Annotated in this window: 215 protein-coding genes, 5 tRNA genes and 3 pseudogenes (2 of these 223 running past the window's edge); 99 read left to right on the forward strand and 124 right to left on the reverse strand. The window is 62.4% G+C overall.

From position 1 onward, the window contains the following. The 4 genes in view from flgE to flgB are tightly spaced (at most 30 nt apart) and all read right to left on the reverse strand, a layout consistent with a single transcriptional unit that may run on beyond the window. Nucleotides 1–741, reverse strand: the 5' portion of a protein-coding gene (gene flgE, locus JOE27_RS09185; protein ID WP_204918584.1) for a flagellar hook protein FlgE. The gene continues 615 nt to the left of window position 1, outside the view; the window shows 741 of its 1356 coding nt (coding positions 1–741); the start codon lies at nucleotides 739–741; its stop codon lies beyond the left edge, outside the window. Between the two features lie 30 nt (nucleotides 742–771). After that, entirely contained in the window at nucleotides 772–1479 is a 708-nt protein-coding gene (gene flgD / locus JOE27_RS09190) for a flagellar hook assembly protein FlgD (protein WP_204918586.1), read from the reverse strand. A gap of 15 nt (nucleotides 1480–1494) precedes the next feature. After that, complete coding sequence (gene flgC / locus JOE27_RS09195; RefSeq protein ID WP_012315561.1) at nucleotides 1495–1938, reverse strand: flagellar basal body rod protein FlgC; 444 nt, start codon at nucleotides 1936–1938, stop codon at nucleotides 1495–1497. 2 nt (nucleotides 1939–1940) lie between these two features. Next, a complete protein-coding gene (gene flgB, locus JOE27_RS09200; RefSeq protein ID WP_012315562.1) occupies nucleotides 1941–2351 on the reverse strand; it encodes a flagellar basal body rod protein FlgB in 411 nt (136 codons plus the stop codon). Between the two features lie 102 nt (nucleotides 2352–2453). Here flgB and JOE27_RS09205 point away from each other — a divergent pair, with 102 nt between their 5' ends. Continuing rightward, the gene (locus tag JOE27_RS09205; RefSeq protein WP_147405220.1) at nucleotides 2454–2696 is read left to right on the forward strand and encodes a hypothetical protein; all 243 of its coding nucleotides are present in this window, start codon (nucleotides 2454–2456) and stop codon (nucleotides 2694–2696) included. On the opposite strand, the gene cheR is transcribed toward JOE27_RS09205, so the two are convergent. Then, complete coding sequence (gene cheR / locus JOE27_RS09210) at nucleotides 2677–3504, reverse strand: protein-glutamate O-methyltransferase CheR (protein WP_012315563.1); 828 nt, start codon at nucleotides 3502–3504, stop codon at nucleotides 2677–2679. The genes JOE27_RS09205 and cheR overlap by 20 nt on opposite strands. A gap of 51 nt (nucleotides 3505–3555) precedes the next feature. Beyond that, nucleotides 3556–4485 (reverse strand): chemotaxis protein CheV, encoded by a 930-nt coding sequence (locus JOE27_RS09215; protein WP_012315564.1) that lies wholly within the window; start codon nucleotides 4483–4485, stop codon nucleotides 3556–3558. A gap of 78 nt (nucleotides 4486–4563) precedes the next feature. Between JOE27_RS09215 and flgA the strand changes: the two genes are divergently transcribed. From flgA to JOE27_RS09235, 4 genes are all read left to right on the forward strand, one after another. After that, nucleotides 4564–5316, forward strand: a complete 753-nt coding sequence (flgA, locus tag JOE27_RS09220) for a flagellar basal body P-ring formation chaperone FlgA (RefSeq protein WP_046785379.1) — start codon at nucleotides 4564–4566, stop codon at nucleotides 5314–5316. A 150-nt stretch (nucleotides 5317–5466) separates the two neighbouring features. Beyond that, a complete protein-coding gene (flgM, locus tag JOE27_RS09225) occupies nucleotides 5467–5778 on the forward strand; it encodes a flagellar biosynthesis anti-sigma factor FlgM (protein ID WP_046785380.1) in 312 nt (103 codons plus the stop codon). A gap of 49 nt (nucleotides 5779–5827) precedes the next feature. Further along, the gene (locus JOE27_RS09230) at nucleotides 5828–6295 is read left to right on the forward strand and encodes a flagellar protein FlgN (RefSeq protein ID WP_119687565.1); all 468 of its coding nucleotides are present in this window, start codon (nucleotides 5828–5830) and stop codon (nucleotides 6293–6295) included. Between the two features lie 80 nt (nucleotides 6296–6375). Further along, nucleotides 6376–7119, forward strand: coding sequence for a flagellar brake protein (locus tag JOE27_RS09235; protein WP_115274168.1), 744 nt, complete (start codon nucleotides 6376–6378; stop codon nucleotides 7117–7119). 214 nt (nucleotides 7120–7333) lie between these two features. Here the strand turns inward: JOE27_RS09235 and JOE27_RS09240 are convergent, their stop codons facing one another. The 3 genes from JOE27_RS09240 to bkdR all read right to left on the reverse strand — a co-directional run bounded on the left by JOE27_RS09240 (nucleotide 7334) and on the right by bkdR (nucleotide 10722). After that, a complete protein-coding gene (locus JOE27_RS09240; protein ID WP_046785382.1) occupies nucleotides 7334–8665 on the reverse strand; it encodes an MFS transporter in 1332 nt (443 codons plus the stop codon). A gap of 130 nt (nucleotides 8666–8795) precedes the next feature. After that, on the reverse strand, nucleotides 8796–10037 hold the full coding sequence (locus JOE27_RS09245) for a glutamine synthetase family protein (protein WP_168216552.1): 1242 nt from the start codon (nucleotides 10035–10037) through the stop codon (nucleotides 8796–8798). A 199-nt stretch (nucleotides 10038–10236) separates the two neighbouring features. Continuing rightward, nucleotides 10237–10722 carry a Bkd operon transcriptional regulator BkdR gene (gene bkdR / locus JOE27_RS09250; RefSeq protein ID WP_012315571.1) on the reverse strand — a complete coding sequence of 162 codons (486 nt, stop codon included), beginning with the start codon at nucleotides 10720–10722 and terminating at the stop codon, nucleotides 10237–10239. A 197-nt stretch (nucleotides 10723–10919) separates the two neighbouring features. Between bkdR and JOE27_RS09255 the strand changes: the two genes are divergently transcribed. From JOE27_RS09255 to lpdA, 4 genes are read left to right on the forward strand one after another with little or no spacing between them, the layout of a single operon-like run. Then, entirely contained in the window at nucleotides 10920–12152 is a 1233-nt protein-coding gene (locus JOE27_RS09255) for a 3-methyl-2-oxobutanoate dehydrogenase (2-methylpropanoyl-transferring) subunit alpha (protein ID WP_012315572.1), read from the forward strand. A gap of 1 nt (nucleotide 12153) precedes the next feature. After that, nucleotides 12154–13212, forward strand: a complete 1059-nt coding sequence (locus tag JOE27_RS09260) for an alpha-ketoacid dehydrogenase subunit beta (RefSeq protein ID WP_012315573.1) — start codon at nucleotides 12154–12156, stop codon at nucleotides 13210–13212. After that, nucleotides 13213–14484, forward strand: a complete 1272-nt coding sequence (locus JOE27_RS09265) for a dihydrolipoamide acetyltransferase family protein (protein WP_174142105.1) — start codon at nucleotides 13213–13215, stop codon at nucleotides 14482–14484. A gap of 2 nt (nucleotides 14485–14486) precedes the next feature. After that, the gene (gene lpdA / locus JOE27_RS09270; protein WP_012315575.1) at nucleotides 14487–15866 is read left to right on the forward strand and encodes a dihydrolipoyl dehydrogenase; all 1380 of its coding nucleotides are present in this window, start codon (nucleotides 14487–14489) and stop codon (nucleotides 15864–15866) included. A 104-nt stretch (nucleotides 15867–15970) separates the two neighbouring features. Here the strand turns inward: lpdA and JOE27_RS09275 are convergent, their stop codons facing one another. The 3 genes from JOE27_RS09275 to JOE27_RS09285 form a co-directional block, all read right to left on the reverse strand. Further along, nucleotides 15971–16693: a TylF/MycF/NovP-related O-methyltransferase gene (locus JOE27_RS09275; RefSeq protein ID WP_012315576.1), complete on the reverse strand. Its 723-nt coding sequence runs from the start codon at nucleotides 16691–16693 to the stop codon at nucleotides 15971–15973. Beyond that, nucleotides 16690–17556, reverse strand: a complete 867-nt coding sequence (locus JOE27_RS09280; protein ID WP_039602838.1) for a hypothetical protein — start codon at nucleotides 17554–17556, stop codon at nucleotides 16690–16692. Before JOE27_RS09280 ends, JOE27_RS09275 begins: the two co-directional genes overlap by 4 nt. Nucleotides 17557–17780: 224 nt before the next feature. After that, nucleotides 17781–18629 (reverse strand): phytanoyl-CoA dioxygenase family protein, encoded by an 849-nt coding sequence (locus JOE27_RS09285; protein ID WP_204918588.1) that lies wholly within the window; start codon nucleotides 18627–18629, stop codon nucleotides 17781–17783. Nucleotides 18630–18745: 116 nt separating this feature from the next. Here JOE27_RS09285 and JOE27_RS09290 point away from each other — a divergent pair, with 116 nt between their 5' ends. From JOE27_RS09290 to JOE27_RS09310, 5 genes are read left to right on the forward strand one after another with little or no spacing between them, the layout of a single operon-like run. After that, a complete protein-coding gene (locus tag JOE27_RS09290; RefSeq protein WP_204918590.1) occupies nucleotides 18746–19402 on the forward strand; it encodes an acetyltransferase in 657 nt (218 codons plus the stop codon). Between the two features lie 7 nt (nucleotides 19403–19409). Continuing rightward, on the forward strand, nucleotides 19410–20333 hold the full coding sequence (locus JOE27_RS09295) for a hypothetical protein (RefSeq protein ID WP_119687570.1): 924 nt from the start codon (nucleotides 19410–19412) through the stop codon (nucleotides 20331–20333). Next, complete coding sequence (locus JOE27_RS09300; RefSeq protein ID WP_119687571.1) at nucleotides 20326–21105, forward strand: TylF/MycF/NovP-related O-methyltransferase; 780 nt, start codon at nucleotides 20326–20328, stop codon at nucleotides 21103–21105. The genes JOE27_RS09295 and JOE27_RS09300 overlap by 8 nt, the downstream gene beginning before the upstream one ends. A 7-nt stretch (nucleotides 21106–21112) precedes the next feature. Beyond that, a complete protein-coding gene (locus JOE27_RS09305) occupies nucleotides 21113–21892 on the forward strand; it encodes a phytanoyl-CoA dioxygenase family protein (RefSeq protein WP_204918592.1) in 780 nt (259 codons plus the stop codon). Between the two features lie 2 nt (nucleotides 21893–21894). Then, nucleotides 21895–22623, forward strand: coding sequence for a class I SAM-dependent methyltransferase (locus JOE27_RS09310; RefSeq protein ID WP_119687573.1), 729 nt, complete (start codon nucleotides 21895–21897; stop codon nucleotides 22621–22623). Between the two features lie 3 nt (nucleotides 22624–22626). Here the strand turns inward: JOE27_RS09310 and JOE27_RS09315 are convergent, their stop codons facing one another. The 3 genes from JOE27_RS09315 to JOE27_RS09325 form a co-directional block, all read right to left on the reverse strand. Continuing rightward, nucleotides 22627–23310 (reverse strand): WbqC family protein, encoded by a 684-nt coding sequence (locus JOE27_RS09315; protein WP_239539320.1) that lies wholly within the window; start codon nucleotides 23308–23310, stop codon nucleotides 22627–22629. Between the two features lie 14 nt (nucleotides 23311–23324). Then, nucleotides 23325–24446: a DegT/DnrJ/EryC1/StrS family aminotransferase gene (locus JOE27_RS09320; protein ID WP_119687575.1), complete on the reverse strand. Its 1122-nt coding sequence runs from the start codon at nucleotides 24444–24446 to the stop codon at nucleotides 23325–23327. Nucleotides 24447–24516: 70 nt separating this feature from the next. Beyond that, on the reverse strand, nucleotides 24517–25830 hold the full coding sequence (locus tag JOE27_RS09325) for a glycosyltransferase (RefSeq protein WP_239539322.1): 1314 nt from the start codon (nucleotides 25828–25830) through the stop codon (nucleotides 24517–24519). A 233-nt stretch (nucleotides 25831–26063) separates the two neighbouring features. Here JOE27_RS09325 and JOE27_RS09330 point away from each other — a divergent pair, with 233 nt between their 5' ends. Then, nucleotides 26064–27035 (forward strand): endonuclease, encoded by a 972-nt coding sequence (locus JOE27_RS09330; protein ID WP_174142108.1) that lies wholly within the window; start codon nucleotides 26064–26066, stop codon nucleotides 27033–27035. 22 nt (nucleotides 27036–27057) lie between these two features. Here the strand turns inward: JOE27_RS09330 and JOE27_RS09335 are convergent. After that, nucleotides 27058–27134 (reverse strand) — tRNA-Arg (locus JOE27_RS09335). Between the two features lie 115 nt (nucleotides 27135–27249). Further along, a complete protein-coding gene (gene phnN, locus JOE27_RS09340) occupies nucleotides 27250–27837 on the reverse strand; it encodes a phosphonate metabolism protein/1,5-bisphosphokinase (PRPP-forming) PhnN (protein WP_174142109.1) in 588 nt (195 codons plus the stop codon). Between the two features lie 344 nt (nucleotides 27838–28181). Between phnN and JOE27_RS09345 the strand changes: the two genes are divergently transcribed. Beyond that, nucleotides 28182–28508 (forward strand): Arc family DNA-binding protein, encoded by a 327-nt coding sequence (locus JOE27_RS09345; RefSeq protein WP_003254499.1) that lies wholly within the window; start codon nucleotides 28182–28184, stop codon nucleotides 28506–28508. 119 nt (nucleotides 28509–28627) lie between these two features. Here the strand turns inward: JOE27_RS09345 and mgtE are convergent, their stop codons facing one another. Then, a complete protein-coding gene (gene mgtE / locus JOE27_RS09350) occupies nucleotides 28628–30070 on the reverse strand; it encodes a magnesium transporter (protein WP_012315589.1) in 1443 nt (480 codons plus the stop codon). Between the two features lie 208 nt (nucleotides 30071–30278). On the opposite strand from mgtE, the gene JOE27_RS09355 reads away from it, so the two are divergent. After that, nucleotides 30279–30443 carry a hypothetical protein gene (locus JOE27_RS09355; protein WP_161871676.1) on the forward strand — a complete coding sequence of 55 codons (165 nt, stop codon included), beginning with the start codon at nucleotides 30279–30281 and terminating at the stop codon, nucleotides 30441–30443. 4 nt (nucleotides 30444–30447) lie between these two features. Here the strand turns inward: JOE27_RS09355 and JOE27_RS09360 are convergent. From JOE27_RS09360 to acs, 20 genes are all read right to left on the reverse strand, one after another. Then, a tRNA-Arg gene (locus JOE27_RS09360) sits at nucleotides 30448–30524 on the reverse strand. A gap of 72 nt (nucleotides 30525–30596) precedes the next feature. Further along, a tRNA-Arg gene (locus tag JOE27_RS09365) sits at nucleotides 30597–30673 on the reverse strand. Between the two features lie 72 nt (nucleotides 30674–30745). Further along, nucleotides 30746–30822, reverse strand: a tRNA-Arg gene (locus JOE27_RS09370). A 106-nt stretch (nucleotides 30823–30928) separates the two neighbouring features. Continuing rightward, nucleotides 30929–31019 (reverse strand) — tRNA-Ser (locus tag JOE27_RS09375). 72 nt (nucleotides 31020–31091) lie between these two features. Further along, nucleotides 31092–31280: a carbon storage regulator CsrA gene (gene csrA, locus JOE27_RS09380; protein WP_003254503.1), complete on the reverse strand. Its 189-nt coding sequence runs from the start codon at nucleotides 31278–31280 to the stop codon at nucleotides 31092–31094. Between the two features lie 167 nt (nucleotides 31281–31447). Next, nucleotides 31448–32683, reverse strand: coding sequence for an aspartate kinase (locus JOE27_RS09385; protein ID WP_119687577.1), 1236 nt, complete (start codon nucleotides 32681–32683; stop codon nucleotides 31448–31450). An 85-nt stretch (nucleotides 32684–32768) separates the two neighbouring features. Next, on the reverse strand, nucleotides 32769–35393 hold the full coding sequence (alaS, locus tag JOE27_RS09390) for an alanine--tRNA ligase (RefSeq protein WP_147405221.1): 2625 nt from the start codon (nucleotides 35391–35393) through the stop codon (nucleotides 32769–32771). Between the two features lie 337 nt (nucleotides 35394–35730). After that, the gene (astE, locus tag JOE27_RS09395) at nucleotides 35731–36738 is read right to left on the reverse strand and encodes a succinylglutamate desuccinylase (RefSeq protein ID WP_046785389.1); all 1008 of its coding nucleotides are present in this window, start codon (nucleotides 36736–36738) and stop codon (nucleotides 35731–35733) included. Nucleotides 36739–36748: 10 nt separating this feature from the next. Next, entirely contained in the window at nucleotides 36749–37039 is a 291-nt protein-coding gene (locus JOE27_RS09400; protein WP_039602667.1) for a hypothetical protein, read from the reverse strand. Nucleotides 37040–37053: 14 nt separating this feature from the next. Beyond that, nucleotides 37054–38403 (reverse strand): N-succinylarginine dihydrolase, encoded by a 1350-nt coding sequence (gene astB, locus JOE27_RS09405; protein WP_012315594.1) that lies wholly within the window; start codon nucleotides 38401–38403, stop codon nucleotides 37054–37056. A 23-nt stretch (nucleotides 38404–38426) separates the two neighbouring features. Further along, nucleotides 38427–39890, reverse strand: coding sequence for a succinylglutamate-semialdehyde dehydrogenase (gene astD, locus JOE27_RS09410; RefSeq protein WP_204918597.1), 1464 nt, complete (start codon nucleotides 39888–39890; stop codon nucleotides 38427–38429). Further along, nucleotides 39891–40919, reverse strand: coding sequence for an arginine N-succinyltransferase (gene astA / locus JOE27_RS09415; protein ID WP_012315596.1), 1029 nt, complete (start codon nucleotides 40917–40919; stop codon nucleotides 39891–39893). 54 nt (nucleotides 40920–40973) lie between these two features. Then, a complete protein-coding gene (aruF, locus tag JOE27_RS09420) occupies nucleotides 40974–41993 on the reverse strand; it encodes an arginine/ornithine succinyltransferase subunit alpha (protein WP_046785392.1) in 1020 nt (339 codons plus the stop codon). A 141-nt stretch (nucleotides 41994–42134) separates the two neighbouring features. Next, entirely contained in the window at nucleotides 42135–43355 is a 1221-nt protein-coding gene (locus tag JOE27_RS09425; RefSeq protein WP_012315598.1) for an aspartate aminotransferase family protein, read from the reverse strand. Nucleotides 43356–43649: 294 nt separating this feature from the next. Then, nucleotides 43650–44630 (reverse strand): transcriptional regulator ArgR, encoded by a 981-nt coding sequence (gene argR, locus JOE27_RS09430; protein WP_115274157.1) that lies wholly within the window; start codon nucleotides 44628–44630, stop codon nucleotides 43650–43652. 100 nt (nucleotides 44631–44730) lie between these two features. Beyond that, nucleotides 44731–45495 carry an ABC transporter ATP-binding protein gene (locus JOE27_RS09435; RefSeq protein ID WP_046785395.1) on the reverse strand — a complete coding sequence of 255 codons (765 nt, stop codon included), beginning with the start codon at nucleotides 45493–45495 and terminating at the stop codon, nucleotides 44731–44733. Nucleotides 45496–45517: 22 nt separating this feature from the next. After that, on the reverse strand, nucleotides 45518–46216 hold the full coding sequence (locus JOE27_RS09440) for an ABC transporter permease (protein ID WP_115274156.1): 699 nt from the start codon (nucleotides 46214–46216) through the stop codon (nucleotides 45518–45520). Next, nucleotides 46213–46902, reverse strand: coding sequence for an ABC transporter permease (locus JOE27_RS09445; protein WP_012315602.1), 690 nt, complete (start codon nucleotides 46900–46902; stop codon nucleotides 46213–46215). The genes JOE27_RS09440 and JOE27_RS09445 overlap by 4 nt, the downstream gene beginning before the upstream one ends. 88 nt (nucleotides 46903–46990) lie before the next feature. Continuing rightward, nucleotides 46991–47776, reverse strand: coding sequence for an ABC transporter substrate-binding protein (locus tag JOE27_RS09450; RefSeq protein WP_115274155.1), 786 nt, complete (start codon nucleotides 47774–47776; stop codon nucleotides 46991–46993). Nucleotides 47777–48282: 506 nt separating this feature from the next. After that, a complete protein-coding gene (acs, locus tag JOE27_RS09455; protein WP_204918600.1) occupies nucleotides 48283–50244 on the reverse strand; it encodes an acetate--CoA ligase in 1962 nt (653 codons plus the stop codon). Between the two features lie 427 nt (nucleotides 50245–50671). Between acs and JOE27_RS09460 the strand changes: the two genes are divergently transcribed. Continuing rightward, nucleotides 50672–50926: a DUF2790 domain-containing protein gene (locus tag JOE27_RS09460; RefSeq protein WP_012315605.1), complete on the forward strand. Its 255-nt coding sequence runs from the start codon at nucleotides 50672–50674 to the stop codon at nucleotides 50924–50926. Nucleotides 50927–51007: 81 nt separating this feature from the next. Here the strand turns inward: JOE27_RS09460 and JOE27_RS09465 are convergent, their stop codons facing one another. After that, entirely contained in the window at nucleotides 51008–52567 is a 1560-nt protein-coding gene (locus tag JOE27_RS09465) for a sigma-54-dependent phenylalanine hydroxylase transcriptional regulator PhhR (protein ID WP_046785398.1), read from the reverse strand. Between the two features lie 256 nt (nucleotides 52568–52823). Between JOE27_RS09465 and phhA the strand changes: the two genes are divergently transcribed. From phhA to JOE27_RS09480, 4 genes are all read left to right on the forward strand, one after another. Further along, nucleotides 52824–53612, forward strand: coding sequence for a phenylalanine 4-monooxygenase (gene phhA / locus JOE27_RS09470; protein ID WP_012315607.1), 789 nt, complete (start codon nucleotides 52824–52826; stop codon nucleotides 53610–53612). Between the two features lie 39 nt (nucleotides 53613–53651). Continuing rightward, nucleotides 53652–54008: a 4a-hydroxytetrahydrobiopterin dehydratase gene (locus tag JOE27_RS09475; RefSeq protein WP_039604830.1), complete on the forward strand. Its 357-nt coding sequence runs from the start codon at nucleotides 53652–53654 to the stop codon at nucleotides 54006–54008. Nucleotides 54009–54219: 211 nt separating this feature from the next. Further along, on the forward strand, nucleotides 54220–54345 hold the full coding sequence (locus JOE27_RS24940) for a hypothetical protein (protein ID WP_256345817.1): 126 nt from the start codon (nucleotides 54220–54222) through the stop codon (nucleotides 54343–54345). 97 nt (nucleotides 54346–54442) lie between these two features. Next, nucleotides 54443–55630: an MFS transporter gene (locus JOE27_RS09480; protein ID WP_046785400.1), complete on the forward strand. Its 1188-nt coding sequence runs from the start codon at nucleotides 54443–54445 to the stop codon at nucleotides 55628–55630. Nucleotides 55631–55718: 88 nt separating this feature from the next. On the opposite strand, the gene JOE27_RS09485 is transcribed toward JOE27_RS09480, so the two are convergent. Beyond that, nucleotides 55719–58736 carry an FAD-binding and (Fe-S)-binding domain-containing protein gene (locus JOE27_RS09485; protein WP_119687583.1) on the reverse strand — a complete coding sequence of 1006 codons (3018 nt, stop codon included), beginning with the start codon at nucleotides 58734–58736 and terminating at the stop codon, nucleotides 55719–55721. Between the two features lie 152 nt (nucleotides 58737–58888). On the opposite strand from JOE27_RS09485, the gene JOE27_RS09490 reads away from it, so the two are divergent. Further along, nucleotides 58889–59773: a LysR substrate-binding domain-containing protein gene (locus tag JOE27_RS09490; protein ID WP_046785402.1), complete on the forward strand. Its 885-nt coding sequence runs from the start codon at nucleotides 58889–58891 to the stop codon at nucleotides 59771–59773. Nucleotides 59774–59873: 100 nt separating this feature from the next. Here JOE27_RS09490 and JOE27_RS09495 read toward each other — a convergent pair whose 3' ends face one another. From JOE27_RS09495 to JOE27_RS09520, 6 genes are all read right to left on the reverse strand, one after another. Then, on the reverse strand, nucleotides 59874–61295 hold the full coding sequence (locus tag JOE27_RS09495; protein ID WP_161871241.1) for an amino acid permease: 1422 nt from the start codon (nucleotides 61293–61295) through the stop codon (nucleotides 59874–59876). 809 nt (nucleotides 61296–62104) lie between these two features. After that, nucleotides 62105–63169, reverse strand: a complete 1065-nt coding sequence (gene rluB, locus JOE27_RS09500) for a 23S rRNA pseudouridine(2605) synthase RluB (protein WP_204918602.1) — start codon at nucleotides 63167–63169, stop codon at nucleotides 62105–62107. Nucleotides 63170–63396: 227 nt separating this feature from the next. Continuing rightward, the gene (scpB, locus tag JOE27_RS09505; RefSeq protein ID WP_119687585.1) at nucleotides 63397–64176 is read right to left on the reverse strand and encodes an SMC-Scp complex subunit ScpB; all 780 of its coding nucleotides are present in this window, start codon (nucleotides 64174–64176) and stop codon (nucleotides 63397–63399) included. After that, nucleotides 64163–64888 (reverse strand): ScpA family protein, encoded by a 726-nt coding sequence (locus JOE27_RS09510; protein WP_177433170.1) that lies wholly within the window; start codon nucleotides 64886–64888, stop codon nucleotides 64163–64165. Before JOE27_RS09510 ends, scpB begins: the two co-directional genes overlap by 14 nt. Nucleotides 64889–65013: 125 nt before the next feature. Further along, nucleotides 65014–65643 carry an L-threonylcarbamoyladenylate synthase gene (locus JOE27_RS09515; protein WP_039604644.1) on the reverse strand — a complete coding sequence of 210 codons (630 nt, stop codon included), beginning with the start codon at nucleotides 65641–65643 and terminating at the stop codon, nucleotides 65014–65016. A gap of 13 nt (nucleotides 65644–65656) precedes the next feature. Continuing rightward, nucleotides 65657–66517 (reverse strand): PHP domain-containing protein, encoded by an 861-nt coding sequence (locus tag JOE27_RS09520; protein ID WP_115274149.1) that lies wholly within the window; start codon nucleotides 66515–66517, stop codon nucleotides 65657–65659. Between the two features lie 67 nt (nucleotides 66518–66584). On the opposite strand from JOE27_RS09520, the gene JOE27_RS09525 reads away from it, so the two are divergent. The 5 genes from JOE27_RS09525 (at nucleotide 66585) to JOE27_RS09545 (ending at nucleotide 70192) form a co-directional block, all read left to right on the forward strand. Then, complete coding sequence (locus tag JOE27_RS09525; protein ID WP_046785407.1) at nucleotides 66585–67178, forward strand: septation protein A; 594 nt, start codon at nucleotides 66585–66587, stop codon at nucleotides 67176–67178. 1 nt (nucleotide 67179) lies between these two features. Beyond that, the gene (locus tag JOE27_RS09530) at nucleotides 67180–67479 is read left to right on the forward strand and encodes a YciI family protein (RefSeq protein ID WP_039604111.1); all 300 of its coding nucleotides are present in this window, start codon (nucleotides 67180–67182) and stop codon (nucleotides 67477–67479) included. Between the two features lie 78 nt (nucleotides 67480–67557). After that, entirely contained in the window at nucleotides 67558–68235 is a 678-nt protein-coding gene (locus JOE27_RS09535; protein ID WP_046785408.1) for a response regulator transcription factor, read from the forward strand. Nucleotides 68236–68376: 141 nt separating this feature from the next. Further along, on the forward strand, nucleotides 68377–68793 hold the full coding sequence (locus tag JOE27_RS09540) for a Spy/CpxP family protein refolding chaperone (protein WP_115274148.1): 417 nt from the start codon (nucleotides 68377–68379) through the stop codon (nucleotides 68791–68793). Nucleotides 68794–68851: 58 nt separating this feature from the next. Then, a complete protein-coding gene (locus JOE27_RS09545) occupies nucleotides 68852–70192 on the forward strand; it encodes a HAMP domain-containing sensor histidine kinase (RefSeq protein ID WP_115274147.1) in 1341 nt (446 codons plus the stop codon). Between the two features lie 130 nt (nucleotides 70193–70322). Here the strand turns inward: JOE27_RS09545 and JOE27_RS09550 are convergent, their stop codons facing one another. Beyond that, on the reverse strand, nucleotides 70323–70880 hold the full coding sequence (locus tag JOE27_RS09550) for an NAD(P)H nitroreductase (protein ID WP_046785411.1): 558 nt from the start codon (nucleotides 70878–70880) through the stop codon (nucleotides 70323–70325). A 181-nt stretch (nucleotides 70881–71061) separates the two neighbouring features. Here JOE27_RS09550 and JOE27_RS09555 point away from each other — a divergent pair, with 181 nt between their 5' ends. Further along, on the forward strand, nucleotides 71062–72516 hold the full coding sequence (locus JOE27_RS09555) for a TrkH family potassium uptake protein (RefSeq protein ID WP_115274146.1): 1455 nt from the start codon (nucleotides 71062–71064) through the stop codon (nucleotides 72514–72516). Here JOE27_RS09555 and JOE27_RS09560 read toward each other — a convergent pair. Then, nucleotides 72473–73534 carry an AraC family transcriptional regulator gene (locus JOE27_RS09560; RefSeq protein ID WP_012315624.1) on the reverse strand — a complete coding sequence of 354 codons (1062 nt, stop codon included), beginning with the start codon at nucleotides 73532–73534 and terminating at the stop codon, nucleotides 72473–72475. The genes JOE27_RS09555 and JOE27_RS09560 overlap by 44 nt on opposite strands. Before the next feature lie 155 nt (nucleotides 73535–73689). Between JOE27_RS09560 and JOE27_RS09565 the strand changes: the two genes are divergently transcribed. After that, a complete protein-coding gene (locus JOE27_RS09565) occupies nucleotides 73690–74001 on the forward strand; it encodes a DUF962 domain-containing protein (protein WP_008091834.1) in 312 nt (103 codons plus the stop codon). Between the two features lie 15 nt (nucleotides 74002–74016). Here the strand turns inward: JOE27_RS09565 and JOE27_RS09570 are convergent, their stop codons facing one another. Beyond that, nucleotides 74017–74829: a UDP-2,3-diacylglucosamine diphosphatase gene (locus JOE27_RS09570; RefSeq protein ID WP_046785412.1), complete on the reverse strand. Its 813-nt coding sequence runs from the start codon at nucleotides 74827–74829 to the stop codon at nucleotides 74017–74019. 126 nt (nucleotides 74830–74955) lie between these two features. Between JOE27_RS09570 and JOE27_RS09575 the strand changes: the two are divergent. Together JOE27_RS09575 and JOE27_RS09580 are read left to right on the forward strand one after the other, a co-directional pair. Then, nucleotides 74956–75348: pseudogene (locus JOE27_RS09575) on the forward strand (AraC family transcriptional regulator); the annotation flags it as partial. A 56-nt stretch (nucleotides 75349–75404) separates the two neighbouring features. Next, a complete protein-coding gene (locus JOE27_RS09580) occupies nucleotides 75405–76295 on the forward strand; it encodes an EamA family transporter (RefSeq protein ID WP_115274145.1) in 891 nt (296 codons plus the stop codon). Here the strand turns inward: JOE27_RS09580 and JOE27_RS09585 are convergent, their stop codons facing one another. Then, entirely contained in the window at nucleotides 76296–76577 is a 282-nt protein-coding gene (locus JOE27_RS09585; RefSeq protein ID WP_125924520.1) for a SelT/SelW/SelH family protein, read from the reverse strand. Between the two features lie 66 nt (nucleotides 76578–76643). Between JOE27_RS09585 and JOE27_RS09590 the strand changes: the two genes are divergently transcribed. After that, complete coding sequence (locus tag JOE27_RS09590) at nucleotides 76644–78827, forward strand: patatin-like phospholipase family protein (RefSeq protein WP_046785415.1); 2184 nt, start codon at nucleotides 76644–76646, stop codon at nucleotides 78825–78827. Between the two features lie 21 nt (nucleotides 78828–78848). Here JOE27_RS09590 and JOE27_RS09595 read toward each other — a convergent pair whose 3' ends face one another. Both JOE27_RS09595 and recQ read right to left on the reverse strand, forming a co-directional pair. Next, on the reverse strand, nucleotides 78849–79286 hold the full coding sequence (locus tag JOE27_RS09595; RefSeq protein WP_046785416.1) for a MarR family transcriptional regulator: 438 nt from the start codon (nucleotides 79284–79286) through the stop codon (nucleotides 78849–78851). 141 nt (nucleotides 79287–79427) lie between these two features. After that, nucleotides 79428–81572, reverse strand: coding sequence for a DNA helicase RecQ (gene recQ, locus JOE27_RS09600; protein ID WP_046785417.1), 2145 nt, complete (start codon nucleotides 81570–81572; stop codon nucleotides 79428–79430). 245 nt (nucleotides 81573–81817) lie between these two features. On the opposite strand from recQ, the gene JOE27_RS09605 reads away from it, so the two are divergent. Continuing rightward, nucleotides 81818–82405, forward strand: a complete 588-nt coding sequence (locus JOE27_RS09605) for a YecA family protein (RefSeq protein ID WP_039602166.1) — start codon at nucleotides 81818–81820, stop codon at nucleotides 82403–82405. Nucleotides 82406–82412: 7 nt separating this feature from the next. Then, on the forward strand, nucleotides 82413–82778 hold the full coding sequence (locus tag JOE27_RS09610) for a YbaN family protein (protein ID WP_012315633.1): 366 nt from the start codon (nucleotides 82413–82415) through the stop codon (nucleotides 82776–82778). Nucleotides 82779–82860: 82 nt separating this feature from the next. Here JOE27_RS09610 and JOE27_RS09615 read toward each other — a convergent pair whose 3' ends face one another. Continuing rightward, complete coding sequence (locus tag JOE27_RS09615; protein ID WP_204918606.1) at nucleotides 82861–91194, reverse strand: retention module-containing protein; 8334 nt, start codon at nucleotides 91192–91194, stop codon at nucleotides 82861–82863. Nucleotides 91195–91663: 469 nt separating this feature from the next. On the opposite strand from JOE27_RS09615, the gene JOE27_RS09620 reads away from it, so the two are divergent. The 3 genes from JOE27_RS09620 (at nucleotide 91664) to JOE27_RS09630 (ending at nucleotide 96617) form a co-directional block, all read left to right on the forward strand. Then, nucleotides 91664–93037, forward strand: coding sequence for a TolC family outer membrane protein (locus JOE27_RS09620; protein ID WP_119689079.1), 1374 nt, complete (start codon nucleotides 91664–91666; stop codon nucleotides 93035–93037). Nucleotides 93038–93116: 79 nt separating this feature from the next. Continuing rightward, entirely contained in the window at nucleotides 93117–95252 is a 2136-nt protein-coding gene (locus JOE27_RS09625) for a type I secretion system permease/ATPase (protein ID WP_204920630.1), read from the forward strand. A 9-nt stretch (nucleotides 95253–95261) separates the two neighbouring features. After that, on the forward strand, nucleotides 95262–96617 hold the full coding sequence (locus tag JOE27_RS09630; RefSeq protein ID WP_115274141.1) for an HlyD family type I secretion periplasmic adaptor subunit: 1356 nt from the start codon (nucleotides 95262–95264) through the stop codon (nucleotides 96615–96617). Between the two features lie 94 nt (nucleotides 96618–96711). Here JOE27_RS09630 and JOE27_RS09635 read toward each other — a convergent pair whose 3' ends face one another. Further along, a complete protein-coding gene (locus JOE27_RS09635) occupies nucleotides 96712–97623 on the reverse strand; it encodes an RHS repeat-associated core domain-containing protein (RefSeq protein ID WP_115274140.1) in 912 nt (303 codons plus the stop codon). 100 nt (nucleotides 97624–97723) lie between these two features. Beyond that, nucleotides 97724–97813, reverse strand: a pseudogene (locus tag JOE27_RS24835) (DTW domain-containing protein); the annotation flags it as partial. Nucleotides 97814–97986: 173 nt separating this feature from the next. Here JOE27_RS24835 and JOE27_RS09640 point away from each other — a divergent pair. Further along, the gene (locus tag JOE27_RS09640) at nucleotides 97987–98280 is read left to right on the forward strand and encodes a hypothetical protein (protein WP_204918608.1); all 294 of its coding nucleotides are present in this window, start codon (nucleotides 97987–97989) and stop codon (nucleotides 98278–98280) included. A 255-nt stretch (nucleotides 98281–98535) separates the two neighbouring features. Here JOE27_RS09640 and JOE27_RS09645 read toward each other — a convergent pair whose 3' ends face one another. The 3 genes from JOE27_RS09645 to JOE27_RS09655 form a co-directional block, all read right to left on the reverse strand. Continuing rightward, nucleotides 98536–99135, reverse strand: a complete 600-nt coding sequence (locus JOE27_RS09645) for a DTW domain-containing protein (protein ID WP_115274137.1) — start codon at nucleotides 99133–99135, stop codon at nucleotides 98536–98538. A gap of 75 nt (nucleotides 99136–99210) precedes the next feature. Further along, nucleotides 99211–100776: a PAS domain-containing methyl-accepting chemotaxis protein gene (locus JOE27_RS09650; protein ID WP_119687591.1), complete on the reverse strand. Its 1566-nt coding sequence runs from the start codon at nucleotides 100774–100776 to the stop codon at nucleotides 99211–99213. Nucleotides 100777–100913: 137 nt separating this feature from the next. Beyond that, nucleotides 100914–101807, reverse strand: coding sequence for a LysR family transcriptional regulator (locus JOE27_RS09655; RefSeq protein WP_115274135.1), 894 nt, complete (start codon nucleotides 101805–101807; stop codon nucleotides 100914–100916). Between the two features lie 224 nt (nucleotides 101808–102031). Between JOE27_RS09655 and speB the strand changes: the two genes are divergently transcribed. Next, nucleotides 102032–102982, forward strand: a complete 951-nt coding sequence (speB, locus tag JOE27_RS09660) for an agmatinase (protein WP_012315641.1) — start codon at nucleotides 102032–102034, stop codon at nucleotides 102980–102982. A gap of 133 nt (nucleotides 102983–103115) precedes the next feature. After that, nucleotides 103116–104495 carry a sodium:solute symporter gene (locus JOE27_RS09665; RefSeq protein WP_115274134.1) on the forward strand — a complete coding sequence of 460 codons (1380 nt, stop codon included), beginning with the start codon at nucleotides 103116–103118 and terminating at the stop codon, nucleotides 104493–104495. Nucleotides 104496–104622: 127 nt separating this feature from the next. Here the strand turns inward: JOE27_RS09665 and JOE27_RS09670 are convergent. The 3 genes from JOE27_RS09670 to JOE27_RS09675 form a co-directional block, all read right to left on the reverse strand. Then, nucleotides 104623–105860 (reverse strand): IS3 family transposase gene (locus JOE27_RS09670; protein WP_125924402.1). Its coding sequence is split into 2 segments (ribosomal slippage): nucleotides 104623–105512 and nucleotides 105512–105860, totalling 1239 coding nucleotides; the frame shifts between segments, so codons are not numbered across the junction. A gap of 106 nt (nucleotides 105861–105966) precedes the next feature. After that, nucleotides 105967–106095, reverse strand: coding sequence for a PA1414 family protein (locus JOE27_RS24980; RefSeq protein WP_008090807.1), 129 nt, complete (start codon nucleotides 106093–106095; stop codon nucleotides 105967–105969). Nucleotides 106096–106219: 124 nt separating this feature from the next. Next, nucleotides 106220–107113: a LysR family transcriptional regulator gene (locus tag JOE27_RS09675; RefSeq protein WP_115274133.1), complete on the reverse strand. Its 894-nt coding sequence runs from the start codon at nucleotides 107111–107113 to the stop codon at nucleotides 106220–106222. A gap of 106 nt (nucleotides 107114–107219) precedes the next feature. Between JOE27_RS09675 and JOE27_RS09680 the strand changes: the two genes are divergently transcribed. Further along, nucleotides 107220–108389 carry an MFS transporter gene (locus JOE27_RS09680; protein ID WP_204918610.1) on the forward strand — a complete coding sequence of 390 codons (1170 nt, stop codon included), beginning with the start codon at nucleotides 107220–107222 and terminating at the stop codon, nucleotides 108387–108389. Between the two features lie 128 nt (nucleotides 108390–108517). On the opposite strand, the gene JOE27_RS09685 is transcribed toward JOE27_RS09680, so the two are convergent. The 6 genes and pseudogenes from JOE27_RS09685 to JOE27_RS24845 form a co-directional block, all read right to left on the reverse strand. Next, nucleotides 108518–109444 (reverse strand): DMT family transporter, encoded by a 927-nt coding sequence (locus tag JOE27_RS09685; RefSeq protein WP_125924526.1) that lies wholly within the window; start codon nucleotides 109442–109444, stop codon nucleotides 108518–108520. 105 nt (nucleotides 109445–109549) lie between these two features. After that, nucleotides 109550–109945, reverse strand: coding sequence for a transcriptional regulator (locus JOE27_RS09690; RefSeq protein ID WP_115274130.1), 396 nt, complete (start codon nucleotides 109943–109945; stop codon nucleotides 109550–109552). A 77-nt stretch (nucleotides 109946–110022) separates the two neighbouring features. After that, nucleotides 110023–110277, reverse strand: coding sequence for a BrnA antitoxin family protein (locus tag JOE27_RS09695; protein ID WP_012315648.1), 255 nt, complete (start codon nucleotides 110275–110277; stop codon nucleotides 110023–110025). After that, nucleotides 110255–110533, reverse strand: coding sequence for a BrnT family toxin (locus tag JOE27_RS09700; RefSeq protein ID WP_046788068.1), 279 nt, complete (start codon nucleotides 110531–110533; stop codon nucleotides 110255–110257). Before JOE27_RS09700 ends, JOE27_RS09695 begins: the two co-directional genes overlap by 23 nt. 171 nt (nucleotides 110534–110704) lie before the next feature. Next, on the reverse strand, nucleotides 110705–111448 hold the full coding sequence (locus tag JOE27_RS24840; protein WP_281069942.1) for a LuxR family transcriptional regulator: 744 nt from the start codon (nucleotides 111446–111448) through the stop codon (nucleotides 110705–110707). Next, nucleotides 111428–112024 (reverse strand): annotated as a pseudogene (locus JOE27_RS24845) (SDR family NAD(P)-dependent oxidoreductase); the annotation flags it as partial. The pseudogene JOE27_RS24845 and the gene JOE27_RS24840, both read right to left, overlap by 21 nt. A 175-nt stretch (nucleotides 112025–112199) precedes the next feature. Here JOE27_RS24845 and JOE27_RS09710 point away from each other — a divergent pair. After that, a complete protein-coding gene (locus JOE27_RS09710) occupies nucleotides 112200–112472 on the forward strand; it encodes a hypothetical protein (protein ID WP_046788065.1) in 273 nt (90 codons plus the stop codon). Between the two features lie 119 nt (nucleotides 112473–112591). Here JOE27_RS09710 and JOE27_RS09715 read toward each other — a convergent pair whose 3' ends face one another. Next, a complete protein-coding gene (locus JOE27_RS09715) occupies nucleotides 112592–113950 on the reverse strand; it encodes a DEAD/DEAH box helicase (RefSeq protein WP_012315652.1) in 1359 nt (452 codons plus the stop codon). A gap of 105 nt (nucleotides 113951–114055) precedes the next feature. Between JOE27_RS09715 and JOE27_RS09720 the strand changes: the two genes are divergently transcribed. Next, nucleotides 114056–115357: a mechanosensitive ion channel family protein gene (locus JOE27_RS09720; protein ID WP_046788064.1), complete on the forward strand. Its 1302-nt coding sequence runs from the start codon at nucleotides 114056–114058 to the stop codon at nucleotides 115355–115357. 114 nt (nucleotides 115358–115471) lie between these two features. On the opposite strand, the gene JOE27_RS09725 is transcribed toward JOE27_RS09720, so the two are convergent. The 4 genes from JOE27_RS09725 to JOE27_RS09740 all read right to left on the reverse strand — a co-directional run bounded on the left by JOE27_RS09725 (nucleotide 115472) and on the right by JOE27_RS09740 (nucleotide 118498). Beyond that, entirely contained in the window at nucleotides 115472–116407 is a 936-nt protein-coding gene (locus JOE27_RS09725; RefSeq protein ID WP_174142430.1) for an AEC family transporter, read from the reverse strand. A gap of 1 nt (nucleotide 116408) precedes the next feature. Further along, entirely contained in the window at nucleotides 116409–117284 is an 876-nt protein-coding gene (locus JOE27_RS09730) for a carboxylate/amino acid/amine transporter (protein ID WP_039603958.1), read from the reverse strand. Nucleotides 117285–117474: 190 nt separating this feature from the next. Further along, entirely contained in the window at nucleotides 117475–118074 is a 600-nt protein-coding gene (locus JOE27_RS09735; RefSeq protein WP_046788059.1) for an FMN-dependent NADH-azoreductase, read from the reverse strand. Between the two features lie 109 nt (nucleotides 118075–118183). Then, a complete protein-coding gene (locus JOE27_RS09740) occupies nucleotides 118184–118498 on the reverse strand; it encodes a hypothetical protein (RefSeq protein ID WP_012315657.1) in 315 nt (104 codons plus the stop codon). Between the two features lie 48 nt (nucleotides 118499–118546). Between JOE27_RS09740 and JOE27_RS09745 the strand changes: the two genes are divergently transcribed. The 4 genes from JOE27_RS09745 to JOE27_RS09760 all read left to right on the forward strand — a co-directional run bounded on the left by JOE27_RS09745 (nucleotide 118547) and on the right by JOE27_RS09760 (nucleotide 122743). After that, the gene (locus JOE27_RS09745; protein ID WP_012315658.1) at nucleotides 118547–119470 is read left to right on the forward strand and encodes a LysR family transcriptional regulator; all 924 of its coding nucleotides are present in this window, start codon (nucleotides 118547–118549) and stop codon (nucleotides 119468–119470) included. Between the two features lie 13 nt (nucleotides 119471–119483). After that, complete coding sequence (locus JOE27_RS09750; protein WP_119687595.1) at nucleotides 119484–120296, forward strand: alpha/beta hydrolase; 813 nt, start codon at nucleotides 119484–119486, stop codon at nucleotides 120294–120296. After that, nucleotides 120290–120847 carry a peptidylprolyl isomerase gene (locus JOE27_RS09755; RefSeq protein ID WP_046788057.1) on the forward strand — a complete coding sequence of 186 codons (558 nt, stop codon included), beginning with the start codon at nucleotides 120290–120292 and terminating at the stop codon, nucleotides 120845–120847. The genes JOE27_RS09750 and JOE27_RS09755 overlap by 7 nt, the downstream gene beginning before the upstream one ends. Nucleotides 120848–120910: 63 nt before the next feature. Then, nucleotides 120911–122743, forward strand: a complete 1833-nt coding sequence (locus tag JOE27_RS09760) for an ABC transporter ATP-binding protein (protein ID WP_119687596.1) — start codon at nucleotides 120911–120913, stop codon at nucleotides 122741–122743. A gap of 13 nt (nucleotides 122744–122756) precedes the next feature. On the opposite strand, the gene JOE27_RS09765 is transcribed toward JOE27_RS09760, so the two are convergent. Next, nucleotides 122757–123884: a GNAT family N-acetyltransferase gene (locus JOE27_RS09765; protein ID WP_046788090.1), complete on the reverse strand. Its 1128-nt coding sequence runs from the start codon at nucleotides 123882–123884 to the stop codon at nucleotides 122757–122759. 268 nt (nucleotides 123885–124152) lie between these two features. Here JOE27_RS09765 and JOE27_RS09770 point away from each other — a divergent pair, with 268 nt between their 5' ends. Then, on the forward strand, nucleotides 124153–125397 hold the full coding sequence (locus tag JOE27_RS09770; RefSeq protein ID WP_125924532.1) for a putative porin: 1245 nt from the start codon (nucleotides 124153–124155) through the stop codon (nucleotides 125395–125397). A 122-nt stretch (nucleotides 125398–125519) separates the two neighbouring features. On the opposite strand, the gene JOE27_RS09775 is transcribed toward JOE27_RS09770, so the two are convergent. Both JOE27_RS09775 and hrpA read right to left on the reverse strand, forming a co-directional pair. After that, nucleotides 125520–126641, reverse strand: a complete 1122-nt coding sequence (locus tag JOE27_RS09775) for a beta-ketoacyl-ACP synthase III (protein ID WP_046788054.1) — start codon at nucleotides 126639–126641, stop codon at nucleotides 125520–125522. Nucleotides 126642–126786: 145 nt separating this feature from the next. Next, complete coding sequence (hrpA, locus tag JOE27_RS09780) at nucleotides 126787–130692, reverse strand: ATP-dependent RNA helicase HrpA (protein ID WP_125924534.1); 3906 nt, start codon at nucleotides 130690–130692, stop codon at nucleotides 126787–126789. A 186-nt stretch (nucleotides 130693–130878) separates the two neighbouring features. Between hrpA and JOE27_RS24850 the strand changes: the two genes are divergently transcribed. From JOE27_RS24850 to JOE27_RS09790, 3 genes are read left to right on the forward strand one after another with little or no spacing between them, the layout of a single operon-like run. Beyond that, nucleotides 130879–131070: a hypothetical protein gene (locus tag JOE27_RS24850; protein ID WP_080952208.1), complete on the forward strand. Its 192-nt coding sequence runs from the start codon at nucleotides 130879–130881 to the stop codon at nucleotides 131068–131070. 54 nt (nucleotides 131071–131124) lie between these two features. Then, on the forward strand, nucleotides 131125–132489 hold the full coding sequence (locus JOE27_RS09785; protein WP_046788051.1) for a glutamine synthetase family protein: 1365 nt from the start codon (nucleotides 131125–131127) through the stop codon (nucleotides 132487–132489). Nucleotides 132490–132519: 30 nt separating this feature from the next. Further along, on the forward strand, nucleotides 132520–133827 hold the full coding sequence (locus JOE27_RS09790) for an FAD-binding oxidoreductase (RefSeq protein ID WP_046788050.1): 1308 nt from the start codon (nucleotides 132520–132522) through the stop codon (nucleotides 133825–133827). Between the two features lie 100 nt (nucleotides 133828–133927). On the opposite strand, the gene fadD1 is transcribed toward JOE27_RS09790, so the two are convergent. Both fadD1 and fadD2 read right to left on the reverse strand, forming a co-directional pair. Then, nucleotides 133928–135625, reverse strand: a complete 1698-nt coding sequence (gene fadD1 / locus JOE27_RS09795) for a long-chain-fatty-acid--CoA ligase FadD1 (RefSeq protein ID WP_204918614.1) — start codon at nucleotides 135623–135625, stop codon at nucleotides 133928–133930. Between the two features lie 302 nt (nucleotides 135626–135927). Further along, nucleotides 135928–137616 carry a long-chain-fatty-acid--CoA ligase FadD2 gene (gene fadD2, locus JOE27_RS09800; RefSeq protein WP_046788048.1) on the reverse strand — a complete coding sequence of 563 codons (1689 nt, stop codon included), beginning with the start codon at nucleotides 137614–137616 and terminating at the stop codon, nucleotides 135928–135930. Nucleotides 137617–137825: 209 nt separating this feature from the next. Here fadD2 and JOE27_RS09805 point away from each other — a divergent pair, with 209 nt between their 5' ends. Both JOE27_RS09805 and JOE27_RS09810 read left to right on the forward strand, forming a co-directional pair. Continuing rightward, nucleotides 137826–138770, forward strand: a complete 945-nt coding sequence (locus tag JOE27_RS09805; protein WP_115274125.1) for an alpha/beta hydrolase — start codon at nucleotides 137826–137828, stop codon at nucleotides 138768–138770. A 33-nt stretch (nucleotides 138771–138803) separates the two neighbouring features. Continuing rightward, nucleotides 138804–139274 carry a MaoC family dehydratase gene (locus JOE27_RS09810; RefSeq protein ID WP_012315672.1) on the forward strand — a complete coding sequence of 157 codons (471 nt, stop codon included), beginning with the start codon at nucleotides 138804–138806 and terminating at the stop codon, nucleotides 139272–139274. 41 nt (nucleotides 139275–139315) lie between these two features. Here the strand turns inward: JOE27_RS09810 and JOE27_RS09815 are convergent, their stop codons facing one another. The 7 genes from JOE27_RS09815 to JOE27_RS09845 form a co-directional block, all read right to left on the reverse strand. Continuing rightward, a complete protein-coding gene (locus JOE27_RS09815; protein ID WP_119687599.1) occupies nucleotides 139316–140554 on the reverse strand; it encodes an RNA polymerase sigma factor in 1239 nt (412 codons plus the stop codon). Next, nucleotides 140554–141039 carry an SRPBCC family protein gene (locus JOE27_RS09820; protein WP_174142421.1) on the reverse strand — a complete coding sequence of 162 codons (486 nt, stop codon included), beginning with the start codon at nucleotides 141037–141039 and terminating at the stop codon, nucleotides 140554–140556. The genes JOE27_RS09815 and JOE27_RS09820 overlap by 1 nt, the downstream gene beginning before the upstream one ends. A gap of 21 nt (nucleotides 141040–141060) precedes the next feature. Beyond that, a complete protein-coding gene (locus JOE27_RS09825) occupies nucleotides 141061–141405 on the reverse strand; it encodes a YciI family protein (protein WP_039603659.1) in 345 nt (114 codons plus the stop codon). Nucleotides 141406–141449: 44 nt separating this feature from the next. Continuing rightward, nucleotides 141450–141875 (reverse strand): nuclear transport factor 2 family protein, encoded by a 426-nt coding sequence (locus JOE27_RS09830; RefSeq protein ID WP_039603658.1) that lies wholly within the window; start codon nucleotides 141873–141875, stop codon nucleotides 141450–141452. Nucleotides 141876–142000: 125 nt separating this feature from the next. Further along, nucleotides 142001–142645 carry a LysE family translocator gene (locus JOE27_RS09835; RefSeq protein WP_046788043.1) on the reverse strand — a complete coding sequence of 215 codons (645 nt, stop codon included), beginning with the start codon at nucleotides 142643–142645 and terminating at the stop codon, nucleotides 142001–142003. A 78-nt stretch (nucleotides 142646–142723) separates the two neighbouring features. Further along, nucleotides 142724–143056 carry a type II toxin-antitoxin system HicB family antitoxin gene (locus tag JOE27_RS09840; RefSeq protein WP_039603657.1) on the reverse strand — a complete coding sequence of 111 codons (333 nt, stop codon included), beginning with the start codon at nucleotides 143054–143056 and terminating at the stop codon, nucleotides 142724–142726. Between the two features lie 298 nt (nucleotides 143057–143354). Then, a complete protein-coding gene (locus tag JOE27_RS09845) occupies nucleotides 143355–144320 on the reverse strand; it encodes a threonine dehydratase (RefSeq protein ID WP_204918616.1) in 966 nt (321 codons plus the stop codon). Nucleotides 144321–144395: 75 nt separating this feature from the next. Here JOE27_RS09845 and JOE27_RS09850 point away from each other — a divergent pair, with 75 nt between their 5' ends. Further along, a complete protein-coding gene (locus tag JOE27_RS09850; protein ID WP_204920631.1) occupies nucleotides 144396–145757 on the forward strand; it encodes a PLP-dependent aminotransferase family protein in 1362 nt (453 codons plus the stop codon). 66 nt (nucleotides 145758–145823) lie between these two features. Here the strand turns inward: JOE27_RS09850 and JOE27_RS09855 are convergent, their stop codons facing one another. Continuing rightward, nucleotides 145824–146081 (reverse strand): DUF2790 domain-containing protein, encoded by a 258-nt coding sequence (locus JOE27_RS09855; RefSeq protein ID WP_046788041.1) that lies wholly within the window; start codon nucleotides 146079–146081, stop codon nucleotides 145824–145826. A 276-nt stretch (nucleotides 146082–146357) separates the two neighbouring features. On the opposite strand from JOE27_RS09855, the gene JOE27_RS09860 reads away from it, so the two are divergent. Then, a complete protein-coding gene (locus tag JOE27_RS09860; RefSeq protein WP_204918618.1) occupies nucleotides 146358–146807 on the forward strand; it encodes a GNAT family N-acetyltransferase in 450 nt (149 codons plus the stop codon). Here the strand turns inward: JOE27_RS09860 and def are convergent. The 3 genes from def to JOE27_RS09875 form a co-directional block, all read right to left on the reverse strand. Continuing rightward, nucleotides 146762–147298 carry a peptide deformylase gene (def, locus tag JOE27_RS09865; RefSeq protein WP_012315683.1) on the reverse strand — a complete coding sequence of 179 codons (537 nt, stop codon included), beginning with the start codon at nucleotides 147296–147298 and terminating at the stop codon, nucleotides 146762–146764. The genes JOE27_RS09860 and def overlap by 46 nt on opposite strands. Further along, nucleotides 147295–148248: a YihY/virulence factor BrkB family protein gene (locus tag JOE27_RS09870; RefSeq protein WP_119687603.1), complete on the reverse strand. Its 954-nt coding sequence runs from the start codon at nucleotides 148246–148248 to the stop codon at nucleotides 147295–147297. The genes def and JOE27_RS09870 overlap by 4 nt, the downstream gene beginning before the upstream one ends. A 155-nt stretch (nucleotides 148249–148403) precedes the next feature. Further along, nucleotides 148404–148583 carry a CsbD family protein gene (locus JOE27_RS09875; protein WP_046788039.1) on the reverse strand — a complete coding sequence of 60 codons (180 nt, stop codon included), beginning with the start codon at nucleotides 148581–148583 and terminating at the stop codon, nucleotides 148404–148406. 245 nt (nucleotides 148584–148828) lie between these two features. Between JOE27_RS09875 and JOE27_RS09880 the strand changes: the two genes are divergently transcribed. Both JOE27_RS09880 and JOE27_RS09885 read left to right on the forward strand, forming a co-directional pair. Continuing rightward, nucleotides 148829–150298, forward strand: a complete 1470-nt coding sequence (locus tag JOE27_RS09880) for a right-handed parallel beta-helix repeat-containing protein (protein ID WP_204918621.1) — start codon at nucleotides 148829–148831, stop codon at nucleotides 150296–150298. A 111-nt stretch (nucleotides 150299–150409) separates the two neighbouring features. Continuing rightward, the gene (locus tag JOE27_RS09885) at nucleotides 150410–150790 is read left to right on the forward strand and encodes a hypothetical protein (protein WP_012315687.1); all 381 of its coding nucleotides are present in this window, start codon (nucleotides 150410–150412) and stop codon (nucleotides 150788–150790) included. A 2-nt stretch (nucleotides 150791–150792) separates the two neighbouring features. Here the strand turns inward: JOE27_RS09885 and JOE27_RS09890 are convergent, their stop codons facing one another. Continuing rightward, a complete protein-coding gene (locus JOE27_RS09890) occupies nucleotides 150793–151629 on the reverse strand; it encodes a S1-like domain-containing RNA-binding protein (protein ID WP_204918623.1) in 837 nt (278 codons plus the stop codon). A gap of 132 nt (nucleotides 151630–151761) precedes the next feature. Between JOE27_RS09890 and JOE27_RS09895 the strand changes: the two genes are divergently transcribed. Continuing rightward, on the forward strand, nucleotides 151762–152622 hold the full coding sequence (locus JOE27_RS09895; protein WP_204918625.1) for a DUF6279 family lipoprotein: 861 nt from the start codon (nucleotides 151762–151764) through the stop codon (nucleotides 152620–152622). 33 nt (nucleotides 152623–152655) lie between these two features. Here JOE27_RS09895 and aceK read toward each other — a convergent pair whose 3' ends face one another. Then, nucleotides 152656–154365 (reverse strand): bifunctional isocitrate dehydrogenase kinase/phosphatase, encoded by a 1710-nt coding sequence (gene aceK, locus JOE27_RS09900; RefSeq protein WP_204918627.1) that lies wholly within the window; start codon nucleotides 154363–154365, stop codon nucleotides 152656–152658. Nucleotides 154366–154514: 149 nt separating this feature from the next. On the opposite strand from aceK, the gene JOE27_RS09905 reads away from it, so the two are divergent. From JOE27_RS09905 to JOE27_RS09990, 18 genes are all read left to right on the forward strand, one after another. Further along, nucleotides 154515–155399, forward strand: a complete 885-nt coding sequence (locus JOE27_RS09905; RefSeq protein ID WP_046788086.1) for a DMT family transporter — start codon at nucleotides 154515–154517, stop codon at nucleotides 155397–155399. A 325-nt stretch (nucleotides 155400–155724) separates the two neighbouring features. Beyond that, nucleotides 155725–156561, forward strand: coding sequence for an ABC transporter ATP-binding protein (locus JOE27_RS09910; protein WP_239539461.1), 837 nt, complete (start codon nucleotides 155725–155727; stop codon nucleotides 156559–156561). 55 nt (nucleotides 156562–156616) lie between these two features. Further along, nucleotides 156617–157594 (forward strand): ABC transporter substrate-binding protein, encoded by a 978-nt coding sequence (locus JOE27_RS09915; protein ID WP_239539463.1) that lies wholly within the window; start codon nucleotides 156617–156619, stop codon nucleotides 157592–157594. A gap of 29 nt (nucleotides 157595–157623) precedes the next feature. Next, the gene (locus JOE27_RS09920; protein WP_115274114.1) at nucleotides 157624–158400 is read left to right on the forward strand and encodes an ABC transporter permease; all 777 of its coding nucleotides are present in this window, start codon (nucleotides 157624–157626) and stop codon (nucleotides 158398–158400) included. After that, nucleotides 158397–159164 (forward strand): SDR family oxidoreductase, encoded by a 768-nt coding sequence (locus JOE27_RS09925; RefSeq protein WP_115274113.1) that lies wholly within the window; start codon nucleotides 158397–158399, stop codon nucleotides 159162–159164. The genes JOE27_RS09920 and JOE27_RS09925 overlap by 4 nt, the downstream gene beginning before the upstream one ends. A 15-nt stretch (nucleotides 159165–159179) precedes the next feature. Further along, nucleotides 159180–159719 carry a cupin domain-containing protein gene (locus JOE27_RS09930; RefSeq protein WP_174142406.1) on the forward strand — a complete coding sequence of 180 codons (540 nt, stop codon included), beginning with the start codon at nucleotides 159180–159182 and terminating at the stop codon, nucleotides 159717–159719. A gap of 4 nt (nucleotides 159720–159723) precedes the next feature. Beyond that, nucleotides 159724–160581 (forward strand): alpha/beta fold hydrolase, encoded by an 858-nt coding sequence (locus JOE27_RS09935; RefSeq protein ID WP_174142404.1) that lies wholly within the window; start codon nucleotides 159724–159726, stop codon nucleotides 160579–160581. Between the two features lie 5 nt (nucleotides 160582–160586). After that, entirely contained in the window at nucleotides 160587–161405 is an 819-nt protein-coding gene (locus tag JOE27_RS09940) for an IclR family transcriptional regulator (RefSeq protein ID WP_115275499.1), read from the forward strand. A 1-nt stretch (nucleotide 161406) separates the two neighbouring features. Then, on the forward strand, nucleotides 161407–162204 hold the full coding sequence (locus JOE27_RS09945) for an SDR family oxidoreductase (RefSeq protein ID WP_115274110.1): 798 nt from the start codon (nucleotides 161407–161409) through the stop codon (nucleotides 162202–162204). After that, the gene (locus JOE27_RS09950; RefSeq protein WP_115274109.1) at nucleotides 162197–163879 is read left to right on the forward strand and encodes a thiamine pyrophosphate-binding protein; all 1683 of its coding nucleotides are present in this window, start codon (nucleotides 162197–162199) and stop codon (nucleotides 163877–163879) included. Before JOE27_RS09945 ends, JOE27_RS09950 begins: the two co-directional genes overlap by 8 nt. A 10-nt stretch (nucleotides 163880–163889) precedes the next feature. After that, nucleotides 163890–164693 carry an aspartate dehydrogenase gene (locus JOE27_RS09955; RefSeq protein WP_115274108.1) on the forward strand — a complete coding sequence of 268 codons (804 nt, stop codon included), beginning with the start codon at nucleotides 163890–163892 and terminating at the stop codon, nucleotides 164691–164693. A gap of 10 nt (nucleotides 164694–164703) precedes the next feature. Further along, nucleotides 164704–166194, forward strand: a complete 1491-nt coding sequence (locus JOE27_RS09960) for an aldehyde dehydrogenase (RefSeq protein ID WP_115274107.1) — start codon at nucleotides 164704–164706, stop codon at nucleotides 166192–166194. Further along, a complete protein-coding gene (locus JOE27_RS09965; RefSeq protein WP_115274106.1) occupies nucleotides 166191–167159 on the forward strand; it encodes a VOC family protein in 969 nt (322 codons plus the stop codon). The genes JOE27_RS09960 and JOE27_RS09965 overlap by 4 nt, the downstream gene beginning before the upstream one ends. 10 nt (nucleotides 167160–167169) lie before the next feature. Then, complete coding sequence (locus JOE27_RS09970; RefSeq protein ID WP_161872257.1) at nucleotides 167170–167397, forward strand: recombinase-like helix-turn-helix domain-containing protein; 228 nt, start codon at nucleotides 167170–167172, stop codon at nucleotides 167395–167397. Between the two features lie 19 nt (nucleotides 167398–167416). Next, nucleotides 167417–168451: an aromatic ring-hydroxylating dioxygenase subunit alpha gene (locus JOE27_RS09975; protein ID WP_115274104.1), complete on the forward strand. Its 1035-nt coding sequence runs from the start codon at nucleotides 167417–167419 to the stop codon at nucleotides 168449–168451. An 8-nt stretch (nucleotides 168452–168459) separates the two neighbouring features. Next, nucleotides 168460–169419: a PDR/VanB family oxidoreductase gene (locus JOE27_RS09980; RefSeq protein WP_204918633.1), complete on the forward strand. Its 960-nt coding sequence runs from the start codon at nucleotides 168460–168462 to the stop codon at nucleotides 169417–169419. Nucleotides 169420–169809: 390 nt separating this feature from the next. After that, nucleotides 169810–171039 carry a hypothetical protein gene (locus JOE27_RS09985; protein ID WP_204918635.1) on the forward strand — a complete coding sequence of 410 codons (1230 nt, stop codon included), beginning with the start codon at nucleotides 169810–169812 and terminating at the stop codon, nucleotides 171037–171039. Between the two features lie 162 nt (nucleotides 171040–171201). After that, on the forward strand, nucleotides 171202–171672 hold the full coding sequence (locus JOE27_RS09990; RefSeq protein ID WP_046788035.1) for a DUF4265 domain-containing protein: 471 nt from the start codon (nucleotides 171202–171204) through the stop codon (nucleotides 171670–171672). Nucleotides 171673–171676: 4 nt separating this feature from the next. Here the strand turns inward: JOE27_RS09990 and JOE27_RS09995 are convergent, their stop codons facing one another. From JOE27_RS09995 to cysK, 3 genes are all read right to left on the reverse strand, one after another. Further along, a complete protein-coding gene (locus JOE27_RS09995) occupies nucleotides 171677–172558 on the reverse strand; it encodes a DMT family transporter (RefSeq protein WP_204918637.1) in 882 nt (293 codons plus the stop codon). Between the two features lie 402 nt (nucleotides 172559–172960). Further along, on the reverse strand, nucleotides 172961–173896 hold the full coding sequence (locus JOE27_RS10000; RefSeq protein ID WP_161872381.1) for an aspartyl/asparaginyl beta-hydroxylase domain-containing protein: 936 nt from the start codon (nucleotides 173894–173896) through the stop codon (nucleotides 172961–172963). A 157-nt stretch (nucleotides 173897–174053) separates the two neighbouring features. Beyond that, entirely contained in the window at nucleotides 174054–175028 is a 975-nt protein-coding gene (gene cysK / locus JOE27_RS10005) for a cysteine synthase A (protein ID WP_204918640.1), read from the reverse strand. Between the two features lie 132 nt (nucleotides 175029–175160). On the opposite strand from cysK, the gene JOE27_RS10010 reads away from it, so the two are divergent. Beyond that, the gene (locus JOE27_RS10010; RefSeq protein ID WP_115274098.1) at nucleotides 175161–176234 is read left to right on the forward strand and encodes a DUF748 domain-containing protein; all 1074 of its coding nucleotides are present in this window, start codon (nucleotides 175161–175163) and stop codon (nucleotides 176232–176234) included. 252 nt (nucleotides 176235–176486) lie between these two features. Then, nucleotides 176487–176780, forward strand: a complete 294-nt coding sequence (locus JOE27_RS10015) for a hypothetical protein (protein WP_204918642.1) — start codon at nucleotides 176487–176489, stop codon at nucleotides 176778–176780. A 4-nt stretch (nucleotides 176781–176784) separates the two neighbouring features. Here JOE27_RS10015 and JOE27_RS10020 read toward each other — a convergent pair whose 3' ends face one another. From JOE27_RS10020 to JOE27_RS10050, 7 genes are all read right to left on the reverse strand, one after another. Further along, the gene (locus JOE27_RS10020) at nucleotides 176785–177783 is read right to left on the reverse strand and encodes a hypothetical protein (RefSeq protein WP_204918644.1); all 999 of its coding nucleotides are present in this window, start codon (nucleotides 177781–177783) and stop codon (nucleotides 176785–176787) included. 59 nt (nucleotides 177784–177842) lie between these two features. After that, nucleotides 177843–178142, reverse strand: coding sequence for a hypothetical protein (locus tag JOE27_RS10025; protein WP_204918647.1), 300 nt, complete (start codon nucleotides 178140–178142; stop codon nucleotides 177843–177845). After that, a complete protein-coding gene (locus JOE27_RS10030; RefSeq protein WP_204918649.1) occupies nucleotides 178139–178447 on the reverse strand; it encodes a hypothetical protein in 309 nt (102 codons plus the stop codon). The genes JOE27_RS10025 and JOE27_RS10030 overlap by 4 nt, the downstream gene beginning before the upstream one ends. 144 nt (nucleotides 178448–178591) lie before the next feature. Further along, nucleotides 178592–179377 (reverse strand): hypothetical protein, encoded by a 786-nt coding sequence (locus JOE27_RS10035; RefSeq protein WP_204918650.1) that lies wholly within the window; start codon nucleotides 179375–179377, stop codon nucleotides 178592–178594. Between the two features lie 61 nt (nucleotides 179378–179438). After that, nucleotides 179439–179780: a hypothetical protein gene (locus JOE27_RS10040; RefSeq protein ID WP_204918652.1), complete on the reverse strand. Its 342-nt coding sequence runs from the start codon at nucleotides 179778–179780 to the stop codon at nucleotides 179439–179441. Further along, nucleotides 179780–180127 (reverse strand): hypothetical protein, encoded by a 348-nt coding sequence (locus JOE27_RS10045; protein WP_103470063.1) that lies wholly within the window; start codon nucleotides 180125–180127, stop codon nucleotides 179780–179782. Before JOE27_RS10045 ends, JOE27_RS10040 begins: the two co-directional genes overlap by 1 nt. A 464-nt stretch (nucleotides 180128–180591) precedes the next feature. Then, nucleotides 180592–181299, reverse strand: coding sequence for a recombinase family protein (locus JOE27_RS10050; protein ID WP_204918654.1), 708 nt, complete (start codon nucleotides 181297–181299; stop codon nucleotides 180592–180594). Nucleotides 181300–181473: 174 nt separating this feature from the next. Here JOE27_RS10050 and JOE27_RS10055 point away from each other — a divergent pair, with 174 nt between their 5' ends. Then, entirely contained in the window at nucleotides 181474–181683 is a 210-nt protein-coding gene (locus JOE27_RS10055; RefSeq protein ID WP_196164732.1) for a DUF1508 domain-containing protein, read from the forward strand. A gap of 119 nt (nucleotides 181684–181802) precedes the next feature. On the opposite strand, the gene JOE27_RS10060 is transcribed toward JOE27_RS10055, so the two are convergent. Then, entirely contained in the window at nucleotides 181803–183278 is a 1476-nt protein-coding gene (locus JOE27_RS10060; RefSeq protein ID WP_204918656.1) for a DUF6538 domain-containing protein, read from the reverse strand. 260 nt (nucleotides 183279–183538) lie between these two features. On the opposite strand from JOE27_RS10060, the gene JOE27_RS10065 reads away from it, so the two are divergent. Together JOE27_RS10065 and JOE27_RS10070 are read left to right on the forward strand one after the other, a co-directional pair. Then, on the forward strand, nucleotides 183539–184384 hold the full coding sequence (locus JOE27_RS10065) for a MoxR family ATPase (RefSeq protein WP_012315697.1): 846 nt from the start codon (nucleotides 183539–183541) through the stop codon (nucleotides 184382–184384). A gap of 12 nt (nucleotides 184385–184396) precedes the next feature. Further along, the gene (locus tag JOE27_RS10070) at nucleotides 184397–185575 is read left to right on the forward strand and encodes a VWA domain-containing protein (protein WP_012315698.1); all 1179 of its coding nucleotides are present in this window, start codon (nucleotides 184397–184399) and stop codon (nucleotides 185573–185575) included. Between the two features lie 109 nt (nucleotides 185576–185684). Here the strand turns inward: JOE27_RS10070 and JOE27_RS10075 are convergent, their stop codons facing one another. The 4 genes from JOE27_RS10075 to JOE27_RS10090 are packed head-to-tail and all read right to left on the reverse strand — an operon-like array spanning nucleotide 185685 to nucleotide 189366. Further along, nucleotides 185685–186602 carry a biotin-dependent carboxyltransferase family protein gene (locus JOE27_RS10075; protein ID WP_119687616.1) on the reverse strand — a complete coding sequence of 306 codons (918 nt, stop codon included), beginning with the start codon at nucleotides 186600–186602 and terminating at the stop codon, nucleotides 185685–185687. Beyond that, complete coding sequence (gene pxpB, locus JOE27_RS10080) at nucleotides 186599–187294, reverse strand: 5-oxoprolinase subunit PxpB (RefSeq protein WP_174142312.1); 696 nt, start codon at nucleotides 187292–187294, stop codon at nucleotides 186599–186601. Before pxpB ends, JOE27_RS10075 begins: the two co-directional genes overlap by 4 nt. Further along, the gene (locus JOE27_RS10085) at nucleotides 187291–188070 is read right to left on the reverse strand and encodes a 5-oxoprolinase subunit PxpA (RefSeq protein ID WP_204918658.1); all 780 of its coding nucleotides are present in this window, start codon (nucleotides 188068–188070) and stop codon (nucleotides 187291–187293) included. The genes pxpB and JOE27_RS10085 overlap by 4 nt, the downstream gene beginning before the upstream one ends. Before the next feature lie 9 nt (nucleotides 188071–188079). Next, on the reverse strand, nucleotides 188080–189366 hold the full coding sequence (locus tag JOE27_RS10090) for an MFS transporter (RefSeq protein ID WP_012315702.1): 1287 nt from the start codon (nucleotides 189364–189366) through the stop codon (nucleotides 188080–188082). A 129-nt stretch (nucleotides 189367–189495) separates the two neighbouring features. On the opposite strand from JOE27_RS10090, the gene JOE27_RS10095 reads away from it, so the two are divergent. Then, entirely contained in the window at nucleotides 189496–190407 is a 912-nt protein-coding gene (locus JOE27_RS10095; RefSeq protein WP_046788027.1) for a LysR family transcriptional regulator, read from the forward strand. Between the two features lie 102 nt (nucleotides 190408–190509). Here JOE27_RS10095 and JOE27_RS10100 read toward each other — a convergent pair whose 3' ends face one another. From JOE27_RS10100 to JOE27_RS10110, 3 genes are read right to left on the reverse strand one after another with little or no spacing between them, the layout of a single operon-like run. After that, nucleotides 190510–191031, reverse strand: a complete 522-nt coding sequence (locus JOE27_RS10100; RefSeq protein ID WP_196996880.1) for a DUF2937 family protein — start codon at nucleotides 191029–191031, stop codon at nucleotides 190510–190512. Between the two features lie 9 nt (nucleotides 191032–191040). Next, a complete protein-coding gene (locus JOE27_RS10105) occupies nucleotides 191041–191814 on the reverse strand; it encodes a class II glutamine amidotransferase (RefSeq protein WP_012315711.1) in 774 nt (257 codons plus the stop codon). Between the two features lie 14 nt (nucleotides 191815–191828). Further along, nucleotides 191829–192323 carry a hypothetical protein gene (locus JOE27_RS10110; RefSeq protein WP_012315712.1) on the reverse strand — a complete coding sequence of 165 codons (495 nt, stop codon included), beginning with the start codon at nucleotides 192321–192323 and terminating at the stop codon, nucleotides 191829–191831. Between the two features lie 82 nt (nucleotides 192324–192405). Between JOE27_RS10110 and JOE27_RS10115 the strand changes: the two genes are divergently transcribed. Both JOE27_RS10115 and JOE27_RS10120 read left to right on the forward strand, forming a co-directional pair. Further along, complete coding sequence (locus tag JOE27_RS10115; protein ID WP_174142313.1) at nucleotides 192406–194448, forward strand: S9 family peptidase; 2043 nt, start codon at nucleotides 192406–192408, stop codon at nucleotides 194446–194448. Between the two features lie 113 nt (nucleotides 194449–194561). Next, nucleotides 194562–195029, forward strand: a complete 468-nt coding sequence (locus JOE27_RS10120; protein WP_115275498.1) for a cyclic nucleotide-binding domain-containing protein — start codon at nucleotides 194562–194564, stop codon at nucleotides 195027–195029. Here JOE27_RS10120 and JOE27_RS10125 read toward each other — a convergent pair. After that, complete coding sequence (locus JOE27_RS10125; protein WP_046788019.1) at nucleotides 195026–195304, reverse strand: hypothetical protein; 279 nt, start codon at nucleotides 195302–195304, stop codon at nucleotides 195026–195028. The genes JOE27_RS10120 and JOE27_RS10125 overlap by 4 nt on opposite strands. Nucleotides 195305–195435: 131 nt before the next feature. On the opposite strand from JOE27_RS10125, the gene JOE27_RS10130 reads away from it, so the two are divergent. From JOE27_RS10130 to JOE27_RS10140, 3 genes are all read left to right on the forward strand, one after another. Beyond that, nucleotides 195436–195807 carry a YajD family HNH nuclease gene (locus JOE27_RS10130; RefSeq protein ID WP_012315716.1) on the forward strand — a complete coding sequence of 124 codons (372 nt, stop codon included), beginning with the start codon at nucleotides 195436–195438 and terminating at the stop codon, nucleotides 195805–195807. A 72-nt stretch (nucleotides 195808–195879) separates the two neighbouring features. After that, nucleotides 195880–196350, forward strand: a complete 471-nt coding sequence (locus JOE27_RS10135; RefSeq protein WP_115274091.1) for an RNA methyltransferase — start codon at nucleotides 195880–195882, stop codon at nucleotides 196348–196350. Between the two features lie 116 nt (nucleotides 196351–196466). Beyond that, nucleotides 196467–196808: a DUF2892 domain-containing protein gene (locus JOE27_RS10140; RefSeq protein WP_046788018.1), complete on the forward strand. Its 342-nt coding sequence runs from the start codon at nucleotides 196467–196469 to the stop codon at nucleotides 196806–196808. Nucleotides 196809–196854: 46 nt separating this feature from the next. Here the strand turns inward: JOE27_RS10140 and JOE27_RS10145 are convergent, their stop codons facing one another. The 6 genes from JOE27_RS10145 to JOE27_RS10170 form a co-directional block, all read right to left on the reverse strand. Then, complete coding sequence (locus JOE27_RS10145; RefSeq protein ID WP_204918660.1) at nucleotides 196855–198063, reverse strand: hypothetical protein; 1209 nt, start codon at nucleotides 198061–198063, stop codon at nucleotides 196855–196857. A gap of 41 nt (nucleotides 198064–198104) precedes the next feature. Then, entirely contained in the window at nucleotides 198105–198554 is a 450-nt protein-coding gene (locus tag JOE27_RS10150; protein WP_042112095.1) for a YcgN family cysteine cluster protein, read from the reverse strand. Nucleotides 198555–198740: 186 nt separating this feature from the next. Beyond that, nucleotides 198741–199673 carry a D-2-hydroxyacid dehydrogenase gene (locus tag JOE27_RS10155; RefSeq protein ID WP_046788016.1) on the reverse strand — a complete coding sequence of 311 codons (933 nt, stop codon included), beginning with the start codon at nucleotides 199671–199673 and terminating at the stop codon, nucleotides 198741–198743. A 78-nt stretch (nucleotides 199674–199751) separates the two neighbouring features. Continuing rightward, on the reverse strand, nucleotides 199752–200045 hold the full coding sequence (locus tag JOE27_RS10160; RefSeq protein WP_012315722.1) for a YcgL domain-containing protein: 294 nt from the start codon (nucleotides 200043–200045) through the stop codon (nucleotides 199752–199754). Continuing rightward, on the reverse strand, nucleotides 200042–201175 hold the full coding sequence (rnd, locus tag JOE27_RS10165; protein WP_115274087.1) for a ribonuclease D: 1134 nt from the start codon (nucleotides 201173–201175) through the stop codon (nucleotides 200042–200044). The genes JOE27_RS10160 and rnd overlap by 4 nt, the downstream gene beginning before the upstream one ends. Before the next feature lie 85 nt (nucleotides 201176–201260). Then, on the reverse strand, nucleotides 201261–201626 hold the full coding sequence (locus JOE27_RS10170; RefSeq protein ID WP_046788014.1) for a 5-carboxymethyl-2-hydroxymuconate Delta-isomerase: 366 nt from the start codon (nucleotides 201624–201626) through the stop codon (nucleotides 201261–201263). Nucleotides 201627–201741: 115 nt separating this feature from the next. On the opposite strand from JOE27_RS10170, the gene JOE27_RS10175 reads away from it, so the two are divergent. Then, the gene (locus JOE27_RS10175) at nucleotides 201742–201978 is read left to right on the forward strand and encodes a YdcH family protein (protein WP_012315725.1); all 237 of its coding nucleotides are present in this window, start codon (nucleotides 201742–201744) and stop codon (nucleotides 201976–201978) included. A gap of 68 nt (nucleotides 201979–202046) precedes the next feature. On the opposite strand, the gene JOE27_RS10180 is transcribed toward JOE27_RS10175, so the two are convergent. Further along, the gene (locus JOE27_RS10180) at nucleotides 202047–203231 is read right to left on the reverse strand and encodes an aminotransferase class I/II-fold pyridoxal phosphate-dependent enzyme (RefSeq protein ID WP_115274086.1); all 1185 of its coding nucleotides are present in this window, start codon (nucleotides 203229–203231) and stop codon (nucleotides 202047–202049) included. Nucleotides 203232–203353: 122 nt separating this feature from the next. On the opposite strand from JOE27_RS10180, the gene JOE27_RS10185 reads away from it, so the two are divergent. Then, the gene (locus tag JOE27_RS10185; RefSeq protein WP_012315727.1) at nucleotides 203354–203815 is read left to right on the forward strand and encodes an Lrp/AsnC family transcriptional regulator; all 462 of its coding nucleotides are present in this window, start codon (nucleotides 203354–203356) and stop codon (nucleotides 203813–203815) included. Between the two features lie 23 nt (nucleotides 203816–203838). Here JOE27_RS10185 and JOE27_RS10190 read toward each other — a convergent pair whose 3' ends face one another. Then, a complete protein-coding gene (locus JOE27_RS10190) occupies nucleotides 203839–206166 on the reverse strand; it encodes an FdhF/YdeP family oxidoreductase (RefSeq protein ID WP_204918662.1) in 2328 nt (775 codons plus the stop codon). Nucleotides 206167–206486: 320 nt separating this feature from the next. Here JOE27_RS10190 and moaA point away from each other — a divergent pair, with 320 nt between their 5' ends. Together moaA and JOE27_RS10200 are read left to right on the forward strand one after the other, a co-directional pair. Beyond that, a complete protein-coding gene (gene moaA / locus JOE27_RS10195; protein ID WP_204918665.1) occupies nucleotides 206487–207491 on the forward strand; it encodes a GTP 3',8-cyclase MoaA in 1005 nt (334 codons plus the stop codon). A 20-nt stretch (nucleotides 207492–207511) separates the two neighbouring features. After that, complete coding sequence (locus JOE27_RS10200) at nucleotides 207512–208411, forward strand: bestrophin family protein (protein ID WP_196996884.1); 900 nt, start codon at nucleotides 207512–207514, stop codon at nucleotides 208409–208411. A gap of 42 nt (nucleotides 208412–208453) precedes the next feature. On the opposite strand, the gene moaB is transcribed toward JOE27_RS10200, so the two are convergent. After that, on the reverse strand, nucleotides 208454–208993 hold the full coding sequence (gene moaB / locus JOE27_RS10205) for a molybdenum cofactor biosynthesis protein B (RefSeq protein ID WP_046788010.1): 540 nt from the start codon (nucleotides 208991–208993) through the stop codon (nucleotides 208454–208456). 139 nt (nucleotides 208994–209132) lie between these two features. On the opposite strand from moaB, the gene JOE27_RS10210 reads away from it, so the two are divergent. Further along, nucleotides 209133–210020 (forward strand): LysR family transcriptional regulator, encoded by an 888-nt coding sequence (locus JOE27_RS10210; protein WP_115274081.1) that lies wholly within the window; start codon nucleotides 209133–209135, stop codon nucleotides 210018–210020. Here JOE27_RS10210 and JOE27_RS10215 read toward each other — a convergent pair. Further along, nucleotides 210008–210790, reverse strand: coding sequence for an AraC family transcriptional regulator (locus tag JOE27_RS10215; RefSeq protein WP_115274080.1), 783 nt, complete (start codon nucleotides 210788–210790; stop codon nucleotides 210008–210010). The two genes, JOE27_RS10210 and JOE27_RS10215, sit on opposite strands and share 13 nt — an antisense overlap. Nucleotides 210791–211075: 285 nt before the next feature. Here JOE27_RS10215 and JOE27_RS10220 point away from each other — a divergent pair, with 285 nt between their 5' ends. The 5 genes from JOE27_RS10220 (at nucleotide 211076) to JOE27_RS10240 (ending at nucleotide 217574) form a co-directional block, all read left to right on the forward strand. Continuing rightward, nucleotides 211076–212692: an APC family permease gene (locus tag JOE27_RS10220; protein ID WP_115274079.1), complete on the forward strand. Its 1617-nt coding sequence runs from the start codon at nucleotides 211076–211078 to the stop codon at nucleotides 212690–212692. 66 nt (nucleotides 212693–212758) lie between these two features. Then, a complete protein-coding gene (locus JOE27_RS10225) occupies nucleotides 212759–213685 on the forward strand; it encodes a 4-hydroxyproline epimerase (protein WP_046788006.1) in 927 nt (308 codons plus the stop codon). A gap of 55 nt (nucleotides 213686–213740) precedes the next feature. Further along, a complete protein-coding gene (locus tag JOE27_RS10230) occupies nucleotides 213741–214688 on the forward strand; it encodes a dihydrodipicolinate synthase family protein (protein ID WP_115274078.1) in 948 nt (315 codons plus the stop codon). A gap of 54 nt (nucleotides 214689–214742) precedes the next feature. Beyond that, nucleotides 214743–216320, forward strand: a complete 1578-nt coding sequence (locus JOE27_RS10235) for an aldehyde dehydrogenase (NADP(+)) (RefSeq protein ID WP_119687628.1) — start codon at nucleotides 214743–214745, stop codon at nucleotides 216318–216320. Nucleotides 216321–216323: 3 nt separating this feature from the next. Further along, nucleotides 216324–217574 (forward strand): FAD-dependent oxidoreductase, encoded by a 1251-nt coding sequence (locus tag JOE27_RS10240; protein WP_119687629.1) that lies wholly within the window; start codon nucleotides 216324–216326, stop codon nucleotides 217572–217574. Between the two features lie 130 nt (nucleotides 217575–217704). Here the strand turns inward: JOE27_RS10240 and xenA are convergent, their stop codons facing one another. Then, the gene (xenA, locus tag JOE27_RS10245; protein ID WP_204918667.1) at nucleotides 217705–218796 is read right to left on the reverse strand and encodes a xenobiotic reductase XenA; all 1092 of its coding nucleotides are present in this window, start codon (nucleotides 218794–218796) and stop codon (nucleotides 217705–217707) included. Nucleotides 218797–218845: 49 nt separating this feature from the next. Here xenA and JOE27_RS10250 point away from each other — a divergent pair, with 49 nt between their 5' ends. Beyond that, complete coding sequence (locus JOE27_RS10250; protein ID WP_012315737.1) at nucleotides 218846–219181, forward strand: helix-turn-helix domain-containing protein; 336 nt, start codon at nucleotides 218846–218848, stop codon at nucleotides 219179–219181. Nucleotides 219182–219263: 82 nt separating this feature from the next. Here JOE27_RS10250 and mqo read toward each other — a convergent pair whose 3' ends face one another. From mqo to JOE27_RS10270, 4 genes are all read right to left on the reverse strand, one after another. After that, nucleotides 219264–220901 (reverse strand): malate dehydrogenase (quinone), encoded by a 1638-nt coding sequence (gene mqo, locus JOE27_RS10255; RefSeq protein ID WP_046788001.1) that lies wholly within the window; start codon nucleotides 220899–220901, stop codon nucleotides 219264–219266. A 328-nt stretch (nucleotides 220902–221229) separates the two neighbouring features. Then, nucleotides 221230–221421, reverse strand: a complete 192-nt coding sequence (locus JOE27_RS10260) for a DUF4223 family protein (RefSeq protein ID WP_008097338.1) — start codon at nucleotides 221419–221421, stop codon at nucleotides 221230–221232. Nucleotides 221422–221641: 220 nt separating this feature from the next. After that, nucleotides 221642–222370, reverse strand: a complete 729-nt coding sequence (locus JOE27_RS10265; protein ID WP_204918670.1) for an SDR family oxidoreductase — start codon at nucleotides 222368–222370, stop codon at nucleotides 221642–221644. Between the two features lie 166 nt (nucleotides 222371–222536). Next, a protein-coding gene (locus tag JOE27_RS10270; RefSeq protein ID WP_046787999.1) for a LacI family DNA-binding transcriptional regulator crosses the window boundary here: on the reverse strand, nucleotides 222537–223489 show its 3' portion. The gene runs 46 nt beyond the window's last position; the window shows 953 of its 999 coding nt (coding positions 47–999); its start codon lies off the right edge, out of view — the gene reads right to left on this strand; its stop codon occupies nucleotides 222537–222539.

Genomic DNA, 223489 nt, shown 5'->3' on the forward strand with positions numbered 1-223489 from the left:
GCCGGTCAGCGGCGTGGTGGAAGCAGGATCGAACGGGTTACGACCGTCGACCAACGTGTACATGGTCCATTCGTTCGTACCGGTTTTGCGGTAGAACTGCTCCATGGTGTGCTCGTTACCCTGGCTGTCGTACACCTTGGTCGGGAACGACTTGGAATAGGTCGTCTCGTCGGCAGGATCGAACGGCAGGTTCGGCACCATGGCGCCCGTGCCATCATCGATTTCCAACGGAATGTCGGTGGCCGACGAATTCAGGTTGATGCCTTGGTCGATCAACGTGGTGGCCTTGGGCTGCAGTGCCGAGGTGTCGATCTGCAGGTCAGACAGCACACCCTTCTGGATCTTGCCATTGGCATCGGCAGCGTAGCCTTGCAGGCGCAGGCCATCAGAGGTGACCACGAAGTTGTTCTTGTCGGCCTGGAAAGCACCGGCACGGGTGTAGACGCGCGAGCCGTTGTCGGAGAGGACGAAAAAGCCCTGACCCTGGATACCCATGTCCAGCACGTTACCCGTGTTATTGACGTCACCCTGGGAGAACTGCTGCGAGATCGCCGCCAGACGCACGCCGTTGCCGACCTGGTTCTTGCCCACACCCAGGCGATTGGCGCCGGCATAGACGTCGGCGAACTCGGCACGCGAGGATTTGAAGCCAGTGGTGTTGACGTTGGCGATGTTGTTGCCGGTAACGTCCAGCTGCTTGTTGGCTGCGTACAGACCGCTAAGGCCGATATTGAAAGACATGAATTCGCTCCTGTGCCGCGCTAGCGGGCCTTAGATACCGATGGTTTGTACGTCAGAGAGGGAGACCTTGCCGACGCCCGCAAGGTTGAGCACCATTTCGCCGGTGGCATTGAAGCTGACGCTGGTCACCTTGGCCGGCAGCAGCGTGCTCATCTGCACCGACTGGCCATCCACGGTGGTGCTGGCGGTGAAGGTGTAGGTACCCGGGTCGACCTTCTCGCCACTGTTGTTGGTGCCGTCCCAGATGAAGTCGGCATAACCGGCTGCCTGCTCACCCAACTCGATGGTCTTGACGGTGTTGCCGTCCTTGTCCTTGATGGTGATCTTCGCTTCACTGATTGCCTGCGGCACGACGAACTGCGCATTGAAGCTCTGGGTGGTATCGACCACCGCCTTGTCGTTCTGCACCACCACCGAACGGCCGACCAGCGACGAGGCCTGCAGGGCCTGGGACGAAGCCATGGCATTGGTGATGCTGCTGACCGACTCGTTCAGGGACGTGATGCCTTCCAGGCTGCTGAACTGCGCCAACTGGGCCACGAACTCGCCGTTTTCCTGCGGGTCCAGCGGATTCTGGTGCTGCATCTGGGTAACCAGCAACTGCAGGAACGCGTCCTTGCCAAGCGCGTCGGTACCGGTCTTGGACGCGGTATCGGTGGCTTTCTTGGCGGTACCACCGACGCCCGACGCTGTCAGGACATCATTTAGGTTCACACCGCTACTGCTATCGACTGCCATGGTCTGGATTCCTTATCACTGACCCAGGGTCAGTACTTTCTGCATCATGTTCTTGGCGGTGTTCATCAGCTCGGCGTTGGTCTGGAACGCGCGGCTGGCGGAGATCATGTCAGCCATCTCCTCGACCACATTGACGTTCGGGTAGTAGACGTATCCGTCCTTGTTCGCCGCCGGATGGTTGGGTTCGTAGCGTGCTTCGAGGTTGCTCTGGTCTTCGATGATGCCCTTGACCTGCACACCCTGCCCTGCCTCGCCCTGATCTTCGAACAGCGACTGGCTGCCGCCGGCTTGCGCATTCTGGAAGGTGGTGGCAAACACCGGGTGCCGCGCGCGGTAGGTCTGGTCGATGCTCGACGAAACGGTCTCGGCGTTGGCGATGTTGGAAGCAACGGTGTTGAGGCGGGTGTTCTGCGCACTCATGCCGCTACCGGCAATGTTGAAGACACTGGACAGGGACATGGTCATTCTCCTCGCAGGGCCGATACCAGCCCTTTGAATTTACTGTTGAGCAAGGTGAAGCTGGCCTGGAAGCCAATGGCGTTTTCCGTGTAGTTCGATTGCTCGATCTGGGCGTCCACGGTGTTCTGGTCGATCGACGGCTGCGTCGGCGTGCGGTACTGCAGCGTGTCGTCGGCCATTGCCAGGCCTTCGGCCTCGATGTGGCGGCTGTTGGTACGGTCCATGGCAAAGCGGCCACCGCTCTGCTGCTTCTGGCTTTCGGCGGCGAGCACCGAAGAGAAGTCCATGTCACGCGCCTTGTAATTGGGCGTGTCAGCGTTGGCGATGTTGTTGGCCAGCACTTCGGCGCGCTGGGCGCGGAAGCCCAGGGCCTTTTCATGGATGCCAAGCGCCTTGTCGAAACTGATGCTCATGTCGGGGAAACCTTCGAAGGTTGACCGGAATATCGTTGGCCAAGCTATAGCAAGGGCTGTGCCAATGTTTTGAAAGGCCGGAAACATTGGGCTGGAGCAGGGATGGCTGATGGCGCGATGCCAGAAAAGCGGCAAAAGGCTTCCGCCTGGAGAAGGGAAAGCGGCAATTGCCGGGCGGCAAAAGCGGCAAAACAAAAAATTGACGTCAAGCGGCGTGAGTGGCGACGGGGTGCAAAAGGCCTGCTTTTAGAGTGCGGGTTTCTTGAGATCGAACGCCGCGCTGGCGGCGCTCGATGTCAGGCTTCCCAAAACAGCCCGCAGCCCATCACTTGGCCTGGTAAATGATTCCCGGGCTGCACTGCACCATCTGGTAATGGTCCGGCAAACCATTGAGCGCCTCGGAGGCCCCCAGGAAAAGATACCCACCCGGCTTCAGGGTGCTGTGAATACGCAGCAAGATGTCTTTCTTCACCTGTGCCGAGAAATAGATCAACACATTCCGGCAAAACACGATGTCGAACTTGCCCAGCGCGGCATAGCTGTCGAGCAGGTTGAACGAGCGGAACTCAACCCGGCTGCGAATGGCCGGTTTCACCGCCCAGCGCCCTGGCCCCTTGGTGTCGAAGTAGCGCTGCAAGCGCTCCTGGGACAGGCCACGGGCGATCGCCAGGCTGTCGTACTCGCCGGTCTTGCAGTTGTTCAGCATCGAACCGGACAGGTCGGTGGCAACGATCTGCGCACCCATCTTCAACTGGCCCAGGTTGCTGCGCTCGAACTCATCGATGGCCATCGAAATGGAGTACGGCTCCTGGCCCGACGAGCAGGCCGCCGACCACATGCGCAGGCGCTGGCCGGGGTTGTTCTTGATGAACTCGGGAATGACCTTGTTCTTCAGCACTTCGAATGGGTAGGTATCGCGAAACCACAAGGTTTCGTTGGTGGTCATCGCATCCACCACCTGCTCGCGCAAGCCGCCACGTGGCTGGGCCTGGATGCGCTGCACCAGCTCACCCAGGCTCTTGATGCCCTGCTGCTCCATCAGCTTGTTCAGACGGCTGGAGACCAGGTACTGCTTGTTCTCACCCAGCAGGATGCCACAGGCTTTCTCCAGGAATACCCGGAACTGTTCGAAATCCAAATTACCCGTAGACACTACTGCGGCCTCTTTTCAATCACAGGTACCGGGAGTCGCCTCCCGGCTACTTCAATGCGTTGCCTTGATCCGGTCGACCACGCGCTGGGCCAGGTCGTCCGGCTTGAACTTGGCCAGGAAGTCATCGGCACCGACCTTCTTGACCATCGCCTGGTTGAACACCCCGGACAACGAAGTATGCAGGCAGATATGCAGTTTTTGCATGCGCGGGTCACTGCGGATCTCGGCCGTCAGCGTATAGCCGTCCATCTCTGGCATCTCGATGTCCGAAATCATCATCAGGAACTCTTCTTCCGGCCGCTTGCCCTCGTCCACCAGCTTGCGCAGGTAGTCCAGGGCCTGGCGCCCATCATTGAGCGCCACCACCTCGACACCGACCGTCTGCAGGCAGCGGCTGACCTGCTTGCGCGCCACCGACGAATCATCGACGGTCAGCACACGCAGCAGTACGGCCTTGTCCTGCGTGTCGGCATCGACCACACCGGCTGACACCGACTCGGACGACGGCGCCACCTCGGCCAGCACCTTTTCCACGTCGATGATTTCAACCATGCGGTTGTCCACCCGGGTGACCGCAGTCAGGTAGTGGTCGCGGCCAGTGCCCTTGGGTGGCGGGTGGATCTCTTCCCAGTTCATGTTGACGATGCGCTCCACCGAGTGCACCAGAAAACCCTGGGTCTTGGTGTTGTACTCGGTGATGATCACGAAGCTGTTGCGAGTCTCTTCCTTCAGCCCGGGCAAACCGGTGGCCATCGACAGGTCGAGAATCGGGATGGTCGCCCCACGAATGTTGGCCACACCACGCACCACCGGGTGGGACTTGGGCAGCACGGTCAGCTCAGGGCATTGCAGCACCTCGCGGACCTTGAACACGTTGATGCCGTAAAGCTGCGCGCCGTTGAGGCGGAACAGCAGCAATTCCAGGCGATTCTGCCCAACCAGCTGTGTGCGCTGGTTGACTGAATCCATTACCCCCGCCATGCCTGACTCCTTTTTCTTTCTGCCATTTCGTAGCCACTCCTACAGCGAGTCGGCACGGGCTTTGCTTTTTTGAGCGTCATGTACACGAAAACGACAATTTTCCGACGACTGACGCACCTGCTGAGCGGCTCGCTGGCTGCGCTGTGCCTGCTGGCACCCGGCGCTCGCACGCTGGCGGACGCGGTTACCTTGCCTGAACAGCTTATCGGTGTCACCCAAGGGTTTCTTGAATTCACCGTAGAGGATTACCTGGCCACGACCCAGACAGCAGGCCGCTACGAAATACAGGTCAACTCGCTCGACCCGCGCCTGCGCATGCCCCTGTGCAGCCAGCAACTGGACGCCTCGCTGGAAAGCCCGGCGCAGCCACTGGGGCGTGTAACGATACGTGTAGCCTGCAACGGCGCCGCGCCGTGGACCGTCTTCGTACCGGCAACAGTGCGGCTGTTCCGCGATGTGGTGGTGGTTACCCGCCCGCTGAAGCGCCAGAATATCGTTGGCGAAGGTGACGTGGCCCTGCGCGAACGTGACGTTGGCACCCTCACCCAAGGCTTTCTCACCGACCTCGACCAGGCGGTCGGCATGAAGATGCTGCGCCCGACGGTGATCGACCAGGTGCTGACCCCGCAGCACCTGGAGCAGGCCGAAGTGATACGCAAGGGCGATCATGTGGTGATCATCGCCCGCAGCGGCAGCCTCGCCGTACGTATGCCCGGCGAGGCCCTCAGCAAGGGCGGCCAGGGCGAACAGATCCGGGTGCGCAACCTGAATTCGCAGCGGGTAGTGAAGGCCCGGGTCACGGCCCCCGGCCAAGTGGAGGTCGCCATGTAGATTGGGCTGGCGGTGTGCAACCGCTTTTCCTAAACTGTGTCAGAACGGGTTCGCGGGCTTGCCGACAGGCGGCTAAGCATTTGTGCCTAAAGTTTCTTTCGGGATGGCCGAAAACATGGCAAGCGTCCAAATACCCAGGGGTTTCTGATCATGGTCATCGACTTCAGTCGTTTGAATAACTCTCCGTCCATCACGGGCGGCGTTCGCGGCAATGCCGCGCCCGGCAACGCCGACAAGTCCGGCGAAACCACCGCGCCGAAAAGCGCAAGCGCCAGCGGAGAAGCGGTACACCTCAGCCAAGAGGCCCAGCAGTTGCAAAAGGTCAGCGACAAGCTGCGCGACCAGCCCGTTGTCGACAATGCCCGCGTGGCACAGTTGAAACAGGCGATCGCAGATGGCAGCTACCAGGTCGATGCCGGCCGGGTCGCCAGCAAACTGCTCGATTTCGAAGCCCAGCGCTGACCGTTCGGCGCGCTGACTTCACGGACGCTTGAAAAGCCAAGAGTTAGCCATGCACGACATCACATTGCTGCAACTGATCGAAGACGACATCGCCCCTACCCAGGAGCTGCTCGACCTGCTTGAGCAGGAGGCAGTCGCCCTGCACGGGCGCGATATGGCGCCGCTGGAGGGCATCCTGGCCCGCAAGCAATCGCTGATCGTTCTGCTCGAGCAGCAAGGCATCCGCCGCCATAACCTGCTCACCAGCCTCGGCCTCAGCGCCGACCGCGCCGGGGTGCAGGCCGTCGCTGCGCAGTCGCCGAACGGTGAAGTCATCATGCAACAACTCAACGTGCTGACCGAATTGATGGAAACCTGTCAGAAGGTCAACGAGACCAATGGCAGGATCGTTCAGGTACAACAGCACGTCACAGCCAACCAGATCAGAATCCTCATGGGCGGCGACTCTCCGTCGCTCTACGACAGCCGTGGCGCCACCTCGCCATTGGCCAAGCCCCGGGCGCTCAGCCAAGTGTGATTAGTTCTATCAAGGCACGGAACATACTGGCAAAATGCCGTTACTTGCGTGTGTCGTTTTTGCCTGGAGATTGATAACCCGTGTTCAATGAGACCGATGCTCCGCAGCCGCCAAAGGTGCTGAACACTCCTTTGGAGATTGCGGCCAACCTGCGCCAGTTGATGGAGAGCCATGATCCTTTGATCATCACCTTCCATGAGCGCAGCCAGCGCTTTCAGAGCTACGTGGTTCATGTGGACCGTGACAGCAATACCTTGGCGCTGGACGAGATGATCCCGCGCGATGGCGAAAAATTCATCGAGAACGGCGAGCCGTTCCGCGTCGAAGGTTTCCACGACGGCGTACGCATTGCGTGGGAGTGCAACCACGAACTGAGGATCACCGAGGTCGATGGCCACCGTTCATACCGCGGCGCCCTGCCGGACGAGATGACCTACCACCAGCGCCGCAATGCATTCCGCGCCGCACTGAAGCTGTCGCAGCTGGTCGATGTGATTCTCGACGGCACCCACCTCAAGGGCAATGGCGCCTTGCGCGGCAAGCTGCTGGACATCTCCGCCACGGGCTGCAAACTGCGCTTTGAAGGCAATGTCGAGGAGCGCCTGCAACTGGGCCAGGTTTACGAGCGCTTCAAGGCCAGCAGCCCGCTGGGGCTGGTGGACACCATGGTCGAGCTGCGCCACCTGCATTACGAAGAGCGGATCAACACCACCTTTGCCGGCGTGCGTTTCCATAACCTCAATGGCCAGGCGCAGCGCAAGATAGAGAGCTTCGTGTACCAGTTGCAGCGCGAAGCGCGGCGGTTCGATAAAGACGATTATTGATCGCCTGCCGAACGCGCAAACGCCACCTCAAGACTAGTGCCAGTCTTTCAAGCGATTTAGCGCCGCTTTGCGGCCCATCGCCGGCAAGCCGGCTCCCACAGGGTCTGCGCAGCTCTTGAAGTCTGCGCTGTACCTTAAGGAGCCGGCTTGCCGGCGATGGGCTGCGCAGCAGCCCTAATAAAGCTAATTTTTTTGTGCCTACCCCGGCCCCGCCTCAAACCGGCTTGCTAACCTCGCCCGGGTCAGCCGGTTCGGCCTTCTCTTCCGCCTCGGTATCTTCAGCCGCCACCGGCGCCTGCATCACCTCCTGCACGGTCTGTTCATCCACCCGCGGGTCGAGCGCCGCCGACAATGGCGAACCCGCCGCCGGCATGGCCACGTGCCCCAGCGGCGCATCCTGTACCTGGTGCAGCCCGGTGACCGCCTTCGGGCGAATCCGCCACACCAGCACCAGCGCGAAGAACACGAAGAAGGCATACAGCATCTGCGCGCCCAGCACCTTCATCAGCACCCCCGCCGCCAGCGGTCCGATGCACGCCCCCACGCCGTAGGTGACCAGCAGCATGGCGGTCAGCGAGACACGCCGCTCGCTTTCCACGTGGTCATTGGAAAATGCGACAGCCAGGGGATAAAGGCAGAACTGCAGCAGCGAAATCAGAAAGCCGATGCCGAACAGCAACTCCAACGGCACATTGGGCAAGATCGCCAGCGGCGCCGCCGCCAGCGCCAGGCCCACGGCCACGCTGCGGATCAGCACGGCCCGGTCATAACGGTCGGACAACCAGCCCAACGGCCACTGCACCAGCAGCCCGGCAAAGATGCAGCTACCCATGAACAAGCCGATCTGTTCGGTAGAAAGCCCCTGGCTGGACGCATACAGCGGCGCCAGGCCGTAGAAGGAGCCGACGATCAAACCCGAACCGAGCACGGTGCTCAGCGACTGCGGCACGCGCTTGATGAAGAATTTAGGCTCCATCGGTGCCGGGCGCAGCGGCGCCGGGTGAATGCGCCGGGTCATCGCCACCGGCACCAGGCACAGGGCGAAGCACATCGCGACCAGCATCAACAGCTCAGGGCCAAGCTCGGGGTGCACCACCAGAATCAGCTGACCGAGCACCAGCCCCAGGTAGGAGGCAATCATGTAGCCGCCGAATACCGCGCCGCGGTGCTTGGCGTCGGCCTGCTCGTTGAGCCAGCTTTCGATGACCATGTACTGGCACATCATGCCCAGGCCAACGAGCATCCGCAGCCCGACCCAGGCCGGTAGCCAGTTGGTCATGCCATGGCCCAGCACTGCCGCGCAGACGATGCCGGCGCAGGTGGTATAGGCCCGGATGTGCCCTACCCGGCCGATCAGTCGGTGGCCAACCTTGCCACCAACAGCCAGGCCGAAATAGTTGGCCGCCATCAAGGCACCGACCCATAGGCTGTCGACATGATCGGCCGCCAGGCGCAGTGCCAGGTAAGTACTGAGCAGACCCGAGCCGATAAGCATCATCAAGGCAGCGAAATACAACGACTGAAACGGCTTCCAGATGTTTCGCATACGTCCCGTCGGGCTCCCTGGTCAGGTGGCGTTGGCTTGCTGGCAAGCATAAAAGCAAATCAGCCACGGCGCAGTCCCCTGCCTGCGAAATAGCAGAACAGGGGCGCGCGCAGTAGCGTTCGTGTCGCGCTCAGGCTTGTGCCGCCAACACTCGCCGCTCCCACGGCGTGATCTCGTTGTAGAAATCAGTCAACTCGAGCGTCTTGGTGGCAGCGTAACCTTCGATGAACTCAGCCCCGAACAGTTCCCGGGCCAAGGCGCTGCGCTTGAGGCGCTCCAGCGCCGCGTGCAGGGTGCATGGCAGGCTCAGGTGCTCAGGCACCTCGAACTCACCCTGGATGGCCGGTGCAGGCTCCAGGCGCTGCTCGATGCCGTGCAGGCCGGCTGCCAGGCTGGCGGCAATGGCCAGGTAGGGGTTTGCATCTGCACCCGGCAGGCGGTTCTCCACCCGCCGCGCTACGGGGGCGCTGGCCGGAATACGCAGCCCCGCAGCGCGGTTGTCCTCCGACCAACAGGCATTGTTCGGCGACGCATAGGGATGGCACAGCCGCTGGTACGAGTTGACATTGGGCGCGAACAGCGCGGTGAAATCGGCCATGCACGCCTGCAGGCCACCTATGAAATGATGGAAGGTCTGGCTCGGCCGCCCCTGGTCATCGCTGAACACGTTTCGCCCCGTGGCGATCTCCACCAGGCTCTGATGAATATGCATCGAGCTGCCCGGCGTATGCGCCAGGGGCTTGGCCATGCACACCACTGTCAGGCCATGCTTGAGCGCGACTTCCTTGAGCAGGTGCTTGAACAGGAAGGTCTGGTCGGCCAGCAACAAGGGGTCACCGTGCAGCAGGTTGATTTCGAACTGGCTGACGCCCATTTCATGCATGAAGGTGTCGCGCGGCAGGCCCAGCGCCGCCATGCACTGATAAACCTCCTGAAAGAACGGCCGCAGGCCGTTGTTGGAACTGACACTGAATGCCGAGTGGCCGAGCTCGCGGCGGCCATCCTTGCCCAACGGCGGCAAAAATGGCTGTACAGGGTCACTGTTGGGCGCAAAGACGAAGAACTCCAGCTCGGTTGCAACGACCGGCGCCAGGCCCAAAGCGGCGTAGCGGGCGATCACCGCTTTGAGCAGCCCGCGGGTGGACAGCCCTGACGGCCGGCCATCGAGCTCATTGGCATCGCAGATCGCCAGCGCCAGGCCCTCCTCGCTCCAGGGCAAGCGGTGGATCTGCGCAGGCTCCGCCACCAGGGCCAGATCGCCATCGTCGCTGCCGTAGTATTTCGCTGGCGGGTAGCCCCCCATGATGCATTGCAACAAGACGCCACGTGCCATTTGCAGGCGCCTGCCTTCGAGGAAGCCTTCGGCAGTCATGACCTTGCCACGAGGGACACCGTTAAGGTCGGGAGTGACACATTCGATCTGGTCGATGCCCTGGAGGTGCTCGGCGAGCGAGCGCGGGGCTGCGGTGGTCATGACGCTTGTCCTTGTTGTTATGGGCTGGCAACAACATAGGCTGGGGGTGTTTAAAATATCAAGCACCTGCATCCGCAACGATGCAGTTCTTGCCCCCTCACTCGCGCAGGGTCATGCCATTGGACGGCAATGGCAGCGCCGTTTTATACCGCACCTGCTTCAAGGCAAAGCTCGACCGTATGTTCGCCACCCCCGGCAGTCGTGTCAGGTAATCGAGAAACCGCTCCAGCGCCTGGATGCTCGGCAACAGCACCCGTAACAAATAGTCGGGGTCGCCGGTCATCAGGTAGCACTCCATCACCTCCGGCCGCTCGGCGATTTCTTCCTCGAAGCGGTGCAGCGCCTGCTCTACCTGCTTCTCCAGGCTGACATGGATGAACACGTTGACATCCAGCCCCAGCACCTCTGGCGACAGCAAGGTCACCTGCTGGCGGATCACGCCAAGCTCTTCCATGGCCTTGACCCGGTTGAAACAGGGCGTGGGCGACAGGTTCACCGACCGCGCAAGTTCTGCGTTGGTGATGCGGGCGTTGTCCTGAAGGCTGTTGAGAATGCCGATATCGGTACGATCGAGTTTGCGCATGAGACAAAATCACCGGTTTTTTGTGTTTATGCGGAATGTTTATCTGCGCCGCTCGCTAAAGGCAATCAACTTGAGAGAAAAATTCTCCCGGCGTGTCACTACTATGTAATTGACGCTGACCTGCCAGTCACAAGCCGGTGATCAGCGGCGGCCGCTTCAGAGCTCACAAAAACAACATCCGAGCGAGCGTAAAAAGCATGAACGAGTACGCCCCCCTGCGTTTGCATGTGCCCGAGCCTACCGGCCGGCCAGGCTGCCAGACCGATTTTTCCTACCTGCGCCTGAACGACGCGGGTCAAGTCCGTAAACCGCCCATCGATGTCGATGCTGCCGACACCGCCGACCTGTCCAACAGCCTGGTCCGCGTGCTCGACGAGCACGGCGATGCGCTTGGCCCGTGGGCCGAAGACATCGATCCGCAGCTGCTGCGCCAAGGCATGCGCGCCATGCTCAAGACGCGGATATTCGACAGCCGCATGGTGGTCGCCCAGCGCCAGAAGAAGATGTCCTTCTACATGCAGAGCCTGGGCGAAGAAGCCATCGGCAGCGCCCAGGCGCTGGCGCTGAACCGCACCGACATGTGCTTCCCCACCTACCGCCAGCAGAGCATCCTGATGGCCCGCGACGTGTCGCTGGTGGAAATGATCTGCCAACTGTTGTCCAACGAACGCGACCCGCTCAAAGGTCGCCAACTGCCGATCATGTATTCGGTGCGCGAAGCCGGCTTCTTCACCATCAGCGGCAACCTGGCGACGCAGTTCGTACAGGCGGTCGGCTGGGCCATGGCCTCGGCGATCAAGGGCGATACCAAAATCGCCTCGGCCTGGATCGGCGACGGCGCCACGGCCGAGTCGGACTTCCACACCGCGCTGACCTTCGCCCACGTATACCGCGCCCCGGTGATCCTCAACGTGGTCAACAACCAGTGGGCGATCTCCACCTTCCAGGCCATCGCCGGCGGCGAATCGACCACCTTCGCCGGCCGTGGCGTGGGTTGCGGTATCGCCTCCCTGCGTGTGGACGGCAACGATTTCGTCGCTGTATATGCCGCCTCGCGCTGGGCCGCCGAACGCGCCCGCCGTGGCCTGGGCCCGTGCCTGATCGAGTGGGTCACCTACCGCGCCGGCCCGCACTCAACCTCCGACGACCCATCCAAATACCGCCCTGCCGACGACTGGAGCCACTTCCCGCTGGGCGACCCGATCGCCCGCCTGAAGCAGCACCTGATCAAGATCGGCCACTGGTCCGAGGAAGAACACCAGGCCGTCACCGCCGAGTTCGAAGCGGCCGTCATCGCCGCGCAAAAGGAAGCCGAACAATACGGCACCCTGGCCAACGGCCACATCCCGAGTGCAGCTTCGATGTTCGAGGACGTGTACAAGGAAATGCCCGACCACCTGCGCCGTCAGCGCCAGGAACTGGGGGTTTGAGATGAACGACCACAACAACAGCATCAAACCGGAAACCGCCATGGCCACCACTACCATGACCATGATCCAGGCCCTGCGCTCGGCCATGGACGTCATGCTTGAGCGCGACGACAACGTGGTGATCTACGGCCAGGACGTGGGTTACTTCGGCGGCGTGTTCCGCTGCACCGAGGGCCTGCAGACCAAGTACGGCAAGTCGCGCGTGTTCGACGCGCCGATCTCCGAGAGCGGTATCGTCGGCACCGCCGTGGGCATGGGGGCCTATGGCCTGCGGCCGGTGGTGGAAATCCAGTTCGCCGATTACTTCTACCCCGCCTCCGACCAGATCGTCTCGGAAATGGCGCGCCTGCGCTATCGCTCGGCCGGCGAATTCATCTCGCCACTGACCCTGCGCATGCCTTGCGGTGGCGGCATCTACGGTGGCCAGACCCACAGCCAGAGCCCCGAAGCGATGTTCACTCAGGTGTGCGGCCTGCGCACGGTGATGCCCTCCAACCCGTACGACGCCAAAGGCCTGCTGATCGCCTCGATCGAATGCGATGACCCGGTGATCTTCCTGGAGCCCAAGCGCTTGTACAACGGCCCGTTCGACGGCCACCACGACCGCCCGGTGACGCCGTGGTCCAAGCACCCGCAAAGTGCCGTGCCAGACGGTTACTACACCGTGCCGCTGGACAAAGCGGCCATCACCCGCCCAGGCAACGACGTCACCGTATTGACCTACGGCACCACCGTCTACGTGGCCCAGGTGGCCGCCGAGGAAACCGGTGTGGATGCCGAAGTGATTGACCTGCGCAGCCTCTGGCCGCTGGACCTGGACACCATCGTCGCGTCGGTGAAAAAGACCGGCCGCTGCGTGGTGGTGCATGAAGCCACCCGTACCTGCGGCTTCGGCGCCGAACTGGTAGCGCTGGTGCAGGAGCATTGCTTCCATCACCTCGAAGCGCCCATCGAGCGCGTCACCGGTTGGGACACGCCCTACCCTCACGCACAGGAATGGGCGTATTTCCCAGGCCCTTCGCGGGTAGGCGCGGCATTGAAACGGGTCATGGAGGTCTGAATGGGCACGCACGTCATCAAGATGCCGGACATTGGCGAAGGCATCGCGCAAGTCGAACTGGTCGAATGGTTCGTCAAGGTCGGCGATGTAATCGCCGAAGACCAGGTGGTGGCCGATGTCATGACTGACAAGGCCACCGTGGAAATCCCTTCGCCGGTCAGCGGCAAGGTGCTGGCCCTGGGCGGCCAGCCGGGTGAAGTGATGGCGGTCGGCAGCGAGCTGATCCGCATCGAAGTGGAAGGCAGCGGCAACCATGTGGATGTGCCGCAGGCCAAACCGGTAGAAGCCCCGGCAGCCCCAGCAGCCGCCAAGGCAGAACCGCGTGTCGAAGCGCAACCGGTAGCCAGCCCGGCTGTCTCGGCGCACACCGCCGCGCCGATCGTGGCGCGCCAGGCCGACGAAAAACCTCTGGCCTCGCCTGCCGTGCGCAAGCGCGCCCTGGATGCCGGCATCGAACTGCGTTACGTGCATGGCAGCGGCCCGGCCGGGCGCATCCTGCACGAAGACCTGGATGCATTCATCAGCAAGCCGCAGAGCCCTGCGGGCCAGGCGCCAGGAGGCTACGCGAAACGCACCGACAGCGAACAGGTGCAAGTGATCGGCCTGCGCCGCAAGATCGCCCAGCGCATGCAGGATGCCAAGCGCCGTGTGGCGCACTTCAGTTATGTCGAGGAAATCGACGTCACCGCACTCGAAGCCCTGCGCCAAGAGCTCAACAGCAAGTACGGCGACAGCCGCGGCAAGCTGACCCTGCTGCCATTCCTGGTCCGCGCCCTGGTCGTGGCACTGCGCGACTTCCCGCAGATCAACGCGACCTACGACGACGAAGCCCAGGTCATCACCCGCCATGGTGCGGTGCATGTGGGGGTCGCCACACAGGGCGACAACGGGCTGATGGTACCGGTGCTGCGCCACGCCGAAGCGGGCAGCCTGTGGGGCAACGCCGGCGAGATTTCCCGACTGGCGAGCGCCGCACGCAACAACAAGGCCAGCCGCAAGGAACTGTCCGGCTCCACCATCACCCTGACCAGCCTGGGCGCCTTGGGTGGCATCGTCAGCACACCGGTGGTCAACACACCGGAAGTGGCGATCGTCGGGGTCAACCGTATCGTCGAGCGGCCGATGGTGATCGATGGCCAGATCGTTATTCGCAAGATGATGAACCTGTCCAGCTCGTTCGACCACCGTGTGGTCGATGGCATGGATGCCGCGCTGTTCATCCAGGCTGTACGTGGCCTGCTTGAACAACCCGCCTGCCTGTTCGTGGAGTGAGCATGCAACAGACTATCGACACCACCCTGCTGATCATCGGCGGCGGCCCTGGCGGCTACGTGGCCGCCATCCGCGCCGGGCAACTGGGCATCCCCACCGTGCTGGTGGAAGGCCAGGCGCTGGGCGGCACCTGCCTGAACATCGGCTGCATCCCGTCCAAGGCACTGATCCATGTGGCCGAGCAGTTCCATCAGACATCCCGCTACACCGAGCCGTCCGAACTTGGCATCAGCGTCTCCACGCCACGCCTGGACATCGGCCGCAGCGTGGCCTGGAAGGACGGCATCGTTGACCGACTGACCACTGGCGTCGCTGCACTCCTGAAAAAACACGGGGTCAAGGTCATCCATGGCTGGGCGAAGATCCTCGACGGCAAGCACGTCGACGTCGATGGCCAGCGCATCCAGTGCGAGCACCTGCTGCTGGCCACCGGCTCGAACAGCGTCGAACTGCCCATGCTGCCGCTGGGCGGGCCGATCATCTCTTCGACCGAAGCCCTGGCCCCTCAAACACTGCCCCAGCATCTGGTGGTGGTTGGCGGCGGCTATATCGGCCTGGAGCTAGGCATCGCCTACCGCAAATTGGGCGCGCAGGTGAGCGTGGTGGAGGCGCGTGAGCGCATCTTGCCGACCTACGACAGCGAGCTGACCGCGCCGGTGGCCGAATCGCTGAAGAAGCTGGGCATCGCTGTGCACCTTGGGCACAGCGTCGAAGGTTACGACAGCGGTTGCTTGCTGGCCCGCGATGCTCAAGGTGCACAGCTGCGCCTGGAGGCCGACCGGGTGCTGGTGGCTGTTGGCCGCCGCCCGCGCACGCAGGGCTTCAATCTGGAAAGCCTCGAACTGAAGATGAACGGTGCGGCCATCGCCATCGACGAACGCTGCCAGACCAGCATGCGCAACGTCTGGGCCATCGGTGACGTGGCCGGCGAACCGATGCTGGCACACCGTGCAATGGCGCAAGGTGAAATGGTCGCCGAAATCATTGCCGGCAAGGCACGACGGTTCGAGCCCTGCGCAATTGCAGCGGTGTGTTTTACAGACCCGGAAGTCGTTGTGGTCGGCAAGACCCCGGAACAGGCCAGCCAGCAAGGGCTGGACTGCATCGTCGCGCAGTTCCCCTTCGCCGCCAATGGCCGCGCCATGAGCCTGGAGTCGAAAACCGGCTTCGTGCGCGTGGTGGCGCGGCGTGACAATCACGTGATCCTGGGTTGGCAGGCGGTTGGCGTGGCGGTTTCAGAGCTGTCCACAGCGTTTGCCCAGTCATTGGAAATGGGCGCGCGGCTGGAGGATATCGCGGGCACTATCCACGCTCACCCGACCCTGGGCGAAGCGGTGCAGGAAGCGGCATTGCGCGCGCTGGGCCACGCCCTGCACATCTGACACTGAAGCGGCTGCGGCCGATTTGGCCCGCAGCGCCCTCGGCGCTGCGGGCTTTTTTTCATTCGGCGATGCTGCATTGGCCTGCAGACATGCCGATGATCAGTTCAAACGCGGAAGTAGCCCACCGACGAATCGAACGGCAGGCGCTTGAGTTCGATCTTGTTCAGATCCAGCACGTCACGCAGCGCGGCAGTCTCGCCAGGGAAGTTGCGGTAGGCGACTTCGTCCAGCACCACGATCGCGCCTTTAGGCATGTAAGGCAGGAAAGTCTCCAGCGCCACCTTGGTGGACGAATACAGGTCCGTGTCGAGGATCAGCATGGCCACTACCAGATCGGGGCGGGTTTTCACAAAGGCAGGCACGGTTTCCAGAATGTCGCCCTTGACGATCTCGCAGCGCGGGATCCGATTGACCGGGCGAATCAGATCGTTGGCCTCGATCATGTCCTGAATCAGGGTCTCGTCGGTGTCGGAGAACATGCTTTCGTTGATATCGGCTGGATCCTGCTCGGCATCGATGCTGGCAAAGCCGCCGAAGGTATCGAAACCGATGATCGAACGGTTGATCGCATAGGGTTCCAGAATCATCGATAGCTGCATGTACAGCATCAACGAGTTGCCTTTGTATACGCCGCACTCGACGATAGCGCCCGGAATGTCCTGCACCATTTTGAACAGTTCGATGCGCGAAAGCGCAGCGGTCACGGCAATACGGTTGGCAAACACGAACGGCGCATCAGCCACGTATTGGGCATCGACACGGCTCAGCACGCTGGCGCGCTTTTCGTTGTACTCGACCTCGGCAGCAGTCAGACGACGCTTGGTCATGGGTTAACTCCCTGGAATTGCGAAAAGTCGCTGGCATTGAAAAAGTCTTTGAAGCCGGCCTCTGCATCCGAACAACCGTTGTCGACGTTCGGTGCACCGCGCTTATGCAGCAGGTCTTGCAGGTGGATCAGGCGAAAGTCCACGCTGAACCGTACCTTGTCGGTGAAGTTGGCTACGGTGCCGTGCAGATGGGCACCAGAGAAAATCAGCATTTCACCACTGTTGGCAGCCACACGCAGTTCGCCGCTGGTATCGATGTCTTCCAGCGGCACCGGGTGTACCCGGGTTTCTTCGGTGATGTTCTGCGAAGCCTTGTGCCGTTGCACATGGATCCAGTCATTGAGGCTCCAATCGGCGGAGCTGTTGCGCACCGGCCGCTCGAAATAGGCCGGGTTGATCATCATGGTCTGTTCGGGCTCGATGCTGTACACCGGCATCCAGGTATTCACCTGGCTTTCCACGCTGCCGTACCAGGTATCGCGGTGGGGCTTGTATGCGTAACTCACACCTGCATGCAGGTATTCGTAGTTGGGCACTACACGCACACGAGGCACGTCGAAGATATAGTCCTTGGGGTCGGCCCCAATCTCGCGAATGAAATCGCGGATCAACGCCTTGGCCTGCGGGCCATTGGTAAACTGCCGCTTGAGCGCCGTGACGCGCTCTACGAAAGTCTCCACCGGCATCATTTTGTGCAGCGACTGGTGGTCAGTTTCGCCATCAAAGGCGGCGGTGATGCTCTGCCGGGCCAATGCACACAGCTCATGTGCATTGCCAAGGCCGGTTTCCAGGAAGATATCACCCCTGAACAGCGAGCCCCGGTAGTCCGGCTTGTTCTTCACCTGATTGACATAAAAATTCATACTTGCCCCTTCAGGACCTCATTGAGACCAATGCCCACCACGAACTACGTCGACTGGCAGCGGTGCATGGATTGAAGCGGACGCAAGGCGACGCATCCAGCCGCTGAGGGCGGGAACTCCAACCACGGCGATACAGGTGCATTGCCTGTATCCAGTGCTTCAGTGATCGGCATGCCGGCAGGAAACTTTAAGCGTGCGTGCAGCCGATGCAGGCCATATGTCGGCTATTGGTGGCCTTCGCTGGCATACACGCCGCGTACCTGTTCCACGCTCGGAAAGTGCTCGGTAATCAACCCGCGCTGTATAGTCTTGTGCTGGGTGAACGGATACTCACGCTCGATGAACGTGGGCTCACTGGCATTTTCATAGCGCCCACTCACGGAAATCCGCAAACGTTCATCCCCTTCACGGGAAGACCGATGAATGGTGAAGTTCGACATCAAGCAAACGCCGCCCTTGCCGACACAGACAGGAACGAAGTCATCTTCCTTGAAGTGCTTTTCGTCGACCCTCAACACATGCTGTTCCTGGTCGCCGCTAAGCAGGCCCAGCAAATGGCTGCCGGGCATCACCTCCATGGTGAACAACTGCGGGTCGATGTCCATGAACGGGATCCAGGTGGTGATGGTATCCAGGCTGCCCTGGACTGAAGTCCAGTCCTGGTGCACGTCGAACCCCTGATAACCTCCCGGGATCACCAATTTTTTCGACATCAGATGCAACACAGGGGTGGTCTGGAACAACGGGGTGACGACGCCCAGGTCGGCAGCCGCGTCGCGCAGGCGCTCGGCGGTCATCAGCCGGTAGACGCCGTACAGCTTGGAGCACATGCGCAGCGTCGCCAGATAGAGAGGAACGCTCGCCCCCAGCAGTGCGGCCATGTTCAGGTGCAGGGCTTCAAGGGTAGGGCCACCAGCGACAGGCAGAGCCATGCGGTCCAACTGTTGGGCAAATGCCAGATTGAAGTGGGCAAGGGTTTCATCGAGATGAAGCGGGTCGAAAATGCCGTCGGCAACCAAGTAACCCTGCTCGCGATAAAAGTGGATTTGATTTCGATCAAGAATCTTTCCCATCGGCCCGGTGCCCTTTTTTGTTACGCAAGCGGAGGTGCTATCGTGGCCAGCAGTATACACAGCGTACGCTCAGCTCCGGTTGACCTGACTCATCCTCGAACACCCTGGATACCCTGATGCCAAAAGTTGTCATTTTCGGAGTGCTGGACACCGCCAAACTGGCGCACTACTACCTGAAAAAAGACCCTGCAGTGGACGTGGTCGGCTTTACCGTGCACGAACGCTACCTGCCGGAATCGAGAATGTTCGAAGGGCTGCCGGTGGTGCCTTTCGAAACCCTGCAGGACTATTTCCCAAGCACCCACTACAAGCTGTTTGCCCCCATGACCGGGCGCAAGATGAACCGCCTGCGTGAGTCGGTGTACATTCAGGGCAAGGAAAAGGGCTACGACTTCATTAGCTATGTCAGCCCCAATGCCACGGTGAACGACAACGTCATCGGTGAAAACTGCTTCATTCTCGAAGACAACACGCTGCAACCTTTCACCACCATCGGCAACAATGTGGTGATGTGGAGCGGCAACCACATCGGCCACCATGGCGAGATCCGCGACCATGTGTTCTTTGCTTCCCATGTGGTCCTCTCCGGGCATTGCCTGGTTGAGCCCTACGCCTGGTTCGGCGTCAACGCGACCATCACCAACAATTGCACCATCGGCGCAGGTACCTGCGTTGCCATGGGTGCGCTGATTTCAAAAGACACTCAACCCTGGCAGCTCTACATCGGCGCACCCGCGCGCGCGGTAAAGAGCAGTCAGGAACTGGATTTTTAGGTAGAGCATGGCCTGGAAAAAACTCGGTAGAACTTTCGACCCCGATAAAGACTGGGTCGGCTCCCACGCCCAAGTGCCCACCGCGCTGGTGCTGGACGATGTGATTCGGGTATTCATCTCCACCCGCAACAGCGCAGGCAAAAGCCTGTGCTACGCGGTAGACCTGGACAAGCAGGACCCGCGCACCGTCGTTGCCCGCCACCGGGAACCTTGCCTGGGTTTCGGCGCTCCCGGCACCTTCGATGACGAAGGCGTGATGCCCAGCTACGCCCTGAAGAAAGATGGCCGTACCTACCTGTACTACAGCGGATGGAACCAGCGCCTGACCGTGCCCTACCACAATGCCATGGGCGTCGCGGTTTCTGATGACGACGGGCTGCACTTCGAAAAACTGTTCGAAGGCCCGATCATGGATCGCACTGCAACCGAGCCCTACCTGGCCGTGACGCCCACCGTGCTGTTCGACCAAGGCCTGTGGAAGATGTGGTACGTGTCCGGTACACGCTGGCTGGAGGTGGACGGCAAATACGAGCCGTTGTACGTGATCAAGTACGCCGAATCCAAGGACGGATTCGAGTTCACCCGCTTCGCGCCGCAATGCCTTGAATCGCGCTTTGAGACCGAAGCCTTTTCCCGCCCCTGCGTCATCAAGGAAAACGGGATTTACAAGATGTGGTACTGCTCCCGCGCATCGCAGGACTACCGCAACGGCGCAGGCTCGTACCGCATCCGCTACGCAGAGTCGCCCGACGGCAGGACCTGGACCCGCCATGACGATGCGGGTATCGCACCGTCAGCCGAAGGCTGGGACTCGCTGATGACCTGCTACCCGTTCATCTTCCAGAGCGGCGAGCGCACCTACATGCTGTACAACGGCAACCGTTTCGGGACCAGCGGTTTCGGCCTGGCCCAGTGGAGTGATGATGAATAACGAACAGCTTCAAAACGAAGTCTACAAACTCGAATCCACCGCATCGGATTTGCAGTACGCCTTTCGTGACAAGTTGCGCGACATGTACCTGAACAGCCCGCTCTCTGACGACGACGTGCTTTTCAATATCGGCCTGTATACCCGCAGCTCAGTATTGGTGAAGTTCATCGTCTTGAGCGACCTGTACAAACGCTTCAAGCATATCCCGGGGATGATCTGCGAATTTGGCACCTGGTACGGCCACAACCTGGTGCTGCTGGAAAACCTGAGGGCCATGTACGAACCGTTCAACAAACAGCGGCAGATCGTCGGCTTCGACACCTTTGAAGGCTATTGCGCACCGGGTGAAAAAGACTGCAAGGAAAGCGGTGTGTGGGTTGAGAACTCCTACTCCACCAAAGCCAGCTACAAGGACTACCTGAGCGAACTGCTGCAGGTGCACGAAGGCAACAACGTGCTGGGACACAAGCGCGGAGTACATCAACTGGTTGCGGGGGACGTCTGTCAGACCGCGCCCGAGTTCTTCAAGAACAACGGCTCGGCCATCGTCGCCTTCGCCTACTTCGACATGGGTCTGTACGAGCCGACACTGGCAGCGCTCAAGGCGATCAAGCCACACCTGGTTTCCGGCAGCATGCTACTGATGGACGAGCTGACATGGGCTCAAGCACCAGGCGAAGCGCTGGCCTTCAAAGAAGTCTTCACCCCTTCCGAATACACCCTGGAGAAGTGCGAGCTGTACCCCTCCAAATGCATCGTCACGATCAGGTGAAGCGCCCATGATTTCCAGCGAGGTATTCGACCGGCGCATGGCGGAGCAAGGCTGGGTGATTTTCGAGAGCGCCATCCCGATCGCTATCGTCGAGCAGATGCGTGAAGACATCCACAAGGCCTATGCAATCTGCCGCGACTACCAGATCAAGAACGGCATCGATCAGGACACCAGTTACACCGTGCACCACCTGATCGGCCAGTTTGGCAGTTTTCTCGATTGCCTGAAGGCCTACCCTATCTATGCCTTCATCGAGCGCTATTTCGGTGGGCAGTTCATCCTCAACTCCTATGGCGGGGCCATCAACACCCGCGACAGCCAGTCTTACGCCCAGCGCGTTCACCGGGATATCCGTTCTTTTTCCGGTGATATGCCGTTGCTGCTGAACACGCTGGTGATGCTCGACGACTTCACCGCCGCCAATGGCGCGACCTGGATGCTCTCCGGTTCGCACAAGGCCGAAGCCAAGCCGACCGACGACTATTTCATGGCCCACGCCGAACAGGCTATCGCCCCGGCCGGCAGCATCCTGATGTTCAATTCCAATGTCTGGCACGCCGGCGGCAGCAACGTTACCGACCGGGTGCGCCGCTCGGTCACGCCGATGTTTTCCAAGCCGTTCATCAAGCAGCAATTCGACTACCCGCGGGCCCTGGGTTATGACCTGGGGCCAAACCTCGGCCCGATGATGCGCCAGGTCATCGGCTATAACGCGCGGGTACCCGCAACGCTGGACGAGTGGTATCAGCCACCGGCCAGGCGCATGTATCACTCCAACCAGGGTTAACCATGTCACGCGACCTGAACACCGAGTACCAGGACACGGAAAACCGCCTGTACGCCTACGATTTCGACTACATCCACCGCGACTACATGCTCAAGGCGCTCAACGGGCAGTTTCGCCCTGGAAATGCGCTGGAAATGGGATGCTATCACGGCGAGTTCACCAAAAAGTTGCTGCAGGTCTTCGATGACGTGACCGTGCTTGAAGGGGCCACCGACCTGATCGAAGTCGCCCGCAAGAACGTTGGCGATGCGCGCGCAACATTCATCCTGGGTCGGTTCGAAGACACTACCCTGGAGCGTCGGTTCGACAACATCTTCCTGATCCATACCCTCGAACATCTCACCGAGCCACAGCCGGTACTCAAGAAGATACGCGAGTGGCTGGCGCCGGGCGGCCGGCTGTTCATCGTCGTGCCTAATGCCAATGCGGCGTCGCGGCAGATCGCGGTGGGCATGGGGCTGATCGATTTCAATGCGGCTGTTACCGATGGCGAGCGCAAGCACGGCCACCGTTGCACCTACAGCCTCGACACCCTGGAGCACGAGGCGTTACAGGCCGGTTTCCAGGTGACCCAGCGCGGCGGCATCCTGTTCAAGCCGATGGCCAACTTTCAGTTCGATGCAGCCTTGCGTGCCGGCATCATCGACCAGGCGTTCTTCGAAGGCTGTTACAAGATGGGCATGAAATACCCGGACCTCACTGCGAGTATCTATGTAGTCTGCCAGGCTTGAACCTCAGAGGTAATCGTAGGCCGCCAAGTGCGGCCCGATGCCCTCGGCGCCGACCTCCATCAGGGCATCGATGATCGACAGGTACGGTGTGAAACCCTCGCAGCGTTGGCGATAGGCCAGTACCCGCATACCGATGAAACGCAGATCTATATTGGCGTCGGCGAACCTCTCCGGCTCATAGAGCGAGCGCCCGCCCTGGGCATTGATATAGCAGGTTGCACCTTCATGGCGGCAGATATCCAGAATCCGCGCCTGCGCCGTAAGTTGAGCGTTGCCGTAGACCTGGCTGCTGGTAACGAGCCGCGTCGTTTGGCCCATGAAGTTGGCCAACACCTGAATTTGATGACTCAGAAAACCCGCGAGGTTGTTGTCTTCGTGCGCCAGAATACGCTCGACCACTGGAAATACCTGATCGAAACAGGGTGCCTTGCGATAGGCCATTTCCACGCTGCGTAGCATGCGTCGTTGCCACTGAGCAGCAGGTGCAATTTCTATTTCGTTGATCTTGCGGTTTTGCGAGGCCTGCAACAACGGCAGCGTGATCATCCCTGGCGCCCCGTTGATCAGGATGCGATTGCGGTTGATCCACCCCCGCGTGATGAAGTTCACGTCATCGTAGACCACGAAGCAGTCTGCGGCCTTCAATAGTTGCCAGTAGCCAATGTAGGGAAACAGGTACGGCTGCATGATCGCCACCCTGGTCATGCACCGGCCCCGGCGATCAAACCGACAATGAAGTCCACGGTGCCGAAATCGAGGTCAGGATAGATCGGTAGGCAGATCACCTGCTCCACCGCCTGATGCGCTACCGGCAGGTTGTCGGCGCTGGACGATGGATACCCACGGTACATCGGCAGGCCACTGATCAGGGGCTGGAAATAACGCCGCCCATGAATGTCGTGAGCGGCGAGGTGCGAGAACAGCGCATCACGGCCAAGAGCAAACTCAGGCCCTACCAGTATCGGGAAGTACGCATGATTGGCGACTGCCTCGCCCCTGCCCTCGATACAGCGAATACCCGCAATCCCCGCAAGCCCTTCGCGATAACGCTGGTCGATCAGCCGCCGCTTCCCCAGCGCTTCATCCAGGCCCTCCAGTTGCAACAGGCCAAAGGCTGCGTGAATTTCGCTGAGCTTGCCGTTGGTGCCGGTCAGTTCTACGGTGCTTCCGTCGGCAGACAGACCAAAGTTCTTCAACTGGTCGATGCGCCGCTTGGTCGCCTCGTCGCGACAGATGACAGCGCCGCCCTCGAAGGTACTGAACACCTTGGTAGCGTGGAAGCTCAGGGTCACGAGGTCGCCGTGGCGCAGCAGGCTGCCGTTTGTATCCTGAACACCAAAAGCATGTGCCGCGTCATAGATCACCTGCAGGCCATGGCGCTCGGCAATCGCGCGTATCGCCTCCACATCGCAGGGATGGCCATAGCAGTGTACCGGCAGGATGCCTGTGGTCTGGTCGGTGATGGCCGCCTCGATGCGTGCCGGGTCTAGGTTCAGGGTGTGCGGGTCGATATCGACGAACACCGGCGTCAGATTGTTCCATAGCAGCGAATGGGCAGTGGCAACAAAGGAGTACGGCGTGGTGATCACCTCACCGCTGAGCCCGGCCGCCTGCAACGCCGTTATCAGCGCCTGGGTACCGTTGCAGAATAGCGAAATGTGTTCCACGCCCAGGTAAGCGCACAGCGCCGCTTCCAGTCGCTGGTGCATGGCTGCGCCATTGGTCAGCATGCGGCTGTCCCAAATTTCCCGCAGGTATGGCAAGAAAGCCTCCAGCTCGGGCAATGCGGGCTGGGTCACGAAAACGGGGGGCCGACCATTCATGAGCGGTGTTCCTGCGGCTGGCGGCGTTGGCCGGCCTTGTGTTGTTCAGGCGTGGGCATACTGCGCAATGTCAGAGCGCCTTGTCGAATTCATGCCGCGCCCAGAAGTCGCGCATGATTGCCCAGCAGCGTCGGGATTCACCTTGTGCGGCGGCGCCGTAGAGCACCTGGCATTGCTCGCCGTGAATGCGGAAGCTACTCAGTGGCTGGACCAGATAAACGGTGTTGCCGCGCAGTGCGAGGTTGAGAAAAATCGCCACGTCGGAGGCCCAGGCGATGGGTTGTTCGTCTACCGACATGAAGTCCGGAGTGATTTCCAGCATATCGGCGCGGCGAAACATGACCGTGCTCGGCTCGCCAACGAAATTGATCTGCGACTGCATGAGTGCGGTACCCAGCGACAGGCCTTCGATCATCGCATCGTCTGCCACGGGGGCTTGGGTTGCGGCGATATCGGCCAGCGGCTCGCCGTACTGGTCGATGCGCTGGCGCTTAGAGGTTACCAGCGTAACGTCTGGATAGCAGCGGAAGCTGTCGAGCATCCGCTCCACGCATTCGAGTTGCAGCAGGTCGTCGTCGTTGAGAAACTTGATGAATTCGCCGCGCGCCTCTTTCAGGCAAAGGACATGGTTAAGACGGCCAATGTCCTTTCCAGCATCTGGGTTGCGCACATAACGCACGCGCGGGTCGTCCTGGCTCAGGTCGGCGCAGATCCTTTCGATCTCATCAGTCGGGCAGTCGTCGCACACCAGGATTTCCAGGTTGCGGTAGGTCTGGTTCAGCGCGCTGCCCAAGGCGTCGTAGAGGTGTTCGGTCTTGTAGGTCGGCATGACGATGCTGACCAGCGGCTGGGCATCGGCCGCCAATTGGCGCTGCGGCTTGCAAAACTCAAGCACCAACTGGCCCGGCACCGTAGCGTCCAGCCCACTCAGGTGCGGATCGCTGCTGTTGCCTTCTGCGGTGATAGCTACCGGTTCCAGGCCGACCATCTTGCAGATCCGCGTCAGCTCCTCGGCGTCGAAGGTCCAGGCATGCTGGCGCAGGGCCCTGTTCAGCCATTCGGCGCGACCGATGCCTGGCGCCTCAGGGCGTGTGCGGTTATTCAGATAATCTTCCACCAACGCCTTCAGGTCGGAGCAGACGAGACGGATCACCCCGCCGGGCTGCAGGACTCGACGGCATTCGTGCAGCAAGCGAATACCTTGGTTACGCCCGAGTCGCTCCAGAAGATGAGCACTGTAGATCCCAGGCACCGTGCCTTGTTCCCACGGCAAAGCCTGGCCCGGCGTCCATTGCAGATCGGCCCCTGTGGGCTCCACATCGATATTGATAAAGCCTTGGCGAGGATGATCGGCGCAACCTAGGTTCAAATAGATGGGGAGCATGGTATTCGCTTCGAAGGGGTCAACAAGGGCGTAGTGCAGCAACCCCGTTATCGGCCGCGCGCTTCAAATCATGACCGTTGGTTTCGGGACATTATGCAACAGGCGTAGACCCAAATCGAGAAACCCCATCAGCGTCGCGCAATAGGCACACTACGGCGATGCGATAGGACATTTCTTCAATTGACGTCAGCACACCGTATAATTCTGCCCCCGAAATCCGATGATGCTTTCTCATGAAGAAACTGCTGTACGTCGTTACCCTCGCCCTCTCTGTCATCCCTGCCGCCTTCGCCAATCCCCCCGCAACGTTTACCGAAGCCAAGGTTGTCGCCAAGCAGAAAATCTTCCTCGACCAGGCAAACAGCCCAATGGGCGAACTGTACTGTGGCTGTAAATGGACCTGGGTCGGCAAATCCGGTGGCCGGGTCGACGCCAAATCCTGCGGCTACGAAACCCGCAAAGTACAGACCCGCGCCGAACGTACCGAATGGGAGCACATCGTGCCGGCCTGGACTTTTGGCCACCAGCGCAAATGCTGGCAGAACGGCGGTCGCGAGCATTGCGTCAATGAAGACCCTACCTTCCGCGCCATGGAAGCCGACCTGTTCAACCTCTATCCGTCCGTGGGTGAAGTGAACGGTGACCGCAGCAATTTCAACTACGGCATGGTTTCAGGCGTTGCGCCCCAGTACGGGCAGTGCACCACCAAGGTCGACTTCCAGCAGAAAACCGCCGAGCCGCGTGACGAAGTCAAAGGGCTGGTTGCGCGCACCACGTTCTACATGTTCGACCGGTACAAGTTGAGCATGTCGAGACAACAGCAGCAGGTGCTTATGGCCTGGGATAAACAGCACCCGGTTTCTGCGTGGGAAAAGCAGCGCAATCAGCGAATCGCCGCGATCATGGGGCATTCGAACCCATTCGTCACCGGCGAACGGAAATGGACGCTGGGCTACAAGCCTGCCGGGGCTATGGACGTGGTAGCTTCGGCAACCCCGAAAACGGCTGCGAGAGATATCGGCAAGCCGACCCTGGCGAGTGCGTCGACTGACGGTGCGATCATTGGCAACCGCAACAGTCACGTGTACCACTTGGCCAGCGGTTGCCCCGGTTACAGCCAGGTCGCTCAGAAAAATCAGGTGGCATTTGGCAGTGAAGCAGAAGCGCAGAGTGCAGGTTACCGCAAGGCGGGTAACTGCAAGTAAGCGTATGGAGCGAGAGAAAATATGGCGTCCCAGGGCAGGTTCGAACTGCCAACCTTCCCCTTAGGAGGGGGATGCTCTATCCAATTGAGCTACTGAGACACAAGAACCGGCAGCGAACGCTGCACAGCTGGACGGCGAGCATGTTAACCAGAGGGCAGCCGTTTGTCATGCATCTATCGGGCTTTTTGCACGTAGGGCTTTTCCGATGCTCGTGTCAAACGGACACTCCCTGTTGACGCAGCAGGTCGAACAATGCGCTGACCGCCGTGGCCAGTGACCCGGAGTTGTCCAGCGCATGCACGCCGGGATCGGGACAGCCCTGGAGCCTGGCACTACGCGCCAGGCGCTGATCGATCTCTTGCGGTGTCTCCCTGCCTCTGGCAATCAGGCGCGCACGCAACACCTCTGGGTCAACCTCCAGGCGTACTGCCAGCAGACCGGGATAGCGCCTACGCGCCTCGGGCAGATAGCTACGGGAACCGTTGACCAGCACCGACCGCCCTTGCGCGAGCCAAACGTCCACTTGCTTGGGGATCCCATACTCCAGACCGTTGGCCTGCCAATGCATGGCAAATTCCCCTGCCGCTCGCATCGCTTCGAAGCGCTCTGGCGTGACGCTTTGCGCCGCTTCACCTGTGGCTTCTGCGGAACGTGTGATGACTCGCCGGGCAATTTCCACACCCGCGCCAGCCAGTTGTGCGCGAGCGGCCTCGATCAGGGAATCTTTTCCCGAGCCAGAGGGTCCCATCAGATATATCAGCACGCCTGAGGCTTTATCTTGGGAGCTTGCGTCATGTTGCATAGCCACTATGCTCTATGGAAGGAAACCTGCGCATTTTAAGGGTTTTCTCTACCCTTTGCCGCGTTTTACGGGTTTTTGACGGCAAAGGGCTGACGGTAAGGCGAACCTTGAAATGCAAAACTTTTCCAACCAGTACTCATTTCTGATAATTGGTACTGGCAAAAAGCCTTTACCGAGATCACTATTTGTCACAGAATTGACGCCAAGGAAACGGCGACCTTGAGGCAAGATGAGCACCAAATTTTCCAGGCGGTTGAACATTTTGTCGTCGCCACGGTCGTACCTGCATCCCGTGCGGCCAATTTGTGAACCGCTTCCCCTGAACCAAAAACCGGTTAATTTATATGCGCCCAATGAAACAGGCTATTTATTCGAGCCGCACCGCTGACAAGTTCGTCGTCCGCCTGCCAGACGGAATGCGTGAGCGCATTGCCGAGGTAGCGCGCAACCATCACCGCAGCATGAACTCCGAGATCATCGCACGCCTGGAGCAGAGCCTTATCCAGGAAGGTGCGCTGGGCGACGAGCTGAGCATGCGCCTGGATAGCCCCGAGCTGTCCCTGCATGAGCGCGAGTTGCTGCAACGCTTCCGTCAGCTGTCCCACCGACAGCAGAACGCGCTGGTCGCCCTCATCGCTCACGATGTGGAAATGGCAGCCGACGCCTCCTGAGGCGCGTAGGCGAGAATAAAAAAAGCCAGCGTAAGCTGGCTTTTTTGTTGGGCTGCGCACAGGCCTTGGTGGTGCGGTCGGGCGCATGCCTTGATCACTCTGGCGTGCACGTCCCAATATCAAAGCAGGAACAGCGTAGCCAACCCCAGGAAGATGAAGAACCCACCACTGTCGGTCACGGCAGTGATCATCACGCTGGACCCCATGGCAGGGTCGCGCCCCAGGCGCGTCAGCGTCATCGGGATCAACACTCCCATGAGCGCGGCCAGCAGCAGGTTCAAGGTCATGGCCGCAGTCATCACCAACCCCAACGACCAGCTGTCATACAGCCAGAACGCCACAGCACCGATCACTCCACCCCAGATCAGGCCATTGAGCAGCGACACCGCCAGTTCCTTGCGCATAAGGCGGCTAGTATTGCCCGGCGACACTTGGTCCAACGCCATGGCGCGAACGATCATGGTAATGGTCTGGTTGCCAGAGTTGCCGCCAATACCCGCCACGATCGGCATCAGCGCCGCCAGTGCCACGAGCTTCTCGATCGAGCCCTCGAACAGGCCGATCACACGCGAGGCCAGAAACGCGGTTATCAGGTTGATCGCCAGCCAGGCCCAACGGTTGCGCAATGAACGCCAGACCGAGGCGAAGATGTCTTCCTCCTCGCGCAGGCCTGCCATGTTGAGAACTTCACTCTCGCTCTCTTCACGAATCAGGTCGACCATTTCATCGATGGTCAAACGGCCGATCAGGCGGTCGCTCTTGTCCACCACCGGCGCCGAAACCAGGTCATAACGCTCGAAAGCCTGCGCCGCATCGTAGGCATCTTCGTCGGGGTGGAAGGAGACCGGATCAATCGCCATGACCTCCGCGACCTTCTTGTCCGGATCGTTGACCAACAGACGCTTGATCGGCAACACACCCTTGAGGATACCGTCGTAGTCGACTACGAACAGTTTGTCAGTGTGGTTGGGCAGCTCTTTAAGGCGGCGCAGGTAACGCAGAACCACTTCCAGGCTGACATCTTCACGGATGGTCACCATCTCGAAGTCCATCAGCGCACCGACCTGCTCCTCGTCGTAGCTCAACGCCGAGCGCACACGCTCGCGCTGCTGGGCATCGAGGCTTTCCATCAGCTCGTGAACGACATCACGCGGCAGCTCCGCCGCCAGGTCCGCCAGCTCATCGGCGTCCATTTCCTTGGCCGCAGCGAGGATCTCGTGATCGTCCATGTCGGCGATCAGCGATTGACGAACCGAGTCGGAAACTTCAAGCAAGATGTCGCCGTCACGATCCGAGCGCACCAGCTGCCAGACCGTCAGGCGGTCCTCCAGGGGCAATGCTTCGAGGATATAGGCGATATCTGCAGGGTGCAGGTCGTCGAGCTTGCGCTGCAACTCGACGAGGTTTTGACGGTGGACGAGGTTTTCCACCAGGTCGTGGTGATGACCTTCCTGACGGTGGGTCAGGTCCTCAACCACGCGTTGGCGCTGCAACAGTTCGACCACCTGGGCCAGGCGATCCTGCAGGCTCTCTTGTGCTTTCTTTACTTCTACTTCAGTCATAGGCGAACTCCACTCCCAGCAGCGGAGCACGCCGGGGGAATCAATCGGTCAGATCAGGCTGTAAGAATCTTGTTAAGAAGTAACTACTGGGTAAGTCCATGGTGGTATTCCACAAGCCCCGGCGGGGCTGACGGGCGCAATCATACACTGCCTAAGCTGTCAGATCGCTTAAAATTTTGGCCAGAACAATCGTTTGCGCGATAAAGCTATGACAACGCTCGAAGCCATGTGTGCGACGGCACGAGCCAAAGAAAAAACACATGCGGCGCGCAAAGAAGTGTCGGGCGGGTTTATTTTCAGTCTAGCGGGCATCACTGATAAATCAGTGAACGGCGGAAAACAAAAAGCCCGCTCAATTGAGCGGGCTTCTTGATATGTGGCGGACTCAGGAGGATTCGAACCTCCGACCGCTCGGTTCGTAGCCGAGTACTCTATCCAGCTGAGCTATGAGTCCGTGGTTGGTAGTTTTAGGCCAGATTACCACTGGCTTACTGAAGTCGCTTTGCAAGCAGAGCCACTTCAAAAGTGGCGGACTCAGGAGGATTCGAACCTCCGACCGCTCGGTTCGTAGCCGAGTACTCTATCCAGCTGAGCTATGAGTCCGTAATTGGTAGTTTTAGACCAGATTACCACTGGTTGCTTGAAGCAGCTTTGTAAGCAAAGCCACTTCAAAAGTGGCGGACTCAGGAGGATTCGAACCTCCGACCGCTCGGTTCGTAGCCGAGTACTCTATCCAGCTGAGCTATGAGTCCGTGTCTTGCCGCGCATTATAGGTCGCTGAAACATTTTTGCAAGAACTTTTTCGTTTAACTTCAACGACTTAGCGTTCTTACCGATTACAGCGCCCTAAGCGAATAATGGCGGTGAAGGGGGGATTCGAACCCCCGATACCCTTATGAGGTATACTCCCTTAGCAGGGGAGCGCCTTCGGCCACTCGGCCACCTCACCGCAACACGAGGCGAATATTAAACAGGCTCTTCCTCGTTTGCAACCCTTTTTTTGAAAAAAACTTCAAAAAAATTAAAGGCTTGGCTCCTCATCCTTCTCTTTCTTGATCCGCAGGTAGATTTCCTCGCGGTGAACAGCCACTTCCTTGGGGGCGCTGACGCCGATGCGCACCTGGTTTCCTTTGACGCCGAGCACCGTCACGGTGATCTCGCCATCTCCAATGATCAGGCTCTCGGCGCACCGACGAGTCAGAATCAACATAGCTTTCTCCTTACGCAAGACATTCAGGGATAACAGTCTGGGAAAAACCGGGCCTGGTCGTGGACGACGACACAGGGGCCCATAGCGCGTCACGCTGGCAGGACAGGGCCTGCGTGACGAGCAGAAACGCGAAGGGCGCGGCAAGCCGCGCCCCTCAAGGCAACGCCTTACTCGCCCTGTCGGGCCGGAGCGTCAAGCTCGAACGCGGTATGCAGCGCGCGAACGGCCAGCTCCAGGTACTTCTCTTCGATGACTACCGACACCTTGATCTCGGACGTGGAGATCATCTGGATGTTGATGCTCTCCTTGGCCAGAGCTTCGAACATGCGGCTGGCAACACCTGCGTGGGAACGCATGCCAACACCGACGATCGATACCTTGGCGATCTTGGTATCGCCGATCACTTCGCGGGCACCGATTTCACGTGCGGTGTTCTCCAGCACGCTGTGGGCCTTCTCGTACTCGTTGCGGTGCACGGTGAAGGTGAAGTCGGTGGTGTTATCGTGCGAGACGTTCTGCACGATCATGTCCACTTCGATGTTCGAGGCGCTGATCGGGCCGAGGATCTTGAAAGCGACGCCCGGAGTGTCCGGCACGCCGCGAATGGTCAGCTTGGCTTCATCACGGTTGAAGGCGATACCGGAAATGATCGGCTGTTCCATGGATTCCTCTTCATCAATGGTAATGAGGGTACCTGGACCCTCCTTGAAGCTGTGCAGCACGCGCAGCGGAACGTTGTACTTGCCGGCGAACTCCACCGAGCGGATCTGCAGCACCTTGGACCCGAGGCTGGCCATTTCCAGCATCTCTTCGAAGGTGATCTTCTCCAGGCGGCGCGCCTGCGGCACGACGCGCGGGTCAGTGGTGTAGACGCCATCGACGTCGGTGTAGATCTGGCACTCGTCAGCCTTGAGCGCGGCCGCCAGGGCCACGCCAGTGGTATCGGAGCCGCCGCGGCCCAGGGTAGTGATGCTGCCGTGCTCGTCGACCCCCTGGAAACCGGCTACAACCACCACGCGCCCTTCCTTGAGGTCGGCGCGAATCTTCTGGTCGTCGATCTGCAGGATGCGTGCTTTGTTGTGCGCGCTGTCGGTGAGGATGCGCACCTGGTTGCCGGTGTAGGACACCGCCGGCACGCCACGCTTGATCAAGGCCATGGCCAGCAGGGCAATGGTGACCTGCTCGCCGGTGGACACGATCACGTCCAGCTCACGCGGAACCGGCTGATCGGTGATCTGCTTGGCCAGGTCGATCAGGCGATTGGTTTCGCCACTCATGGCCGACAGCACAACAACCAGGTCGTCGCCCGCTTCACGGTGTTTCTTGACCTTGTCGGCAACCTGCTCGATCCGCTCGATGGAACCGACAGAGGTGCCGCCAAATTTCTGTACGATCAACGCCATTTCAATGGTGCCTCAGCCCATACAGGGCCTCAAAAAAACCATCCAACATGGAGGGGCCGGTGACTAGACCACCGGCCCCTCCATCTCAAAGTCCCTGCTCTGCGAACGGCACGGCCAGCGCCAGGGCCTGGTCCAGCGCAGCGACGTCGACGCCACCGCCCTGAGCCATGTCCGGACGGCCACCGCCCTTGCCACCCACTGCCGCAGCGGCTTGTTTCATCAGGTCACCAGCCTTGAGTTGGCTGGAGAGGTCTTTGGTCACGCCGGCCACCAGCACGACCTTGCCCTCATGCTCGCTGCCCAGCAGGATCACTGCGTGGCCGAGCTTGTTCTTCAGCTGATCGACCAGGGCCAGCAGGGCCTTGCCATCCTGCCCATCCAGGCGGGCGGCGAGGACCTTGGCACCCTTGACCTCAACAGCCGCACTGGAGAGATCGTCCCCTGCGGCGCTGGCGGCCTTGGCCTGCAGCTGTTCCAGCTGCTTCTCCAGCTGACGGTTGCGCTCGAGCACAGCCGACAGCTTGTCGATCAGGTTGTCACGGTTGCCCTTGACCAGCTGCGCGGCTTCCTTGACCTGCTCTTCGGCAGCGTTCAGGTAAGCCAGCGCGGCAGCGCCGGTAACCGCTTCGATACGGCGCACGCCAGAGGCCACGCCACCTTCGCTGATGATCTTGAACAGGCTGATATCGCCGGTGCGCTTGGCGTGGATCCCGCCGCACAGCTCGACGGAGAAATCGCCACCCATGCTCAGCACGCGCACGGTATCGCCGTATTTTTCGCCAAACAGGGCCATCGCGCCTTTGCGCTTGGCGGTTTCGATATCGGTGACTTCAGTTTCCACCGGGGTGTTCTTGCGCACTTCACGGTTGACGATGTCTTCCAGAGCCTTGATCTGCGCAGGCGTCACCGCCTCGAAGTGGCTGAAGTCGAAACGCAGACGCTGGCTGTCGACCAGCGAGCCCTTCTGCTGCACGTGCTCGCCCAACACCTGACGCAGCGCTTCGTGCAGCAGGTGAGTGGCCGAGTGGTTCAGCGAGGTGGCGTGCTGCACTTCGGCATCGACCTTGGCTTGGACCGGAGAACCGATCACCAGCGCGCCGCTGGCGACCACGCCATGGTGCAGGAAAGCGCCGCCGGTCTTGGTGGTGTCTTGCACGTCAAAGCGTACGGCGCCCGACTGCAGGTAGCCGGTGTCACCAACCTGGCCACCGGACTCGGCATAGAACGGGGTACGGTCCAGCACCACGACGCCCTGCTCGCCCTCGCCCAACTGGTCGACCGACTGGCCGTCCTTGTACAGCGCAATGACCTTGCCCTGACCTTCGGTGGCGTTGTAGCCGACGAAATCGGTAGCGGTGTCGACCTTGACCAGGCTGTTGTAATCCATGCCGAAGGCGCTGGCGGAACGGGCGCGCTCACGCTGGGCATCCATTTCACGCTCGAAGCCCGCTTCATCGATGGTCAGCTCGCGCTCTCGGGCGATGTCGGCGGTCAGGTCCATCGGGAAGCCGTAGGTGTCGTACAGCTTGAACACCACGTCACCCGGCACTACGTCGCCCTTGAGCTGGGCCAGGTCCTGCTCGAGGATGCGCAGGCCCTGCTCGAGGGTCTTGGCGAACTGTTCTTCTTCGGCCTTGAGCACGCGCTCGATGTGCGCTTGCTGGCTCTTGAGCTCCGGGAACGCCTCGCCCATCTCGGCAGCCAGGGCGGCGACGATCTGGTAGAAGAAGCTGCCCTTGGCGCCCAGCTTGTTACCGTGACGGCAGGCACGACGAATGATGCGGCGCAGCACGTAGCCACGACCTTCGTTGGACGGCAGCACGCCGTCTGCGATCAGGAAGCCGCAAGAGCGGATGTGGTCTGCCACGACTTTCAGCGAAGCCTGACCGTCGTTGCTGCAGCCGATGGCCTTGGCCGCAGCGCTCAGCAGGTTCTGGAACAGGTCGATCTCGTAGTTCGAGTGCACGTGCTGCATGACCGCACTGATGCGTTCCAGGCCCATGCCGGTATCCACCGACGGCGCTGGCAGCGGGTGCAGCACGCCATCGGCAGTGCGGTTGAACTGCATGAAGACGTTGTTCCAGATCTCGATGTAGCGGTCGCCGTCTTCTTCCGGGGAACCGGGTGGGCCGCCCCAGATATCGGCACCGTGGTCGTAGAAGATCTCGGTGCAAGGCCCGCACGGGCCAGTATCGCCCATGGTCCAGAAGTTGTCGGAGGCGTAAGGGGCGCCTTTGTTGTCACCGATGCGCACCATGCGCTCGGCCGGCACGCCGACTTCCTTGGTCCAGATGTCGTAGGCTTCGTCGTCGCTGGCGTAGACGGTGACCCAGAGCTTTTCCTTGGGCAGGTTCAGCCACTTGTCGGAAGTCAGAAAGGTCCAGGCGAACGTGATCGCATCGCGCTTGAAATAGTCGCCGAAGCTGAAGTTGCCCAGCATCTCGAAGAAGGTATGGTGACGCGCGGTGTAACCGACGTTTTCCAGGTCGTTATGCTTGCCGCCGGCGCGCACGCACTTCTGGCTGCTGACCGCACGGGTGTAGGCGCGCTTCTCGGCACCGAGGAAGCAGTCCTTGAACTGGTTCATGCCTGCGTTGGTGAACAGCAGGGTCGGGTCGTTGTTCGGGATCAGCGAACTGGAGGCGACTCGGGTATGGCCCTGCTCTTCGAAGAAGCGAAGGAAGGCTTCACGGATTTCTGCGCTTTTCATAGGTTCTTCCACGGAAACGGCGGCCCTGGTGGGCAAACGCGTCGACGAAACGACGGCAAAGGGCCGCATTATATCGGTCCTGCAATCTCGGTGCAGTGTGTTTATGCGATGCAAAGCGTCGATTGGACGGCTTTTAAGGCCCATGCAAACGAAAATGACATGACCGGATGCTAAATGCAGGCTTTTGCCGCTGGCAAGCCAATTACCGCTCAAGGGAAGGGAAAATGGAACAGGCGGTGAATTAAATGGTTTTCATGGGCAGCATTCAGCGACGACTGGCCGTTGTAGAAGCGCCCTTGCGCGACAAAAGGCCGCTCCTGCAAGGCAATGCGCAATCTCAGCCCAGGCGCTGCCCCGAGTCCGGGACGATGAGAATGCCGGCGCGCAGCCCGTTCTTGACCTTGGGATTGGGAAAGATGATCCGCGCCCCCTCCTCCTCCACCACCCAGCGCATTTCGGCCAGGTCCTCGGCCAGCAGATAACCTTTGCTCAGCTCGGAGAAGTTCTCGATATCCACCGGCAGGTGCAGGCGGAAGCCCTCACTGTGCTTGATGATCTCGCGAGCCACACTGAACAGTTTAAGACCATCGAGCGAATCTTCGGCCTCAGGCTCATTGCCTTCGATGATCTGGATCAGGCGCTCCTCCAGCTTGTCGAGGTTGACCTGCTCGTTCTGCCCGAACGGCCGTGCCTTGCCAAGCTCCAGGGTGAACGCCTCTGCATCGAGCTGCTCATAGGTGAAAGCACTGAAGGTGATCGAGGACTTGCTCTGCAGCAGCACCGCCTCCATGCCGGCAGCAGCCAGGCGAGCCAGCTCGCGACGAGAATGCTTGCGCCCCTCTTTATAGGGGTAAAGGGCAAACTGCTCGATCTTGGAGCCACGAATGGCGGTATGCAGGTCGTAATGCAGGCGGGTACGCTCGGGCTTGCTGAAGAACACCCGGGCGAACTGCTCAAGTTCCGCGGCACGCAATGCCTCGAAACCACTGGAAAGCTCGTGACGACCATTGAACAGGCGGTTGATGTCCTGCTCGATGAAGCGCTCGCCCTTGCGGATGGCCGCGGGGTTGCCGAACAGGAACATCACACGCGAACGCGGCTTGATCTTGCCATTGGCCACGCCATGCAGCAGCCGTTCGAGCAATTCGATCGGCGCCGTTTCATTGCCATGGATACCGGCCGACAACAGCAGGTCCAACCCGCAATCGTCGCCTTCGGGCGGACGCACCTCAAGTGCGCCCTCCCCCAGCCAGCGTAAACGCACGCCCTTGGGTGTGACTTGGGTCTTCTCGGCCGGCTCATGATCGGTCAGGGTCAGCTCAAGCAATTTGCCAAGGGCGAGCATAGGCGCTTCCTTAGTGGTCGTGGCCGCAGTCGGGGCCATGGACGTGGTCATCGTCTTCACCGACTTCTGCCGGCTCCATCTCCAGCTGCAGGCTGACCAGGTTGGTAGCCATCGGGCGCAGCAGCAGGTTGGCGTACTCGGTGTCGTTCTCATCGACGTCGACACCGATCAGCAATTGGCCACGGCCGTCTTGCTGAATCCACACTTCCTTGCCCTGCCAGACAACGGCGAAGCGGGTGCAGGAGGTTTCCAGCTGGGTGCCGTCTACATCTTCAAGGATCAGGCGCAGGGCGTCGGTCATTACAAAATCTCTCTTCAAGGTTGGCGTTGGAACGGATAGACCGAGCCCAACTTCAGAATCTGGGTCAACTCATCCAGCGCCGTACGGCATTCGACCAGCAACTGCGGGTCGGCAAGGTCCGCTTCGCCCAGGCGGTCGCGGTAGTGCTTGTCGACCCACTGCAACAGTGTGTCGTACAGCGGGGCCGTCATGATAACGCCTGGATTGACCGCCGCCAGTTCCGATTCCTTCAAAGCCACGCGCAAGCGCAGGCACGCCGGGCCGCCGCCGTTCTGCATGCTTTGCTTGAGGTCAAACACCTTGACCTCCTTCACCGCGCCACCCTGGCTGGTCAGTTGCTGCAGGTACGCCCAGACGCGCTCATTGTTGCGGCACTCCTCTGGCACCACCAGCAGCATCGAGCCGTCGTCGCGGCTGAGCAGCTGGCTGTTGAACAGGTAGGAACGCACCGCATCCTCTACCGCCACCGCTGCACGTGGCACACGGATAGCCTGGAAGTTGCCACCCTTGCTGGCCAGTTTAGCCTGTAGCTGGCCAAGCACCGCGTCAGTCTCGAGGAAAGCATCTTCGTGGTAGAACAGCACCTCGCCATTGCCCACCGAAATCACATCGTTGTGGAATACACCCTGATCGATCACTGACGGATTCTGTTGAGCGTAGACCACACCGTCATCGCTCAAACCATGAAGCCGTGCTACGGCCTGTGAGGCTTCCAGGGTCTGGCGCGCCGGATACTTCTGCGGCGCGGGATAGCGGCTGTCGAACGCGCTGCGACCGTAGACGAAAAACTCAACGCCCGCCTCGCCGTAGCTGCGACAGAAGCGCGTATGGTTGGCCGCGCCCTCGTCGCCGAACTGCGCCACGGCAGGCAGCGCCGGGTGATGGGCAAAGTGCTGCTCATTGCTGAACATGGCAGCCAGCACACGGCTGGTGGTCGGATGCTCGATGCTACGGTGGTACTTGCAGTTGAGGTTGGCCGCAGTGAAATGCACGCGGCCATCAGCGGTGTCGGCGCTAGGGCTGACGGTGGCCGCGTTGGCCACCCACATGCTCGATGCCGAACAGCTGGCGACCAACAGCGGCATGGCCTCTTTGGCCGCGCGCTGGATGACTTCGGCATCGCTGCCGCTGAAGCCCAGGCGGCGTAAAGCCGCTACGTCGGGGCGCTCCTGCGGCGCCAGCACACCCTGCTTGAAGCCCATGTCGGCCAGCGCTTTCATCTTTGCCAGGCCTTGGCGCGCCGCTTCACGCGGGTTCGAGGCCTGCTGGCTGTTGCTCTGCGAGGCAACGTTACCGTAGGACAGGCCGCCGTAATTGTGGGTAGGCCCCACCAGGCCATCAAAATTCACTTCATAGGATTTCATCGGCTAGGCTCCGTGACCTGTTGTTATAGGGTGACGCCCGGCGTCAGGGTCGCCGGCAGGGCAAGGCTGGCAGTCTCCAGCGAAGCCACGGGGTAAGCGCAGTAGTCGGCGGCGTAATAGGCGCTGGCGCGATGATTGCCACTGGCGCCTATCCCCCCGAACGGCGCGCTGCTGGCGGCACCGGTCAGTTGCTTGTTCCAGTTGACGATGCCGGCGCGGCTGCGCAGCCAGAAGTACTGGTAGCGGGCACGGGAGTCGGACAACAGGCCGGCGGCCAGACCGTACTGAGTGTTGTTGGCCTCGTCGATGGCAGCATCGAAGTCGGCGTAACGAATCACCTGCAGCAGCGGGCCGAAAAACTCTTCGTCGGGCCGGTCCGCCACGGCGGTGACATCGATGATGCCCGGGGTCAGCAGTGCGGCATCGGCCTGGGGCTGGGTCATCTCCAGCAACTGGGTAGCGCCCTTGGCGAGCAGCTCAGACTGCGCCGCGACCAGCGCCCGCGCAGCCTGCAGCGAAATCACCGAACCCATGAAGGGTGCCGGCTGCTGATCAAAAGCGCCGACCGTGATGCTTTTGCACACCTCGACCAACCGTATGACCAGCGCATCGCCCCATGCGCCCTGCGGCACCAGCAGGCGGCGAGCACAGGTGCAGCGCTGCCCAGCGGAGATGAACGCCGACTGGATGATCGTGTATACCGCCGCGTCGAGGTCCTTGACCTCATCCACCACCAACGGGTTGTTGCCGCCCATTTCCAGGGCGAGAATCTTGTCCGGACGGCCGGCGAACTGCTGGTGAAGCAGGTTGCCGGTACGGCTGGAGCCAGTGAAGAACAAGCCATCGATACCTGGGTTGGCAGCCAGCGCCACGCCCGTTTCACGTGCGCCCTGCACCAGGTTGAGCACGCCGGCAGGCAGGCCCGCGGCGATCCAGCAATTGACTGTCAGTTCGGCGACCTTGGGGGTCAGCTCGCTGGGCTTGAACACCACACAGTTACCGGCCAGCAGCGCCGGGACAATGTGGCCATTGGGCAAGTGGCCGGGGAAATTGTAGGGGCCGAACACCGCCACCACTCCGTGGGGCTTGTGCCGCAGTACGGCAGTAGCATCGGCCAGCGGGCCGCTTTTCTCACCCGTGCGCTCGCGGTAGCTCTGTATCGAGATCGCGACTTTGTTGACCATGCTGGTGACTTCGGTAGCCGACTCCCACAGCGGCTTGCCGGTTTCCTCGCCGATGCAGTAGGCCAGTGCCTCGGAGTGCTGCTTGAGCTGTTCGGCGAACTTTTCCAGCACGTCGATGCGCGCCTCCAGGCTCAGTTGCGCCCAGGCCGGAAAAGCCTGACGCGCGGCCTGCACGGCAGCGTCGACCTGGCCGGCATCGGCGCCCTGCCCTTGCCAGACAACGGCTTGCGTGACCGGGTTGAGCGACTGCAGGGCTTCACCCTGGCCGGCCTGCCAGCTGCCGGCGATGTAATGCGTGGTCATTTACTGGGCCTCCCGGCTTGCCGACAGCGGCACGGCGCGAACGTTGTCGCCAGCGCCCATGCGCAGGCGCTTGGCGGTTTGCGGGTCGACTACCAGGGTGCCCGCAGCCAGACGTGCGGGCGCGGCAGTGATACGGCAGTCATCGCGCTTGCGGTTATGGATGATGTAAGGGGTTGCGTCATCGCCAGGCGTACCGACGGCCAGCACCAGGGTCTGGCTCTCGCGTACGGCACGGATCTTCGAGGTTTCGCACTCGATGGCCGGGCCTGCGTCGAAGATGTCGACATACCCCTGGTAGCTGAAGCCTTCCTGCTTGAGCATGGCCAGGGCAGGCTCGGTATCGGTGTGCACACGGCCGATGACGCTGCGCGCAGCCTCCGACAGGAAGCAGGTGTACAACGGGAACTTGGGCATCAGCTCGGCAATGAACGACTTGTTGCCCACACCAGTGAGGTAGTCGGCCTGGCTGAACTCCATCTTGAAAAAGTGCCGCCCAAGGCTCTCCCAGAAGGGCGAACGGCCCTGCTCGTCAGACATGCCACGCATTTCGGCGATGATCTTGTTGCCGAACAACTCCGGGAACTCGGCGATGAACAGCATGCGCGCCCGCGACAGCAAGCGGCCATTGAGCCCGGAGCGGTGGTCGCTACGCAGGAACAACGAGCACAGTTCGGAGTTGCCGGTCAGGTCGTTGGCCAGGAACAGGGTGGGGATTTCGCGATAGATGTTCAGCTCCTGCGAGGCGCTGACGGTCAGGCCCACCCGGTAGTTGTACCAGGGCTCGCGCAGGCCGACGGCCCCGGCGATGGCACTGATGCCGACCACCAGGCCTTCGTCGTTCTCCAGCACGAACAGGTAGTCGGTGTCACCGCGCTCGGCTTCACCACGGAAGCTCTTCTCGGCCCAGCCGACACGATGCCCGAGGCGCTCCTCGTTGGCCGGCAAGGTGGTCAGCCCGGTGGTACCGGTGCTGCGTGCCAATTCGATCAGCGCAGGTAAATCGCTGCTGCGTACAGGACGAACGATCATGCTATCTCCTTGTGCGGCAACTGTAGCTACCGCAAAAATCTCTGTTCCCAGACCTCAGACCGCGACCAGGCGCACGCTGGCGCCCTCCCCCACACCCAGCGCCTCGGCAGCCTCTGCACTGAGGCTGACCGGCTTGCCCGGCACCCAGTCCAGTTCGACCAGCACCGCGCGGTAATCCTGCAGTTGGCCGTTGCACACCAGGTACGGGCGCCCGCCCTTGACCGGCCCTTCCTCGAGCTTGACCGGCACCACCCTGCTCTGGGCGATCGAGCGGATGCCCGAGGCACGCGCATGCAAGGTCGGGCCTCCATCGAAGATGTCGATATAGTGCTCGGTCTCGAAGCCCTCACGCATGAGGATGTCGAAAGTGATCTGCGCGCGCGGATGCACCTGGCCCATGGCTTCCTGGGCAGCGTCCGGCAGCAGGGGCACATAGATCGGGTAGTGCGGCATCAGTTCGGCGAGGAAGGTACGGCTTTTCAGGCCGCACAGACGCTCGGCGTGGGCATAGTTGAGGTCGAAGAAGTTGCGCCCGATGGCATCCCAGAACGGCGACTCGCCTTGCTCGTCGCTGTAACCGACGATTTCGGTGACCACCGAGTCGGCAAAGCGCTCCGGGTGCGAGGCCATGAACAGCAAGCGGCCACGCGAATTCAGCTCGGCCCAGCCACTGTTCACCAGTTCAGGCAGGACATAGAAGCTGGTCAGCAGGCTGTTGCCGGTGAGGTCATGGCACAGCGACAGGACGTGGATCTTGTTGTGGATCTTCAGTTCGCGGGAGGCATGCACGAAGGTTTCGTTGCGAAAGCTGTAGAACGGCTCGGAGTAGCCCGCCGAGGCGACGATTGCCGAGCAACCGGCCAGCTTGCCGGTGACACTGTCCTCGAGCACGAAGAAGTAGCTTTCTTCGCCATTGAAACTGACTTCGGCAGCGAACGACGTTTCCGAGGCGGCGATCTTGTCGCCCAGACGGGCAGCGTCGTCCGGCAGCGAAGTGACACCAACGGGGCTGTCGGCAGCCATGCGCTGCACTTCGTTAAGATCAGCCATTTGCGCGGGGCGCATCACCAGCATGGTGTCACTCCTTTGGAAAAACTGGCCGCTTTCGCGGCACGGAAAAACGGCGGGCGCGTGTTGAGTCTGCAAGCACGCGCCCGCACTGGAATTCTGCTATCGCCGGCCCGCTCGGGGGCCGGCGAAAGGACCGCCGGCGAATCAGGCCTGGGTCAGTTTGGCCACAGCCCGCTCGAAGCGGTCCAGGCCTTCATCGATATCAGCATCTTCGATCACCAGGCTCGGCGCGAAGCGCACCACGTCCGGGCCGGCCTGCAGCACCATCACGCCTTCCTTCTCGGCGGCATTGAGGATGTCCTTGGCCTTGCCCTGCCAGGCTTCGGTCAGCACGCAGCCGATCAACAGGCCGACACCACGCACCTGAGAGAACAGGCCGGCCTGCTGGCCGATCTTCTCCAGGCGCACCTTGAAGCGCTCGTGCTTGGCTTTGATACCGGCCAGGGTTTCTGGGGTGTTGATCACGTCCAGCACCGCGCAGGCAACGGCGCAGCCCAACGGGTTACCGCCATAGGTGGTGCCGTGGGTGCCGACTGCCAGATGCTTGGCAAGCTCACTGGTGGTGAGCATGGCGCCGATCGGGAAACCACCACCCAGGCTCTTGGCGCTGGTCAGGATGTCCGGCGTCACGCCGTAGTGCTGATAGGCGTACAGCGAGCCGGTACGGCCCACACCGGTCTGCACTTCATCGAAGATCAGCAGGGCGTTGTGTTCGTCACACAGCTTGCGGGCGCCTTCCAGGTACGCCTTGTCGGCCGGGACCACACCGCTCTCGCCCTGGATCGGCTCGATCACCACGGCGCAGGTCTTGTCGGAAATCTGTGCCTTCAGCGCTTCCAGGTCGTTGTAGGGCACATGACTGATACCGGTGATCTTCGGGCCGAAACCGTCAGAGTACTTCGGCTGGCCGCCGACACTGACGGTGAACAGCGTGCGACCGTGGAAGCTGTTCACGGCGGAGATGATTTCGTGCTTGTCGGGCCCGAAGCGGTCATGGGCGACACGACGGGCCAGCTTGAAAGCGGCCTCGTTGGACTCAGCGCCGGAGTTGCAGAAAAAAGCCCGGTCGGCAAAGGTGGCATCGACCAGTTTGTGTGCAAGGCGCAGTGCTGGCTCGTTGGTGAAGACGTTGGAAACGTGCCAGAGGGTGTTGGCCTGCTCGGTCAGGGCCTTGACCAGTGCCGGGTGGCAGTGGCCCAGGGCGTTTACCGCAATGCCACCGGCAAAGTCGATGAGCTCGCGACCCGACTGGTCCCATACGCGGGAACCCTCGCCTCGCACAGGAATGAAGGCCGCCGGAGAATAGTTGGGGACCATGACCTGGTCGAAATCGGCACGTTGCACCGGGGCTTGCTCAACGGACATCTGAGTCTCCTGAAGAGGAACGCTGGCCTGGAAGTGGCGAGCGATGGGGGGATTGTAAGGACTGATCTGCGCCTGTCCTTGCGGCCAAGCGACAACTTGTTACAGCGCAAAACCCAGTTTTACCCAGGCTTTCGGCAATGCGACAAACACTGTCGCAATCGCGCAGTGTAACGGCAGAGCGGGACTGGGTGAACGGGTGTTCACATAAGAAGACATGCCGGCTGTACCGGCGGCAACCCGACCAGTATGAGAGCCGGCCTGCCGGCGATGGAAGCGCATTGCGCAGGGAAGCTTTCAGCCCTTTTCGGCAGGCGCCGAACTCAATTCGAAGGGGCTGCTGTTACGCCGCTGGTTGCGGTCTTCCCGTGGCGTGGCGCCAAAGAAATTGCGGTAAGCACTGGAGAAATGCGGGCCGGAGGAGAAGCCACAGGAAAGGCCGATCTGGATGATCGATTTGCTGGTCTGCATCAGCATCTGCCGCGCCTTGTTCAGCCGCAACTCCAGGTAATACTGGCTGGGCACCCGATTGAGGTACTGCTTGAAGATACGCTCCAGTTGCCTGCGCGACACGCATACATGCTGAGCGATTTCGTCAGTGGTCAGCGGCTCTTCGATGTTGGCTTCCATCAACAGCACCGCCTGGGTCAGCTTCGGATGGCTGGAGCCGAGGCGGTTCTGCAGCGGAATGCGCTGGCGCTCCCCCCCCTCACGAATGCGCTCGACCACCAGCTCCTCGGAAACCGCACCAGCCAGCTCAGCCCCGTGATCACGCGCCAGCACCGCCAGCAGCAAGTCGGTCACCGCCATACCGCCGCAAGCGGTCAGGCGATCACGGTCCCAATCGAACAGATGGCTGGTGGCGATGACCTTGGGAAAGCGCTCGGCAAAATCGTCTTGCCAGCGCCAATGCACCGCAGCGCGGTAACCATCGAGCAGGCCGAGCATGGCCAACGGATACACACCCGCAGACAGCCCGCCAATAATGCAGCCGCTACGGGCCAATTGCTTGAGGGCCGAGGACAGCGCCGACCCCAGCGCCTGGGGCAGCTCGTCAGCGAGCAGGAACAGCTTGTGACAACCCTCCAGGCGCCCGTTCCAGGGCTCGCCGGGCAGGCGCCAGGCGCCATCCTGCGCAGGTTCGGCCTGCAGAAAGGCCAGCTCGTAAACCACATCAGGATGTACCCGCTGGGCCACCAGCAATACTTCCTCCGCCAGCGCCAACGTCAAGGGCTTGGTGCTTGGCCAGATGAGAAAACCGATTCGCTGGGTGGTCATAGGGTAAGGTCCGAAACCTGAAGTCGTTCGAGTCTGTGGCGCCAAGGCAGACTGCGCACTGCTGCGCAGCATGCCCTATTCTGGTGCGAAGGTGCAGCCTTTACTTCAGGCTGCCAGAGAGAAACTGCTTGAGCCGCTCCGATTGCGGGTTGGCCAGCACTTCGCGCGGGCAGCCGGTCTCTTCGACCAGGCCTTTGTGCAGGAACACCAACTGGTTGGACACTTCGCGGGCAAAGCCCATCTCATGGGTCACCACCACCATGGTCCGGCCTTCCTGGGCCAGGGCCTGCATGACCTTTAGCACATCGCCGACCAGTTCGGGGTCGAGCGCCGAAGTCGGCTCGTCGAACAGCATCACTTCAGGCTCCATCGCCAGCGCTCGGGCAATCGCCACACGCTGCTGCTCACCGCCGGACATATGCCCCGGGAAAGCATCCTTGCGATGGGCGACGCCCACCTTGGCCAGATAGTGTTCGGCTTTTTCCAGGGCTTCTTTCCTGTTCACGCCAAGCACGTGCACCGGCGCCTCGATGACGTTTTCCAGCGCGGTCATGTGCGACCACAGGTTGAAATGCTGGAACACCATCGACAGCCGTGAGCGCATGCGCTGCAGCTGGCGCGGGTCGGCAGCCTTGAGCGCGCCGTCCTTGCCGGCGACCAGCTTCAGCTCTTCGTTGTTGAGCAGGATCTTGCCGGCGTGCGGCTGCTCGAGCAGGTTGATGCAGCGCAGGAAGGTCGACTTGCCCGAACCGCTGGAGCCGATAATGCTGATCACATCGCCTGCCTTGGCCGCCAGGGACACACCCTTGAGCACTTCATGGCTGCCGTAGCGCTTGTGCAGGTCTTGGACTTCTAGTTTGTACATGCTGTCGGTTCTCACAGAGCGTTCAGTGCTTGCGCGGCGCCAGGTAGCCGAGCCAGCGGCGTTCGGCCATCTTGAACAGGCGCACCAGGATGAAGGTCAGGCACAGATAGAACACGCCCGCCGTGATGTAGGCCTCGAAAGGCAGGTAGTACTGGGCATTGACCGTACGTGCGGCACCGGTGATGTCGATCAGGGTCACGATCGACGCCAGGCTGGTGGTCTGCAGCATCATGATCACTTCGTTGCTGTACTGCGGCAACGCCCGGCGCAGGGCCGACGGCAGCAGGATGCGACGGTACATCTTCATGCGGGACATACCCATGGCCTTGGCCGCCTCGATCTCGCCGTGCGGGGTAGCCTTGAGGCTGCCGGCGATGATTTCGGCGGTGTAGGCACTGGTGTTGACGGCAAATGCCAGGCACGCACAAAACGTGGCGCTCGATAGCAATGGCCAGAAGATGCTTTCGCGCACTGCCTCGAACTGAGCCAGGCCGTAGTAGATCAGGAACAGCTGCACCAGCATCGGCGTGCCGCGGATCACATAGGTGTAGAGCCAGGCCGTGAGGTTGACCACCGGCTGCTTGGACACCCGCATCAAGCCCAGCGGCACAGCCGCCAGCAGGCCGAAGAACAGCGATATCGCCAGCAGCTTGAGGGTGGTCAGCAGGCCGCCGAGGTACAGCGGCATGGCCTCCCAGATGACGTTGTAATCGAAAATCATAGCTCAGCCACCTTGACGCCCACCGAGTAGCGCTTCTCGAGATACTTCAGTGCCAGCAGCGAGACACTGGTCAGCACCAGGTACAACGCCGCCACCGCCAGGAAGAAGGTGAAGGGTTCGCGGGTGGCGTCTGCCGCCTGCTTGGCCTTGAACATCATGTCCTGCAGGCCGACCACCGAAATCAGGGCCGTCGCCTTGGTCAGTACCAACCAGTTGTTGGTGAAGCCCGGGATCGCCAGGCGGATCATCTGCGGCACCTGAATGCGGAAGAATACCTGCCGGTTGCTCATGCCATAGGCCGCGCCAGCTTCGGCTTGGCCCTTGGGAATACCCAGGAACGCACCTCGGAAGGTTTCTGACAGGTAGGCGCCAAAGATGAAGCCCAGGGTACCGATGCCTGCGACCAGCGGGTTCAGGTCGATGTAGTCGTCATAGCCCACCAGCGGCCCCAAACGGTTGATGATGTCCTGCCCGCCGTAGAAGATCAGCAGGATCAGCACCAGGTCCGGAATACCCCGGATCACGGTGGAATACATATCGCCCAACCAGGCCAGCCAGCGCACCGGCGACAAGCGCAGCGCCACGCCAATCAGGCCGAGCACAATGGCCAGGGCCATCGACGACAGGGCGAGCTGCAGCGTCAGCCACGCCCCGTCGAGGATGACTGCCCCGTAGCCTTTCAACATGATGAGGTCCTCGACCTAAAGAATGAAAAATGGTGCAAACCTCAGAGCCTCTGCTGTTTGCACCATTGCACAGGTGAAACTCGACGTGTTACTTCGAGTCTGGACCGTAGATGTCAAAGTTGAAGTACTTGTCCTGGATCTGCTTGTACTTGCCGTTTGCACGGATCGCGTCGATGGCCTTGTTGATACGCTCGCGGTTGGCATCGTCACCTTTGCGCACGGCGATGCCGATGCCGTCACCGAAGTATTTCGCGTCGGTGAACGAAGGACCAACGAAGGCAAAGCCCTTGCCGGCGTCGGTTTTCAGGAAACCGTCTTCCAGCAGGGTGGCATCAGCCACGGTGCCGTCGAGGCGGCCAGCGGCCACGTCGAGGTAGATTTCGTTCTGGGTGCCGTACGGAACCACGGTGGCACCTTTGGCGCCCAGCACTTCCTTGGCGAAGCGGTCGTGGATCGAGCCGCGCTGCACGCCGATCTTCTTGCCTTTGAGTTCATCCAGGCTGTCGCTGACGGTAGCGCCGTCCTTCATCACCAGGCGCGCTGGGGTCAGGTAGTAGCGCTTGGTGAAATCGACCGATTTCTTGCGGTCATCGGTAATCGACATGGACGACAGGATGGCGTCGATCTTGCGCACCTTCAGCGCCGGGATCAGGCCGTCGAACTCCTGCTCGACCCAGGTGCACTTGGCTTTCATCTCTTCACACAGGGCGTTGCCGATATCGTAGTCGAAACCGGCGATGCTGCCGTCGGGCTGCTTGAAGGCGAAGGGTGGGTAGGCCGCTTCGATACCGATTTTCAACGGTTTTTCATCAGCCTGCGACACCAGGGAAAACACGGAAAGCGCCAGGGCGCCAAGCAGTGCGAGCTTCTTCATCAGGTAACTCCATCGGTACGGGGCATTACAAGGCAGGAGTAACAACTGCCCGATATGCGAATGGGTACAACGCGAGCCGCGCAGGGTTCGACCAAGGTCGCAGACCACGAGCGAGTGAGTGGCATTTTAACGACAGCCCGGTAGTCGATATTTCTTCAAAGCGACAACTACTTACAGAAGCGCTTGAAACGGCAGCGGGCGAGGTTGACAGCCTTTGCAAGATATGCAAGAGCGCAAGGAAAATAACCTATAGAACTAGCAATTACTGGGCCTATTATTGGCAAAGCCTTGTACGACGGCAAGTGTAGCGTGCTGCACTGCAAGAAATGGCGCCGCGAACGCACCGAAACGGGTCATGAGTGTTCCCGCTCGCCCCGCAGCTGTGCGTAATCGGTGACAGAAGAGTTACCGATGAATGTCGGGTAACAGTAAAGCAAAAACCCCGCCGGTTGCCCGTGCGGGGTTTTCGTTTGAAGCAGGACTGCCCCGCAGTCCCGCTCATTGCATCAGGCCGACGCCAGGTTCATTGCCTTGTGGGTATCAATCAAGTGCTGCACCACGCCCGGGTCGGCCAGGGTGGAGATATCACCTAGCGAGCCGTATTCCGCCGTGGCGATCTTGCGAAGGATACGTCGCATGATCTTGCCCGAGCGCGTCTTCGGCAGCCCTGGCGCCCACTGGATCACATCTGGCGAGGCAATCGGGCCGATCTCCTTGCGCACCCAGTTCTTCAGCTCCAGGCGTAGCTGCTCGCTGGGCTCCACGCCGGCATTGAGGGTCACGTACACATAGATGCCCTGCCCTTTGATATCGTGCGGCACCCCCACCACCGCAGCCTCGGCCACTTTGGCATGGGCGACCATGGCGCTTTCGATCTCTGCGGTACCCATACGGTGGCCGGAAACGTTGAGCACGTCATCCACCCGGCCCGTGATCCAGTAGTAGCCATCCTCGTCACGGCGCGCGCCGTCACCGGTGAAGTACATGCCGCGGAACGTCTTGAAGTAGGTATCGACGAAGCGGTCATGATCGCCATACAGCGAGCGAGACTGGCCCGGCCAGGAATCGAGGATCACCAGGTTGCCCTCGGCGGCACCATCGATCAGGTTGCCCAGGTTGTCCACCAGCGCCGGCACCACACCAAAGAACGGACGGGTCGCAGAACCCGGCTTGAGGCCCGTGGCGCCCGGCAGCGGGCTGATCAGGATGCCGCCGGTCTCGGTCTGCCACCAGGTGTCGACGATCGGGCAACGCTCCTTGCCGACGGTCTTGTAGTACCAGTTCCAGGCCTCAGGGTTGATCGGCTCACCGACCGAACCCAGCAGGCGCAGGCTCGAGCCGTCGGCACCCTCAACGGCCGCCTGCCCTTCGGCCATCATGGCGCGAATCGCTGTAGGTGCGGTGTAGAGGATGTTGACCTTGTGCTTGTCGACGATCTTCGACACCCGGGTAATGTCCGGGTAGTTAGGTACGCCCTCGAACAGTAGCGTGGTCGCACCGTTGGCCAGCGGCCCGTAGACGATGTAGCTGTGGCCGGTGACCCAACCGACGTCAGCGGTGCACCAGTAGACCTCGCCGGGGCGGTAGTCGAATACGCGTTCGTGGGTCAGCGCGGCGTACACCAGGTAACCACCGGTGGTGTGCAGCACGCCCTTGGGCTTGCCGGTTGAGCCGGAGGTATAAAGAATGAACAGCGCCTCCTCGGCACCCATTTCCTTTGGCGCGCAATGGCTGGAGGCCACCTTCATCAGGTCTTCGTACCAGATGTCTCGGTGCTGGTGCCAGGCGATGTCACCACCGGTGCGCTTGCACACGATGATTTTCTGCACGCTGTTGGTTTCAGGGTTGGTCAGCGCCAGGTCCACGTTGGCCTTGAGCGGAGTACGGCGGCCACCGCGCAAACCTTCGTCGGCGGTGATCACCACCTTGGACTTGCAATCGATGATGCGCCCGGCCAGCGCTTCAGGCGAGAAGCCGCCAAACACCACCGAGTGAATCGCACCGATGCGGGCACAGGCCAGCATGGCAACCACGGCCTCAGGGATCATCGGCATGTAGATGGTCACTACATCCCCACGGTGCACGTCCTGCCCGCGCAGGGCGTTGGCGAATTTGCAGACCTGCTCGTGCAGTTCGCGATAGGTAATGTTGCGGTGCTCGGAAGGGTCGTCACCTTCCCAGATGATTGCCAGTTGGTCGCCGCGCTCTTCGAGGTGGCGGTCCAGGCAGTTGGAGGAGACGTTGAGAGTGCCGTCGGCAAACCACTTGATATCGACATGGTGATCGTCGAAGGAAGTCTGCTTGACCTTGGTGAAAGGCTTGATCCAGTCAATGCGCTGGGCCTGCTCACGCCAGAAGCCGTCCGGGTTGATCACCGATTGCTGGTACATGGCCTTGTAGGTGGCCTCGTCGGTCAGGGTAGTGGCCGCAACCTCGGGACGAACGGGATACAGTGGAGCCGCACTCATCTGTGTTACCTCGGTGTAATAGTTGTTTTTGTATGGAACCGTTTGTAACTGTACCAGAGCGGCAAAAGCCATACGACGATGGTAGTAACGCGACAGGTTGCGCACCTTGTGGACGGCCGGAAAGGCTCTAGGCCGCAGCTGGCAACCCGGCGAGAGGCGAAAGCAAAAGATTTTCCCGGGGGATTGTTACAGTTTCTGTCAAAAGGCGAAAAAACTTTATCAAAACGCCCACTGTTTCCCTTAATTACCGAAGCATAAGATTCACTACGCCAGCAACGGCAAAGGCGATTAACAACTGGTAACAGTCACAGCCCCCACGAAGGCAACTCGTTAATCGCGCGCTAATCCGATAGTTGAAAACTTGGCTGTATTCGCGGTGCCACAAGCGCCGCGCGCCCCCTCACGACCTTAGACAGGTAAATAGAAAATGAAAGCGTTACTGGTATTGGTACTTGGTAGTCTTTGCAGTGCGGCAATGGCCGATGAAGCAAAGGATGCCGAGCAGATTCCGGTTGAACAGTACAGTTATTCGCAGCACCTGGATATCGCCCGCGTCATCTCCATGAGCGAAGTGCCAAACGTGTGCGAAGTCGTGCCGGCCCGCATGACCTACGAGGATTCCAAGGGTCAGAAGCACATTCTCGAATACCGCGTCATGGGTAACGGCTGCTCCAACGGCTGATGAATGATTTGGGCCCTGCGGGGCCCATTCGTCACCCATCCCACGATGAACAGTGTTGAGTTTAATCCACCCGCCACTCCGTCACTCATTCGACTTGCCCAACGAATAATCCCGCAACTTGTTGGCAATGGTTGTATGTGAAACACCCAGTCGCTTGCCCAGCGCCCGGCTACTTGGATATTCCCCGATCAGACTTTCCAGTACAGCCTTTTCAAAGCGCCCGACAATCTGCGAAAGATCACCTTCAAGGGTAAATTCACCCAAGGGTTGCCGCACGCCGTAATCCGGCAGGCGGATATGCTCGCCTTTCACTATTCCGCCTTCGCACAGCGATACCGCCTGGAACAATACGTTTTCCAGTTGCCGGACATTGCCCGGCCAATGGTAGTGCGCCAGTTTGTCCATCGCCGCAGGCGCCAGGCGCGGCAGGGCACAACCAATCTGCCGGCTGGCCTGATCGAGAAAGTGCTGCACCAACCCCTCCAGGCCGTCCATGCACTCGCGCAACGGCGGTATGTGCAACGACAACACATTGAGGCGATGGTACAGGTCCTGGCGGAATTCGCCCCGAGCGCACAATTCGGAAAGGTCCACCTGGGTTGCGCAGATCACCCGTACATCCAGGTACACCTCCTCATCACTGCCTACACGACGGAAGCAGCCGTCCTGCAGAAAGCGCAGCAGCTTCACCTGCAGGCGAGGGCTCATCTCCCCCACCCCATCGAGGAACAGTGTCCCACCAGCGGTCAACTCCAGAAGGCCCAGTTTGCCTTCGGCGCGCGCGCCCTCGAACGCACCGGGGCCATAACCGAACAGCTCGGTTTCCGCCATGGACTCTGGCAGGCCGGCACAATTGAGGGCCATCAAAGGCGCCTGCCCCCGCGGGCTAGCCAGGTGGCAGGCACGCGCCAACAGCTCTTTGCCGGTACCTGTCTCACCTTCGATCAGCAACGGCGCGTCCAGCGGCGCCATGCGCCGCGCCTCACGCACCACAGCCGCCATCACCCGCGAGCTCTGGAAGATGCTATCGAAGCCGCGCAGCTCCTGTTTGCGTACGTTGTAGATCCGCTCACCGATGCGGTCGGCACGGTGCAAGGTCAACACCGCGCCAGCCAGTGCCTCGCTGTCGTCATGCTCGGACTGCAAAGGTGCGATGTCGGCCAGGAAAATATCACCCTTGACCTTGACCCGCAGGCCATTGATTCGAGATTTGTTGGCCCGCACCAGTTCCGGCAGGTCAAAGTCCTCTACATAGCGCGCCAACGGGATGCCCGGCACCTCGTCGACCCTCACACCCAGCAACTGCGCGGCCGTGCGGTTGGCGGCGACGATGCTGCCGCCCATGTCGACCGACAGCACCGGGAAATCCAGCGCCCCCAGCAGCGCGTTGAGCTCCATGTGCCGTCGCTCGCTGGGCATCAAGCCGACACGCTTGACCCCGAAGACCCCGGCAATCGACTCGAATTTCGGACGTAGAGCCTGGAACTGCAGGTTGATGAGGTTCGGGCAATGCAGATAGATGGCATTGCCATGGTCACCGCCGACTTCACCACGGAGTACGTTGATTCCGTACTCCACCAACAGGTTGAGGATGTCGCGAAGGATGCCGATGCGGTTCTGGCAATGCACTTTGATACGCATGAAAGCTCTCGAAGCGGCGAAGTTTTTAAATCGGCCGCATAATATTCGTAAAGAAAAGCTGACAAAAACACAGCAAGGGCCAGCTCGACACACCGAATTTTCCGCGATGCCGCCATGTTTGTAAAATTATCGTTACGAAAAACGCCTTGAAACTGCAGTTCAGGCGTTCTGACACCGCGTGCAATCGGGCAGATGAAGGGATATTTCTTAGGTATGTCGTGGACATAACAATAAAAGCCCTCACTAGGAGAGCCACATGAAACAGACGCAATACGTGGCGCGCGAGCCCGATGCGCAAGGCTTCATCGACTACCCGCAGCAAGAGCATGCGGTATGGAACACGCTGATCACCCGCCAGCTGAAAGTCATCGAAGGCCGGGCATGCCAGGAGTACCTGGATGGCATCGATCAGCTCAAGCTGCCCCATGACCGCATTCCGCAACTGGGCGAGATCAACAAAGTGCTGGGCGCCACCACCGGTTGGCAGGTTGCCCGTGTGCCGGCACTGATCCCCTTCCAGACCTTCTTCGAGCTGCTGGCCAGCAAACGCTTCCCGGTCGCCACGTTCATCCGCACCCCACAAGAGCTGGATTACCTGCAGGAACCGGACATCTTCCACGAGATCTTCGGCCACTGCCCGCTGCTGACCAACCCCTGGTTCGCCGAGTTCACCCACACCTATGGCAAGCTGGGCCTGGCCGCGACCAAGGAACAGCGCGTGTACCTGGCGCGCCTGTACTGGATGACCATTGAGTTCGGCCTGATGGAGACCGCACAAGGCTGCAAGATCTATGGCGGCGGCATCCTCTCTTCGCCCAAGGAAACCGTCTACAGTCTGTCCGGTGAGCCGGAGCACCAGGCCTTCGACCCGATCGAGGCCATGCGCACCCCCTACCGCATCGACATCCTGCAGCCCCTGTACTTCGTGCTGCCGAACCTCAAGCGCCTGTTCGACCTGGCCCACGAAGACATCATGGGCATGGTCCAGCAAGCCATGCAGCTGGGGCTGCATGCGCCGAAGTTTCCACCCAAGGTCGCCGCCTGAGCGACCTTGCCGACAACAACTCGAATCGGAAAACACCTCATGAATGCCTTGAACCAAGCCCACTGCGAAGCCTGCCGCGCCGATGCGCCGAAAGTCACCGACGAGGAACTGGCCGAACTCATCCGCGAGATACCGGACTGGAACATCGAAGTACGTGACGGTCATATGGAGCTGGAGCGTGTGTTCCTGTTCAAGAACTTCAAGCACGCCCTGGCATTTACCAACGCAGTAGGCGAAATCGCTGAAGCCGAAGGTCATCACCCAGGCCTGCTGACCGAATGGGGCAAGGTAACCGTGACTTGGTGGAGCCACTCCATCAAGGGCCTGCACCGCAACGACTTCATCATGTGCGCGCGGACCGACAAGGTTGCCGATACCGCTGAAGGGCGCAAGTAACACGTTGCAAAAGGCCGCTGCGCGCCCTGTTCGCGGGGCGCGCAGCGGCCTTGTTGTGTCAGGAAAATGTCCGGTATCCGCCCGCAAAACCGACAAGCGACCGGGAAAAATTACAAACTGTCATCCAGACTTGTGTATCCTGCCTCAGCTTTGCGAAGCTCCAAACGCGCCTGGCGCAGCCTTTTGACTCACACTTGCGAGGAACGACGAGATGCACGAAATCCCGAATCTTCCCTTCCCAAGCCTGAACCCCGAAGAGCAAACCGTTGCCGCTCACTCCGAACCGGCGCCTGCCGTCGAGGATGGCGACGATCAATCCAGCGCTGACCAGGAATAACCGCGCATCCCCCCGACTGTGTGAAAACGGCTGACTTTCGGACTACCGCTGTCATCACGTTTTCACACCGTCCAGAACTTCTGCCACGTAGGCCCCCATGCCCGACTCACCGCGCCCCCTTGCGGTCACCCTGCAAGTCGTCTCCATCGTCCTGTTCACCTTTATCGGCTACCTGAACATCGGCATACCCCTCGCCGTGCTGCCTGGCTACGTGCACAACGACCTGGGCTTCAGCACCGTCGTCGCCGGCCTGGTGATCAGCGTGCAATACCTCGCCACCCTGCTCAGCCGCCCCACAGCCAGCCGCATCATCGACAACCTGGGCAGCAAGAAAGCCGTCATGTATGGCCTCGCCGGTTGCGGCCTGAGTGGTGTTTTCATGCTCGCCTGCGCCTTCCTCACCCACCTGCCTTGGCTGAGCCTGGCCTGCCTGTTGGTCGGCCGCCTGGTACTGGGCAGTGCAGAAAGCCTGGTGGGCTCGGGTTCGATAGGCTGGGGGATTGGCCGGGTCGGCGCTGAAAACACCGCTAAAGTCATCTCCTGGAACGGGATCGCCAGCTATGGTGCGCTGGCCATCGGTGCCCCACTGGGCGTGCTGATGGTAAAACACCTGGGGCTGTGGAGCATGGGGGTGAGCATCATCCTGCTATGCGCGATAGGCCTGCTGCTGGCATGGCCAAAACGCGCTGCGCCGATTGTCAGCGGCGTGCGTATGCCGTTTCTGCGGGTGCTGGGCAAAGTGTTCCCGCATGGTTCGGGCCTGGCGTTGGGCTCGATCGGCTTTGGCACCATCGCCACCTTCATTACCCTGTACTACGCCAGCCGTGGCTGGGCGAATGCAGCACTGACCCTGAGCCTGTTCGGTGCCAGCTTCATCTGTGCGCGGCTGCTGTTCGGCAATCTCATCAACAGGATTGGCGGGTTCAGGGTGGCGATCGTGTGCTTGTCGGTCGAGACACTGGGCCTGCTGATGCTGTGGCTGGCACCCAGCGCAGAACTCGCCTTGGCCGGAGCGGCGCTCAGTGGCTTCGGCTTCTCGCTGGTGTTCCCGGCGCTGGGCGTGGAAGCGGTGAATCAGGTTTCGGCAGCCAACCGCGGGGCGGCGGTGGGGGCATACTCGCTGTTCATCGACCTGTCGCTGGGCATTACCGGGCCACTGGTGGGCGCGGTGGCGTCGGGGTTCGGGTTTGCTTCGATGTTTCTGTTTGCGGCAGCGGCGGCGTGCTGCGGGCTGGTGTTGAGCCTGTATCTGTACCGCCAGGCGCGGCGTTTCAGGCATATTTGAGCGCATGGGGGGGGGCGCTACGCACCCCTTTCGCGACACGAGGCCGCTCCTACGGGTAACCGCGTACCTCTGCAGGAGCGGTCTTGTTTCAGCGGGCGTACTGCAACACCACTTCCAGCGGATGGCGCATCTGCCGCTCGGTCATGCGCTTGACCTGGCTACGGCACGAATAGCCAGTTGCCAGGGCCTCGCCCTCCTTGTCCAGCTTGGTCGCCCAGGACTGTTCGAAGATGGTCCGCGACGTCTCCTGGTTACGCGCCTCATGCCCGTAGGTACCGGACATGCCGCAGCACCCCGTGGCCTCGGTCACCAACTTCAGGCCCAGGCGCGCGAACACCTGCTCCCATTGCCGGGTACTGGCCGGCACGTTGGTCTTCTCGGTGCAGTGCGCCATCAGGCGGAAGTTGCCGGGCGCGGCGTGCGCCTGTTCGGGCAGCACATCCATCAGCCATTCCTGGGGCAGCAACACCTTCGGGCAGCCCTCCAGGCCCGGCACCTTCTGGTACTCCTGGCGGTAGACCAGGGTCATGGCAGGGTCCAGGCCCACCAGCGGTACACCACAGTCGGCCAGGGCCTTGAGCTGGGTGGCATTACGGATTGCCGCCTTGGCAAAAGCCCCCAAAAAGCCCTGCACGTGCAGCGGCTTGCCATTGGCACTGTAAGGCGCCAGGAACACGCGGTGGCCCAGGCGATGGGCCAGCTCGATGAAGGCGGCCAGCAGTGGTGTCTCGAAGTAACGGGTGAAGGCATCCTGCACCAGCACGATGCTGCGCTCGCGCTGGGCCGGGGTCAGTTCACGCAGCGCCGGCACACTGGCCACGCCAACCCGGCAGCGCGTGAGGGTGGACTGGAAGTTGAAGCGGCTGATCAGCGGGCTGTCGACCATGCCGACCTTGTCCGCCAACAAACTGCTGACCCACTTCGACCCCATCACCGCGTTGTACAGCCCCGGTGCATGGGCCAGGTAGGGGATGCTGAATTCCAGCGAACCGATCAGGTAATCACGCAGCGGGCGCTGGTAGCGACCGTGGTACAGCTCGAGGAAACGCGAGCGGAAGTCCGGCACATTGACCTTGATCGGGCACTGGCCTGCACATGACTTGCACGCCAGGCAGCCGGCCATGGCGTCGTAGACCTCATGGGAAAAGTCTTCCTGGCCCTGGTTGCGTGCACGGTTGTTGCGCAGCCGTGCCGGCAGCCCCTTGAGCCAGGACACCTTGTTGCGCGCCGCAGCCAGCACATCGATGTTCGCCTCACCCTGCAGGCGCAGCCATTCGCGCATCAACGAGGCGCGCCCCTTGGGCGAATGCTGGCGCTCACGGGTAGCCTTCCATGAGGGGCACATGGCGTCATTGGGGTCATAGTTGTAGCAAGCACCATTGCCGTTGCAGTGCACGGCACTGCCGAAGTCCTGCCATACACGCTCGTCGATGGTACGGTCGAGGTCGCCACGCAAGGTTACGCCATCGACCCTGGTCAACCCTTCGGCGCTGCCTGGCGGGGTGCAGATCTTGCCGGGGTTGAGCTGGTTGCGCGGGTCGAAGGCACCTTTGAGCCGCTGCAACGCCGGATACAGCTCACCGAAGTACTCCGGCACATATTCCGAACGCAGCCCTTTGCCATGCTCGCCCCACAGCAGCCCGCCGTAGCGTTTGGTCAACGCCGCCACGGCGTCGGAAATCGGCTTGACCAGTGCCGCCTGGGCGGGGTCTTTCATGTCCAGTGCCGGGCGTACGTGCAGCACGCCGGCGTCGACGTGGCCAAACATGCCGTAGGCCAGGCCATAGCCGTCCAGCAGCGCGCGGAAATCGGCAATGTAGTCGGCCAGTTGCTCCGGCGGCACTGCGGTATCTTCAACGAAAGGTTGCGGGCGCACCTCGCCCTCGACGTTGCCCAACAGGCCCACCGAACGCTTGCGCATTGTGTAGACCCGAGTCACGGCCTCGGCCCCTTCGGCCAAGGTGTGGCCCAGGCGCTCGACACTGGTGTCGCGCTGCAGGTGGTCGATGAAGGCTTCAACCCGAGCATTGACCTCGGCCGGCTCATCGCCACAGAACTCCACCAGGTTGATACCCAGCGTGGGGCGCTCCGGGTCGGCCGGGAAGTACTCGGCAACGCTGTGCCAGACGATGTCTTTCATCGCCAGCATCAGCACCTTGGAGTCCACCGTCTCGATCGACAACGGCTTGTGCGCCATCAGCGCATTGGCATCGCGCAGCGCGTCCATGAAGCTGGTGTAGCGGACGTTGACCAGCACCGCATACTTGGGAATCGGCAGCACGTTGAGCTTGGCTTCGACCACATAACCCAACGAACCCTCGGCGCCACACAGCACACTGTTGAGGTTGAAGCGGCCCTGTTCGTCGCGCAGGTGCGCCAGGTCGTAGCCGGTCAGGCAGCGGTTGAGCTTGGGGAAGGTGGTTTCGATCAGCTCGGCCTGGGTTTCCTGAATTTCGCGGGCAGTCCGATAGACCTCACCCACCCGACCGGGCGCAGCACAAGCCTGCTCCAGTGCAGCGTCATCGATCGGCAGGCTGTGCAGGCGCTCGCCACCGAGCAGCACGCTGTGCAGTTCCAGCACGTGATCGCGAGTCTTGCCGTAGGTGCAACTGCCCTGGCCGCTGGCGTCGGTGTTGATCATGCCGCCAACGGTAGCGCGGTTGGAGGTGGACAGTTCAGGCGCAAAGAACAGCCCGTGCGGCTTGAGCGCGGCATTGAGCTGGTCCTTGACCACGCCAGCCTGCACCCGCACCCAACGCTCCTGGACATTGATTTCGAGGATGGTGTTCATGTGCCGCGACAGGTCGACCACGATACCGTCGGTCAGCGATTGGCCATTGGTGCCGGTGCCGCCACCGCGCGGGGTCAGTTTGACCTGCTGGAAGCGTTCTTCGCCCATCAGCGCGGCCACCCGCGCCACATCGTCGGCGTCCAGCGGGAACACCGCCGCCTGGGGCAGGCGCTGGTAGATGGAGTTGTCGGTAGCCAGCACGGTACGGGTACCGTAATCGGCGCTGATCTGGCCACGGAAGCCGCTGCTGCGCAGGGCTTCGAGGAATTCTGGGTAGGCGGCGGTCGGCGCAGTGGTCGGCAGCTGGGCGATCATCGAAGGATGGCCTCTTGATATGGGCTAATTCACGGGAATCCTGTCGCCCTGGCATGGGTTGAGCCATGCCAGGATGACGAATAGGCCAATGTTCCTGTAGTTTCGCCCCAGGGGCAAACGGATAATCCTGCCGCTATCAATGACTTTTATGAATGAATTACCGCCACCTCACACCCTCCATGTCATTGCTGCTGGCTTTCGAGGCTGCCGCCCGGCATGAAAGCTACACCCGCGCAGCTGCCGAACTGTCCCTGACCCAGAGCGCGGTCAGCCGCCAGGTGCAGGCGCTGGAACAGCAACTCGGGCTGACCCTGTTCCGCCGCGAAGGCCGCCAGGTACAGCTCACCGACGTGGGCCGGCTGTACCAGCGCGAGCTCAGCGAAGCCTTGGGCCGCATCCGCAGCGCCACCTTGCAGGCCCTGGCTTACCAGTCCGGGGTCGGCACGCTGCGCCTGGCGACCTTGCCCACCTTCGGCTCCAAGTGGCTGCTGCCGCGCCTGCATGCCTTCTACAGCGCCCACCCGGGCATGCTGGTGCATATTCATTCGCGGATCGAAGCGATCAACTTCGACACCAGCGAGATCGATGCCGCCATCGGCGTGGCCAGCCATGACCTGCCGGGGCTGATCTGCCATCGGCTGCATGCCGAGGAACTGGTGGTGATCCTGCCACCGCAAGCCAACATCGACGGCCAGGGTTGGGACCCGGCACGTATCAGCGCCGAGGTGCTGCTCAACGTTGCCAACAATCCACATGCCTGGGGCGAGTGGTTTTCACACCATGGCCTGCCGCACCGGGCGATGCGCCTGGGGCCGAGTTTCGAGCTGACGTCACACCTGATCCAGGCGGTACGTGCAGGGATCGGCATCGGCTTGGTGCCGCGGATACTGGTGGACGAGGAGCTGGCCAAAGGCGAGCTGTTCAGCCCTGGTACGGCGTTCGCCAGCCAGCGCAGCTATTACCTGATCTATCCGCCAAGGAACGAAGCGTTGCCCTCGCTGCGGGCGTTTCGTGGCTGGTTGCTCGAGCAGATCTGAGTGCTTTCCTGCGTTCACAGACCCTGTCGCCGGCGAGGCGGCGCATAAAAAACCCGATGCCAGCCACCTGACATCGGGTTTCGTTCACCGCCCGCTGCGCTTACTTGGTAGCGGTGCCGGCTGCTGCGCCATTGCCCAGCTCACGACGCTTGGACTTGATGATGTAGAAGACGAACATCACCAGCACCCACACCGGAATGGCATACACCGAAACCTGGATGCCCGGGATTTGCAGCATGATGCCCAGGATCAGTACCACGAATGCCAGGCAGATGTAGTTGCCATAGGGGTACCACAGGGCCTTGAACAGCGGCTTCTGGCCGGTGCGGTCCAAGTGCTGGCGGAACTTCAGGTGCGAGTAACTGATCATGGCCCAGTTGATCACCAGGGTCGCCACGACCAGCGACATCAGCAGCTCCAGCGCATCATGCGGCATGAAGTAGTTGAGCAGCACGGCAATCAGGGTAACGGCTGCCGACACCAGGATCGAACGCACCGGCACGCCGCGCTTGTCGACCTTGGCCAGGGCTGCGGGGGCATCACCTTGCTCGGCCATGCCCAGCAGCATGCGGGCATTGCAGTAGGTACCACTGTTGTACACCGACAGTGCCGCCGTCAGGACCACGAAGTTCAACAGGTGGGCGGCCACATCGCTGCCCAGCAGCGAGAACACCTGAACGAACGGGCTGCTACCGTAGCTGCCGCCAGAAGCATCGATGCTGGCGACCAGGCTGTCCCACGGGGTCAGCGACAGCAGAACGACCAGCGCACCGATGTAGAAGATCAGGATGCGGTAGATGACCTGGTTGATGGCCTTGGGGATCACGGTTCTCGGCTTGTCGGCTTCGGCTGCAGTGAAGCCGAGCATTTCCAGGCCCCCGAAGGAGAACATGATGAACGCCAGCGCCATGACCAGGCCGCTGACACCATGCGGGAAGAAGCCCCCATGCGCCCACAGGTTGGTCACCGAAGCCTCGGGGCCGCCGCTGCCGCTGGTCAGCAGGTAGGCGCCCAGGCCGATCATGCCGACGATGGCCGCGACCTTGATGATGGCGAACCAGAACTCGGCTTCGCCGAACACCTTCACGTTCATGAGGTTGATGACGTTGATCAGCAGGAAGAAGCCCGCTGCCGTGACCCACGTCGGGATCTCCGGCCACCAGTAGTGAATGTACTTGCCGACCGCCGTCAGCTCCGACATGCCCACCAGGATGTACAGCACCCAGCAGTTCCAGCCCGACATGAAACCGGCAAAACCGCCCCAGTACTTATGGGCAAAGTGGCTGAACGAACCGGCCACCGGCTCTTCGACGATCATCTCGCCAAGCTGGCGCATGATCATGAAGGCGATGAAGCCGCAGATGGCGTAGCCCAGAATCATCGACGGGCCGGCGGATTTCATCACGCCTGCCGAGCCAAGGAACAGGCCGGTACCAATCGCGCCGCCAAGGGCGATCAACTGGATGTGGCGGTTCTTCAGGCCCCGCTTGAGCTCGCCTGAATGCATGTTGTGTTCACTCATGAACGAAGTCACCTGCATTGTTTTTATCTGTGACGGAATCGGACCCACCGCGCTCGTGGCGCAGCGGAATGGGCAAGGTGGTTACCTTGGTTTCTTGAACACAGTCGCCGCCGCAGCGGATCAGCCAGGTGTGAGCAAGAGTGCGCGGTACGCAAGAGGGTCACAGGTAAAACGCGGCGCACTGTATACCCCTGCAAGCGCGCAGGCGTCAACGCGTTGCGTCGTTTCCTCGGAAAAAACGCAGCGATCCTGTGGTAGGAAGCCCTGAAAGGCGGAGTGATCGGCGTACATGGCGCCTCCATTTGTTGTTCTATAGGCCCGGCTCTTCGGACGGGCTTTTGCACACGGCAATGGTCGCTATATCAGCGTGGGACGGGGGGTTGAGCAATAGGGCTGGCGGCGCAGGCGGGGCTCTTGAGCTGCGGGAGCGGCAAGATCCGTTTACAGAGAAGGTGCCCAGCAAGAGAAACCGGGGCAATTCGTACAGTTTTCTTTACGGGGCGGTTTGAAAACTTGCCAGTCGTCCGAAAAATTCTTTTTCTTCAACATCTTGGCGCGCGGTGAGGCCCACACAAAACTGCAGACGAAAAAAAGCCAGCCCGAAGGCTAGTGCCTGCCAGTCAGCGTTATTGGGGCTGCTACGCAGCCCATCGCCGGCAAGCCAGCTCCTACAGGAACCGCGCAGTTCTTGGTTTGCGCTGTAACCTGTGGGAGCCGGCTTGCCGGCGATGGGCCGCACAGCGGCCCCAAATCGCTTAACTGACTGGCATTAGCCCGAAAGCTGGCGCTTTGATCACGGCCTGAGCCGATCAGCCACGCGGTTTGCCGCGACCACGCCCTGCCGGCTTGTCACCGTCGGGCTTGGCCGGGCGCTTGCGCATCTCGCTTGGACGCTCAGCCACCGCACTGCCGCGGCTGCCTTTGCGTGGCGCTTCTTCACGCGGCTGGCGAGCCGGACGCTCGGCAGCTGCGGCTTCCTGCGCCGGGCGCAGGCTGCGCACACGCTCGCTGCGCCCCATGGGCCGGGTCGACTTGCGCTGCAGGCGCTCCATCTTGTCTTTGGCCTTGAGGTTCATGGCAGGCAGCGCCACCGGCTGCAGGCCCACTTCAGCGGCCAGGATGTCGATTTCGCCCTGGGTCATTTCACGCCAGCGGCCCATCGGCAGATCGGAGTTGAGGAACACCGGGCCAAAACGCACGCGCTTGAGGCGGCTGACCACCATGCCCTGGGATTCCCACAGGCGGCGCACCTCACGGTTGCGGCCTTCCATCACCACGCAGTGGTACCAGTGGTTGAAACCTTCACCACCCGGGGCCTTCTGGATGTCGGTGAACTTGGCCGGGCCGTCTTCAAGCATCACGCCCGCCTTCAGGCGTTCGATCATCTCGTCGTCGACCTCGCCACGCACACGCACCGCGTATTCGCGGTCCATCTCGTAGGACGGGTGCATCAGGCGGTTGGCCAGTTCACCGTCGGTGGTGAACAGCAGCAGACCGGTGGTGTTGATGTCGAGTCGGCCAATGTTGATCCAGCGGCCTTCCTTCGGCCGCGGCAGGCGGTCGAACACGGTCGGGCGGCCTTCCGGATCGTCACGGGTGCAGATCTCGCCATCGGGCTTGTTGTACATGATCACCCGGCGCGTGGCCTCGGCGGCCTCTTCGCGCTTGATCAGCTTGCCGTCGACAGCGATGGCATCGTGAAGGTCGACGCGCTGGCCGAGGGTGGCCGCGACGCCATTGACCTTGATGCGGCCCTGGCTGATCCAGGCTTCGACTTCACGGCGCGAACCCACGCCGATGCGCGCCAGCACTTTCTGCAGCTTTTCGCCGGCTGGCGGGGTGATTTCGGTATTTTGCAGGTCTTGCTCACTCATCTGGGCACCTCCCGGTGTAGGAATGAAAACAGAGGTTCTGGCGACGAACGCGCCAAAAGGTCGCGCATCATACGCGGTTCCAAAGGGGAACGCACTGGAGCTTAGAGGGTTTTCAGGGGGTGGAGTGGTTTTCTGCCCAGTGGTTTTGTAATGAAAGGGCCGGCCTCATCGCCGGCCAGCCGGCGCCCACCACGCCGCGCAGCACCTGTAATCCCGGCGCCCAAGTCTCAGGGCTGCACCTTGTTTTGATCCTCAACCGCGACTTCAGGCTCTGGCGCATCTTCCTCTGGCAAATCATCGAAATCGGTCTTGAGCCCCTCCTCCATCGCATCCAGTTCCACCAGCAGGCTACGGAAGCTCGTTTCCTCCTTAGGTTCGGCGACCGCCTCCTCGTCGGCCAGGCTGGCATCGGCCAACGCCTGCAAATGCGCCGGTACCGGTGCATCATCCGGGTCCAGCAACGGCTCCGGCTCCATTTCGCGCAGCTCGGCCAAGGCCGGCAACTCGTCCAGGCTCTTGAGGTTGAAATGATCGAGAAACGCCTTGGTGGTGGCGAACATCGCCGGCCGCCCAGGGACCTCGCGGTGGCCAACTACCCGGATCCATTCACGCTCCATCAAGGTCTTGATGATGTTGCTGTTGACCGCAACACCCCGCACGTCCTCGATCTCGCCACGGGTGATGGGCTGGCGGTAAGCGATCAAGGCCATGGTTTCGAGCAGCGCACGGGAATAGCGCTGCGGGCGTTCTTCCCACAGGCGGCCCACCCACGGCGCGAAATTGTCGCGAATCTGCAGGCGATAGCCGCTGGCCACTTCCTTGAGCTCGAAGGCCCGGCCACTGCAGGATTTGCCGAGCACGTCCAAGGCTTTCTTGAATACCTTCGGCTCAGGGCGCTCGGCCTCCTCGAACAGCTCGTACAGCCGTTCAAGAGATTGCGGTTTGCCTGAGGCAAGCAGAAACGCCTCGATCAGCGACGCCAGGTCGCGGGGTTCATTCAGATTCATCAGGTTCTTCGACAGACTCGGCACGCACCCGGACATGGATCGCGGCGAAAGGCTCATTCTGCACCAGTTCGATCAGCGATTCCTTCACCAGCTCAAGAATTGCCATGAAGGTGACCACCACACCCAGCTTGCCTTCCTCAGCCATGAACAGCTCCACGAAAGGCACGAAGCCGCCACCCTTCAGCCGTTCGAGCACTTCGCTCATGCGCTCGCGGGTAGACAGCGTCTCACGGGTGATCTGGTGGCTTTCGAACAGGTCGTTGCGGCGCATGACCTCGGCCATCGAAACCAGCAACTCTTCCAGGCTGACCTGGGGCAACAGCTTGCGCACCTTGGCCTGGGGCGCCTCAAGGCGCGGCACCACGACGTCACGGCCAACCCGCGGCAGTTCGTCGATGCCTTCGGCCGCAGCCTTGAAACGCTCGTACTCCTGCAGGCGGCGGATCAGCTCGGCACGCGGGTCGCCTTCCTCCTCCTCGACCTCGGCGGAACGTGGCAGCAACATGCGCGACTTTATCTCGGCGAGCATGGCAGCCATCACCAGGTATTCGGCGGCCAACTCCAGGCGCACGCTTTTCATCAACTCGACGTACCCCATGTACTGGCGGGTAATCTCCGCCACGGGGATGTCAAGAATGTCGATGTTCTGCTTGCGGATCAGATAAAGCAGCAGGTCGAGCGGGCCTTCGAAGGCCTCGAGGATGACCTCCAGCGCGTCCGGTGGAATGTAAAGGTCCACCGGCATCTCGGTCAGGGCTTCGCCGTAAACCAGGGCCAACTGCAATTGTTGAGGCAGTTCGGCTTCGATGGCCGCAGCCTCGGGTATCTCCATCTGGCTCACGCGTTGACCAGAAATGGCGTGGGGTCGCCGCAGCCTTCGCGGATCAGTTCGGGCTCGTCGCCAGACAGGTCGATGATGGTCGAGGCCTTCAGGTCGCCGAAACCGCCGTCGATGACCAGGTCCACGTGATGCTCCAGGCGCTCGCGAATTTCATAGGGGTCGGTCATCGGCTCGGTATCACCGGGCAGGATCAGGCTCACGCTCATCAGCGGCTCACCCAACTCTGCCAGCAGTGCCAGAGTGATGCCGTGGTCCGGAACCCGCAGGCCGATGGTGCGACGCTTCTCGTGCAGCAACAGCCGCGGCACCTCGCGGGTGCCATTGAGGATGAACGTGTAGGGGCCGGGCACATGCGCCTTGAGAAGACGGAAAGTGCCGGTGTCGACCTTCGCGTACAGGCCCAACTGCGACATGTCGCAGCACATCAGGGTGAAATTGTGGGTCTTGTCCAAACCGCGCAGACGCCGAACCCGTTCGATCGCTGCCTTGTCACCGATCTGGCACCCCAGTGCGTAGGCCGAGTCGGTCGGATAGACGACCACACCGCCCTTACGGATGATTTCCACCGCCTGGCGAATCAGCCGCGGCTGGGGGTTCTCCGGATGAATCTGGAAAAATTGGCTCACGAAGTCTTCCTGTTCATATCGCCATAGGTTGTTCATGGCTGAATCGGCGCCACAGAGGTGGCAGATCCTCAGGCAATGGCCGGTAGGCACCGATCTCGCCCCAGGTGCCGGGGCCGTGGAAATCGCTGCCAGCGCTTGCCAGCAGGCCGAACTCACGAGTGAGGATGGACATCGTGCCCACCTGCTCGGCAGGCATCATCCCATTGACCACTTCAAGCGCCTGCCCACCTGCCTGAATATAGTCGGCAATCAGGCGCCTGCGCTTGCTGCGGGTCAGATCGTAGTGCATTGGATGGGCCAGGCTCACCCAGGCGTTGGACTGGCGCAATGTGGCAACGGTTTCCTCGAGCGTCGGCCAATGCAGCTTGACGTCACCCAGCTTGCCGGCCCCCAACCACTTGCGAAACGCTTCACCACGGTCTTTGACGTGGCCTGCGCGCACCAGGTGCTCGGCAAAATGCGGCCGTGCCGGTGCGTTACCGCTGTCGCCCAACTCCTGCTGCACGGCGCGGGCACCCTCGAGGGTACCTGGCATGCCCTTGGCCGCCAGCCGTTTGTCGATTTCCTCGGCGCGCAGCCAGCGGCCACGGTGCAGGGCTTCGATCGCTTCGAGCAGCGGCGGGGCTTCAAGCGGGAAGTCATACCCCAGTACATGGATGGTCGCGCCCCCCCACGTGCACGAAAGCTCCACCCCGCTGACCCAGCGCATGCCCCGTTCGACGCAGGCCTGGCGGGCCTCGGGCAGGCCTTCAAGGGTGTCATGGTCGGTCAGTGCCAACGTCTGCACCCCGTGCTCCTGGGCCCGGGCGACCAGGACCGCGGGCGCCAGGGCGCCGTCGGAGGCCGTGCTGTGACAGTGCAGATCAACATTCATAGAGGAGCGCTACCGCTGGATTCGATGTTTGTTATTATGCCGCCACATCCCGATTCTGGCTGCCATTGTGAAACAATTCATCGATTTCATCCCGCTGCTACTGTTCTTCATCGTCTACAAGCTCGACCCCCGCCCCATGGAAGTGGCAGGGCACAGCTTCGAATTCGGCGGTATCTATAGCGCCACGGCGATGCTGATCATCAGCTCGCTGGTGGTGTATGGCGCGCTGTTCCTGCGCCAGCGCAGGCTGGAGAAAGGCCAATGGCTGACGCTGGTCGCCTGCCTGGTATTCGGCGGCCTGACCCTGACCTTCCATAGCGAGACCTTCCTCAAGTGGAAGGCGCCGGTGGTCAACTGGCTGTTCGCCCTGGGCTTTGCCGGCAGCCACTTCATCGGGGACCGGGTGCTGATCAAGCGCATCATGGGCCACGCCCTGACCCTGCCCGATGCCATCTGGACCCGACTCAACCTGGCCTGGATCGCATTTTTCCTGTTCTGTGGCGCGGCCAACCTGTTCGTCGCCTTCACCTTCCAGGAGTTCTGGGTCGACTTCAAAGTCTTCGGCAGCCTGGGCATGACCGTGATATTCCTGGTGGCGCAGGGCGTGTACCTGTCGCGCCACCTGCACGACACTCCGTCTACCTCCAAACCCAAGGATTGACATGCTTTACGCCATCATTGCCAGCGACGTCGCAAATTCCCTGGAAAAACGCCTGGCCGCACGCCCGGCGCACATCGAACGCCTCAAGCAGCTGCAAAGCGAAGGCCGGGTGGTACTGGCGGGCCCGCACCCGGCCATCGACAGCAACGACCCGGGTGAAGCCGGTTTCAGCGGCAGCCTGATCGTCGCCGAGTTCGATTCCCTCAGCGCTGCCCAGGCCTGGGCCGATGCCGACCCGTACATTGCAGCGGGCGTTTACGACCAGGTCATCGTCAAACCTTTCAAGCAAGTCTTGCCCTGATCGATAAATTGTCGGCGTCTGCGGTATCTTTGCCACTGGCGAGCGCGTCAGACGCCGTCGATTTGAATTGAGTGAGTCATGAGCGAGCTGTTACTGATTGATGATGACCAGGAACTCTGCGAGCTGCTCGGCAGCTGGCTGACCCAGGAAGGTTTTGCCGTCCGCGCCTGCCATGATGGCCAGAGCGCGCGCCGGGCGTTGGCCGAACATGCACCGGCAGCGGTAGTGCTCGACGTGATGCTGCCTGACGGTAGCGGCCTTGAGCTGCTCAAACAGCTGCGCAGCGACCATGCAGAGCTGCCGGTGCTGATGTTGTCGGCCCGCGGCGAGCCGCTGGACCGCATTCTCGGCCTGGAACTGGGCGCTGACGATTACCTGGCCAAGCCCTGCGACCCGCGTGAGCTGACCGCCCGCTTGCGCGCAGTGCTGCGCCGCAGCCACCCGACCGCTACCACTACACAGGTGGAGATCGGCGACCTGGCCTTCAGCCCCGTGCGCGGCGTGGTCAGCATCGATGGCCGCGAGATGACCCTTACCCTGTCTGAAAGCCGTATCCTCGAAGCTCTGCTGCGCCAGCCAGGCGAGCCGCTGGACAAGCAGGAGCTCGCGCAGATCGGCCTGGGCCGCAAGCTGACCCTTTACGATCGCAGCCTGGACATGCACGTCAGCAACCTGCGCAAGAAGGTCGGCCCGCACGCCGACGGCCGCCCGCGCATCGTCGCACTGCGTAGCCGCGGCTACTACTACAGCCTGTAGGCAGGGGCCGCTGCAAGCTTGCAGCTTGAAGCTCGCAGCGCTTTCTTTACCCAGCCTTTACCGTTCGCTGACTGCGCTTGACCTTGATCTCCCTAGACTGAGCTCATCCGGTAACCACCGGCCCATGACAGGAGAGACACCATGCGCAAGACCTTGATCGCCCTGATGTTCGCCGCTGCCTTGCCGACCGTGGCCATGGCCATGCCAGAAGGCGGCCCGCGTCACGACGGCCCGCATCATCGCGGTGACGCGCCTTTCGCCCAGCTGGACCTGAGCCGCGACCAGCGCCAGCAGATTGGCAAGCTGATGGGCGACCAGATGAAAAACCGCCGCGACATCACCGAACGCTACCTGGCCAAACTGCCGGCAGCGGACCAGAAGGCCATGAAGGACGAACTGAAGGCCAGCCACGACAAGACCGATAGCCAGGTCCGTGCCCTGCTCAAGCCAGAGCAGCAGAAGAAGTTCGACGAACTGCAAAAAGCGCGTGAAGCACGCAAGGCTGAATGGAAGGAATTCCAGGCCTGGAAAGCTGAAAAAGCCGACAAGGCCCAGTAAGCTGTCCCACCAATGCCCGGCCCGCCCACAAGCGCGCCGGGCTTTTCCCGTTTAGGAGGTGCTCTTGCGTTCTCTGTTCTGGCGCATCCTGGCCAGTTTCTGGCTGGCTATCACCCTGGTCGCAGGCCTGTCGATCCTACTGGGCCATATGCTCAACCAGGATGCCTGGATACTCAGCCGCCACCCCGGTCTCAGTACGCTCGCCAGCCGTTGGGTCAAGCACTATGAACACGAAGGCCTGGCGTCGGCTCAGCATTTTCTCGAACGACGCAAGCAGCGCTTCAAGATCGATGTACAGGTGCTCGACGACAGTGGCGAGGCCGTGGTACCCGGTACCTTCCCGCGCCGCGCCGCAGCCTTCGAGGCGCGCCAGCACAATGACGAGCGCCGCCTGCCCTGGCGTCGTCTGACCGAGGAATACACCAGCCCCGAAAGCGGTGAGACGTACCTGCTGATCTACCGTATTCCGCACCCGGAACTGGACGCCTGGCACCGCGAGAGCCTGCTCTGGCCCCTGAGCGCCCTGGGCATAGCACTGGTGGTGCTGACCCTGTTCAGCCTGCTGGTGACCCTGTCCATCACCCGCCCGCTGAGCCGCCTGCGCAGTGCGGTGCACGACCTTGGCCAGGCCAGCTACCAGCAAAACAGCCTGGCGCGCCTGGCTGCACGGCGTGATGAGTTCGGCGTGCTGGCCAAGGACTTCAACAAGATGGGTGCCCGCTTGCAGAGCCTGATCGGCAGCCAGCGCCAGTTGCTGCGCGACGTTTCCCACGAACTGCGCTCACCGCTGGCGCGTCTGCGCATCGCCCTGGCGCTTGCCGAACGGGCTGAAGCCGAGCAGCGCCAAGCCTTGTGGCCGCGTCTGACCCGCGAATGTGACCGGCTGGAAGACCTGATCAGCGAAATTCTGACGCTGGCCCGGGTCGATGCTGAGCAGTCTCACGCCGAAACGGTCGACCTCAACGCCCTGCTGGGCAGCGTGCGCAAGGACGCACAGCTCAGCGCACCAGAGCAGGACGTTCGGCTGGAGGCGCAACCGGGCTTGACGCTGCAAGGCTGGCCAACGCTGATCGAGCGTGCCGTTGACAACCTGCTGCGCAATGCCTTGCGTTTCAATCCGCAGGGGCAGCCGATCGAGGTGCGCGCCGGGCGTGAGCAGGGGCGCATCGTCGTGAGTGTGCGTGACCATGGGCCGGGGGTGTCGGCGGAGCACCTGGCGCAGCTGGGTGAGCCGTTCTTCCGTGCCCCCGGGCAGGAAGCACCCGGGCATGGCCTGGGGCTGGCGATTACGCGCAAGGCGGCGGAGCGCCATGGCGGGAGTCTGGTACTGGAGAACCACCCACAGGGTGGATTTGTCGCCCGGCTGGATTTGCCGCTGGAAGTGGAGATTGGCAGTTGAATCCGAGAGGGCTGCGCTGCAGCCCAATCGCCGGCAAGCCGGCTCCCACAGGTACCTCGCTGCTCTCCAGCTCAGCGCAAACCCAGTGGGCCGGCTTGGCGGCGATTGGGCCGCACAGTGGCCCCTGGCGTCATTCGCCCCAGGCGCTGACGAACTCGGCGGTTTGCAGAACCGGTGCAGTACGCGGCTCGGCCATCGGCGTACCGACATACAGGTAACCGATCAACTCTTCGTTCTCGCCCAGCCCCAAGCCCTTGTGCACATGGGCATCGAAGGCCATGTCGCCGGTACGCCACACTGCACCGATACCTTGGGCATGTGCGGCTATCAGGATGCCATGCGCCGCACAGCCTGCCGCCAGGCGCTGCTCCGACATCGGCACCTTGTAGTGGTCCTGCAGCCTGGCGATCACCACGATCAGCAGCGGCGCACGCAACGGCATGGCGCGGGCCTTGTCCAGCGCAGCCTGGGTAGCATCGCCCTTGTTCTGCACCGCTTCGGCAAACAGCTCGCCGAGCTTCTCGCGGCCCTGGCCTTCGATGGTCAGAAAGCGCCATGGCCGCAGCTGGCCGTGATCGGGCGCGCGCAGCGCAGCCTGGAACAGCGCCTCGCGCTGAGCGGCATTTGGCGCAGGTTCAGTGAGGCGTGGCACGGATACACGGTTGAGCAATGCGTCGAGAGCCTCCATCGGCTACCCTCCTGGCAGTTGAATGTGCGGCCATTCTCAAGCTGCAAGCGCCAAGCTGCAAGCTGCAAGCAGAAGCCGCCCGGTGCACACGGCCATTTCTTCCAGCTTCTAGCTTGCAGCTTGCAGCTGCCAGACCCACAGGTAGAATGGCGCCCTTCCGTTCAGAGTCAGAGCAGATCACATGGCGTTGCCGACCTTAAGGATCATTGGTTTCATCATCGGCATCTTCCTGATCACCCTGGCGGTCAGCATGGTCGTCCCCATGGCGACGCTGGTGGTCTTCGAACGTACCGGCGACATGCCGTCGTTCCTCTGGTCAAGCCTGATCACCTTCGTGGCAGGCTTGCTCCTGATCATCCAGGGCCGCCCGGAGCATGTGCACCTGCGCCCGCGCGACATGTACCTGCTGACTGTCAGCAGCTGGCTGGTGGTAGGCGTGTTCGCCGCCCTGCCCTTCCTGCTGACCCAACACATCAGCTACACCGACGCCTTCTTCGAAAGCATGTCCGGCATCACTGCCACTGGTGCCACCGTGCTCAGCGGGCTGGACACCATGTCGCCGGGCATCCTGATGTGGCGCTCGATGCTGCACTGGCTCGGCGGTATCGGCTTCATCGCCATGGCGGTGGCGATCCTGCCGCTGCTGCGCATCGGTGGCATGCGCCTGTTCCAGACCGAATCGTCCGACCGTTCGGAGAAGGTCATGCCGCGCTCGCACATGGTCGCCAAGTCGATCGTCGGGGTGTACGTGTGCTTCTCGGTGCTGGGCGCCCTGGCCTTCTGGTGGGCCGGCATGAAGCCGTTCGACGCCATCAACCACGCCATGTCAGCCATTTCCACCGGGGGGTTCTCGACCTCGGACCAGTCCCTCGCCAAATGGGACATCCCTGCCGTGCACTGGGTCGCGGTAGTTGTGATGATTCTTGGCAGCCTGCCATTCGCCTTGTACGTAGCCACCCTGCGAGGCAACCGCAAGGCGCTGATTCGCGACCAGCAGGTCCAGGGGCTGCTTGGCTTGCTGGTGGTCACCTGGCTGGTACTGGGCACCTGGTACTGGGCCACCACCAACCTGCACTGGCTCGATGCCTTGCGTCACGTGGCGTTCAACGTGACCTCGGTGATCACCACCACCGGTTTCGCGCTGGGCGACTACAGCCTGTGGGGCAATTTTTCGCTGATGCTGTTCTTCTACCTGGGCTTCGTCGGTGGCTGCTCTGGTTCGACCGCCGGCGGTATCAAGATCTTCCGCTTCCAGGTGGCCTACATCCTGCTCAAGGCCAGCCTCAACCAGTTGATTCACCCGCGCGCGGTGATCAAACAGAAATATAACGGCCATCGCCTGGACGAAGAGATCGTGCGTTCGATCCTGACCTTCTCGTTCTTCTTCGCGATCACCATCTGCGTCATGGCGTTGCTACTGTCGCTGCTGGGCGTGGACTGGATGACCGCACTGACCGGCGCCGCCGCAACCGTTTCGGGCGTTGGCCCGGGCCTGGGTGATGTGATCGGCCCGGCAGGCAACTACGCCATGCTGCCGGACGCGGCCAAGTGGATTCTTGCCGGCGGCATGCTGCTCGGCCGCCTGGAGATCATCACGGTGCTGGTGCTGTGCATGCCGGCGTTCTGGCGTCACTGACCACTTCGGGGTCCGCGCCCAGACGGGCGCGATACTCGCTGGGGGTGACGTCGAACCAGCGGCGGAAGGCCCGGTAGAAGTTGCTCGGGTCAGCGAACCCCAACAGGTAGGCGGTTTCCAGCAAGGTCATGCCGGGCTGGGCGAGGTACTGCTCTGCCAGCTCGCGACGGGTGTCGTCCAGCAATGCCTGGAAGCTGGTGCCCTCTTCCTGCAAGCGGCGCTGCAGGGTGCGCTGGGACAGGTGCAGCGCCTGGGCCAGGGTTTCCCGCTTGGGTTCGCCCTGAGGCAGGATGCGGCAAAGCACCTGGCGCACCCGGTGGGTCACCCGGCTTTCAGAGAAGCGTGCCAGATATTCCCCGGCAAACCGGTCGTGCAGAATGGCCATGGCCTCATTGGCGGTCGGTAGCGCAGCTTCCATGTCGGCGCGCTCGAACACCAGCGCGTCGTGCGGCGCACCGAACACCAGCGGGGAATGGAAAGCCACCTTGTAGGGCTCGACGTTCTTGGGTTGAGGCCCCTGGATCAGCACCCGCCGCGGCTGGATGGGCCGCCCGCTGAGCCACTTGCACAGCGCCAGCGCACAGGCCAGCGAAGCCTCTGCACTGTGCCGCGTCGGTGGCAGGTGATCACCGTGTACGGTGAGGATCAGCGAATACCCCTCAGGCCCCAGGCGGAAGCTCAGGTCGGAGCTTTCGGCGATGATGCGCTGGTAGCGCACCAGGCGCTCGAAACCTTCGGCCAGGGTGCGGCTGGACATCAAGGCGTAGCCCACCACATGGAACGAAGCCGGCCTGACCACCCGCGCCATGTTCAGGCCGATCGCTTCATTGCCCGACAGTTCTACAGCCAGTTGCCAAAGGCGGGTCATGGAATCCTGAGGGAACCGCGCATCGGGGTCGTCGAGGGCAGCGAAATCCAGGCCGAGTTGCTCGAACATGGCCGGGCAGTCGAGCCCTTCCAGCTCGAGCGCCTTCACAATCCCTGATGCCCAGCTGGCTGACGTGGTTCTCTCACTCATGACAGGCTTCTTATCCTGACCGCTTCATGCGGTTAACCTCAAGGATACTCATTTGGCGCCTATTGTCACTGGTAGGCTCCGCCAATGACTCTAGACTCGATTCAGGCTCCACGCCGTGTATCCTGTCAAAAAGTGTCAATCCTGGAGCACTGCTCATGAACAGCACAGCGCAGTTTCGCAGTTTTGCCGAGTTCTACCCCTATTACCTGGGGGAGCACAGCAACCCCACCTGCCGGCGCCTGCACTTTGTCGGTACCAGCCTGGTGATCGCCCTGCTGGCGTACACCATCGGCAGCGGCAAATGGCTGCTGCTACTGGCAGTGCCGCTGTTCGGCTATGGGTTTGCCTGGGTCGGGCACTTCTTTTTCGAGAAAAACCGGCCGGCAACCTTCAAGCATCCGCTGTACAGCCTGATTGGCGATTTCGCCATGTTCCGCGACATTCTGCTGGGCAGGATCAGCCTCTAGTTTCTCGGGCGCCTGTCACGCAGGTTCGCGCAACCCCGCAACGCCCTCTGCCTGCCGTAGCTGTGCGTCGGCCAGCCGGTACAGCTCGATACTGCCATCCCAATGCTCGATCAGCGCAGTGCAGGATTCCACCCAATCGCCACAATTGAGGTAATCCACATCCCCGACCTTGCGGATTTCGGCATGGTGGATATGCCCGCACACCACCCCGTGAAAGCCGCGACGGGTGCACTCATGGGCAATGGCATCCTCGAAATCGCTGATGAAGTTCACCGCGCCTTTGACCTTGTGCTTGAGGTAGGCCGAAAGCGACCAATAACCATAACCGTAGCGGGCCCGCCAGTGGTTGAGCCAGCGGTTGAGGACCAGCGTGAATTCGTAGGCACGGTCACCGAGAAAAGCCAGCCAGCGGTGATAACGGGTAATCACATCGAACTGGTCACCATGGATCACTAACAGCCGACGACCATCAGCGGTGAGATGCTCGGCCTCGTCCACCAACTGGATGTTGCCCAGGACCAGCCTGGAGTAGCGCCGCAGGAACTCATCATGGTTGCCCGTCACGTAGATCACCTCGGTGCCACGTTTGCTCATGGTCAACAAACGGCGGATCACGTTGGTGTGGGCCTGCGGCCAGTAGATACCGCCGCGCAGCTTCCAGCCATCGATGATGTCACCGACCAGATAGATACGGTCGGCCTGGTAGCCCTTGAGAAAGCGCGACAGGTGTTCGGCCTGACAGTCGCGGGTGCCCAGATGCACGTCAGATATCCACAGGGTGCGTACGCGCTGCTTGCGTGACGGGCGAGAGAGTTCGGCATGGGTCATGGGCGGGCTCCGGCGCTGTTTGCTGGAGACTGGCATCCGCACATGACAGGCTGGTTGCAGCGATGTGATCGGTGCTGGCCAGCCAGGAATGCGGCACAATGGCGCTCTGCCCTGCGAGGACCCACCATGACCGCCGGCCCGATTCTTTCCCTTCGCCACTACCGCGACGACGTGATCGCCCACAGCCACGACCACCCACAGTTGGTGTTCGGCCTGCGTGGCCGGCTGGACTTCGAGGTGCAAGGGCATGGGGCACGGATCGACCGTCAAGGCCTGATCGTTGTGCCGGCCGGCGCCCATCACACCTGTGGCAGCGATGCCGGCAGCCACTGCCTGGTCCTCGATGTACCGAGCGATGATTGGCTGGACGAGCAACTCGGCGAGCATGCCAACGCCAGCCGGCGCCTGCTGGACCGCTCTGCCGCGCTGGGCCTGGACCCTCGCCAGCAGCAACTGGTGGACTGGCTGGCGGCAAGCCCGGTGGACGATCCGCTGATCGCCCGCCAAGGGGCAGGCCTCTTCGGGTAAACGCACAAAAAGTCCGCGACTGAACAAACGCATTTCAAAGGACCACCATGAACCACCGTACAGCCCTGGGCGCCCTGCACATCGGCGCACTGTTCTTCGGCCTGACCGGCGTGTTTGGCAAACTGGCCGCCAGCGCCAGCCCGGCCATCATCGTCTTCGGCCGTGCCGCCTTCGCCGTGCTCGCCCTTGCGCTGTTCGCCAGCCTCGCCGGCCCAGGCTGGCAGCGCCTGCGCAGCCAGGACGTACAGCGCCTCTTGCTGGGTGGTGTGCTGCTGGCCGGCCACTGGGTCAGCTTCTTCATCGCCGTCAAAGTCGGTGGCGTGGCTATCGCCACCCTCGGCTTCGCCAGTTTCCCGGCGTTTACCGTGATGCTCGAAGGGGTGCTGTTCCGTGAACGCATCCGCCGCAACGAAGCACTGCTGGTATTGCTGGTGAGCATCGGCCTGGTTCTGGTGACGCCGTCTTTCGACCTGGCCAGCGAAGCCACGGGCGGACTGCTGTGGGCGCTGCTTTCCGGCTTGCTGTTCTCGCTGCTGTCGCTGACCAACCGGGCAGGCTCGGGGCGCTTGCCCGCCGTACAGGCAGCGCTGTGGCAAAACCTCGTGGTCGGCCTGTGCCTGTTGCCGTTCGCCGTGCATGGCCTGGGCGCGGTGAAGCCGATGGACTGGCTGTGGATCGCCCTGCTAGGGGTTTTCTGCACGGGCGTCGCCCACAGCCTGTTCGTCGCCAGCCTGGCAGTGATCAAGGCACGCACTGCCGCGGTGGTTTTCGGCATGGAACCGGTCTACGGCATCGCTGTTGCCTGGATGGTGTTCGCCGAAACACCAACCCTGCGCATGCTGCTGGGCGGTGCACTGATCATCTTCGCCATTGTGCTTTCCAGCCGCCTTGGCGCCGAGCAGCCGCCCAAGCCACGCACCGTGGCCGAGGGCGCCTGATCAGCGATCGTTGTGCCCAAGGTCGCGCTGCGGGTCGATCTGGTCACGCACGCGCTGCTTGAGCACCTTGGCCTCTGGGAAACCACCGTCAGCCTTGCGTTCCCAGATCTGCACGCCATTGCAGGTGATGCGGAAGGTGCCGCCGGTAGCGGGCTCCAGCGCCACCCGGGCCAGGTCGTCGGCGAAGGTGCTGAGCAGTTCCTGGGCCAGCCAGGCGGCGCGCAGCAGCCATTGGCACTGCGTGCAATATGTGATGACGATTTCCGGCTTGTTGTCGGCCATGGTGCGCTTTCTCCAGGTAGGGGCCGCTTATACTAGCGGTCTTTAACCCCCTGTTTGAGACTCACGATGCGCCGCCTGCTGTTCTGCCTTTTGCTGACGCTCAGCTCTTTCACCGTGCTCGCCGAAGCGGCACGCCCCAAGGTCGGCCTGGTACTCTCCGGGGGCGCCGCCCGTGGCCTGGCCCACATCGGCGTGCTCAAGGCCCTGGAGGAACAGGGCGTGCGCATCGACGCCATCGCCGGCACCAGCATGGGCGCGGTGGTTGGCGGCCTGTATGCGTCCGGCTACAGCGTCGAGGAACTGGAAAAACTCGCCACTACGCTCGACTGGCAGCAGGCGTTGTCCGATGCCCCACCGCGCAAGGACGTGCCCTTCCGGCGCAAGCAGGATGACCGCGACTTTCTGGTCAAGCAGAAGCTGAGTTTTCGAGACGACGGCAGCCTTGGCCTGCCACTTGGGGTGATTCAGGGCCAGAACCTCGCACTGCTGCTGGAAAGCAAGCTGGCCCACACCGCCGATACCCGCGATTTCGACAAGTTGCCAATACCGTTCCGCGCCGTGGCAACCGACATCGCCAGCGGCGAGAAGGTGGTATTCCGCCGCGGCCACCTGCCCCAGGTGATCCGCGCCAGCATGTCGATCCCGGCGGTGTTCGCCCCTGTCGAGCTTGATGGGCGCCTGCTGGTGGACGGCGGCATGGTCGACAACATTCCCGTGGATGTGGCCCGGGACATGGGCGTTGATCTGGCCATCGTCGTCGATATCGGCACCCCGCTGCGTGACCGCAAGCAACTGGCCACGGTGGTGGATGTACTCAACCAGTCGATCACCCTGATGACACGGCGCAATTCCGAAGAACAACTGGCCAGTTTGCATAGGGATGACATCCTCATCCAGCCACAGCTGGCCGCGTTCGGCGTCACCGACTTCGGCCGCGCGCGCGACATGATCGAGGCCGGCTACCGTGCAACCCGCCTGCTCGACCCTCGCCTGGCCACCCTGCGCCAGCCTGAAGGCGATGCCGAACTGGCCATGGCACGCTCACCGCGCCAGCGCACCCCGGTGATCACGGCCATCAAGGTGGAGAACGATTCCAAGGTCAGCGATGACGTGATCCGCTATTACATCCGCCAGCCAATCGGCGAACCGCTGGAGCTCGACCGCCTGCAAACCGACATGGGCACCCTGTATGGCCTGGACTACTTCGACCGCGTGCAATACCGCGTGGTCCATAAAGGCGACGACAACACCCTGGTGATCAACGCCCGTGGCAAGCGCGGCGGCACCGACTACCTGCGCCTGGGCCTGAACCTGTCGGACGACCTGCGCGGCGACAGCGCCTTCAACCTGGGCGCCAGCTATCGGGTCAATGGTATCAACCAGTTGGGCGCCGAGTGGCTGACGCGCGCGCAGATCGGTGACAAGCAGGAGCTCTACAGCGAGTTCTACCAGCCGCTTGACGTGGGCTCACGCTACTTCATCGCCCCCTATCTGGACTTCGGCTCGCAGAACATCGAAGCCACCCTGGACAGCGACCCAGTAGCCGAATACCGCCTCGAGCGCTACGGTTTCGGTCTCAACGTCGGCCGCCAGATCGGCACCTATGGCGAAGTGCGCCTGGGTGCGGGCAAGGCCTGGGGCGAGGCCGAGGTGCGCATTGGTGAACAGGACCTGCCCAAGGTCAGTTTCAACGAAGGTTTCTACGAGCTGAAATACTCGTTCGACACGCTCGACAATGTGTACTTCCCGCACAGTGGCGAGAACATAGGCCTGACCCTGCGCAAATACGACAAATCGCTGGACTCGGACGCGGACTATCGCCAGTGGATGTTCAATCTGGACAAGGCTTTGAGCAGCGGGCCGAACACGCTGGTGCTCGGTGGTGGGTATGGACGCACGCTCGACGACACCGAAGTCGTGACGTCGAGCTTTGTGCTTGGCGGGGCGCGGCAACTGTCCGGGTTCCGCCAGGACTCGGTATCCGGGCAGAACGTGAGCCTGCTGCGCATGGTCTATTACCGCCGCCTCACGCCGCGTTCCTATCTGCCGCTGGACTTCCCGCTGTACATAGGCGGGTCACTCGAGCGCGGACGGGCGTGGAACAACGACAATGAGTTCGACAGTGGCTACATCAATGCCGCCAGTATCTTCCTGGGGCTGGACACGCCACTGGGGCCGTTGAGCCTCAGCTATGGGGCCAACAGCGCGGATGAGCAGGCAATCTACTTGAACCTGGGCAATACGTTCTGAGCCTGAAGCCCGAACCGGGCCTCAGGATTTTTCCAGGTTGGCCAGAATCTTCGCATGCACCCGCATGCACACATCCAGGTCAGCCTCATCCACCCCGGTGAACAATTCCAGGCGCAGGGCATTGGCGATGGTTTCGATCTGCTCGATCAGGGGCTTGGCCGGTGGACACAACTGGATCTTCTTCGCCCGCCGGTCCTCAAGCACCGCCTGGCGTCGAACCAGGCCCTGGTTTTCCAGGCTGTCTAGCAGACGCGCCAGGGTCGGGCCTTCCACGCCTACACTTTGCGCCAGCTCGCGCTGGGTCGGCGCTTCTTCGAAACGAGCCAGGTGCAGCAACACCAGCCAGCGCGCCTGGGACAGGTTGAGCCCGGCCAGGCGGCGATCCAGTTCGGCACGCCAGCCACGGGACATCTGGGCCAGCTGCATGCCGAAACGGTGTTGGTTGTCGGTCAGGGGCATAAACAACTCATTGACTAGAACTAATTATTAGTCAGCTAACCATGCCCCGGGCCATCAGGCAAGGCTGCCCCACCCGCAAAGCCCTGAAAATCGTCAAAAAGGATGACATTGATCAGCGGATGTCCGAAATGTCTTCCATCGTCAGAGCTCGAATTCCGCCGCCAGCGCAGCACGCACGCAGTACAGCACACCCTCGGGTATGCGTGCGCCGAACAGCGGAGCAATGGCCGATACCGGTGGCAGCTCGCCTTCGCCATCGAGGAAGGCATCCTGCACCTCCATCAGCAAGTCTTCAGGCAGGTCCAGCGCCTGGTCCAGGCTCAGTTCCTGGCGCCCAATGGCCTCGGCCAGCAAGCTGTAGACGTTCTTTTCGCTGCAATTGAGCTGGCCGGCGATCTGTGCCGGGGTCATGCCGGCACGGGCAAGGCTGACCAGTTCGTGGCGCAGGTCGAGTACCACCTTGGGCGCCTCGGTGGTGCCACCGGCGTCATTGAGCACTTCGAGGAAGGCCTGGCCATAGCGCTCCAGCTTGCGCGCACCCACACCGCTGACCTGGGCCATGTCGCTGAGGCTGGCCGGCTGGCTGCGCAGCATCTCCAGCAGCGTGGAGTCCGGGAAGATGACATAAGGCGGCACGCTGTGCTCTTCGGCCAGTTTGCGGCGCAACGTGCGCAGCGCTTCCCACAGCTCGCGCTCTTCGGCGCGCACCAGCTGGCTGGCCGGGCTGCCGCCGCCGGAAGAAGTTTTCGCCACTGTCTGCGGCTTGAGGTCGCGACGCAACTGCAAGGTCACTTCGCCGCGCAGCAGCGGCCTGCAGCTGTCGGACAGGCGCAGGCCGCCGTAGCCTTCCAGGTCGATGTCGACCAGCCCGCGGGCCACCAACTGGCGGAACAGCGAACGCCATTCAACCTCGGCCATCGCCTTGCCAACACCGAACACCGAGAGTTTTTCGTGGCCGAAATTGCGCACTTTCTCGGTATCCTTGCCCAGCAGCACATCGATCAGGTGGCCGACACCATAACGCTGGCCGGTACGGAACACCGCCGACAGCGCCTGGCGCGCAGGCTCGGTGGCATCCCAGGTCTGGACCTGGTCGACGCAGTTGTCGCAGTGCCCGCAGGGCTGTTCGAGTACTTCATCGAAATAGGCCAGCAACGCCTGGCGGCGACAACGGGTTTCCTCGCACAGCGCCAGCATGGCGTCGAGCTTGTGTTGCTCGACGCGCTTGTGGCGCTCGTCCCCGTCGGAGTTCTGCAGCATCTGCTTGAGCATCACCATGTCCTGCAGGCCGTAGGCCATCCAGGCATCGGACGGCAGGCCATCCCGGCCGGCACGCCCCGTCTCCTGGTAATAGGCCTCGAGCGACTTGGGCAGGTCGAGGTGGGCGACGAAGCGCACGTTGGGCTTGTCGATGCCCATGCCGAAGGCGATGGTGGCGACCATGATCAGCCCTTCCTCGTTGAGGAAGCGGTGCTGGTTGGCCGAACGGGTTTCAGCAGCCAGGCCGGCGTGGTACGGCAACGCCGGGAAGCCTTGGTCGCACAGGTAGGCAGCGGTCTCATCGACCTTCTTGCGTGACAGGCAGTAGACGATGCCGGCGTTGCCGCGGCGCTCGCCGAGGAAGGCCATCAACTGCTTGCGCGGCGACTCCTTGGGCACGATGCGGTAGAAGATATTTGGCCGGTCGAAGCTCGACAGGAAGCGTTCGGCGCCCTGCAGGTGCAGGCGCTGGACGATTTCCTCGCGGGTGCGCATGTCGGCGGTAGCGGTCAGGGCGATGCGCGGCACGTGCGGGAACAGCTCGGCCAGTTGGCCCAGTTGCAAGTATTCCGGGCGGAAATCGTGACCCCATTGCGAAACGCAGTGGGCCTCGTCGATGGCGAACAGGGAAACGTCCAGGCCGCGAAGGAAATCCAGCATCCGCGGCTGTACCAGGCGCTCAGGCGCCAGGTAAAGCATCTTCACTTCACCGCGACGCAGGCGCCCGGCGAGGTCACGCTGCTGTTCCGCACTGAGGGTGGAGTTCAGGGCAGCCGCCGCGACCCCGAGTTCATCGAGGGTGGCGACCTGGTCGTCCATCAGCGCGATCAGCGGCGACACCACCACGGTCAGGCCCGGGCGCAACAGCCCAGGTACCTGGAAACACAGCGACTTGCCGCCACCGGTGGGCATCAGCACCAGGGCATCGCCGCCATTGGCCACGCATTCGATGATTGCTGCCTGGCGCCCACGGAAACTGTCGTAGCCGAAGATATCCTTGAGAACGCGCTGAGCCTGTTCGAGCATGTGCAACTCCACAAATCGCCGTACCATCCTGGACACAGGCTGGACGAAAAACCCGCTCCGCACACGCCAAATGCGTAAGCGGCTTTTGCCAGAGGCCGGGGAAACCCGCCCCTTGGGTGAAAAACCGCGAAGTATACCCCAGTGCCAGGCTGTGCAGGATGCCCGGTGACAGACGTTCCCTTTGCCCCGCCATCGCCGCAAGGTGCTAGAATTCACTATCGTTTATTCCCCAAGGTAGCCCTGTAATGTCCTTCGCCGAGCAACTGACCCGCCTGCAAGCCTTCCTCGACGCCGATGAGCTGCACGAAGAAGCGCTGGACTACGTCGCCGCCCACGGCTACCTGACCGCGCTGTCGATCTGCTCGGAAGACGTCCCCGAACGTGAATGGATCGACGCGCTGTTCGCCGAAGAGCCCCATTACGCCAGCGATGCCCAGCGCACCGAGATCGAAGCTACCTTGGTGGCACTGAAGGGCCATATCGCCCGTCAGCTGGCCAGCGACGAAGAATTCGACCTGCCGTGCGAGCTGGACCTGACCGACGAGCCGGACGACTCCGACCTGCGCGGCTGGTGCATCGGCTTCATGGAAGGCGTTTTCCTGCGTGAAGAGGCCTGGTTCGAGAACGCCGAAGAAGAAGTCAGCGAGATGCTGCTGCCGATCATGGTCGGTTCGGGCCTGTTCGACGAACAACCGGAATTCGCCGACATCGCCAGCAACGCCAACCTGCAGGACGACATGATCGTGCAGATCCCAGAGGCGCTGAGCGCGTTGTTCCTGCTGCTGCACGCACCTGACGAGAAGCCTGCGCTGCTCAAACCACGCCACCACTGAGTCGGCTGTGCGCTACCTGCTGCTGGCCATCGGCTGGCTCAGCGTCGCGCTGGGGGTGCTGGGGATCTTCCTGCCGGTGTTGCCCACCACCCCTTTCCTGCTGCTGGCGGCGGCCTGCTTCGCCCGCAGCTCGCCACGCTTTCATCACTGGCTGGTCAACCACCCCACGCTAGGGCCGTGGATCCGCGACTACCTGAGCGGTGAAGGTATCCCCTTGAAGGGCAAGGTATACGCCATCGGCCTGATGTGGGCGAGCATCGGCCTGTCCTGCTACCTGGTGCCCCTGTTCTGGGCACGGGCCTTCATGCTGACCAGTGCGGTGCTTGTGAGCCTGTACATTCTCAAGCAGAAGACATTGCACCGGCCAGGCTGAACAGCGCAGCCAGCTCTGGCGCTATCGCCGGCAATCCGGAGATAGCGCCACAAGCTTCAAGCAAACTTGCAGGCCGCGCAGCTCACACCGTGTCCACCTTCAACGAATGATCATCGATCATCCCGTTGATGATGGTCGCCGTATCCGGCCCCGCCGATATCACCCCGCCCGCCCCCGCCGTCACGCCGTAGTGCTGCGCAAGGTCAACGCCGGCCAGGTCGATCGTCTGCGTCGGCGCCGCCCCCGCCACGCTGCTGACTTCAATGGTCGAGACCACTGTCGCCCCGGCGCCACTGACCTTGAAGTGCAGGTATTCATCCAGGGACGCCGCCGTGGCGTGTTCCCCCGTCAGCAGCTGCGACAGGTCGAGCTTGTCGCTGCCTGGGGTGAAATCGTTGAGCGTGTCATGGCCGCTGTCGTTCTTCTGCCAGACGAAAGTGTCGCTGCCATTGCCACCGATCAAAATGTCATTGCCGCCGCCCCCTTTGAGCACATCATTGCCTGCACCGCCGTTGAGCACGTTGTCGGCACTGTTGCCGATCAAGGTATCGTCATAGTCCGAGCCGACCAGGTTGTAAATGCCATTGAAGGACTCAACCCCCGCACCTCCAGTGTCCTGCGCCCCTTCAAGGCTGAGGTCGACGGTGACCGCGCCCTCGGCTTGAGCATAGTCAGCCGTAGCGCTCGCCCCCTGGGCAGCGGCGGCATGCGCTTCAAGCGAAGCAATGTCGATGACTCCAGCAGTGAAGTGCTCACTGCCTGCGCCCATGAGCGGGGCCGCGTCCTGCACATTGGCGTAGTCGAGGACCATGTTCAGTTTGTAGCCTTCGCCGCCTTTGGCTGCACCCAACGGGTCGCTGAGGTGAATGCTGTACACCCCGTCATGGCTGGCCGTGAAGCTGTCTCCCGAGGCGATGGACTGATAGCTGCCACCGGCATCCTTCCACTGCATTGCCAGGTCGCCGCCATCGGGCGTGTGATTCAGCTGCAAGGCTTCACCTTTGCGCAGGGTGACATTGATCACTTCTTCGGCATTGCCTTGGGCGTTGACCATGCCGGACGCGCCCAGATAGCCGAGCACCACCAGCGCCGCGGTCATGCTGCTGGCATCGAGCGTGAACGCGCTGCGATCGACAACCCGTTGCTCCTGCCCCCTGGCGTACCCGGCGCCACATTCGGCTATCGAATTGTCGTGCACGTTGATCGTGATGGTCGCGGTGCTTTCGTCACCGTCAGCATCACGAATGGTGTAGACGAAGGTGTCGGTAGCATCCCGCGGTGCCACGACGCTCGGGTCGGAGTGGTAAATCGCATTCCCCCTGGCGTCCAGTATGAGGTAGCCATACTGGCCAACCACCTGGCTGCCGAGCTGACCGATAGCCGAGGTGCAGGTGTCATCGCCAGCGCGCACGCCCACCACGTAGCCGCAATCGCCCGGCACGTCAGCGCCGATCACATCGTTGGACAGGACATTGCCACGCACCTCCTCGCCTTTGCTGACACTTACAAAATCGCAATGGGCCTGCGGCACGTCATCCACGATGGTGATGGTGACGCTGCTGGTGGTCCAGTTACCTTGCGTATCCTCCACCCTGTAAGTGAATGACTCCCCGACGGTATTGGCACCATCGTTGGCATGGGTCGGCGAATTCGCTGGTGAAGTCAGGGTGTAGGTGTAGGAGCCGTCTGCGTTCAGGTGGATCTGACCGTACTCGCCTATGCCATTGCCTATCAGGCTGTAGGTCAATGCTCCGACGCCGCCACCGACTTGTCCGACCAGGCTGCCGACAGCCGTTTCGGCAGTCGAGCAAGGCTCACTGCCGTTGACATTTCCGGCCGCCAGGTCCTGGCCATCCTTGGTCAGGTCAAGCGCTTTTTCGTAAACCGTGACCCCACCGTCGCCACAGGGCTGAAGCGACTGGTCATGCACGTTGATGGTCACGGTAGCGGTACTTTCGTCGCCGTCGGCATCGCGAATGGTGTAAACAAAGGTGTCGAGCGCATCCCGCGGCGCTACGGCATTGGGGTTGGAGTGATACTCGGCGTTGCCCTGGGCATCGAGGGTCAGGTAGCCGTACTGCCCATACACATGGCTGTCGAGCTGACCGTTGGCAGCGGTGGAGGTGTCATGCCCGGCGCGCACGCCAATCACATAGGCGCCGTCATTCGAGGTATCGGCACCCACCACATCGTTGTACATCACGTTGCCGCGCACGATGTCGCCCTTGCCCACGCTGACGAAGTCGCAATGGGCTTGCGGGACGTCATCGACGATGGTGATGCTGACGCTGCTGGTGGTCCAGTTGCCCACCGTGTCCTGCACCCGGTAGGTGAAGGATTCGGTGACGGTATTGGCGCCGTCGTTGGCATGGGTCGGCGAGTTCGCCGGCGAGGTCAGGGTGTAGGTGTATGAACCGTCAGCATTGAGGAGCAATTGGCCGTATTGGCCAACGGCATCGCCGACCAAGGTGTAGGTCAACGCCCCCACGCCTCCTGCAACCTGGCCGACCAGGCTGCCGGAAGCGGTCTCGCGGGTCGACTCTGGGTCGCTGCCGGTGGCGGTTCCAACAGCCAGGTCGTGACCATCGCGGTGCAGGTCCAGCGCGTTTTCGAACACCGTGACGCCCCCGTCACCACATGGCTGCAGTGAAGGGTTGTGCACGTTGATGGTGATTGTCGTGGTGCTCTCGTCGCCGTCGGCATCACGAACGGTGTAGACGAAAGTATCCAGCGCATCACGCGGCGCGACGGCATCGGGGTTGGAGTGGTACTCGGCATTGCCCTGGGCATCGATGATCAGATAGCCGTACTGGCCATGCACCTGACTGTCGAGCTGGCCGAGCGCAGAGCTAGAGGTATCGTTGCCAGCGCGCACGCCTACCACGTACTTGCCATCGCTCAAGGTGTCGGCACCGACCACATCGTTGTACATGACATTGCCGCTGACCACATCACCTTTGGCGACACTGACGAAATCGGCGTTGGCCGTCGGTACATCGTCGACGATGCTGATGACGATCGTGCTGGTGGTCGAATTACCCTGAGAATCCTGCACCTGGTAGGTGAAGGTTTCAGTCACGGTATTGGCGCCGTCGTTGGCATGGGTCGGCGAATTCGCCGGTGAGGTCAGGGTGTAGGTGTAAGAGCCATCAGCGTTCAGCAGGATCTGACCGTACTGGCCGACAGCATTGCCGACCAAGGTGTAGGTCAGTGCGCCGACCCCGCCACTGGTCGAGCCGGCCAGGGTGCCAGAGGCCGTTTCCTGGTGCGATGCTGGGTCGCTGCCAATCACGGTGCCGGCGGCCAGGTCGCCACCGTCCTTATGCAGGTCCAGCGCTTTCTCGTAGACCGTGACGTCGTGGTCCGCACAGGTCATCAGCGCACTATGCACATTGATCGTTATGGTCGTGGTGCTTTCGTCGCCATCGGCGTCGCGAATGGTATAGACGAAGGTGTCCACGGCATCCCGTGGTGAGGTGACGTTCGGGTTGGAGTGATACTCGGCGTTGCCCTCGGCATCGATGGTCAGGTAGCCGTACTGGCCGTTGACCTGGGTGTTGAGCTGGCCGATAGCAGACGTGGAGGTATCGCTGCCCGCGCGCACACCGACCACATATTGGCCGTCGCCGCGGACGTCAGCGCCCACCACGTCGTTGTACATCACGTTGCCATACACCACATCGCCCTTGGCCACGCTGACGAAATCGCTGCTGGCTGTCGGCACGTCGTCGACGATGGTTATGACGATGGTGCTGGTGGTCGAATTGCCCAGCGAGTCCTGCACCTGGTAGGTGAAGGTTTCGGTCACGGTATTGGCGCCGTCGTTGGCATGGGTCGGGGAGTTCGCTGGCGAGGTCAGCGTATAGGTGTAGGAGCCATCAGCATTGAGCTGAATCTGGCCGTATTGGCCTACGGCATTTCCGACCAGTGTGTACGTGAGCGCACCGACCCCGCCACTGGCTGAGCCGACCAATGTGCCGGATGTGGTTTCCTGGCTCGAAGCCGGGTCGCTCCCCGTGACATTGCCGGCGGCCAGGTCGTTACCGTCCTTTTGCAGGTCCAGGGCTTTCTCGTGAACCGTGATGTCACGATCTTCGCAAGCCATCAACGAATTGTGCACGTTGATGGTGATGGTCGTGGTGCTTTCGTCGCCATCGGCGTCGCGAATGGTATAGACGAAGGTATCGACGGCATCCCGTGGTGAGGTGACGTTCGGGTTGGAGTGATACTCGGCGTTGCCCTGGGCATCGATGGTCAGGTAGCCGTACTGGCCGTTGACCTGGGTGTTGAGCTGGCCGATAGCCGACGTGGAGGTATCGCTGCCCGCGCGCACACCGACCACATATTGGCCGTCGCCGCGGACGTCAGCGCCCACCACGTCGTTGTACATCACATTGCCATACACCACACCGCCTTTAGCCACGGCGGCCTGATCGTCATCAGCCTGAGGTAGATCGTCGACGATATTCACATCCAGGCTGCCAGTCGCAGTGCTGCCATCGACATCCGTGGCGATCACCTGGAACACTTCGCTGATGCTGCCCTCCCCGCCGGGGTGGTTTTCGTTGTCCACCAAGGTGTAGCTGTAACTCACCACACCCGTCGTCGGGTCATAGCCGGTCACGGTCAGGGTGTTGCCTTCAGGCGTGACGATCGACTGCGGGAAGCCCGCCGCCACGCCACCACTGACCACGCTGATGCCGCCCACGCTCAGGCTCTGCAAACCGTCTGGCGCGGTGATCTTGAAGGTGCCCTGCTGGGTCAGGGCGCCGGCATCGGGTGCGCTGCCGTCCTGCAGGTTGCTTTCAGATACCGTCAGTTCGCCGCCCTGCACGCCGAGCCCATCCAGCGTCACCGGGTCGTTCAGGTTGGTCACGTTCAGCGTCAGGGTCGCGCTGCTGGTGTCGCCGTCGGCGTCCTTGATGGTGTAGGTGAAACTCTCCACGCCCTGGCCACCGCCGCCCAGGCTTGTGAAGTCCGGGTCGTTGGTGTTCAGCGTGTAGGTGTAGGAACCGTCTGCGGCCAGGACCAAGGTGCCGTAAGTACCGGTGAAGGTCCCGGCGATTACCGGGCCACCGGGCACGCGGTCGGCGCCCTGCACGTCATTGCCCAGTACATTGCCGGTCAGTTCGGTTTGCTGTTCGGTGACGGCTACCGCATTGCTGTCATCCACAGCTTGGGGCACATCGTCACGTAGGGTCACGTCCAGGCTGCCGGTCGCAGTGCTGCCATCGACATCCGTGGCGATCACCTGGAACACTTCGCTGATGCTGCCCTCGCCAACGGGGTGGTTTTCGTTGTCCACCAAGGTGTAGCTGTAACTCACCACACCCGTCGTCGGGTCATAGCCGGTCACGGTCAGGGTGTTGCCTTCAGGCGTGACGATCGACTGCGGGAAGCCCGCCGCCACCCCACCACTGACCACACTGATGCCACCCACGCTCAGGCTCTGCAAGCCGTCTGGCGCGGTGATCTTGAAGGTGCCCTGTTGGGTCAGTGCGCTGGCATCGGGTGCGCTGCCGTCCTGCAGGTTGCTTTCAGATACCGTCAGTTCGCCGCCCTGCACGCCGAGCCCATCCAGCGTCACCGGGTCGTTCAGGTTGGTCACGTTCAGCGTCAGGGTCGCGCTGCTGGTGTCGCCGTCGGCGTCCTTGATGGTGTAGGTGAAATTCTCCACGCCCTGGCCGCCGCCGCCCAGGCTCTTGAAGTCCGGGTCGCTGGTGTTCAGCGTGTAGGTGTAGGAACCGTCTGCGGCCAGGACCAAGGTGCCGTAAGTACCGGTGAAGGTCCCGGCGATTACCGGGCCACCGGGCACGCGGTCGGCGCCCTGCACGTCATTGCCCAGTACATTGCCGGTCAGTTCGGTTTGCTGTTCGGTGGCAGCAACTGCATTGCTGTCATCCACAGCTTGGGGCACATCGTCACGGAGGGTCACATCCAGGCTGCCGGTCGCAGTGCTGCCATCGACATCCGTGGCGACCACCTGGAACACTTCGCTGATGCTGCCCTCCCCGCCAGGGTGGTTTTCGTTGTCCACCAAGGTGTAGCTGTAACTCACCACACCCGTCGTCGGGTCATAGCCGGTCACGGTCAGGGTGTTGCCTTCAGGCGTGACGATCGATTGCGGGAAGCCCGCCGCCACGCCACCACTGACCACGCTGATGCCACCCACGCTCAGGCTCTGCAAGCCGTCTGGCGCGGTGATCTTGAAGGTGCCCTGTTGGGTCAGGGCGCCGGCATCGGGTGCACTGCCGTCCTGCAGGTTGCTTTCAGATACCGTCAGTTCGCCGCCCTGCACGCCGAGCCCATCCAGCGTCACCGGATCGTTCAGGTTGGTCACGTTCAGCGTCAGGGTCGCGCTGCTGGTGTCGCCGTCGGCGTCCTTGATGGTGTAGGTGAAACTCTCCACGCCCTGGCCACCGCCGCCCAGGCTCTTGAAGTCCGGGTCGCTGGTGTTCAGCGTGTAGGTGTAGGAACCGTCTGCGGCCAGTACCAAAGTGCCGTAAGTACCGGTGAAGGTACCGGCGATTACCGGGCCACCGGGCACACGGTCAGCGCCCTGTACGTCATTGCCCAGTACATTCCCGGTCAGTTCGGTTTGCTGTTCGGTGGCAGCAACTGCATTGCTGTCATCCACGGCTTGGGGCACATCGTCACGGAGGGTCACATCTAGGCTGCCAGTCGCAGTGCTGCCATCGACATCCGTGGCGACCACCTGGAACACTTCGCTGATGCTGCCCTCCCCGCCGGGGTGGTTTTCGTTGTCCACCAAGGTGTAGCTGTAACTCACCACACCCGTCGTCGGGTCATAGCCGGTCACGGTCAGGGTGTTGCCTTCAGGCGTGACGATCGACTGCGGGAAGCCAGCCGCCACACCACCACTGACCACACTGATGCCACCCACGCTCAGGCTCTGCAAACCGTCTGGGGCGGTAATCTTGAAGGTGCCCTGCTGGGTCAGGGCGCCGGCATCGGGTGCACTGCCGTCCTGCAGGTTGCTTTCAGATACCGTCAGCTCGCCGCCCTGCACGCCGAGCCCATCCAGCGTCACCGGGTCGTTCAGGTTGGTCACGTTCAGCGTCAGGGTCGCGCTGCTGGTGTCGCCGTCGGCGTCCTTGATGGTGTAGGTGAAATTCTCCACGCCCTGGCCACCGCCGCCCAGGCTTTTGAAGTCCGGGTCGCTGGTGTTCAGCGTGTAGGTGTAGGAACCGTCTGCGGCCAGGACCAAGGTGCCGTAAGTACCGGTGAAGGTCCCGGCGATTACCGGGCCACCGGGCACGCGGTCGGCGCCCTGCACGTCATTGCCCAGTACATTCCCGGTCAGTTCGGTTTGCTGTTCGGTGGCGGCTAGCGCATTGCTGTCATCCACGGCTTGGGGCGCATCGTCACGGACGATCACATCCAGCGACCCTTGGGCAACATCGCCGTCGCTGTCGCTGACCAGTACCGGCAATTGTTCGCCCTGTGAGTTGTTGCCCGCGCCCTCAACGTGCTGCTCGGCACCGGTCAGGGTGTAGCTGTAGCTCACCACGCCCGTGGCAGGGTTGTACCCGGTAATGGTCAGGGTGTTGCCCAGGCCCGTGGTGATCGATTGGCCAACACCGGTCACCACACCAGCGGTCACCACGTTGATGCCACCCACACTGAGGTTGTACACGCCGTCTGGCGCCAGCACGGTAAAACTGCCTTGCTGGGTCAGGGTTGCGGGGTTGCTGGCCGACCCCTGGGGTAGATTGGCCTCATCCAGACTCAGCTCGCCAGGGCTGACATTCAACCCCCGCAACTCTACCGGACTGTCTTCGTCGATCGGCGTGATGGGTGGATTGGGCTGCTCCGGCGGATTGGGCGGACCAGGCGGCAGGCCACCATTGCCACCGTTGCCAGCCCCCAAGGAGTCGCGCCCGCTGCCATCCAGGCCACCCACATAGCGGTTGGCCAATTCAGGAATGCCATTGAAGCCAGCCGTGGGAAAGCCCACCACCGGGTCAACCCGATCCGCCACTTCGGTAAGCAACACAAAGCTGTGGCCACCGCCCAGTGCGCCTGGCGCGCCGTTGCCGCCATTTCCAGCGGCAGGGGCTTCGGTGTTGACGCTAGGGTCGTCGCCGGCGGCAATCGCCCGCTGAATGCGCTCGACATCGCTCAGCTGCGCCTCGCTCGGCGCAACGTCCTGAGCCTGTACAGGGGCGGCCTGGTTAGCCAGGAGCTTTTCAGTCATGGCCAGGCTGCTGTCGCGGCCGAGTGTCAGCTCGGCGCCATTATGCAAGCGCACAGCCACGGCACCTGCGGTACCCGTTTGCAACTGCTCGCCCGCGTACAGGCGATCGCCCTCGATCAGAGGGCGTCGGCTGCCATCGCTGCCAACGGCAAATACTTGCCCCACCACCTTGCTGACCACACCGACTGACTTAGCCATGAGCGCACGCCTCCCTAACCTATTGGCTACACAGCCAACAACATGGCAGATGGAGGTCAACGGCTTCGCGCCCGCATGTCTCAACCGTGAGAATCGTGCGCGAAGGTCACTGATTTGGCGATAGTCATAATGTAAATTTGCCACCACCGGATGCCAAATTTTTGTCGCCAAATTCCGCTTTTACCTACCTACCCCACGTCCTTAGCCATAAAAAATCTGGAACTCATTGCGATGCAGGAAACTCGCAGGCTACAGCGGCTTCCGAAATCACTTGAATGAAACAATGTCTTGGTTTCGATAGACCGCATAAGTTTTTTTTCGCATATCACTTATGAAAAAATCTTCTTAGCTCGCGCGCTAAATGTTCTTAGCTCTGTTGTTACAAACATGAAACGGTTTGAACGATAAAAATCGTCATTTTTTTGGCGAGAAGAAGCAAGGCCATTTTGAGATCAGGGAGAAGTACCCCATGCGCAGGTTCAACCCCATCACCAGTGCAATTCTGTTGGCCATGGCGTGCGCCAACGTTCAGGCGATGTCGCTCAACGAGGCTGTCCAGAGCGCCGTGGACTACCACCCGGAAATAAGCTCCAACCGCAACAGCAGGTTGTCAGCCGACGAGGACGTGAAATTTGCCCGTGGTGGGTACTATCCAACCGTGGACCTGGTAGCCGGGTACGGCAGACAGCGCTCGGACAACATCAATACCCGCGGCCTGAACGCTGACGGTACCCGCAACCACAACAAAGAAACCCTGAACTACACCCAGTCGGAGTTGCGCCTTCGGCAAATGATCTTCGATGGTTTCAACACAGCCAACGAAGTGGGCCGTACCGAGGCGGTGGCCACCTCCCGCGCCTACTACACTCAGGCCGTCGCACAAGATGTCGCCCTGCGCGCCATCGAGGTGTACCTGGAAGTGCTGAAGCGCCGAGAGTTGGTGACCCTGGCAAAGAACAACCTGCAGGCGCACCTGCGCGTCAGCGATCAGATAGGCCTGCGTAGCGAGCGGGGCGTAGGCAGCACCGCCGACCTTGACCAATCCCGCGCACGCCGGGCTCTGGCGGAAAACAACCTGGACACCGCCGAGGTCGACCTGGCCGATGCCGAGGCCAACTTCTACAGCGTGGTCGGCCGCCTGCCGGATGAGCTGGAAGGCCCGCAATCGGTCAAGGTGGAAATGCCTGGCACTCTGGACGAGGCGCGCGAAGGCATGCGCCAGAACAACCCCTACTTGAAATCTGCCCAGGCCGACGTCAATGCCGCCGAGCAGCAGTACGAAGTGGCCAAATCGCCTTTCTACCCACGGCTGGACGCGGTGCTGGCCACCGGCGCCAACAACAACCTCGGTGGCGAAAAAGGCCACAGCAACAACGACTGGCAGGCCGGCGTCGAACTCAGCTACAACCTGTTCCGCGGCGGCAGCGACAAGGCCCGCCTGCAGTCCGACGCGCACAAGATCAACCAGGCACTGGACATCCGCAACAACGCGCTGCGCGAGCTGACCGAAAACCTCAGCCTGGCCTGGAACGCCATGAACAACGCCCGTAAACAGACCCCTACCGCCCGCGAGTACGCAGAAACGACGCAACGTGTGCGCGCCGCCTATCAGGACCAGTTCGGCCTGGGCCAACGCACCCTGCTCGATGTGCTGGACAGCGAGAATGAGCTGTACAACGCCAACCGCCGTTACACCGAGGTGCGTTACACCGAGGAGTACTCGATGTATCGCGTGCTGGCGACCATGGGTGAGCTGTTGAGCAAACAGCGTATTTCACTGCCGCCGGAGGCCATCGCCAACAACGACGTACGCACCGAGGCCAGGTTGCCCGACATGCGTTGAGCCAGCCCCACGCAACTGGCACTCAGCACCGCGCCTCATCCCCCTTACACCGTGGCGGGAGTAGTTCATCGTGACCAGTATGCAAAGCGCACAACCGCGCCCCGATGTCGATGACCCCCTGCTCGATGGCCTGCTGATTCTGTGCCGCCTGCACGGTCGGCCGGCCAGCCGCTCCAGCCTGAGCAGTGGGCTGCCACTGCTCCAGCAACGCCTGGGTGCGGATTTGCTGCCACGCGCTGCGGCGCGTGCCGGTTTGCAAGGCCGTGTGCTGCAGCGTGAGCTGGCGGCCATTTCGCCGCTCAACCTGCCGGTGCTGCTGTTGCTCAACGACGGCCGCAGCGCCGTGCTGCAGCGCTGGGGCGAAGATGGCCGGGCGCTGATCCTGCCCTGCGAGGCTGAGGGCGGCGAACAATGGGTAGAGCGCGAGGCGCTGGAACAGGCCTACGCAGGTCACGCTTTGTTCGCACGACCCCGTCATACCCTGGAGGAAGTCCGCTCACCGCTGCTGCCGCGGGTGGAGGCCTGGTTCCGCGATACCTTGCGCCATTCCCGCTGGCTGTACGGCGATGCCCTGCTGGCCAGCCTGCTGATCAACCTGCTGGGCCTGATGGTGCCGCTGTTCGTGATGCAGACCTACGATCGCGTGGTACCCAACCAGGCACTTTCGACCTTATGGGTGCTGGTCGCTGGCCTGTTCATCGGCACCGCCTTCGAGCTGGTGCTGCGCATGGTGCGCGCCCACCTGCTGGACCAGGCCGGCAAGAAGACCGACCTGATCCTCTCCGCCGCCCTGTTCGAACGCATCACCGGCATGGCCATGAAAGCCAAACCTGCCAGCATCGGCGGCTTCGCCCAGAGCATCCATGACTTCCAGGGCCTGCGCGAATTCCTCACCGCAGTCACCCTGACCAGCATCATCGACCTGCCCTTCGTCGCCCTCATGCTACTGGTGATCGGCCTGCTGGGCGGCTGGCTGGTACTGATCCCACTGATCGCCTTCCCGCTGGCGGTGGGCTTTGCCCTGTTCATTCAGGCACGCCTGCGCGACACCGTGCAAAAAAGCCTCAGCCTCGGTGCGGTACGCCAGGCACTGCTGATCGAAACCCTCGGCGGCCTGGAAACCCTCAAGGCCTGCGGTGCCGAGAGCGAGCGCCAGTACCAGTGGGAACACACCAATGGCGCCATGGCCCGCCTCGACGCCCACGCCCGCAACCTGTCGTCGCTGGCCAGCAACGGCACGCTGTTCATCCAGCAGTTCTGCGGCATGGCCACCATCGTCGCCGGGGTGTACAGCATCATCGCTGGCAACCTCAGTGTCGGCGCCCTGGTCGCCAGCTACATGCTCGGTAGCCGGGTGCTGGCACCGCTCGGCCAGATTGCAGGGCTGATCACCCGCTATCAGCAAGCGCAACTGACGATGCGCAGCACCGATGCCCTGATGGCCCTGCCGCAAGAACGCCAGGCCGAACAGCAAGCCCTGGAGCACACCGCGCTCAAGGGCGGCCTGACCCTCAGCCATGTCAGCTTCCGCTACCCGGCACAGACCAGCCCGGCACTGCAGGATGTGAACGTGGCCATAAAGCCGGGTGAGCGGATTGGCATCATCGGCCGCAGCGGCTCGGGCAAAAGCACCCTGGGCCGCCTGCTGATGGGCTTCCATCACCCGGAAGAAGGCCAGGTATTGCTGGACAACCTCGACCTGCGCCAACTGGACATCGCCGACCTGCGCAGCCAGCTTGGCTACGTCGCCCATGACCTGCCGCTGCTGGCCGGCAGCCTGCGTGACAACCTGACCCTCGGTGCCCGCCACGTAAGCGATGCGCGCATGCTCGAAGTGGCCGAACTGACCGGCGTCAGCGAGCTGGCCCGCCAGCACCCGCAGGGTTTCGACCGCCCGGTGGGCGAACGTGGCCAATTGCTTTCCGGCGGGCAGCGCCAGGCCGTGCTGCTGGCCCGCGCGCTGTTGCTGGAGCCACCCATCCTGATCCTCGACGAACCTACCAGCCACATGGACAACAGCAGCGAAGAGCAACTGCGCCAGCGACTGCTGAACTGGGTGCCCGGCAAGACCCTGCTGCTGGTCACCCACCGCACCTCGATGCTTAGCCTAGTGGACCGGCTGCTGGTACTGGACAACGGCAAGATCGTCGCCGACGGGCCAAAGGATGCGGTTATCGATGCCCTGCGCAAGGGCCGCATCGGCGCAGCTCTCTAGGAGGTTTCCATGCCCATCGGCCACAGCGTGCGCAGTTCCCACAGCAGCGCCGACAAGCGCACCGAACACGACTACATGCCAGAGCTGGCCAGCGCCACCCTGCAAGATTCCCCGCGCCTGTCACGCCTGACCGTGTGGCTGGCAGCGGCGCTACTGCTCGCGGCCGTGACCTGGGCGAGCCTGGCAGTGCTCGACGAGGTAACCGTCGGCGAAGGCAAGGCGATCCCTTCGAGCAAGGTGCAGGTGGTGCAGAACCTGGAGGGCGGCATCGTCACCGAGATTTTCGTGCGCGAAGGCCAGATGGTGGACAAAGGCGCCACCCTGCTGCGCCTGGACGACACGCGGTTCAAGTCCAACAAAGGTGAAAGCGAGGCCGACCGCTATGCCCTGACCGCCCAGGTCGAGCGGCTGTCCGCCGAAGCCGAAGGGCGGCCCTTTGTGCTGTCCGAGGAGGTCCGCGCCAAGGCGCCCCAGGTAGCCGAGGACGAACTGTCGCTGTACGACTCGCGCCAGCGCCGCCTGGCCAGTGAAAAGCAGACCCTCAACGAGCAGTTGCGACAAAAGACCCAGGAATTGGCCGAGTTCCGTTCCAAGGTCGAACAGTACCGTTCGGCGGTAGGCCTGCTGCAGCAGGAACTGGACATGTCCGCGCCGCTGGTGAGCAAGGGTGCCATTTCACCGGTGGAAATCCTGCGGCTCAAGCAACGCACGGTCGAAGCTCGCGGCCAGCTCAACGCCACCAGCCTGGCCATCCCCCGCGCCGAGGCCGCCGTGGCCGAGATCAGGAGCAAGATCCAGGAATCGGACGCCAGCTTCCGCTCCGAGGCCGCCAAGGAGCTCAACGACAAACGCACGGAGCTATCGAAGATCACCGCCACCAGCATCGCCATCGACGACCGGGTCAACCGCACTACCGTGGTTTCGCCGGTGCATGGCATCGTCAAGATGCTCAAAGTCAACACAATTGGCGGGGTGGTGCAGCCAGGCAGCGACCTGGTGGAGATCGTGCCGATCGAGGACAACCTGCTGATCGAAGCCAAGGTGCGGCCACAGGACGTGGCATTCCTGCACCCGGGGCAGCCGGCGATGGTGAAGTTCAGTGCGTATGACTACACCATTTATGGCGGCATGAAGGCCAAGCTTGAGTTGATCGGTGCCGATACCGTGACCGATGACAAGGGCAATGCGTTTTACCTGATTCAGGTGCGCACCGAGAAGAACCACTTGGGCGGCGATAACAAGCCGCTGCTGATCATCCCCGGGATGGTGGCCACGGTGGATATCATCACCGGGCAGAAGAGTGTGCTGGATTATCTGCTCAAGCCGGTGCTCAAGGCACGGACCGAGGCGTTGCGGGAGCGGTGAAAGGCAGGCCGTTACCGGCCCGCACACAAAAAAAGAACTGATAGGCCCCGGCGCATCGCGATGCTGCGTTTGTTTCGGCGCCTTGCGCAAACGCTCACACAATGTTGAGTCGGACGTGCTCCATCGCTTGAGCTGGAGTCATGGGCGCAAGCGGCACCTCTCTATTCATCAGCTTTTGTGCGGCCAAACCAGCAAAGATGCGTGCCCGCTCGGTCAGCGCGAACTGGTTTGCCATGGCAACCTGTTGCGGCCCGGCGTGAGTTCTGGACAAATGAAGGCTCACTGCATTCGACGCGTCGCGTGATACACGCCCTAGTTGCATCAGACCCTTGTTCCCCACGTGCCCCAGCAACAGGTCAGTAGCAGGACTATTTTGTTTCAGAATGACCAGTAAAGGCGCCATACGAGGTGGCGTAGACGAGATTTCATTAACAAAACTGACCGAGGCCGGTGGATTTGAGCTCATTGCCGGGAGCGTGATGGCAGGGTTTTCTACGTCAGAGTTTTGTACGTCAATGGCTACCGACTTGCCCGGTATAAGTTTTTTGACCCATCTGAACATTCGGCCGGTAGGATCATCTCGATTGACCGGGTCCCCCTGCACGTAGGCGTATGCGTTCAAACCGCCCGCCGCAAAGGGACTCAATCGGTCCGCAGAAAAGAACCTCATCAGCGCGGTACTGTAGACCCTGTAACCATTCCCCAACAAATAGGCATGCTTCAACATACAAGACAGCTGGCCGTTGAATCCCAGTACGGTACTTTCAGTCAGCAATGCATCGTACCCATACGCTGTATAGCTGTGACGCTCTTTGCACAGCGGGTCCAGAATCAATAAAGGTGACCCCATGCCATCGGTGCCGATCAAGCGCGCGTTGGCGACACCGGTGGAACTCCCACTCACCTGCCCCACAACGAAACCCTGCCCCCGCATCAGGGAGTAGACGTGCTTGCCGGCCTTAACCGTAAAGGCTACACCCTGATTCTGATACCAGATTCTGATCATGATGGTTGCTCGGATGCCAAGTAAGAATGCCTCCCAGCATCACCGAACCCGATCGCCGCGCAAACTAGCAAAATTATCAGTTAAATTCCGAGTGCCGGTGTCAGCCCTCACCATGATTTCTCTGGAACGCCTCAGTCCCCATCGCCCTGACCTGCCTCTCGATCAACACCTCGAACGGACGCAACCGCGCCACCGTAATTTCGCCGGTAGGCGCATCTTCAAGCGGCTCAAGGCCAAGCTTGCAGGCGACGAAGGCCGGTACAGCCAACGACTGTTGCCACGTCAACCCGGCATTTTTGCCAGTAGCGATATGTAACGAGAGCCACCATGCTGAACGCTCAATCACCTGAAGGAGTAGGTCACATGCGTATTATCGCCGCAGTAGGTATCGCAACAGTGCTGGCAATGGGTAATGCATTTGCAGCAGATTGCCCGAAAGTTACAAGCATCACTCAATCTGCCGATGAACAAGACGGTATGGAAGGCATCGCTTACAGCGTAAAAAATAACGACGGTCAATGGGATGGCTTCACCCCTAACGCGTCGGAGTCGGATCTCAGCGCATTTGAACTGAAGAACAAGAAAGATACAAAAACGTCGGTGATTTGCCGCTACGAGAGTGGGGATGAAGGCATCAGCCTGGCCTTGAAAAAGTAGACGGCCATTTTAAATGCCTAGTGTCCCGGACGCTTGATTCGTTTATCCACTCGATTTGTCTCACCAATGGTTCTTCGGCTTAGCGATTAACGAACCACCCCATTCGGGACACTGCTGTACGCAGATCGGCGAACCGGGAACTTGGAACCCGGCAGACCCGAAGTCCTCCCACGCACAGCCGCAATGGCACGAAGCTGCGGGCACACACAAAGCGCCTGCAATCGTGAGGAGAGAACGGCACTGACAGTGCAGGTGTCAGCCTTCACCGTGATTTCTTTGGAACGTCTCAGGCCCCATTGCCCTGATCTGCCCCTCGATCAACACTTCGAACGGGCGCAGCAACTCATCGAAACAGGCCGGCTGCTCCAGCACATTCAATGCCTGCACCACCGCCTCTATGGTCGACACCGCTCCCGGCTCCGGCGCCTTGCGCACGCGGTAGCGCGAGGGCGCCACCTGCGCCAGCGTCACCCTGGGCAACGCTTCGAGCAGCGGATTGAGGTACAAAAGCTTGCGAGCCTTGCGCCAGGTGCCATCAGGGACAATCAGCATGAGCGGCCTGTCGTCTGTATCGCCGTAGGCTGCAAGCACTTGGGCCTGCTCACCTGGGAACAACAGCACCGGCCGATACTCAGGTGCATCCAGCAAATCACCCAGGTCTTCAAACACCTCGCCGACGCGCAACTCGGCATTGACCAGGCCAAGGGCAGCCAGGCGTGCGGTATTCAGGGCGTGCGAGGTTTCACTGGGGTGCTGCAGCAGGACCACGCGGGTGCGGCTGTCGAGCGAGGGGATCAGTGGGCAAAGGCAGTGGTCGAGCGGGCGCAGGCAACGCTCGCAGCGGGGTCTGGACATCGGTTTCTCCTTACCGGGCGCAGTGTGCCACAGCCCTGAGGAAAAGCCCCACATCCTTGTGGGAGAGGCGATAAATCAGCGGTTGAAGCGCTCTGCCAGGCTGTGCAGATACTCGGCCATTCGCTCCAGGTCCTGGCTGATTTCAGCCCCCTGCTTGGCCTGCCCTGCCGTCTGGTCACACAGCTGGGCGATGCGCACGATCTGCTGGTTGATGTCTTCGGCCACGTGGCTCTGCTGCTCCGACGCCGTCGCCATCTGCTGGCTCATGCCGGTGATGCGGCTGACCGCCTGGGCAATCCCGGCCAGCGCCGACTGCACCGCCTCGACACTGTGCACGCTATCCCGCGAGATCTGCTCACCGCGGCTGGCAGTGCTTACCGCCCGCTCGGCGCCCGTGCGCAGGGAGGCAATGATCTGGTGGATTTCCTCGGTCGAGGTGCGCGTGCGCTGCGCCAGCGAGCGCACCTCATCGGCCACCACGGCAAAGCCCCTGCCCTGCTCACCCGCCCGCGCCGCCTCGATCGCGGCATTGAGCGCCAGCAAATTGGTCTGTTCGGCAATCGAGGTGATGGTGTCGACCACGCTGCCGATCGACTGGGTCTGCTCAGCCAGGGCATTGACCGCCTGGCCGATGTCGCTGACCGCCTCACTCATGCTGCCCATCGCCTTGAGGCTCTGCCGGGCCAGTTCGCTGCCCTGCTGCGCCAACTGATCGGCATCGCCCGCAGCATGCGCGGTGCTTTGCACGTTATGCGTCACTTCCTGAATGGTCGCCGCCATCTGCGCAATGGCGGTGGCCGACTGATCGGTCTCACTGCGCTGGCGATCGAGCATCTGCGCCTGGGCATCGGACAGGTCGGCTGACTGGGCTGCCCGCGACTTCACGCCGACGCCGGCGTCCACCAGGCGTGTCAGGGCGGTTTGCAGCCTCGCTTCCTCGCTGATGATCGCCAGGTCGAGCTGGCCGTGCAGGCCCGGGTTGTCACTGTACGTCAGCGCTACCAGCGGGCTGGTGAAGGCTTTGGGATGTTCGGCCAGTGTGCGGCGGATCGCCTGGTTATGCCGTTGTTCAATCAGGTACCAGGCCAACAGCATACTGGCCATCAGCACGCCCAGCGCTGCATAGGGCGGTAACCAGAGGTAGCCGGCGGCCGACAACAGGCCTGCGCCGATCAGCGGCCAGCCATCGCCAACGCCACGCCCCAGCCGCGCGGCCCAGGCTACAGCCGGGCGACCGGCGCGCAGACGCGCATACAGCCGTTCTGCGCGGCGGATCTGCTCACGGCTGGGCACCGAACGCACCGACTCGTAGCCGCTGATGCGGCCGTTTTCATAAATGGCGGTGACATAAGCACTCACCCAGTAGAAATCACCGTTCTTGGCGCGATTCTTCACCACGCCCATCCAGGGTTTGCCTTGTTTGATGGTGTCCCACATATGCCCGAAAACCGCCGGTGGCATGTCGGGGTGACGCACCAGGTTGTGGGTCTGGCCCACCAGCTCGTCGTAGGTGAACCCGCTGATGGCCACGAACGCGTCGTTGCAGTAAGTGATGCGGCTGTTCAGGTCGGTGGTAGAGATCAGCCGCTGGTCGCTGGAAAACGTTCTTTCATGCTCAGTGACGGGCAAATTCATGCGCATCTGGGCGGTCCTTGCTTGTGTAGATGAAGGGGAAAATCATCAAAGCAAGTAGAGGTTTAGCAGAACGCCATCAGCGTAGTAGTCAGGTTTGTAGGAAATTTATTCATGCCGACGGAATGACCGGAACGTCCTGTTCATCAGCCAACATTGAGCTGGCTTTTGAGCAGGTCGCGGAAGGTCTGAATCAAGGGTTCACGGCTGCGCCCGCGGCGGACGATCAGCGAAAATGGCGCCTGATAGCCGAAAGTGGCCGGAGATAATACGCGCAGGTCGCCCTTGTCGACCCAAGCCTGGGCATAGTGCTCGGGCAGGTAGCCGATATAGGCACCTGACAGGATCAGAATGAGCTGCGCCTCCATGCTTTCGACGGTCGCCGCGCTGTGTTTGAAGCCATGCCGGGCCAACTCCGCCTGGCTCCAGTAACCGCGCCCGACCATGCGCTGCTGGGTCACCACCGGTTCGGGGATACGCCGCTCGGCGAACAACGGGTGGCGGCTGCTGCAGTACAACCAATGCTGCTCGCGGTACAGCGGCTGGTAAACCAGGCCACTCATGCGCGAGGAGAACGCCCCGATAGCCAGGTCCAGGCGGTTGTCCTGCACGCCAAGCTGCAGCTCATAGGGGCTGGATACCGAAAGGTGCAGGTGCACCGCCGGGTGCTCCTGGCTGTAGGCTCCGATCGCTTCAGCCAACGGCAGCGCGCGGTCGCCCACGGTTGAGTCGATTACCCCGAGGTTGAGCGTACCGCGCAGCTCACCCTTGAGCGCTGCGGCGTATTGCTCGAAGCCATCGAGCTCCGCCAGCAGGCGCAAGGTCTCCTGATGGAACAGCTCGCCCTTGCTGGTCAGGCTGAAACCGCCACGCCCGCGGTGGCACAGCACGATGCCCAAGGCGCCTTCGAGCTGGCTCATGTAGGTACTGATGGCCGAGGTCGACAGGTTGAGATCGCGCTGGGCATTGGCGAAGCCTTGGTGGCGCACCACGCTGACAAAGATGCGCAGCAGTTTCAGGTCGGGCAAGGTCGAGGCCATGGTGCAACGGTTCCGCTGTGTCATTTGCGCGCAGTCTAACCGCTGCGATGGCGTTTAGTTCAGAAATTCCTGAAGTAAGTATTTGCCGGTAGCGATTTTTCCCACGCACTACCTTGAGCAGACTTGGCCGAAATGTCCCTGCCCGCCGGCATAACCACATTTCAAGGCGCGCGGCGGCACAGGTTCGAACAAACAAAACAATCGACCGACTGATGAGGCCCACCGTGGACAAAGTTCTCCATCAACCACTGGGCGGCAACGAAATGCCGCGTTTCGGCGGCATCGCCACCATGCTCCGTCTCCCCCACCTGCAAAGCGCCGAAGGCCTGGACGCCGCGTTCATCGGCGTGCCGCTGGACATCGGCACCTCGCTGCGCTCCGGCACCCGCTTCGGCCCACGGCAGATCCGCGCCGAATCGGTGATGATCCGCCCGTACAACATGGCCACCGGTGCCGCCCCGTTCGACTCGCTGTCGGTGGCCGACATCGGTGACGTGGCGATCAACACCTTCAACCTGCTCGACGCCGTGCGCATCATCGAAGAAGCCTACGACGAGATTGTCGAGCACAATGTCATCCCGATGACGCTGGGTGGCGACCACACCATCACCCTGCCGATCCTGCGCGCCCTGCACAAGAAGCACGGCAAGATCGGCCTGGTGCACATCGATGCTCACGCCGACGTCAACGATCACATGTTCGGCGAGAAAATCGCCCACGGCACCACCTTCCGCCGCGCGGTGGAAGAGGGCCTGCTCGATTGCGACCGCGTGGTCCAGATCGGCCTGCGCGCCCAGGGCTACACCGCCGACGACTTCAACTGGAGCCGCCGCCAGGGCTTTCGCGTGGTGCAGGCCGAAGAGTGCTGGCACAAGTCGCTGGAACCGCTGATGGCCGAAGTGCGCGAAAAAGTCGGCGGCGGCCCGGTGTACCTGTCGTTCGACATCGACGGTATCGACCCGGCCTGGGCCCCGGGCACCGGCACCCCGGAAATCGGCGGCTTGACCACCATCCAGGCGATGGAGATCATTCGCGGCTGCCACGGCCTGGACCTGATCGGCTGTGACCTTGTCGAAGTCTCCCCGCCTTACGACACCACCGGCAACACCTCGCTGCTCGGTGCCAACCTGCTGTTCGAAATGCTCTGCGTGCTGCCCGGCGTCGTGCGCCGCTGAAACTTGCTGCACCCCGGCAGGAGCCATGAGGGAGGGCCACAGAGGCCCGCCAACACAAGACAAGACCGCCAGGCGCCGTGAAGCCGCCTGAGCGGTCGATCTCGCCATAATAAAGATAATCGGGAGACCCCCAATGGCCTTGGACATCATTGTTGTAATGATCTATACCGCCGGCATGCTCGGGCTGGGCTGGTATGGCATGCGGCGCGCAAAAACCCACGAAGACTACCTGGTGGCAGGGCGCAACCTGGGCCCGACCTTGTACATGGGCACCATGGCCACCACCGTGCTCGGCGGCGCCTCCACCGTCGGCACCGTACGCCTTGGCTATGTGCATGGCATCTCCGGTTTCTGGCTGTGCGCAGCCCTGGGCCTGGGCATCATCGCCCTCAACCTGTTCCTCGCCAAACCGCTGCTGCGCCTGAAGATCTTCACCGTGACCCAGGTACTGGAGCGTCGCTACAACCCCATGGCGCGCCAGGCCAGTGCGGCAATCATGCTGGCCTATGCGCTGATGATCGGCGTCACCTCGACCCTGGCCATGGCGACTGTCCTGCAGGTGTTGCTGGACTTGCCGTTCTGGATGTCGCTGCTGCTCGGCGGCGGCGTGGTGGTGGTCTATTCGACCATCGGCGGCATGTGGTCGTTGACCCTGACCGACATCGTCCAGTTCGTGATCAAGACCGTGGGCCTGATGTTCATCCTGCTGCCGGTATGCCTGTACAACGCCGGTGGCTGGGACACCCTGGTAGCCAAGCTGCCGGCGGCCAGCTTCGCCTGGACCACCATCGGCTGGGACACCATCATCACTTACTTCCTGATCTACTTCTTCGGCATCCTGATCGGTCAGGACATCTGGCAGCGGGTGTTCACCGCCCGTGACGAGAAGGTCTGCCAACGTGCCGGCACGACTGCAGGCCTGTACTGCGTGCTATATGGCCTGGCCTGCGCCCTGATCGGCATGGCCGCGCATGTGCTGATGCCGGACTTGGCCAACCCGAACAACGCGTTCGCCGAGATGATCAAGAGCCAGTTGCCTGATGGTATCCGTGGCCTGCTGATGGCCGCTGCCCTGGCAGCGATGATGTCGACCGCCAGCGCCGGCCTGCTGGCCGCCTCGACCACCATTACCGAAGACCTGTTGCCAAAACTGCGTGGCGGCAAGCAGTCGAGCCTGGGTGTCAGCCGCCTGTTCACCCTGCTCACCGGTTTGGTGGTGCTGGGCATCGCCCTGGCGGTGAACGATGTGATCAGCGCACTGACGCTGGCCTACAACCTGCTTGTCGGCGGCATGCTGATCCCGCTGATCGGGGCGATCTTCTGGAAACGTGCGACCACTGCAGGGGCCATCGCCAGCATGTCGCTGGGCTTTGCCACGGCGCTGTTGTTCATGTTCAAGGACGGGCTGGACGCCAATACGCCGATCTACTACAGCCTGGCGGTTGGCCTGGTGAGCTTCGTGCTGGTCAGCCTGCTGTCGCGTAAACCGGTGGGGGTGGTGAAGCTGGCTTGAGGGTGAGATCGAGCGTCGCCCAGGCAGCGCTCGATCCCAAAGGTGCCGGCGCAATCCAGGCATGCGCTCGACCGCATGCACAACGCCCCGAAAACAATGTCTAGTCCTGAAATAGGTTTACACCAGCTCAGGTAGGCCGACAGGCCTCAAACGCCCGATGCACCGCATCGGGCGTTTTGTTTTTCAGGGCCATATGAGGCCGTTCTGTGTTGTAAATCTGCACTGCCTCGTCAACCATCTGTCTCGCTTGCTCCAGATCTTCAGGGCTGCTCAACAGAAGTTCCATCTTGAGGATTCCATTGACTCGCTCGGCCAGCGCGTTCTGGTAACAGTCATACCCATCAGTCATGGAGCACTGAACGCCGTGCCGTTGATGCAGTGACTGGTATAGCGCTGAGCAATATTGGATTCCTCGATCCGAATGGTGGACCAATGGCTGGCGACGACCTCGCTTTCGTAAAGCCTGCCTGAAGGCTTGCGCTACTGACTCGGCGTGCAGGCTTTCATGGACGTGGTGGCCAACAATTTTCCTGGAGTACGCATCCGTTACCAGGCTCAGGTACAGCGGCCCGTTACGTGCGGGCAGGTAAGTGATGTCGGCAACCCAGACGTGCTCCGGCCTTGTCGGAACGACCTGGCTTGGGCCGGGCTTGAGTAAGTTGGGATGGCGGTAGAAGCGATGAAAGCTCTGTGTTGTCTTGTGGTAGGCCCGCTTAGGCAGCACTAGCAAACGGCGCTCTCCCAAGACCTGGAACAGCCTATCTCGGCCGACCTGGAATCGTCTGTCAGGTTGGCAATGCAGCAGATAGTGCAGCTTGCGTGTGCCTAGACGAGGCTGGCGCATCCGGACTTGCCGTACAAACTCAACCACCTGGTCTGCCTGGCGTTCTTTGTCATCGGCAGCTCGATTACGTTTGTAGTAAGCCTGTCGACTGATACCTAGAAACTGACAAGCCCTGGCAATGCTCAGTCCTGCGACTTGACCTTGCGAGAGGACTTGCCGGATCGCTTTTTTACGATCGAGACACCATAGTCATTTTTCAGAACATCAACGACAGTTTCAAAGAACTGGGCCTTCTGGCTCATCAGCTCAAGCTGCTGCTCAAGCTCTTTGATCCGCTGCTCTGGAGTGAGCGTTTTGGGGTCAGACATCGCGCAGCTCCTCTCGTCGCGGATCGAGGCCCCCTGGCTCCAATCCTGCCGACCGTGCTTACGCAACCATACCAGAACCGTCGACCGCCCCTGGATGCCGTACCGCACCTGGGCCTGCTTGTAGGTCAGTTCGCCTTTTTCAATCTGATCAACCACCGCCAATTTAAAAGACAGCGAGTAATCACGCTGTGTGCGCTTTACACCTTGTTCCATCTGACTCTCCGGAAATTCGGGATGGGAGGTGTAAACCTTATTCAGGACGGGACACAACCAACAAAAAAGCCACGGCATCATCTCTGATATCGCGGCTTTGTTGGTTTCAACGACGACGCGGCTGGCGCCTGCGCTGCTCTTCATCAGTCGGGATAGGCACCGGCTGCAAGGGTGGTGGTATCAGCCCCAGGGCGACAGCCAAGTCGTGGAGCCAGTTGAACATTTGGTTTTTCATAGTGCCCCCTTGACGGGTCAGCCTCTCGGTCAATCAATACTGCGATGTTTCATACAGATCATAGCCCGATGTCCTGTATTACGCATGCCCTTGTACTTACAGATAGGGGCAAGTTTGACGCGGATCAAGCGGAAACGGTGGATTCCGACGGCTGGTTAATCGTTTCGCTTTGTTGCAAATCGACCCACGCCTGCAAATTCGCCCCTCGCATCCCCTGCCGCCACATCAGCCAGGTCACCGCCTGATCGAACGGCGCCTGCAGGCGATGGACCCGCACGCGGTCACGCCCCGGCAGGCTGTCGAGCATCGATTGCGCCATCAGCGCCACGCCCGCGCCGGCTATCACACAGGCCAGCATGCTCTGGTAAGACTCGATCTCCATTACCCGCCCCATGGGCGTATGTGCATGGGCATACCACGCCTCCAGGCGCATCCGGTAGGAACAGCCCTGGCGGAAGGTGAACACCGCCTTGCCCGCCACATCCCTGGCGCTGTGCACTGTTGGGTGTTCAGGGCTGGTGATCAGTACCAGTTCTTCTTCGCACAAGGGCACGCCATCGAGCCCCGCCAGGCTCGGAGGCCCGTCCACCAGTGCGGCGTCCAGGCGGTGGCTGAGCAACCCCTCGAGCAACTCGCCACTGGGGGCAGCCTGCACCTGCAAGTTAACGGCCGGATAGGCCTGATGGTAGCGCGCCAACAGCGCGGGCAGGTGAATGGCCGCCGTGCTGTACATGGTGCCCAGGACGAAATCGCCGGCCGGCTGCCCACCCTGCACCGCCGCCATGGCTTCGTCACGCAGCGCCGCCAGGCGGTTGGCGTAATCCAGCAGCACCTTGCCAGCGGGTGACAACTGCAGGCGCTGGCGTTCACGCAAGAACAGCTCCACGCCCAGTTGCTCTTCAAGCTGGCGCAAGCGCGTGGACAGGTTCGACGGCACCCGGTGCAGGCGCTCGGCGGCGCGTGTGATGGAACCTTCCTCTGCGACCGCCTGGAAGATACGCAGCTGGCTGAACTCCATGACATTCTCCAAAACAGAACAACTTGATCATCATTATTCAATTTTATTGAAAACAAAAGCACCCTAACCTGCCATCCATCGTTTACATCCGCGCAGGAGTGTCCTCATGTCGCCGTTCGTACAACTGCTGGCCAGCGCCGTAGCCCTGATGATGGCCATGGGCATCGGCCGCTTCGCTCTCACCCCGCAACTGCCGCAGTTGATCGCCGAAGGCCAGTTCGACCTGACCGCCGCCGGCCTGGTCGCGGCGGCCAACTACCTGGGTTATTTCATTGGCGCGGCAGACGCCATGTTCGCCCGCGCGCCAGCCCAGGTCAGGCTGCGCCTGCATGGCGGCCTGTGGCTTTGTGCAGTGCTGACCCTGGCGTCCTGGGCTGCGGACGGGTTCTGGAGCCACCTGCTGCTGCGCTTCGGTACGGGTGTTGCCAGTGCCTGGGTGCTGGTGATGATCACCAGCCTCAGCCAGCGACTGGCCAACGCCAACAACCGTCCGCGCCTGGGCGCCCTGGTGTTCGCCGGGCCCGGCCTGGGCATCGCAGTCACCGGCCTGCTGGCATTGCTCGCTCACTTGCTCGGTATGAGCTCGGCAGCGTTATGGCTGGTGTATGCCGTTGCCGCGCTGGTCATGCTGCTGGCGGTGTACCCTTGGCTGCCTCGCGCTCTGGAACCCGCCGTGGTACCGAGCACGGTGCAGCAAGGGGCGACGCGCAGCGTTGGCATTGGCCGCCTTGGCCTGGTGTATGCCTTGTATGGCGTGGGTTACATCCTGCCGGCCACGTTCCTCTCGCAAATGGCCAACCAACAGTTCCAGGGCAACTGGATGGCCGATCTGTTCTGGCCAGCGTTTGGTGTGGCGGCGGCGATGGGCGTGGTGCTGGTGAGTGTGCGACGCGCCGGCCGCACTTCGGCCTGGCTGAGCGCGACCTTGTGGCTGCAAGGCCTTGGCGTGCTGGCCTGCCTGATGGGCGGTGGCCTTGGCCTCGCCTTGGGCGTAGTGCTCTGCGGTACGCCGTTCCTGGCATGCATGCAGTTGGTGATGCAACGCTCGCGGGAGCTCGCGCCGCATGCGACGCAGCGCAATGCCGGGCTGTTGACTGCGTGCTTTGCGCTGGGGCAATTGAGCGGGCCGTTGCTGGCGGCGTTGAGCAACCATTACAGCGGGAGCTTGCAGCCGGCGCTGGTAATGGCGGCGGCTGGGTTGGGGCTGGCGGGGGTATTGGTTCTTACCGGCACACGCAACAACCAGAACTGCCAAATTGCAGGGCGGGTTGCGTGATGGATCAAGCTTGATCAATACCGGCCCTGTCGCCGGCAAGCCGGCTCCCAAAGATGCCCCACTGCCCTCAGGTTTAGTGGGGTACCTGTGGGCCGGCTTGCCGGCGATAGGGCCAGTAACAGCAACCCCTATCCCACAAACCTGCGCAATTGCTGCTTCACCCAAGGCTCGGCACTGACCAGCACCACGCCGAGCAAAACCATTACGGCCCCGAGCACAAAATTCACGCTAAGCGGTTCATCCAGCAAGAGCACGCCAAACGTCACCCCAAATAATGGGGTAATAAAAGAAAACACCGCCAAATTCGAGGCCAAGTACTTACGCAGCAACCAGAACCACGTCAGGTAGCTGACAAACGACACCACAATGCCCTGGAACAGCACGCTGCCGACCGCCAAGGGCGTCCACGAGACCTTGTCGATCTGCCCGCTGAGCAAGGCGATCAGCACTAACCCGACAAAACCTACTGCCAGTTGGTAGAAGAGGGTCAACGTCGCAGGCGCCTCGGACAAGCGCGAACCCCGTACCACCACGGTCGTCGCCCCCCAAGCTAACCCGGCCAGCACACCGAAGGCATCGCCGAGCAGCATGCGCCCGTCCATTTCTTCGAACGACACGCCCCCGGCAAACGCAGTAGCAATTCCGCCGAACGCCAACAGAATGCCCAGCCACTGCAGCAGGCGCAGCCGCTCGCTGGGCAGCATGAAATGTAGCCCAAGTGCCGTGAACACCGGCGCGGTATAGAGGAACACAGACATGTGCGCCGCCGATGTCAGCTTCAGCCCCTCGGCGATGAACAGGAACTCCAGGCCAAACAAACCGCCGGCCAGCAACCCGCCACGCCAGGTACTCCCCACCTGCCCCCAGCCACCGCGCCAGCAGATCATCAAGCCGACCAGCACCGCCGCAAGGCCGTTGCGCAGAGCTGCCTGCATCACCGGCGCAATATCAACCGCCGCAGACTTGATCAGTACCTGTTGGCAACCCCAGATCAGGCACAGCCCCAGCATGACCTGGAAGGCAAAGGCATCGGGATTCTTGCGGGCCGCACTCATGGGCGGCCCTCTTGGGTGATCGATGGCATGGGCAAGGCTCGGCAGTATTCAGAAAAGACCGATTATCGGTTTTTCCGGGCAGGCCTTGCCAGCCTCAATACGACCTCAAGCGATCTGCGCCTTCGCCGACACCTGCTCGAAGGTGGTTTCGTCCAGCGCATCTTCCTGGTCATCCAGTACCTGGCGCGGGTGCTCGAAGCCCGGGATGCTGCTGTCGATCAGGCTCAACAGCCGCGACCCGCGCTCGGTGAGCACGAAGTTCTCTCCATTGCCGCCATCCTCTGGCGGCCGGCTCTCGACGAAGCCGCGCTCGAATAGCAGCTTCTCGTACTCGCAGGCACGGGTTTTCAGATGGTCCACATCCCCCACCGGCTGGCCCTCGGCGGCCAGAGCCGCAGCGTGCTGCTCGGCATAGGGGCGTGGTGTGAAGCTGTGACCGGCGCCGTTCTGCACTTCGTGCAGCAAGCGCTCGATCAGGTCCCAGTCGTAGGTAATGCTCATGGCTATGGCCTCTTGCTGTGGACGCATGGGGTACACAGCTTGGGACCGGTCGCGGGTCTGGTGCGTTCCAAAAGATCTCAGCGCTGGCGCTGCTGGGCTTGCATGTACTGGCGCAGCAACTGATTAATCCGCGTCTGATAACCCGCCCCCTGATCCTTGAACCAGGTGAGGACATCAGCGTCCAGGCGAATGGTTACTGCCTGCTTCGCCGGGACACGCAGTTCAGCCTGCTGGAAGAAAGCCTGGTCCAACTCGGGGATATCCGAGGTATCAATATCTTTATCGTCCATTTGAGCCAGGCGGCTCCAATCAGTTTTCGATGCTTTGGTCATAGTGTTTGGCCTCCCATCTGGTGGCTTTACGTGCGGAAATGATGCGGATTACCTCACCCTGCCTCTCCGTGTACACGACTACCCCAAGCAAGGCATTGAGCCATCCCAAGCTTACCCAGCGCTCCTCAGCGTATTGTGCGCTGTCGTCCCGTCGGGTCAACATGGGATGGTTGAACATGTCGGGCACATCAGCGAAATCGATGCCGTGCTTTCGGATATTGGTTTGATTTTTCGTTGCGTCCCACTCAAATATCATGGGGCGCCCTGTATTTACAGATGTACATACGATACCTCCTCTTTCATCGCGAGACTAGGACGAGGTCACTCGAGCATCAATGGGGCCAGGAGGTTAAACGCCAGTTTCGGAAAGGGATTACAGCCGAGATAGAAAAGCCGCACAGATCCATTACAGGCTATAGCCTTCAGATCATTGCTGCTTCGTGAGATAGCCAATAAACAACCGAAACAACTCCGCATTCCCGGCAATCCCCAACCGCTGCCAGATGTTGTGCCGGTGCACCTTGACCGTCCCTTCCGAAATCCCCAGCGCCCGCGAGATCGACTGGCTGCTGTGCCCCTGCAAGATCAGCTTGGCCACATGCCGCTGGGTTTCGGTCAACTGGCCCTGGAGGATATTGACGAAGGCGTCTTCCAACTGGCTGTCCGAGTCCTGCGGGTCGGCCAGGTCTTCGGCATGAGCAAGGTGTAGGTGCTGGCTGAAAATGGCATCGATCAGCGGCGTCAGCGCAGCGAGGCGTTGGGTTTCATCGGTTTCGAACGCCCCCTTGTGCAAGCCGCGCATCAAGGAAAACACCAGCGCCGTGCGTGGCCGCACAGGGACGATGAAGCCGATTTCTTCGATCAAGCTGCCGTGGTGCGACGAGACACAGGGGTGGATGTCGGGCAAGATGGAAAAGCCCGAGGCGAAGAAGCTGTCCGGCGCCAGCTCGCTCATGCGCCACAGCCCCGTGGGGTGATTGTTGGTGCAAGCGACGTAGAACGGGTCGAGCAAATAGCCCCCGCGCAGATACGCCTTGAGCGTACGCTCGGTCACCCGCTGGTTGTAGCCATCGTGCACCAACAGCGCCGGCTGGTTGAAGCGAAACAGGTAAGCGCAGCTCATGTCGAAATCGACTACGCCCTTGAGCGCAGTGTCGATGGCCGGGCCCAGTGCGTCGCTGCCGATGCTGCGAATCACCGTGGCCAGGCGGTTGGCGTGGTCGCTGTTCATGGCTGCGGCCTGTGCGCGCGCGAACATGTGGCAGGCGCCCTTGGTGGTGCAGTAGAGCACTTCCATCGGCGTGCCCACCACGGCCGAAATCGACGACGTGCAGATCACGCTGCCGCCACCGGCGGCCAGCATGCCCGGCAGCACTGCCTTGGTCACCAGGAACATGCTTTTCACGTTGACGCTCATCAAACGGTCCCAATCGGCTTCGCTGGTCTCCAGAAAGGGCCCGGCAGCGATGATGCCTGCGTGATTCATCAGCACCGTGATCGGCCCGAAGTGCGCCTGGGCCTGGCTGACGGCGCGGTGCACCTGATCGGCCACGGAAACGCCTGCCGCGACGAACAGGGCTTGTCCGCCCGTTGCATTGATGCGCGCCGCTACGGCTTCACCTTGGCTGCTGGGCAAGTCGAGGATCGCCACCTTGGCGCCCTCGGCGGCAAACAGCTCCGACGCTGCCAGGCCACATCCCCCTGCCCCGCCGGTAATCAGTGCCACCTTGCCTTTCAATCGATCCATGGGTCTGCTCCTCGGTTGTTCTGGTTGTGGCTCCAAACTAGAGCCGAGGGCAGTCGGGGTCCATATACCCAGGGGTATAGGCCAGGTGCACAGGGGCTTCCGCCGGTCGTGGAGGCGGAACTTACCGGCATGCAGGCGCCTCCACCGGGCATCCCCACCGCCGGAGGTATAAAGGATGAAACCGCTGCTGCGCATCGCCTGTGCGACCGCCCTGTTCTGCGCCCTGCCCGCCTGGGCCTGCACGCCGGAAGAGGCCACCCAGAAACGTGAAGAACTGGCCGGGCTGGTGAGCCAGCTGACCGAACAGAACCCGCAGAAAGCCAAGGAAATTAACGATGAGCTCCAGGGGATGGAGCTGGGGACGGCGAGCAAGGACTTGCCCGACAAGTGTCAGCTGATCGACAAGCGGATCAAGGAGCTGAAGGAGGCGGAGAAGAAGGCGGATTGATCTATTACATCAAGACCCAATCGCCGGCAAGCCAGCTCCCACAGTGATCGCATCGCCCTTGAGGCTGATGGAGTACCTGTGGGAGCCGGCTTGCCGGCGATAGGGCCAGCATTGACTGATTACTCAGCAGCAGGCTTGCGCTTTTTCAGCGGTGCCAGGCCATCGGAGCTGGTCAGCGGTGCATTGGCCTTCGGCTTGGCGGTAGGCTTGCGCTTCACGGCCTTCTTGTCGCCAGTTTTCTTCTCGGTCTTTTTCTTCTTGGTGCCGGCAGCCTTGCCCGACGCCTTGACCTTCTTGGGCCCGTTGTAGGTGCCTTTCACTTCCTTGATCACACGGCGCTCGAACTGCTGCTTGAGGTAGCGTTCGATGCTGGACATCAGGTTCCAGTCATTGTGGGTGATCAACGAGATCGCCAGACCTTCGCCGCCGGCACGGCCGGTACGGCCAATGCGGTGCACATACTCGTCGCCGCTGCGCGGCATGTCGAAGTTGATCACCAGGTCCAGGCCGTCGATGTCCAGGCCACGGGCCGCCACGTCGGTGGCTACCAGCACCTTGGAGCTGCCCTGCTTGAAGCGCTCGATGGCCAGCTTGCGGTCCTTCTGGTCCTTTTCACCGTGCAACACGAACGCTTTTACGTCCTTGGCGACCAAGTGGCCGTAGATACGGTCGGCAAGCACGCGGGTGTTGGTGAAGATGATCGCCTTGTCGAATTTTTCGTTGGCCAGCAGCCACTGCACGATCGCCTCTTTGTGCTGGTCGTGGTCAGCGGTGATGACCTGCTGGCGGGTACCTTCGGCCAGCTGCGAAACACTGTTGAGCATCAGGTGCTCAGGGTCTTTCAGCACTTTGCCGATGATGTCGCGCAGGGCCGCGCCGCCGGTGGTGGCCGAGAACAGCAGGGTTTGCTCGCGGTTCTCACACTCCTTGCACAGGCGCTCCATGTCTTCGGCGAAGCCCATGTCGAGCATGCGGTCGGCTTCGTCGAGGATCATCACCTGCACGTGGGACAGGTCGAGGTTGCCGGCATTGAGCTGCTCGAGCAGGCGGCCCGGGGTGCCGATCAGCACGTCCGGCACCTTGCGCAGCATGGCGGCCTGTTCCTTGAAGTCCTCACCGCCGGTGACCAGGCCCGCCTTGATGTAGGTGAACTGCGAGAACAGCTGCACTTGCTTGAGGGTCTGCTGGGCCAGCTCGCGGGTCGGCAGCAGGATCAGCGCGCGGATCTCGACGCGCGCGCCTTTCAGGTCGACCAGGCGGTTGAGCAGCGGCAGGACGAAGGCCGCGGTCTTGCCGCTGCCGGTCTGCGCGGTCACACGCAGATCACGCCCTTGCAGGGCCAAGGGGATGGCCGCGGCCTGCACCGGGGTTGGCTCGACAAATTTAAGCTCGGCCACGGCTTTAAGCAGGCGTTCATGCAGGGCGAATTGGGAGAACACGGAGGTAACCTCAGGCAAGTGCGGGAAATTCAGTTGCATAGGGTAACGTTTTCTGCAGCCGGAGCCGAATTTCTTTTGGCAACTTTGTCGCCATCCGCGCTCTAATGGCGCTTCGTTTCGCAAGCAAAGACCGTACTCAAGCTCATGGATATGCAAAAACTCTGGCGCGACAGCCTCGACCTGTGGGGCACCCTCGACCAACACCCCATGCTCCACGCCGCCATCGGCCTGGCCGTGCTGCTGCTGGTTTCCCTGGTAATCGGCCGCCTGGCGCGCTTTCTGATCCTGCACGGCACGCGCCTGCTGGCCCGCCAGCCTGCGCTCAAATGGCTCGACGACCTGCGCCACAACAAGGTGTTTCACCGCCTGGCGCAGACCACACCGTCGCTGGTCATCCAGTTCGGGCTGAAACTGGTACCGGAGCTGTCCGATACCGCCCAGCACTTCCTTGGCAATATGGCGCTGGCCTTTACCCTGCTGTTCATGACCCTGGCGCTGTCGTGCCTGCTCGATGGCCTGCTCGACATCTATGCCCGCACTGAACATGCCCGCACCCGCTCGATCAAGGGCTATGTGCAACTGGCGAAGATGATGCTGTGGATTTTCGCCTCCATCGTCATCGTCGCCACCCTGATCGACCGTTCACCCCTGTTGCTGCTGTCAGGCCTGGGTGCGATGTCGGCAGTATTGCTGTTGGTGTACAAGGACACCCTGTTGTCGTTCGTCGCCAGCGTGCAGCTCACCAGTAACGACATGCTGCACGTCGGCGACTGGATCGAAATGCCCCAGGTCGGCGCCGATGGTGATGTGGTCGATATCACCCTGCACACGGTTAAGGTGCAGAACTTCGACAAGACCATTGTCTCGATCCCCACCTGGCGGCTGATGAGCGAGTCGTTCCGCAACTACCGTGGCATGCAGCAATCGGGCGGCCGGCGGATCAAACGCAGCCTGTTCATCGATGCTGCGGGCGTGCGTTTTTTGACCCGAGAAGAAGAACAGCGCCTGAGCGGAGTGCGCCTGCTCGCTGACTACCTGGCCGGCAAGCGCCAGGAGCTCCATGAATGGAACGAAGCCCTGGGGCCGGTGGCCGAGCTGTCGGCCAACCGCCGCCAGCTGACCAACATCGGCACCTTCCGCGCCTTTGCCCTGGCCTACCTGAAGAACCACCCCAACGTGCACCAGGGCATGACCTGCATGGTCCGGCAGATGCAGACCGGCGCCGAAGGGGTGCCGCTGGAGATCTACTGCTTCACCACCACGACCGTGTGGGCCGAGTACGAACGGATCCAGGGGGATATCTTCGATTACCTGCTGGCGGTGTTGCCGGAGTTTGGGCTGAGCTTGTATCAGCAGCCGAGCGGCAATGACATGCGCGTGGGGCTGGCGGGGCGCGCTTCGGTAGAGCCAGTGCCGCGTCGCCTGGAAGAAATGAGCGAGGCTTGAGATTGTTGGGGCCGCTTTGCGGCCCTTTCGCGACACAAGGCCGCTCCTAGCGGGGATTTGCGTCCGTAGGAGGAGCGGCCTTGTGTCGCGAAAGGGCTGCGCAGCAGCCCCAAATCACCCCGCATAACCCAGCAGGTACAACAACCCGGTCAAGGTGACTAAAGAAGCCACCGTCGACAACAGTATCGTCCGCGATATCAGCCCGGCTTCCCGGTTGTAATACTCCGCCAGCATGAATGGCCCGGTCCCCGTCGGCAGCGCCGCCAGCAGTACCGCTGAAACAGCCCACATGTTCGGCAGGCTGAATACCTTGAACGCCAACACCCAAGTCAGCGCTGGCTGCCCTACCAGCTTCATCGCAACCAGTGGCCATGGGCTGGCCTGAGCGCCGCTGCGTTTCTCTGCCAGAAACGCCCCCAGCGAAATCAATGCACAGGGCGTGGTGGCCAAGGCCAGCATGTCGAGAAAATGCATCACCGGCTCCGCCAACCCCAACCCGGACATTGCCCAAGCGGCCCCAGCCACGGGCGAAATCACCAAGGGGTTCTTCGCCAGCGCCTTGCCCACTACCCACATGGCGCGGCCGATCCGCTTCTCTTCCTGTAGGCCAATTTCGATCAGCGTCAGCGATATCGCGAACACCAGGCAGACCACGATCAACGAAGAAATCAACGCAGGCTGCAGCCCGGGCTGACCGAAAAGCAGCAAACACAGCGGGATGCCGATATAGCCGGTGTTGGCATACCCCGCGCTGAGCCCGTCGATGCTGGCCGCGACCAGCCCGTGGCCGCTGAACAGCCGCCAGGCCAGCGTGGCCACGAACATCGCCAGCGCCCCTGCGCCAAAGGCCACGATGAACCCTGGGTGCCATACCTCGCTCCAGGTTGCGGTGGCTGTGACCTTGAACAGCAGGGCCGGCAGGCACAGCCAGACCACCATCTTGTTGATCTCGGCCGCAGCCTTGTCGCCAAGCTTGTTGGTCCGGCGGCAAAGATAACCGACCAGGATCAACGCAAAGATCGGCGCGACGATGACCAGGATGGTGTGCATGTCAGGCCCTGCGCACCAGCGGTGCATCCGTGCGGCTGCCCAGGCGGCTCAGCCACACGGAGGCCAGGATGATCGCGCCACCGATGAGCAAGCGCCCCAATGGCTCGTGCTGGTTCCAGATCAGCAGGTTGAGCAGCAGCCCCACCGGCACGTGCAGGTTGTTCATCACCGCCAGCGTAGCGCCGGACACCATGCAGGCCCCCTTGTTCCACCAGTACAAGCCCAGCGCTGTCGGGCACAGCCCGAGGAACAGCAGCACCAGCCATTGCACGTCGGTGCTCGGCAAATGCTGGGTGTTGCCGAACAGCAGGAAAGCCGGCAGCACGACGATCAACGCCCCCAGGTAGAAGTAGCCGAAACGCTTGTAATGCGGCAGGTCGCTGGGGTGGCGGGCAACCAGATGGCGGTACAGCACCTGGCCGGCAGCGTAGGTGAAGTTGGCCAACTGCAGCAGCAAAAAGCCAATGAAGAAGTCGCCACTGATGCTGTCGAAGCGGATCACCGCCGCCCCTGCGACCGCGACCAAGGCAGCGAGCAAGGCCCATGGGTTGAAGCGGCGGTTCAGCGCATCCTCGATCAGGGTCACGTGCAGTGGCGTGAGGATCGTGAACAGCAGCACCTCAGGTACGGTCAGCACGCGGAAACTCAGGTACAGGCAGACATAGGTGATGCCGTACTGCAGCGCACCGATCAGCAGCATCGAGCGCATGAAGCGCGGCTCGACCTGGCGCCAGCGGGTCAGCGGCAGGAAAACCAGGCCCGCCAGCACCACGCGTGCGAGCACGGCAAAGTAGCTGTCGACGTGCCCGGCCAGGTACTCGCCGATCAGGCTGAAGGAAAACGCCTGGATCAGCGCGACGATTATCAGGTAGCCCATGGTTGCCTCTCGTAAATCAAGGCCGCGACCTTAGCGGGTTGCGACCGATGTGTTCAACCATGCGCAATGTGGGGGCTGCGCATTTCATGGGCGTGAGTGATTCACACACAAAAAAAAACCCGGCCATCGAGGCCGGGCAGGTACACCCAAAGGAGCAAACAAGGTGTCAGGGTTGGGAATTGGTTGACGCTCAGGCCACCGCAGCCAGCTTGGCCTTGGCCTGGTTGATGCCTTTCTCGTGGAAGTCACCGCTCATGTTCAGGCCTTCGGCATGGATGAAGTTCACATCGTGAATGCCGATGAATGCCATCACCTGGCGCAGGTACGGCTCCTGATGGTCGCTGGTGGCGCCGGCGTGGATGCCGCCACGGGCAGTCAGGACAATGGCGCGCTTGCCGGTCAGCAGGCCTTGCGGGCCGGTCGGGGTGTACTTGAAGGTGATGCCGGCACGCAATACGTGGTCAAGCCAGGCCTTGAGCGTGCTGGGGATGGTGAAGTTGTACATCGGTGCAGCCATCACCAGCACGTCGGCCGCCAGCAGCTCATCGGTCAGCTCATTGGAACGGGCCAGGGCCTCCAGTTCAGCGGCATTGCGCTGCTCTTCAGGCTTCATCCAGCCACCGAGCAGGTTGGCGTCCAGGTGCGGCACCGGGGTCACCGCCAGATCGCGAACGGTGATCTCGTCGGCCGGGTGCGCTGCTTGCCAGTGTTCGATGAAGTCACGGGTCAGTTGACGGGAAACGGAATCCTGCTGGCGGGCGCTGCTTTCGACGATCAGTACGCGGGACATGGGTGCCTCCAACGGCAAAATGGGTTGCGATTCGATGGAGGTGAGATTAAGGCTTGACCTATCGATAAAAAAGCGTAAAAAGTGGGTGCAATCTATCGATTAATCAGTTTTATTCCGCTTTGCAGTTCACTGCGATGCGCAGCTTGATGATCTGCCGGTTGAACTTGGCCGTGACGTCCACACTTTTGCCCGCCGGTACATTCACCCGGCGTACCCGTGGCGCTTCCGGGCCGTTGCGGAACGTCACCTTGCAGGCCGCCGGCACTTGCCCATAGTTGTTCAGGGTGATGGCTCCGATGTCGTACGCGGTGTCGTAGGCGGTGTAGTCCAGCTTGACTCCGGCCAGTTCCTTCTCCACGTCGATGGGGTAAGCCATGGCCCCGAGGGGCAGGCACATCAGTATTGCCGCACAACATTTCTTCATGGGGCGCTCTCCTTGAAAGAGCGCAGCTTAGGTCAACAGGAGCCAAAGATGAAAGCGCCGCGCGTAACCCTGGATCAGTGGCGAACCTTGCAGGCAGTGGTCGATCACGGTGGGTTTGCCCAGGCAGCCGAAGCCCTGCACCGCTCGCAGTCATCGGTCAGTTACACGGTGGCGCGCATGCAAGAGCAGCTCGGCGTACCACTGCTGCGCATCGATGGCCGCAAAGCCGTGCTGACCGAGGCGGGCAACGTGCTGCTGCGCCGCTCACGGCACCTGGTCAAGCAGGCCAGCCAGCTTGAAGACCTGGCCCACCACATGGAGCAAGGCTGGGAAGCCGAGGTACGTGTGGTGGTCGATGCCGCCTACCCCAGTGCCCGCCTGGTACGTGCCCTGGCCGCGTTCATGCCGCAGAGCCGCGGTTGCCGGGTGCGCCTGCGCGAGGAAGTGCTGTCCGGCGTCGAGGAGGTGATGCATGAAGGTATCGCCGACCTTGCCATCAGCAGCTACAGCATTGGCGGCTATCTGGGCACCGAGCTCAGTGCCGTGGAGTTCGTGGCTGTCGCCCACCCCGAGCACAGCCTGCACCGCCTGGGCCGGGAGATCACGTTCCAGGACCTGGAAAGCCAGTTGCAAGTGGTGATCCGCGACTCCGGCCGCGCCCAACCCCGCGATGTCGGCTGGCTCGGCGCAGAACAGCGCTGGACCGTCGGCAGCCTGGGTACCGCCACGACCTTCGTCAGCAGCGGGCTGGGCTTTGCCTGGCTGCCGCGGCACATGATCGATCGCGAACTGCGCGAAGGCGTGCTCAAGCCGCTGCCACTGGACCAGGGTGGCAGCCGTCATCCACTGTTCTACCTTTATTCGAGCAAAGAGAAGACCTTGGGCCCGGCCACGCAGATTCTCATCGACCTGCTGCGCAATTTCGACACCGCGCCACTGGACGTGCCCTTCGCAGCCCCCCCGCAAGCCTGAGAGAACCGCGCGCATGGCCTATTTCGAACATGAAGGATGCTCGCTGCATTATCAGGAATACGGCCAGGGTGAACCCCTGGTACTGCTGCACGGCCTGGGCTCGAGCAGCCAGGATTGGGAGCTGCAGGTACCCGCGCTCAGCCGCCATTACCGGGTGATCCTCATGGACATCCGGGGCCACGGCCGCTCCGACAAGCCCAATGATGGCTACCAGATCGCCACATTCAGCGAAGACCTGCTGGCCCTGCTCGAACACCTGCAGACCGGCCCGGTGCACTTCGTGGGGCTGTCGATGGGCGCCATGGTCGGGTTTCAATTCGCCGTCGACCATCCGCAGTGGCTGCGCAGCCTGTGCATCGTCAACAGCGCCCCCGAGGTCAAGCGCCGTACGCGCAACGACTGGGTCTGGTGGGCCAAGCGCTGGGGCCTTGCGCGCATCCTGAGTGTCGAGACGGTCGGCAAGGGCCTGGCCCAGCGCCTGTTCCCCAAACCGGAGCAAGCCGACTTGCGCCAGAAGATGGCGCAACGCTGGGCGCGCAACGACAAACGCGCCTACCTCAGGAGTTTTGACGCCATCGTGGACTGGGGCGTGCAGGAACGCATCGGCCAGATACACTGTCCCACGCTGGTGGTCGCTGCCGACCACGATTACACCCCGGTACAACTCAAAGAGCGCTACGTTGCCCTGATGCCGCAGGCAAGGCTGGTAGTCATCGATGATTCCCGGCACGCTACACCCCTCGATCAACCCGAAGTCTTCAACCAGACTTTGCTGCAGTTCCTCGCAGCCGCTTCCACCTCTCAAGGATCTTTGAGCCCATGCTGAAAAAACTTCTGCTCACCGCCTGCTCGGTCGCCTTTGCCACCACCGTCATGGCCTCCGACAAGACCCCTCACGTAGTGCTCGACACCAGCTTCGGCCAGGTCGAAATCGAGCTCGATGCCGAGAAGGCGCCGGTCAGTACCAAGAACTTCCTCGAATACGTCGACAGCGGTTTCTACAACAACACCATTTTTCACCGTGTGATCCCGGGCTTCATGGTCCAGGGCGGTGGGTTCACCGAGCAGATGGTGCAAAAGCCGACGCGTGACCCGATCCGCAACGAAGCCGGCAACGGTCTGCAGAACACCCGCGGCACCCTGTCGATGGCACGCACCTCCGACCCGAACTCGGCCACCAGCCAGTTCTTCATCAACGTGGCCGACAACGATTTCCTGAACCCGGGCCGTGACCGTGGCTATGCAGTGTTCGGCAAAGTGACCAAGGGTATGGAGGTGGTCGACCAGATCGTCAACTCGCGCACTACCGTCAAGAAAGGCATGCGCGATGTGCCGGCCGATCCGGTGTTCATCAAGTCCGCCAAACGCATCGACTGACTGCAGGCTTCACAAGGAGGTGAAACCGCCTGAGGGTCGGGTTGAACAGGAGTGTTGTCACCCATGCTGTACCGCCGTTTCGAGCAACTGATCGACATCTTCCGCGACGCGCCCAGCGAGTCGCCGCCAACCCAGGTGTGGCCCTTCTACCTCTATTATCTGCGCCAGGTGTGGCCGAGTTTTCTCGCCCTGCTGGTGGTCGGCCTGGTTGCCTCGCTGATCGAGGTGGCGATGTTCAGCTACCTGAGCCGCATCATCGACCTGGCCCAGGGCACGCCCAATGCCAATTTCTTCAGCGAGCACAGCGGCGAGCTGATCTGGATGCTGGTGGTGGTCCTGCTGCTGCGGCCGATCTTCTTTGGCCTGCATGACCTGCTGGTGCACCAGACCATCAACCCGGGCATGACCAGCCTGATCCGCTGGCAAAACCACACCTATGTGCTCAAGCAGAGCCTCAACTTCTTCCAGAGCGATTTTGCCGGGCGTATCGCCCAGCGCATCATGCAGACTGGCAACTCGCTGCGCGACTCGGCCGTGCAGGCGGTGGATGCGTTGTGGCACGTGCTGATCTATGCGATCACCTCGCTGGTGCTGTTCGCCGAGGCCGACTGGCGCCTGATGCTGCCGTTACTGGTCTGGATTGCCAGCTATGTCGCCGCACTGTTTTATTTCGTGCCACGGGTCAAAGAGCGCTCGGTGATCTCCTCCGATGCCCGCTCCAGGCTGATGGGGCGCATCGTCGACGGCTACACCAACATCGCCACCCTCAAGCTGTTCGCCCACACCGACCACGAGCAGCAGTACGCCCGCGAAGCGATCCGCGAGCAGACCGAAAAGACCCAGCTGGCGTCGCGGGTGATCACCAGCATGGACGTGGTCATCACCAGCCTCAACGGCTTGCTGGTGGTCGCCACCACCGGCCTGGCCCTGTGGCTGTGGAGCCAGTCGCTGATCACCGTCGGCGCCATCGCCCTGGCCACCGGGCTGGTGATCCGTATCGTCAACATGTCGGGCTGGATCATGTGGGTGGTCAACGGCATCTTCGAGAACATCGGCATGGTGCAGGACGGCCTGCAGACCATCGCCCAGCCGGTCACCGTCACCGACAAGCCCAAGGCAGCGCCGCTGGACGTGAGCCGTGGCGCGGTGCGTTTCGATAACGTCGACTTCCACTACGGCAAGGCCCGCAACGTCATCGACGGGCTGAACCTGGACATCCGCCCGGGCGAAAAGATCGGCCTGATCGGCCCCTCCGGCGCCGGCAAGTCGACCCTGGTCAACCTGCTGCTGCGCCTTTACGACGTGCAGGGCGGGCGTATCCTGATCGACGGGCAGGACATCGCCGAGGTGAGCCAGGCCAGCCTGCGGGCGCAGATCGGCATGATCACCCAGGACACCTCACTGCTGCATCGTTCGATCCGCGACAACCTGTTGTACGGCCGCCCGGATGCCAGCGAGCAAGCGCTGCACGAGGCGGTGCGCCGGGCCCGTGCCGACGAATTCATTCCTCAGTTGTCGGATGCCCAGGGCCGCACGGGCTTCGACGCGCATGTGGGCGAGCGCGGGGTCAAGCTGTCCGGTGGCCAGCGCCAGCGCATCGCTATAGCCCGGGTGCTGCTCAAGAACGCGCCCATCCTGATCATGGACGAGGCCACGTCAGCACTGGACTCGGAGGTCGAAGCGGCGATCCAGGAAAGCCTGGAAACCCTCATGCAAGGCAAGACGGTGATCGCCATCGCCCACCGCCTCTCGACCATTGCGCGGATGGACCGTTTGGTGGTGCTGGACAAGGGGCATATCGTCGAAAGTGGCAGCCACAGTGAACTACTGGCGCAACAAGGCTTGTATGCCAGGCTGTGGCATCACCAGACGGGCGGGTTCGTCGGGGTGGATTGAGGCCTGTCGGGTTTCAATCCCGGCGGTAAGGCAACATCCCCCGCGCCTCTTCGGCATAGCCCATAACCCCTGCCCGCTCCTGCTGCAGGAAATCGTCCACCGCCCGGCGCAGGCCTGGGTGAAGCAGATAATGCCAGGAGCGGGTCAGCACCGGCTCGAAGCCACGAATCAGCTTGTGCTCGCCCTGCGCGCCGGCATCGAAGCGCTGCAAGCCTTCGGCAATCGCAAAGTCCATGCCCTGGTAGAAACAGGTCTCGAAGTGCAGCCGGTCGAACTCATCCAGGCAGCCCCAGTACCTCCCAAACAGGCTGTCGCCACCCACCAGGCTCAGGGCCATGGCGACATCGCGACCGCCCTGACGCGCCATCACGACCCTTAGGGCCTCGGGCATGCGCTGCGCCAGCAGGCTAAAGAATTCGCGGGTCAGATAGGGCGTACGCCTGCGCACTGCGTAGGTATTGGCGTAGCAGAGGTAGACGAAATCCCACTGAGCCTCCTCAAGTTCATCGCCACGGTACCAACGAAAGTCGATGCCCTGCCCTGCGACCTGCTCACGTTCCTTGCGCATCTGTTTGCGCTTGCGCGAACTCAAGCTGTCGAGAAAGTCCTGAAAGTCGCGGTAGCCATGGTTGCGCCAGTGGAACTGACATCCCAGGCGCTCCATCCAGCCCGGCAGGCCGGCCATCTGTGCATCCAGGCCAGGGTCGGTGAAGTTGATGTGAGCCCCGGATAGCCCGCCTTTGCCCAGATACTCAGGCAATGCCTGGAGCATGAGCAGGCCATCGGCCGGGTCAACGCTGAGCAGGCGCGGCCCGCTGACCGGGCTGAACGGCACGGCGCCGAGCAGTTTGGGGTAATAGGCAATACCAGCACGCTCGCAGGCGTCGGCCCAGCCATGATCGAACACGTACTCGCCGTACGAATGCCACTTGCGGTACGCCGGCAACAGCGCACGCACTTGCCCGTCACGCTCCAGCACCAGGTGTTCCGCCGCCCAGCCGGTGGCTGGCGCAACACTGCCGCTGTCCTCCAGGGCGCTCAGGAACGCATGGCGCAGGAAGGGTTGGCCGGCAGGTACCAAGGCGTCCCAGGTCGCGGCAGGCAGGTCACGCAGATGGGCAAGGCTATAGAGGCTGGTCACGATGTCGACTCGCGGAGTGAGGGCATCAGTATCAGGGAATACCGGCCTCTCACTCAAATGCCGAATGCCGAATGCCGGCCCGATCCTTTCATTCTCAATTACTTAACGGCAGTGCCACCAAATAGACATTATTCTGTCATTCGCCCCCGCAATACTTGCGCCTGTTTTCCGGAACCCTAGAACCTGTCTATTCAGGCCCTTTCCGAAGACATGCCAACATGGGGGTGGACGCTGAGCCTCCCCAATATTTTTCAGTAGGGAGAACCTTATGCGTCTTGTTTCTACACTTACCGGAGTGAGCCTCACCGGCATGATGCTGGCTCTGAGTACTCCGGCCAGTGCGGCTGTCGACGCCAAGCTGCTCGAAATGCTCCGCGCCAACGGCTCGATCAACCAGGCGCAGTACAACGAACTGCAAGGTGACCTGGCAAAAGAAACCAAGGAAAAGGCCGACCAGAAAGCTCAGTCAGAACGCATGAGCTCCTTCGAACAGAAAGTGGCTTGGGCCGCCAAGACCCAGGTCAAAGGCGATATCCGCCTGCGCTACGAGGACGTCAACGTCGACGACCCGAACAGCAGCAGCGGCAACCAGGACCGCCAGCGCGTTCGCGCCCGCGTCGGTTTCTACAGCGAGATCAACCCGCAAGTCGACGCAGGCATCCGCATCGCCACCGGCAGCAGCGCAGACCGCCGTTCGACCAACCAGAGTTTCGATAACTACTTCGACAAAAAATCGCTGTGGGTCGACCAGGCCTACCTCGACTGGCACCCGAGCGCAGTACCGAACCTGCACCTGATCGGCGGCAAGATGGCACAGCCTTGGGTGAGCATGGGTGACATCATCTGGGACGGCGACATCAACCCGGAAGGCGTTGCCGCCACCTACAAAGCCGACCTCGGCGGCGCCGAAGTCTTCGCCAGCGCGGGCCAGTACACGCTCAAGGACAACGTGGACGGCGACGGCGTGCAGTACAAGCACGACGCCCAGGTCTACCACGGCCAGTTGGGCGCCAAGTTCGCCCCGGCCGATGTGCTCAAGCTCACCGTCGGCGCGAGCATCTATGGCTACGACAACGACAAGGAAGCGACCATCCTGCAGTCGTTCGGCAATACCACCAACGAGTTCAACCTGGTGGAAGGCTTCGGCCAGGTGGACTTCACCGGCTTGGCCATCCCGCTGTCGGCGTATGGCCAGTACGTGAAGAACACCGAAAGCACCGATGGCGAAGACCAGGCCTGGCTGGCTGGCCTGAAGACCAAAGTCGGCGCCTGGAGCCTGGATTACAACTACCGCGATGTTCAGCGCAACGCCGTGGTCAGCCTGTTCACCGACTCCGACTTCGGCAACGGTTACACCGGCTCGCGCGGCCACAAGTTCAAGGTCGGTTATGAAATCGACAAGAACTTCTCGCTGGGCGCTGCCTACCTGATGGCCAAGACCGACCTGTCGCAGTTGCCGAACAGCGATGCCGATGTCGACACGCTGCAGGTGGACCTGGAAGCCAAGTTCTAAGCTGCAACGCCTGAGCTTCACTCAAGGCGGGAAATGCCGACCCCATCCGGCATTTCCTGCCTTTTTTTGCCTGCGAGAAACGCACTGGCCCTGCGGCCGGCAAGCCGGCGCAGGGCTGACTGTCAGCGTTTACGCAGAATCACACTACCAATCGAGTAGCCCGCACCAAACGAGCTCAGCACGCCCAGCGAACCCTTGGCCAGGTCATCCTGGTACAGGTGGAAGGCAATCACCGACCCCGCCGAACTGGTGTTGGCATAACGGTCGAGAATGACTGGTGCATCTTCCTCGGCCACTTCACGCCCCAGCAGCTTCTTGACGATCAGCTGGTTCATGCTCAGGTTGGCCTGGTGCAGCCAGAAGCGCTTGACGTCGGAGGGCTGCAGATCGTTCTCGCCCAGGTGCTTGCCGATCAGCTCGGCGACCATCGGGCAGACTTCCTTGAATACCTTGCGGCCTTCCTGCACGAACAACTTGTCCCGCGTACCGACGCCCTCTTCCGCAGCACGGTTGAGGAAGCCGAAATTGTTGCGGATATTGTTGGAGAACGAGGTCTGCAACTTGGTACCGAGGATATCGAACTGGTGTGCCGAGGTGGCCTGGTCGGCACGCTCGACCAGCACGGCAGTGGCAGCGTCACCAAAAATGAAATGGCTGTCGCGGTCACGGAAGTTCAGGTGCCCGGTGCAGATTTCCGGGCTGACCACCAACAACGCACGGGCCTGGCCCAGTTGCACGCTGTTGGCTGCGGTCTGGATGCCGAAGGTGGCCGAGGAGCAAGCCACGTTCATGTCGAAGGCGAAGCCCTGGATGCCCAGCGCCTGTTGCACTTCGATGGCGATGGCCGGGTACGGGCGCTGCAGGTTGGAGCAGGCGACGATCACCCCGTCGACATCGGCAGGGGTGCGGCCTGCGCGCTCGAGTGCCTGACGGGCAGCGGCCACGCCCATCTCGCAAAGGATCGACTGCTCGTCGTTGGAACGCTCCGGCAGGCGCGGCTTCATGCGCTGCGGGTCGAGAATGCCGGCCTTGTCCATGACGAAGCGGCTCTTGATGCCCGAGGCCTTCTCGATGAAGGCGGCGTCGGAAAGCGGCGCAGCTTCGACCTCGCCGCGCTCGATGGCGGCAGCGTTGTCGCGGTTGAACTGTTGCGACCAGGTGTTGAAGGATTCCACCAGTTCTTCGTTGGAAATGCTCTGGGCCGGGGTATACAGGCCGGTGCCGCTGATCACGACGTTATGCACGATCGTTCCTCTGGTCAAAGGCCATCGCCACAGGGCGCTGGCTGGAGTAATAGCACTTTAGTACCAAGTTCAAGGCGCAGGTTGAACCCGCAAGGGGCCGCAATGCGGTTCCAAATTGCCTCAATATTGCCACAACTTGCGGGGTTTAGGCTTCCACCTGAGACCACTGTTTGCTGAGACGTTTGTCAGAAATCGGTACTTTCGTGCCCAATTGCTGGGCAAACAGCGACACCCGATATTCCTCCAGCAACCAGCGGTACAAGGTCAGCTGCTCGTCGCGCTTGCCTTCCTGGGCATGCTTGTCGGCACGGGCCTTGTACTGGGCCCAGAGGTTGGTCAGCTCGCCACTCCACACCCGGTCCTTCTGCACCTGGCTGCCAAGCTTCTCCAGGCGCAACTCCACCGCCCTGAGGTAGCGCGGTAGCTCCTTGAACCAGGCCGAAGGCGTCTCGCGCACGAAGCCCGGATACACCAGGTTGGCCAACTGCTGCTTGATGTCGTTCAGCGCCACCGCCTGGCTCAGGTCGATCTTGCCTTTGAAACGCTTCTGCAGGCCGTGCCACAGCTTGAGCACTTCCAGCGTCTGGCGGGCCAGGCGCTCGGCATGCTCGGCCCAGCTGCCGCGCTTGCGCTCGGCAAGCCCGGCCAATGCTGCGCCATCGCGCGGTAGCGTGGCCTCCCCTTCGAGGATGCAACTGTCGAGGCTGGCCAGCAGGATATCCTCCACCAGCGCCTCGACACGGCCCAGTTCGCGGTACAGCAAGCCCAGTTCGGTCAGCCCCGGGAGCTTGCCGCGCAGGAACTTGGCAGGCTCTGCCAACTGCTGCAGCAACAGGCGCTGCAAGGCACGGCGATGCTGGAACTCGGCTTCGGCCTGGGTCGAGAAACGCCCCTCGCGCACGCTGCCGCTCTCTTCCACCAATGCCGGGTACACCGTCATCGACAGCCCGGCGATCTTCTGCTGGGCGGTCTGTTTCACTTCACTGAAGGCCTTGGCCTGCACCGGCTGCGCGCCCTTGTCGTCGCGCGGCACCGCCAGCGCTGCCTGGCTGGCGGCGGCAAAGCGTGCGGTCAACTCGGCCAGGTCGCGGCCCTCGCCGAGGAACTTGCCTTGGCCATCGACCACCTCGATATTCATACGCAGATGCCCTTCGACCAGGCCTACCGACTCTGCCCAGGCCTCATCGGACACACGGGCACCGGTCATGCGCAACAGCTCCTGGCCCAAAGCCTGAGGCAAGGCACCCTGGCCGAACGTCATGCGTGCCAGCGACGCCTTGACGAAGTCCGGTACCGGCACGAAGTTCTTGCGCAGGGCCTTGGGCAGGTTGCGCACCAGCGCCACGCACTTGGCTTCGAGCAAGCCCGGCACCAGCCACTCCAGGCGCTCGCCCGGCAGGCTTGGCAACAGCGGCGCGGGCACCCTTACCGTCACGCCGTCACGTGGGTGGCCCGGTTCGAAGTGGTAGCTCAGCGGCAGGCGCAGCTCGCCGACCTGCAGGCTGTCCGGGTATTGCGCCGCAGTGACTTCGCTGGCCTCACGGGCCAACACGTCTTCCTCACGCATGATCAGCAGGCTGGCATCCTTCTGGCTGCCCATGCGGTACCAGCTGTCGAAGGTCGCGGTCTGGTGGATCTCCGCTGGCAGGCGCGCCTCATAGAAGGCGTAGAGGGTTTCTTCATCGGCAAGAATGTCGCGCCGACGCGCCTTGGCTTCCAGCTCGTCGAGCTCTTCAAGCAGGCGCTTGTTGGCGGCCAGGCACTTGGCCCGCGACTGGATTTCGCCTCCAACCAGCCCTTCGCGTATGAACAGCTCACGCGAGGTAACCGGGTCGATCGGACCGTAATGCACTGGGCGGCGGCCGACCAGGATCAGCCCGTAGAGGGTGATCTGCTCGTAGGCCACCACCTGCCCGCGCTTCTTCTCCCAGTGCGGTTCGAAGTGGTTTTTCTTGACCAGGTGAGTCGCCAGCGGCTCGATCCAGTCGGGCTCGATCTTGGCCACCATGCGCGCATACAGCTTGGTGGTCTCCACCAGCTCGGCGGCCATGACCCACTGCGGGCGCTTGCGGCCAATGCCCGAGGACGGGTGCACCCAGAAGCGCCGCTGACGCGCGCCCTGGTAGTCGCCGTCTTCGGTCTTGTGGCCGATCTGGCTGAGCAGCCCGCTGAGGATGGCTTTGTGCATCTTCTGGTAGTCGGACGGGTCCTTGTTCACCGTCAGTTGCAGGTCACGGCAGATCAGCGCCAACTGACGATGGGCGTCACGCCATTCGCGAAGGCGCAAATAGTTGAGAAAATTCTTGCGACACCAGTTGCGTAGCGGGTTGGCCGTCAGCGCCTGGCGCTGCTCCTCAAAGCCTCGCCACAGGTTGACCAGTGCGGCAAAATCGGAATCCACATCCTTCCACTGCGCATGCGCCTGGTCAGCTGCCTGCTGACGCTCCGGCGGGCGCTCGCGCGGGTCCTGCACCGACAATGCACTGGTGACGATCAGCACTTCCTGCAGGCTGCCCTGACGGGCGCCTTCGAGCAGCATCCGGCCCAGCCGGGGGTCGATCGGCAAGCGCGCCAGCTGACGGCCCAGGGGCGTCAGCTGGTTCTCGCGGTTGACCGCCGACAGCTCCTGCAGCAGGTTGAAGCCGTCGCTGATGGCCTTGCCATCCGGCGGCTCGATGAACGGGAAGGCATCGATGGCGCCCAGACGCAGGTGCAGCATCTGCAGGATCACCGCCGCCAGGTTGGTGCGCAGGATCTCGGGGTCGGTGAAGGCTGGCCGGCCGTTGAAGTCTTCTTCGCTGTAAAGGCGTATGCAAATGCCCGGCTCGACACGGCCGCAACGGCCTTTACGCTGGTTGGCGCTGGCCTGGGATACCGCTTCGATCGGCAAGCGCTGGACCTTGGCCCGGTAGCTGTAGCGGCTGATGCGCGCGGTACCGGTGTCGATCACATAGCGGATGCCTGGCACGGTCAGCGAGGTTTCCGCCACGTTGGTGGCCAGCACCACTCGCCGGCCAGTGTGCGACTGGAAGATACGCTGCTGCTCGGCCGGAGACAGGCGCGCATACAGCGGCAGGATCTCGGTATGACGCAACTGGGCCTTGCGCAGGATCTCGGCGGCATCGCGAATCTCGCGCTCGCCCGGCAGGAACACCAGCACGTCGCCGGGGCCCTTGCCCTCGCTGCGCTCGTGGTGGGCGATCTCATCGAGGGTGGCGAGGATCGCCTGGTCGACGGTGAGGTCGTCCTCGACCTGGTTGCCTTCTTCGTCCTGTTCACTGGTCAGCGGGCGATACCAAGTGTCCACCGGATAGGTACGGCCGGACACCTCGATGATCGGCGCACCGTCGAAATGCTTGGAGAAGCGCTCCAGGTCGATGGTCGCCGAAGTGATGATCAGCTTCAGGTCCGGGCGGCGATGCAGCAGGGTCTTGAGGTAGCCGAGCAGGAAATCGATGTTCAGGCTGCGCTCGTGCGCCTCGTCGACGATGATCGTGTCGTAGCGCTCGAGGAAGCGGTCATGTTGGGTTTCGGCCAGCAAGATACCGTCGGTCATCAGCTTGACCAAGGTGTTGGCGTCGCTCTGGTCCTCGAACCGCACCTGGTAACCGACCAGGGCGCCCAGCGGAGTACCCAGCTCTTCAGCCACACGGGCAGCAACACTGCGCGCGGCAATCCGCCGGGGCTGGGTGTGGGCGATCAGGCCGTGGCTGCCGCGGCCCAGCTCCAGGCAGATCTTGGGTAGCTGGGTGGTCTTGCCCGAACCGGTCTCACCGGCAATCACCAGGACCTGGTTTTCGGCCAATGCCTTTTTGATCTCGTCGCGCTTGGCGGCAATCGGCAAGCTGTCGTCGTAGCGGATGCGCGGCACACTGTGCTGACGCGCGGTCACCTGGGCGCAAGACGCCTGGACTTTCTCCACCCACTGCGCGAGCTTGGCCTCGTCGGGGCGCTTGCGCAGCTCATGCAGTTGCCGGCGCAGGCGATGGCGGTCGGCGATCATGGCGTGGTCGAGGTTTTGCAGCAGTTTGTCGATGGCGTGGTCAGTCATGGGGCTTTTTAGTGATGCAGGTGAGCCTGCTTTTGCATGATCGGCATTCGAAGGATGCGCGATTGTCGCAGATTTGCCGGCTTTTTGCTGTCTGTACCGGCCCCCGCCAATGTTTAGCCGTTACCAGAGTGAAGGTTGCCATTCACTGCTTTAATCAACGTGACGTCGCATGTGAGTATCCAATGCATGATCCCCGTCCAGCCAATCGCCCCGCCGCTTTCGCGCCCTTCGCTACCGAAGGCCCGCACCTGCGCCGGTGAAAATCCGCTGGTCCATGTGATCCTGGCCTTCTGGGCCCTCTGGCATTGCCGCCACGCCCGCCCACCGGACACTTCACTCGCGCATCTGACAAAGCCCGGCCACCTTTCGGCCGATTGACTCAGCCGGACCGCCGCCAAGCGGCGCTCCTGTATGCACACGAGCGAATCCCTCATGCACTTTGCCCCCGTTGAACACGCCCGACGTTTCCTTGCCGAAAACCCCGATATCGAGCTGTTCGAACTGTTCATCCTCGACGCCAACGGCGTGCCACGCGGCAAGCTGCTGCACCGCGACGAGCTGCTGGCGGTTTACCAGAGCGGCCGCCCGCTGCCCAGTACCATCCTGGGCCTGACCCTCAATGGCGATGACGTGGAAAACTCCGGGCTGGTCTGGGACGTCGGCGACATCGACTGCCGCGCCTATCCCTTGGAGGGCAGCCTGGTACGCCTGCCATGGCGCCGCGTGCCGACCGCCGCCGTGCAAGTCAGCATGCACCCCAGCGAAGGCCTGCCGGCCAGTGTCGCCGACCCGCGCCATGTGCTGTTACGCACCATCGAAGCGCTCAAGGCCGACGGCTACCACCCGGTGATGGCGTGCGAACTGGAGTTCTTCCTGCTCGACCAGCAGCGTGACGCCCAGGGCCGGCCGCAACCGGCCCTGGACAACGATGGCGGCCGCCCGCGCAGCACCCAGGTCTATGGCCTGCGTGAGCTGGAGCAGATAGAGCCGTTTCTCGCCGACCTTTACGCGGCCTGCAAAGCCCAGGGCATCCCGGCCCGCACGGCGATTTCGGAGTACGCCCCAGGCCAGGTGGAAATCACCCTGGAGCATGGCGATGCCCTGGAAGCGATGGACCAGGCCGTGCGCTACAAGCGCCTGGTCAAAGGCGTGGCGCACGCCCACGGCATGCAGGCGTGCTTCATGGCCAAACCCTTCGCGCAACTGGCCGGCACCGGCATGCACATGCACCTGAGCCTGGCCGACAGCGCCGGCAACAACCTGTTCGCCAGCGAAGACAAGGCCGGCACTCCCCTTCTGCGCCAAGCGGTTGCCGGCATGCTACGCCACCTGCGCGACTCGCTGCTGCTGTTCTGCCCCAACGCCAACTCGTTCCGTCGTTTCCAGGCCAACAGTTATGCACCGCTAGCGCCAACCTGGGGTGTCGACAACCGCACGGTCAGCTTGCGCGTGCCCGGCGGGCCAGCCAACAGCCGCCATGTCGAACACCGCATCTGTGGCGCCGACGCCAACCCGTACCTGGCCGCTGCGGCGATTCTCGCTGCCAGCCACCGCGGCATCCGCGAACAACTCGACCCGGGCGCACCGGTCGAAGGCAACGGCTACGCCCAGGCCACCGAACACCTGCCCACCGACTGGCTGACCGCCCTCGACGCACTGGAGCGTTCGGCGTGGGCACGCGAAGCACTCGGTGCAGACTTCCTCGGGGTGTACCTGAAGGTCAAGCGCGCCGAGTATCGCCAGTTCATGGCCGAAGTCAGCGAACAGGACTGGCGCTGGTACCTGCACCAGGCCTGAGCCTCACCCTATTCAGAATAAGGAACACCCATGAACGCAGCAGTGAACAACGGCCCGGCCCAGCGCGCGCCGTCCTACTACAGTGCCTCCCTCAACGACCACACGCAGTACCCGCAGCTCAAGGGCACCGTGCAGGTCGACGTAGCCATTATCGGCGGCGGTTTCACCGGCGTAGCCACCGCCGTGGAGCTGGCCGAGCGCGGCCTGAAAGTGGCGGTGGTGGAAACCAACCGCATCGGCTGGGGCGCCAGCGGCCGCAACGGCGGCCAGGTCACCGGCAGCCTCTCGGGCGACGAAGCCATGCGCACGCAGATGCGCGACCGCCTGGGCAGTGAAGTGGATGACTTCATCTGGCACCTGCGCTGGCGCGGGCACCAGATCATCGAGCAGCGGGTCGAGCGCTATGGCATCGACTGTGACCTCAAGCGCGGCCACCTGCATGCAGCGATGAAACCGTCACACCTCAACGAGCTGCGCGCCTTCGAGGCCGAAGCGCAGCGCCGCGGCATGGGTGATCAGGTGCACATGCTCGACCGCAACTCGGTTGCCGAACACCTGCAAAGCCCGTTGTACCTGGGCGCGCTGAAAAACCTGCGCAACCTGCACCTGCACCCGCTCAACCTGTGCCTGGGCGAGGCGCGTGCCGCCCATGCACTGGGCGCGCTGATCTTCGAGAACTCCGAGGTGCTGGACATCGTGCACGGCCCGCGCCCTGCAGTGGTCACTGCCCAAGGCCGAATCGAAGCACGCCAGGTGATGCTGGCCGGCGACGTTTACCACAAACTGGAAAAGCGCCAGCTAAAGGGCAAGATCTTCCCCGCCATGGGTGGCATCGTCACCACCGCGCCGCTAGGTGAACTGGCCGAACAGATCAACCCCCAGGACCTGGCGGTGTACGACTGCCGTTTCGTGCTCGACTACTACCGCCTCACTGCCGACAAACGGCTGCTGTTCGGCGGCGGCGCCAACTATTCGGGCAAGGATTCCCGTGATATCGCAGGTGAACTGCGCCCGTGCATCGAGCGCACCTTCCCGGCCCTCAAAGGGGTGCCGATCGAGTTCCAGTGGAGCTGCGCGATGGGTATCGTGGTCAATCGCATACCGCAGCTGGGCAAGCTTTCGGACAACGTCTGGTATTGCCAGGGCTATTCGGGGCACGGCATCGCCACCAGCCACATCATGGGCGAAATCATGGCCGAGGCGCTGACTGGAACGCTGGAGAAGTTCGATACTTTTGCCGGGTGCAAGCACATCAAGGTGCCGATGGGGGACCTGCTGGGCAATCCGCTGTTGGCGGCAGGGATGTGGTACTACCAGATGCTGGAAAAACTGCGCTGATTACGCTCCCCCTGTAGGAGCGGCCTCGTGTCGCGAAAGGGCCGCAAAGCGGCCCCAGATTTTCAGCATGATGCAGATATAGCCAGGCAATGGTCAGCGATCAGGCGATCTTCTTCAAACCCTGCTTCTTCAGCTCTTCATCACGCAACTCGCGGCGCAGGATCTTGCCCACGTTGGTCGTTGGCAGCGCGTCGCGGAACTCGATGTAACGCGGCACCTTGTAGCCGGTGACGTTGGCACGCATGTGCTCCATCACCTGCTCCTTGGTGACGGTCATGCCCGGCTTGACCACGATGAACACCTTGATCAGTTCGCCCGACTTTTCGTCCGGCACGCCGATCGCAGCGCACTGCAGCACACCCGGCAGGGCTGCCAGTACGTCCTCCAGCTCGTTGGGATACACGTTGAAGCCCGAGACCAGGATCATGTCCTTCTTGCGGTCAACGATGCGCATGTAGCCATCCGGCTGGATCAGGGCAATGTCCCCGGTCTTCAGCCAACCATCACTGTCGAGGATCTCGGCGGTGGCATCTTCACGCTGCCAGTAGCCCTTCATCACCTGCGGCCCCTTGACGCACAGCTCGCCCACCTCGCCCAGCGGCAGTTCAATGCCACTGTCATCGATGACCTTGCACAGGGTCGAGGGCACCGGGATACCGATGGTGCCGACCTGGTTGGCTTCGGCCGGATTGACCGCCGCAACCGGGCTGGTCTCGGTCATGCCATAGCCTTCGCAAATGGCGCAACCGGTGACGGCTTTCCAGCGCTCGGCCACGCTCAGTTGCAGCGCCATGCCACCGGACAGGGTGATCTTCAACGCCGAGAAGTCCAACGCACGGAACGCCTCGTTGTTGCACAGGGCAACGAACAGGGTGTTGAGGCCGACGAAGCCGCTGAATTTCCACTTGCCCAGCTCCTTGACCATTGCCGGCAAGTCACGCGGGTTGCTGATCAGCACGTTATGGTTGCCGATCAGCATCATCGCCATGCAATGGAAGGTAAAGGCATAGATGTGGTACAGCGGCAGCGGCGTGATGAGGATCTCGCAACCTTCATGCAGGTTCGAACCCATCAGCGCCCGGCACTGCAGCATGTTGGCCACCAGGTTGCGGTGCGTCAGCATTGCGCCCTTGGCCACACCTGTGGTGCCGCCGGTGTACTGCAGCACGGCAACATCATTGGCTTGCGGGTTGGCCTCGGCCACCGGCTGGCCCTTGCCCAGCGCCAGGGTATCGTTGAAGCGCACGGCGTTCGGCAGGTTATAGGCCGGCACCATCTTCTTCACGTACTTGATCACGCTGTTGATCAGCAGGCGCTTGAGCGGTGGCAACAGGTCGGCCACCTCGGTGACGATGACGTGCCTGACCTGGGTCTTGGGTACCACTTTCTCGGCCAGGTGCGCCATGTTGGCCAGGCACACCAGGGCTTTGGCACCGGAGTCGTTGAACTGATGTTCCATCTCCCGTGCGGTATACAGCGGGTTGGTGTTGACCACGATCAGGCCGGCGCGCATGGCACCGAACACCGCTACCGGGTACTGCAGGACATTCGGCAGCTGTACGGCAATGCGATCACCCGGCTTGAGGTCGGTGTGCTGCTGCAGCCAGGCCGCAAAAGCGCCCGACAGGGCATACAACTCGCCGTAGGTGATGGTCTTGCCCAGGTTGCTAAAGGCCGGTTTGTCGGCAAAGCGTTGGCAGGATTGCTTGAGTACCGCCTGGATATTGGGGAATTCGTCAGGATTGATTTCCGCCGTAATCCCGGCTGGGTATTTATCCTTCCAAAAATGGTCGATCATGGAAGCCCACTCCTTCAGCAACAGCGAAGTTCGATTTACGCGTCGATGCGTTTATTATTGATATGAGATGGCGGTTCGTTGCAAACCGAATCATCTGAAAGCGGGCCGAGAGTAACAGCTTTGCAAAGGGTCGCCTAGAGGCCAAAACGGGCCTTACGGTCACAAAAATGACTCAATGAAGGATACAAGTCATTTTTAGAGTATTTGACTTAGAGCGCCAAGTTTCAAGCGGCAAGCTGCAAGCTAGAGCGGCGCACGCCCCCTCTTGCAGCTTGAAACTTGAAGTTTGAAGCTCGCCCCCCTTACGCGATGTCGCGCAGCTCGCGACGCAGGATCTTGCCCACCGGGGTCATCGGCAACGACTCGCGCAGCACGATGTGCTTGGGCACTTTGTAACCTGTGAAGTTGGCCTTGCAGTAGGCCTTGAGTTCATCGACGCTGAGCCCGCCCTCACGGGCCACCACGAATAGTTTGACGGCCTCGCCCGAACGCTCGTCAGGCACGCCGATGGCGGCGCAGTTGGCCACCTTCGGGTGGCCCATGATCACGTCTTCGATTTCGTTGGGGTACACGTTGAAGCCCGAGACGATGATCATGTCCTTCTTGCGGTCGACGATACGCGTAAAGCCGTCCGGGTCGATCACTGCAATGTCGCCGGTTTTCAGCCAGCCATCAGCATCCAGGGTCTGCGCCGTAGCCTCGGGTTGCTGCCAGTACCCCTTCATCACCTGCGGGCCCTTGATGCACAACTCGCCCCGCTCACCGAGCGGCAGTTCATTGCCCTCATCATCGATGACCTTGAATGCTGTGTCTGCCACCGGTATGCCCACGGTACCCAGGCGTGCCAGCTCGCCATAAGGGTTGGTGCTGGCCACTGGCGAAGTCTCTGTCAGGCCGTAGCCCTCGACAATGCGGCAGCCGGTCAGGCTCTCCCAACGTTCGGCGGTGGCCTTGACCAGTGCCGTACCGCCAGAGTTGGTCACCTTGAGCGCCGAGAAATCCAGCTGCCGGAAGCCCGGGTGATCCATCAGCGCCACGAACAGGGTGTTCAACCCCAACAGTGCGGTGAACCGCCACTTGCCCAGTTCCTTGATGAAGCCAGGGATATCGCGCGGGTTGGTGATCAACACGTTATGGTTGCCGGTGACCATCATGCACATGCAGTTCGCGGTAAAGGCATAGATGTGGTACAGCGGCAGCGGCGCGATCATCACCTCCTGGCCTTCCTTGATCAGCTTCTGCCCGTCCGGGCCATGCTGCGAAAAGCACGCCAGCACCTGCAGCATGTTGGCCACCAGGTTGCCGTGGGTGAGCATGGCGCCCTTGGCCAGGCCCGTGGTGCCGCCGGTGTACTGCAGCACGGCGATGTCGTCCAGGCTCAGCGTTACCGGCTTGTGGCTCAGCGCCGCGCCCTCGCGCAGTGCCTGCTTGAACGAGATAGCCTGGGGCAGATGATAGGCCGGGACCATTTTCTTGACCTTGTCGACCACGGTGTTGATCAACCACCCCTTGGCCATGGGCAACAGGTCGCCCATCTTCGCCTCGATCAGGTATTCGATGCCGGTATCGGGCAGCACCTCCTGGACCCGCTTGCCGAACATGTTCAGGTACACCAGGGCGCGGGCACCGGCGTCTTTGAACTGGTGGCGCATTTCACGCTCGGTGTACAGCGGGTTGGTGTTGACCACGATCAGCCCGGCGCGCAGGGCGCCGAACACCGCAATGGGATACTGCAGCACGTTGGGCATCTGTACGGCGATGCGGTCACCCGGCACCAGGTCGGTATGCTGCTGCAGCCAGGCAGCAAAGGCCGCCGAAAGGCGGTCGAGTTCGCCATAGGTCAGGGTCTTGCCCAGGTTGCTGAACGCCGGGCGGTCGGCGAAGCGCTTGCAGGATCGCTCGAAAACTTCGACGACCGAGGTGTACGCATGGATATCGATGGTGGAAGGCACGCCCGCCGGGCGCTTGTCATTCCAGAAGTCGGCTTGCATTTATTATTGTTCCTCTGCCTGAACCCGCTCTTAGCCTGTAATCCCTTTGCCTGATGGCAAAAAGGCGTTCAACCGACGTTAGCAGGTAAGCCTGAGGTGGCATATATGCCAAGTGCCGCCATTAACATTGTGAATCTTATTTGTGCCCTTCCTGCAATCCGGCCGCTTGCGCATACACTGTGCTCGTACCCCAGCGCAAAGGATCCGCCATGCCTTACGACGCCTTCTGGCTGCCGGCCAGCGAGCATTGCAGCCTGTACGTGCACCAATGGCTGCCGGCCACGCCGGTCAAGGCCGTGGTGCTGCTGGCGCACGGCATGGCCGAACATGCCGGGCGCTACCAGCGCCTGGGCCAGGCGCTGAGCGCTGCCGGCTATGCGCTGCTGGCTGCGGACCTGCGCGGCCACGGCCGTACCGCCGAACGGGGTAGCCTCGGCCTGTTCGCCCGGCAACATGGCTGGAATGCCGTGGTCAACGACCTGGCCCTGCTCACACAGCACATCGGCCAGCAGTTCCCCTGCACACCGCTGTTCCTGTTCGGCCACAGCATGGGCAGCTACATCGCCCAGGCTTACCTGATGCACCACAGTGGCAGCGTGCACGGGGCGATCCTCAGCGGCTCCAATTTCCAGCCGCCGGCGCTGTACCGCATGGCGCGCCTGATCGCCCGGCTGGAGGCGTTGCGCCAAGGCCCGCAAGGCAAGAGTGCGCTGATCGAGTGGCTGTCGTTCGGCTCGTTCAACAAAGCCTTTAAACCCACCCGTACCGCCTTCGACTGGCTAAGCCGCGACCCTGAAGAGGTAAACAGGTACGTCAGCGACCCGCTGTGCGGTTTTCGCTGCAGCAACCAGTTGTGGCTAGACTTGCTGCACGGCCTGGCGCAGATCAGCCAGGCGAAGAACCTCGCGCAGATCGATCCGAACCTGCCGTTGCTGGTGATTGGCGGTGAATGTGATCCGGTGAGTGCCGGCAAGCGTCTCACCCATCTGGCCGACGCCCTGCGCGCGACCGGCAATCGACATGTACAACTGCGCGTCTACCCCAAGGCGCGGCACGAAGTGCTCAATGAACTCAATCGGGACGAGGTCACCGCCGATATCCTCGCGTGGCTGGAGCAGGCGCTGGCCCTTGGCCGCCCTGCCCGCAGCGAATGATAACGGCCTTGTCCGCCCATCAAGGAAGCGCCAATGACCCAGGTCACCAACACGCCTTACGAAGCTCTAGAAGTCGGCCAGAAGGCCAGTTACGAAAAGTCTGTGGAAGAACGCGACATCCAGCTGTTCGCCGCGATGTCCGGTGACCACAACCCGGTGCACCTGGATGCCGAATTCGCCGCCAAGAGCATGTTCCGTGAGCGCATTGCCCATGGCATGTTCAGCGGCGCGCTGATCAGCGCGGCAGTAGCCTGCACCCTGCCCGGCCCCGGCACCATCTACCTGGGCCAGAAGATGAGCTTCCAGAAGCCGGTGAAAATCGGCGACACCCTGACCGTGCGCCTGGAAATCCTCGAGAAGCTGCCAAAGTTCAAAGTGCGCATCGCCACCAACGTGTACAACCAGAACGATGAGCTGGTTGTAGAGGGCGAGGCAGAGATCCTGGCGCCGCGCAAGCAGCAGACGGTAGAGCTGGTATCGCCGCCCAATTTTGTCGCCAGCTGATGGCTTCAGGCAGTACCGGCGACAGGGCCGGTGCTGCCGGGTCATTCCAACGCCTGCAGCTTTCCCTCGATATGCCGCCGTTCCGGCGCCTGATGCGTCAACTCCAGCGCCTGCCGCCAGGCCGCACGGGCCTGTTCTGCCTCACCCAACTGGTAATGCAGCTCCGCCCTTGCCGCATGCGCCAGGTGATAGTCGCGCAACTCGCCAGTCGCCAGAATTGTTTCAATCTCCGCCAACCCCACCCGCGGCCCATCCCGCTTGGCCAATGCCACCGCTCGGTTGAGCGCCACCACTGCGGACGGCCAATGCCGCTGCAGCACATCGTAAAGGCCGACAATCTGCGCCCAGTCCGTTTCACTTGCGCTCGCAGCCTCCGCATGCACCGCTGCAATCGCCGCCTGCACCGTGTAGGCACCGAACGCCCGGCTGCGCAACGCCAGCTGCACCAATTCACAGCCTTCGCTGATTTGCGCACCGTCCCACAGGCTGCGATCCTGCTGCTCGAGCAGCACCAGATTGCCTTGGGCATCGCTACGCGCGTGCTGGCGTGACGCCTGCAGCAACATCAGCGCCAGCAAACCGACCGCCTCCGGGTCCGGTAACAACTGCACCAGCAAGCGACCGAGGCGAATGGCTTCGTCACTCAACGCCTGTTGCACCAACGCCTCACCCGAAGACGCCGAATAGCCCTCGTTGAACACCAGGTAAATCACCCGCAACACGCTTTCCAGGCGCTCAGGCAATTCGTGCAGCTCCGGCACCTGGTAAGGAATGCGTGCGTCGCGGATCTTGGCCTTGGCGCGCACGATGCGTTGGGCAATGGTCGCTGGGCTCTGCAGGAAGGCACGGGCGATCTGCTCAGTGGTCAGGTCACAGACTTCGCGCAACGTCAAAGGCACCTGCGCATCGGCAGCCAGAGCCGGGTGGCAGCACGTGAAGATCAGCCGCAGGCGATCGTCGGCGAGCAATGCCTCATCACTGGGGTCTTGCCCCTGGCCCTCGATGAGCATGATCAGGTCAGCCTGCGAACGGTCGAAACGCGCACGCCGCCGCACCGCGTCAATGGCCTTGAAACGGCCGGTCGACACCAGCCATGCACGTGGGTTTTGGGGGATACCGTCACGCTGCCAGCGCTCGACGGCAATGAAGAAGGCATCATGCATGGCCTCCTCTGCCAGGTCGAAATCCCCCAGCAGGCGGATCAGCGTCGCCAGGATACGCCGCGAGTCCCGCCGGTAAACCCCCTCGATCTCGGCGCGTACCTGCACCAGCGTTGCCATCAGTCCGGCATCCGCTGGGTCACCACCTCCACCAGGCGGTCCAGGCTTTCTCCCCACCCCTGGTGAAAACCCATTTCTTCATGGGCCGTGCAGTCGGCAGCGCTCCAGTGCCAAGCGCGGGCGGTATAACGGGTCTTGCCGTGTTCCTCGTCAAAGGTCACCACTGCGGTCATGAAGGCCTTGGCAGACGGCACCCAGCCTGGCCCGAACGCATCGGTGAACACCAGCCGACGTGGCGCGGCGATCTCCAGGAACACACCCTGGGTGGGGTAGTCGGTACCGTCGGGGGCGCGCATCAAGGTACGAAACAGGCCACCGACCCAGAGCTGCATTTCACATTCAGGCGTGGTCATGCCATGCGGCCCCCACCACTGCATCAGCCACTGGGGTTCGGTCCAGGCACGGAACACCTTGGCGGGCGGGGCGTCGATCAGGCGGCTGATGGCCAACTCGTGTTGCACTTGCGCAGGTTGGGCAAGGCTCATTCTTGTTGTTCTCCGTTGCGGTCAGGGTTGCAGTTCGCGCACGGGCCTTACTTCAACGCTGCCGACCCGTGCGGCCGGGATGCCTTTGGCAATGTTCAATGCCTCGTTGAGATCGCGGGCATCGACCAGGTAAAAACCCGCAAGCTGCTCTTTGGTCTCGGCGAACGGGCCATCGGTCAGGCTCATGTGGCCACCGCGCATGCGTACCGTGGTGGCGGTCTGCACCGGTTTCAGCGCCTCGGCCGCGAGCATGCGCCCACAGCGCTGCAGCGACTCGGCGTAAGCCATGCATTCGGCATCTTCGGGGCTGTCGGGCAGGCTGTGCAGCAGCCCCTCGTCACAATAGACCAGGCACAGGTATTTCATGGTGATCTCCACGGCATTGGCAAAGTGCGTTTGGCGATAGCTGATCAGGGTTTGAGATCAAACAGCGCTTTCTGGGTTTCCACATCGAAAGGCGCCGACCAGTGCTCGTGGATGACCCGCCACTGGCCGGCGGTCTTGCGATAGCCCACGGTGACGCGCATGAAACCGCACTGGCTTTCGTCATCCGACGGGCCGCAGCGGTTGAGCCAATGGGCCAGGCCCAGCTCGCCATCGGCGTACACCGTGAGTTCGGCCAACTCGAACGTCATCGGGCCGGTGCAAAAACCCATGCACATTTCCCAATGTGCCTGGTACACGGCCTTGCCCTTGAACTGCAGTTCCTTGATCGCATCGAAGGCGACGATGTCGTCGGCATAGGGGGCGGTGATACCTGGGATGTCACGATCGCGCACCGCTTGCATCCAGCGTTCGATCAGTTCACGGATTTCGCTTTCGGCCTGGGTATTCATGAGGGGCTCTCCGAAGTGCGGGTGGCGCCGGTACTCGGCGCCTTCAACACTGGTCGAACGAGAGAGCGGGAAATCGACAACAGGGAGGAAAAAGGCTGACAGGCGCGGCGGCCCCCTGTAACTGCCTACACGCCCGGGCTGGCCAGTATGAATTCGCGATAGCCCGAAACGATCACGTACACCGCGAAATAGCAGAAAATCGCTGCCGAGAGCAGGTATGACCACGTCAGCAGACGGTCACCGAGCAAACGCCCACCATGGCTGGCGATGCCGCACAGGCTCAGGCACCAGACCAGCCCTGCAGCGAAAAAGCCGCCGAGAAACAACCCGGCCTCCAGCAGGCTACCGCCACCGGAACGGGAAATCAGCACGCCACCGACAGCGGCGAACCACAAAATGGCGGTGGGCGACGACATGGCCAGGAAGATACCGCGCATGAATTCGCGCCAGGCCGATTCCGCCACCACCTCGCTGCGCGCTTCCATATGCCCGCCGCGCCAGGCCGCCAGCAGCATCTTCAGCGCGAACCACACCAGCAGCGCCGAACCACCCAGCCACAAGGCCCAGCGCACGCTCTCGAACTGCAGCAACACGGTCATGCCGGCCAGCGCTGCGATCGCATACACCAGGTCACCGACACACGTGCCCAGGCCGAGCCAGAACCCTTGCAGGAAACCGCGCTGCATGGCCAGGGTGATCATGGCGATATTGGCCACACCGATATCAAGACACAGGGACAGGCTGAGGAGAAAACCGTTGGAGAAAGGCATTGAATACTCGATGACGGGTAAATGAGCGCCGTAGAGCCTGCCATGAGTGATTGCGGGATTGGAAGAACAAGTGTTCGATCAGGCCAGCGCCGCCTGTTCAAACACCTCGTCGGCCCACTGGTTCAGGCTTTTGCCTGCCGCACGGGCAGCAACGCTGGCAGCGGCATGGATTTCGGGCCGAATACGCAGCATGACCTTCCCCGATGCCGGCTTTTCGGGAGTGATGCCCTGTTCCGCGCAATCGGCCAGGTAGTCCTCCAACGCATGACGGAAGGCCTCATGCAGTTCCGGGACAGAACTTGCGTGGAAACTGATGATGTCGCGAATCCCCAGCACGCGGCCGACGAAAATATCATCACGCTCATCATATTCAATACGGGCGGCATAGCCCTTGTAGCGCATGCAACTCATCATTTCACTCCTGCCCGCAGCAAGAATTCGCGGGCCTCTTCAATCTGATACCGCCTGGCCTCCTTGCCTGGATGGGGACGATGGCACCTCCAGCACTGGCCGCCAAGCACCAGTTTGACCCGGGAGCCTTGCCGCTCCAGCACCTGCCCCCCGAGGTGCAGCACCAGCGTTTCAATCTCGGAAAAGGCTAGTGACGACGTGGTTGGCGTCCTCAGGATAGCGTCGAGAATTTTTCGGTATCGAGTATTCATGGAAAAATGCTATCAAAATAAGATAGCACTTATTCCAAGATATTCATTCAGGATCTTTCATTGCCCCCGAGAATCCGCGCATACCGCGCCCGGTCCACGTTCGCTCCGCTCAACACCACAGCCACGCGCTTGCCGGCCTGCTGTTCGCGCTCTTGCATCAACGCCGCCAGCGCTGCGGCACCTGCACCTTCGGCAGTGTTGTGCGTGGCCTCGTGGTAAACCCGCATGGCTTCGGCGACTTCACTGTCGGTGACCCGCACGATCCGCGCAGCGTGCTCGCGCACCAGGGCAAAGGCTTGCGGATGGGGTACCCGGCAAGCCATGCCATCGGCGAAGGTTTCGGCAGTGGCAGTGGTGACGATATGGCCCTGCTCAAAGCTCTGGGCATAGGCATCAGCCGCGCTGGACACCACACCGACGATCTGGGTTTTCAAACCCAGCAGGTTACGCGCCTGGATCAGCCCGCAAATGCCTGACCCCATGCCGATCGGCACGTAAACGCAGTCCAGGTCACGTACTGCCTCGAACAACTCCAGGGCATAAGTGGCCACGCCCCGCACCAACTCCGGGTGGAACGAAGGCACCATGGCATACCCCAGCACCTCGGCCAGCCGCGCGGCTTCTTCACGGGCCACATCGAAATCCGCACCGTGCTCGACCAACTCGGCCCCCAGTGCGCGCATGGCGGCGTTCTTCTCTGTGGAATTGCCCTCAGGGACTACGATGACCAACGCAATGCCTGCCTGCCGTGCCGCCAGGGCCATGCTTTGGCCGTGGTTGCCACGGGTTGCGGTGACCAGCCCGCGGGGTGGATTGCCGCCCGCCAGCAGCGAGCGCACATAGACCAGACCGCCCCGGACTTTGAAAGCCCCGGTGGGTGCGTGATTTTCGTGCTTCACCCACACCTCGCAGCCCAGCCGCTCAGCCAGCAACGGCCAGGCGTGCTGGGGCGTGGCAGGTACATGTTGGTGAACGAAATCGGCGGCTTCGCGCAGGGCGGCAAGGTCGAACATGGCGATCATCCCTTTCGGTAGGTGGTTGATCCGATCCTAAGCGCGGGGCATTGTATGGGTACAACCTTATATTGCATGGGTAGCAATTTCGTGTGGATCCCGCAGCTCGTCGACGATGATCAACCCCGGTATCTGGCACTGGTCGACGCTATAGGCAACGCCATCGAGAGCGGCGTGCTCAAGGTCGGTGACCGCCTGCCGCCGCAACGGCGCCTGGCCTGGAAACTGGGCCTGAACCCCAGCACCACCCAACAGGCCTACCGTGAAGCCGCCGCTCGCCACCTGGTGGCGGGTGAAGTGGGCCGCGGTACCTATGTGCTGGCGGGGAGCAAGGAAGCGACCTTGTTTCGCCTCAAACACTGCGAAGGGCAAACGCGGCTGATCGACCTGTCGACCAATGTACCGGTTGCCGATCCGCACAATCATGATCTGCACGACAGCTTGCGCAGGCTGCTGCAAGGTCACGACCACGGCTTGCTCGACCATTACCTGGGCCCCGAGCAGTTGCTGCTGGGGCGCATCCGCGGCGCCCACTGGCTGGGCAATCGCGGCCTGGCCCTGTCGGCCGACCAACTGTTGCTGTGCGGCGGAGCCCAGCAGGCGCTGGCACTGGTGCTGCAGTCATTCTGCCAGGCGGGTGAGCCCGTCATGCTTGAAGCCCTGACCGCTCCGGGCATCAAGGCCGCCTGCCGGCAACTGCGTCTGCCCGTGCATGGCGTCGCACTGGACAACCAAGGCCTGCGGCCCGATGACCTGGACCGGGTGGCGCGCGCCAGCGGTGCCCGGGTGCTGGTGACCACACCTACCCTGCACAACCCCACGGGCGCCTGCATGGATGATGCTCGCCGCGAGGCAATCGCTGGGGTAGTCAAACGCCTGGGGTTATTGGTGATCGAAGATGATGTGTATGGCGCACTCACCGACCGGCCGCCGCTCTACCCGCTATTGGGCGATCAAGGGATCTACATCAGCAGCCTGTCCAAGACGGTGGCTGCAGGCTTGAGGTTGGGGTGGATCGTGGGCAGCGCGAAGTTGCTGTCACAGGTCGACCCGCATGCCCAGGCCAGCCACTGGCCGGTGTCGCCATTGGGCTTGCATGTCGCTTGCCAATGGATCGATGACGGTACCGCCGCCCGGCGGCTAGCCTGGCAGAGAGCAGAAATTTGCGAGCGCTGGCGCCTGGCACGCAGGCTGCTGGCTGGTGGGCTGCACAACGCAGGTCAGGCTTCACCCCACGCGTGGCTGGGCACGCCGCAGGGGGCTGAGGCAGTGGTAAAGCAGTGTCGTGAGCAAGGTGTGGAAGTCGTCCCGGCGAGTGTCTTCGCCATTGGCGCAAGCGAGGTGCAGGCCGTACGCATCAGCCTGTCGGCGGCAGGCAGCCGGGCTGAACTGAAACGCGGCCTGGAAGTAATACGCCAGGTACTGTCTGCTCAATGAACCCCGCGTGACGAAAGCAGCCTCTTCGCTACTGCCCAGTGCGAAAAGGCCGCTAACGCAGGAACATCAACCCTGCTGGCAACCTTCGCCCATGGCGCGGTACTGAATGGTGTGCACCTGGCCCTGATGGTCTTCATAGGTCATGGTCGCAGGCACCACTTCGCAGACATTGGGGATGGTCGACAGGTTGATCACCCGTTTGATGTCAAGGTTCATGGAATAGTCGTACTGCTGGGCCACAGGCTCGGTGGAGACGGCTTTGGCCTCATCGGCAAGGGCGAACGAGGACATACCGACCAATGCAAGAATCAGTAATGGTTTCATGGATGTTTGGCCTTTGAATCAATCAAGCTGATCGATTGACTTCATATGCCGTCAATGGCGCGGAGAAGTTGTCATCAACTGCGAAGATGACACGAAGTACCGATCCCGCTGTGTCGTACTGCCAGGGGGGATACGTGAAATTCTACTCCCGGTCTGGAATAGTTGAACCCCGAACTCGGACATTCACCCTTGCAGCTTTTGCAACAATCTGCGACAAAGCGAAACGGATTGATGGCCCGAAATGATTGGGCTAGAGCTGTTTGCCAGCGGAATACCATGACGCCACTCCTCTGCACCCCACTGACCGACCTTGAGCGGCGGCTGCTAGACCACTTCTATCGCCAGCAGGGCTCGCGCATGCGTGCAGCCAGCGAGGGTGAGTTGTGGGTGGCGCGCAGCGGCGAAATCGTTGCGGGCTTGAGCTTGAGCGCTGTTGCCGGTGGCCGGTGGCTCACCGGCCTGCTGGTAGCCCCAGAGTGGCGAAACCAGGGTGTGGCCGCGCGCCTGGTCAACGCAGCACTGACCGAAGGCCGTGGCCCAACGTGGCTGTTCTGCCACCCGGACCTCGAAGCCTTTTACCAACGTCTGGGGTTCTCCCCGGCGAACATGTTGCCTGAAACGCTGGGGTCACGCCTGGCACGCTACCAACGCAGCAAACGCCTGATGGCGATGGTGCATGGTCAGTCGTCGCTGGCGTCAAGGCCAGGGAACAGCACCTCGGTGTAACCGAACTTGGCGAAATCCTGAATCCGCGAAGGATACAGCCGCCCGATCAGGTGGTCGCATTCATGCTGTACCACGCGTGCATGAAACCCGTCGGCAACCCGGTTGACCGGGTTGCCCTGCGGGTCGATGCCCTCATAGCTGATGTGCTTGTAGCGAGGCACCACCCCACGCAGGCCAGGCACAGACAAGCAGCCTTCCCACCCCTCCTCGATCTCGGTGGACAGCGGAGTGATCACCGGGTTGAGGAGAATGGTCTGTGGCACCGCCTCGGCATCGGGGTAACGCTCACTGCGCTCGAAACCGAAAATGACCAGTTGCAAGTCGATGCCGACCTGCGGTGCGGCCAGCCCCACGCCGCCGACATGGCGCATGGTTTCGAACATGTCGTCGATCAACTGCTGCAGTTCGGCGCTGCCGATCAGGTGTTCTGGCACCGGGGCTGCGACGCGCAGCAGGCGCTCGTCGCCCATCTTCAGGATGTCACGGATCATCGCGGGTTCGGCTCGGTAGGCTGGTGCTCGACGGGATGTTCATGGCCGAGCACGGTCAGGGTTTCCTTGGCTTTATCGCCCTCGAAATCCTTTTCGCCAGGGTCTTTGCCCTCAGCGGACATATGTTCGATCACAGCGTTCATCTCCGCGCCCAGCAACAATACGGCGGCAGAAATGTAGAAATACAACAGCAATACAATGATCGCACCGATACTGCCATACATGGCGTTGTAGTCGGCGAAAGTCTTCACATAGTAAGCGAATGCCAGCGAAGCGATGATCCAGACCACCACCGCCAGCACTGAGCCTGGAGTGATGAAGCGAAACTTCTGTTTCACGTCGGGCATCACGTAGTAGATCACCGCCACCGCCACCATCATCAGGATGATGATCGCCGGCCACCGCAAGATCGTCCACACCGTGACGATCACTTCCTGCATGCCGATCTGAGCCGCGATCCACTCCATCACCTGAGGCCCCAGCACCATCAACGCTGCCGCCGCCAGCAGCATACCGGCAATGCCGACGGTATAGACAATCGACAATGGTATGCGCTTCCACACCGGGCGCCCTTCGGGCACGTCATAGGCGGCATTCATGGCACTCATCATCAGCCGTACGCCTGCAGAGGCGGTCCACAACGCGATGACGATACCCACCGACAGCAGGCCACCTTTGGACTGCTGCAACTGATCGATGACGGGGTTGACCTGTTCCAACGCCTGGGGCGGCAGTACCAGCTCCGATTGCATGCGCAGCCACGAGAAGAAATCCGGCAGGTGCAGAAAACCGATCAGTGCGATCAGGAACAGCAGGAACGGGAACAACGAAAACAGCATCTGGTAAGCAAGCGCAGAGGCGTAGGTGGACATCTCGTCGTCAAGGAATTCCTTGACGGTGCGCACCAGAATGCGGTGAAGGGGCAAGCCACCCAGGTCGGGAAAAATCATAGCGTCTCCTTTCGCCGCTTGATCAGTACATCAGGGAAGTCTAATAGACCACGCGACTGGTGTGCTGCTCCCTGGTGGACTTGAAGAAAAATTTGCAGTCTTGATCAACAGCCCCATCCCCGTCTGCTGGCGACGGGGCTGTAGTCATACCGTGATCAAGGCTTTTTCACAGCATCCTTGACGTCGCCCTTGACCTGCTGCCCTTCGCCCTTGATTTCCTGGGCCTTGCCTTCTGCGCGCAGCTTGTCATTGTCGGTGACTTTGCCCACACCTTGCTTGATGTTGCCCACTGCTTCGTTGGCCATACCTTTGACTTTGTCTTTAGTGCCGCTCATGGCAAATCTCCTGCAAATGGAGACACGTGATCCGTGTCGACAAAAGGTGGACCCAGCGGCCAGTTCAGGAGTTTCAAACATTTTTGCAATCTCAAGCCGAGCGGTAAATATGCGGGCGAATACCGCACTGAATCGGCTACCTACGTCTGCGCAACGCCGCCCTGCTGCCCTAGAATCGCGGGCAAACGGCAGCCCTATAGAGACTGCATGCTTATAAAAACAACAGCTTACGGAACCCTGCACCCATGCGTTTGATGCCCCTGCTGGCAGCCTTGCTACCGCTGCTGCCCCTGCCCGCGCTTGCTGGCGCAACGGCCACCGAAATTCTGCGGGTCGACCGCTACACCGACGACGGCCAGCCAGGGACCCTGCGCTGGGCGATCGAAACCAGCAACCAGAACCCCGGCCACTACCGCATCGACATCGCCGCGGTCGGCCAAGCGCCATTTGTCATCCGGCCGACCCGCGCCCTGCCTGAAATCAAAGGCCCGGTGCAGATCACCGGCCTGCCTTGGGCGCGCGACGGCCAATACGTTGCCATCGACGGCGCCGGCTATATCAAGGACCAGGGAGTACGCACCTGCCCCGGCGCCCTGCCCGGCCAGTTCGGCACCAACGTGCGCACCACGACCAACCCCGGGCTGGTGCTGCGCGACACCCAGGGCGTACACCTCAGTGGCCTGGAAGTGCGCAACTTCTGCATCGGCATCCTGGTCAACCGCGCCAGCCACAACGTCATCGAAGACAACCGCATCGTCGCCAACAAGGGCGGTGCCGGTATCATGCTGACCGGCGATGACGGTGCCGGTAACCCCACGGCCACCACCACGGTCAACAACAAGGTGCTGCGCAACCAGCTGATCGACAATGGCGATGGCCTGGAGCTGACCCGCGGCGCGGCGTTCAACCTGGTGGCCGACAACCTGTTCCGTTCGACTGCAGCCAACCCGGAGCCGTCCCAAGGCATCGAGATTCTGCTGGGCAACGACAACAGCGTGGTACGCAACCGCTTCGAGAACTACTCCGACGGCCTGCAGATCAACTGGGGCAAGCGCAACTACCTGGGCGCCAATACCTTCAGCGGCAACTCGATCGGCGTCAGCGTCACCGGCCAAGGCAATATCCTCGACGGCAACCTGATCCACGGCAACCGCATCGGCGTGGCGCTGCGCCCGGAGCCGGAAGTCACCACCACGCGCCTGACCGGTAACCGGATCTGGGGCAACAGCCTGGATATCCGCCGCTGCGAAGCTGGCGGCTCTTGCGTACCGGATCAGCGCACGGGCGCCATCGTTTTTGGCGTGCCAGCCCAGGCCCATGCACTGTACGTAGGCTCTCGCGGGGTCGGTGCCGACCTGCCGAAAAAGGACCAGGCCGTGATCTGCGATGCCAAGGGCCAGCCCAAGCCCTGCCAGCCGCTGCCCAACCATAACCAGCAGGCACCACGGCTGTTGGCCCTGAACGACAATGTGCTGCGCGGCGAAGTGCAGGGGCCGGCATCGAGCCTGCTGCGGGTCGAGCTGTTCGGCAATGCCCAGGCACAAGGCACTGAGGCCGAGCAGTACCTGGGGGAAGTACTGGTGAACAGCGATGCCAAGGGGCAGGCGCAGTTTGCCCAGCGGCTGGAGAATGCCGATGGGCTGCGCAGCTTTACCGCCACCGTGACCACGGCCGATGGCGCGACCTCCGAGTTGAGCCAGCCACTTCGCCGCTAGGGTAGCTGGCCCCATCGCCGGCACGCCGGCGATGGGGCCATCAAACCTTGCTCCGCTACCCGCCACCCCTCACAATGCAGCCCTTCATAGCGTCACACCGCAGGAACCTGCATGAAACTCGACAAACCCGCCGCCATCGCCCGGCGCAACGAAGCATTGGCCAAGCCGGTGCTCACCAGTGCCAACACGCTGTTCGCCATCCTCGACCCCAAACGCAACCTGTGGTGGTTCGAAGTACCGGTGGCGCTGCTGCGCAAGGGCCAGCCCGACTGGGTCAACCTGCTGCTGCACACCCCTGAAAGCGACGAACTGCAGCACCTGAAGGTCCCGACCAACTTCCTCAAGGCGCATCAGGAGCAGATGGAGGTGCGCAATGCTGGCAAGCGCCGCTCGACCATCAGCCTGGCGCTGAGCGCCGACCGTGACTCGCTGCTGCGCGACACCCGCCCGGGCGGCGAGCAGCTCGACTTCAGCACATTCGTGCAGGCCTGACCTCAGACCCGCTCGATGCGATCGTCATGGATGACGATCCGGCCCTGTTTGAACAACGCACCGATGGCCTTCTTGAAGTTGCCCTTGCTGACGTTGAACATGCGGCTGATCACCTCTGGGTCGCTCTTGTCGCACACCGGCAACACGCCCCCTTCGGCCTCCAGGCGCTGCATGATCTGCTCATGCAAGCCGTCCGCAAGCGCCTGGCCAACCGGTTGCAGGCTCAACGCGATCTTGCCGTCATGGCGCACTTCCTTGATGAAACCCTTCTCGTGCATACCCGAACGCATGAACTTGAAGATTTCATTCTTGTGGATCAGGCCCCAATGACGGTTGTTGATGATGGCCTTGAAGCCCATCGGCGTCTCGCCCGCCACCAGCAGCTCGACCGGCTGACCGACCTGGTAATCGGCCGGGGTACGGTCCAGATAGCGGTCCAGGCGTGAAGTGGCGGTGATGCGCCGGGTGCGCTTGTCGAGGTAGACATGCACCACGCAGTAGTCGCCGATCTTCAGCGGCCGCGCCTCTTCCGAGTACGGCATCAGCAGGTCCTTGGACAGGCCCCAGTCGAGGAAGATGCCCGCACCGTTGATGTCCTTGACCTTGAGGCTGGCGAATTCGCCAACCTGCACCTTGGGCTTCTCGGTGGTGGCGATCAGCTGGTCTTCGCTGTCCAGATAGAGGAACACGTTGAGCCAGTCATCGACCTCGGTTTCGGCGTTCTTCGGGATGTAGCGCCCGGGCAGCAGGATCTCGCCGTCGGGGCCGCCGTCCAGGTAGAGGCCGAAGTCCACGTGTTTCACGATTTGCAAACTGTTGTAACGCCCAAGCAGAGCCATTTCCGATGTTCCTCAAGACAAGGCGGCTATTCTACACCTGAAGCCAGCGCGCCGCCCGACCGCTGATTCGGCGGAACCGTCGTGGAGTACTCGCGTCTACCGTGTGGCCAGCCATCTGCAAGGGATCAGCACATGTTTCTACGCCTGTCCAAAGCCCTGATCATCGCCACGGCATTTGCGCTGGCACTGGTGGCCTGCAGCCGTATAGACCTGGCCTACCGCAACCTCGACCGGCTGGTCCCGTGGTCGCTGGACGACTACCTGGCCATGAACCGTGACCAGAGGTCATTGCTCGACGAACGGCTCAAGCAGCACCTGGCCTGGCATTGCACGACCGAACTGCCAGGGTACCTCGACTGGCTCGACCGCGTACGCAGCATGGTCGCCGAGGGGCAAGTGACCGACCAGGCGCTGCAACAGCGCATGAACGAAGCCCGGCAGGCGATCGGTCGCGTTGCAGAAGCCATCACCCCGTCGGCCGCCGAGCTGCTGCGCGGCATGAGCGATGCCCAGGTCGCGCAGCTGGGCGAAGCTTTGCGTGAAGACATCAGTGAACGGCAAGAGAAATACGTCGATACCCCCCTATCCAAACAGGTCGCCCGCCGCGCCGAGCGTATGGAAAAACGCCTGACACCCTGGTTCGGCGAACTCACCGCAGCACAACGACAGCGCGTGCAAACCTGGGCACAGGCGCTGGGCGACCAGAACCGCCAGTGGATCGCCAACCGTGCGCACTGGCAACAACAGCTGATGCTGGCCATGAACCAGCGCAGCGACGCAAGCTTCGAACCGCGCCTGGCGCAATTGCTGCAGCGCAAGGAAAGCCTGTGGACTGCGCAATACCGCGCTGCCTTCGAGAACAGCGAGCAGCAGACACGCAGCCTGTTGATCGACCTGCTGCAACAGAGCAGCCCGGCCCAGCGGCAGTATCTTCAGGGGCGGCTGGCCAAGGTGCGTACCGACTTCAGTGAGCTCAAGTGTCTTAAGGGATAGGCAGGTCAATCGGTATCCGCCCGATAACCCGCCTCAGCGCCCTTTGCGCCGATACGGGAACACATCGATCACCTTGCCTTCGCGGATAGATGCCTGCAGCCCCTTCCAGTAATCCGCGTCATACAGCTCCCCATGCAACCTGCTGAATAAACGCCGCTGGCCCATATCGGCAAACAGAAACGGCGGGAACTCCTCCGGGAATACATCGTGCGGCCCGATCGAATACCACGGCTCCCCCGACATCTCGTCCTCCGGGTAGCGCGGCGGTGGGATATGGCGGAAATTCACCTCGGTCAGGTAGCTGATCTCGTCATAGTCGTAGAACACCACACGACCATGGCGGGTAACCCCGAAGTTCTTCAGCAGCATGTCGCCTGGAAAGATGTTCGCTGCGGCCAACTGCTTGATGGCCAGGCCATAATCCTCCAGCGCTTCGAGCACCTGGCCTTCGCTGGCCTGCTCCAGGTACAGATTGAGCGGGATCATGCGCCGTTCGGTCCAGCAATGGCGGACCAGCACCGTATCGCCTTCCACAGCCACGGTGGACGGCGCCACCTCCAGCAGCTCGGCCAGGCACTCAGGCTCGAACTTGGCCCGGGGGAAACGAAAGTCGGCGAACTCCTGGGTATCGGCCATGCGCCCAACCCGGTCGACACTCTTCACCAGGCGGTACTTGTCGATCACCGTCGCACGGTCGACCGTCTTGGACGGCGAAAAGCGGTCCTTGATGATCTTGAATACGGTATTGAAGCCCGGCAAGGTGAACACACTCATCACCATACCGCGCACACCGGGTGCCATGATGAAACGGTCGTCGGTACTGGCCAAGTGGTTGATCAGCGCGCGATAGAACTCCGACTTGCCGTGCTTGTAGAAGCCGATCGAGGTGTACAACTCGGCAATGTGCTTGCTTGGCAGTATGCGCTTGAGGAAATTGACGAACTCCGCCGGCACCGGCACGTCGACCATGAAGTACGAACGGGTGAAGGAGAAGATGATCGAGACCTCGGCCTCGTCGGTGATCAGTGCATCCGCCTCTATGCCATGGCCTTCGCGGTGCAGCAGCGGGATCACCAGGGGCCACTGCTCATCGCTGTTGTACAGCCGGCCCACCAGGTAAGCGCCCTTGTTGCGGTACAGCACCGGCACGAACAGTTCAACGGCCAGGGCCGGGTCCTTGCACACCCAGTCCGGCAGGCAGTCGCGCAGTTGCTCTTCAAGGCGCGACAGGTCGCTCTCAAGGTCACCGTAATCGAACGCATAGTCGCAGAAGATAGCCCGCAACAGGCCCTTGAGGCTGCCATCGGGCATATAGGTGCGGGTCTGTGCAGCACGCTCATGGTTGCGTATCGACGGCCGGGTGGTGTGGATGAACATGCAGCCATCGCTGATCTGATCATGGCTGAACAGGCTGCAGAACAAGGAGTTGTACCAAGTCTCCGACAGCTCATCGTCCAGCCGCGGGTCGATCAGGCGTATATAGGCACTTTTCACCAAGGGCCACTGTTCGACCTCCAGCAGCACTTCTTCATCGAACCCGTCACGCAGCCAGCCGTTGACCTCACCGACCTTCTGCTCATAGAGGTTGATCCGCGCCGCCGCTGCCCGCTGGATGTCCTGCCAGCGCGCCTGCTCGAAGCGCTCGCGGGCGCCCAGGGTGATGCGGCGAAAGTGTTCGCGGTAGTCGTCGAAGCCATCGAGGATCATCCGGGCGATTTCGCCGGCCGGCCAGTGCTGGGTCATGCAGGACACCTCGGTGCGGGGTGAGATAGACAGCTTAGTCGCCTGTGCAACTTTGCGGAGCCTCGACCGGCTTACACCGCAAGAAAGGACAAGAACCGCCCGTGCACCATCGCGTACACTCGCGCCCTGCCCTGTACCCGGAGACCACCGTGAGCCCCATCGCCCTGACCCGCCTGCTGACCCTTGCCGCCGTCTGGGGGGCGAGCTTTCTGTTCATGCGCATCATCGCCCCCGAACTGGGCACCGTGCCTACCGCCTTCTTTCGCGTGTCCATCGCCTGCCTCGGCCTGATCGCCATACTCGCCGCAGCCCGCGTACGCTGGAACTTCGAGGGCAAACTCGGCGCTTGCCTGGTCCTGGGCATGATCAACTCAGGCATCCCCGCCACCTTCTATTCGGTGGCAGCCCAGGTACTGCCGGCGGGGTATTCGGCGATCTTCAACGCCACCACGCCACTGATGGGGGTGCTGATCGGCGCACTGTTCTTCCGCGAGGCCATGACCCTGCCCAAATTGTGCGGCATCTTCCTTGGCCTGTTCGGTGTCGGCATTCTCAGTGGCGCAGGCCCGGTGGCACTGGACATGGCACTGCTGCAAGGCGCCCTGGCCTGCCTGGCGGCAACCACCTGCTATGGCTTCGCAGGCTTTCTGGCGCGGCGCTGGATCAGCGGCCTGGACAGCCGCCTCTCGGCGCTGGGCAGCATGCTCGGCGCCACGCTGATGATGACGCCACTGTTCGCCTGGAGTGCGCTGACCCAGCCGCCTGCCAGCTGGGGCGGCTGGCAGGTGTGGCTGTCGCTGCTGGGCCTGGGCCTTGTGTGCACGGCCTTCGCCTACATCCTGTACTTCCGCCTGCTGGCCGAGATTGGCCCGGTCAAGGCCAGTACCGTGACCTTCTTGATTCCGGTCTTCGGTGTGCTGTGGGGCGCGTGGCTGCTGGACGAATCGCTGTCGATGGGCCACCTGTATGGCGGCCTGCTGATCGCTGCCGCGCTGTGGCTCGTACTCAAGCCCGCGCGCCGCGCTCAGGCCTGATACAGCAACCCTGTAGGCGCCGGCTTGTCGGCGATCAATCCAACACCGTTTCACCAGTAAAACCACACACTTTGACGTTACCCCAAATGCCCGGCAACTACGCACGAAGCCAAATTCATGCGCGGTTGCTGGGCATTTTTGTGCCACATAGAAAACTACGTTTCATATATAAAACAAAGCAAAACAGGTCATAACTTCGCAAACACTTAATAACTAAGCACTTTCATATTTAATTCTGGAAATTACCCACCTGGCATTGTTCATGCACTAAACGGCGTATCACCTATAAAACAGACCAGAGACCGCGCCCATGGCTGTGAAAGAGATGTACGCAATCGCCCCGCAATGGCATGAACCGCAGCGCAACGAAGACCCGGCCCCCACGGAAATCGAATTCCGTAATGTCGGCAAGGCCTTCCCCGCCAAGGGCAAGACGGATGCCCCATTCGCCATCCGAGGCGTGAACTTCCAGATCCGTCGCGGCGAAGTGGTGTCGATCATCGGTCCTTCCGGCTGTGGCAAAAGCACCATCCTCAACATGGGCTCAGGCCTGTACCGGCCCACGGAAGGCGAAGTGCTGGTCGGCGGTGAAGCCGTCAACGGCCCGGTCCCCAAAGTTGCCTTCATGCTGCAGAAAGACCTGCTGATGCCATGGCGCAGCATCCGCCGCAACGTCGAACTGGGCCTGGAAATCCAGGGAATGCCTGCCAGCCAGCGCAAGGTCATCGCCGAGGATCTGCTCAAGCGCTGCCACCTGCAAGGCTTCGCCGACCACTACCCGTTCCAGCTGTCCGGCGGCATGCGCCAGCGCGCTGCGCTCGCCCGCACCCTGGCGATCGACCCGCAGGTGCTGTTTCTCGACGAACCGTTCTCGGCCCTTGATGCGCAAACCAAGATGATCCTGCAACAGGACCTGGCGCAGATGCTGTTCGAGGAAAAGAAGACCGCTCTGTTCATCACCCACGACCTGGTCGAGGCCATTGCGCTGTCCGACCGCCTGCTGGTGATGAGCGCCCGCCCTGGCACGATCATCGAAGAAATCGAAATCGACCTGCCCTATCGCAACAACCCGCTGGAACGCCGAAAGCTGCCGGAAATCGGCCCGCTGGCCGGCCGCCTGATGGATCTGCTGAAGGTCGGCGAAGACCTCGACCTGCACTGACCGACGCCCCACTCACCACTCGGGAGTTCGCATGTTCACCACACACCTCAAGCGCATGGCTCATGCCGCCCTGGCAACCCTGGCCCTGAGCCTGGCAGCCCAGGCCCAGGCCGAGCCGACCAAGGTCACCTACCTGCTGCCTGCTCCACCCAGCCTGCCAGCGTTCGCACCGTGGATCATCGCCAAGGAAAAAGGCTACTACCAGGCCCAGGACCTGGACCTGACCTTCATCGCCGCCAAAGGCGGAGTCGACGTGGCCAAGCAGATCGGCGCGGGCAACGCCCTGGTTGGCGGCGCCATCGGCGACACGCCGATCATCGTGCGCCCCAACGGCATCCCAGTACGTGCAGTGGCGGTGCTCGGTGGCGGCGGGGTCACCATGATCGCTACCAACGCCAGCGAAAACATCCACTCGGTCAGCCAGCTCAAGGGCAAGACCCTGACAGTGATGTCCTACTCCGACACCACCTACTACGCCCTGCTCGCTTCGCTGCGCAAGGCTGGCCTGAGCAAGGACGATGTGGATATCCAGGCAGCCGGCCCCTCGGGCGTGTGGCAACTGTTCTCGGCCAGCAAGGCCCAGGCCATGGCCGGGGTGCCGGACTGGGTGGTCAACGCCGAAGACGCCGGGCTCAAGTACGCGCTGATCCCGCGCGAGCAGGTATTTGAAAGCATGGCCCAGGCGATCCTCGCTTCAGACGACGCCATCGAACATCACCCGCAGATCGTCCGCGGTGTGGTTCAGGCCACCCTGCGCGGCCTGCAGGACATCATCGATGACCCCAAGGCCGCCGCCGCCACCTTCGCCCGTGCAGTCCCGGCTTACGCCGGCAAAGAGGCCTCGCTGGAAAAGACCCTGCGCCTGTACGTGGAATACGTCTACGCCGGCCAGCCGGTACTCGGCCGCATCGACCCTGCGCGCCTGGACACCGTGCGCAAGTTCTACGTCAGCGAGGGCATCGTCAACCGCGAACCCACGCTCGACGAGCTCTACAGCAACCAGTTCATCGAAACCCGTACCGCGGCCCAGTGACGGCCCGGCAATGACAAGGTAAGCACCCGATGAGAAATATCAATCCTTCCGTGGCCGGCAGCATCGCCCTGCTGGTCTTGTTCCTGGCGCTCTGGCAATGGGGCCCGGGACTGGTCGGCATGCCCGAGTTCGTCATGCCGCAACTGAGCCGGGTGGCTCAGGAAAGCGTGCTGATGTGGCACTCCGGCGGCCTGCTGGAACATACCCTGATCACTGCCTTCGAAATCATCGTCGGCTTCGCCCTCGGTGCTCTGCTGGGGGTGGCCATCGGCGTCTCGCTGGGGCTGTCGCCCTCGGCCGAAGCGATGCTTTCGCCTTACATCCTGGCGCTGCAGATCGCACCCAAGGTGGCCTTCGCCCCGCTGTTCGTGATGTGGCTGGGCTACACCATCTACCCGAAGATCCTCATCGCCATCCTGATCGTGTTCTTCCCGGTGATGATCAACGTGCTCTCGGCCATCCGCACCGTCGACCCGGACATGATCAACCTGGTGCGCACCATGAATGCCAGCCGCTGGCAGATCTTCCGCCTGGTGGAGTTCCCTTCGGCCATGGCCGCGCTGTTTTCCGGCCTGCGCATCGCCTCGACCCTGGCCGTCATCGGCGTCACCGTCGGCGAGCTGGTGGGCGGTAACCAGGGCCTGGGTTTTCTGCTGGTGGATGCCGAAGGCCAGGGCAACACCGCGGGCGTGTTCGTCGCCATCGTCATGCTCACGCTGATCGGCGTGCTCGCCTACGGCGCCGTGGTGTGGGCCGAAAAGCGCGTCCTGCACTACCTCCCCAAAGCCATGCTGAGTAGCCAATGATGAGCAGCTTCCACAACCTTCTCCAGGGCCGCCGCGTGCTGGTCACCGGTGGTGCCCGCGGGCTGGGCTATGCCTTTGCCCAGGCCATTGCCCAGGCCGGCGCCCGGGTGGTCATAGCCGATGTGCTCGCCGGGCGCGTGCAGCAGGCTGCCTGTGAGCTGAGCGGTATGGGCCTGGATGTCAGCGGCGTCAGCCTGGACCTTGCCAGCCCCGAGTCCATCGAGGCCTGCATCGAGCGCACGGTCAAGCGCCTGGGCGGCCTGGACGGCCTGGTCAACAACGCCTCGATCACCAACTCCGGCGGCAAGAGCTGCGAGGAACTGGACATCGAGACCTGGGACCAGGTCATGCAGGTGAATGTGCGCGGCACCTGGCTGATGACCCGCGCCGCCCTACCCGCATTGCGCGAAAGCGGCCGTGGCGCGGTCATCAACCTGGCCTCCGACACCCCGCTGTGGGGGGCGCCGAACCTGCTGGCCTATGTCGCCAGCAAAGGCGCGGTGATCGCCATGACCCGCAGCCTGGCCCGCGAGCTGGGCAACGCCAACATCACCGTCAACGCCATCGCCCCCGGCCTGGTGCTGGTCGAAGCCACCGCCTATGTGCCCGAGGCCCGCCACCGGCTGTACACCGAACAACGGGCCATCCAGCGCCCGCAACTGCCCGACGACGTCAGTGGCGCGGTGCTGTTCGCCCTGTCCGACCTGTCGCGCTTCATCACTGGACAAACCCTGCCGGTCAACGGCGGGTTCGTCATGCCCTGAGCAAAGGAGACCTCCATGACTGACCTCTCTGTGCAACACGACGCCCCGAAATCCTGGGACCGCCCCGCCGACGCCGACCTGGCCAGCTGGATGCAGACGCGCATCGCGCGCTACCAGACGCGCCGCTACGACTGGGATGCGCTGAAGTTCCAGGCCGACTACGACCCCAAGTTCCGCCGCGCGCAGATGCGCTACGTGGGCACCGGCGGCACGGGGGTTGGCAGTGACATGAACACCATCGCGTCCGAGCACTTCACCTTTTCCACCATGGTCATCCCGGCCGGCCACGAAGGCCCGCCGCACCTGCACACCGACGTCGAGGAAGTGTTCTTCGTGCTGCGCGGCAAGCTCAAGGTGGTCATCGAAAAAGACGGCGAGCGCTTCGAAACCATCCTCACCGACCGCGACCTGATCTCGGTGCCGCCAGGGGTGTACCGCGAAGAGATCAATGTGGGTGACGAGGACGCACTGATGTGCGTGATGCTCGGTGCCAAGAAGCCGGTGACCCCGACCTACCCACCAGCGCACCCGCTGGCATCGATCAAGCGCGGGTAAGCCGATGATGCCGATCACCCTCATCGCCCCCTTGTTAAGCCAGCTCGACCAGCGCTTTGCCGAACGCCTGCTACGCCTTGACCAAGGGCTGCAGGCGGTACGTGAGGCCGGTAGCGGCGAGGCCATCGTGCTGCTGCATGGCATCGGCTCGGGCGCGGCCAGCTGGTTGCAAGTGGCCTTGGGCTTGAGCGAGCGGGCACGGGTGATCGCCTGGGATGCCCCCGGCTACGGCCAGTCCGCGCCACTGCCGAGGCCTGTGCCGGGCGCCCGCGACTATGCCGGGCGCTTGCTGCAGACACTCGACGCATTGGGCATCGAGCGCTGTGTGCTGGTGGGCCATTCCCTGGGGGCGCTGACTGCCGCCGCGTTCGCCCAGGCCCACCCGCAGCGGGTCAACCGCCTGGTACTGCTCAGCCCGGCACGCGGTTACGGGGCGCAACCCGAGCAAGGTCTTGCCGTGCGCAGCAAACGCCTGCACAGCCTGGCCCACATGGGCATCGGGCAAATGGCCCGCGAGCGCAGTGCACATTTGCTGTCGCCAGACGCCGGTGCCCAGGCGCTGGCCTGGGTGCAGTGGAACATGGCGCGGCTACAGCCGCACGGCTACCGCCAAGCCATCGAGCTGCTGTGCGGCGACCACCTGTTGCGCCACGCGCCGCAGGCAGTGCCCTGCGAAGTGCACTGCGGCAGCGCCGACGGCATCACCCGCGCGGACGACTGCCAGGCCTTGGCCGATGCTCTGGGCGCCCCTTTCAAACTGATACCCGGCGCTGGCCATGCCTGCGCCATCGAACGACCTGACACGGTGACGGGCCTGCTGGCCCGCGCCCTGGACGCCTCTCTCACAGGTAGCGCGCTATGAACGAAATGGATCCGTTGAAGGAAAACCAGGACAAGTACATTGTCCCGGGCCTGGAACGCGGCCTGCTGCTGCTGTGCGAATTCAGCCGGCAGAACCGTACCCTGACCGCCCCCGAACTGGCCCGGCGCCTGTCACTGCCCCGCTCGACCATCTTCCGCCTGCTGACCACCCTGGAAACCATGGGTTTCGTCACCCGCAGCGGCAACGAATACCGCCTGGGCATGTCGGTACTGCGCCTGGGCTTCGAATACCTGGCCTCGCTGGAGCTGACCGAACTGGGCCAGCCACTGCTGGCACGGCTGTGCGATCGCCTGAACTACCCGAGCAACCTGGTGGTACGCGACGGTCGCTCGATCGTCTACGTGGCCAAGGTTTCACCACCCTCGGTGTTCTCCAGCGCAGTTACCGTCGGCACGCGCCTGCCGGCCCACGCCACGGTGCTGGGGCGCATCCTGCTGGCCGACCTGAGCCTGAGCGAGTTGCGCGAGCTGTATCCCGAAGAGCATCTGGAGCAGTTTTCGCCGTGCACGCCCAAGACCGTGCTGGAGCTGTTCGACCTGGTCCAGGCCGATCGCCTGCGCGGCTATGTCAGCGGCGAAGGCTTCTTCGAGTCGACCATCTCCACGGTGGCTGCACCCGTGCGTGATGACAGCGGCCAAGTAGTCGCAGCGCTCGGCCTGACCATCCCGACCGTGCAGATCGGCCACGTCAATTTCGACAACCTGCTGGGCCAGGTGCGGGGCAGTGCCGATGAGTTGTCGCGCTTGCTCAACTACACGCCCAACACCGGTCACGGCCGCGTCACCGCGCTGATGAGGGACTGAGATGAACCCCTACCAACTTCAAGACAGCACGGTGATCGTCACCGGCGGCTCGTCCGGCATCGGCTACGCCTGTGTCGAACTGCTGCTCGAAGCCGGCGCCCGCGTAGCCTTCTGCGGGCGCGACGAAGACCGCCTGCGCAGTGCCGAAACCCGGCTGCGCGAACGCTTCCCAGAGGCGGGCCTGCTGGCCCAGGTGTGCGACGTGCTCGACGCCGAGTCCGTGCGGGCCTTTGCCGCCGCCAGCCTGGCCGCACTGGGCCCGGCCCAGGCGCTGGTCAACAATGCGGGCCAGGGCCGCGTGTCGACGTTTGCCGACACCACCGACCAGGCCTGGAACGAAGAACTGCAGCTCAAATTCTTCTCGGTCATCCACCCGGTACGCGCGTTCATGGCACAACTGCAGGGCCAGCCTAACGCCTCGATCGTGTGCGTCAACTCGCTGCTGGCCAGCCAGCCCGAACCGCATATGGTCGCCACCTCGGCCGCCCGTGCCGGGCTGAAGAACCTGGTGCGCTCAATGGCCTTCGAATTCGCCGAACACGGCATCCGGGTCAACGGCATCCTCATCGGCCTGGTCGAGTCGGGGCAATGGCGCCGCCGCTTCGAGGCCCGCGAAGAGCGCGAGCTGGACTGGTCGCAATGGACCGCACAGCTGGCGCAACGCAAACACATTCCCTTGGGCCGCCTTGGCCTGCCGAAGGAAGCGGCGCAGGCGATCCTGTTCCTGGCTTCGCCTCTGTCGGCCTACACCACTGGCAGTCATATCGATGTATCCGGAGGCCTGTCCCGCCATGCGTAACGAAAACACTGTCACCGTCGGTGCCGTCATCACCGCGTTCCTCGAGCAATGCGACGTCAGGGCGGCGTTCGGCGTGATCTCGATCCACAACATGCCGATCCTCGATGCCTTCGCTGTGCGCGGCAACATCCGCTTCGTCATGGCCCGCGGTGAAGCCGGGGCCACCAACATGGCCGATGCCTATGCCCGCAGCATCGGTGGCCTGGGCGTATGCCTGACCTCCACCGGTACTGCCGCCGGCAACGCCGCCGGGGCCATGGTCGAAGCGCTGACCGCCGGCACCCCCCTGCTGCACATCACCGGGCAGATCGAAACCCCGTACCTGGACCAGGAGCTGGCCTACATTCACGAGGCACGCGACCAGCTGACCATGCTCAAGGCCGTGTCCAAGGCAGCGTTTCGCGTGCGCAGCGTCGAAACCGCGCTGAGCACCTTGAAGCTGGCCGTGCAGACCGCCCTCACCGCCCCCACCGGCCCGGTCAGCGTGGAGATCCCGATCGATATCCAGTCGGCCTTCATCGCCATGCCGACCGACCTGTCGCCACTGCCTATCCCGGTCGCCGCACCGGCCGCCGAAGCCCTCGACCTGGTTGCCGAACGCCTGGCCAGCGCCACCCGCCCACTGCTATGGCTGGGCGGCGGCGCCCGGCATGCCGGCGCGCAGGTCAAGCGCCTGCTGGACATGGGCGTCGGGGTGATCACCTCGACCCAAGGCCGCGGCGTGGTCAACGAAGACGATGAGCGCTGCCTGGGGGCCTTCTCGCAGAACAAGCTGGTCGAAGGCTTCATGCAGACCTGCGATGCGCTGGTGGTGGCCGGTTCCCGCCTGCGCAGCAACGAGACCTTCAAGTACGCCCTGAAGCTGCCGCGCACTACCCTGCGCATCGACGTCAACCCGGCCATCGAAGGCCGCAGTTACCCCAGCGACCTGTTCATCTGTGGCGATGCGGCACTGGCCCTGGAGGGCCTGGCCGACCGCCTGCAGGGCCGCCTGAACATCGACCCGAACTTTCTGCCCGAACTCAAGAATGTGCGCGAGCAGGCACGCAAACAGCTGGTCGCCGACCTGGGCCCGTATGCGTCGCTGGTCGAGCAGTTGCAAACGCAGACCGGGCGCAACTTCACCTGGGTGCGCGACGTGACGCTGTCCAACAGCATCTGGGGCAACCGCCTGCTCAATCTCTATCACCCCCTGTCCGGCGTGCACGCACTCGGCGGTGGCATCGGCCAGGGCCTGGCGATGGGCATCGGCGCTGCCGTGGCAGCGGCGCAGACAGCGCCGGAGCGCAAAGTGTTCGCCCTGGCAGGCGATGGTGGCTTCATTCTCAACCTGGGTGAGCTGGCGACCCTGGTGCAGGAGAACGCCAACGTGGTCATCCTGCTGATGAACGACCAGCGCTATGGCGTTATCCGCAACATCCAGGACGCCATCTACGGCGCCCGCCACGCTTACGTCGAACTGCACACGCCGAACTACAGCAAGCTGGCCGAATCGCTCGGCCTGCGCCATGGCCTGGTCAGCGACCTGAAACACTTCGGCGAGGTGCTCGAAGGCGCCCTGGGCGCGCAAGGCCCGTTCCTGCTGGAAGTGGACATGCTCAGCGTTGGCGGCTTCGCTACCCAGTTCGCCGGCCCGCCCAACAGCGAAACCAAGGCGCAGAAGGCCACGGCCTGAGGACCACGCCATGTTGCATATCACCATGATCGGCTGCGGTGCCATTGGCGTCGGCGTGCTCGAGCTGCTGGAGAAAGACCCGCTGCTGTGCGTCGATGCGGTGATTGCCTCGGCCGGCTCTGAAGCGCTGGTACGTCAGCGCCTGGCGAGCTTGCGCCGGCCGCCGCAGGTACTCACCGCCCTGCCGGCCGACGCGCGCCCCGACCTGCTGGTCGAATGCGCCGGCCACAAGGCAATCGAAGAGCACGTGCTGCCAGCGCTGGAGCGCGGGGTTGCCTGCCTGATCGTCTCGGTTGGTGCGCTGTCCGAGCCTGGCCTGGTCGAGCGCCTGGAAGCGGCAGCGGCACACGGCAACACGCGTATCGAACTGCTGCCCGGCGCCATTGGCGGCATCGACGCACTGTCAGCAGCCAAGGTCGGTGGCCTGGACGCGGTCAGCTACACCGGCCGCAAACCGGCGCGCGCCTGGCAAAGCACCCCCGCCGAGCAGGTGTGTACGCTGGACGCCCTTACAGAAGCGACCGTGATCTTCGACGGCAGCGCCCGTGAGGCAGCGCGGCTGTACCCGAAAAACGCCAACGTCGCGGCCACGCTGTCACTGGCCGGGCTGGGCCTTGACCGCACCCGCGTGACCCTGATCGCTGACCCGCTCAGCGAAGAAAACGTGCACCAGGTCGAGGCCCGCGGCGCCTTCGGCCGCTTCGAAATGAGCCTGCGCGGCAAACCGCTGCCGGCCAACCCGAAGACCTCGGCACTGACCGTCTACAGCGTGGTTCGCGCCCTTGGCAACCACGCCCATGCCATTTCCATCTAGGGGACTGCCAATGACTCTGGAACAGACCTTACCGCTGTGCATCGCCGGCACTTGGCGCCTGGGCGGCGGCGAGCGTTACGCCTCGTGCTACCCGGCGACCGGTGAGCCGGTCGCCTGGCTCAATGCGGCCAGCCTTGAAGATGTCGAAGCCGCCGTGCAGGGGGCCCATCAGGCCTTCCTGCACAGCGGCTGGGCCCAGCGCAAACCGCACGAACGTGCCGCTGTGCTGTACCGCATCGCCGGGCTGATCCGCGAGCGCGCTGAAGAGCTGGCGCAACTGCAACGCCAGGACAACGGCAAGCCGATCAACGAAACCCGCGCCCTGGTCGCCAGCGCGGCAGGGACTTTCCAGTTTTTCGCCGCTGCCTGCGAAACGCTGGAGGAAACCATCACCCCGTCGCGCGGCGATTTCGTCAGCATGAGCGTGTACGAGCCGATGGGTGTGGTCGCGGCGATCACGCCATGGAACTCGCCCATCGCCAGCGAGGCGCAGAAGCTAGCCCCGGCCCTGGCCGGTGGCAATGCGGTGGTGATCAAACCGGCGGAAATCACCCCACTGCTGGCCCTGCAACTGGCCCGCATCTGTGAGGACGCCGGGCTGCCCAAAGGCCTGGTCAGCGTGCTGCCAGGCAAGGGTTCACTGCTGGGTGACGCCTTGACCCGCCACCCGCTGGTCAAACGTGTGTCGTTCACCGGCGGCACCCGTACCGGCAAACACATCGCCCATATCGCCGCCGACAAGATGATGCCGGTGTCGCTGGAGCTGGGCGGCAAGTCGCCGACCATCGTCCTTGACGACGCCGACCTCGACCACGCCGTGGCCGGTGTGCTGTACGGCATCTTCAGCTCCTCGGGTGAGGCATGCATCGCCGGCTCCCGGCTGTTCGTCGCCCGTGCCCTGTACGAGCCGTTCATGGCCCGGCTGACCGCTGCCGCCGCGCAACTGCGCCTGGGTGACCCGGCCGACGAGCGCACGCAGATGGGCCCGCTGATCAGTGCTGGCCACCGCGCGTCGGTGGAGCGCTACGTGGCCCTGGGCCTGGCCGAAGGTGGCCGCCTGCGCCTGGGCGGTGAGCGCCCGAGCGGCGGCCTGTACGAGCAGGGTTACTTTTACCCGCCGACCATCCTAGAAGGGCTGGGCAACCACCAGCAGGTTTGTCAGGAAGAGATCTTTGGCCCGGTGCTGGTGGCCCTACCGTTCGACAACGAAGAAGACCTGCTGGCCCAGGCCAACGACAGCCTGTACGCCCTTGCCGCCGGTATCTGGAGCCGTGACTACAAGCGTGCCTGGGCGCTTGGCCGCAAGCTTCAGGCCGGTACGGTGTGGATCAACACCTACAAGCAGTTCTCCATCTCGACGCCGTTCGGCGGCTGGCGTGACAGCGGCCTGGGCCGTGAAAAAGGCCGCCTGGGGATCCTGCAGTACATGGAGCAGAAAAGCCTCTACTGGGGCATGAACCAACAGCCGCTGGCCTGGGCCGGCGTGGAGGCAGGGCAATGAGCGTACTGGGCATCGACGAAGTCACCTATGGCGTGGAAGACCTCGCCACCTGCGTCCGCTTCTTCACCGACTGGGGCTTGAGCAAAGTCAGCGAACAGCCTGACGAGGTGATCTTCGAAACCCTCAATGGCTGCCGCGTGGTGCTGGCCGCCCTCGACAAACCCGGCCTGCCGCCGGCCATCGAGCCCGGTTCGACCGTGCGTGAAGTGGTGTGGGGTGTCGCAAGCCAGGCGGACCTTGCCCTGTACAGCCAGCGCATCGCCAACGACCCGGGCTTTGTCGAAGGCAATGGCCGCATCGGTTGCACCGACCCTAACGGCCTGGCGATCCGCTTGCAGGTCACCCGCAAACGCACGCTGGACATCGAGTGCAGCGGCCACAACACCTGGCAGACCAAGGGCCGGATCAACAAGCCGGCGCCGATCTACGACCGTGCCACGCCCATCGAAGTGGGCCACGTGGTGTTCTTCGTCAAGGACGTGAACGCCTGCGAGGCCTTCTACCACGAACGTTTCGGCTTCCAGGCATCGGACCGTTACCCCAACCGCGGCGCCTTCCTGCGCACCGCCGAGGAAGGCGGCCACCACGACCTGTTCATGCTCCAGCTGCCGGCCCCGCGCGCCGGCCTCAACCACGTGGCGTTCACCGTACGTGACCTGCACGAGGTGTTCGGCGGCGGCATGCATATCTCCCGCTGCGGCTGGGCCACCGAAATCGGCCCGGGCCGCCACCCGGTGTCATCGGCGTTCTTCTGGTACTTCAAGAACCCGGCCGGCGCGCTGGTCGAGTACTACGCCGACGAGGACCAACTGACCGCCGAATGGCAGCCACGCGCGTTCGAACCCGGCCCGACCGTATTCGCCGAATGGGCGATTGCCGGCGGCATCGATGGCAACACCCGGCGCCAGCAGCACGCAGAAGCACCCCAAGGCAAATTCCTCACCGACAAGCCCAAGCACAACTGAGGTCGATCCCATGAACACACCCGAGGTTTACCTGCAGCCGCACCAGGCACGCAAACGCCCCAACACACCGTTCGAGGACCTGCTCGGCGATTCCATCGAACGCGCCTACGGCAACGGCGTGAGCGAATTGGGGGAATTGCTCGCCCACCTCAACCTGGCCGGCCCGCCCTGCCCGCTGACCAGCGGAGCGTGGACTGAAGACGCCTTTGTAACCCTGATGGCACGGCTGGGCGAATGACCCTGCGGAGAAGAACAAGATGAACATGCATGTAACCGTCGACCCTGTTGAACAACACCTGGCCAATGGCCTGAAAGACCTCTGGTTCCCGGTTCTGCCGTCGGAACTGTTGAGCGACAAACCGGTTTCCATCCGTCGCCTGGGCTACAAGATCGCCCTGTGGCGCGACAACGATGGCAGCGTGCACGCGCTTGAGGACCACTGCCCGCACCGCGGCGCGCCGCTGTCCCAAGGGCCGGTGCTGGGTGACCGCCTGCAGTGCCCGTACCACGGCGTTGAAGTACGCTGCGACGGCACTGTCACCAAAGTGCCCGGCAGCCCTGGCTGCAAGCTCGAAGGCAGCCGCCCGACGCGGATGTTCCATACCCGCGAGGCTGCGGGGGCGATCTTTCTGTTCAACGCCACCGACCCGCACCTGGACACACCACCGGAGCTGGTACTGCCCGAGCAGCTGACCTCGCCCCAGTGGAGCAGCTTCCTTTGCTACACCGAATGGAAAGGCGACTACCGCTACGTGCTCGACAACGTCATGGACCCGATGCACGGCACCTACCTGCACAAGATGTCGCATTCCATGAGCGAGGGCGAAGCCACCGCCAGGTTCGTCACCCGCGATACCGAACAAGGCTTCTTCTTCGAGAAAGAAGGCCAGCGCGGGGTCAACTTCGACTGGACCGAATTCCTCGACAACGGCTGCCACTGGCTGCGCCTGGAGATTCCCTACCCCAAGACCGGTGGCCCGGGCGGCAACTTCACCATCATCGGCAGCTACACGCCCAGCAGCCGAGCGTTGTCGGCCGTGTTCCACTGGCGCGCCCGGCCGCTGACCGGCTGGCAACGCGACACCTGGCGCTTCCTCTACAAGAACCGCCTGGAGGCGCGCCACTGGGCGGTACTGGAGCAGGACCGGGTGCTGCTGGAATTCATGGAGTTCGACGCCAACCAACGTGAAAACCTCTACCAGCACGACCTGGGCGTGGTGCGCCTGCGCCGCTACCTCAAGGGCAAGGCCAAGGAACAGCTGGCCCTGATCGAAACCAAGCAACTGGCCTGAGGTGACCGATGTCCAACTCCTCCACCATCAGTGCACGGGTGCACACCCTGCGCCATGAAGCCGAAGGCATCATCAGCGTCGAGCTGCGCCCCTGGGGTGACACTGTGTTCGCGCCCTTCGACGCCGGTTCGCACATCGACCTGCACCTGCCCAATGGCCTGGTGCGCAGCTATTCGCTGCTGAACGCGCCAAGCGACCAGGGCCGTTATGTGGTCGGCATCCTGCGTGACCGAGCCAGCCGCGGGGGGTCGCGCTATGTGCACGAGCAACTGCGCGTGGGCACGCAACTGCAGATCTCCCAGCCACGCAACAACTTTGCCCTCGACACCCGCGCCAGCCACAGCGTACTGGTGGCGGGCGGCATCGGCATTACGCCGATCTACTGCATGTTCCGCCAGTTGCTGACGCTGGGGCGCTCGGCCGAGCTGATCTACTGTGCACGCTCGCGTGCCGAAGCCGCACTGCTGGAGGAGATCAGCGGGCTTGGGGCAAAGGTGGTCTACCACTTCAACGACGAGAAAGGCGGCCTGCCGGACCTGGCCGGCTATCTGGCCGGGCGGCCTGCGGACACGCACTTCTACTGCTGCGGGCCGACGCCGATGCTCGATGCCTTCGAGCAGACCTGCGAACGCCTGGGTTACCCCAATGCGCATATCGAGCGGTTTACCGCAGCCGAAGTGGCGGCATCGGACGATGCCCAAGCCAACTACAGCGTCGAGCTGAGCCGGTCAGGCAGGACGGTCAGCGTCGAACCCGGGTTGAACCTGCTGGATGTGCTGCTCGAAGCCGGCTGCGATATCGAGTACAGCTGCCGTGAGGGTGTGTGTGGCTCTTGCGAGACCCGAGTGCTGGAGGGGGATGTGGACCACCGCGACGGGGTGCTGACCAAGGCTGAGCGGGCGGCGAACAAATCGATGATGGTCTGTGTGTCCGGGTGCAAAAGCCGGCGGTTGGTGCTTGATCTGTGAATTGAACATTCGCTCACGCGTAAATTTGACCGGCCCTCATGGGCCGGTTTTTTTTGACCTGGTTTTGTGCTGTTCATTCCTGCCTTATCGCCCACTTGCCAGCGATAAGGCATGTACTGATACAACCCAAGACAAAGTAGTGCATCGACGCACAATGCCTGGGCATAACAGTAACCAAACTTTCAGCCTGTTCCAGATACGGTACAAACCAAGCCGTTTCAAATATAAATAATTGTTTTAAATCAGTTTTTATTTAATAAAAGAAACTGGCACAAAACCTGCTCCATTTCCTTTGTCAAACAACATCTCACCCATAAAACAAAAAACCCGCAGTACGGGCGACGCTCCCCCTTTGCCTGCGGAAAACCTCCCAACCTTGCAGGGCATGGCATGAAAAGATATGTGATAAGCCTCGGTCTGATTCTCGGCAGTTGCGCAAGTTTCGCTTCCGAACCCGGCCCCGCCGCCCCCGACCAGCCACCCACCGCGAAAAAGCCCTTCCCGCATATTGCCTGGCGCAGCGACGACGGCCAGAGCAGCCTGGATATCGGCGGCGCCCTGCGCGTCAATTACCGCGACGAACACTGGGACACCACCGAAAACAACGGCCGCTTCCTCTTCGATACCTTCCGCCTCGACGTGCAGGCCAACCATCGCCAGCTGTTCAGCGATGTCGGCTATTGGTTCCAGGACGACGGCAAGCGCTCGATCGACCGTGGCTACATTGGCTACCGCTTCAGCCCCCAAGCCAACCTGCAAGCCGGGGCGCCGTTCAAACCGTTCGGCCTGGAGCCGTATCCACAGTTTGGCTGGAGCTATCACATACCGTTCTTCATGGGCTACGGCGTCAGCGCAGGCAAAGGCCTCAAATACAGCTACAAGGATGCGCAGTGGGACCTGCAATTGGGTTACTTCCCGCGCATGCTGCCTTCAAGCCTGCGCTACTCACCGGAAGTCGGGCGTTATGCCGACCTCGACGACAACGCCGTGCCGTTTACCCAATCGCGCCAAGACAACGAGAAACACAACCAGGTCAACGCCCGTGTCGCCCGTACCTTCAGCGGCGATGGCTGGAAGACCGAGCTGGGTGCCTCGCTTGCGGCTGCCGAGCTGTACAACGCCACCACCCATGACGACGGCGATTACTGGGCAGGCGGAGTCCACGCGCTGCTCAACAGAGGCCCCTGGACGGTGACGGGCCAGGCGATCCGCTATGAGTACGATCCGAAGAACCCGGCGGGCGTCAGCAACGACGCAGTGCTGATGGGCGGCAACGGCCTGACCCCTGCATACCTGATCGCCTCCAAGGCCACCATCGCTGCAGTCAACGTCGGCTATGACGTGCTGACCCCGAAGCTTGGGCAACTGAAAAAGATCAAGCTCTATACCGACTACAGCCGGATGATGAAAGATGAACATGGCTGGGACGATTCGCAGATGTTCACCGTTGGCGCGCAGTTCCTGGCCATGCCGATCATGGCCTGGGTCGACCTGACCTGGGCGCGCAATGCCAACCCGTTTGGCGGGGCGGAAAATGGCACAGGCTGGACCAGCACCAGCTCGGTGGGCAGCAATGACTGGTATTACCGGACCAATATAAACATTGGGTATTACTTCTAGCAGCCTGGGTGGCCTGCACCGGCCCTATCGCCGGCAAGCCGGCTCCTACAGGAGCTGCGCAGCGCACTACCGATGGGAGCCGGCTTGCCGGCGATAGGGCCAGTACAGACAACAACGCCAAAGGGCATTACGATAAGCAGCCCTCACGACACGTAACGCCCCATGCCCCCCGAGCAAACCCCAGCCTACAAGATCGTGCTCTGGCGCCTGGAGCAGGATGCACAAGGCTACCCACCCGCATCGGTCGAAGGCCTCTGGGCAAAACGTACCGCGGCTGGCTACCAGGTCGACAGCATCCCCTTCTATGCCTACGGCATCGCACCTGGCGACACCATCAGCATCAGCGAAGAGGGCGAGCAATCCTGGTTCGAAGGCTTGCTGCACAGTGGCGGCGCTTCGGTATTTCGCGTTCTTGTGAAGGCAGGCGGTGATCTGGAGCAGGTTCGTGCGGCACTCGAAGATTTCGGCTGCCCCAGCGAAGTCGAAAAAGCGGTCAGGATGCTGGCCGTCGAAGTCCCGCCTTCGCGCTCACTCGACACCCTGCTCTACTACCTGCTGACGCAGCGCGAAGCCGGCACCCTGGACTTCGAGGAAGGCGTGCTGCGCCACGCCATCCCCGAAGAGTTTCGCTGACGGCCTATGCTTGGGCCATGCGACTGGCAGGCTTGCTGAACACGAACAGCAAACCGACCACAATCAGCCCCATTCCCAGCAGGCTGAGCGGTGCCAGGCGATTACCGAAGATCAGGAAGTCCATCACCGCAGTCACCGCCGGCACCAGGTAGAACAGGCTGGTGACGTTGACCAGATTACCTTTGGCGATCAGGCGGTACAGCAGCATGGTCGCCAGCAGCGAAACCACCAGCCCCATCCACAGCAGCGCACCAATGAAACTGCCGCTCCATGCAACGTGCAGCGGCTGCAGCGGCGCGAACACAGCACACATGGCAAACCCCGCCAGATACTGCAGGCCCAGCGTGCCCATGGGGTTGTCGGTGATGCGTTTTTGCAGGATCGAGCCAAAGGTCATGCTGCCCAGCGCCAGCAAGGCAAACAGCATCCCGGCCAGCGACACTCCGCCGAGGTTGATACCCTGATAGACCACCATCACCAGCCCGCCGAGCCCCAGGCCCAGACCGAACAGCCGGCGCCAGGAGCGCTGGCGCTCCATCAGCACCACAGTGAGGATCGGTTGTACTCCCATCACCGTGGCCATCACGCCGGGGGTCACGTGGGTATTGAGCGCCAGCAGGTAGAAGATCTGGTAGGCACCGAGCAACACGCAGCCGGTGCCAAGGGCTCGCAACATCGCCCCACGTGTGCGCGGCCAGCGCAGGCCCAGCAACGGGCCGATCAGCAGCAACCCGGCGAGTGCCAGCACTGAGCGCAGCAGCAGGAAAGCAAACGGGCTGGCATGGGCCAGGCCAAGTTTGGAGACGATGGCGCCACTGCTCCACAGCAGGACGAACAGGCTGGTAGTGGCCGCCGAGGCCACGGATGCTTTGGAAATGACAGACATGCATGCACCTGTATTCGGGCAGATAAGCCGAACGGTGGGCGTGAACTTCAGTTAGGGAAGCCGCCGACCGTGTTCAGTAGGTTGCGCGTGTGACGGGATGCGGCCAAAGGCCGGTCAGCCCGGCACAACCACGCAGCGAGGCGGAGCTACGCCGCCTACAACGCCACTGACAGGTGGTGGGTAATGACTGATCATGGCCGGCTGCTGACTGCCACGCACGGCCCCGCCCGCGACTGGCGCGATGGCAAAGCTTGCGGTGGACAGGATGGCAGGCATGAGCAGGTCTTCGGGGAGGTGAATGCGCTGGAATATAGCGGTGAATCAGGGCCAGGACAATAGCTGGCTTCTGTGATGCCTGTTGGGCCCTTTCGCCGGCGATAGGGCCCTGCAGGCACCGAAACTTCAGAACAACCAGCGATACAGCAGGTACGCCACAGCCACCGCCAGCACCGGCCGCAGGATGCGGTAGGCCTTGGGGTTGGCACGCTTGAACTGCTTCACACGGGTGCTGATCCTGTTGCTGAAGCGCTTGCTCCAGGCATACGCCTGGTTGATCCCGCCCACCCGCTCGTCATCGGTGTTCTGCGGTGCAGTGGCGCGGCCCAGGAAGGCGCTGACCTTGCGGTTGATGCGGGCCATCAGCGGGTTGCTGAGCGGGCGTTCGATGTCGCAGAACAGGATCACCCGGGTGACGTCGGTTTCGTTCTTGACCCAGTGCACGTAGGTCTCGTCGAACATCACGTCCTCGCCATCACGCCAGGCGTAGGCCTGGCCGTCGACGTAGATGCGGCAATGGTCGGAGTTCGGCGTGGACAAGCCCAAGTGATAGCGCAGCGAGCCGGCGAAGGGGTCGCGGTGCGGGTTGAGGTGGCTGCCGCCGGGCAGCAGGGCAAACATCGCGCCCTTGACGTTGGGGATGGCGCTGACCAGCTCGACGGTCTTCGGGCACAGCGCCTCGGCCGACGGCAGCGGTTTGTCGTACCACTTCAGGTAGAAACGCTTCCAGCCCTTCTTGAAGAACGACCCGAAGCCTGCGTCATTGTCTTTTTCGGCGGCGCGGATGTAGCCCTCATCGAACAGGCGCATGGCCTCCTCACGGATCTGCTGCCAGTTGTCCTTGAGCACGTCCAGCTCAGGGAAACGCTGGCGGTCCAGGTACGGCTTGGACGGCACCCCGGAGAAAAAGTACATCAGGCTGTTATAGGGTGCGAACAGCGCAGAATGGTTGACGAACTGGCGCAGGACTGGCAATCGCGCCTTGCCGCGCAGGTGGACGAACAGCACGCTGCCAAAAAAAACCAGCAGGACACCTGCCTTGGCGACGAAGGAAAAGGTCATGCAACACTCCTTGGAAAGGGAGCAGGCCAGCGCTGCCTGCCCCCATCAAAAATCATCCTGCCATCATAAACCCATCACGCCCAGGTAAAAACAACCCGGGCGGGAACTCACTCATGAAGATTTTGCAATAAACCCGAGCGCAGGGGCAGCTTGCCGCTTACTGCTGGTTCTCCTGCTCGCTGAACATGTCGGCGAACAGCATGCTCGACAGGTAGCGCTCGCCGGAGTCGGGCAGGATTACGACGATGGTCTTACCCTGCATCTCTGGCTTTTCCGCCAGCCGCACCGCAGCAGCCATCGCCGCGCCACAAGAAATGCCGCAAAGGATGCCCTCCTCCTGCATCAGGCGGATGGCCATCGCCTTGGCCTCGTCATCGGTCACGGTCTCGACCTGGTCGACGATCGACAGGTCAAGGTTCTTCGGCACAAAGCCGGCGCCGATGCCCTGGATCTTGTGCGGGCTGGGCTTGAGCTCCTCACCGGCCAGGGTCTGGCTGATCAGCGGCGAGGCCACAGGCTCGACCGCCACCGAGAGGATCGACTTGCCCTGGGTGTGCTTGATATAGCGCGACACGCCGGTAATGGTGCCACCGGTGCCGACACCGGCCACCAGCACGTCGACCGCACCGTCGGTGTCGTTCCAGATCTCCGGGCCGGTGGTCTTTTCATGAATGGCCGGGTTGGCCGGATTGTCGAACTGGCCTGGCAGGAAGTACTGCGCCGGGTCCGAGGCAACGATCTCGTTGGCCTTCTCGATCGCGCCTTTCATGCCCTTGGCCGGCTCGGTCAACACCAGCTCGGCGCCCAGGGCCTTCAGTACCTTGCGACGCTCCAGGCTCATCGAGGCCGGCATGGTCAGGATCAGTTTGTAGCCACGGGCGGCGGCGACGAAGGCCAGGCCAATGCCGGTGTTGCCCGAGGTCGGCTCGACGATGGTCATGCCGGGCTTGAGCTTGCCGCTGCCCTCGGCGTCCCAGACCATGCTCGCGCCGATACGGCACTTGACCGAGTACCCAGGGTTGCGCCCTTCGATCTTGGCCAGGATGGTCACACCGCGCGGGGCGATGCGGTTGATCTGCACCAGCGGCGTATTGCCGATGGAATGGGCGTTGTCTGCGTAGATACGGCTCATGGCAGGGTCCTTGGCATGAAGTGGCGGGGAAAGGCTTAAAGGGTAAGCCTGCCCCGTTGGCCCGTAAAGCCCGTTCGAACTCGCCCGGGCGGCCTGCGGTCAACCGCACAACCCGCCTTGGAGATCACTGCGATGAAAGCCCGTTATCGCTGGCCACTGGTCGGCCTGGCCAGCCTGGTCGTGCTGTTGGTGGCCCTGCACCTGGCGCTGCCTTACCTGGTGCGCGACTACCTCAACGACAAGCTGGCGGACATGGGGGAGTACCGTGGCCAGGTCACGGACGTGGAACTGGCCTGGTGGCGCGGGGCCTACCAGATCGATGGGCTGAAGATCGTCAAGACCAGCGGCAAGGTTCCGGTGCCGCTGCTCGATGCGCCACTGATCGACCTCTCGGTGAGCTGGCAAGCGCTGTGGTATGACCATGCTGTGGTGGCCGAAGTCACCTTTTTACGACCGGTGCTCAACTTCGTCGACGGCGGCAACAAACAGGCCTCGCAGACCGGTCAGGGTACAGACTGGCGCCAGCAGCTGGAAAAACTGCTGCCGATCACCCTCAACGATGTGCGCATCGATGACGGCACGCTGACCTTCCACAACTTCAACTCCAAGCCGCCGGTCGACCTCAAGGCCACCCGGCTCGACGCCAATATCCGCAACCTGACCAACGTACGGGACGACAAAGGCCGGCGCGACGCCAGCTTCGAGGCTAAAGCCCTGCTGTTGGGCGATGCCAGGGTGCAGAGCCGCGCGACCTTCGACCCGTTCAGCGACTTCGATGATTTCGAGTTCCGGCTGCGCGCAACCGGCATGGAGCTGCGCAGGCTGAACGACTTCGCCAGTGCCTATGGCAAGTTCGATTTCAATGCCGGGCACGGCGATGTGGTGATCGAGGCCCAGGCGGAAAACGGCCGGCTCAATGGCTACATCAAGCCGTTGCTGCGCGACGTGGACGTGTTCAACTGGCAGCAGGACATCGAGGACAAGAACAAGGGCTTTTTCCGCTCGGTGTGGGAAGCGCTGGTCGGGGCCAGCGAAACGGTGCTGAAGAACCAGCCGAAAAACCAGTTCGCCACCCGTGTGGAACTCAGCGGCAGTGTGCACCAACAGAACATCAGCGCCTTCGAGGCGTTTTTGCAGATTTTGCGCAACGGGTTTGTCCAGGCGTTCAATGCACGCTATGAGCAACCTGCGCCCGATTCCGACTGAACAGGCGTGACGAGCCATTCAGGGACTGACAAGTGAATTCTTGTAAAACCCTTTAAACTCAATTACTTACAGTCTGTATCAGCGCATGATGTGGGCTTGCGGTTGGCGCCTGTGCCCCGCTAGCCCCGCACGCTCAGCCGGATTTGATAGCCCATCGCCATGACAGATTCCGTCTTGTGATTAATACTTGCCGAGATTGAAACTCGGGAGGTGGGAATGGGCTGGTTAGCAGAGTTCAAAGCAGGACGCGCAATGACGAAGTTGGCAAATCTGCTAGAGGAAGTGAACCGAAACAAGACACCGACCGGGAGCTACCTACCACCGGCAAGGCTGGCGGATATCGAACGGGAGGCGCGCAACTGCATGTTCACGCTGCGCACCTTCCCCCGCCATGTAGTCACCGAGAACTTGCTCAAGAACATCCGCATTGCTTCCCGACTCGGGGATCAAACACGAATGCAGGCCTACGCGGATATGCTCAATGGGCTGGTAGAGGAAGGTATCGCACTGGACTTGGATACCTTCGAGAAGTCCTACACCCGCTGAGCAATTAGCCGATGCTCGCTGCAAAGGCGTTCAGGCCACCACCCTGGATAACCCGACGGCTCCGGTCCAGCGAACTGTTGCCCACGGCAGCCTCTTGAAAGCGGTGGGGTACGCGGGCCAGGCGCTCGCCTACCTCCGCCTGCAACTGCTCAAGCGCCTCTTGGCTCACCGCAACCAGCACGCTGTGGGGCAGGACAACGCGGCCACCTTGAGTCTCCGCCTCACGGTAGAGCACAGCACCACGGGTGGTCACCTTAACTAGCGAAGTACCGGCGCGGAACGACAAGTCAGCAGCAGCCAGGCCAGCGCCAGGCAAGATTGCCGGGATGATCTCAACTCCAGCCAGCGCGACCAGCACTTCAAGGTCGGTCAGCTCCAATTCAGCTGGATCAACGCCAGCGGCAAGGAGCACCATCAGGCCCCGGCCTGCGGCCATGACGGGCAGATCGGCAGCGCCAGCAGTGTTCAGCTTCTCACGGGCTACAAGGTCCAGAGCGGTAGCGGCCATGGTCTTGTTCCCAGCGCCGGCGGCATCCTGCACCACGTCGGCGCCCAGCGCTTCCCGGACCTTGAGGACCGCCAGCAGGTCGGCCAGCCAAGTCTGGATATCAGCAGCCAGGCGTGCGGCGTGTTCGTCGCTGGATCGAAGGTAATGGGCCTGCTGGCCCCGGTGTTGAAGCATCGCGGCATCGTAGTCCAGGGCGGCGGGCAGGTCAGCCAGCGGCATACCGGAGCGGGCGGCCTGGGCAATCACGGCACCGAGTTCGCGGGCTACGTCATCGGCGCTAGTTCGCTTGCCTTCGGCTCGGGCTGGGTCAATGAAACGCTCGGCCATACGGTTCAAGCCTGATTTCACATCGACGTAGTTCTGGGGAACGACGGGCGCTGTCAGCTCGGGAACGTCGAGTCGGCCCAGGGTAATGCCGGTGCGCAAGGCGCCAAGCAGTGCCTGGGTGCGTGGCGATACGGCGGTGTTAATTACTGGTTTGATGGATTTGGTCATAGTGGTTCTCCGGTGCGGGTTCGTTTACGTGGTTTGAATCGAGGCTGTTAATGCAGCCGTCAGGTATTGATGCCGAGCGAAGAGCCTGGGCGCTGGCGGCGCTGCACAGCAGCCGCGTTAGCCCCGGCCACTACCTCGGCGGTGTATAGCTCGGCGTCGGAACTGGCAGGTACCGTCTGGTTGGCGGTCAGTGCATCGCGGGCTAGTTGCCGCTGGAAGGCCAGGACCGATAGTTCGCCAAGGTCGGCATTCGTGATGCCCGGCTGCCGCCGGGGCTGGGGTTCCACCTCGGGCGATTGCACGGACTGGATCATGCCGATCAATTCATGGATGCCACCCGTGCCGTTGGCAGGGATCATTTCGCCACCTCGGGATTGCGCTTCCATCTGCCGCGCTGGTCGGTGTCCCGGCCTTCCAGTTGGAGTTGGGCGCGGGTGCAGAGCAGCCAGGCCAGCGCCTGGGCCTTCTCCCCGAACGGGAATTCCTTCTGGTAGAGCACACCGTCGCGCTGGACGTGGGCGACCCAGCGTAGGCCCTTGGTCAAGGTCAGGCCCCGGACTTTCTCCTGCGTCATCAGACTGAGAACGTAGGCCAGCGCTCCGTAATCCAGGGTCAGTGCGCCGGTGGGATCGTCGTTGACGATGCGGGTGTATTTGGAAGCCAATGGGGAATCTCCTTTGTAAGCGCCCACGGCTGCGCCTACGCAGTGTTTGCGCATCGGCTGGGCGGTGGGGAGGGTTGGATAGGGCTGCGCTAGAACGCGCTGTGCGGGCCTCAGGCAGTCATTGCAAGATTGATCAGATATTGATCAGATGCAGAGCCGGGCCAGTTCGGAATCGTCGCGGGCCACTTCTGGTACAGACACCGCTGGAACCCGCATGGATTCTGGGCGGGCCATTTGCTGCACTATATTAATGGGGTGGCCCGCAAGGTGGTTCACGACGTCGGCGGTACGGTCGAGGCGCTGGCCAAGCGGCTCATTGCTGAAACCGGGAATCGCTAGACAGCGCAGCTCATGCATAACCGATTGGTATGGCACGCCGGGGAACCGCTGGGCGAACTCTAGGGCGGCGTATTCAATGGCTTCAAAGACAGATTGCGCAGCGTCCAGCATAGCGCGGTGGCTGCCCCGTGGATCGTGTGCAGCAATCCAGGCCGGCACAAACAGGGCTACTCGCCTCTGCACCTTGGCCTTGCGCTTCACGTCGTCACGCAGACGGCGGTGCTCGGGCTCCTGCATGTTCAACGATCCGTCAGTGGCTATGCCAAACAGCGCCGCAAGGACATCTGTGTACTCGTGGTATCGAACACCCTCGGGGCGGGTGGCCAGGGCCAGGATCGCGTCTACAGCATCGGTACGTTTCATGGTAGGGGCTACCTCTTGCGAAATCCAAAAGTCGGATGGGTCGGCAGTGGCGCTCATATCCAATGGAGCGGGAAGCTGGGCCAGCGCCGCAACTCGGCGGCGGCTGATACCCAGCTCGGCGGCTATCTGACGTTGGCTCTTGAGCGGCAACAAAGCGTGTACGGTGTACAGCAGGCGGGTCGTTTCAATGGTGGCAGCAAAGCGCGCCGGGATTCGTGCGGTGGTCATACGGTCCTCGCATATCGGGCCGAAGGTTTCAGGCAGTAGCCCTCCGTCGCATCGGCGTGTATCAGGTTGGGGAATCGGGATCGGCCAAGCCATATTCAGCAAGAAGTGCTGCGCGGCTGGCGGGTTCATTCTGGATTGCTAATGCAGGGCTAGCGGGTTGGCTAGCCGGTGGACGTTTGAACTGCTCGCGCAGCTTCTCCAGTTCGGCGGCGGTATCTTCCTGTCGCGCAGCTTTGGCGGCCTCGATCATCTTGAGTAACGACACGCTCGCGCTGATGGTCGCCGCGTCCACTTGGTAACCGCCCTCCTTCGCGTCTTTATAACGCTGGCGGGTGCCCTCAATCGTGGCAGCGAGCAGCTCCAGTCCCAGACGGTCGAGGTCAATCGTCTTTCTCCGGGCCATCAGCAGCCCCCGCGTTCATTCAACGCATCAAGCAACCGCGCCTCTGTCCAGGCATGCCGCCCTTGCTGCTCGCGGTCCAGCATGCGCCAAGCGTTGAAGGCTTGAGAGCCGGGGCAGTATTCGCGGATGTGGGTTCCTGGGAGGTATCGAGCTTGCAGCCCGGCACGCCGGATGAGCGCGGCAATGGCATTCATCAGGCTACTACGTGGCACCTCGGGGAACGCCTCGCGGAGCACTGTGGTGGTGATTGGTTTCGGTGCTGGAAGTGCGTAGTTAAGCCGCATAAAGCGGACGATTCGGGCAGCCGTGAGCGCTGGCCTGCCCTGCAACTGAGAGCTGTGGGTCATGGTCCCTCCAATGGGTTCAGGTAACAGTGTGCTTGAAGTCGAAAGCGTTCCCGCCTAGAGATTCAACGTCTCCAGACAGGTAGTGTTTCGATGTGTACGGGAAGTATTCGGGCAGGGCTGGGTGTACCAGATGCCGGGGAAACTGGACGGGATAGGCCGCGCCCTTGCAGGTCTGAGCAGACAGCGACGGTGTTCGATGCAGGGTAAAAAGCGCGGCGGCCCGCTTGGGGTTGCATAGCGGGCTGACTTCTGGACCCGGGCGCAGGCACGGACGATAGCAGCGCGTTGTGCCGAGGTGGTTATCTCTCTCTGCTATGGTATGTGACAGTTACCGAACAGAGGTGCCATATCCCTGGCCAAGCCCTACAGCGCAAGGGCTGGCGGTAGGTAGCCCAGGCAGGGCCTAGAAGGCCCCAGGCGCGAATCCTGCGCAGATCAGGCCGTCAGTGCAGAACGGCACCAGCTCACGGGAAGGCGATGCCCAGGCGCTCCACCAGGCGCTTCACCTGCATCGGATTGAACTCCGCCCCACGGGCAGTGCGATGCCCCTTAGCATTCAGCCAGGCAGCCATGGCAGCCAGTGTGCGGCAGCCATCGAACATCCCAGCTTTGACGTGTGAGGCCATGCTATCGGCCCAGCGATCAGCTTTGGCCTTGACCGCATATACAGCAGCGGCCTGGCCCGCTACCTGGCCCGCTACGCGGCCCTTAGAGCGACGTTCTACCTTGGCCTGGGCATCGGCGTCCCCGCCATCAGCCCGAGCCTTGAGGGATGCCAGAGCTGCCTTGGTGCGCTGGCTGATGAACGTACGCTCCTGCTCAGCCAAGGCGGCATAGATGTGCAGTTGGAACTTGTCGGCCTGGGGCATCGTCGCCACCTTGAAATCGGCCACCTTCATGAGCCCCGCAATATCTGCAACGTCGCGGCTCAGGCGGTCCAGCTTAGCCACCACCAACACGGCGCCTGTCCGCCTGCACAGCTCCAGCGCCTTGGCGCACTTTTCCCTGTCGGCAGGGCTGATAGTGCCGCTGGCGTGATCCTCGAAGCTGGCGATTACTTTCCACCCTTCACTCTCAGCAGCGGCCTGGACGTACTCGCGCTGTGCCTCCAGGCCCAGCCCGGAGCGCCCTTGCTTCTCAGTGGATACACGGTAGTAGGCGACGACTTGCATGCTGGAGACTCCTTGCTGGGTGGCTTGGAATCAATATTAACGATCCATTGTCGTTCGTCAAGGATTTGTTAAGACGTACCACAAGGATTTGTTAAACGCTCGCCGGGAGCAGTAGACAGGCGCCATGGCCAATTGCTAGCGTCAAACCTCCCAACCGCAAATGGAGAGTCACCGATGGCCGACGTTGCGTACTTCTACATCTACAAGGACGCTGCAAAGGAATGGCGCTGGAAGTTTGTAGCGAAGAACTCAAAGACCATTGCCGTGAGCAGCGAGAGCTACCACAATCTAGTGGACTGTGAGCACGCGGTGAGCTTGCTCAAGGAGCAGGGACCGGCTGCCCCAGTCATCGGGGACGACGATTTCGACCGGCTGCGTAAGTAGCATTGAGCAAGGCCCGAGGCATCCCGCTCGGGCCACCTCCCCACCCCGGCTAGGAAGGGCCTACGGGGGATTCCGACCTTGATTGGGTCAGACTCCCGCCTCGCACGAATACAACAAATTTAAGCCGGAAGACTTTCTGGCACACTGCCCTGCTCCAGTAGCTCACGGACCTGTGCCAGCAATGCCCTTGGCCGATGCAGCGGTGCCTTGCCGCCGTAGATACTGGTCGCCTTGCTGCCCTTGGCGGTATGCCCAAGGACTCCACCGACCTCATCAGGCGTAGCGCCAGCAGCCCGGAGCAGGTCCGCGCAGGTGTGCCGCAGACTGTACAGTGAGAGCTTGCCAGGCTTACCCCGCAGGGCGATGCGCATCGCGTCCCCTAGCCGCTTGACCCTGGCCCTGGCTCGCTTCGCATCAGCCGCCCCTCGGTCTGCCAACACCAATCGGAACAGCTCGGCATCATCGGCATGCACAGGCAGGCTACGCCGACTGGCGCTATTCTTGGCTCCCGATAACCCAGCGTGAAACACCAGCTCTTTGTTGTGCAGAATGTCTTCCCTGATGGCCAGGGCCTCGGGGCCTTCCTGCAATAGCTCCAGCGGGCGCAACCCGTAGCGCACCAGCAAGCGGGCGGCGGCGGCATCCACGGCATCGCTACGCGCATCGAAGGCTTGCAGGACGGCATGCACCACCGCCAATGGCATCGAGTCCCTGGCGTCCGCTTGAAGTTGGCCACCCTGGCGGACGGCACGAGCTACAGCGCCGTTACGCGGCAGGGCAATGCGTTCCCAGCCAGGCAGCTCCCGCAGCACGGTGATGAGGCCAGCGGCTTGATTGTGCACGCTACTTGCCTTGCCACCCGCGCTCAGTCGCTCCTCCGCAAACTGCATGATCCGTTGTACCTGTGCATCCGGCGTGGATGGCCAGCGCAGCACCTTTGCCGCCAGCGAGCGCACAATGCCCGCCCGGCCTTCACTGACCCTTGAGCAGTATCCGTCCAGGGCCTCGGTGAACTCAGCGGCTGTACGCTGATCCGGGCTGCCAGCAAAGGCGCCAGGGGCCGCATCAGCGGGTTTCTGTGGCGTGCCGGTGGGTTGCTCCAGGCTCGGCACCTCACCCCGTTCCAGGGCCTCCAGGGCGCGCAGAGCGGCCATTGCTTCCGCAGGGTTGTAGTCAGCCGCGCCGGGGTGCTTCCCGTCTGCAATCGCCTGGAGCGCGGCCTTACGCCATTCGAGCTCAGCCGCCCAGGTGGGGGCCTGCCGCTGGCTCGGTTCAAGGGCTTCGACTGCCGACCGGGTAGCACCGTCTACAACGGCCCGCAGGCGCTCTAGGATGCTTTCGGCCGTGACCCTTTGGGTAGGCTCATCCAGCGCCTGCATCGCCCCTGCACCGCCACCGCAGGCGCTCTGCGTCAGGGCGTCAGAGCAGGTACGGTCGAACTCCACCGAAACCACACGGGCGAGCTGTAGCGCCTCCTTGCGGTCGGCAGTGCCCAACGCCTTGCGGAACTCCGCCCTGCCGACAATGGCAGCGACATCAGCGGGGAACCGACGACGATAAAAGTAACGACCGTCGCGGCGGGTAACGTAGGACATTGCTGTCTCCAGTGGTGCACGTGCCCAGGGCGCATGCTCGGGGCTGGTGGTGGGATTTAGCTGTACGTGCCCCAGTGCCCGCTACCCTGGAAGCCTTGGGCGGCGTGCACTGTAGCAAAATTCAGTGGTCGAATTGTGGACCATCACTCAGGGACTGAATACCCGGTCTGCGTTTGCAGCCGCCTGGGGCCGGGGTATAGTCGCTGATAACAAATGAAGACATGCCGTACCTGTACTGGCCCCCGCAGAGGACACTCCCGATGAAGTTCGAAGGCACCCGCGACTACGTCGCCACAGACGACCTGAAACTGGCGGTCAACGCGGCCATCACCCTCGAACGCCCACTGCTGGTCAAGGGCGAGCCAGGCACCGGCAAGACCATGCTTGCCGAACAGCTGGCCGCCTCCTTCGGCGCCCGACTGATCACCTGGCACATCAAATCCACCACCAAGGCCCACCAGGGCCTCTACGAGTACGACGCGGTCAGCCGCCTGCGCGACTCCCAGCTGGGCACTGAAAAAGTCCACGATGTGCGCAACTACCTGAAAAAGGGCAAGCTCTGGGAAGCCTTCGAGGCCGAGGAGCGGGTGATCCTGCTGATCGACGAAATCGACAAGGCCGACATCGAGTTCCCCAACGACCTGTTGCAGGAACTCGACAAGATGGAGTTCTACGTCTACGAAATCGACGAGACCATCAAGGCCAAGCAACGCCCGATCATCATCATTACCTCGAACAATGAAAAAGAACTGCCCGACGCGTTCCTGCGCCGTTGCTTCTTCCACTACATCGCCTTCCCGGACCGCGACACCCTGCAGCAGATCGTCGATGTGCACTACCCCAACATCAAGCAATCGCTGGTCAGCGAAGCGCTTGACGTGTTCTTCGACGTGCGCAAGGTGCCGGGCCTGAAGAAAAAGCCCTCCACCAGCGAGCTGGTCGACTGGCTCAAGCTGTTGATGGCCGACAACATCGGCGAAGCGGTATTGCGCGAACGCGACCCGACCAAGGCCATTCCGCCGCTGGCCGGCGCCCTGGTGAAGAATGAGCAGGACGTTCAACTGCTCGAACGCCTGGCCTTCATGAGCCGGCGCGGCAACCGCTGACAGGAGCCGGCCATGCTGCTCAACCTGTTCAACGAAATGCGTGCGGCCAAGGTGCCGGTATCGGTTCGCGAACTGCTCGACCTGCTCAACGCCTTGCAACAGCGCGTGGTGTTCGCCGACATGGACGAGTTCTACTACCTGGCACGGGCCATCCTGGTGAAGGACGAGCGCCATTTCGACAAGTTCGACCGGGCTTTCTCGGCCTACTTCAAAGGCCTGGAAAACCTCGACCGGCACCTCGAAGCACTGATCCCTGAAGACTGGCTGCGCAAGGAGTTCGAGCGCTCGCTGACGGATGAGGAACGTGCACAGATCCAGTCACTGGGCGGCCTGGACAAACTGATCGAGGAGTTCAAGAAACGCCTGGAAGAGCAGAAGGAACGCCACGCCGGTGGCAACAAGTGGATCGGCACCGGCGGCACCAGCCCGTTCGGCTCTGGCGGTTTCAACCCTGAAGGCATCCGCGTGGGCGACGCCGGCAAACGTCAGGGCAAGGCGGTGAAGGTCTGGGACCAGCGCGAGTACAAGAACCTCGACGACCAGGTCGAGCTGGGCACGCGCAACATCAAGCTGGCCCTGCGCCGGCTGCGCAAGTTCGCCCGCGAAGGTGCCGCCGAGGAGCTGGACATCGACGGCACCATCGACCATACCGCACGTGACGCCGGGCTGCTGAACATCCAGATGCGCCCCGAACGGCGCAACACGGTCAAGCTGCTGTTGCTGTTCGACATCGGCGGCTCGATGGATGCCCACGTCAAAGTCTGCGAAGAGCTGTTCTCGGCCTGCAAGACCGAGTTCAAGCACCTGGAGTACTACTACTTCCACAACTTCGTTTATGAATCGGTGTGGAAGAACAACCTGCGGCGTACTTCGGAGCGCTTCTCCACCTTCGACCTGCTGCACAAATACGGCGATGACTACAAGGTGGTGTTCGTCGGCGACGCGGCCATGGCGCCCTACGAGATCACCCAGCCCGGTGGCAGTGTGGAGCACTGGAACGAAGAGGCCGGGTATGTGTGGATGCAGCGCTTCATGGAGAAATTCAAGAAGATCATCTGGATCAACCCGTATCCGAAACAGGCCTGGGATTACACGGCATCGACACACCTGGTGCGTGACCTGATCGAGGACAAGATGTATCCGCTGACCTTGCAAGGGTTGGAGGATGGCATGCGGTATCTGTCCAAGTAGTTTCGCCTGTACCGGCCCTATCGCCGGCGGGCCCCACAGATACACCTCAGCATTTGAGCCTTGTGGGGTACCCGCGGGAGCCGGCTTACCGGCGGTAGCGCCGGTAGCGTCACCGCCAACCGTTCAGGCAAGCCTGCTGCTCCCGCCAGGCCTCTTCCTGCACCACCGCCCTGAACCGCACCGCCGCCCCCGGCATGCACTGGGCCAACTGCGCCAACGCCAACGGCGTCAACGCCCCCAGCCGCGGATAGCCACCGATGGTCTGCCGGTCATTGAGCAGCACGATCGGCTGCCCGTCCGGGGGCACCTGCACCGCCCCTAACGCAATACCCTCCGAAATCATCGGCGCGCCCTGATAAACAAGCTGCGGCCCGAGCAAACGAATGCCCATGCGGTCGCCACGGCTGTCCAGCGTCCAGTCACGGTTGAACGCCTCGAACAGGCTCATACCGCTGAAATCACCGATCTGCGCGCCCATGACCAGATCGAGCACGGGCTTTTGCCGATAATGGGGGCGCAGCACCTCTGGCACTTCGCGCAGGGCCGGCTGCGTGCCGGCAAACGCCAACAATTGCCCTTTGCCTAGCGCGGCCCCTCGCCCATCGGTGCCACCCAGCTCTTCACGCACAACAGTGGCGCAGCTACCCAGCACGGCTTCACCTTCAAACCCGCCCGGCGCCGCAAGATAAGCACGCACGCCCTGCTTCGGTTGCTTCAAGGTCAGCCGTTGGCCCTTGGCCAAGGCAAAGCTGCGCCAGGGGGCCAGCGGCTGGTCATCGACACGAGCATCCAGGTCGGCACCGGCCAAGGCGAGTATGCAATCCTGCTCGGCCACTACCGTGAAGCCGCCCAGCGCCACCTCGACCACCGGCGCGCCCAACGGGTTGCCCAGCAGCCAGTTGGCCCAATTCATCGCCACCCAATCCAGCGCACCGCCCTGGGTCACCCCCAGGTGCCGCACACCAAAGCGCCCGGCATCCTGCAACTGGCACAAGGCGGTGCTGGCTTCGATCTTCAATTGCGTCATGCCTGTGCCTCCAACGGGCTGTCGTCACCACCCAATGCCAGGAACTCGGCATGGGACACCGCCACGAAGCGCACCCGATCGCCCGGCTGCAGCAGGCTGTAGCCTTCACGCTCGCGGTCGAACAGGCGAACCGGGGTACGCCCTATGAGGTTCCAGCCGCCAGGTGACACGGCGGGATAGGCGGCTGTCTGGCGCTCGGCAATGCCGACACTGCCGGCCGCCACGCGCTTGCGCGGAGTGCTCAGCCGCGGGGATGCCAGGCGTTCGTCCACCAGCCCCATGAAACCGAACCCCGGAGCGAAGCCAAGGGCGAACACCGGGTACTCGCGCTCGCTGTGCAGGCGGATCACCTCTTGCTCGCTCAAGCCGCTGCGTGCGGCCAGCAGCGGCAGCTCAGGGCCGACACTGGCGTCGTACCACACAGCAATCTCGTGCCGGCGACCGCTGGTGCCCGCATCTGGCTGCAGCCCCTCCAGCGCCTGGTCGATCAACGCACTCGCCTGCCTTGGCGGCATATCGAACTGCACCATCAGCGTGGTGTAGGACGGCACCAGGTCCACCAGGTGCTCACCGAAGGCGGCACTCAAACGGTGGCTCGCGGCGAGCAGCCACGGCATGTTGGCCTCGTCGATCCGGTCGAACAGGCGCACCATCAGGCAGTCGATCGCAACCACTTCGATTCGCAGCTTCATGCCGACCCCAGCGCATCGAGGGCCTGGCGGATCTGCCGCACCGCCGCCACCGAGCTGTCATTGTCACCGTGCACGCACAGGGTACTGGCGTGCAGGCGCAAGGCGCTGCCATCGTCGGCCACCAGCGTTTCACCACGGGACAGGCGCAAGGCCTGCTCGACCACCACGGCCGAATCGTGATGAACCGCACCCGGCAGGCGCCGCGACAGCAAATGGCCGCTGGCGGTATAGGCGCGGTCGGCGAACGCTTCGAACCACAGCGGCACGCCAACCTCGTCACCCAAGGCTTGTGCGCCGCTGTCGTCGGCAGTGGCCATGAGCATCAAGGGCAAGCCAGCGTCATACGCCGCCACGGCTTCGAGCACGGCTCGCAGCTTGAGCGGGTCGGCCATCATGTCGTTGTACAGCGCGCCGTGGGGCTTGATGTAGGCCACCCGGCCACCCTGGACCTTGCAGATACCGTCAAGAGCGCCGATCTGGTAGTGCAGCAGATCGCGAATTTCCTCGGCACTGCAGGCCATGGAGCGTCGGCCGAAGCCGACCAGGTCCGGGTACGCCGGGTGGGCGCCGATGGTCACGCCATGCTGCAGGGCCAGGGCCACGGTACGGCGCATGGTGCCGGGGTCGCCGGCATGGTAGCCGCAGGCAATGTTGGCGCAGTCGATGTAGGGCATTACCTCGGCGTCCAGGCCCATGCGCCAGCTGCCGAAGCTTTCACCCATGTCGCAATTGAGTAGCAGGCGTTTCACCTGGCGTGCTCCCGTGTCGATGTTCATGTGCCTACCTTAACGCGCCTGGAGGTGTTTGCCGCGGGTTTCCGGCAGGCTCAAGGCCGCCAGAATCACCACACCGTACGACACCGCGGCGAACCCGCCAATGCCCAGCCCGAGCGGCACCTTCTGGCCAAGCAGGCCGATCAGCAAGGGGAACATCGCGGCGATGACCTTGCCGATGTTGTAGCAGAAGCCCTGCCCCGAGCCACGAATGCGGGTGGGGAACAGCTCGGTGAGGAAGGCCCCCATGCCGCTGAAGATGCCCGAGGCAAAAAAGCCCAGCGGGAAACCCAGCCACAGCATCACGCCATCGCTGACCGGCATCTGGGTGTACAGCAGCACGATGATGAACGAGCCCACGGCGAACAGGATGAAGTTCTTCTTGCGCCCCAGAATGTCAGACAGGTAAGCGCTGACCACATAGCCGATGTAGGAGCCGACGATCACCATCGCCAGGTAGCCACCGGTACCCAGCACGCTCAAGCCGCGCTCGTTCTTGAGGAAGGTCGGCAGCCACGAGGTGATGGCGTAGTAGCCCCCCAGCGCACCGGTGGTCAGCAGCGACGCACGTATTGTGGTCCAGAGCATGCCGGGGGCGAAGATCTCGTAGAACTGCGAGGGCGCCTCGGCGCTCTCCACTGCCTTGGCCTGGCGATACACCTCAGGGTCTTTGACCAGGCGCCGGACGAAAATCACGAAAATGGCCGGTACCAGCCCCAGCAGGAACAGCGCGCGCCACGCCTGCTCCGCCGGTAGCCAGGAGAACAGCAGCGCATAAAGGATCGCCGTCAGGCCCCAGCCGATGGCCCAGCCGGACTGCACCATGCCCACCGCCTTGCCACGGTCCTGGGCGCGGATCACCTCACCGATCAGCACCGCGCCGGCGGTCCATTCGCCGCCAAAGCCGAAGCCCATAAGGGTCCGGGCGAGCAGCAACTGTTCGTAGTTCTGGGCGAAGCCGCAGAGGAAGGTGAAAAAGGCGAACCACAGCACCGTCAGTTGCAGGGTGCGCACGCGGCCGATGCGATCGGAGAGGATGCCGGCGACCCAGCCGCCGATGGCCGACGCAATCAGGGTGCTGGTGTGGATCAGCCCGGCTTCGGTCGTGGTGATGCCCCACAGCATGATCAGCGTAGGGATGACGAAGCTGAGCATTTGGGTGTCCATGCCATCCAGGCCATAGCCGATCTTGCAGCTCCAGAACGTGCGCCGTTGCTGGGAGTCGATGTCGCGGTACCAGGCGAACGGCCCGGTCGAAGGTGGGGATTGCACCTGTTGCTGCACGCCGCTTGGGTTCATGCTTGCCTCGGCTTGTTGGTATTGTTTTATGGGCGACGTCTGGCGTCGCGGCCTGTGCGTCATGTTCAGAGCCCGCAGCGCCCGAGTCCAACGAGAAAAACCGCCGGTCTGGAACAAGAAAAACTGATCATGAACCTACGCTTCCTCGAAACTTTCGTCTGGGTCGCCCGGCTCAAGAGCTTCCGCCTCACCGCCGAGAAACTTTTCACCACCCAGGCGTCGGTCTCCAGCCGCATTGCGGCACTGGAAGCCGACCTGGGCGTCAAGCTGCTGCTGCGCGATTCACGCGGCGTCAGCCTGACCCCGGAGGGCAGCAAGGTGCTGGAGTATGCCGAGCGCATGCTCGACACCGCCAAGGCCATGAAACAGTCGCTGGACAGCGACCGGGCCAAGGTCGGGCGCATCCGCCTTGGCGTGATGGACACCGTGATCCACACCTGGATGAGCGCGCTGGTGGCCGAGTTGAGCGAACGCTACCCGCAGGTGGAAATCGAGCTGGTGGCTGATACTGCATTGAACTTGCGCGAACAGCTGCAAAAAGGCTTTCTCGACGTGATCCTGCAAACCGACCTGCTGCGCGAACAGTCGATCCGCAGCCTGGACCTGGCGCGCTACCCGATGGGCTGGGTGGTGGCGGCCGGCTCAGCCCAACACCGCGACTACGCCTCGCTGGCCGAGCTTGGGCGTGAGCGGATCGTCACGTTCTCGAAGAACTCCCGGCCGCACCAGGAAGTGCTCAGCCTGTTGCAGGCCGCAGGGGCCGAAACCCCACGGCTCAACTGCGTGAACTCGGTGGCGGCGATCACACGGCTGTTGCGCGACGGCTTCGGCATTGGTGCGCTGCCGCCCGCGCTGGTGGACGCCGAACTGAGCCGGGGCGAACTGGTGCTGCTCGAAGGCTTGCAGCCGCCGCCGAGCCTGGAACTGGTGGTGGCCTGGCAGACCGGGGTGGCGCTGGTGGATGAGGTGGTCGGGGTGTGCCGGCAGGTGCTGGAGCGCTATGCGCGGGATGTGGGAGGGCAGCGGATTGTGTTGGTTTGACAAACGCTAGTATCTGTACCGGCTCTCACAGCTCTCACGGACAGTGATTTATTTGTGGCAGCCGGCTTGCCGGCGGTAGAGCCGGGCCTGACCCAGCAGGGATCAACGCCAGCTCTCTTTCACCGCCTTGCGCCGCCCACCGAGAATGACCCAGGCAATTCCCAGCAACAGGCTTTCGACGACAAACGCCAGCACAAACCCCGCACCGACGCCCCAGCCAATCGCCTCCGGCACCAGCAGAATCTGATAGCTGTACGCCTTGAGCGTCTCTTCACGCATTTGCGGGTCGGGCTGCACCAGCACATGCCAGGTGCGGCTGACCCACGAGCCTTGCAGCGCCTGCCACTCGTTCTCGAGCACCTGGTTGCGGATCAGCAGGCTTTCTATGCTGTTGGCATCGCTGTTGAACACCACATCGTCACTGCTGCGGTAATGCCGCACCAGCGCCTGCAAATCGCCCTTGAAGAAGCGTTCGGCGGTCTGTTTGAAGCCATCGAGTGCCTGGCGCGATTCGAACAGGTGCGCCTCGACCCGCTGGCTGTAATCCTTGACCAGCCCAGGCACCTGGATACCGGCCAGCAGGCCGAAGGTGAACAGCAGCAACCGCAGGTAACTTCTGAACATGCAGCGTCCTTAGCTCTGGCCTTGCGAAACGCACTCTCCGTGCCGCCACAGGCCCCATTGGCCGGGTTCGTAGCGCCGCCAGGTCTCGTTCTCGGTCAAGGCCTCGGTGGCAATCACCGTGACCACGTCATTGGGGGTGGTTTGGGTGTGAAAGTCGACGATCAGGTCGACATCCTTCAAACGCGCCGCGCCAAAGGGGGCGCGACGGGTAATGTGTACCAGCTTGGTCGAACAGAAGCAGAACAGCCAGTCACCATTGCTGAGCAGGCAGTTGAACACGCCCTTGCCGCGATACTCGGCACAGGCTTCGACCAGCACCGGCAGCAGCTGTTCCACTGCGACCGGCTCAGGGAAAGCCGCGCGGATGCGGTTGAGCAAGTCGCAAAAGGCTGCTTCGCTGTCGGTGTCGCCCACCGGCCGGTAAAAGGTCGCCTCGCCCTTGAACGCCCCCAGCTGGCCGTTGTGGGCGAAGCACCAGTTACGGCCCCACATTTCGCGCACGAACGGGTGCGTATTGGACAGGCACACCTGGCCGACATTGGCCTGGCGGATGTGGCCAATGACCACTTCGCTCTTGATCGGATAACGCTGCACCAGGTTGGCGACTTCCGACTCGCTGCTCGCTGCCGGGTCCTGGAAAAGCCGCAGGCCGCGGCCTTCGTAGAAACCGATGCCCCAGCCGTCACGGTGCGGGCCGGTACGGCCGCCGCGCTGCATCAGGCCGGTGAAGCTGAAGACGATGTCGGTGGGGACGTTGGCGCTCATGCCCAGCAGTTCGCACATGGTGATGCCTCCGCTTACAGACGTGGCTCGACCCGGCCACCAGAAGGTGCGGCAGGCGGTGGGTCATTGCGGTAACGGTCACCGCGTTCGGCGGCCAGCGGCGCCCCGACGCCCACTTGATCATCCTCGGCAGCCAGGCGTTTGGCGGCGGCCTCCTGCTGCTCGCGACGCTCGCGGGCACGCTTTTCCAGCGGCCAGCGCAGCAGCACGAAGGCCAGGTACAGGCCAAAGGCGATCAGGCCGTACATGGCAAAGTCCGATACCGCGCGCCAGGCGTTGTTGCCCACCTTGAAGGCAACGTCCAGGGCAGTGATGGCGATGGCCGGGGCCATGGCATCCTTGCCCGGGTCGACGACGGTCGGCGTCAACAACAGGACCGCGAGGATCACCCGCAGCGGCTCACGCAGCCAGCGCCACATCCAGCCAGTGAGTTTGAAACCCACCCAGAGACAACCCAGGGCAGCAACAGCGTAAAGGCCCCAGGCGAGGGTATAGTCGTTCTCGGTCATGGTGATCGTGCAAGCCAGGCAAAGAGTTGCCTATGATAAACACTTTTCCGGGCGCAGGCGCCCCCCAGCCAAGAGATCCCCGATGCCCAACGCGCTCCAGCCCCCCATCGCCCGCCAAGACCAGGCCACCGACCCTTACGCCTGGTTGCAACAGCGCGACACCCCTGAGGTGCTCGAGTACCTGCAGGCCGAAAACGCCTATCAGCAAGCCTGCCTGGCCGACCAGGCGCCCCTGCGCGAACAGCTGTTCGAAGAGATCAAGGGCCGTATCCTGGAAACCGATCTGTCGCTGCCCTCCCCCTGGGGCCCGTACCTCTATTACACCCGCACCACGGCAGGCGATGAATACCCGCGCCACTATCGCTGCCCACGGCCTGCGGATGACGCCAACACGGTGGACGAAAGCCAGGAACAGCTGCTGCTCGACCCCAACGCCTTGGCCAACGGCGGCTTTCTGGCCCTTGGCGGCTTCAGCGTCAGCCCCGATCACCGCCTGCTGGCCTACAGCCTCGACACCAGCGGCGACGAGGTCTACACCCTGTACGTCAAGGACCTGGCCAGCGGCAACCTGACCGCCCTGCCCTTCGACGACTGCGACGGCAGCCTGACCTGGGCCAATGACAGCCAGACGCTGTTCTTTGCCGAACTGGACGACACCCACCGCCCGTGGCGGCTGCGCCGTCACACGTTGGGCGAAACCGGCGCGCAGGCCGTTTTCGAAGAGCCGGACGGGCGTTTTTTCCTGCATTGCTACCGCGCCAGCTCCGAGCGCCAGCTGGTCCTGCTGCTCAACAGCAAGACCACCAGCGAAGCCTGGGTGTTGGACGCTGAAACGCCACGGGCGGCATTTACCTGCCTGGCACCGCGCGCCGAGGGCCACGAGTATTTCCCCGACCACGGCCAGCTCGATGGCCAGTGGCGCTGGTTCATCCGCAGCAACCAGGACGGCATCAATTTCGCCCTGTACCAGGCAGCGGCAGACCAGGTGCCCACCCGCGAGCAATGGCAGGTGCTGGTGCCGCACCGCGACGACATCATGCTCGAAGGCCTTAGCCTCAACGCCAGCGCCCTCACCTTGAGCCTGCGTGAAGGCGGCCTGCCGATCATCGAAGTGCGCCCGCAAGGCACGCCGGCCTACCGCGTCGAGTTGCCTGACGCGGCCTATAGCCTGTACGTACAGGACAGCCTGGAGTTCGCCAGCACGCGCATCCGCCTGCGCTACGAGGCACTCAACCGCCCGGCCCAGGTGCGTCAGCTGGACCTGGCCACGGGCGCGCAGACAGTGCTCAAGCAAACCCCGGTGCTGGGCGAGTTCGATGCCGACGACTACGTCAGCGAACGCCTGTGGGCCACCGCCGCCGACGGCACCCAGGTACCGATCAGCCTGGTGCGCCGCAAACAAGACCAGGGCAAGACGGTCCCCCTCTACCTGTACGGTTACGGTGCCTACGGCGAGAGCCTCGACCCGTGGTTCTCGCACGCCCGCCTGAGCCTGCTGCAACGCGGTGTGGCCTTTGCCATCGCCCATGTGCGCGGTGGTGGCGAGCTGGGGGAAGCCTGGTACCGCGCCGGCAAGCAGGAGCACAAGCACAACAGCTTCAGCGACTTCATCGCCTGCGCCGAGCACCTGATCGCTAAAGGCGTGACAGCCTCCGACCGCTTGGCCATCAGTGGCGGCAGCGCCGGTGGCCTGCTGATGGGCGCGGTGCTCAACCTGCGCCCGGATCTGTTCCGCTGCGCCATCGCCGAAGTGCCGTTCGTCGATGTGCTCAACACCATGCTCGACCCCGAGCTGCCATTGACCGTCACCGAGTACGACGAATGGGGCAACCCGCAAGAGCCGCAGGTGTATGAGCGGATCAAGGCCTACGCCCCCTACGAGAACGTCAGCGCCCAGGCCTACCCGGCCATGCTGGTGGTCGCTGGCTACAACGACAGCCGCGTGCAGTACTGGGAGGCGGCCAAGTGGGTGGCGCGCCTGCGTACGCGCAAGACCGACAGCAACCTGCTGCTGCTCAAGACCGAAATGGGGGCCGGCCACGGCGGTATGAGTGGGCGCTACCAGGGGTTGCGAGACGTGGCACTTGAATATGCGTTCGTCTTCAATGAGCTGGGCGTGGTGTAAAACGCGCTTTTCGTTGTCATAGGTTCGCAGGGCCAATGGCCCTGATTGCCGGCAAGCCGACGATCGGGGCCGCCCAGAAACTTTCGGACAACACCCGCCAAGAAGAACGACACATGCCCGACCAGACCCATCTCAGCGCCGAAATCCGCGACATGCTCATGGACTGCGACCTGTTCGATACCTTGCAGCCCGCTGACTTCCATACCGCCGCAGGCTACTTCAGCCTCGCCACCCTGGTCGAAGGCGAAACCATCTTCAACGAAGGCGACGCCGGCACCTTCATGTGCATCCTGCACCACGGTGTGGTTTCAGTGCGCAAGACCGACGCCCACGGCGCCCAGGTAGAAATCGCCACGCTGCGCAGTGGCCGCGCCTTCGGCGAAATGGCCGTGCTCGACGGCGAGCGCCGCTCGGCCAGCTGCCTGGCCGCCAGCGACTGCCTACTGCTGACCTTGGGCAAGGATTCGCTGGAAAAGATGCTCAACGAAGCCCCACGCATCGCCGCGCGGATCATCCGCGCACTGGCCGTAGCCTTGTCGAAACGCCTGCGGATGCAGGACGGGCAGCGCCTGGCACTTTAGTCATCATTCGCCGGCGGCTTGGCCGGTTCCGTACGCAATCCAGGCAATGGCTGATCCTTCGGCGGCCCAGGCACCGGCATGGGCGGCAGCAGCGGCGCGCCGGGCTGGCTGTCGTAGGCCTTGGGTACAGTGCTCGGGGTAATCTGAGGGTACGGCGTGGGCGTTGCCGTGCCAGGTGCCCCGGGCACCGGTGTAGTGATACGCGGCGGCGTGCCGGCGGCATGCGCCAAGGGCAGGCCGGCTAACAGCAGCGCGGCGAGGATCGCATGAAACATCAGCAACCTCCTGTCTGAACATTCCTACAGGCTACGCCTTAATACACGTTTCCGCCTGTCCGCTTGCCCTGCAAGCGCGCTAGACTCGTTGGCATAACCGTTACCTGCCTGATCAGAACAAAGGAAACACCATGAGTTCGGCATCCACGTCCGCCGCCACCGCCCGCCTCGACCGCATCCTCGCCGACGCCAAGCGCGACAAAGAGATGGGCTACCGCGACAAAGCCTTGAGAATGTACCCGCACGTGTGCGGCCGTTGCGCCCGTGAGTTCGCCGGCAAGCGCCTGAGCGAGCTGACCGTGCATCACCGTGACCACAACCACGACAACAACCCCCAGGACGGCTCCAACTGGGAGCTGCTGTGCCTGTACTGCCACGACAACGAGCACTCGCGCTATACCGACCAGCAGTACTTCAGCGAAGGCTCCACCAGCACCCCGAGCATCGCCAAGGCCACGCACAACCCGTTCGCCGGGCTGGCTGGCTTGCTGAAGAAAGACTGACTGTCGACACAGCCCCCCGCTGCTGCCGGCGAGCCCGTATAATCGCGCTTTTTTTGCGAAGGGCCCCGGCACGTGGCAAACAAACGGTACAGCTGCATCGGCCTGTTCAACCCAAAATCTGCAGAGAACGTAGGTTCGGTGATGCGCGCAGCGGGTTGCTACGGCGTCAACTCGGTGTTCTACACCGGCAAGCGCTACGAGCGCGCCCGCGACTTCGTCACTGACACCAAGCGCGTGCACTACGATATTCCGCTGATCGGCATCGACGACCTGCAGCGCATCATCCCGCTGGGTTGCACACCCGTTGCAGTGGAGTTGGTGGAAGGTGCACGGCCCCTGCCTGACTACACCCACCCTGATCGCGCCATCTATATCTTCGGGCCGGAAGACGGCAGTCTCGATGCCAGCGTGCGCGCATGGTGTGAAGAAACCATCTACATCCCTACCGAAGGCTGCATGAACCTCGCCGCGACGGTGAATGTGGTGCTATACGACCGTTTGGCCAAGGGGCTCAATACCCGCTCGGGCCCCAAGTTCAAGTAGCCGGGCAACGCGCAGCGCCCTACCAACATTGGCAAATTGCGACCGCTTGGCAACCCGACTGAACGTGTGCAGCAAGCATCTGGTCAGCTGCTTACACTTCAGATGGAGGGCTTGCCATGCTCGATATTCATTCCACTACGGCGTCACAGGACCATAACGTACAGGGCCTGGAACGGGTCGGTTCACTGGCCGGGGGTGCGCTGATGTTCACCAAGGGTATGCGCCACGGCGGGCTGGTCGGGCTGCTGCAGATGGCGGTCGGTGGCCTTGCGGTGGCTCGCGGAATCAGCGGCCATTGCTCGACCAAGGCCTGGTGGCAGAAGCATCGACAGGAATATCACCGTTTGCGCTCGGACATTGAACGCAGTGCGACGGAGCTGGAGGCGCTCAAACGCAGTGCCGAGGCGGCGACGCGCGGGGTGACGGTAACGGGGAAAGACCCGCTCACGGGTAGTTGATCAGTTGTTTTTAATGGCCCTGTCGCCAGCAGGGCCAGCCTGCAAGCTAACGCAACGCCTTGCTCTGCAAGACCTCGGATCGCCGCCCCAGCACGTTCTCACTGATCTGCACGAACTCCTCGGTGCTCACCTTCGGCAAGCGCATCAGCGCCTGGGTCACATCATCCAGTGAGCGCTTGGCCTGGGTGTGGATGCGGATCTCCTTGTCCAGCGCCTGCAACAGCAAAACACCACGGGCAACCTGGGCCGGGCTTGCCCGCTCGCCGCGCAACTGGGTGACCTTGGCCCCCTGCTTCTGCAAACGCGCCTGCCACACCTGGTAGCGGTCATCGCTCACCCCCCCGGCCCGGCGCAGCAACTCGTTGGCGTAATAATCGGTGAGGCTCTGGCCAAGCCAGTCGCTGTCAGCACTCACATGAACCTGCGCAAACAGCTGCACCAGTTCACGCAGCACAGGGCTGTTACCGCTCTCGCTGACCATGGGCCTGGCACTGTGCAGGTATATCGAGCCCCGCGCTGCCATTGCTCCGCGCCACATGCCATCACGGGCCCCCACCAACAGCAGCTTTGCCGGGTTGCGTGGGAATACCGCCTGCAGGTGCGGCCAGACGAAGGTCAGCAGGGTGAGATTGTCCATGCGGCGCATGCCCTGCCCCACCGGGGCCGCCACCGTCACCTCGGTCTCGCCCAGACGCGCACGTCGGCTGCCAAGGTCGCCGGCCAGCATCCAGCCAGTCGGGCGATCGAACAGGCGCGATACATTGTCGATACGGAACTTGTCCTTGCCGATGCGCGGCCAGGAGGTTTCGATGCTTTTCCAGCCCTCAGGCAGGTCGACCGACAAGCGCGCCACCAGTTCGGTGCCGTCTTGCTGGTCAAGGCGTGCCGGTGGCACCAGCTGGTCACCCAGGAACAAAGCCCAGTGAGGGGTAATGCGCGAGGAATAGGCACCGCTGCGTACTTTCTCGTCCAGCTTGACCCGGTAGCTGAGGCTGGTCTTGCCCGCCGCCGGGTGCCACACACCGCGCTCTCCCTGCACCTGCCACTGGCCGTCCGCCTGGAAAGCGCTGTAAGCCCCCTGCTTGCCCAGGTCGAAGTCGAGGCTACGCACGGCATTGCCGTCTGCCAGGGTCAGGCGCACTTCGGCCTGGCCACTGGCAGGCAACAGCCGCACCTGGTAGTCGAGGTCGACTTTCTTCGCCCAGGCAGGCGAGCTGGCCACAAGGCCCAGCAGGAGCAACAGCTGGCAACGCATACAGAAACTCCTTGTTTCCCAGAGGCGACGGAGGATGCCGCTCAGCTGGCGCGAAAAATCAGGTGGTCTTCCCAGTCGTCTTCGTCCACATCCTGCTCCCTGAGCATACGCCCCGACTGGGAAATGCGCTGTTCATGCACCTGGCTGCGGTCGCCGCAGACCAGGTGGTGCCATGCCGGCAGGTCCTTGCCCTCGCTGACCAGACGATACCCGCAGGTGCTCGGCAGCCACTTGAACTGGTCAGCCTTGCCAGGGGTGAGCTGGATGCAATCGGGCACTTGGGCGAAACGGTTGGGGTAGTCGCTGCACTGGCAGGTGTTCATGTCCAGCAGCTTGCAGGCAATACGGGTGTAATAGACGCTGTTGTCGTCCTCGTCCTCGAGCTTTTGCAGGCAGCACAAGCCACAGCCGTCACACAGCGACTCCCACTCTTGCGGGTCGAGTTGTTCGAGGGTCTTGCGCCGCCAGAACGGCGCGCTTTCAGCGATCATCACACGGGTTTCCTGCATTGGGCCTGCGCCAGGCTTGATGCTGGAAGCTCCAGGCAATTGCGGCGCGTATGGCTTTTTTCTGGTGGCTTGCAGCTTGAGTGTTGTAGCTGGGCGCCATGGCGGCGCCAGTCTAGAGCCTGGCCTTCGGCAATGCCAGACCGCTTGTCAGTAGCGACCGGCTGCAGCTCAATAGCCCCGCGCGAAATCCACTTCGCCACGCAACCCTTGCCCTGCCTGGTATTGCCGCACGTTCTCGACAAACAGCCGTACCATCGCCGCCGGCGAAGTCGGTGCCGAGCTATGCCCGGTCAGCAACAACCCCCACGCCGTCCAGAACGGGTGACGCTGCGGCAACGGCTCCTGCCGGCACACATCGATCACCGCGCCCGCCAGATCCCCCTGCTTCAGCGCCTCGACCAGGTCAGCATCGACCACCGCCACCCCACGCCCGGCATTGATGAACAGCGCACTGGGCCGGAAGCACTTGAACAGCGCGGCATCATAAAGGTCATGGGTTGCCGGGGTATCCGGCAACAGGTTGAGCACGTAATCGGCCTGCCCGACCATCCGTGGCAAATCAGCCAACCCGGCGACCTCGACGAACGGCGCCTGCTCGCGGGGCGTGCTGGCAATGCCATAGAGGGTCACGCCAAACGGCAAGAGAAATTCGGCCACGCGTTGGCCGATATCGCCGGTACCCACGATCAGCACCTTGCGCCCTTCAAGCGTACGCCCCGGGCGGTCGTCCCAACGGCGCTCCACCTGGCTCACCAGCCGAGACAGCACTTCGCGCTCGTGCCCCAGCATATAGGTGAGCATGTACTCGGCCATCACCTGGCCAAAGATGCCGACCGCACGGGTCAGGCGGTAATCACGCGGCAAGCCATCGGCCAGCAAGGGCGTGATGCCGGCCCAGGTCGATTGCATCCAGGCCGGCTTGTGGCCCTGGCGCAGCAGACTGGCAAGCAGGTCTGGCTGGCCCAGCCAGACCGGGCACTGGGGTGCCTGCAAGGCCAGTTCGGCGGAATCGCCGCTGGTCAGGATTTCCAGGTCCGGGGCCGCTTCAGCCAGCAGGCGGGCGTAGTTGGCATGATCCTGCTCAGCGATCAGAACGCGCATCAAAGTGACAACCTTGGCAGACAACGAAGGCGGCCCGGCATGCGGGCCACCTTGGGGTGTGAAGGGAGAGTGGCCGGGTCAGACCGGGTCGTTTCGGCGCAGAAGTTCTTCCGGCAAATGCTCGATGTACTCGTCCTCGGCCGGCGGCATCTGCAGGTGGTAACCCTGGTTTTCGAGGTTGTCCAGCACCTTGACGATGTCCTCGCGGGCCAGCTTGCGCTCGGGGCTCAGCACCAGGTCGAAGGCATGCACGGGCGTGCCGAAGAACGGCAGCAGCGCCTCGGGCACGCGCTCCAGGCCCTCGGCCTTGAGTACGTAGAGGTACATTTCGTTCTTGCGGGGGCTCTTGTAGATCGAGCAGATACGTTTCATCGGGTTTCTCCGGCGCCCGCCAGGTCGTCCAGCAGGGCCTGGCCCATCCGCTCACGGCGCCAGCCGCGCAGCGAATCGGGCAGTTGATAGGGGCCATTGGGGTAGCCGCTCTTGAGCAGGGCTTCCAGGGCCTTTTTGCGCAGCATCAGCTCCGGGGCAATGCCCAAGCGCTCGCCTTCGGCCTGGCCGATGGCGCGCAGGCGCTTGAGGATGCCGGCCGCTTCGATCGGCAGCGGTTCGGGCAACGTGGCCGGCCATTGCTCAGGCGGCAGGCTGGCGGCGCGCTTGATCAGCTCGATCAGGAAGGCGCCATCCTGGCGGATGGTGCGTGGGTGCATTTCATCGATCTTGGCCAGGGCCGACAAGTTGTCCGGCTGGTTCTTGGCCATTGGCCACAGCGAGTGTTCCTTGAGGATACGGTTGCGCGGCACATCGCGGCTGCGTGCTTCACGCTCGCGCCAGGCGCACAGCTCGCGGAGCACCGCCAGTTGCTGGCGGCCCAGCTTCCAGGCCAGCTTGACATCGCGGTACAGGGTCTCGGGCTCGACCTCACGGCGCAACGCCGCCACCAGTTCGGCACCGTCTTCCAGCACCCACGCGTACTTGTCGTCGGACAGCCGGGGGCGCAAGGCCGCAAACAGTTCGGCCAGGTGCACGGCATCCTCGGCGGCGTAGCTGACCTGGGTGTCCGACAGCGGGCGCTGCAGCCAGTCCGAGCGGGTTTCACCCTTGGGCAGCTCAAGGCCCAGCACTTCTTGGACCAGGCGCGAATAGCCCATGGAGAAGCCCAGGTTCAGGTAGCCCGCGGCCAACTGCGTGTCGAACAGCGGCTGGGGCAGCTTGCCGGTCAGGCGCAGCAGCACTTCGAGGTCTTCGCTGCAGGCGTGCAGCACCTTGACCACGCCTGCATCCTCTAGCAGTTCGCCCAGCGGCTGCCAGTCGCCGATCAGCAACGGGTCGATGAGATAAGCCCGCTCGCCGTCACCGATCTGGATCAGGCCGGCTTTCGGGTAAAAGGTGTCGACCCGCATGAATTCGGTGTCGAGCGCCACAAAGGGCAATGTGCGCCACCTCTGGCAGAGTTCGGCCAGGGTCTGGTCGTCACGGATCCAGTGTATTTCGATGGCCACGAGGCTCTCCCACAAACATTGGCGCGCAGTATATACGGCGCGGGCCCTGCGGGTGAAACCTGACGAACATCTGCGCCGACGGCGGTCAGCCTGGCAAGCGAAGCTTGGCGTAAGGCTCGCGGTCGATATCCAGCACTTCCACGCACAATTGCAGGTCTACGCCCGCCTGCTCAGGTATGGCCTCACGCAGTACCTCCAGCAAGCTGGCGGACAATTGCTTCTTTACCTCCGCCGGGCGCCCGCTGAGGATGGCCAGGCGCACATGGGCAAATGCCCGCTCGGCCGGTGCTGTGCCCACCCGGTAATGGGCGAACGCCTGGGCGCGGCTTTTGATGTCCGCCTCATCGGCAAACTGGCCGCTGCCGACCAGGGCGTGATTCAGGCGCAACAGCAGTACCTCGACATTCAGCTCGCGCAAGTTGTCGCTGTATTCCAGGTTCAGGTGAGGCATGGCACAGGTTCCAGGCGTTGGGGGAAGCGACAGCCTACCCCAGTCCCCTACCCGCGCAAAGGCGGCTATCCTCAAAGGTCAGGACCTTACTGACAACCCTGACAGAGGTGAAGAAATGCCAGTTCCGCATGATCTGCTCGCTGACTTGCACGTTACCGCCGATGCATTCCAGGCACTGATAGACAAGGACCAGACGCTGCATGCCCTGCACAAGGAATACAACGCCAAAGACAAGGAGGTGGTGGCCGCCGAAGGCAATGGGACCAACGACGATACCGTCAACCGCCTGCGCAAGGAGCGCCTGCTGATCAAGGACAAGATCGAGCGAATCATTCATCCGCCGAAATCCTGATGGCTCTCTGCTGAATCAATCGGCCTGTCGCCGGCAAGCCCGCTTGCCGGCGACAGGCCCAACACCCGTTACACAGCAGCCGATGCGTTCAAAGCCCCGTCCAGGTCTTCGATCAGGTCCCGGTAATCCTCGATCCCGATCGACAGCCGCAACAGGCTTTCACTGATGCCCATCACCCCCTTCTGCTCGGGGCTCAGTGAGTTGTGCGACATGCTCCAGGAGTGGTTGATCATGCTCTCCACGCCGCCCAGCGAATCGGCCAGGACAAAGATCTGCAATGCCTCCACCAGGCGGTTGAGCGCCGCCCGGTCACCGTTCTTGACCTTCATTGCCACCACCGCCCCGCCAGCGCGCATCTGGCGTTTGCACAGCGCGTGCTGCGGGTGGCTCTCCAGGCCCGGGTAATACACCTGCTCGATCTGCGGATGGCTTTCCAGAAAGCGTGCCACCTGCAGGGCATTGGCACACTGGCGCTCCATGCGCACGTCGAGGGTCTTCAGGCCACGCAGGGCCAGGTAACAGTCGAACGGGCCCTGGATTGCCCCCACGGCCATGCTGATCTTGCGCAGGCGCCCCAGCAAGGCGTCATTGGCAGCCACCACCACGCCGCCGGTCAGGTCGGAGTGGCCGCCAATGTATTTGCTGGCCGAATGCATCACCAGGTCCACACCGAGGGTGATCGGCCGCTGGTTCCACGGCGAGCAGAAGGTGTTGTCGATGCAGGTGAGGATGCCACGCGCCCGTGCCAGGTCGCAGACCGCCTTGATGTCGACCAGGTGCAGCAACGGGTTGGTCGGCGACTCGATCCAGATCAACTGGGTTTCGGGTTTGATCGCCGCCGCTACGGCCGCGACATCGTTGAGGTCGACATAGGTGGTGGTAAGGCCCGACGTGCGTGCGCGGTAGTCTTCAAGAATGCGGAAGGTGCCGCCGTAGACACCGTTCATCACCACCACATGAGCGTCCTTGGGGAGCAGCTCCAGCACCGTGGCGGTGGCGTTTACACCGGAGGCACAGGCCACCGCGCCAACACCCTCTTCAAGCGCCGCGACACAGCTTTCATAGGCATGCCGGGTCGGGTTGCCGACGCGGCTGTAGGCGTACTCGGGGTTGTCATCGAGGCTGCGCTTGATATACGAGCTGGCGGTGTAGATAGGCGGGAAGATCGCGTTGTCGGCGACACTGAACTGCTCACCGGCGTGGATGGTACGGGTGGCGAAATTGCGCGGCTTGTCGGACATGGTCGGGCCCATTGGCAGATGTAAGTGCGCAACTATCGCACAATCACCTGCCGCCACAACGCCGGCGGTTGCGGGAATTTTTTCTATCGTTGGGGTAATCTGGGGAATATTTTCCTGACCGCCAGCGGATCCTCATGGACAGTTTCGACCAGCACATCCTCACCCTGCTCCAGCGCGACGCCTCGCTCTCGCTCAAGGACCTGGCCGAAGCCGTCAACCTGTCCACCACCCCCTGCTGGAAGCGGGTCAAACGCCTGGAAGAGGATGGCTACATCCTCGGCCGCGTCGCCCTGCTCGACCCCGAACGCCTGGGCCTGGGCCTGACGGTATTCGTCCAGCTCAAGACCCAGCGCCACGACAGCGCCTGGCTTGAGCAGTTTGCCGAGACGGTGAAAGGCTTCGAGGAGGTGATGGAGTTCTATCGCATGTCAGGGGACTGGGATTACATGCTGCGGGTGGTGGTGGGGGATATCGCCGCCTACGACCGGTTCTACAAAAAGCTGATTACCAGCACCGATGGGCTCTCCAACATCACGTCCAGCTTTGCCATGGAGCAGATGAAATACACCACGGCTTTCCCGGTACACAGGCCCTGATCGGTGCCTGCCTTAGCGCCCCATCACTGCGCCGCCACCGCTTCGATCCGGTTCCCGGCCTTGGCCTTCTCAAGGCGAATCGCCACGAATTTCGACGTCGGCGTATAGGTGCCCTCGCCGTAACTTTCCAACGGCACCAGCGGGTTGGTTTCCGGGTAGTAGGCCGCTGCCTGCCCATCGGGAATGTCGTAGGGCACCAGGCGGAAGCCCGATACCCGGCGCTCCACACCGTCATCCCACAGTGACACCAGGTCTACGTGCTCACCCGGCTCGAAGCCCAGGCGGCGGATGTCCGCCTCGCTGACGAACACCACTTCTCGCAGGCCAAACACGCCCCGATAACGATCATCTAGCCCATAAAGCGTGGTGTTGTACTGGTCATGCGAGCGCATCGTCTGCAGGATCAGGTCAGGCTTGTCGCCACGGGCGAGCACCTGGGCATTGACCAGATGCTCTGGCAACGGGCTGGCACTGAAACGCGCCTTGCCGGTCGCCGTGCGCCAGCTGCGCTGGGCGGCACTGTTGCCCAAGTGGAAACCGCCTGGCTGCTGCAGGCGCTGGTTGAAGTTGGCAAAGCCGGGGATGACATCGGCGATCATGCTGCGAATACGGCCATAGTCGGCAACGGCGTATTCCCAATCGATGGGCTTGTTGCCCAGCGTGGCCTTGGCCATGCCGGCAATGATCCAGGGTTCCGACCGCATGTGCGGGGAACGCGGGCGCAGTTGGCCATGGGAGATATGCACCATGCTGAAGGTGTCTTCCACGGTCACGCCCTGCGGCCCGCCGGCTTGCAGGTCGATCTCGGTGCGCCCCAGGCAGGGCAGGATCAGCGCATCGCGGCCAGTGACCAGGTGCGAACGGTTGAGCTTGGTGGAGATTTGCACCGTCAGCGCACAGTTGCGCAGGGCCGCGTGGGTGCGGGGGGTGTCCGGCGTCGCCTGGGCGAAGTTGCCACCCAGCGCGATGAACACCTTGGCACGCTGTTGCTCCATGGCCTGGATCGCCAGCACCGCGTTGTGCCCATGGGCGCGAGGTACGCGGAACTGGAAGCGTTTTTCCAAGGCATCGAGCAACGCCGCCCTGGGTTTCTCGTCGATGCCCATGGTGCGGTCGCCTTGCACGTTGCTGTGGCCACGCACCGGCGACAGGCCCGCCCCGGGCTTGCCGACGTTGCCGCGCAACAGTTGCAGGTTGACAATCTCCTGCACGGTCGGCACCGAGTGACGGTGCTGGGTGATGCCCATCGCCCAGCACATGATCACCCGCTCGGCCTTGCGGTACATGCGCGCGGCCAGCTCGATCTCGGCCAGGGTCAGGCCGGACTGCTCGACGATATGGTCCCACGAGGTGGCATCCACTGCCGCCAGGTAGGCGTCCACACCGCTGGTGTGCGCGGCGATGAAGTCATGGTCCAATACCGCTGGTTCACCCTTGGCCTGGGCTTCGCGCTCCCACTGCAGCAGGTACTTGGCAATGCCGCGCATGGCCGCCATGTCGCCGCCCAGGGCTGGGCGGAAGTAGGCGGTGTTGGTCGGCTCGGAGCCGTTGCTGAGCATTTCGAACGGGTGCTGCGGGTGCTGGAAGCGCTCCAGGCCACGCTCTTTGAGCGGGTTGAAGCACACCACCTGGGCGCCGCGCTTGACCGCTTCACGCAGCGGTTCGAGCATGCGCGGGTGATTGGTGCCGGGGTTCTGGCCGATGACGAAGATCGCGTCGGCCAGTTCCAGGTCGTGAAACACCACGGTGCCCTTGCCTACGCCGAGGGTTTCCGACATGCCCACGCCACTGGCCTCATGGCACATGTTCGAACAGTCAGGGAAGTTGTTGGTGCCATAGGCGCGGACGAACAGCTGGTAGAGGAATGCCGCCTCGTTGCTGGCCCGGCCGGAGGTGTAGAACTCGGCCTCATCGGGCGAATCGAGCGCCTGCAAGTGCCGGGCAATCAGGGCAAAGGCCTCTTCCCAGGAGGTTTCGACGTAATGGTCGGTAGCCGCATCGTAGCGCATCGGGTGGGTCAGGCGGCCCTGGTATTCGAGCCAGTAGTCGGTCTGCTCGGCCAGCGCGCTGACGCTGTACCTGGCAAAAAACGCGGGGTCGACCGAACGGCCGGTGGCCTCCCAGTTGACCGCCTTGGCGCCGTTCTCGCAGAACTTGACCATGTCGCTTTCCGGCGACTCGCCCCAGGCGCAGCCGGGGCAGTCGAAACCGCCGTTCTGGTTGGTCTTGAGCATGGCCCGCAGGTTCTTGAAGGCGTTGTCACTGCCCAGCCAGCTCTTGGTCACGCTCTTGAGCGCGCCCCAGCCGGCGGCCGGCCCCTTGTAGTCCCTGATATGGTCGTCCTGGCTCATGCGGTCAATCCTCACGCGGGCATCGAAAAGTGCAGCGGATCGTGTCGTCCGGTGCTTGTTTTCCAGCCTATGGAGGCCGACAGGGGGCCGTCCAATCGAAATGTCTTACGGGGTGATAGGCCGTTTCGATGATGGGCTGGTGTTGGCAGCGTTCCCTCCGCGGGTAATCACGCAAACGCGACCATCCGATCAAGGCCTTGGAGTACTGGCCCTGCAGCCGTGATAGATGAGATTGATCAAGCAGTCGGGCAAAGCAATTTGACGGCGAACACCGCAGGTTATAGCGTGGAACCAGTACTCCTCCCCTGCCGAGCGCGAACGTGGAACAGAACAGCCGGGCCCTGATCGACGGCTTCAACCGGAAAATCGACTACCTGCGGATGTCGGTCACGGACCGCTGCGACTTCCGTTGCGTCTACTGCATGGCTGAAGACATGCAGTTCCTGCCGCGCCAGCAGATCCTCAGCCTTGAGGAATTGTTCCAGGTGGCTGAACGCTTCGTCGCCTTAGGCACTCGCAAGATTCGCCTCACCGGCGGCGAGCCGCTGGTCCGCCAGGGCATCGTCGACCTGTGCGGGCGCATTGCCGCCCTGCCCGGCCTGCGTGAACTGTGCATGACCAGCAACGGCTCGCAGCTCCACCGCCTGGCTCAGCCGCTGTTCGACGCCGGCCTGTCACGCCTGAACATCAGCCTCGACAGCCTCGATGCAGAACGTTTCAAGCAACTGACCCGCACCGGCGACCTGGCCCAGGTGATCGCCGGCATCGACGCGGCCCGCCGCGCGGGTTTTCAGCGCATCAAACTCAACTGCGTGGTGCTCAAGGGGCGCAACGACCATGAGCTGGTCGACCTGGTGCGCTTTGCCATCGACCGCGAACTGGACATCACTTTCATTGAAGAAATGCCGCTGGGCGTGATCAACGAGCATGAACGCGGCGAGTCGTTCTGCTCCAGCGACGAAGTGCGCGCGCGGTTGGCCGAGCAATTCACCCTGATCGAATCGACCGAGTCGTCCCAGGGCCCGGCGCGTTACTGGCGCCTGGCAGAAGCGGCGAGCACCCGTGTCGGGTTCATCTCGCCGCACAGCCACAACTTCTGCGCCACCTGCAACCGTGTGCGCCTGACCGTCGAAGGCCGGCTGCTGCTGTGCCTGGGCAATGAACATTCGATGGACCTCAAACAGGTGCTGCGTGCCCACCCGGGTGATGCCGAGCGGCTGGAAAAAGCCATCCGCGATTCACTGCACCTCAAGCCCTACCGCCATCATTTCGAGGTCGGTGGCGATGTGCAGATCCTGCGCTTCATGAACATGACCGGCGGCTGACCGGCCGTCTCTGGACTTCCATGATCGTTCACTCTCGCCCCGATGTGTTGCGCGTGCTGTTCACCCTCAAGGGTTCGATTGTCAAGCGCATTGCCTTGCGCTGCCTGATGGTCACCTTGCTCGCCGCCTTGATCGTGCTGGTCGAACGCCACTTCCCGGCGTTTTTCTACCCCGTCAGCGCCACCCCCTTCACGCTGCTTGGCCTGTCGCTGTCGATCTTCATGAGCTTTCGCAACAATGCCTGTTACGACCGTTGGTGGGAAGGGCGCAAGGCCTGGGGGAAGATGATCATCGAGACCCGCTCGTTCGTACGTGAGAGCGTGGTGATCGCCGATGAAAAGCTGCGCGCCGAGGTGCTGCGCAGCCTGTGCGGCTTTGCCCATGCGCTCAATGCCCGGTTGCGCAACGAGGATGAGGGGGCCGCCGCCCGGCCGTGGCTGGCCAACCCCGCTGCGATCCGCCCGCACAATGTCTGCGACGGTATTTTGCAGGAGGTTGGCGCCCGCTGCTCACGCCTGGCCGAGCAGCAGCAAATCAGCGACTGGCGCTACAGCCTGTTGGAACAACGCCTGGTCGGGCTGTCAGAGGTACAGGCCACCTGCGAGCGGATCAAGGGCACACCGCTGCCCTTTCCCTATACCCTACTGCTGCACCGGACCATCTACATCTTCTGCCTGTTGCTGCCGTTCGCGCTGGCCGAGCCGCTGGGCTGGCTGGCACCGCTGTTTACCACCATTGTGGGGTACACCTTCTTTGGGCTGGATGCGATCGGCAATGAACTGGAAGACCCGTTCGGGCGAGACGAGAACGACCTGCCGACCGATGCCATGGTGCGCACGGTCGAGCGGGATGTGCTGGGGGCCTTGGGCGTGGAGCCGCTGCCACCGGCGCTGCAGCCGGTGGAGCATGTGTTGAGCTGACTGGCCCTATCGCCGGCAAGCTGGCGATAGGGCCGGAACTGATCAACCGCGTGTGTCGCAGGGCGCGATGGGCTTAAGGTGCTTCACAAAATTACAAGGCTGGTGCCGCGCATCCAGCTGCTCCACCAGGATGCCTTCCCACGCCGTGCGGCAGGCACCGGTAGAACCTGGCAGGCAGCACACCAGAGTGCCATTGGCCATGCCGGCCAACGCCCGGCTCTGCACGGTCGAGGTACCGACATCAAGAATGGACAACGCCCGGAACAGCTCGCCGAAACCGTCGATACGCCGATCGAACAGGCACTCCACCGCTTCCGGTGTGCTGTCCCGCCCGGTGAAACCGGTGCCGCCGGTGATCAGCACCACCTGCACCTGCTCATCGGCAATCCAGGTGGCCACCTGGGCGCGGATCTTGTACAGGTCGTCCTTGAGCAGCGCACGCGCCACCAGGCGATGGCCAATCTGCACCGGGCGGCTGGCGAGCAGCTCACCCGAAGTGTCGTTGTCGTAGGTGCGGGTGTCGCTGACCGTCAGTACGGCGATATTGAGCGGTACGAAGACCGCGTCGGATTGAACGCGCACAGTGAAGCTCCTTGTATGGCATGGTCGTTACGCTAGAGACATGACCAGAGCGCGTCCAATCGATATGCCGTACCGCCCGATCAATGACATCTATCGCTGACTTGGTTAAGGTCAGCACAACCAGACCCCAGGCACTCCCATGGACATCAAGCAGCTCAAGTTCCTCATCGCCCTCGACCAGACCCGCCACTTCGGCCAGGCTGCGGCGCTGTGCCATATCACCCAGCCGACCCTGTCCATGCGCCTGCGCAACCTGGAAGACGAACTGGAACTGGTGCTGGTCAAACGCGGCCAGCGCTTCGAGGGCTTCACCGAAGCCGGCGAGCGCATCCTGGCCTGGGCCCGCACCCTGCTCGCCGCCCATGATGGCCTGCAGGCCGAGGCAGCCAGCTGCCGCGGCCAAGTGGTTGGTAGCTTGCGCCTGGGCACCGTGCCGCTGGCCAGCTTCAACCCCATGCAGCTGCTGCTGCCGCTGCGCGAAAAATACCCCGAGCTGCAGTTTCAGCTCAGCTCGCACAGCACCGAGCAGATCATGGATGGCCTGAGCCGCAACCAGCTCGACCTGGGGATCTGCTATCTGGACCAGGTCAACGCCAACTTCTTCGAGGTGATCGAACTGGGCACCACCACCATGGGCCTGCTGCACGATACCCGGCACTTCCAGTTCGAAGCCGACACCCTGCGTTGGGAGGAACTGGGCGAAATCCCTCTGGGCTTGCTGAGCAAGGGGATGCACTACCGTCAGTCGCTCGACCTGAGCTTTCGCAGCCGCAGCCTGGAACCCAATGCCGTGCTGGAAAGCGACTCGAGCTTCCAGTTGGTTCAAGCCATCAACACCGGCGTGTGCTGCGCAATCATGCCGCTCGATTGCGGGTTGGAAGACCTGAGCGAGCACATGCGCATCATCCCGATCACCGACGCCAGCATCCACAGCCCCGTCGGCCTGCTGCTGCGCCGCAGCGAGCCGCGCTCGGCGATTGCCGAACAGTGTTTTGACGAGGCCCGCACACTGTTTCAGCCCTCCTGAGCGGCAGTCGCCTGACGGTACTGGCGCGGTGTAAAACCCGTAAGTTGCTTGAACTGCCGGCTGAAAGCACTGTGGTCGGTGTAACCGCACTGCAACGCCACTTCGGTGATCGGCAAGTCGCTGTGCAGCAGCCGATGGGCATGTTCCAGCCGCGCCTTGTGAATCATTTGCCGAGGTGTGAGGTGGAATACCCGCTTGCAGTAGCGCTCCAGTTGCGCGACGGAAATGCCGGCAATGCGGGTCAGTTCACCCAGGCTGATCGGTTGATGAAAGTGCCGCCGAATATGCTCGTCCACCGCGGCCAGGCGCTGGTAGGCGGGGTGCGTGTCTGCCGCTGACTGCAGGTCGACCGAAATGCCTACCAGCCCGATGATCTGGCCAGCACTGTCGTGCAGCGGGCGCTTGTGCGTCAGGCACCAGCCCGGTTCACGGCTGCCGTACAGGTGCAGCTCGAGCTGGTCTTCCAGCACCAGCCCATCCTTGAGCACACGACGGTCCTGCTCGGTATAACCGGGGCCCAGTTGCGCCGGGAAGACTTCGGCGCTGGTCTTGCCCAACAGTGGTTGCAGGCGCTTGAGGCCGCAGCGCTGAACCAGGGTGTTGTTGGCCAGCACATAGCGGGCATCCGGATCCTTGATGAAGATCGCGGCGTTGGGGATGGCATCGAGGATCGGCAACAGCAGGGATACCCCGGCGAGCAGTGCCTGAAGGCTGGCGGGGCGCTGCTGGTCCAAGTTCTGGTACAGGGCTGCCAGGGTGGCGTCGGCCATCAGTCAATTCTCTAGTGTCTGCACCGGCGCCATCGCCGGCAAAACTCTCAAACCCTTGTACAGCAGGGCCTCCAGCCTATCCAGCCTGGCGACCGGCGCGCCAGTCTTTTCTGCAATTGTGCCGATTTCGTCATCTGCCCTGCAGAAAACCATCAAGAACCGTGGCCCCGTTCGGTCCACTCTAGTTCCCACGCAAGCCGCCCAAGACCTACAAGAGCGCGGCCCCAAAAGCCGCACCTGGTGACATCAGACCTGCCTATCCAAAACCTACAAAAAGGCGACCCCATGTCAGGCAAATTCAAGAAACAGCTGTCATTGCTGGACCTCACCTTCATCGGCCTCGGCGCCATCTTCGGCTCCGGCTGGCTGTTCGCCGCCAGCCACGTTTCGGCCATTGCCGGGCCGGCCGGCATCCTCTCCTGGTTTCTCGGCGGCTTCGCCGTACTGCTACTGGGCATCGTTTACTGCGAGCTCGGCGCCGCGCTGCCACGCGCAGGGGGTGTGGTGCGCTACCCGGTGTACTCGCACGGCCCGCTGCTCGGCTACCTGATGGGTTTCATCACCCTGATCGCCTTCTCCAGCCTGATCGCCATCGAAGTGGTCGCATCACGCCAGTACGCCGCGGCCTGGTTCCCTGGCCTGACCAAGGCCGGCTCCAGCGACCCCACCGTGCTCGGCTGGTTGGTGCAGTTTGCGCTGCTGGGGCTGTTCTTCCTACTCAACTACCGCAGCGTCAAGACCTTCGCCAAGGCCAACAACCTGGTCAGCGTGTTCAAGTTCATCGTGCCGCTGCTGGTGATCGGTGTGCTGTTCACCTTCTTCAAGCCAGAGAACTTCGAGGTCCAGGGCTTCGCCCCCTTCGGCATGTCCGGTGTGGAAATGGCCGTCTCGGCTGGCGGCATCATCTTCGCTTACCTGGGCCTGACACCAATCATCTCGGTGGCAAGCGAGGTCAAGAACCCACAGCGCACCATACCCATCGCGCTGATCCTCTCCGTGCTGCTGTCCACCGCGATCTATGCCCTGCTGCAACTGGCCTTCCTTGGCAGCGTGCCAACCGAAATGCTGACCAACGGCTGGGCTTCGGTGACCAAGGAACTGGCCCTGCCCTACCGTGACATCGCCTTGGCCCTGGGCGTAGGCTGGCTGGCCTACCTGGTGGTGGCCGATGCGGTGATCTCCCCCAGCGGCTGCGGCAACATCTACATGAACGCCACCCCGCGGGTGATCTATGGCTGGGCCCAGACCGGCACCTTCTTCAAGTATTTCACCCGCATCGACGAGCAATCGGGCATCCCACGCCCGGCGCTGTGGCTGACCTTCGGCCTGTCAGTGTTCTGGACCCTGCCCTTTCCGTCCTGGGAAGCGCTGATCAACGTGGTGTCTGCAGCCCTGGTGCTGAGCTATGCCGTAGCGCCGGTCACCGTCGCTGCCCTGCGCCGCAATGCGCCAGATATGCCACGCCCGTTCCGGGTCAAGGGCATGGGCGTGCTGGGCCCGCTGTCGTTCATCATCGCCGCGCTGATCGTCTACTGGTCCGGCTGGAACACCGTGTCGTGGCTACTGGCCCTGCAGATCGTGATGTTCGTGCTGTACCTGCTGTGCGGCCGCTTCGTGCCGACCCAGCACCTGTCGCTGGCCCAGCAGGTGCGCTCCAGCGCCTGGCTGATCGGCTTTTACGCGGTGACCATCCTGCTTTCCTGGCTGGGCAGTTTCGGCGGCCTGGGCGTGATCGGCCACCCGTTCGATACCGTGGTCGTCGCGGCCTGCGCGCTGGGCATCTACTACTGGGGTGCTGCCACCGGCGTGCCGGCCCACCTGGTGCGCCTGGAAGGCGAAGACGAAAGCGAAACAAGCCACGAGGCCCAGGCCGCCGCTCGCCCGGCTGCACTGGCCTCCTGAAGGCTACTGGCCCTGTCGCCGGCACAACCAGCACAAAAGCAGGCTCACTAGAGAATGGACATGCCCATGAAACACGTTCACGTCATCGACTCGCACACCGGCGGCGAACCGACCCGCCTGGTAATGAATGGCTTCCCGCAACTCAATGGGCGCAGCATGGCCGAGCAGCGCGATGAGTTGCGCGAGCTGCACGACCACTGGCGCCGCGCCTGCCTGCTGGAGCCACGCGGCAACGATGTGCTGGTCGGTGCGCTGTACTGCGCACCGGTGTCGGAAGACGCCACTTGTGGGGTGATCTTTTTCAACAATGCCGGGTACCTGAACATGTGTGGCCACGGCACCATCGGGCTGGTCGCCTCGCTACGGCACCTGGGGCTGATCCAGCCGGGCGTGCACAAAATCGACACGCCGGTCGGCCAGGTCAGCGCCACCCTGCACGAGGACGGCGCGGTCACCGTCGGCAACGTGCCGTCCTATCGCTACCGCCGGCAGGTATCGGTGGACGTGCCAGGCCATGGCGTGGTGCACGGCGACATCGCCTGGGGCGGCAACTGGTTCTTCCTGGTTTCAGAGCACGGCCAGCGCATCGAGCTGGACAACCGCGAAGCTCTCACCGCGTTCACCTGGGCAATGCTCAAGGCCCTGGAGGCCCAAGGCATCACCGGCGAGCACGGCGCCCCCATCGACCATATCGAGCTGTTTGCCGCCGACCCTGATGCCGACAGCCGCAACTTCGTCATGTGCCCCGGCAAGGCCTATGACCGCTCGCCTTGCGGCACCGGCACCAGCGCCAAGCTGGCCTGCCTGGCCGCCGACGGCAAGCTCGCCGAAGGCCAGACCTGGGTCCAGGCCAGCATTACCGGCAGCCAGTTCCACGGCCGCTACGAGCGCGAAGGTGAGCATATTCGCCCGTTCATCACCGGCCGCGCCTACATGACCGCCGACAGTACCCTGCTGATCGACGAACAAGACCCTTTCGCCTGGGGCATCTGACTGCCCAGGCCATTTTCTTCGCAACCCAGACTGAATACTGCAAGGAGTGATACCCATGAGCGACAATATTTTCACCGGCTGCATGCCTGCCCTGATGACACCCTGCACCGCCGAGCGCAAGCCAGACTTCGACGCCCTTGTGCGCAAAGGGCGCGAGCTGATCGAGGCCGGCATGAGCGCCGTGGTCTACTGCGGCTCGATGGGCGACTGGCCACTGCTGACCGAAACCGAGCGCCAGGAGGGCGTGGCGCGCCTGGTTGCCGCCGGCATCCCGACCATCGTCGGCACCGGCGCGGTGAACACCCGTGAAGCCGTGGCCCATGCAGCCCATGCCGCCAAGGTCGGCGCCGCCGGCCTGATGGTCATCCCCCGCGTGCTGTCGCGTGGCGCCTCTCTGATCGCCCAAAAGCACCACTTCGCCGCGATCCTGCAAGCGGCGCCGAAGCTGCCTGCAGTGATCTACAACAGCCCCTACTACGGCTTTGCCACCCGTGCCGACCTGTTCTTCGAACTGCGCCGCGACTACCCGAACCTGATCGGTTTCAAGGAGTTCGGTGGTGGTGCCGACCTGCGCTACGCCGCCGAGCACATCACCTCCAAAGACGACGATGTGACCCTGATGGTCGGCGTGGATACCCAGGTAGTCCATGGTTTCGTCAACTGCAACGCCACCGGCGCCATTACCGGCATCGGCAATGCCCTGCCGCGTGAAGTGCTGCAACTGGTGAGCCTGAGCAAGCAAGCGGCCAAGGGTGACGCCAGGGCCCGCCGCCTGGCACGCGAGCTGGAGTCGGCATTGGCGGTGCTGTCGTCGTTCGATGAGGGCTGCGACCTGGTGCTGTATTACAAACACCTGATGGTGCTCAACGGCGACCGCGAATACAGCCTGCACTTCAACGAAACCGATGCGCTCACCGACGCCCAGCGCAACTACGCCGAACAGCAGTACGCGCTGTTCCGCACGTGGTATGCCAGCTGGTCGGCCGAGCAGAACCTGGCCTGAACCCTGGGGCTGCTTGGCAGCCCCGATCCAGAACCCGACTATGAAGGAGGCTCCATGCCCCTGACAGGCAAACTGCTGATCGGCCAACGCCCCGTACCCGGCAGCCGCGAAGCGATCCGCGCCATCGACCCGGCTACCAACCAGCCCCTGGAACCCGCCTATGCCGGCGGTACCGGGGAACACGTGGCCCACGCCTGCGAACTGGCCTGGGCTGCGTTCGACGCCTACCGCGAAACCTCACTGGAGCAACGCGCAATCTTTCTCGAAACCATCGCCCAGCAGATAGAAGCGCTGGGCGATGCCTTGATCGGCCGTGCCGTGGCCGAAAGTGGCCTGCCCAAGGCACGTATCCTGGGCGAACGGGGCCGTACCTGTGGCCAACTGCGCACCTTCGCCCGCGTGGTGCGCAGTGGTGAATGGCTGGATGTGCGCGTCGATGCCGCCCAACCACAGCGTCAGCCCCTGCCGCGCGCCGACCTGCGCCAGCGCCAGGTGGCCTTGGGGCCGGTAGCGGTGTTTGGCGCCAGCAACTTCCCGCTGGCCTTCTCGGTGGCCGGTGGCGACACCGCCTCGGCCCTGGCCGCCGGCTGCCCGGTGGTGGTCAAGGCACACGGCGCGCACCCGGGCACCAGTGAGCTGGTCGGCCAGGCCGTCGCTCGCGCCGTGCAGCTGTGCGGCCTGCCAGAGGGCGTCTTCTCGCTGCTGTATGGTGCTGGGCGTGAAGTGGGCATCGCCCTGGTCAGCGACCCGCGGATCAAGGCCGTTGGCTTCACCGGTTCGCGCAGCGGCGGTTTGGCCCTGTGCCACGCGGCTCAGGCGCGCCCGGAACCGATCCCGGTGTATGCCGAGATGAGCTCGATCAACCCGGTGTTCCTGTTCGACGCAGCCTTGCAGGCGCGTGGTGAGGTACTGGCCCAAGGTTTCGTTGCCTCGTTGACCCAGGGCGCCGGGCAGTTCTGCACCAACCCCGGCCTGATAGTCGCCCGCCAAGGCCCGGCACTGCAGCGTTTTGTCGCCGCCGCCAGCGAGCAAGTACGCCATGCAGCGGCGCAGACCATGCTGACCCCGGGCATTTTCAATGCCTACGCAGCGGGTGTGGGCGCCCTGACCGAAAACAGCAATGCCAAGGTCGCGGCCTGCGGCCAACCCCCGCAAGGCCCGAACCAGTGCCAGGCTCAGCTGTTCGTCACCCAGGCCAGCGCGTTTCTCGCCGACCCGGGCTTGCAGGCCGAGGTGTTTGGCGCCGCTTCGTTGGTGGTGGCCTGCGACAGCGATGAACAAGTCCGCCAGGTGGCCGAGCACTTGGAAGGCCAACTGACCGCGACCCTGCACCTGGACGATGCCGACCTCGACAGCGCCCGCAGCCTGCTGCCGACCCTCGAACGCAAGGCCGGGCGCCTGCTGGTCAATGGCTGGCCGACCGGGGTTGAGGTGTGCGATGCGATGGTCCACGGCGGGCCGTTCCCGGCAACGTCCGATGCGCGCAGCACCTCGGTGGGCACGGCTGCGATCCTGCGTTTTCTGCGGCCGGTGTGCTATCAGGACTTCCCCGATGCCTTGCTGCCGCAGGCGCTGAAGCACGCAAACCCGCTGCAGGTGCGGCGCTTGCTCGACGGCAAGCGGGAACACTGAATCATGGCCCACGCCCCCTCCCAGACCGATATCGCTGTGGTCGGCGCCGGCATTGTCGGTGTCGCCTGCGCCCTGCAACTGGCCCGCCAGGGCCGCCGCGTGCTGCTGATCGACCGCCAACCGCCGGGCCACGGCGCCTCCTACGGCAATGCCGGACACCTGGCTACCGAGCAGGTGTTCCCGATTGCCGACCTGTCGATCCTCAAGCGCCTGCCGCGCATGCTGCTGGACCCGATGGGGCCCCTGCGGCTGGACTGGAAGTACCTGCCCAAGGCGTTGCCCTGGTTCACCCGGCTGCTGCTCAACCTGCGCCCGGAGCCGTTCCAGCGCAGCGTGGCCGGCATCCGTGCACTGAACGAAGGCAGCCTGGGCGCCTGGCAGCGTTTGCTCGGCTCCATCGGGCGCAGCGAGCTGTTCAAGGAGGACGGCTCGTTGCTGGTGTTCGAGCGCGCCGAGTCGCGCCCGGCACTGGAAGCGTTGCAGGCACGCATGCAACAGCAGGCGGTGCCGGCTGAATTCTGGTCGGCCGACACGGTGCGCGCCGCTGCGCCAGAGTTGACCTCGTCGATCTTGGGCGGCTTGTTTTTCCCCCGTACCGGGCATTTCATCGACCCTTACCGCGTGGTAATCGAGTTGTTCGAAGCCGCCAAGGCCAGTGGCGTGCGCTTCGTCCAGGCGCAGGTCGATGGCGGACAACTGAATGGCAATGGCGTGCAGCTCAACACCGGCCAAGGTACGTTCCATGCGCGCCAGGTGCTAATCAGTTGCGGCGCGCACTCAGCGCAACTGACCACGGCTCTGACCGGCAAACGAGTCCCTCTGGACACCGAGCGTGGCTATCACCTGATGCTGCCTGGCGAGCAGCAGCGCTTGCCATTCGCCGTCACCTCGCTGGAGCGCAAGTTCATCATGACGCCAATGGCCGAGGGCTTGCGCCTGGCTGGCACGGTGGAGTTCGCCGGTCTCGATGCACCGCCGAGCATGCAGCGGGCGTGGCAGTTGCACCGGTTGAGCAAGGGTTTGTTCCAGCGTGAACTGAATGCCGAAGGGGCGACGCCGTGGATGGGCTTGCGGCCTTCGCTGCCGGACTCGCTGCCGGTGATCGACCGGGTGTGTGATGGGCGCGTGCTGCTAGCGTTTGGGCATCAGCACCTGGGGTTGACCCAGGCGGCGGTGACAGCGGAATGGGTGGCGGGGTTGGCTGAACGGGAGCTTCGTGCCGAGTTGAAGGGTTACCGGTTGGATCGGTTTTGAGCCGGGGCCGCTGTGCGGCCCAATCGCCGGCAAGCCGGCTCCTACAGAATTGCACAATGCCAGATAGCAGTGATGCCTGTGCAGGAGCCGGCTTGCCGGCGATTGGGCTGCACAGCAGCCCCTCCAGGAATCAGCGATAACGCTCAAGCCAGTGCGCGTAAGGCGCAGGCAAAGTCCACGAGGCTTTATCGACGCCCAGTTCCTTGGCCGCAAAATACGCCCAGTGCGGGTCAGCCAGGTGCGCACGCCCCACCGACACCAGGTCGAGCTGATTGGCTTTCAACGCCCCTTCCGCCAACTGCGGGGTACCGAAGCCCCACGCCGAAGTCACTGGCAAACCTGCCTCACGACGCACACGCTCAGCGATCGGCCCCATGAAGGCAGGGCCCCATGGAATGTTGGTGTCCGGGATGGTGAAGCCGACGCTGACACTGAGCAGGTCCAGGCCACCCGCCTTGAACAGGCGGGCCAACTCGATGGACTCTTCCAGCGTCTGCTCATCACGGCCGTCGTATTCCAGCACGCCAAAGCGGACGGTCAGCGGCAGGTTTTCCGGCCACACCTCGCGCACGGCTGCCAGGGTTTCCAGCAGGAAGCGGCTGCGGTTCTCGAAGCTGCCACCGTAGGCATCGGTGCGCTGGTTGGAGTGCTCGGAGAAGAAGCTCTGCCCCAGGTAGCCGTGAGCGAAGTGCAGTTCGATCCATTCAAAGCCCGCATCACGCGCTCGACGTGCGGCATCGACGAAGTCCTGCTTGACCCGGGCAATGTCGTCCAGGGTCATTTCACGCGGCACTTTCGGCAAGTGGGCGCCGAAGGCGATGGCCGACGGGGCGATGGTGTCCCAGCCTCGCGCGTCATCCGCGGCGATATGGTCATCACCTTCCCACGGGCGGTTGGCACTGGCCTTGCGCCCCGCGTGGGCGATCTGGATGCCCGGCACCGAGCCTGCAGCCTTGATCGCCTGCACCACCGGCACAAAGGCCTGGGCATGGGCATCGCTCCAGATACCGGCGCAACCGGGGGTGATACGCCCTTGCGGCGCCACCGCAGTGGCTTCGACCACCAGCAGGCCGGCGCCACCACGGGCCAGGCCGGCGTAATGCACCTGGTGCCAATCGTTGATCATGCCGTCCTCGGCCATGTACTGGCACATCGGCGGAATGGCGATGCGGTTGCGCAAGGTGACGTCTTTGAGGGTATAGGGTTCGAACAGTGCGGACATGGAGAACTCCGGGTTCATCTGAATACGATAGTTCGATCATAATCGAACTATGGCAATTAATGAAACCCCCGTTATCATGACGCCCATGCGAGCCTACAAACATCCCACCCCTGAAGACCTGATCCTCGAGCGCCTGCTGTATGCGCTGAGCGACCCTGTACGCATGGAAATCGTGCGCCACCTGGCAGGCGTGGCGGAAGCCAGCTGCGGCGAGCTGGACGGCGGCCGGCCGAAGTCCAGCATGTCCCATCATTTTCGCGTGTTGCGCGATGCGGGGCTGGTGCAAACGCGCAATGTGGGCACTACCCATATGAACTCACTGCGCAGCGAAATGCTCGATGCACGCTTCCCCGGTTTGCTGGAGTGCATTTTGCGTCAGCGGTGAGCCAGAGTTGGCTGTGGGGGCCGGAACAAGCAAAAAAAAACCACGAGGTCACCCCCGTGGCTTTCGATCACAACGCTGACGCTTACAGCGCCATGTCGTTCTCTGGCTTGCTCTCAACCGGCTGGCTAGCACCCGTGCTGGTACCGACGCTCTGGTCAATGACCGGCGGCTTCTCCAGCTGCAGGACTTCAGCGGTGTAGTTCCACTCTTTCTGCGTGGCCGCTGCCGAATCGTTGAGCTTGGTGCCGTAGCTCGGCACGATCTCTTTGATCTTGGCTTGCCATTGCGGGGTGGCGACCTTGTCCTTGAACACGGTTTCCAGGACGTTCAGCATGATCGGCGCGGCGGTCGAGGCGCCTGGCGATGCGCCCAGCAGGCCGGCGATGGTGCGGTCTTGCGAGGCCACCACTTCGGTACCCAGCTTCAGCACGCCGCCCTTGTCTGCGTCACGCTTGATGATCTGCACGCGCTGACCGGCCTGCCACAGCTTCCAGTCTTCCTTCTTGGCGTTCGGGAAGTAGGTGCGCAGCGCTTCGAAGCGGTCGTCGTCCGACAGCATCAGCTGGCCAGCGAGGTACTCGACCAGCGGGTACTGCTCGATGCCGACCTTGGTCATTGGCCACACGTTGTGCATGGTGGTGCTGCTGAGCAGGTCCAGGTACGAACCGTTCTTCAGGAACTTGGTCGAGAAGGTGGCGAATGGCCCGAACAGGATCACGCGCTTGCCGTCCAGCACACGGGTGTCCAGGTGCGGTACCGACATGGGTGGCGCGCCGGTCGAGGCGATGCCATAGGCCTTGGCCATGTGCTGCATGGCGATGGTCGGGTTCTCTGTCACCAGGAACGAACCGCCGACCGGGAAGCCTGCGTATTCCTTGGCTTCAGGAATGCCCGACTTCTGCAGCAGCTTCAACGCGCCGCCGCCGGCACCGATGAACAGGAACTTGGCGTCGGTGGCCGACTCGGTACCGTCCTTCAGGTTCTTGTACTCGACGTGCCAGGAGCCGTCCTCGTTGCGGGTGATGTCCTGGACTTCGCTGGACAGCTTCAGGGTGAAGTTGTCCTGGGTCTTCAGGTGGCCGACGAACTGGCGGGTGATTTCACCGAAGTTCACGTCGGTGCCCAGTGGCGTCCAGGTCACCGCCAGCTTCTGGTTCGGGTCGCGGCCTTCCATCATCAGCGGGACCCACTTGGCGATCTGCGCGTGGTCCTCGGAGTACTGCATCGAGCGGAACAGCGGGCTTGCCTGCAGCGCGTCATAACGCTTCTTGAGGAACTTGATGTTGTCATCGCCCCACACGAAGCTCATGTGCGGGGTGGTGTTGATGAACGAATGCGGATTCTTCAGCACGCCCTGACGGACCTGCCACGACCAGAACTGGCGGGAGATCTGGAAGGCTTCGTTGATTTCGATGGCCTTGGTGATGTTGACGTTGCCGTCTTTGTCTTCCGGGGTGTAGTTCAGCTCAGCCAGCGCGGAGTGGCCGGTGCCGGCGTTGTTCCAGCCGTTGGAGCTTTCTTCGGCGACGCCATCCAGGCGCTCGACCATCTCCATCGACCAGCTTGGCTCCAGCTCGTGCAGCCACACGGCCAGGGTGGAGCTCATGATGCCGCCGCCGACCAGCAGCACATCGACTTTCTTGGTTTCTGCGGCGTGCGCTTGCATGAAGCTCGCAGCGACAGCCAGACCCAGCAAGGTCTTGCCAGCTTTCTTGAACATTGATCAATTCCAGTCTGTAGAACGGAGGACGGGCCTGTGGCTGGCCCAGGTGCTTCGTGTTCTTGTGCGCAGGCTTTTTGTGATCATTGTTCAGCGGCTTAAAGAACCAGAAAACGACCCAGGCTTTTGTCGTATTGACCGACAGGGCTGAATCGTTTCGCTGATTGTATCTGAAATGCCAGCACAAACAAATTGCGGGCGTACAAGCAAGGCGGCAGGTTGTCCCAGCGGCAGGTTGTCACGCCAGACAAACAAAAGCCCCCAGCCATATGCATGACTGGGGGCTTTGGATCAGGTCACAGGTGACGCGATCAGGGTATCGCCAAGCTTACTGCGGCTGAGGCAGCTTATCGATCGGGCCGCAGCCACCGATGACCTTGGAGATGGAAACCGATGGGTGGAACAGGTAGTCGTACGAGCAGTTTTTCTGCTGGTTGTAAACTTGGCCAGTGCAACCGGACAGCAGGGCAACGCCCGAAACGACAGCAACGGCTACGGTGGCCTTGAACAGCTTTTTCATTACTTCAGTCCTTTAAATAATCATCGGCCATCATTCTGATGGCGGCCGGATGATACAGAACCGGAGTATTGGATCCAAGTCGCATTCGAAGATAGGCCGCCATCCAATCCAGCAGCGGGTTTCGGTAGTGCTTTGAAATAAGACACCACCGCAGACCAACTTACGCTGCAGGCTGCCTCGACAAGATCACGCCTGCAGCGGTTGATGTTGAGTGCATCCGTTACATATCAAATGCCGAAGGCAGCACGATCATGTCCCGAATCGTCACGTTACGCGGGCGCGTGAGCATGTACATGACCGCATCGGCTATGTCGGATGGTTCGATCAGGCTACCGTTCGCCTTGGCCTTTTTAAGGTTTTCTTCCGGCCAATCGGCCAGCAGTGCACTGCTGACCGGGCCAGGCGACACGGCGCCGACACGGATACCGTGAGCCTTGACCTGGCGGCGCACCGTCTGCACGAAGCAGTTGACCGCCCACTTGGAGGCCGAGTACACCGGCTCCCAGGGAACCGGAAAATGCCCGGCCACCGAGCCTGTCACCAGAATGTCGCCCGTCCCCCTCTCTATCATGTGCGGCAACACATCGTGCACATTCTTGATCACGGCATTGACGTTGAGGTTCAGCATGCGGTCGATGGCCGCCACATCCGCATCAACCAGATCACCGCCCACGTAGCAACCGGCGTTGGCATACAGAATGTCGAGCTGGCCGGCCTTCGCCAGCACACCCGGCAGCAGCGTTGCACAGCGCTCAGGCACCAGCAGGTCGATCACCAACGGCATGGCCGCCTCCCCCAGGCGTTCACACGCGCTGGCCAAGGCGGCTTCATCCCGGTCGATCATGACCACCCTGGCACCCGCTGCCACCATCGCCTCGGCCGATGCCAGGCCTATTCCCGACGCAGCGCCTGTGACCGCTGCCACTTTACCTTCGAGTTGCGTTGCCATTCGCCACCTCCCTGGCCCCCTGACGAACAAAGGGCACTTTGATTATTTTTATGTAGACGTTTACATACCACTCGAATCGCTTGCGGGCTCAATCTGACGCCAGCTCAGCGCCAAATGTCAACGTCTACATTTTTAACCAGATATGTACCCGCCAGTGGTTGGCAGGTCAGAGCAGTAGCTGCCCTTCAATGACTTGGTCGCGCAGCGGTTGCGAAGGATCGTCGATCTGGCCAAGCAACAGGTTGATCGCGCCTACACCCAACTCGACGCTGCTATGGCTGATGCAAGGGATGGGCTGGCCATAGATCTCGGCATAGTGCACCTGGTCGATGCTGAACAGCGCTATGTCATTGCGGCTCAAGCCAACCTCGCGCATGGCCTGCAGCGCGCCCAAGGTCATGAGCGCATTGAGGCCAAAGATGACATCGGGCCACTTGCCACTTTGCAGGTAACTACGCACCACATCACGTGCCGGCGCCTGGGTGTAGTCCCCATGCACGACCTCCAGCACGGTAGGCTCTGGCCACTGCTCCAATGCGCGTCGAATGCCTGCCAGCCGCGCCAGGGAAATCTTCGAGCGTTGCGGCCCGGCGACGACCAGCAGCCGGCGCCGCCCCTGTGCCAACAACGCGCGCGCGCCCTGATAGCCGCTCTGCTCGTTGTCCAGGTAGACGCCGGCAAACGGCGCACCTGTGAGCTGGCGGTCGATCTGGACGACCGGGATGGCGGCCATCTCCAGCTTGGCCAGATAGCTCGGCTGGTATTGGTCGTCGTCGCTGATCACCGAGAGGATCACCCCGGCAACCTGATAGCTGAGCAGCGTATCGATCGCCCGCGCCTCCAGCTCTGGCGAGCCATCGGTATCGAACAGCATCAAGGTGTAGTCGCGCTTCTTCGCCTCGCGCGTTATCGCCTTGATGATCTCGCCGTAGAACGGGTTTTCCAGGCTTGCCGTGACCAGGCCCAACAGCCGGCTCTCGCGATTCTTGAGGTTGCGGGCAAAGGCATTGGGCACGTAGTTGAGCTCTTTGGCCACCTTGAGGATGAGCTCCAGCGTCTGTTTCTTGACCTTCTCTGGCTGGTTGAGCGCCCGCGACACCGTGACGGTAGTCATGTTCA

The sequence above is a fragment of the Pseudomonas sp. M5 genome (assembly GCF_016907075.1).
Lineage (GTDB): Bacteria > Pseudomonadota > Gammaproteobacteria > Pseudomonadales > Pseudomonadaceae > Aquipseudomonas > Aquipseudomonas putida_E.

What these genes read in the sequence shown, in the direction of transcription:
- JOE27_RS10075 (WP_119687616.1), bottom strand. Translation starts at nt 186,602, where the DNA reads ATGACGCAATTGAAGATCGAAGCCAGCACCGCCTTGTGCCAGTTGCAG.
- pxpB (WP_174142312.1), bottom strand. Translation starts at nt 187,294, where the DNA reads ATGAAGCTGCGAATCGAAGTGGTTGCGATCGACTGCCTGATGGTGCGC.
- JOE27_RS09300 (WP_119687571.1), top strand. Translation starts at nt 20,326, where the DNA reads ATGAATAACGAACAGCTTCAAAACGAAGTCTACAAACTCGAATCCACC.
- JOE27_RS09605 (WP_039602166.1), top strand. Translation starts at nt 81,818, where the DNA reads ATGTCCTTCGCCGAGCAACTGACCCGCCTGCAAGCCTTCCTCGACGCC.
- JOE27_RS09645 (WP_115274137.1), bottom strand. Translation starts at nt 99,135, where the DNA reads ATGTCCAGACCCCGCTGCGAGCGTTGCCTGCGCCCGCTCGACCACTGC.
- JOE27_RS10020 (WP_204918644.1), bottom strand. Translation starts at nt 177,783, where the DNA reads ATGACCAAATCCATCAAACCAGTAATTAACACCGCCGTATCGCCACGC.
- JOE27_RS09860 (WP_204918618.1), top strand. Translation starts at nt 146,358, where the DNA reads ATGACGCCACTCCTCTGCACCCCACTGACCGACCTTGAGCGGCGGCTG.
- JOE27_RS09450 (WP_115274155.1), bottom strand. Translation starts at nt 47,776, where the DNA reads ATGAAGAAGCTCGCACTGCTTGGCGCCCTGGCGCTTTCCGTGTTTTCC.
- JOE27_RS09820 (WP_174142421.1), bottom strand. Translation starts at nt 141,039, where the DNA reads ATGAGCCTTGCCCAACCTGCGCAAGTGCAACACGAGTTGGCCATCAGC.
- JOE27_RS09835 (WP_046788043.1), bottom strand. Translation starts at nt 142,645, where the DNA reads ATGCCTTTCTCCAACGGTTTTCTCCTCAGCCTGTCCCTGTGTCTTGAT.
- JOE27_RS09400 (WP_039602667.1), bottom strand. Translation starts at nt 37,039, where the DNA reads ATGACCGACGCCCTGCGCCTGATCCTTGAAGATGTAGACGGCACCCAG.
- JOE27_RS09595 (WP_046785416.1), bottom strand. Translation starts at nt 79,286, where the DNA reads ATGCCCCTGACCGACAACCAACACCGTTTCGGCATGCAGCTGGCCCAG.
- JOE27_RS09565 (WP_008091834.1), top strand. Translation starts at nt 73,690, where the DNA reads ATGAACAGCACAGCGCAGTTTCGCAGTTTTGCCGAGTTCTACCCCTAT.
- JOE27_RS09935 (WP_174142404.1), top strand. Translation starts at nt 159,724, where the DNA reads ATGATGCCGATCACCCTCATCGCCCCCTTGTTAAGCCAGCTCGACCAG.
- JOE27_RS09320 (WP_119687575.1), bottom strand. Translation starts at nt 24,446, where the DNA reads ATGAATGGTCGGCCCCCCGTTTTCGTGACCCAGCCCGCATTGCCCGAG.
- JOE27_RS09740 (WP_012315657.1), bottom strand. Translation starts at nt 118,498, where the DNA reads ATGAAGAAATGTTGTGCGGCAATACTGATGTGCCTGCCCCTCGGGGCC.
- JOE27_RS09890 (WP_204918623.1), bottom strand. Translation starts at nt 151,629, where the DNA reads ATGGCTCTGCTTGGGCGTTACAACAGTTTGCAAATCGTGAAACACGTG.
- JOE27_RS09265 (WP_174142105.1), top strand. Translation starts at nt 13,213, where the DNA reads ATGGGCACGCACGTCATCAAGATGCCGGACATTGGCGAAGGCATCGCG.
- JOE27_RS09735 (WP_046788059.1), bottom strand. Translation starts at nt 118,074, where the DNA reads ATGTCCCGCGTACTGATCGTCGAAAGCAGCGCCCGCCAGCAGGATTCC.
- cysK (WP_204918640.1), bottom strand. Translation starts at nt 175,028, where the DNA reads ATGAGCCGTATCTACGCAGACAACGCCCATTCCATCGGCAATACGCCG.
- rluB (WP_204918602.1), bottom strand. Translation starts at nt 63,169, where the DNA reads ATGAGTGAGCAAGACCTGCAAAATACCGAAATCACCCCGCCAGCCGGC.
- astE (WP_046785389.1), bottom strand. Translation starts at nt 36,738, where the DNA reads ATGCTCGCCCTTGGCAAATTGCTTGAGCTGACCCTGACCGATCATGAG.
- JOE27_RS09850 (WP_204920631.1), top strand. Translation starts at nt 144,396, where the DNA reads ATGGGTAGCAATTTCGTGTGGATCCCGCAGCTCGTCGACGATGATCAA.
- astB (WP_012315594.1), bottom strand. Translation starts at nt 38,403, where the DNA reads ATGAAATCCTATGAAGTGAATTTTGATGGCCTGGTGGGGCCTACCCAC.
- JOE27_RS09810 (WP_012315672.1), top strand. Translation starts at nt 138,804, where the DNA reads ATGACCCAGGTCACCAACACGCCTTACGAAGCTCTAGAAGTCGGCCAG.
- flgB (WP_012315562.1), bottom strand. Translation starts at nt 2,351, where the DNA reads ATGAGCATCAGTTTCGACAAGGCGCTTGGCATCCATGAAAAGGCCCTG.
- JOE27_RS09950 (WP_115274109.1), top strand. Translation starts at nt 162,197, where the DNA reads ATGCGTAACGAAAACACTGTCACCGTCGGTGCCGTCATCACCGCGTTC.
- JOE27_RS09945 (WP_115274110.1), top strand. Translation starts at nt 161,407, where the DNA reads ATGAACCCCTACCAACTTCAAGACAGCACGGTGATCGTCACCGGCGGC.
- JOE27_RS09590 (WP_046785415.1), top strand. Translation starts at nt 76,644, where the DNA reads ATGCGCCGCCTGCTGTTCTGCCTTTTGCTGACGCTCAGCTCTTTCACC.
- JOE27_RS09680 (WP_204918610.1), top strand. Translation starts at nt 107,220, where the DNA reads ATGTCGCCGTTCGTACAACTGCTGGCCAGCGCCGTAGCCCTGATGATG.
- JOE27_RS10180 (WP_115274086.1), bottom strand. Translation starts at nt 203,231, where the DNA reads ATGGGCCCGACCATGTCCGACAAGCCGCGCAATTTCGCCACCCGTACC.
- aceK (WP_204918627.1), bottom strand. Translation starts at nt 154,365, where the DNA reads ATGACCCAGCACTGGCCGGCCGGCGAAATCGCCCGGATGATCCTCGAT.
- JOE27_RS10000 (WP_161872381.1), bottom strand. Translation starts at nt 173,896, where the DNA reads ATGACCTTTTCCTTCGTCGCCAAGGCAGGTGTCCTGCTGGTTTTTTTT.
- JOE27_RS09815 (WP_119687599.1), bottom strand. Translation starts at nt 140,554, where the DNA reads ATGGCAACGCTGGTGCAGGTACGCGCCGAGATCGAGGGGGTTTACCGG.
- JOE27_RS09685 (WP_125924526.1), bottom strand. Translation starts at nt 109,444, where the DNA reads ATGAGTGCGGCCCGCAAGAATCCCGATGCCTTTGCCTTCCAGGTCATG.
- flgC (WP_012315561.1), bottom strand. Translation starts at nt 1,938, where the DNA reads ATGTCCCTGTCCAGTGTCTTCAACATTGCCGGTAGCGGCATGAGTGCG.
- JOE27_RS09925 (WP_115274113.1), top strand. Translation starts at nt 158,397, where the DNA reads ATGATGAGCAGCTTCCACAACCTTCTCCAGGGCCGCCGCGTGCTGGTC.
- JOE27_RS09310 (WP_119687573.1), top strand. Translation starts at nt 21,895, where the DNA reads ATGTCACGCGACCTGAACACCGAGTACCAGGACACGGAAAACCGCCTG.
- JOE27_RS09955 (WP_115274108.1), top strand. Translation starts at nt 163,890, where the DNA reads ATGTTGCATATCACCATGATCGGCTGCGGTGCCATTGGCGTCGGCGTG.
- JOE27_RS09915 (WP_239539463.1), top strand. Translation starts at nt 156,617, where the DNA reads ATGGCTCATGCCGCCCTGGCAACCCTGGCCCTGAGCCTGGCAGCCCAG.
- JOE27_RS09695 (WP_012315648.1), bottom strand. Translation starts at nt 110,277, where the DNA reads ATGACCAAAGCATCGAAAACTGATTGGAGCCGCCTGGCTCAAATGGAC.
- JOE27_RS10250 (WP_012315737.1), top strand. Translation starts at nt 218,846, where the DNA reads ATGGCAATTAATGAAACCCCCGTTATCATGACGCCCATGCGAGCCTAC.
- JOE27_RS09315 (WP_239539320.1), bottom strand. Translation starts at nt 23,310, where the DNA reads ATGCAGCCGTACCTGTTTCCCTACATTGGCTACTGGCAACTATTGAAG.
- JOE27_RS09875 (WP_046788039.1), bottom strand. Translation starts at nt 148,583, where the DNA reads ATGAGCGGCACTAAAGACAAAGTCAAAGGTATGGCCAACGAAGCAGTG.
- JOE27_RS09710 (WP_046788065.1), top strand. Translation starts at nt 112,200, where the DNA reads ATGAAACCGCTGCTGCGCATCGCCTGTGCGACCGCCCTGTTCTGCGCC.
- xenA (WP_204918667.1), bottom strand. Translation starts at nt 218,796, where the DNA reads ATGTCCGCACTGTTCGAACCCTATACCCTCAAAGACGTCACCTTGCGC.
- JOE27_RS09540 (WP_115274148.1), top strand. Translation starts at nt 68,377, where the DNA reads ATGCGCAAGACCTTGATCGCCCTGATGTTCGCCGCTGCCTTGCCGACC.
- JOE27_RS09485 (WP_119687583.1), bottom strand. Translation starts at nt 58,736, where the DNA reads ATGATCGCCCAGCTGCCGACCACTGCGCCGACCGCCGCCTACCCAGAA.
- JOE27_RS10025 (WP_204918647.1), bottom strand. Translation starts at nt 178,142, where the DNA reads ATGATCCCTGCCAACGGCACGGGTGGCATCCATGAATTGATCGGCATG.
- JOE27_RS09290 (WP_204918590.1), top strand. Translation starts at nt 18,746, where the DNA reads ATGCCAAAAGTTGTCATTTTCGGAGTGCTGGACACCGCCAAACTGGCG.
- JOE27_RS09770 (WP_125924532.1), top strand. Translation starts at nt 124,153, where the DNA reads ATGCGTCTTGTTTCTACACTTACCGGAGTGAGCCTCACCGGCATGATG.
- JOE27_RS09440 (WP_115274156.1), bottom strand. Translation starts at nt 46,216, where the DNA reads ATGATTTTCGATTACAACGTCATCTGGGAGGCCATGCCGCTGTACCTC.
- JOE27_RS09260 (WP_012315573.1), top strand. Translation starts at nt 12,154, where the DNA reads ATGAACGACCACAACAACAGCATCAAACCGGAAACCGCCATGGCCACC.
- JOE27_RS09690 (WP_115274130.1), bottom strand. Translation starts at nt 109,945, where the DNA reads ATGAGCATTACCTACGACTGGGACCTGATCGAGCGCTTGCTGCACGAA.
- JOE27_RS10070 (WP_012315698.1), top strand. Translation starts at nt 184,397, where the DNA reads ATGCTGCTCAACCTGTTCAACGAAATGCGTGCGGCCAAGGTGCCGGTA.
- JOE27_RS09985 (WP_204918635.1), top strand. Translation starts at nt 169,810, where the DNA reads ATGAAAAGATATGTGATAAGCCTCGGTCTGATTCTCGGCAGTTGCGCA.
- JOE27_RS09920 (WP_115274114.1), top strand. Translation starts at nt 157,624, where the DNA reads ATGAGAAATATCAATCCTTCCGTGGCCGGCAGCATCGCCCTGCTGGTC.
- JOE27_RS10125 (WP_046788019.1), bottom strand. Translation starts at nt 195,304, where the DNA reads ATGTTTCATGCGATCCTCGCCGCGCTGCTGTTAGCCGGCCTGCCCTTG.
- phnN (WP_174142109.1), bottom strand. Translation starts at nt 27,837, where the DNA reads ATGCAACATGACGCAAGCTCCCAAGATAAAGCCTCAGGCGTGCTGATA.
- JOE27_RS09650 (WP_119687591.1), bottom strand. Translation starts at nt 100,776, where the DNA reads ATGCGCATGAATTTGCCCGTCACTGAGCATGAAAGAACGTTTTCCAGC.
- fadD1 (WP_204918614.1), bottom strand. Translation starts at nt 135,625, where the DNA reads ATGATCGACCATTTTTGGAAGGATAAATACCCAGCCGGGATTACGGCG.
- JOE27_RS09475 (WP_039604830.1), top strand. Translation starts at nt 53,652, where the DNA reads ATGAATGCCTTGAACCAAGCCCACTGCGAAGCCTGCCGCGCCGATGCG.
- JOE27_RS10140 (WP_046788018.1), top strand. Translation starts at nt 196,467, where the DNA reads ATGCTCGATATTCATTCCACTACGGCGTCACAGGACCATAACGTACAG.
- JOE27_RS10265 (WP_204918670.1), bottom strand. Translation starts at nt 222,370, where the DNA reads ATGGCAACGCAACTCGAAGGTAAAGTGGCAGCGGTCACAGGCGCTGCG.
- JOE27_RS09215 (WP_012315564.1), bottom strand. Translation starts at nt 4,485, where the DNA reads ATGGCGGGGGTAATGGATTCAGTCAACCAGCGCACACAGCTGGTTGGG.
- JOE27_RS09975 (WP_115274104.1), top strand. Translation starts at nt 167,417, where the DNA reads ATGAACATGCATGTAACCGTCGACCCTGTTGAACAACACCTGGCCAAT.
- JOE27_RS09255 (WP_012315572.1), top strand. Translation starts at nt 10,920, where the DNA reads ATGAACGAGTACGCCCCCCTGCGTTTGCATGTGCCCGAGCCTACCGGC.
- JOE27_RS09230 (WP_119687565.1), top strand. Translation starts at nt 5,828, where the DNA reads ATGCACGACATCACATTGCTGCAACTGATCGAAGACGACATCGCCCCT.
- JOE27_RS10190 (WP_204918662.1), bottom strand. Translation starts at nt 206,166, where the DNA reads ATGAGCCAGGACGACCATATCAGGGACTACAAGGGGCCGGCCGCCGGC.
- argR (WP_115274157.1), bottom strand. Translation starts at nt 44,630, where the DNA reads ATGACCACCCAGCGAATCGGTTTTCTCATCTGGCCAAGCACCAAGCCC.
- JOE27_RS09855 (WP_046788041.1), bottom strand. Translation starts at nt 146,081, where the DNA reads ATGAAACCATTACTGATTCTTGCATTGGTCGGTATGTCCTCGTTCGCC.
- JOE27_RS10230 (WP_115274078.1), top strand. Translation starts at nt 213,741, where the DNA reads ATGAGCGACAATATTTTCACCGGCTGCATGCCTGCCCTGATGACACCC.
- JOE27_RS10215 (WP_115274080.1), bottom strand. Translation starts at nt 210,790, where the DNA reads ATGGCCGACGCCACCCTGGCAGCCCTGTACCAGAACTTGGACCAGCAG.
- JOE27_RS10050 (WP_204918654.1), bottom strand. Translation starts at nt 181,299, where the DNA reads ATGCAAGTCGTCGCCTACTACCGTGTATCCACTGAGAAGCAAGGGCGC.
- JOE27_RS09520 (WP_115274149.1), bottom strand. Translation starts at nt 66,517, where the DNA reads ATGAATGTTGATCTGCACTGTCACAGCACGGCCTCCGACGGCGCCCTG.
- JOE27_RS09755 (WP_046788057.1), top strand. Translation starts at nt 120,290, where the DNA reads ATGCTGAAAAAACTTCTGCTCACCGCCTGCTCGGTCGCCTTTGCCACC.
- JOE27_RS10015 (WP_204918642.1), top strand. Translation starts at nt 176,487, where the DNA reads ATGACGAAGTTGGCAAATCTGCTAGAGGAAGTGAACCGAAACAAGACA.
- JOE27_RS09910 (WP_239539461.1), top strand. Translation starts at nt 155,725, where the DNA reads ATGTACGCAATCGCCCCGCAATGGCATGAACCGCAGCGCAACGAAGAC.
- JOE27_RS09840 (WP_039603657.1), bottom strand. Translation starts at nt 143,056, where the DNA reads ATGAGTTGCATGCGCTACAAGGGCTATGCCGCCCGTATTGAATATGAT.
- mgtE (WP_012315589.1), bottom strand. Translation starts at nt 30,070, where the DNA reads ATGACTGAAGTAGAAGTAAAGAAAGCACAAGAGAGCCTGCAGGATCGC.
- JOE27_RS09620 (WP_119689079.1), top strand. Translation starts at nt 91,664, where the DNA reads ATGCGCAGGTTCAACCCCATCACCAGTGCAATTCTGTTGGCCATGGCG.
- astD (WP_204918597.1), bottom strand. Translation starts at nt 39,890, where the DNA reads ATGACCACGCATTACATCGCCGGCAGCTGGCAGGCCGGCCAGGGTGAA.
- JOE27_RS10110 (WP_012315712.1), bottom strand. Translation starts at nt 192,323, where the DNA reads ATGACCGAGAACGACTATACCCTCGCCTGGGGCCTTTACGCTGTTGCT.
- JOE27_RS09750 (WP_119687595.1), top strand. Translation starts at nt 119,484, where the DNA reads ATGGCCTATTTCGAACATGAAGGATGCTCGCTGCATTATCAGGAATAC.
- JOE27_RS10085 (WP_204918658.1), bottom strand. Translation starts at nt 188,070, where the DNA reads ATGAACATCGACACGGGAGCACGCCAGGTGAAACGCCTGCTACTCAAT.
- JOE27_RS24940 (WP_256345817.1), top strand. Translation starts at nt 54,220, where the DNA reads ATGCACGAAATCCCGAATCTTCCCTTCCCAAGCCTGAACCCCGAAGAG.
- JOE27_RS09570 (WP_046785412.1), bottom strand. Translation starts at nt 74,829, where the DNA reads ATGACCCATGCCGAACTCTCTCGCCCGTCACGCAAGCAGCGCGTACGC.
- JOE27_RS09870 (WP_119687603.1), bottom strand. Translation starts at nt 148,248, where the DNA reads ATGATTTTTCCCGACCTGGGTGGCTTGCCCCTTCACCGCATTCTGGTG.
- JOE27_RS10060 (WP_204918656.1), bottom strand. Translation starts at nt 183,278, where the DNA reads ATGTCCTACGTTACCCGCCGCGACGGTCGTTACTTTTATCGTCGTCGG.
- JOE27_RS10260 (WP_008097338.1), bottom strand. Translation starts at nt 221,421, where the DNA reads ATGAAAAAGCTGTTCAAGGCCACCGTAGCCGTTGCTGTCGTTTCGGGC.
- JOE27_RS09240 (WP_046785382.1), bottom strand. Translation starts at nt 8,665, where the DNA reads ATGCGAAACATCTGGAAGCCGTTTCAGTCGTTGTATTTCGCTGCCTTG.
- JOE27_RS09980 (WP_204918633.1), top strand. Translation starts at nt 168,460, where the DNA reads ATGTCCAACTCCTCCACCATCAGTGCACGGGTGCACACCCTGCGCCAT.
- def (WP_012315683.1), bottom strand. Translation starts at nt 147,298, where the DNA reads ATGATCCGTGACATCCTGAAGATGGGCGACGAGCGCCTGCTGCGCGTC.
- flgA (WP_046785379.1), top strand. Translation starts at nt 4,564, where the DNA reads ATGTACACGAAAACGACAATTTTCCGACGACTGACGCACCTGCTGAGC.
- JOE27_RS09675 (WP_115274133.1), bottom strand. Translation starts at nt 107,113, where the DNA reads ATGGAGTTCAGCCAGCTGCGTATCTTCCAGGCGGTCGCAGAGGAAGGT.
- flgM (WP_046785380.1), top strand. Translation starts at nt 5,467, where the DNA reads ATGGTCATCGACTTCAGTCGTTTGAATAACTCTCCGTCCATCACGGGC.
- JOE27_RS09615 (WP_204918606.1), bottom strand. Translation starts at nt 91,194, where the DNA reads ATGGCTAAGTCAGTCGGTGTGGTCAGCAAGGTGGTGGGGCAAGTATTT.
- JOE27_RS09585 (WP_125924520.1), bottom strand. Translation starts at nt 76,577, where the DNA reads ATGGCCGACAACAAGCCGGAAATCGTCATCACATATTGCACGCAGTGC.
- JOE27_RS09640 (WP_204918608.1), top strand. Translation starts at nt 97,987, where the DNA reads ATGCGTATTATCGCCGCAGTAGGTATCGCAACAGTGCTGGCAATGGGT.
- JOE27_RS09495 (WP_161871241.1), bottom strand. Translation starts at nt 61,295, where the DNA reads ATGAGTGAACACAACATGCATTCAGGCGAGCTCAAGCGGGGCCTGAAG.
- JOE27_RS09555 (WP_115274146.1), top strand. Translation starts at nt 71,062, where the DNA reads ATGGCGTTGCCGACCTTAAGGATCATTGGTTTCATCATCGGCATCTTC.
- JOE27_RS09630 (WP_115274141.1), top strand. Translation starts at nt 95,262, where the DNA reads ATGCCCATCGGCCACAGCGTGCGCAGTTCCCACAGCAGCGCCGACAAG.
- JOE27_RS09385 (WP_119687577.1), bottom strand. Translation starts at nt 32,683, where the DNA reads ATGGCGTTGATCGTACAGAAATTTGGCGGCACCTCTGTCGGTTCCATC.
- JOE27_RS10235 (WP_119687628.1), top strand. Translation starts at nt 214,743, where the DNA reads ATGCCCCTGACAGGCAAACTGCTGATCGGCCAACGCCCCGTACCCGGC.
- JOE27_RS09715 (WP_012315652.1), bottom strand. Translation starts at nt 113,950, where the DNA reads ATGCAACTGAATTTCCCGCACTTGCCTGAGGTTACCTCCGTGTTCTCC.
- JOE27_RS24850 (WP_080952208.1), top strand. Translation starts at nt 130,879, where the DNA reads ATGATCCCCGTCCAGCCAATCGCCCCGCCGCTTTCGCGCCCTTCGCTA.
- JOE27_RS10150 (WP_042112095.1), bottom strand. Translation starts at nt 198,554, where the DNA reads ATGATCGCTGAAAGCGCGCCGTTCTGGCGGCGCAAGACCCTCGAACAA.
- JOE27_RS09655 (WP_115274135.1), bottom strand. Translation starts at nt 101,807, where the DNA reads ATGGCCTCGACCTTGCCCGACCTGAAACTGCTGCGCATCTTTGTCAGC.
- JOE27_RS09355 (WP_161871676.1), top strand. Translation starts at nt 30,279, where the DNA reads ATGACAACGCTCGAAGCCATGTGTGCGACGGCACGAGCCAAAGAAAAA.
- JOE27_RS09665 (WP_115274134.1), top strand. Translation starts at nt 103,116, where the DNA reads ATGGCCTTGGACATCATTGTTGTAATGATCTATACCGCCGGCATGCTC.
- JOE27_RS10225 (WP_046788006.1), top strand. Translation starts at nt 212,759, where the DNA reads ATGAAACACGTTCACGTCATCGACTCGCACACCGGCGGCGAACCGACC.
- JOE27_RS10055 (WP_196164732.1), top strand. Translation starts at nt 181,474, where the DNA reads ATGGCCGACGTTGCGTACTTCTACATCTACAAGGACGCTGCAAAGGAA.
- JOE27_RS10240 (WP_119687629.1), top strand. Translation starts at nt 216,324, where the DNA reads ATGGCCCACGCCCCCTCCCAGACCGATATCGCTGTGGTCGGCGCCGGC.
- JOE27_RS09845 (WP_204918616.1), bottom strand. Translation starts at nt 144,320, where the DNA reads ATGTTCGACCTTGCCGCCCTGCGCGAAGCCGCCGATTTCGTTCACCAA.
- JOE27_RS09700 (WP_046788068.1), bottom strand. Translation starts at nt 110,533, where the DNA reads ATGATATTTGAGTGGGACGCAACGAAAAATCAAACCAATATCCGAAAG.
- JOE27_RS09995 (WP_204918637.1), bottom strand. Translation starts at nt 172,558, where the DNA reads ATGTCTGTCATTTCCAAAGCATCCGTGGCCTCGGCGGCCACTACCAGC.
- JOE27_RS10105 (WP_012315711.1), bottom strand. Translation starts at nt 191,814, where the DNA reads ATGTGCGAACTGCTGGGCATGAGCGCCAACGTCCCCACCGACATCGTC.
- csrA (WP_003254503.1), bottom strand. Translation starts at nt 31,280, where the DNA reads ATGTTGATTCTGACTCGTCGGTGCGCCGAGAGCCTGATCATTGGAGAT.
- JOE27_RS10155 (WP_046788016.1), bottom strand. Translation starts at nt 199,673, where the DNA reads ATGCGCGTTCTGATCGCTGAGCAGGATCATGCCAACTACGCCCGCCTG.
- JOE27_RS09930 (WP_174142406.1), top strand. Translation starts at nt 159,180, where the DNA reads ATGACTGACCTCTCTGTGCAACACGACGCCCCGAAATCCTGGGACCGC.
- recQ (WP_046785417.1), bottom strand. Translation starts at nt 81,572, where the DNA reads ATGCTCGAACAGGCTCAGCGCGTTCTCAAGGATATCTTCGGCTACGAC.
- JOE27_RS09725 (WP_174142430.1), bottom strand. Translation starts at nt 116,407, where the DNA reads ATGCACACCATCCTGGTCATCGTCGCGCCGATCTTTGCGTTGATCCTG.
- JOE27_RS09805 (WP_115274125.1), top strand. Translation starts at nt 137,826, where the DNA reads ATGCCTTACGACGCCTTCTGGCTGCCGGCCAGCGAGCATTGCAGCCTG.
- JOE27_RS09885 (WP_012315687.1), top strand. Translation starts at nt 150,410, where the DNA reads ATGAAACTCGACAAACCCGCCGCCATCGCCCGGCGCAACGAAGCATTG.
- JOE27_RS09465 (WP_046785398.1), bottom strand. Translation starts at nt 52,567, where the DNA reads ATGCGTATCAAAGTGCATTGCCAGAACCGCATCGGCATCCTTCGCGAC.
- JOE27_RS10175 (WP_012315725.1), top strand. Translation starts at nt 201,742, where the DNA reads ATGCCAGTTCCGCATGATCTGCTCGCTGACTTGCACGTTACCGCCGAT.
- JOE27_RS09480 (WP_046785400.1), top strand. Translation starts at nt 54,443, where the DNA reads ATGCCCGACTCACCGCGCCCCCTTGCGGTCACCCTGCAAGTCGTCTCC.
- JOE27_RS09940 (WP_115275499.1), top strand. Translation starts at nt 160,587, where the DNA reads ATGGATCCGTTGAAGGAAAACCAGGACAAGTACATTGTCCCGGGCCTG.
- bkdR (WP_012315571.1), bottom strand. Translation starts at nt 10,722, where the DNA reads ATGCGCAAACTCGATCGTACCGATATCGGCATTCTCAACAGCCTTCAG.
- alaS (WP_147405221.1), bottom strand. Translation starts at nt 35,393, where the DNA reads ATGAAAAGCGCAGAAATCCGTGAAGCCTTCCTTCGCTTCTTCGAAGAG.
- JOE27_RS09535 (WP_046785408.1), top strand. Translation starts at nt 67,558, where the DNA reads ATGAGCGAGCTGTTACTGATTGATGATGACCAGGAACTCTGCGAGCTG.
- phhA (WP_012315607.1), top strand. Translation starts at nt 52,824, where the DNA reads ATGAAACAGACGCAATACGTGGCGCGCGAGCCCGATGCGCAAGGCTTC.
- JOE27_RS10100 (WP_196996880.1), bottom strand. Translation starts at nt 191,031, where the DNA reads ATGTTCAGAAGTTACCTGCGGTTGCTGCTGTTCACCTTCGGCCTGCTG.
- JOE27_RS09325 (WP_239539322.1), bottom strand. Translation starts at nt 25,830, where the DNA reads ATGCTCCCCATCTATTTGAACCTAGGTTGCGCCGATCATCCTCGCCAA.
- JOE27_RS09345 (WP_003254499.1), top strand. Translation starts at nt 28,182, where the DNA reads ATGCGCCCAATGAAACAGGCTATTTATTCGAGCCGCACCGCTGACAAG.
- JOE27_RS09825 (WP_039603659.1), bottom strand. Translation starts at nt 141,405, where the DNA reads ATGAAATACCTGTGCCTGGTCTATTGTGACGAGGGGCTGCTGCACAGC.
- JOE27_RS10010 (WP_115274098.1), top strand. Translation starts at nt 175,161, where the DNA reads ATGAAAGCCCGTTATCGCTGGCCACTGGTCGGCCTGGCCAGCCTGGTC.
- JOE27_RS09460 (WP_012315605.1), top strand. Translation starts at nt 50,672, where the DNA reads ATGAAAGCGTTACTGGTATTGGTACTTGGTAGTCTTTGCAGTGCGGCA.
- JOE27_RS10170 (WP_046788014.1), bottom strand. Translation starts at nt 201,626, where the DNA reads ATGCCTCACCTGAACCTGGAATACAGCGACAACTTGCGCGAGCTGAAT.
- JOE27_RS09635 (WP_115274140.1), bottom strand. Translation starts at nt 97,623, where the DNA reads ATGATCAGAATCTGGTATCAGAATCAGGGTGTAGCCTTTACGGTTAAG.
- JOE27_RS09580 (WP_115274145.1), top strand. Translation starts at nt 75,405, where the DNA reads ATGAACCACCGTACAGCCCTGGGCGCCCTGCACATCGGCGCACTGTTC.
- JOE27_RS10090 (WP_012315702.1), bottom strand. Translation starts at nt 189,366, where the DNA reads ATGAACCCAAGCGGCGTGCAGCAACAGGTGCAATCCCCACCTTCGACC.
- JOE27_RS09880 (WP_204918621.1), top strand. Translation starts at nt 148,829, where the DNA reads ATGCGTTTGATGCCCCTGCTGGCAGCCTTGCTACCGCTGCTGCCCCTG.
- JOE27_RS09720 (WP_046788064.1), top strand. Translation starts at nt 114,056, where the DNA reads ATGGATATGCAAAAACTCTGGCGCGACAGCCTCGACCTGTGGGGCACC.
- lpdA (WP_012315575.1), top strand. Translation starts at nt 14,487, where the DNA reads ATGCAACAGACTATCGACACCACCCTGCTGATCATCGGCGGCGGCCCT.
- JOE27_RS09435 (WP_046785395.1), bottom strand. Translation starts at nt 45,495, where the DNA reads ATGTACAAACTAGAAGTCCAAGACCTGCACAAGCGCTACGGCAGCCAT.
- JOE27_RS09745 (WP_012315658.1), top strand. Translation starts at nt 118,547, where the DNA reads ATGAAAGCGCCGCGCGTAACCCTGGATCAGTGGCGAACCTTGCAGGCA.
- aruF (WP_046785392.1), bottom strand. Translation starts at nt 41,993, where the DNA reads ATGCTGGTGATGCGCCCCGCGCAAATGGCTGATCTTAACGAAGTGCAG.
- JOE27_RS10185 (WP_012315727.1), top strand. Translation starts at nt 203,354, where the DNA reads ATGGACAGTTTCGACCAGCACATCCTCACCCTGCTCCAGCGCGACGCC.
- JOE27_RS10035 (WP_204918650.1), bottom strand. Translation starts at nt 179,377, where the DNA reads ATGACCACCGCACGAATCCCGGCGCGCTTTGCTGCCACCATTGAAACG.
- JOE27_RS09285 (WP_204918588.1), bottom strand. Translation starts at nt 18,629, where the DNA reads ATGGGAAAGATTCTTGATCGAAATCAAATCCACTTTTATCGCGAGCAG.
- JOE27_RS09245 (WP_168216552.1), bottom strand. Translation starts at nt 10,037, where the DNA reads ATGACTGCCGAAGGCTTCCTCGAAGGCAGGCGCCTGCAAATGGCACGT.
- JOE27_RS09530 (WP_039604111.1), top strand. Translation starts at nt 67,180, where the DNA reads ATGCTTTACGCCATCATTGCCAGCGACGTCGCAAATTCCCTGGAAAAA.
- JOE27_RS09730 (WP_039603958.1), bottom strand. Translation starts at nt 117,284, where the DNA reads ATGGGCTACCTGATAATCGTCGCGCTGATCCAGGCGTTTTCCTTCAGC.
- JOE27_RS09280 (WP_039602838.1), bottom strand. Translation starts at nt 17,556, where the DNA reads ATGAATTTTTATGTCAATCAGGTGAAGAACAAGCCGGACTACCGGGGC.
- JOE27_RS09560 (WP_012315624.1), bottom strand. Translation starts at nt 73,534, where the DNA reads ATGAGTGAGAGAACCACGTCAGCCAGCTGGGCATCAGGGATTGTGAAG.
- JOE27_RS10145 (WP_204918660.1), bottom strand. Translation starts at nt 198,063, where the DNA reads ATGCGTTGCCAGCTGTTGCTCCTGCTGGGCCTTGTGGCCAGCTCGCCT.
- JOE27_RS09490 (WP_046785402.1), top strand. Translation starts at nt 58,889, where the DNA reads ATGAATTACCGCCACCTCACACCCTCCATGTCATTGCTGCTGGCTTTC.
- JOE27_RS10095 (WP_046788027.1), top strand. Translation starts at nt 189,496, where the DNA reads ATGAACCTACGCTTCCTCGAAACTTTCGTCTGGGTCGCCCGGCTCAAG.
- JOE27_RS09205 (WP_147405220.1), top strand. Translation starts at nt 2,454, where the DNA reads ATGGCTGATGGCGCGATGCCAGAAAAGCGGCAAAAGGCTTCCGCCTGG.
- mqo (WP_046788001.1), bottom strand. Translation starts at nt 220,901, where the DNA reads ATGTTCAAGAAAGCTGGCAAGACCTTGCTGGGTCTGGCTGTCGCTGCG.
- JOE27_RS09895 (WP_204918625.1), top strand. Translation starts at nt 151,762, where the DNA reads ATGTTTCTACGCCTGTCCAAAGCCCTGATCATCGCCACGGCATTTGCG.
- fadD2 (WP_046788048.1), bottom strand. Translation starts at nt 137,616, where the DNA reads ATGCAAGCCGACTTCTGGAATGACAAGCGCCCGGCGGGCGTGCCTTCC.
- JOE27_RS10210 (WP_115274081.1), top strand. Translation starts at nt 209,133, where the DNA reads ATGGACATCAAGCAGCTCAAGTTCCTCATCGCCCTCGACCAGACCCGC.
- JOE27_RS09445 (WP_012315602.1), bottom strand. Translation starts at nt 46,902, where the DNA reads ATGTTGAAAGGCTACGGGGCAGTCATCCTCGACGGGGCGTGGCTGACG.
- JOE27_RS09960 (WP_115274107.1), top strand. Translation starts at nt 164,704, where the DNA reads ATGACTCTGGAACAGACCTTACCGCTGTGCATCGCCGGCACTTGGCGC.
- hrpA (WP_125924534.1), bottom strand. Translation starts at nt 130,692, where the DNA reads ATGACTGACCACGCCATCGACAAACTGCTGCAAAACCTCGACCACGCC.
- JOE27_RS10160 (WP_012315722.1), bottom strand. Translation starts at nt 200,045, where the DNA reads ATGAAACGTATCTGCTCGATCTACAAGAGCCCCCGCAAGAACGAAATG.
- scpB (WP_119687585.1), bottom strand. Translation starts at nt 64,176, where the DNA reads ATGAATCTGAATGAACCCCGCGACCTGGCGTCGCTGATCGAGGCGTTT.
- flgD (WP_204918586.1), bottom strand. Translation starts at nt 1,479, where the DNA reads ATGGCAGTCGATAGCAGTAGCGGTGTGAACCTAAATGATGTCCTGACA.
- JOE27_RS09550 (WP_046785411.1), bottom strand. Translation starts at nt 70,880, where the DNA reads ATGGAGGCTCTCGACGCATTGCTCAACCGTGTATCCGTGCCACGCCTC.
- JOE27_RS09760 (WP_119687596.1), top strand. Translation starts at nt 120,911, where the DNA reads ATGCTGTACCGCCGTTTCGAGCAACTGATCGACATCTTCCGCGACGCG.
- JOE27_RS09330 (WP_174142108.1), top strand. Translation starts at nt 26,064, where the DNA reads ATGAAGAAACTGCTGTACGTCGTTACCCTCGCCCTCTCTGTCATCCCT.
- JOE27_RS24980 (WP_008090807.1), bottom strand. Translation starts at nt 106,095, where the DNA reads ATGAAAAACCAAATGTTCAACTGGCTCCACGACTTGGCTGTCGCCCTG.
- JOE27_RS10120 (WP_115275498.1), top strand. Translation starts at nt 194,562, where the DNA reads ATGCCCGACCAGACCCATCTCAGCGCCGAAATCCGCGACATGCTCATG.
- JOE27_RS09785 (WP_046788051.1), top strand. Translation starts at nt 131,125, where the DNA reads ATGCACTTTGCCCCCGTTGAACACGCCCGACGTTTCCTTGCCGAAAAC.
- JOE27_RS09965 (WP_115274106.1), top strand. Translation starts at nt 166,191, where the DNA reads ATGAGCGTACTGGGCATCGACGAAGTCACCTATGGCGTGGAAGACCTC.
- JOE27_RS09790 (WP_046788050.1), top strand. Translation starts at nt 132,520, where the DNA reads ATGAACGCAGCAGTGAACAACGGCCCGGCCCAGCGCGCGCCGTCCTAC.
- astA (WP_012315596.1), bottom strand. Translation starts at nt 40,919, where the DNA reads ATGATCGTTCGTCCTGTACGCAGCAGCGATTTACCTGCGCTGATCGAA.
- JOE27_RS09625 (WP_204920630.1), top strand. Translation starts at nt 93,117, where the DNA reads ATGCAAAGCGCACAACCGCGCCCCGATGTCGATGACCCCCTGCTCGAT.
- JOE27_RS10220 (WP_115274079.1), top strand. Translation starts at nt 211,076, where the DNA reads ATGTCAGGCAAATTCAAGAAACAGCTGTCATTGCTGGACCTCACCTTC.
- acs (WP_204918600.1), bottom strand. Translation starts at nt 50,244, where the DNA reads ATGAGTGCGGCTCCACTGTATCCCGTTCGTCCCGAGGTTGCGGCCACT.
- JOE27_RS10065 (WP_012315697.1), top strand. Translation starts at nt 183,539, where the DNA reads ATGAAGTTCGAAGGCACCCGCGACTACGTCGCCACAGACGACCTGAAA.
- JOE27_RS09425 (WP_012315598.1), bottom strand. Translation starts at nt 43,355, where the DNA reads ATGTCCGTTGAGCAAGCCCCGGTGCAACGTGCCGATTTCGACCAGGTC.
- JOE27_RS09305 (WP_204918592.1), top strand. Translation starts at nt 21,113, where the DNA reads ATGATTTCCAGCGAGGTATTCGACCGGCGCATGGCGGAGCAAGGCTGG.
- JOE27_RS10045 (WP_103470063.1), bottom strand. Translation starts at nt 180,127, where the DNA reads ATGACCCACAGCTCTCAGTTGCAGGGCAGGCCAGCGCTCACGGCTGCC.
- JOE27_RS10200 (WP_196996884.1), top strand. Translation starts at nt 207,512, where the DNA reads ATGATCGTTCACTCTCGCCCCGATGTGTTGCGCGTGCTGTTCACCCTC.
- JOE27_RS09830 (WP_039603658.1), bottom strand. Translation starts at nt 141,875, where the DNA reads ATGAATACCCAGGCCGAAAGCGAAATCCGTGAACTGATCGAACGCTGG.
- JOE27_RS09295 (WP_119687570.1), top strand. Translation starts at nt 19,410, where the DNA reads ATGGCCTGGAAAAAACTCGGTAGAACTTTCGACCCCGATAAAGACTGG.
- JOE27_RS09275 (WP_012315576.1), bottom strand. Translation starts at nt 16,693, where the DNA reads ATGACCAAGCGTCGTCTGACTGCTGCCGAGGTCGAGTACAACGAAAAG.
- JOE27_RS10130 (WP_012315716.1), top strand. Translation starts at nt 195,436, where the DNA reads ATGAGTTCGGCATCCACGTCCGCCGCCACCGCCCGCCTCGACCGCATC.
- JOE27_RS09990 (WP_046788035.1), top strand. Translation starts at nt 171,202, where the DNA reads ATGCCCCCCGAGCAAACCCCAGCCTACAAGATCGTGCTCTGGCGCCTG.
- JOE27_RS10040 (WP_204918652.1), bottom strand. Translation starts at nt 179,780, where the DNA reads ATGGCCCGGAGAAAGACGATTGACCTCGACCGTCTGGGACTGGAGCTG.
- JOE27_RS10115 (WP_174142313.1), top strand. Translation starts at nt 192,406, where the DNA reads ATGCCCAACGCGCTCCAGCCCCCCATCGCCCGCCAAGACCAGGCCACC.
- JOE27_RS09970 (WP_161872257.1), top strand. Translation starts at nt 167,170, where the DNA reads ATGAACACACCCGAGGTTTACCTGCAGCCGCACCAGGCACGCAAACGC.